Genomic DNA, 224,860 nt, shown 5'->3' with positions numbered 1-224,860 from the left:
GCTGGTCGTCGTACGGGCGGGACACCGCATCGCGGAGCAGCGCCTTCGTCTCGACCACGGCGTCCCGCGGCGGAGCCAGCAGCGCCGTCGTGAGGTCCTGCACCGCCGCGTCGAGCTCATCGGCCGGCACGACCAGGTTGGCCAGTCCGACCCGCTCCGCCTCCTCGGCATGCACGACGCGGCCCGTCGCGCAGATCTCGAGCGCGCGGGCGTAGCCCACCAGGGAGGTCAGCGGCTGCGTGCCCGCCAGGTCCGGCACGAGGCCGAGGCTGGTCTCGCGCATGGCGAACTGCACGTCGTCCGCGACCACTCGCAGGTCACACGCCAGCGCGAGCTGGAAGCCGGCGCCGATCGCATGCCCCTGCACGGCGGCGACGGAGACGATGTCGTTGCGCCGCCACCAGGTGAAAGCCTCCTGGTACTCGGCAATGGTCGAGTCGAGCAGTTCGTCCGAACCGCGCGCCAGATCGAGGAAGGACGGCTCACCCTCGAAACCCTCGGGGGTGAACGCCTGCCGGTCGAGTCCGGCGGAGAAGGACTTGCCCTCACCGCGCAGCACCACGACCCGGACGGTGCCCGGCAACGACCTTCCGGCCTCCGTCAACGCCCGCCAGAGCGCGGGGGACTGAGCGTTTCGCTTGGCCGGATTGGTCAGTGTCACCGTGGCGACCGAGTCGTCCACGGTGAGCCGTACGCCGTCCTTGTCGAGCAGAGCCATCTGGTGCCTCCGGAGTGCAGTCGGCCGCAATCCCGGCCTAAGTGACTGCACAGTAACCACCCGATCGACCACACGGCCGACCGGGGGTCACCGAAGGAACCGCGGTGTGGGCAGGCAAGCGTCTTCCACCCGGCCCCGGGCCTGACGGCCAGGGTTCCGGGTCAGGCGGAAGCCGCCTTCTTGCCACGCGTCGCGCCACCGCGACCACGCAGCACGACTCCGGACTCGCTGAGCATCCGGTGGACGAATCCGTAGGACCGGCCGGTTTCCTCGGCCAGCGCCCGGATACTCGCACCGGAGTCGTACTTCTTCTTCAGGTCTGCCGCGAGCTTGTCGCGCGCGGCGCCGGTTACCCGGCTGCCCTTCTTCAGAGTCTCGGCCACCCGTGCCTCCTCATGGGAAGTGCGCTCTGGACTTCTCATGATCACCCCTCCCCGGCTTCCTGGCCACCCATTCAGCAAGGTCGGTACGACGGCATTTCTCGACCGGTGGACACATCAGCAGAACGGAATCTTCTCTTCCGCTGCATGACGTCCGTCACACTTCTTCACCCTCACCGGGAATCGCCAGGTCAGGGGCCGGACGCCGAAAAAAGACGGCCCCGGCCGCATGCCCGGGCGGGCACGGCCGGGGCCGTCGTACAGCACGCAGAGGTACGAGACCGTCTCACTCAGATGATGGATCACGCCTGAGCCGAATGATCCATAAGGAACTGGATCAACCCGCCGGGCGTCCGCCGGGCACCCCCGGCGAGCCTCAGGCGAGGGAGACGAGGTCCCGGTAGTCCGGGCCCCACAGGTCCTCGACGCCGTCCGGGAGCAGGATGATCCGCTCCGGCTCCAGCGCCTCGACGGCGCCCTCGTCGTGCGTGACGAGGATGACCGCGCCCTTGTACGTGCGCAGCGCCCCCAGGATCTCCTCGCGGCTGGCCGGGTCGAGGTTGTTGGTGGGCTCGTCGAGCAGCAGCACGTTCGCCGAGGAGACGACCAGCGTGGCCAGGGCCAGACGGGTCTTCTCGCCGCCGGAGAGGACCCCGGCCGGCTTGTCCACGTCGTCCCCGGAGAAGAGGAAGGAGCCGAGCGTCTTGCGTACGGCGACCAGGTCCAGGTCGGGCGCGGCGGAGCGCATGTTCTCCAGGACCGTGCGCTCGGGGTCGAGCGTCTCGTGCTCCTGGGCGTAGTAGCCGAGCTTGAGGCCGTGGCCCGGGGTGACCTCGCCGGTGTCCGGCTTCTCGGTGCCCGAGAGCAGGCGCAGCAGGGTGGTCTTGCCGGCGCCGTTGAGGCCGAGGATGACGACGCGGGAGCCCTTGTCGATGGCCAGGTCGACGTCGGTGAAGATCTCGAGGGAGCCGTACGACTTCGACAGGCCCTCGGCGGTCAGCGGGGTCTTGCCGCAGGGCGCCGGGTCCGGGAAGCGGAGCTTGGCGACCTTGTCGGAGGCGCGGACGGCCTCCAGGCCTGCGAGCAGCCGGTCGGCGCGCTTGGCCATGTTCTGCGCGGCGACGGTCTTGGTGGCCTTGGCGCGCATCTTGTCGGCCTGCGAGTTCAGGGCCGCGGCCTTCTTCTCGGCGTTCTGGCGCTCGCGCTTGCGGCGCTTCTCGTCGGCCTCGCGCTGCTGCTGGTAGAGCTTCCAGCCCATGTTGTAGACATCGATCTGGGAGCGGTTGGCGTCCAGGTAGAAGACCTTGTTGACCACGGTCTCGACCAGGTCGACGTCGTGGGAGATCACGACGAAGCCGCCGCGGTAGTTCTTCAGGTAGTCGCGCAGCCAGACGATCGAGTCGGCGTCGAGGTGGTTGGTCGGCTCGTCGAGGAGCAGGGTGTCGGCGTCCGAGAAGAGGATCCGGGCGAGCTCGACGCGGCGGCGCTGACCACCGGAGAGGGTGTGCAGCGGCTGGCCGAGGACCCGGTCGGGGAGGCTGAGGGCGGCCGAGATGGTCGCGGCCTCGGACTCGGCGGCGTAGCCGCCCTTGGTGAGGAACTCGGTCTCCTGGCGCTCGTACTGCTTGAGCGCCTTCTCGCGGGTGGCGCCGGCGCCGGTGGCGATGCGCTCCTCGTTCATCCGCATCTTCTTGAGCAGGACGTCGAGGCCGCGGGCGGACAGGATCCGGTCGCGGGCGAGCACGTCCAGGTCACCGGTGCGCGGGTCCTGCGGGAGGTAGCCGACCTCACCCGAGCGGGTGATGGAGCCGGCGGCGGGCTGGCCCTCGCCGGCGAGGCACTTGGTGAGGGTGGTCTTGCCCGCTCCGTTGCGGCCGACCAGGCCGATGCGGTCGCCCTTGGCGATGCGGAACGAGGCGGACTCGATGAGGATGCGGGCGCCGGCGCGCAGCTCGACGCCGGTGGCGGTGATCACGGAAATACTCCAGGGCGGGGGGACGGCGGAAGGGGGGCAGGACGCGATGCTTCGACGCCGCTAATCCGCGAGGAGATTTGCCATGGGATTCATTCTACCGGGGGTGTGCAACTGGTTATGGGGGCGTCCGGCCCTTGACGCACGCCCCGCCCGTGCCTCTTCCGGCCCCCCGCCCGGTCCCCCGTTCGGCCCACGGACCACCCCGATGGGCCCGGGCACGTATCAGGATGGACCGGGTGATATGCGCCGCAGGGCGGCCACGTGGAATCGAGGGCGGTGCGGGATGCAGTTCGACGACGACGCCGATCTGGACACTTCCGAGGTCGAGGACGTGCGCGGCAGCCGCATCCCGGGCGGGCGGGCGACGATCGGCGGCGGTATCGCGGGCCTGATCGCACTGGTCCTCGGGCTGCTCTTCGGCGTGGGCCCGGACGAACTGGGGCTGTCCTCGGGGAACCCGGAGTCGGTGGCGACCTCGTCGTCCGTCAGTCAGGTGGAGCAGTCCTGCAAGAAGGGGCGGGACGCGAACGCGCGGGAGGACTGCCGGCTGGTCGCGGTCGTCAACAGCACCCAGGACTTCTGGAGGGAAGAGTTCACCCGGCGCGGCGGCCGGTACACCCCGGCGTCGACGGTCTTCTTCACCGGCCGGGTGAACACCGCCTGCGGGGCCGCCACCTCGGCGGTCGGCCCCTTCTACTGCCCCGCCGACCGGCGGGTCTACCTGGACCTCGGCTTCTTCGACGACCTGAGGACGAAGTTCGGCGCGAGCGGCGGCCCGTTCGCCCAGGCCTACGTCGTCGCCCACGAGTACGGGCACCACATCCAGAACCTGACCGGAACGCTGCAGAAGGCCCAGGGCGGACAGCCGGGCGCGAACAGCAACGCGGTCAAGGTCGAACTGCAGGCCGACTGCTACGCCGGGGTGTGGGCGCACCACGCGACGAAGACCCCGGACGAGTCCACGGGCCGGCCGCTGATCACGAGCCTCACCGACCAGGACATCGGGGACGGCCTGGACGCGGCGGCCGCGGTCGGCGACGACCGGATCCAGGAGAAGTTCCAGGGCCGGGTGACCCCGGAGTCCTGGACGCACGGCTCGGCCCAGCAGCGCCAGCAGTGGTTCTACCAGGGGTACCGCACGGGCGACATGGCCCGGTGCAACACCTTCCGCTGACTGCCGATGGCGCCTGCCATGCTGTGACGCAGATCACCGTCACGAGAGGGAGTGGTCGTCATGGCAGGCGTTCCGTCCATCTGTCCCACACTGCGTTACCGCGACGCGAAGGCGGCCATCAAGCTGCTGACCGCGGCCTTCGGCTTCAGCCAGGTCGCGGTGTACGAGGGCGAGGACGGCTCGGTGATGCACGCGGAACTGGCCTACGGCAACGGCCTGGTGATGCTGGGCAGCAAGGGCACCGGCAGCGTCTTCGACAAGGCCATGGAGGGCGGCGGGCCCGCGGGGGTCTACGTCGTGGTCGACGATGTGGACGCCCACCACCGGCGGGCCGCGGAGCACGGCGTGGAGATCCTGATGGAGCCCACCGACCAGGACTACGGGTCCCGCGACTACACGGCCAGGGACGCCGAGGGCAACATCTGGAGCTTCGGGACGTACGCGCCGCAGGTCTGAGACCCGCGGCGCGTTCCTGCGTACGTACCCCTACGGGCGCTACGCGCCGCCGGTGTGGACCTGGAACGCGGCCCGGCGGACCGCTTTGGCCAGGGCCGGGTCCGGGTGGGCGGCGGCCAGGGCGACCAGAACCTGAACGGTGCGCGGATGGCCGACCGCGCGGACCTCGCCCAGCAGCCGCGGGACGGTGGTGCGGACGGCCGAGTCGAGGTGGCGTGCCAGCAGGTCGGCCTCGCCGTGGTCGGCGATGGCGGCCGCGGTGTCCACCCAGAGCCAGGTCGACTCCTCGGCGGTGAGCACGTCCTGGGCCTCGTCGGGATCCACCCCGTCGTGCTCGGCGAGCCAGAGCAGGGCGTAGGGCCGCAGGGCGGCGTCGCGGACGGCGGCGCGGACCTCGGCTTCGGCCGGGGCGCCGACCACGCGCAGGGCCTCGAAGGCCAGGCCGCGCAGCAGGGCATCCTCGCCGCGGGCGGCGTGCAGCAGCTCGCTGACGGCGTGGCCGACGGGACGGGCGGCGAGCCAGGCCTGGTACTCGGCGCGGGCCGGACCCGGGGTGAGCCGGGCGCAGCCGTGCAGCATCGCGGCGGCGGACTGCTCGATGTTCCCGGCGGGGCTCTGCGCGGCGACGCAGATCTGCTCGAGCTTGACCCAGACGGCCCAGCTGCCGAGCGGGGTGAGGGCGGCCTGCGCGGGACCGAGGGTGACGGCGTCGACGGCGGCGAGTCCGCCGAGCGCCCAGCGCAGCAGCCGGGCGAGCGGAACGGGCGCCGCGTGGGCGGTGGCGGTGGCGGTGGCGGTGGCGGCCTCCGCGACCGCGACGGCCACCCCGGGACCGGCCGCCTCGGAGCCGGTCGCCTCGGCGTCGGCCGTGGCTGCCAACCCGTCAGACGGCGAAGTCTCGTGCGCCGGGGCGTCGTAGGGGACCTCGCACCGCTCGTCGCGCAGTTCGGTGACCCGCTGGCCGAGCAGGTCCAGCAGATCCGGCACGGTCACGGGACCGGCGGACAGCTGGAGCAGGGACAGCAGTTGGGGCATCGCCTCGACCACCTCGGCGACGACCGCGGGCGCGATGTCGGCGGGAGCCGGGTGGACCAGCGACCAGGCGTCGAACAGCGCGACCCAGCCGCGCAGTACGGCGGTGTCGTCGCGGTCCCAGGCGCGCAGCCGCCAGCCGGGCCGGGCATGGCCGCCGTGCACTTCCACGAGGCCGGCGAGCCGGGCGCGGTCCCAGCCGACCCGGATCTGCCCGTGTGTCAGGTTCAGTCCAGCGGCGGCCCGTTCCACATCGGGGGCGGGCAGCGCTCCCGCCGGGGCGGGGCGGCCTCCGCCGCCGGCGCCGAGGTTGAGCTCGGCCCAGCGGGCGAGCCGTACGGCATCGGCGAGCGAGGCCCGGGCCCGGTTCGCGAGTTCGGCCGTGGCCGGGGTACCCGCCGGGGGCCGGGAGGCGGTACGGGCGCGTCGGTCGGTCACCGCCTTGCGGGCCGCGGCGACGGAACGCGGGGAGACGAGTCGGAGTCTGGAGTCGCGAGCCAACTGCTCATCAGGCTTTCGGGACGTCACGGAAGCAGTCTCGCCCGTCACCGGCCGAAAGCCCAAACGGAACCAGCCATTATCGGTGGTCGCGGGGAGGACATACGGGGAGAATGCGCCCTCCCTGTCCCGTCCGGCACACGGCCTTCACATAAGAGGGGTGAGAAAGCGCCTCAGGGCTTCCTCGTATCCGGCCGGGTCGGCGTTCCACATCGCCCCGTGCGGGGCTTCGCGGACGGTCCTCAGGGTGACGAGGTCGGGGCGGGCGGCGGCGAGCCGGCGGGAGGGCTCCCAGGGGGCGAGCGCGTCGTCCGGGCCGTGGAAGATCAGGACGGGGACGCGCAGCGCCGCGGGGTCCGCTCCGGGCTCCCGGCGGTCGGCGCGCAGCCCGGCGCTCCCCTCGGCGGCCCGCACCGCGAGCGGCACCAGCGGGGCCGGGGTGCGGCGGGCGGCGACGAGCGCCCGCAGGGTGGCGTGCCAGTCGAGCACCGGCGAGTCCAGCACGAGCCCGGAGATCCGGTCGGCGAGGGCCGAGCGCTCCGCGGCGTACAGGGCCATAGCGGCGCCGGTGGACCAGCCGTGCAGGACGACCCGGCGGGCGCCGTAGCGCAGGGCGTAGCGGATGGCGGCGTCCACGTCCCGCCATTCCGACTCGCCGAGGTGGCCGAGACCGTCCGGTGAGGCAGGGGCGCCGAGGTCGCCGCGGTAGGCGAGGTCGAGGACGGGCATCCGCTGGCGGTGCAGGAAGGGCATGACCACCATCGGGTGCTCGCGGCCGGCACCGAGCCCGTGCACGGTGATCACCCAGGTGTCGCGGGCGGCGGGCACGAACCAGGCGGGCAGCCCGCCGAGCTCGCCGGGGATGTCCACGTCGGCATGGTCGAGCCCGAGGGCGGTGCGGGGGTTGCCCGCATGGACCTGGGGGGTGAGGGCGACCCGGGTGCCGGGCTCGAGGCTGCCGTGGGTGACGGCGAGGAGCCGGCGCACGACGGTGTCCGGGCCGGGCGCGGCTCCCTCGAGGACGGGCCCGACCACGGCGTGCACCCCGGGGGCGGCGAGTCCGTACGTACCGGGGCGCAGGGAGGCCAGCGAGCGGGTCAGCACGATCCGCCCGGAGCCGGCGGAGTGGACGCTGAGCCGGGGCTCGCCGGGCAGGGGGCGGCCGGGCCCGTGCCGCAGGGCGGCGTCGGCGGCGTACCGGCCGGCCGCGACCGCGGCTGCACCGGCACCGACGAGGGAGGTGGCGACGACCGCGGCCGTCGCTGTGGCGGTACGCACGGCTCCAGTGTCGAGGCGGGAGCCCGGGCGGGCCACCTGAGCGGAATGCTCCGCATACCGCCGGGCGGGTCCGGGAAGGGATCGCGCAGCGGCGCGGCGGGGTGCCCGGAGGAGTGATCTAGATCTCTTCCAGGACCCCTCGAGGGCGGATCCAGGGGCCTGTGATCCCCTGCGGATCCTTTCGTTCACCCCGCTTTGACGTGCATTAATCGCGGTATCGGCGGCAAAATCAGGACGAAGGTCCCGATGGCACGACGGGCCAGTACACCGCTCCGCCCGCGTCAGTTCATCTTCCGTTCACTCAGGTTGCCTACGGTCGCCGAGCCACTGACGTCAAACAGAAGCCTGGGTAAATGGAGCACATAACGCTTCTCCTCGGGATCGTGATCATCACCGCTCTCGTGTTCGACTTCACGAACGGTTTCCACGACACAGCCAACGCGATGGCCACCACCATCTCGACCGGCGCCCTCAAGCCCAAGACGGCGGTGGCCATGTCCGCCGTGCTCAACCTCGTCGGCGCGTTCATGTCCGTGGAGGTCGCCAAGACGATCTCCAAGGGCCTGGTCAACGAGGAGGGCATCCAGCCAGAAGTGATCTTCGCCGCCCTGGTCGGCGCGATCCTCTGGAATCTCGTCACCTGGCTGGTCGGACTTCCCTCCAGCTCCTCCCACGCCCTGATGGGCGGCCTGGTCGGCGCGGCCGTCGCCTCTGCCGGCCTCGGCGCCGTCAACGGCGGCACGCTCGTCACCAAGGTGCTGCTCCCCGCGGTCGCCGCGCCGATCGTGGCCGGTGCGGCCGCGATGCTGGCCGCCAAGGTCACGTACAAGCTCGGCGGGAACGTCGGCAAGAAGACCTCCACCAAGGGCTACCGCGCCGGCCAGATCGCCTCGGCCGGTCTCGTCTCCCTCGCGCACGGCACCAACGACGCACAGAAGACGATGGGCATCATCACCCTGGCGCTGGTCGCCGGCGGCGCGCTCGCGCCCGGCTCCAACCCGCCGGTGTGGGTCATCGTCTCGGCCGGCCTGGCCATCGCGCTGGGCACCTCCCTGGGCGGCTGGCGCATCATCCGCACCATGGGCAGCGGCCTGACCGACCTGCAGCCGCAGCAGGGCTTCGCCGCCCAGACCTCGGCCGCCAGCGTCATCCTGGCCTCCTCCAGCCTCGGCTTCTCCCTCTCCACCACCCACGCGTGCTCCGGCGCCGTCATGGGTGCGGGTCTGGGCCGCAAGGGCGGTGTGGTCCGCTGGTCCACCGCCACGCGCATGTTCATCGCCTGGGGCCTGACCCTGCCGGCCGCGGCCGTCGTCGCCTCCGGTGCCGAGCTGGTCATGCGTACCGGTGACCTCGGCGTCGCCGCCGTCGCGCTCTTCCTGGTCGGCTCCTGCGCCGCCATCTGGGTCATCTCCCGCCGCCAGGTCGTCGACCACAGCAACGTCAACGACGTGCAGCCGGACGCGGCCGAGGAGCCGGGCGTCGTCACCACGGCCATGGCCGCCGTCGCCGTCCCGCCGACCGTGGCCGCCGCCGGTACGACCGCCGCGGTGACCGACGCGGACCTGAAGGCCACCATCCCGGCGGCCGCCCCGACCACGCCTGCGGCCCCGGCCGCCGCGGTCTGACCCCGAGAACGACAGAGGAATCCGCAGTATGAAGATCGACTGGGCAGCACTCGGCTCCGTCTTCGGGGTCAGCCTCTCCGCCACCGTCACACTCGTGGCCCTGTTCACCCTGGGCCTGGTGGGCCTCTCCAAGCACGAGACCGCCACCGAGCAGGGCGGCACCGCCACCCTGGCCCGCAGCGGCGCGTACGCCTGCTTCGCGCTCGTCGCGGCGGCCGTGGCGTACGGGATCTACCTGATCGTCAGCTGACCGATTCGGGCACGGCGCACGAAAGCTCCCTCCGGGCTTCCCGGGGGGAGCTTTCCCGTGCCTGGGGCCCGGCGCGGTGACCTGCCTCGCCGCAGGTCAACGGCGAGTTGACGGGCCTTCTCGGTGCGTGGTGGACTGCCCGAGCCAATACGGCGGCATGGAGAGGAAGTCCGGTGCGAATCCGGCGCGGTCCCGCCACTGTCACCGGGGAGCACGCGGCACGTGCGCCCCGGGAGCCAGGAACTCCCACCGCCGGACACGTCGAACCAGGGCGCGGACCCTGAGTGAGGACATACCTGCCACCATGCGTGCCGATCGCGTTTTCGCGTACGGCGCCACGGCGGGCCTGATCGGCGACCGGATCCTCGGAGATCCGCGCCGAGGGCACCCCGTGGCCGCCTTCGGACGAGCAGCCGCCGCCGTCGAAGGCGCCCTGTGGCGCGACGACCGCGCCCGGGGCCTCCTCCACACCCTCGTGTGCGCCGGGGGCGCGGCCGCCGTCGGCGCGCTGGGCGCCCGCGCCGTGCGCTCCCGGCCCGCAGCCGCCCGTATCGCCCTGACCGCAGCGGCCACCTGGGCCGTCGTCGGCGGCACCTCCCTGGGCCGCGAGGCCCGCGCCATCGGCGGCGCGCTCGCCGCCGGGGACGCCGAGGTGGCCCGGGAGCGGCTGCCGCACCTGTGCGGACGCGACCCGCAGGCCCTGGACGAGCAGCAGATGGCCCGCGCCGTCGTGGAGTCGGTCGCCGAGAACACCTCCGACGCGGTGGTCGGGGCCCTGGTGTGGGGCGCCGCCGCCGGTGTCCCCGGGCTGCTGGCCTTCCGCGCCGTGAACACCCTGGACGCGATGGTGGGCCACAAGTCGCCGCGCTACCTGCGCTACGGCTGGGCCTCGGCCCGGCTCGACGACCTCGCGGGCTGGCCGGGCGCCCGGCTGACGGCGTTGGCCGCCGTACTGGCCGGGCCCGACCGGCGGGGGGCCGTACGGGCCTGGCGTGCGGACGCCGCCCGGCACCCGAGCCCGAACGCCGGCCCGGTGGAGGCCTCGTTCGCCGGAGCGCTCGGCGTACGGCTGGGGGGCACGCTGGCGTACGGGGGGCGGGTCGAGCACCGGGCCGTGCTGAACGGCGAGACGGGCCGGCCGGTGCAGGTCGCGGACATCGAACGGGCGGTGCGGCTGTCGCGGCAGGTGACGTGGCTGGCGCTGGGAGCGTGTGTGGCACTGCGCTGTGCAGTGTCACGTGTGGCTGGGAGGGGACGCCCGTGAGCGGCGGGAAACTGGGCGGGGGACTCCTCGTCGCCGGTACGACATCGGACGCGGGCAAGAGCGTGGTCACGGCGGGCATCTGCCGCTGGCTGGCCCGGCAGGGCGTGAAGGTGGCGCCGTTCAAGGCGCAGAACATGTCGCTGAACTCGTTCGTCACGCGCGGGGGCGCCGAGATCGGGCGGGCGCAGGCGATGCAGGCGCAGGCGGCGTGCGTGGAGCCGACGGCGCTGATGAACCCGGTGCTGCTCAAGCCCGGCAGCGACCGCAGCAGCCAGGTGGTGCTGCTGGGCAAGCCGGTGGGCGAGATGAGCGCCCGCGGCTACCACGGCGGGCGGCAGGAACAGCTTCTCGGGGTCGTCACGGACTGTCTGGAGCAACTGCGGGGCACGTATGACGCCGTGATCTGCGAGGGGGCGGGCAGTCCGGCCGAGATCAACCTGCGCCGGACCGACATCGTGAACATGGGCATCGCGCGGGCCGCGCGGTTCCCGGTGGTCGTGGTCGGGGACATCGACCGGGGCGGGGTCTTCGCCTCGTTCTTCGGGACGACGGCGCTGCTTTCACCGCAGGACCAGTCGCTGATCGCCGGCTACATGGTGAACAAGTTCCGCGGCGACGTGTCGCTGCTGGAGCCGGGCATGGAGATGCTGCGTTCGCTCACCGGCCGGGCCACGTACGGCGTGCTGCCGTTCCGGCACGGGCTGGGCATCGACGAGGAGGACGGGCTCCGGGTCTCCCTGCGGGGCGCGGTGCGCGAGTCGGTCGTGGCGCCGCCGGTCGGCGAGGACGTCCTGCGGGTCGCGGTGTGCGCGGTGCCGCTGATGTCGAACTTCACGGACGTCGACGCGCTCGCGGCGGAGCCGGGGGTCGTGGTGCGGTTCGTGGACCGGGCCGAGGAGCTGGTCGACGCGGACCTGGTGGTGGTCCCGGGCACCCGGGGCACGGTGAAGGCGCTGGAGTGGCTGCGCGAGCGCGGCCTCGCCGATGCGCTGGCGCGGCGGGCCGCGGAGGGCCGGCCGGTCCTGGGCATCTGCGGCGGCTTCCAGGTGCTCGGCGAGCACATCGAGGACGAGGTCGAATCCAGGGCGGGCTCGGTGGACGGGCTCGGCCTGCTGCCGGTGCGGATCCGCTTCGAGCGGGAGAAGACCCTGGCGCGGCCGGAGGGTGCGGCGCTGGGCGAGCCGGTGACGGGCTACGAGATCCACCACGGGGTGGCCGAGGTCCTGGGAGGGGAGGCGTTCATCTCTGATGACCATGGACGCAGTCTGGAAGGCTGCCGGGTCGGGTCGGTGTGGGGCACCCACTGGCACGGCTCGCTGGAGTCGGACGGCTTCCGCCGGGCGTTCCTCCGTGAGGTGGCCGCGGCCGCCGGGCGCCGCTTCGTCCCGTCCCCGGACACGTCGTTCGGCGCTCTCCGGGAGGAACAGCTGGACCTGCTGGGCGACCTGATCGCCGAGCACGCGGACACCGACGCCCTGCTCCGCCTGATCGAGACCGGAGCCCCGTCGGGCCTCCCGTTCCTCCCCCCGGGCGCCCCGTGACGGCGGCAGCCCCCGGCAGACCCGGACATCGCACCCGGCCCGCGGCCACCACCCCGGACGGCCACACCAGCCCGCGCACGCGTACGCGTTCCCGCACAAGGAGAGGCACCGCATGAGCACGCCCTACCCGTTCACCGCAGTGGTCGGCCAGACCGACCTGCGGCTGGCGCTCCTGCTCAACGCCGTGAGCCCAGCGGTCGGCGGCGTGCTGGTCCGCGGCGAGAAGGGGACCGCCAAGTCCACCGCCGTCCGCGCGCTGTCCGCTCTGCTGCCGCATGTGGACGTCGTTCCCGGCTGCCGGTTCTCCTGCGCTCCCGCCGCCCCCGACCCGGCCTGCCCCGACGGCCCGCACGAGCCCGGCCCGGGCCAGGACCGGCCCGCGCGCATGGTCGAGCTGCCCGTCGGCGCCTCCGAGGACCGCCTCGTCGGGGCCCTCGACATCGAGCGGGCCCTTGCCGAAGGCGTGAAGGCCTTCGAGCCCGGCCTGCTGGCCGACGCGCACCGCGGCATCCTGTACGTCGACGAGGTCAATCTGCTCCACGACCACCTGATCGACCTGCTCCTCGACGCCGCCGCGATGGGCGCCTCGTACGTCGAGCGCGAGGGCGTATCCGTACGCCACGCCGCCCGCTTCCTGCTCGTCGGCACCATGAACCCCGAGGAGGGCGAGCTCCGCCCGCAGCTCCTCGACCGGTTCGGGCTCACCGTCGAGGTGGCGGCCTCCCGCGAGCCCTCCCAGCGCGTCGAGGTGGTGCGCCGCCGGCTCGCGTACGAGGACGACCCGGCCGCCTTCGCCCACCGCTGGGCCGGTGACGAGCAGGACGTCCGCGCCCGCGTCGTGGCCGCCCGGGCCCTGCTCCCGAAGGTCCGCCTCGGCGACGCCTCCCTGCTGCAGATCGCGGCGACCTGCGCCGGCTTCGAGGTCGACGGCATGCGCGCCGACATCGTGATGGCCCGCACCGCGACCGCGCTGGCCGCCTGGGCCGGGCGGACCGACGTACGCAAGGAGGACGTACGCCAGGCCGCGCTGCTGGCGCTCCCCCACCGGCGGCGCCGCAACCCCTTCGACGCGCCCGGCCTCGACGAGGACAAGCTCGACGAGATCCTGGACCGGTTCCCCGACGAGGAGCCGGACAACGAGCCCGACCCCGAGCCCGAGGGCCCGGACGACGGCGGTCCGCAGGACGGCGGCCCCGACGGCGGAGGCGGCGGGGTCCCCCCGCAGAGCGGACCGGACGCACCCGAGCCCGAAGCCCCCGAGGCGCAGGACGACGCGACCCCGCCGGCCCCGGACGCCCCCCAGTCCCCCGAGCCGCAGCCCGCGTCCCAGGAGGGCGCCGCACCGGAGCAGGCCGCCGTGCGGGCCGCCGAGCCGTTCCGGACCAAGATGCTCAGCGTGCCGGGCCTCGGCGAGGGCGCGTCCGGGCGGCGTTCGCGCGCCCGTACCGCGCACGGCCGGACCACCGGCGCCCAGCGCCCCCGCGGCCACCTGACGAAGCTGCACCTCGCGGCGACCGTCCAGGCCGCCGCCCCGCACCAGAAGGCGCGCGGGCGCAGCGGGCGGGGGCTCGTCGTGCGCAAGGACGATCTGCGCCAGGCGACCCGGGAGGGCCGCGAGGGCAACCTGGTCCTCTTCGTCGTCGACGCCTCCGGCTCGATGGCCGCCCGGCAGCGCATGGGCGCGGTCAAGGGGGCGGTGCTGTCGCTGCTGCTGGACGCCTACCAGCGCCGGGACAAGGTCGGTCTGATCACCTTCCGCGGCGCCGCCGCCGAGCTGGCGCTGCCGCCCACCTCCTCGGTGGACGCGGCCGCGGCGCGGCTCGAGCGGCTGCCGACGGGCGGGCGCACCCCGCTCGCCGCGGGCCTGCTCAAGGCCCACGAGGTGCTGCGCATCGAGCGGTTGCGGGACCCGAGCCGCCGTCCGCTGCTCGTGGTCGTCACCGACGGGCGGGCCACCTCGGCCGGTTCCGTCGGCGGGGACCCGCGCGAACTCGCGGGGCGCAGCGCCCGGCTGCTCCAGGCCGAGGGCGTCGCGTCGGTGGTCGTGGACTGCGAGTCGGGGCCGGTCCGGCTGGGGCTGGCCGGTGTACTGGCCGCCGACCTCGGCGGGCCCGCCGTCACGCTCGACGGGCTGCGGGCCGACTCGCTGGCCGGGCTCGTGAAGAACGTACGTACCGCAGTTGCTTCCCCGTCTCACCACACCACCAGGAGGGCCGCGTAATGCCGCAGGGACAGCCGACCGTCGTTCCGGACGACGGACTCACCACGCGCCAGCGCCGCAACCGCCCGCTCGTCTTCGTCCACACCGGCCCGGGCAAGGGCAAGTCGACGGCGGCCTTCGGGCTGGCGCTGCGCGCCTGGAACCAGGGCTGGTCGATCGGGGTGTTCCAGTTCGTCAAGTCGGCGAAGTGGAAGGTCGGCGAGGAGAACGCGCTCAAGGTGCTCGGCGCCTCCGGCGAGGGCGGCCCGGTCGTCTGGCACAAGATGGGCGAGGGCTGGTCCTGGGTCCAGCGCGACGCGCAGCTCGACAACGAACAGGCGGCCAAGGAGGGCTGGGAGCAGGTCAAGCGCGACTTGGCCGCCGAGACGCACAAGCTGTACGTGCTGGACGAGTTCGCGTACCCGATGCACTGGGGCTGGATCGACGTCGACGAGGTCATCGAGGTGCTGCGCGACCGGCCCGGTACGCAGCACGTGGTGATCACGGGGCGCAACGCGCCGGAGAAGCTGCTGGAGTTCGCGGACCTGGTCACGGAGATGACCAAGGTCAAGCACCCGATGGACGCCGGCCAGAAGGGCCAGAAGGGCATCGAGTGGTGACATCGCTCCACATTCCGCGCCTGGTCATTGCCGCGCCGTCCTCCGGCAGCGGCAAGACCACGGTCGCGACGGGCCTGATGGCGGCCTTCTCGGAGCGCGGCCTCGCCGTGTCCCCGCACAAGGCCGGGCCCGACTACATCGACCCCGGCTACCACGCGCTGGCCACGGGCCGGCCGGGGCGCAACCTGGACGCGTTCATGTGCGGGCCGGAGCTGGTCGCTCCGCTGTTCGCGCACGGGGCCGCGGGGTGCGATCTCGCCCTCGTGGAGGGCGTGATGGGGCTGTACGACGGGGCCGCGGGGCGGGGTGAGCTGGCGTCGACGGCGCAGGTCGCGAAGCTGCTGCGGGCGCCGGTGGTGCTGGTGGTCGACGCGTCGTCGCAGTCGCGGTCGGTGGCGGCGCTGGTGCACGGCTTCGCCTCGTTCGACCCGCAGGTGCGGCTGGGGGGCGTGATCCTGAACAAGGTCGGGTCCGACCGGCACGAGGTCATGCTGCGGGAGGCGCTGGAGGAGGCCGGGATGCCGGTGCTCGGCGTCCTGCGGCGGGCCCCGCAGGTGGCCGCGCCGTCGCGGCACCTGGGTCTGGTGCCGGTCGCCGAGCGGCGCGCCGACGCGCTGTCATCGGTCGCGGCCCTGGCAGACCAGGTCCGGGCGGGCTGCGACCTGGAGGCCCTCATGGCCCTGGCCCGGACCGCCCCGGCGTTGGCCTGCGAAGCCTGGTCGCCACAGCAGGCTCTGGGCCGGCATGGTTCGGCCTCGCCGGAGTTTGAGGCGCGGGTTCCTGGGCGGAGCCCCGGCCTGCGACCGGTGATCGCCGTCGCAGGCGGCCCCGCGTTCACGTTCTCCTACGCCGAGCACGCCGAACTGCTCACCGCCGCCGGGGCGGACGTGGTCACCTTCGACCCGCTCCGGGACGAGGCCCTGCCCGGGGGAACCACCGGCCTGGTGATCGGCGGCGGGTTCCCCGAGGTGTACGCCCCCGAGCTCGCCGCCAACGAGCCGCTGCGCAAGGCCGTCGCGGCCTTCGCCGCGGACGGCGGGCCCGTCGCCGCCGAGTGCGCCGGGCTGCTGTACCTCGCCCGCTCCCTGGACGGCAAGCCCATGTGCGGGGTCCTGGACGCCGACGCGCGGATGTCGGAGCGGCTGACCCTCGGCTACCGCGAGGCCGTCGCCGTCTCGGACAGCGCCCTCGCCGCCACCGGCACCCGGCTGCGCGGCCACGAGTTCCACCGCACGGTGATCGAGCCCGGCGCCGGCGCCGCCCCCGCCTGGGGGTTCACGCACCCCGAACGCCGGGTCGAGGGCTTCGTACAGCAGGGCGTGCACGCCAGCTACCTGCACACGCACTGGGCGGCGGAGCCCTCCGTGGCCCTTCGGTTCGCAGAAGCCGCGGCGCGGGCCAGGTGAGTTCAGTTCGCGAGGCCCACCACCAGCCAGATCCCGGCCACCCCGCCCACCGTGCACAGGAGCGTGGACAGGGCGGGGTGCTTGTGGTGCGCCTCGGGCAGGATCTCGGCGGCCGCCAGGTACAGCAGGGCTCCGCCGAAGAAGCCGAGGTACGCCCCGAGCGGTTCCTCCGGAAGGGTGAACAGCAAAGTGGACGCCGCGCCCAGTACGGGGGCCACCGCGTCCGCGACGAGCATCATCACGGCCTTGCGGCGGGCGTTCCCGTACAGCCGGGTGAGCGTGTACGTGTTGAACCCGTCGGCGAAGTCGTGCGTGATGACGGCCAGCGACACGGCCACGCCCATCCCGCCGCCGACCTGGAAGGCCGCGCCCAGGGCCACTCCGTCGGCGAAGCTGTGGCCGACCATCGCCGCGGCCGCCGTCAGCCCGACCTCGGGGACGCGGCCCCCGTTCTCGGCTCCGTGCGCGGCCTGCCGTACGGCCAGCAGGCGTTCCACGACGTGCGCGATCAGGAACCCGGCCACGAAGAGCAGCAGCGCGAGCGGGACGCCGAACACCTCGCGGCCCGCCGCGCGCAGCGATTCCGGCAGCAGGTCGAGGCCCACGACGCCGAGCATCAGCCCGCCGGCCAGGCCCAGCACGAGGTGGCGGCGGTCGGTGACGCGCTGCGCCGTCCATCCGCCCGCCAGGGTCATCAGGAACGCGCCCAACGCCACGATCACGGCCATGTGCCCCTGAATACCGACTCCTCGCTCCGTGCGCACGTGTGCGCGCGGGCCGCGGGCCACGAACCATTGACGACTACGGAGGGGGCATGATCCCGGTGGGCGAGTACGCGACGCAGCTGGTGGTCGGGGTCGGCGGACGGGCGGGGGTGTCCGTGGCGGAGGTCTGCGCGCTGGTCGAGGAGACGCTGCGGGGGGCCGGGCTGGCCGCCGGGGCGGTGAAGGCGCTGGCCACGGTGGAGTCGAAGGCGGCCGAGGCCGGGATCACGGGCGCGGCGGAACGTTTCGGCGTGCCGTTGCTCAGCTATCCCGCCGAGGAGCTGGCGGGCGTCTGCGTCCCGCACCCCTCCGACACGGTGCGGGACGCCGCCGGGACCTCCTCCGTGGCGGAGGCCGCGGCGCTCGCGGGCGGCGGCGAGCTGCTCGTGCCCAAGCGCCGGTCGGTGGCGGCGACCTGCGCGGTGGCGACCGCGCAGGCCCATGACCTGCGCCATCACGGGGACGCGGAGGTGCGCGGCGACGGCGGCGCACTGGTGGACCTCGCAGTGAACGTACGGGCGCACACCCCGCCGGACTGGCTCAAGCAGCGCATCGCGGCTTCGCTCGACGGTCTCTCCGCATACCCCGACGGGCGGTCGGCCCGCGCGGCGGTGGCGGCTCGGCACGGGCTGGCGGCCGATCGGGTGCTGTTGACGGCGGGGGCCGCGGAGGCGTTCGTGCTGATCGCGCGGGCCCTGGGCACGCAGCGACCGGTCGTCGTGCACCCGCAGTTCACGGAGCCGGAGGCGGCCCTGCGCGACGCGGGGCACACGGTGGAGCGGGTGGTGCTGCGGGCGACGGACGGGTTCCGGCTGGACCCGGCGGCGGTGCCCGAGGACGCGGACCTGGTGGTGGTGGGCAACCCGACCAACCCGACGTCGGTCCTGCACCCGGCGGCGGTGCTGGCGGCGCTGGCCCGGCCGGGCCGGATCCTGGTCGTGGACGAGGCGTTCTTGGACGCGGTCCCGGGTGAGCGGGAGGCGCTGGCCGGGCGGACGGACGTTCCGGGTCTGGTGGTGCTGCGGAGCCTGACCAAGACGTGGGGGCTGGCGGGGCTGCGGATCGGCTACGTGCTGGCCGAGCCGGAGGTGATCGCGAAGCTGGCGGCGGCGCAGCCGCTGTGGCCGGTCTCTTCGCCGGCGCTGGTGGCGGCGGAGGCCTGCATGGCCCCGGCGGCGCTGGCGGAGGCGGAGACCGCGGCCCGGCAGATCGCGGTGGACCGGGCGCATCTGCTGGCGGGGCTCGCGGAGTTCGAGGAGATCACGGTGTCCGGGGTGGCGGAGGGGCCGTTCGTCCTGATCCGGGTGGCGGGGGCCATGGAGATACGCACCCGGCTGCGCGCCCTCGGCTTCGCGGTCCGCCGCGGGGACACCTTCCCGGGCCTGGACCACTCCTGGCTCCGGCTGGCGGTCCGGGACCGCGCCACGACGGGCCGCCTCCTCCAGGCCCTCGACCACGCCCTGGCGCTGACCGCCCGCTGACCTGCACCTCCCGGGCGCAGGGCCGGTCACCCGAGCGGCCCGCGCCGCGCAGCCGACACCTCTGACCTGCGGCGCCTCGGATATCCGGACGCTCCGGCTCCGTTGGCGGGGCGGGCGGAGGTAGGCGATGATCTCGGCATCAGCAGGGAACCCCGGGGGGCCGGAATGAAGACAAAAGCAAAAACTGGCTTGGCACTGACCGCAGTGGCGGCCGTGGCCGGCGGGATCCTCGCCCTGCCGAGCCTGCTCGACCACCTCGACGCCGGCGCAGGACGGGGCGGCGCCGGCGAGCAGCGGCTCGGGGCCAAGCCCGGCCAGAACAAGGCGAGTCCGGGCAAGGCGAGTCCCACGACGCCCGCCGGCGCCAAGCCGTTCACGCTGGTCGCGACAGGCGACATCATCCCGTACCCGTCGATCGTCCAGCGGGCCGCGGACGACGCGCAGGGCACCGGCCAGAGCCACGACTTCCGGAAGATACTCGCGGGGGTCAAGCCCCTGGTGGCCGCGGCCGACCTGGCGATATGCCACCACGAGATACCGTACGGCCGGCCCGGCGGCCCCTACACCGGATATCCCGCGTTCAAGGCCCCGCACCAACTGGCCGACGCCCTGAAGGACGCCGGGTACGACAGCTGCTCGACCGGCTCGAACCACACCCTGGACGACGGCTACGACGGCCTCGTCCGCACCCTGGAGCACCTGGACCGGGTCGGCATCAAGCACGTCGGCTCGGCCCGCAGCGCCGACGAGGCCAAGGCCCCGGCGGTGCTCTCCGCCGGCGGCGCCAAGGTCGCCCAGCTGGACTACACGTACGGGACGAACGGCATCCCGGTCCCGGCCGGCAAGCCCTGGTCCGTCAACCTGCTCGACCAGAACCGGATCGTCGCCGACGCCCGCGCCGCCCGGGCGGCCGGCGCGAACGTCGTCGTCCTCAGCGTCCACTGGGGCACCGAGTGGCAGACGGCGCCCGATCAGCAGCAGCGCGATGTGGCGCAGGCGCTGACCGCCTCGCGCGGCCCGGACGGACTCCCCGACATCGATCTGATCATCGGCACGCACAACCACGTGCCGCAGCCGTACGAGAAGATCAACGGCACCTGGGTCGTCTTCGGCATGGGCGACCAGATCGCCAGCTTCTACGAGGCCGACAAGGCGCGCGGCAACATGTCCTCGATCCCGCGCTTCACCTTCGCCCCGGCGGCCGCCCACCCCGGCCGCTGGGAGGTGACCAAGGCGGAGTACCTCACGCAGTACTCGGACATGAACCCGCCGTTCCGCGTCGTCTGCGCCTCCTGCGCCCCTTCCGACTCCGGGCTCGGCGCCGCCAAGCAGTCCGCGTACGCCGCCGTCGACAAGCAGGTCAGCGAGGCCGTGCTGTCACGCGGAGCCGACAAGCAGGGCCTGGTGCACGCCACCCGCTGAGCTGCGGACTCCGTTACGAGGTCACGAGGTCACGCGTCACGAGGTCACGAGGCCACCGGGTGACGAGGTCACGAGCTGCGGCCGCGCCGGGTCACGACCAGCGCGGTCACGCCGATGCCGAGCAGGGCCAGCGCACCGCCCGCGACGTACGGGGTCATCGAACCACCGCCGGTCTCGGCCAGGTTGGCGTCGTTGGTGAGGGCGGCCCCGGTCCCGGAGGCGGCCGACTGAGCCTTCACGTCGGCCCCGGACGGCTCCGGGGCCGGCCCGGCCGGGGTTTCGCAGTGCGCCTCGGCGAGCACGACCTCGCCCTCGACCTGCGCCACGTTGAGGTCCAGCGGGTTCACGGACACCTTCAGCCGGAGCGCGGCCGCGGCGGCGGTGGTGGAGGTGGTCTCGGTACCGGAGAGCTCCAGGCTGACCAGGCCCACCTTGGGGACCTCCACCTTGGTCGGGCCGCCCGCCGAGAGGGTGACCTTCTTGCCGAGCGCGGTCACCGTGCCCAGTACGTTCGAGGCGGCCACGGGCTTCTTGCCGGCCTCGCACACGGCCTTGGAGGTGACCTTCTCCACCTGGATGAGGGAGAGCAGCGGCAGCCCGGGCACGTGCACCTCGGCGTTGGCCAGGTTGGCCTCCGCCTCGGCGCGGTTCTTGTCCGCGGTGGCCTTGGAGGTGGCCACGTCGGCGCGCAGCACGCTCACCGGCTGCCCTCCCTCGACCCCGTCCAGGGTCACGGAGAGGGCGGTCTTCTGGGCCGTCGCGGGGGCGCTGACCTCGTTGAGGGTGGTCTTCAGCGGCACGTGCACGGTCTTGTTGAGCAGGCCCACGTCCAGTCCGGCGCGCAGGACGACCGCGCCCGCCTTGCCCTCGCCGCCGCCCGTGGAGCCGCCGCCTGCGGTGGCGAGGGCGGGCGGAGCGGTGAGCAGGGCGACCGCTCCCGTGGCGAGCAGGACGGCTGCGGGCATGCGGAAGGTGTTGCTGTTCAAGGTGGTGGAACCCCCGGGGAGATGGGAGCCGTCGCGCCGCCAATGGGGGACATCGCGCGCCGACGGCCTCTAACCCTCGGAATCTTTACGCACGGAGAGTGAACGGGCGGCAACCCGAAGTGAGTTCACCCCAAAGGGTGGTTTCCGTGCATGCATTCGATTAACTGCGCACCATGAAGAACGGGAGTTCTTTTCCGCCACAGGGCGGAAGGGAATACGCCGACGCCGTTGCCCTGGGCGGCCGTTCACAACGACCACCGGGGCGTCGGCGTCACGCGTGCGTCAACCCTGCTCTCAGGCCCGGACCTTGCCGTTCACGACCACCCGCCGCGGCTGCGCCAGCGCCCGTACGTCGGCCCGCGGGTCGGCGTCGTAGACCACGAGGTCCGCCGGCGCCCCCTCGGTCAGGCCTGGTCTGCCGAGCCACTCGCGCGCCGCCCAGGTCGTCGCCGAGAGGGCCTCCAGGGCCGGGATCCCGGCCCGCACCAGCTCCGAGACCTCTGTCGCGACCAGGCCGTGCGGCAGGGAACCCCCCGCGTCGGTGCCGACGTACACGCCGATGCCCGCGTCGTAGGCGGCCCGTACGGTGTCGTACCGGCGCTCGTGCAACCGCCTCATGTGCGCCGACCAGCGCGGGAACTTGGCCTCGCCGCCCGCGGCCATCTTCGGGAACGTCGCGATGTTCACGAGCGTCGGGACGATGGCCACGCCGCGCTCCGCGAACAGCGGGATGGTGTCCTCCGTGAGCCCGGTGGCGTGCTCGATGCAGTCGATGCCCGCCTCGACCAGGTCGCGCAGCGAGTCCTCCGCGAAGCAGTGCGCGGTGACGCGGGCGCCCAGCCGGTGCGCCTCGGCGATGGCCGCCTCGACCTCGGCCCGCGGCCAGCAGGGCGCCAGGTCCCCGACCTCGCGGTCGATCCAGTCCCCCACCAGCTTCACCCAGCCGTCGCCGCGCTGCGCCTCGCGGCCCACGTACGCGACGAGGTCGGACGGCTCGATCTCGTGGGCGAAGTTGCGGATGTAGCGGCGCGGGCGGGCGATGTGCCGACCGGCCCGGATGATCTTCGGCAGGTCCTCGCGGTCGTCGATCCAGCGGGTATCGGAGGGGGATCCGGCATCGCGGATGAGCAGGGTGCCGGCGTCGCGGTCGGTCAGGGCCTGCCGCTCGGCGGTCTCCGCGTCGACCGGGCCGTGGGCGTCAAGTCCCACGTGGCAGTGCGCATCGACCAGGCCGGGCAGGGCCCAGCCGGACACCGTGGTGATCTCGCGGGCCCCGTGCGGGCGTTCGTAGGAGATCCGGCCGCCGACCACCCAGAGCTCGTCGCGCGCGTCGTCGGGCCCGACGAGCACACGCCCCTTCACATGCAGCACGTCATCGGTCATGTCCCGCACTGTACGTGCGTGCTGGGTAGGCTCATGCGGTCACCCCGCACGCCCCGGACGAGACGCCCCGGACGAAGAGAGCACCCCCGTGAACCACCCCCTCCTGGACCTTCCGCCGCTCACCGCGGAGCGCTTCGCGCAGATCGAGCAGGGGGTCGCGGACCTGCTCGGCACCCGCGAGGACGTGGTGATCACCCAGGGCGAGGCGCTGCTGCCGCTGGAGGGGTGCATCCGCTCGGGTGCGCGGCCCGGTTCGACGGCGCTGAACGTGGTGACCGGCCCGTACGGGACGACCTTCGGCAACTGGCTGCGCGACTGCGGGGCGAACGTCGTGGACCTGGCGGTCCCGTTCGACACGGCGGTGACGGCGGACCAGGTGGCACGCGCCCTGGCCGAGCACCCGGAGATCGACTTCGTCTCCCTGGTCCACGCGGAGGCGGCGACCGGCAACACGAACCCGGTCGCGGAGATCGGCGAGGCGGTACGGGCCCACGGCGCGCTGTTCATGCTGGACGCGGTGGCATCGGTGGGCGCGGAGGCGCTGCTTCCGGACGCGTGGGGCGTGGACCTGTGCGTGATCGGCGCCCAGAAGGCGATGGGCGGCCCGGCGGGCGTCTCGGCGGTGTCGGTCTCGGAGCGGGCCTGGGCCCGCTTCGCGGAGAACCCGGCCGCTCCGAGGCGTTCGTACCTCTCCCTCCTGGACTGGAAGGAGCGCTGGATCGACGCGGACCGCACGGCGCTCCCCCACGCCCCGGCGCAGCTGGAGATGCTGGCGCTGGAGGCGTGCCTGGACCGGATCGCGGCCGAGGGCCTGCCGGCGGTGACGGCCCGCCATGCGGCTGCCGCCGCGGCGACCAGGGCGGGCGCGGTGGCGCTGGGCTTGGCCCCGTACGTGGGCCGGGCCTCGGAGGCGGCCCCGGTGGCCACCACGCTGCGGGTGCCGGACGCCTCGCTGGTGGTGGCCAAGGCCCTCGGAGCCGACCCGGCGGCCCCGCTCGCGGCGGGCGGCGGCGCGCTGGCCCGGGAGATGGTCCGGGTCAACCACTACGGCCGGGACGCATCGCTGGCGACGGTCCTGACCTCCCTGACGGCCCTGTCCACCGCCCTCTCGACGGACCCGTCCGAGGCCGCAGCCGCCGCGGAAGCAGCCTGGGCGGAGACCCTCCACTGACCCGTCCGGCCTCCCGGCTTCAGCCGGAGCCTTGGGGACGGGGCGCAGCCCTCGGGGAAACGGCGGAAGGGCGGGGCGGTCAGGTCTGCGGGACGGCGCAGCTGCCTTCGGGGTCGCAGGCGTCGGCCGTGGCGGCCGGTTCGGTGAGCTCGCGGCCCGCCCACGCCTGCTCCAGCGCCTGCGTGAACACCTCGGCCGGCTGCCCGCCGGAGATCCCGTACCGGCGGTCGAGGACGAAGAACGGCACGGCGTTGGCGCCGAGTTCCGCCGCCTCGCGCTCGTCCGCCCGCACCTGCGCCGCGTACGCGGAGTCGTCCGCGAGGACGGTACGGACCTCCGCCTCGTCCAGGCCCGCCTCGACCGCGAGGGCGACGAGCACCTCGGAGTCGAAGACCGAGCACTCCTCGGCGAAGTTCGCCCGGTAGGCGAGGTCGAGCAGCTCCTCCTGCCGGCCGCGGGCGGCAGCCAGGTGCAGCAGGCGGTGGATGTCGAACGTGTTGCCGTGGTCGCGGCCGTCGGTGCGATACGTCAGCCCCTCGGCGCGGGCACTGGCGGCGACGTGCTCCTCCATGCCGCGCGCCTCGTCGAGGGTGCGGCCGTACTTCTCGGCCAGCATCTCCAGGACCGGCGCCGTGCTGCCCTTCGGGCTGTTCGGGTCGAGCTCGAAGGACCGGAAGACGACCTCCACCTCGTCGCGGTGCGCGAACTCGGCCAGCCCCTTGGCGAAACGGGCCTTGCCGATGTAGCACCAGGGGCAGGCGATGTCGCTCCAGATCTCGACGCGCATGATCCTTCTTCTCTCCGGGTTCATTGGAACGCCGCGGCAGCGAGCCACGGCGGTTTCCCGTTCAACCACCTGGTGGAGCGTCTCATTCCCCGGACGCGGCCTGCGGGCCGATGCTGAGCCAGAGCGTGAGGTGGGATCCGGACCGCGCGGCCCCGGCCGGATCCCGGCGCCAGCCGTGGCGGGCGTAGAAGGCCTGGGCCCGGAGGTTGTGCTCGTAGACCTCCAGCCGGGCCCGCTCCACACCGGCCAGCCGCCAGGCGTCGAGGCAGGCGGCGTGCAGGGCGGCCCCGGTGCCCCGGCGCCAGTGGACCGGGTCGACGTGCAGCTGGGTGAGGGTGGTCTCGCCGTCCGTGGTGCGGAAGGCGGCGACTCCGGTGAGCTCGCCGTCCTGCTCCGCGCAGAGCACCCCGCCGTCGGCGGCGGCCCGCGCGACGGCCCGGGACCAGCCCTCGCGGGTCCGCGCGAGTTCGGCTGCGCCTGCGTAGGCCTGCTCGGGGACGCGGCCGCGGTAGTAGGTGGCCCGGGCCCGGCTGTGGAGGGCGGCTATGGCGTCGAGGTCTGCGGGTTGCGCGGTCCTGATCATGGGAAAGGAAACGCGCCGGGAACCGTGTCGGTTCCCGGCGCGTCCTTTGGCGACCGGCGCGGCTACTTCTTCAGCCACGCCGCCATCATCTTCTGGGCGATGGGGGCGGCGAGCTTGCCACCGCCGATCTCGGAGCGGTCGGTGTCCGAGTTCTCGATCACCACGGCAACCGCGATCTGCTTGCCGCCCTGCTTGCCGTACGAGGTGAACCAGGCCAGTGGCGGCAGGCTGTTGTTCACACCGCGCTGCGCGGTGCCGGTCTTGCCGCCCACCTCGGCGCCCGCCACCTGGGCGGGCTTGCCGCCGCCCTCGGTGGCGACCGTCCGCATGGCGTCCTGCAGCATCGAGGCGGTCTTCGCGTTCATGACCTGCTCGGACTTCGGGTTCTTGAAGCTCTCCAGCACGTTGCCGTTCGCGTCGGTGACCTCGGAGACCGAGTGCGGGGCGACGAGCTTGCCGCCGTTCTCGATCGCGGCCGTCACCATCGCCATCTGGAGCGGGGTGGCCTGCACGTCGAACTGGCCGATACCCGTCTGCGCGACCTGGTCGACCGACATCTTCTTCGTCGGGTACTTGCTCCCCGGCCGGGCGGTGACGGGCGTCGCGGTCTCCGTGTTGAAACCCAGCTTCTCGGCCATCGCCCGCATCTTGTCCTGGCCGAGCTGGTGCGCCAGCTCAGCGAACACGTTGTTGCAGGACAGCCGGAGCGCGGTGCGCGCGGAGACGTTGTTGCAGGCCGCGGAGCCCGCCTCGCTGGGCAGCTGGGTCCGGGTCCCCGGGATCGTGTACGGGTCCGGGGTGCCGGTCGGCGCGTCGAGGTTGGTGACCAGCCCGTTCTCGATGGCCGCCGCCAGGGTGACCAGCTTGAAGGTGGAGCCGGGCGCCTGCGGCTTGCGCAGGGCCACGTTCTCCATCGCCTTGCCCTTGTCCTCGATCAGCTTCTCCCAGGCCGCCTTGTCGTTGGCGCCCGTGATGCTGCCCGGATCGAAGGAGGGGTTGTTCACGATGGCGAGGATCTCGCCGGTCGCCGGATCGATGGCGACGGCGGCGCCCTGCTTGCCCTGGAGCGCGTCGTACGCGGCCTTCTGCACGTCCTTGTCGACCGTGGTCAGCACGTTGCCCGGCGCGGCCCGCTTGTTGGTGAGCATGTCCATCACGGTCTTGAGCCGGTCGTCGGAACCGTTCAGGACCTTCTTGTAGACGCCTTCCAGCATGCTCGTGCCGAAGGCCTGGGAGCTGTAGCCGGTGAGCGGCGCGTAGAGCGGACCGTCGACGTACGTGCGCTTGTACCCGAAGTCCTTTCCGTCCGTCTTCACCGAGCCGGTGATCGCCTCCCCGCCCACGATGATGTTGCCCAGCGGGTTCTCGTACTGCCCGATGAGGTTCCGCCGGTTGTTCTCGTTGTCTGCGAGGGCCTGGCCTTGGTAGGCCTGCACCCAGGTGACCCGCACCAAAAGGGCCAGCACCAGGAGCAGACAGAAGACCGACGCACGCCTGATCGTCTTGTTCATCCCCCAGAAGGACGCACCAAGGCTCCGGGTCGTTCCGCTCTGCCCCGATTGTGGCGGGGTTCTCAGCCTTTCTTCATGAAGCCGCCCTCGTAGGCCGCGATGACCGCCTGGGTGCGGTCGCGGGAACCGGTTTTGGAGAGGACCGCGGCGACGTGGGTCTTGACCGTCTGGGGGCCGACTCCGAGGCGTTCGCTCATCTCGTGGTTGGACAGTCCGGTGGCCATCAGGCGCAGTACGTCGGCCTCCCGCTCGGTGAGCCGGGCCACCCAGGGGGCGGCGGGGCCCGGGACCCCGGGGGCGTGGGACGCGGCGAGCGAGCGGACGGCCGCCGGGAAGAGCAGGCAGTCGCCGCGGGCGACGAGGCGGACCGCGCCGATCAGCTCGTCGGGGTCGGCCCGCTTCAGGAGGAACCCGGAGGCGCCCGCGCGCAGCGCGTCGTAGACGTACGCGTCGTTCTCGAAGGTGGTGACGACCACGATCCGGGGCGGTTCGGCCATGCCGGCGATGATCTGCTCGGTGGCCCGGATGCCGTCGATCTCGGGCATCCGGACGTCCATCAGCACCACGTCGGGGGCCAGGGAGCGGACCAGCGGGACCGCCTCGGCGCCCGAGGCCGCCTCGCCGACCACCTCCAGGTCCGGTTCGGCCTCGAGGATCACCCGCAGGGCGGTGCGGACCATCCGCTCGTCGTCGGCGAGCACGATGCGCAGCGGCGGCCGCCGCGCCGCGGTCACCGGGCGCCCCCGCCGAGCGGGAGGACGGCCCGCAGCCGCCACAGCCCCTGGTCCGGGCCCGCTTCGACGCGGCCGCCCAGCAGGGTGGCCCGCTCGGCCGCGCCGCGCAGACCGCGGCCCCCGCTGGTGCGGGGCTGCTGCCCGTCGGAGGTGCCCGGCGGATTGGTCATGGTGATCTCCAGTTCACGGTGGGTGCTGCCGGCGCCGTCTTCCCGGCCCTGTACGGCGATCCGCAGCTCGACGGTGCCCGCGCCGTGGCGCAGGGCGTTGCTGAGGCCCTCCTGGACGATCCGGTACGCCTCGCGGGAGGCGATCGCCGGGAGCTGCGCCCAGTCCCCGGCCGGTCCGGGGTCCTGGTGGGCGGTGACGGTGGTGCCGGCGGCCCGGGTGCGCGCCAGCAGCCCGTCGAGGTCGGCGGCGAGGGTCGGCGCGGGTGCGGCGTCGGGCCGGGCCGGGTCGCCGTCCCGCAGCAGGCCCAGCACGGCGTCCAGCTCGCCCACCGTCCGCCGGGTGGTGTCCTCGATCGCGGCCAGCGCCTCCCGTACGAACCCGGGGTCGCTGTCGAGCACCCGCCGGGCGGCGACCGCCTGGAGGGTGACGGCGCTCAGCGCGTGCCCGACCGCGTCGTGCAGCTCCCGGGCCAGCCGGTTGCGCACGGCCAGGTCGGCGGCCCGCTCCTCGGCCGCGGCCAGCCGGTCCGCCGCCGTCGGCCCGAGCAGTACGGGTGCCAGCCGGGCCAGCAGCGCCCCGGCCCCGGCGGCGCACAGGACGAGCCCGCACAGCAGCCCGGTCCCGAGCAGCGGGGCGGCGTACGGCGCGGTGTCGGTGCCCAGCCAGCCCAGCCCCAGGGAGGTCTTCCGCCGCGCCGTCACGAGCGGCAGCGCGATCAGCACCATCGCCATGGGCGGCACCGCGAGGCTCATCCCGCTGATCGCCGCGCCGACCCCCACGTGCAGGGTCCACCAGGCCGACGTCCGCCCCCGGGCCGCCCAGGAGCGGGCCGGCCCCTGCGCCAGCAGCTCGCCCGGCACCCCGCACAGGGACCGCACGGCGCCCACCGACATCGGCCGGACGAGCCCGAAGACGGCGGTCACCGCGGCCATGGGCAGCGAGAGCCCGTAGGAGGCGAAGGTCAGCGGGGTGGAGCCGAAGACGTTGCCCTCGCCCGCCACGAGACCGACCACCACCTGGGCGAGGAGGAAGTACGGCATCAGCAGGGCCCCGCCCAGGATCAGGTGCACCCAGCGCAGCCGGGCCCGGGCTCCCAGCAGCCGGCCCGCGCCGGCCCGCATCCCCGTCCACATCCCGCTGCCCCCCGGCATCCCGCTGCCCTCGTCGGGCCCATCGAGCCCCATCGGGCCCCATCACCCCCTCCCGCTCGCGCCGCCCCCCGTCACACGGTGCGCCGTGAGGCGAGGAACCGGAGCAGGACGGCCGCGGCGAGCAGACCGGTGATCATCTGGCCAGCGTAGGTCAGGGTCATCGCGGTGGTGACCTCCTTCGTGGAATCGCGCACGCCCGCCGAGCTGATCAGCAGCCACAAGCCCCAACTCGCCGCAGCCGCCGCCCCGGGCCACGCGACGGCCAGTGCCCATCGCGCCGGTCGGCCTCCGCCCCGGGCCAGGTTCACGGCGCCCGCCCCCGCGACCAGCGCGCATATCCCGTGGGTGGCGGACACCATGCCCGTCTGCGGGTTGAACTGGGCTATCTGCGATGCGCTGAGCCCGGCCGTGCCACCGAACGCCCAGGTGAGCTGTACCGCCGCCACGGCCACGGCCACCACCATCGCGGCTCCCGCCACCACCCCCGTGGGTGACGGGAGCCGCTCCCCCTGGACGCCCTGCCACAGGCTGCCCCAGCGCTGCCGCGCATAGGGGACGAACACCCCGGCCAGGACCACGGCCTGCACGATGAACCCGGTGTAGACCACGTTGAAGACCCAGGGATCGAGGAAGGGCTCCTTGGCCGCTTCCGCGGCCGCGTCCGGCCCCAGGCCCACGGCCCCCAGGAGGAGCTGGCCGGGGAAGGCCACGACGATCGGGACGAGCAGTCCGGTGGCGATGAAGACCGGGACGGTCAGCAGCCAGGACCGCACCCGTATGCCCCAGGGGCGGGTGAACACCAGCAGCAGCACGATGACGGCCGCGTCCATCACCAGAGTGACGGCGTTCGCCACTTTGAAGAACGGGCCGGGCTCCAGCAGCACGCTTCCGTCCGGTATCCCGAGGTGGCTCCCCGCCAGCCAGGCGCCCTTCAGGCACAGGTACGGCAGGGTGGCGGCCAGGCCCGCCGCTCGCAGGATCCTGCGCCCGGTTCCCAGGCCGGGGGCCGGGGGCCGCGCCGCGTACAGCGACTCGCTCGTGTGCACCGCTCGTTCGGTCATGACCCAACAGTCGCGTGCACGCCGCCCCGCCACCTCCCCCATGAAGGTGAACCGCCTCCCCCACCCGGGGGAGGCGGCCCACCTCCCCGGACCCACCTCCCCCGGGCCCGTGACCCCCGGGCCCGTGACCACCGGACCCGCCACCACCGGCTCACATACGGCGGGTCGCCACCGACAGCCGGTCCCGCGCCTCGAACAGCGCCGCCTTGATCTTCTGCTCGTGGCCCGCCGTCAGCCGGGCCACCGGCACCGAGCAGCTCACCGCGTCCCGGGCCGGCGTCCGGTAGGGCACGGCCACCCCGAAACAGCGCAGCCCGAGGGTGTTCTCCTCGCGGTCCACCGCGTAGCCCTGCTCCCGTACCAGCGCCAACTCGTCGACGAGCCGGTCCCGGTCGGTGATCGTGTGCTCGGTGACCGCCTCCAGCCGCCGCGGCAGGAGCGCCCGCACCTCCTCGTCGGAGTGGGTCGCCAGCAGGGCCTTGCCCAGCGCCGTCGAGTGCACGGGCAGCCGCCGCCCGACGCGGGTGAACGGCCGCAGGTAGTGCTGGGACTGGCGGGTGGCCAGGTAGACGACGCTCGTGCCGTCCATCCGGGCCAGGTGGATGGTCTCGGTGGTGTCGTCGGAGAGCCGGTCCAGGGTGGGCCGGGCCGCGGCGACGACCTCGTCCCCGTCGATGTACGAGCTGCCGACGAGCAGGGCCCGTACGCCGATGCCGTACCGGGTGCCCGTCGCGTCCGTCTCCACCCACCCCAGGTTCACCAGCGTGCGCAGCAGCATGTAGAGGCTCGACTTGGGCAGCGAGAGGTCGTGCTGGATGTCGGCCAGGCTGTGCAGTCCGGGCCGCGCCGCGAAGTGCTCCAGCAACAGGACCGTGCGGACGGCCGATTTGACGGCCGCCGGCGCCCCCGGGCCCCCCGGCCCCTCCGATTCCACGGCGGACCGCTCCGGCTCAACTGTGGTCATTCGCCTTCTTGCCCCTCTTGTCTCTTGTCAACGCGGAAGACCCGGAAATAGAGTCCGGAGCGGATGTGATCATTCATCCATCGGAACGGCGTTCAGAATACTGAACGCCACCGCGCGGGTCAGCGTAGATCCAGGAGGCAGTGCGCCATGGCAGCAACACCAGTCTGGAGTGTGGACCCCCGCACCGGGAAGCAGCGCGAACAGGTTGCGGTGGAAGCCACATCCGGCGAGGTGGACGAGGCCGTACGCGCCGCCCACGCGGCCCGTGGCGCGCTCGCCGACCGCACCACCCGCGCGGCCTTCCTGCGCGCCGCCGCCGAGCTGCTCGACGAGGCCGCGGACCACGTGATCGAGGCCGCCGACGCCGAGACCGCCCTCGGGCCGGGCCGGCTCACCGGCGAGCTCGCCCGCACCACCGGCCAGCTTCGGGCCTTCGCCGACGCCGTGGACGAGGGCTCCTACCTCGACATCCGCATCGACCGCGCGGACGCCGCCGCCGTCCCGCCGCGCCCCGAACTGCGCCGCTACAAGGTGCCGCTGGGCGTGGTCGCGGTCTACGCCGCCTCCAACTTCCCGCTCGCGTTCTCCGTCCCCGGCGGGGACACCGCGAGCGCGCTGGCCGCCGGCTGCCCGGTGGTCGTCAAGGCGCACCCCGACCACCCGGCCACCTCCGAGCTGTGCGCCTCGCTGCTGCGCCGGGCCGCCGTGGCGGCCGGGCTGCCGGCCGACGTGGTCCGCGTCGTCCACGGGTTCGACGCGGGCCTGGAGCTGATCCGCCACCCCCTCGTCTCCGCCGCCGGATTCACCGGTTCCATCCGGGGCGGGCGGGCGCTGTTCGACGCGGCCGCCGCCCGTCCCGTCCCCATCCCGTTCCACGGCGAACTCGGCTCCCTCAACCCCGTCGTGGTCACCCCGGCGGCCGCCGCCGAGCGGGCCGAGGAGATCGCCGCCGGGCTCGCGGGCTCGGTCACCCTCGGGGTCGGCCAGTTCTGCGTCAAGCCGGGCCTGGTCCTGGTCCCCGAGGGCGCGGACGGCGACCGGTTCACCGGCGCGCTCACGAAGGCCCTCGGCGAGACCGAGCCGGGCGTCCTGCTCGACCACCGGATGCGGGAGAACTTCGTCTCCGGCGTGCGCGAGCGGGCCGCGCTACCCGGCGTCACCGCGCCCGTCACCCCGGGTTCCGGCGGCGAGCACACCGTCGGGGCGGGCTACCTGACCGTGCCGGCCGGGATCCTCCTGGAGGGCGGCGCGTACGAGGTGCTGCTCGACGAGTGCTTCGGACCGGTGACCGTGGTCGTCCGGTACGCCGACCAGCGCGAGGCGGGGTCGGTGCTCGGCCTGCTCCCCGGGAACCTGAGCGCCACGCTCCAGCTGTCCGCGGCCGAGGCCGACGGCGGTTCGGGTCCGGCGGCGGAACTGATTGCGCAGGTCACGGCGCTGGCCGGACGGATCGTGGTCAACGGCTGGCCGACCGGTGTCGCGGTGGCCCCGGCCCAGCACCACGGCGGCCCGTACCCGGCGGCGACCTCGCACTCCACCTCGGTCGGCGGGACCGCCATCGAGCGATGGCTGCGGCCGGTGGCCTACCAGTCGGTCCCGGACCCGCTGCTTCCGGAGGAACTGCGCGAGGCGAACCCGCTGGGGCTGCCGCGCCGCGTCACGGGCGACTGAGGCGGCCGCGGGCCCGGCCCTGCCCCGCCGGACCGGACCCGCCCACGGCCCGGCCGGCAGCCTGCCCCCGCCCGGCCTTAAACCCGTTGCCCGCCCCGCCCGCGCGGGGGCAGGCTGCCGGTCATGCCGAGACCTCACGGATTCACGTACGAGCAGCGCAGCGACAACAGCGTGGTCATCACGCACCAGGGGCGGGCCGCGAGCACCCTGCGGGGCGGGCGGGCCGAGAAGTTCCTCGCCGAGGTGGAGTCGGGCGACGCGCAGCTCGTGATGGCCCGCTGGACCGGCGCGTACAAGTTCGGCAACGAGCGGACGGCGAAGAACCACCCCCGCAACCGGCGCTGAAATCCGCGGCGAGGGTAAGGGAACGGCAAAGGGCCTCCGGTCGTTCTCCCGGCATGACCGCTATGACCCCAGGTTCCAACCTGCCGCTCCATACCGTCCGTGTGACGGTGGACGTGGCTGCCCCGGTGCGGCTCGACGTGTCGGGACTCCTCCTCGCGGCGGACGGCAAGGTGCGTTCCGACGCCGACTTCATCTTCTACAACCAGCCGTCCGGGCCCGGTGTCAGCCACCGGTCGGGCGGCGGGGCGGCGCCGGACTCGATCACGGTGGACACGGGCGCGCTGCCGCCGGGCATCGAGCGGATCGTGGTCACGGCCAGTCCCGACGCCGCAGGTCAGACCTTCCAGGGCATCGAGCCCACGGCCACCGTGCGCAATGCGGACAGCGGCGCGGTGATCGCCACGTTCACCCCGCCGCAGCTGGGCACCGAGACCGCGCTCGTGGTCGTCGAGGTCTACCAGCGCGGCGGCGTGTGGAAGGTGCGTGCGGTCGGCCAGGGGTACGCCAACGGCCTCGCCGGGATCGCGACCGACTTCGGGGTCTCCGTGGACGAGGAACCCACCCCGCCGCCCGCGGCCGCCCCGCAGGCTCCTGCGGCCCCGGTCACCCCTTCGGCCCCGGTCTGGGGTCAGACCCCCTCGGCACCGTCCGCTCCGTCCGCCTCCTCCTGGCCGAGCGCCCCCGCGACGCCGGCGGCCCCTGCCGCCCCGCCCGCCCCGCCCGCCCCGCCGAGCGCGGCCCCGGTCGCCGCCGGCACCGGGAAGATCAACCTCGACAAGGGCCGGGTCAGCCTCCAGAAGAACCAGACCGTCTCCCTGGTCAAGAACGGCCGCCCGCTGCTCTCCCAGGTGAAGATGGGCCTGGGCTGGGAGCCGGCGTTCCAAGGCCGGGACATCGACCTCGACGCCTCCGTCATCGCGTACGGCCCGCAGCGCAACCACATCGACAGCTGCTACTTCGGCAAGCTGTCCATCCTGGGCGGCGCCATCAAGCACTCGGGCGACAACCTCACCGGTGAGGGCGCCGGGGACGACGAGGTGATCGTGGTGGACCTCGGGCGGCTGCCCGCCGAGGCCACGGGCCTGGTCTTCACGGTCAACTCCTTCTCCGGCCAGAAGTTCACCGAGGTCGCCAAGGCCTACTGCCGCCTGATCGACGCCGCGAGCGGGGAGGAGCTGGTGCGCTTCGACCTCACCGGAGCCCAGCCGCAGACCGGGGTCATGATGGCCAAGCTGGTCCGCCAGTTCTCGGGCGAATGGGAGATGACGGCGATCGGGGACTTTGTGAAGTCGCGCACAGTCCGCGGCATGGTCCAGCCCGCTTCGCAGGCACTCTGAGCAGGTGGGCGGGCACCCGGAGCTACCGTGATCGATCGGCCCGAGGGCCGAGGTGATGGATTCCACCCTTAATCCGGAGGTGACTGTCAGTGCCCGCCCGTAGCCTTGAAAGCATGTACAGCACACTCCGGCCTGCGGGTCCCGCCCGTCCGTCCGCCGCTGAGGCGAACGAGGCGATACGGCACCTCGTCGAGACCCGGGTGGACGAGGAGTGGCCCTCCGAGGCGTACGAGTTCCTGCTCGAGGAATGGGCCGCAGCCAGCCACGCCGAGATCGGCGCCGCTCAGTGAACGATCGAAGGCCTGCCGCCGCCCGGTGAACGGGCGGCGGCACAGCCGTCGATCGTGAGTACCGGCTGCCGGAATGCCGGCCTCCGGTCCGTCGGCCGCCGAGGCGTCAGTGCGCGCGCCGCCACGGTCCGGTGATGGCGAGCATGATGCCGGGGTCCTGGATGTTGGCGTACAGCGTGCGCCCGTCCGGGGAGAAGCAGACCCCCGTGAACTCGGAGTACTCCGGCTCCTGCGCCGTCCCGTTGTTCAGCTCGTTGCGCGCCAGCGGGTAGGTGCGTCCCGACTCCGTTGCGCCGAACAGGTGCTGCAGGCCGCTGCCGTCCTCGGCGATGACCAGGCCGCCGTACGGGGAGACCGTGATGTTGTCGGGGCCGTCGAAGGAGCCGTCCTTGGCCGGGTCGGCGTTCACCCCGAGCACCACCATCAGCCGGACCGTGCGCCGCTTCGGGTCGTAGAACCACACCTGGCCGTCGTGCGCCGCGCCCGGGCTCTCCTCACGGGCGTACGAGGAGACGAAGTAGGCGCCGCCGTCGGCCCACCACATGCCCTCCAGCTTGCGCGCGCGGGTCACCGCGCCGTCCGCGAACTGCTTGCGCACCGACACCGTGCGCGCGTCGCGGTCCGGGACGCTCACCCAGTCGACCCCGTAGACCGTGCCGATCTTCGTCGCGCGCGAGAGGTCGTCGACGAACCGGCCGGCGCTGTCGAAGCACTTGGCGGCGGCCAGCACGCCGGCGTCGGCGGCGAGGGTACGGAGCTTGCCGCGCCCGTGGCGGAAGCCGCTCGGCGGGGTCCAGCGGTAGAGCAGCCCGTTGGGGCCGGAGGCGTCCTCGGTCAGGTAGGCGTGGCCCTGGCGCGGGTCGATGACCACGGCCTCGTGGGCGTACCGGCCGAAGGCCTTGACCGGCTTCGGGTCGCGGTTGGCGCGCCGGTCGTGCGGGTCGACCTCGAACACGTACCCGTGGTCCTTGGTCATGCCGTTCTTGCCCGCGAGGTCCTCGGTCTCCTCGCAGGTCAGCCAGGTCTCCCAGGGGGTGGCGCCGCCCGCGCAGTTGGTCGACGTACCGGCGACGCCCACCCATTCGGCGACCTCGCCGCCGCGCCGGACCTCGACGACCGTGCAGCCGCCGGCCGCGGCCGGGTCGTAGACGAGGCCCTCGGTGAGTGGGACGGGGTGCGTCCAGTCCGCCCGCTTGCCCTTGAGCTCGTGGTTGTTGACGAGGAGGGTGACCCCGCGGTGGCCCTCGAAGGCGGCCGTGCCGTCGTGGTTGGACGGCGTGGACTCGCCCGATTCGAGGGTGGTGACCCCGCTGTGGGTGATCACGCGGTAGCCGAATCCGGCGGGGAGGGCGAGCAGTCCCGCCGGGTCCGGGAGGAGCGGGCCGTAGCCGGGCTCGCAGGGCCGGCCCTGCTCGTCGCGCCGGGTCCCGTCGTCGGCCGCCAGCGCACCCGGGGCGGTGGCGAGGGCGCCGACCGTTCCGGTGAGCGCGACTCCCGCGCCGGCGATGACGGTGCGGGCGGTGAAGTCTCTACGGCTGAGCGGCATCGGGTCTCCAGGGGTGGGGAGGTGGTGCGCCTGTCGTGCGGTCGTCGGCGCACACGCTCCCGCCCGCACGTGAACGGCGGCTGAACTACCCACGAAGGGAAACCGGCCCCTTCCCGGCGGCCGGAATGGCCAACTCCGGCTCAGGAACGGCGCGTTCCGGCACCGCATCAGCGCGCTCCGGCACCGCTCCGGCACCGCTCCGGCACCGCATCAGCGCGCTCCGGCGCGTCAGGACGGCCGCGAGCGGGCCTTGAAGGCGGCCTTGCGGGCCTCCTTGGCGGCCTTCTTGTCCGGGTGCATCCGGCCCATCGCCTCCAGCACGTACGCCGTCGCCGGGTGCTCCACCCGCCAGACCTGGTCGAAGAACCCGGTGTGGTGCGCGGTCAGCGTCTCCATCAGCAGCGGCAGTTCCGCGGTCTCCCCGTCCGCCGCGAGCTGCGCCGCGATCGTGTCGACGGTCAGCCAGAACACCATCGCCCCGTCCGGCGCCGGTACGTCGGCCGCCCCGCGCTCGGACAGCCAGACCCGGGCGAGCCCGCCGAGCTCCGGGTCGTCCAGCACCGCGCGGACCGCCGGCTCGGCCTCCGGACCGGCCGGGGCGAGGGCCTGCTGGCAGCGCAGCCGGCGCAGCGGGCCGCCCTCGTCGGCGCCCCGGGCGGCGGCCAGCAGTTCGGCGACCGCGGCCGGCAGTTCGCGGCCGGTGAGCCACTGCTCCATCTCGGCCTGGGCCGCGCCCTCGGGGTAGCCGGAGACGGCGTCGAGCAGGGCGTCCGCGCCCTTGTCGGCCAGCTCTCCGACGGCGGGGGCGACGACCCCCGCCTCCAGCATGCGGGCGCGGATCCCGTACAGGCCGAGCGGGGTCAGCCGCACCATCCCGTACCGGGAGACGTCCTCGTCGTCGGCAGCGCCGCCCGGCACCGGGCCGGCGGCGAGCTCCTCGTCGTCCGCCTCCGTCATCAGCGCCTCGTCGACGGGCCGGAACTCCACGAGCCCGATCGGCTCCAGCTGCCGGAACTGGTCGTCGAGGCGCATCATCGCCTCCGAGACCTGCTCCAGCACGGCGTCGGTGGGCTCGCTCATGTCCTCCGGGATGACCATCGAAGCGGCGAGCACGGGCAGCGGAACCGGGCCGTGCGAGGCGCCGTGCTCGGCGGCGGTGAGCAGGTAGAGGTTGGCGAGGACCCCGTCGAGGAAGTCCGCCTCGCGGCGCGGGTTCCAGTCCAGCTGGTCGAAGTCGATCTCGCCGCCCGCGTCCAACGCATCGACGAGGCCGTCCAGATCGGGCACGGCCGCGTCCGCGAGCACGGTGTCCAGGGCGGCCAGCCACAGGTCGAGCACCTCGCCGGGCGCGCCGCCGGTCACCAGGGCCAGGTCCTCGCCGGGGACGGCGGTGCCGGGCTCCTCGTCGCCGTTGTCGTCGTCGGGTTCACTCACGTCGACCAGGCCGGTGTCCACGGCCACGCGCCAGGCCTGGCTCGCGAGCACCGGGGCTTCCTCGTCGGCGGCGTCGAGGCCGAGCGCGGCGATGGCCCCGGGCAGCTGTGCGGCGATGAGTTCGCCGCCGATGTGGACGCGGGTGTCCGGTCCGGCCCAGCGGGCCAGCCGTACGGCGCGGGCGAACAGCGGGGCGGCGAGGGCGTCGCGGGCCAGTTCCGCATCGGAGGGCAGCCGTACGGGCGGCAGCGTGGCGTGCGGCTCTGCGGACATGGGGCGGTCTCCTCGCGGACGCAGTGGGGCGGTGTGCACGGTCGCCGTGGGGCGGCGGTCGGGCCGCCCCCGGGGCGGTGGTCCGGCCGCCGCGGGCGGCCGTCCGGCGCACAAGCGTAGACGCATATCGGGCGCGCCCGGCGGGTCATCTCCTTTGGTTCATCCCACAGTCAGCTTCCGTATCCCCTGGAGGCCTTGACAACTTCCCTGGTCACACAGGAAATTGACGCGCGTAGATCTATGGGGAACCACCGGGATACCTGCGGATCTCCTGCGGCCCTGCCGCGAACCCGCCGCACGTATCCCGCCAAAACCACGCATCACCCCTTCGCTTCTCTCTTCCACACACCGGAGTTCCTGACCATGCGCTCCTCGCATCCCCGTTCCGCCGCCGTCTCGGCACTCGTCGCCACCGCCCTGGCCACCGGCCTGCTGGCGGGCACCGCCGACGCCGCCGAAGGCGCCGCGTCCGCCGATCCGATACGCATCCACGACATCCAGGGCACCACCCGGATATCGCCGCTCAACGGCAAGCAGGTCGCCGATGTCGCGGGCATCGTGACCGGCGTGCGCACGTACGGCTCGCGCGGTTTCTGGATGCAGGACCCGGACGCCGACGACAACGACGCGACGAGTGAGGGCGTCTTCGTCTTCACCAGCTCCGTCCCGACCGTCGCCGTCGGCGACGCGGTCAAGGTCTCCGGCCTGGTCGGCGAGTACATCCCCGGCGGCGTCTCCTCCGGCAACCAGTCGGTCACCCAGATCTCCAAGCCGGCCGTGACCGTCGTCTCCTCCGGCAACGCGCTGCCCGAGGCCGTCGCGATCAACGAGTACAACGTGCCCGCCGAGTACGCCCCGGCGGGCGACCCGGCCGCCGCCGGCAGCATCAACGGCCTGACCCTGGACCCCTCGCGCTACGCGCTGGACTTCTACGAGTCCCTCGAGGGCATGAACGTGAAGATCGGCACCTCCCGCGTGGTCGGCGCCACCGACCCGTACGCGGAGCTGTGGGTCACGGTGAAGGGCTGGGAGAACACCGCCAAGCGCGGCGGCACGATCTACGGCTCGTACGAGTCCCAGAACACCGGCCGGCTCCAGATCCAGCAGCTCGCGCCGCTGGCGCAGCAGCCCTTCCCGGTGGCCAACGTCGGCGACAGGCTGACCGGCACCACCGAAGGCCCGCTGGACTTCAACCAGTTCGGCGGCTACACCCTGGTGGCCCGCGCCCTCGGCACGGTCAAGGCGGGCACCCTCGCCCCCGAGAAGACCAAGGCGCAGGCCGCGAACGAGCTCGCGGTGGCCACGTACAACGTGGAGAACCTCGACCCGAGCGACCCGCAGGAGAAGTTCGACAACCTGGCGAAGGCCGTCGTCGCGAACCTCGCCTCGCCCGACATCCTGGCCCTGGAGGAGATCCAGGACGACAACGGCGCCAAGAACGACGGCACCGTGTCGGCGGAGCAGACGCTGACGAAGTTCACGGCGGCGATCGTCGCGGCCGGCGGCCCGGCGTACCAGTGGCGCACCATCAACCCGGAGGACAAGAAGGACGGCGGCGAGCCCGGCGGCAACATCCGCCAGGTGTTCCTGTTCAACCCGGCCCGCGTCTCCTTCACCGACCGCGCGGCGGGCGACGCGGTGACCGCGACCGGTGTCGTCAAGGAGCAGGGCAAGGCCGCACTGACCCACTCCCCCGGCCGGATCGACCCGGCGAACCCGGCGTGGGCCGACAGCCGCAAGCCGCTCGCGGGCGAGTTCGTCTTCAAGGGCAAGACGGTCTTCGTGATCGCCAACCACTTCGGCTCCAAGGGCGGCGACGAGGGCCTGGCCTCGTCCCACCAGCCGCCGGTCCGCTCCTCGGAGGCCAAGCGGCTGCTGCAGGCGCAGGCCGTGAACGGCTTCGTCAAGGAGCTCCTGGCGACGGACAAGAACGCGAACGTCCTCGCCGTCGGCGACATCAACGACTTCGAGTTCTCGGGCACCGCGCAGGCGCTGGAGGACGGCGGGGCGCTGTACTCGGCGATCAAGTCGCTGCCGAAGGCGGAGCGCTACTCGTACGTGTACCAGGGCAACGCCCAGGTGCTGGACCAGATCCTGACCAGCCCGGCGATCAAGTCGTTCACGTACGACAGCGTGCACATCAACGCGGAGTTCTCGGCGCAGAACAGCGACCACGACCCGCAGGTGCTCCGCTTCCGCCCGTAACCGCGGTGCGGACCTGAGCCGCAGGGGCCCGGACGCCGTCCCGTCCGGGCCCCCTGCCACACTTCCGGTCATGATCTTCCGTACTGCCACCCGTGAGGACCTGCCCGCCGTACTGGCCCTGTTGGCGGACGCCGGCGAGGAGGAGCGGGCCGAGGTCACCGAGGCGCACGAGCAGGCTTTCGCCGCGATCGAGGCGGATGCCCGCAACGAGATGCTGGTCCTCTGCGAGGGCGGGACGGGGACGGTGCTCGGCTGCCTCCAGCTGACGTACGTCCCGGGCCTCGGCCAGGGCGGGCGGGAGCGGGCGCTGGTCGAGGCGGTACGGATCCGCGAGGACCGCCGGGGCGGCGGGCTGGGCGCGGAGCTGATGCGGCTGGCGGTGGCGCGGGCGCGCGAGCGCGGCTGCGGCCTGGTCCAGCTGACCAGCAACAAGCAGCGGGCGGACGCCCACCGCTTCTACGAGCGGCTGGGTTTCGCGCGCAGCCACGAGGGCTTCAAGCTGCGCCTGGCGGAGTGAGCGGGGAGGCCTCCGGGCCGGTTCGGGGGACATGTGGGGACTTTCGCCCCTGGCGTGACGCTCGCCACATCCCTCCCCATTCGAGCCGGGTTGTGGTGTTGAGTGTCCCCACGCTCGACAGTGTCCCCGCACTCGGCCATGTCCGCCCGTATCCCCGGAGGACCGCGTGTTCCCCTCCATCTCCCTCGCCCAGGAAATCGGCCTTGCCGTCCTGCTCGTGGCCGCCCTCGTCTGGGTGCTCGGCCTCGGCCACACGCTGTGGGACGCCCGCTTCCACCACCCGGAGCCCGGCGCGTTCGAGGGCATCGCGGTGATCCCGGCGCAGCGCACTGCTGCCGCGCACCCGATGGAGTCGGTCGAACTGACCGAGGCGGAGGAAGAGGCCTTCGCCGGCCTCATCCGCACCCTCCCCCACTCCTGACCGACCCGTCCTCCCGCGCTCGGGGCGGGGGGACGTTCCCGGGACCGGGAGAAACACGACGCCCTCACCCCCCCCTTGCCGGGGTGATGAGGGCGTCGTGGCTGTACCGGGCAGCCGGGGCCCGTGGGCGTCAGTTGTGGGAGTGGAGGACCTCGTTCAGGCCGCCCCAGACCGCGTTGTTCGGGCGGGCCTCGACCGTGCCGGTGACCGAGTTGCGGCGGAAGAGGATGTTGCTGGCGCCCGAGAGCTCCAGGGCCTTGACGATCTGGCCGTCCGGGAGGGTGACGCGGGTGCCCGCGGTCACGTACAGGCCGGCCTCGACGATGCACTCGTCGCCCAGCGCGATGCCGACGCCCGCCTCGGCGCCGATCAGGCAGCGCTCGCCGATCGAGATGATCTGCTTGCCGCCGCCCGAGAGGGTGCCCATCGTGGACGCGCCGCCGCCGATGTCGGAGCCGTCGCCGACCACGACGCCCGCCGAGATGCGGCCCTCGACCATGGAGGTGCCGAGGGTGCCGGCGTTGAAGTTGACGAACCCCTCGTGCATGACGGTGGTGCCCTCGGCGAGGTGCGCGCCGAGGCGGACCCGGTCCGCGTCGGCGATGCGCACGCCCTTGGGGGCGACGTAGTCCGTCATCCGCGGGAACTTGTCGATCGAGGTGACCTGGACGTACAGGCCCTCGGCGCGCGCGTTCAGCCGCACGGTCTCCACCTGGTCCACGGCGACCGGGCCCAGCGAGGTCCAGGCGACGTTGGCCAGCAGTCCGAAGACGCCGTCCAGGCTCTGGCCGTGCGGCTTGACCAGGCGGTGGCTGAGCAGGTGCAGGCGCAGGTACGCGTCGTGCGCGTCCAGCGGCTTGTCCTCGAGGGAGGAGATCACGGTGCGGACGGCTACGACCTCGACGTCGCGGACCGCGTCCAGGCGGATCGCCTTGGCCGCGGCGGTGCCCAGCAGCTCCACGGCCTGGTCGGCGGTGAGGCGCTCGGTGCCGGCCGGGCCGGGCTCGGCGACCAGCTCGGGGGCGGGGAACCAGGTGTCGAGGACGGTGCCGTCGGAGGCGATGGTGGCAAGTCCGGCGGCGACGGCGCCGGTGGTACGCGTAGCAGTCATGTCCGAAACCTAACCGGCGACGGCCTGCGGTCGCGAACCGGTCTCATGTGCCGGTCCGCCCGCGTGTCGCCGCTGCCGCGCCGACACCCACAGCACCGCCCCGCCCGCGCCCGCCGCAAGCGCCGCGCACAGCGGCCACAGCAGCCCGGGCGCGGCCGCGTACAGCGCTCCGCCCAGGGGCGGCCCGAGGACGACACCGCTGACCGAGACACCCGCGTACAGGCTCTGGAACCGCCCGATGGCGTGCTCGGGCGCCTGGTCGGCCACGTACGCGGTGGCGGTGGTCTTGTACAGGATCTCGCCGAGGCTCAGCAGCACCATCATCACCACGGCGCTCGCAACCCCCACCCCAAGCAGCAGCGCAGCGTACCCGGCCCCGACCAGTACCAGGCCGGTCCCGATGACCGGGAGCGGCGGCCGGGAGCGCAGCGCGACGGCGGCCGGGAGCTCGAGCAGCAGGATGACCGCACCGTTGAGGGCGATCACGAGGCCGAAGGCCCGGGTGCCGTGTCCGTGGTCGGCCAGGAAGACGGGGAAGGTGCCGTACTGCTGGCGGTAGACGAGATCGGTCACCAGGATCGCGCCGAGGAGGGCGAGTACGGCGGGCCGGGCGCGCAGCTCCGCCCACAGGCCGCGGCCCCGACCCCCGTCCGGGGCCGCGGCGGCATTGCGGGAGGCACCGCGGGCGGGGACGACGCGCGCGGTCCAGAGGGCGAAGAACAGGGTCCCGAGGCCGTCGCAGACGAAGACCCAGTCGTACGAGAGCCCGGTCGCGATCAGGGCTCCGAGGGGCGGGCCGAGGGTGAAGCCGCCGTTGGAGACGCAGCGGACGACGGCGAAGGCCTGCCGGCGGGCCCCCTCGGGGACGGTGACGGCGACCAGCGCGGAGTTCGCGGCCCGGACCACGCCGGAGGCGTACTGGGCCAGCGGCAGGGCGGCGCAGAGCCCGGCGGTGGGCAGGAGCGGGAAGGACATCAGGGCGAGGCCGCCGGCGGTGGAGGCCGCGAGCAGCACCCGGCGGTGGCCGAAGCGGTCCCCGTACCAGCCGCCGGTGAAGTTCCCGGCGACGAGGCCGACGCCGCCGATGCCGGTGGCCAGGCCCGCCTGGGCGGCGCCGAGGCCGCGCGGGCCGGTCAGGTACAGGAAGACGAAGACGAAGGTGAAGCTGACGACGGCGTTGACGAACACCCCTGCCGCCAGCAGCCACACCGCTCTCGGCACGTCCTTGAAACCTTGCACCACGCCCCCGCCCGCTGGTTAGTTCCTTTTGGGAACGGACTATGTCAGCATGACAGCCTTGGGTCAACGGACAAAGGAGTGCCCATGGCCCAGCGCACACACCTCGACGACGCGGACTGCGCCATCGCCCAGGCCCTCGACGTGGTGGGCGACTGGTGGACGCTGCTGATCGTGCGCGACGCCGCGCGCGGCGTGCACCGCTTCGACGCGTTCCAGCGCGAGCTGGGGATGTCCCGCAAGGTGCTGGCCGAGCGGCTGAAGCTGCTGGTCGAAGCCGGGGTGCTGACGCGCGAGCCGTACCAGGAACGTCCGGTGCGGCACGAGTACCGGCTGACCCCGCGCGGGCGGGGGCTGCTGCCGGTCCTGGTGGCCCTCCAGGACTGGGGAGACACCTGGGTCCTGGGAGAGGGAGAGATGACGGCGACGACGGAGGAGTCCTCGCGGGAGGCGGAACGGGTGCACGCACTGCGCGGAACGCGGCTGCCGGAGCTGGCGCTGCCGGACCGGTTCGGGGAGGTCCGGGATCCGGTGGCGGACACGCCGTTCACGGTCCTCTACTGCTTCCCCGGCGCGTACGCCCGGGCCGAGTCCTACCCGCCGGGGTGGGCGGGGATCCCGGGGGCGAAGGGCTGCACCTTCGAGTCGTGCACGTACCGGGACCAGCTGGCGGAGTTCACGGCGGCGGGGGCGACGGTGCACGGGGTGTCCACCCAGCGGCCCGATGAACAGCGGGAGTTCGCGCAGGCGGAGGGGCTGCGGTTCCCGCTGCTCTCGGACGCGGAGCTTTCGCTGACGGCGGCGTTGCGGTTGCCGACGTTTCGGGCCGCGGGGGTGAGCCGGCTGAAGCGGTTGACGCTGGTGGTGGATCGGGAGCGGGTGGTGCGGGAGGTGATCTATCCGATCCGGGACATCGAGGGCAGTGTCACGGCGGCGCTGGCCGCGGTCCGGGCCGCCGGCTAGCTGCCGGCTCTCCGCCGGCTCGCCGGCGACGCCTCCGGCCCGGCGGGGCCGGAGTTGCCCGCCGGGCCGGATTTCAGGATGCGGGCCAGGATTTCGCGGGTGTACGGCTCGTCGTACTCCGTCGCCGTCAGCAGGACCTGGAGGCTGATGCCGTCCATCACCGCCGCCAGGGCCCGGGCCGTCCGCGGGTCCACGCGGTGGGTCAGGGCCGCCGAGACGGACTCCGTCCACTGCGCCGCCACCGGGCGCAGCGCCGGGCGGCGCAGTGCCTCCAGGTACAGCTCGTACTCCGGCTCCGCCCGCGCCCGGTCCGCCGTCAGGAACTCCCCCAGCAGCCGCGCCAGTGCCCCCGCCAGATCCGGGTCGTCGACGTCCGGCACCGGTACGAAGCCCGCGTTCGCCTGTCGCAGCGCCGCGACCAGCAGGTCGTCCAGCGTCTTGAAGTGGTACGTGGTCGAGCCCAGCGGAACATCCGCCTCCGCCGCCACGGTGCGGTGGCTCAGCCCTGCGATGGCCTTCGCGCCCACCACCCGGATCGCCGCGTCGATGATCCGCTGCCGCCGGTCCGGGTCGTACCTGCGCCCGCCGGCGCCCGCGGGGGCCATCAGTGCGCCCCGCCCAGGTTCAGCAGCACCACGCCGCCGATGATCAGTGCGATCCCGGCGATTTTCGCGGCGGTGGCCGCCTCCCCCATGAACACCATCAAGCAGTACACAGGGCATGTGCACGAGAGTACACATGCCCTATGCACCTATCCTTGCGTCAGTTCAGCGTGAACCAGGCCGCCCGGGCCTTCTTCCACTCCGGGTGCGTCAGGTCCTTGGCCTCGACCCCGTCCCCGTACAGGTCCGCGGACCCGCTGTCCGTGATCAGCTGCACGCGCGCCCCCGCCACCGACAGGTCCGGCACGTCCACGACGGCCTCCCAGCCGCCCGGGTCGGTCGTCGGCAGGTCGGCCCGCTTGACCGGGGCGTGGCCCGCGACGCCGTCCCACTGGTAGAGCGCGTACGGGTCCGAGTTGTCGTCCGCGGCCCAGGAGCCGGCCAGGATCAGGTACTGGTCCGCCGCGTTCTTGCGGATGTCGCGGATCGACAGCCCGCCGAGGTCGAGCTCGATGCCCGCCCCGAAGGTGGCCTTGGCCCCGCTGGAGAGCACCTTGTCGAAGTTGGTCACCGGCACGATCAGCGCCTTGCCGCCCGGCACCGCCGGGGCCAGCGGGGCGCGGAAGCCCAGGTACGCGGTCGTGGTCGAGCCCGGCGCGAACTCCAGCCCCTCCACGTTGAAGCCGTCGATCTGCTTGGGCGCCTCGCCCGCCGCCGTGCCGGCCGCGAAGCCGTAACGGTTGCCGTTCGCCGTGTCCCAGGCCACCAGGTCGTCGCGGAGCTTCTTGTACGAGCGCCCGTACGCCAGCTGCGTACCCGACCCGGAGCCGGTCACCGTGGTGGTGAACACCGTGTTCCGGGGCGCCTTGTACTCGCCGTCCTTGTTGTTGCCGAGCGAGCCCGTCCAGTAGATGGTGTTGCCGATCAGGGTCGCCCCCTCGATGTCCACCTCCTTGGTGACGCCGAGCTGCGAGCTGAAGTCCCAGGTCCGGACCGGGGCGGCCGAGCGGGAACGGTCGTACAGGCGCAGCACGTTGTTCTCGTCGTCGGCGACCACGGTGTAGCCGCCGCCGACGTCCACGGCGGCCGAGGAGTCGGAGGCGCCGCTGAAGTACCGGGCGTCGGCCGGGTTCTGCACGGCGGCCGAGGCGGCGTAGGACAGGGTCTTGGTGGCGCTCTTGCCGCCCAGCCCCGCCACCTTGACGGTGAGGTTGGTGTAGCCGCGGCCGCGCGCGGTGACGGCCAGCTGCCGCACCGCCCCGGCCCCCGTGACGGTCACGTCGCCCGTGCCGGCGACCGAGGTCTTGCTCGACGCGGAGGCGCTGACCGTCAGCGCGGACACGTCGGCGCCGCTCTGCCCCACGGTCACGTTCACCACGGGGTCCCCGACCGCGCCGACGGCGCCGGACAGGTACGACGCGGACAGGCTGATGGTCGGCGTCCCGTACGTCACCGCCTGCGCGGGCACGACCGTGACCGTCCCGGCGACGACCAGCGCCGCGATCCCTGCGATACCAAGCTGCTTCTTCATCGGTGTCCCCACGAGTCGAGCCGAGCGCGATCCACACGTCACGCCGTGACGGCCGTCGAGCAGGTTCGGCCACCGTGGCCAACTCCCGGTGCACTTCAATCGTCCGCCGGACGAACTCGCAGGGCCTCCCGGGGGAGGCTCCCGGAAGCTCCCGGAAAACGTGAAGGACCCCCGGCACTCAGTGCCGGGGGCCCTTCACGGAGCGAGGTCGCTCAGACGTTGAAGCCGAGCGCGCGCAGCTGCTCGCGGCCGTCGTCCGTGATCTTGTCCGGGCCCCACGGGGGCATCCAGACCCAGTTGATGCGGAGCTCGCTGACGATGCCGTCCGTCGCCGACTTCGCCTGGTCCTCGATGACGTCCGTCAGCGGGCAGGCCGCCGAGGTCAGCGTCATGTCGAGGGTCGCGATGTTCGCGTCGTCGATGTGGATGCCGTAGATCAGGCCCAGGTTGACGACGTCGATCCCCAGCTCGGGGTCGACCACGTCGTAGAGGGCCTCGCGGACCTCTTCCTCGGTGGCCGGCTTGATCGACGCCTCGGCGGGCGTCGCGTTCTCGGTCATGCCGTCTTCCTCTCGGCGTCGCCCAGTGCCTGGGCGGTCGCGTCCTTCCAGGCCATCCAGCTCAGCAGAGCACACTTCACGCGAGCCGGGTACTTGGAGACGCCGACGAACGCGACCGCGTCCTCCAGCACCTCCTCCATGGCCTCGTCGGGCTCGATCTTGCCCTTCGACTGCATCATCTCCAGGAACACGCCCTGGATCTTCTGCGCCTCGGCCAGTTCCTTGCCCACGAGCAGCTCGTTCAGCACGGACGCGCTGGCCTGGCTGATGGAGCAGCCCTGGCCCTCGTACGAGACGTCGGTGAGCGTCTCGCCGTCGTACTTCACGCGCAGCGTGATCTCGTCGCCGCACGTCGGGTTGACGTGGTGCACCTCGGCGTCGCCGTCGCGCAGGCCACGCCCGTGCGGGTGCTTGTAGTGGTCCAGGATCAGTTCCTGGTACATCGAATCCAGCTTCACTGCGTCGTCCTCGTCGCCCTCGTCAGCCGAAGAAGTTCCGTACGTGCTCCAGCCCGTCGATCAGTGCGTCGACGTCGGCCGGAGAGGAGTACAGGTAGAAAGACGCTCGCGTGGTCGCGGGAATTCCGTAGCGCAGGCAGACCGGGCGCGCGCAGTGGTGTCCCACGCGGACCGCGATGCCCTGCTCGTCCAGGACCTGGCCGACATCGTGGGGGTGGATGTCACCGAGCGTGAAGGAGATCGCGGCGCCGCGGTCCTCGGCCGTGGTGGGGCCGATGATCCGCAGGTCGGGGACCTCCAGGAGGCGCTTCACCGCGTACTCGGTGATCGCGTGCTCGTGCGCGGCGATCTTGTCCATGCCGATCGCGGTCAGGTAGTCCACGGCCGCGCCGAGGCCGACGGCCTGGGCGATCGGGGGCGTACCCGCCTCGAACTTGTGGGGCGCCGGGGCGTACGTCGAGGCGTGCATCGACACGGTCTCGATCATCTCGCCGCCGCCGAGGAACGGAGGCAGGTCCTCCAGGAGCTCCTGGCGGCCCCAGAGCACGCCGATGCCGGTCGGGCCGCACATCTTGTGGCCGGTGAAGGCCACGAAGTCGGCGCCGAGCGCCTGCACGTCCAGCGGCATGTGCGGAGCGGCCTGCGAGGCGTCGATCAGCACCAGCGCGCCGACCTCCTGCGCGCGGCGGACGATCGCGTCGACCGGGTTGATCGTGCCCATGATGTTGGAGACCAGCGTGAAGGAGACGATCTTCGTCTTCTCCGTGATGACCTCTTCGATGTTGGACAGGTCGAGCCGGCCGTCGTCGGTCAGGCCGAACCACTTCAGCTTCGCGCCGGTGCGCTGCGAGAGCAGCTGCCACGGGACGATGTTGGAGTGGTGCTCCATCTCCGTGATGGCGATCTCGGTCTCGCGGTCGACCCGGTAGGGCTCGTCCGCCCAGCCGAGCATGTTCGCGACCAGGTTGAGCGACTCCGAGGCGTTCTTGGTGAAGATCACCTCGTCGCGGCTCGGCGCGTTGATGAAGGCGGCGACCTTGTCGCGGGCGCCCTCGTACAGCGCCGTGGCCTCCTCGGCGAGCACGTGCACGCCACGGTGGACGTTGGCGTTGTGCTGCTCGTAGTACTCGTTCAGCGCGTCGAGCACCTGGCGCGGCTTCTGCGAAGTCGCCGCGTTGTCCAGGTAAACGATCTTCTTCCCGTCGTGGACCACACGATCCAGCAGGGGGAAGTCCTTGCGGATCGCCTCGATGTCGAGGAGGCCAGGCAACTGTGTCACGCGGTCGCGCCACCCTTCGTGCTGTACGCCTCGTAGCCTTCCGCCTCCAGCTTGTCGGCGAGCTCGGCGCCGCCGGACTCGACGATGCGGCCTTCCGAGAAGACGTGGACGAAGTCGGGCTTGATGTAACGGAGGATCCGCGTGTAGTGCGTGATCAGCAGCGTGCCGACCTCGCCGGTCGCGCGGACGCGGTTGACGCCTTCGGAGACCTGGCGCAGGGCGTCGACGTCGAGGCCGGAGTCGGTCTCGTCGAGGATCGCGATCTTCGGCTTGAGGAGCTCCAGCTGGAGGATCTCGTGGCGCTTCTTCTCACCGCCGGAGAAGCCCTCGTTGACGTTGCGCTCGGCGAAGGCCGGGTCCATCTGGAGCTGCTCCATGGCGGACTTGACCTCCTTCACCCAGGTACGCAGCTTCGGCGCCTCGCCGCGGATGGCGGTGGCCGACGTACGCAGGAAGTTGGAGACCGAGACGCCGGGGACCTCGACCGGGTACTGCATGGCGAGGAAGACGCCGGCGCGGGCGCGCTCGTCGACGGACATCTCCAGGACGTCTTCGCCGTCGAGGGTCACGGTGCCACCGGTGATGGTGTACTTCGGGTGACCGGCGAGCGAGTACGCCAGGGTGGACTTGCCGGAGCCGTTGGGGCCCATGATGGCGTGCGTCTCACCCTGCTTGACGGTGAGGTCGACACCCTTGAGGATCTCCCGGGCGCCGTTCTCGGCCTCGACGGAGACGTGCAGGTCGTGGATTTCAAGCGTTGCCATGGATGCCTCAGGACTCCTGGGTGAGGGAGACGAGCACGTCGTCCCCTTCGATCTTTACGGGGTAAACGGGTACGGGGCGGGTCGCCGGCAGACCGGAGGGCTTGCCGGTGCGCAGGTCGAAGGAGGACCCGTGCAGCCAGCACTCGATCATGCAGTCCTCGACCTCGCCCTCCGAGAGCGAGACGTTCGCGTGCGAGCAGATGTCGTTGATCGCGAACACCTCCCCCTCGGTGGAGACGATGGACACCGGCGTGCCGTCGAGTTCCACCCGCTTCGGGGTGTTCTCCTCGAGCTCGCTCAGCGCACAGGCCTTGACGTAGGTCATCAGACGGACGCCTCGAGCTCGGTCTCGATCTTGGCGAGGAGGCGCTCCTCGATGTCCGGGACACCGATCTGCTGGACGAGCTCGGCGAAGAAGCCGCGCACGACCAGGCGGCGGGCGTCGTCGGCCGGGATGCCGCGGGCCTGCAGGTAGAAGAGCTGCTCGTCGTCGAAGCGGCCGGTCGCGGAGGCGTGGCCGGCGCCGACGATCTCGCCGGTCTCGATCTCCAGGTTCGGCACCGAGTCGACCCGCGCGCCGTCCGTGAGGACGAGGTTGCGGTTCATCTCGTAGGTGTCGGTGCCCTCGGCGCTCTTCTCGATGAGGACGTCGCCGATCCAGACGGCGTGGGCGCCTTCGCCCTGCAGCGCACCCTTGTAGACCACGTGGGACTTGCAGTGCGGGGCGTCGTGCGTGACCAGGAGGCGGTGCTCCTGGTGCTGGTCGGCGTCCGTGAAGTACAGGCCGAGGAGCTCGGCGTCGCCGCCGGGGCCCGCGTAGCTGACCCGCGGGTGCAGGCGTACGACGTCGCCGCCGAAGGTGACCACGATCGACTTGAAGGTCGCGTCGCGGCCGACCAGCGTGTTGTGCTGGGAGCAGTGGACGGCGGTGTCGTCCCAGTCCTGCACGGAGACGACGGTGAGCTTGGCGCCGTCGCCGACGAGGAAGTCGACGTTGGCGGCGCGCACGCCGTCACCGGTGTGGTCGATGACGATGACGGCCTCGGCGAAGGCCTGTACGTCGAAGACGGTGTGGCCGAAGGTGGTGCCGCCCTCGCCGTGCAGCGAGACGCGCACGGGCTCGGTCAGCACGGCCTCCTTGGGCACGGTGACGACCGTGGCCTTGGCGAAGGACGAGAACGCCTGGGCGGCGATCCGGTCCACCGGGGTGCCGGCCTTGCCGATCCGCGCGTCTCCGCGCTCCACCGACTCGACGGTGACGCCCTCGGGCGCGTCGATCTGGGCCTTCATGGTGCCGTTGGCGACCGCGGTGCCGTCGTGCAGACCACGCAGGCGCGCCAGCGGGGTGAACCGCCACTCCTCCTCGCGGCCGTGGGGGACGGGGAAGTCCGCCACGTCGAAGGACGGGGGTGCGCTCATCCGGGTGGCGACGGTGGACTCGGCGGCCACCGCGATCGCGCCGGCCGTGGTCGACCCGGCCGGAATGTTCTGAGCCTCAGCCATGGCTGTCGTCTTGCTCACTCTCTGAAAAGAACACGGTCTACGTCGTTGCGATCCTCGGCCCGCCAGGGGCGCGGACCGTGGAGCTGGTGGGGGGCGGTCGGGGATTAACCGACCGAACCCTCCATCTGCAGCTCGATCAGCCGGTTGAGCTCCAGCGCGTACTCCATGGGCAGCTCGCGCGCGATGGGCTCGACGAAGCCGCGCACGATCATGGCCATGGCCTCGAACTCCGTCAGACCGCGGCTCATCAGGTAGAAGAGCTGGTCGTCGGAGACCTTGGAGACCGTGGCCTCGTGGCCCATGGAGACGTCGTCCTCACGGACGTCCACGTACGGGTACGTGTCCGAGCGGGAGATCGTGTCGACCAGGAGCGCGTCGCAGAGCACGTTCGACTTGGAGCCGTGGGCGCCCTCGCCGATCTCGACCAGGCCGCGGTACGAGGTGCGGCCGCCGCCTCGCGCCACCGACTTGGAGACGATGTTCGAGGAGGTGTTCGGCGCCATGTGGACCATCTTGGAGCCGGCGTCCTGGTGCTGGCCCTCGCCCGCGAAGGCGATGGACAGGGTCTCGCCCTTGGCGTGCTCGCCCATCAGGTAGACGGCCGGGTACTTCATGGTGACCTTGGAACCGATGTTGCCGTCGATCCACTCCATGGTCGCGCCCTCGTACGCCACGGCACGCTTGGTGACCAGGTTGTAGACGTTGTTCGACCAGTTCTGGATGGTCGTGTAGCGGCAGCGGCCGCCCTTCTTCACGATGATCTCGACCACGGCGCTGTGCAGCGAGTCCGAGGAGTAGATCGGGGCGGTGCAGCCCTCGACGTAGTGGACGTAGGCGTCCTCGTCGACGATGATCAGCGTCCGCTCGAACTGGCCCATGTTCTCCGTGTTGATACGGAAGTAGGCCTGGAGCGGGATGTCGACCTTGACGCCCTTGGGCACGTAGATGAACGAGCCGCCCGACCACACGGCGGTGTTCAGCGACGCGAACTTGTTGTCGCCGACCGGGATGACCGTGCCGAAGTACTCCTGGAAGAGCTCCGGGTGCTCCTTGAGCGCGGTGTCCGTGTCGAGGAAGATGACGCCCTGCTCCTCCAGGTCCTCACGGATCTGGTGGTAGACGACCTCGGACTCGTACTGGGCCGCGACACCGGCGACGAGGCGCTGCTTCTCCGCCTCCGGGATGCCGAGCTTGTCGTACGTGTTCTTGATGTCCTCCGGCAGGTCCTCCCACGAAGCGGCCTGCTTCTCGGTCGAACGCACGAAGTACTTGATGTTGTTGAAGTCGATGCCGGAGAGGTCGGAGCCCCAGGTCGGCATGGGCTTCTTGCCGAAGAGCTTGAGGCCCTTGAGGCGGAGCTTCAGCATCCACTCCGGCTCGTTCTTCTTGGCCGAGATGTCGCGCACGACGTCCTCGGACAGACCCCGCTTGGCAGCGGCGCCGGCCGCGTCGGAGTCGGCCCAGCCATATTCGTAGGTGCCCAGGCCATCGAGCTCAGGGTGAGCAGTCTCCGTGGTCATGCGGGGTTCCTCCCGGCCGTACTTGCAGATGCTGATGTGTCGGTCTGTGCGGTGCCCGCGCCTCGTGGGATGAACGTGGTGCACACCCCGTCGCCGTGGGCGATCGTGGCGAGGCGCTGCACATGCGTCCCGAGCAGGCGGGAGAAGACCTCGGTCTCCGCCTCGCAGAGCTGCGGGAACTGCTCGGCGACATGCGCGACCGGGCAGTGGTGCTGGCAGAGCTGTTCACCGCTGTGCGGACCGGGAGCGCTCTTCGCCGTAGCAGCGTACCCGTCGGCGGTCAACGCCTTGGCAAGGGCCTCGGTGCGCTCCGAGGGGGCGGCGGCGGCCAGGCTCTCCCGGTAGGTCTCGGCCTGTGCGTCCATCCGCGCCCTGGCGAAGGCGGCGACGGCCGCCTCCCCCTGCTCGCCTCCGCCGGCGGCCTGCGCGATCCAGCGCATGGCGTCCGCGGCGAGCGAGTCGTAGGACTGGTCGAACGCGTCGCGGCCGCAGTCGGTCAGCGCGAAGACCTTGGCGGGCCGGCCCCGGGTGCGCGTGCCGTAGACGCGCTGCTCACGGGGCTCGACCACGTCGTCGGCGACGAGCGTGTCGAGGTGGCGGCGGACGGCGGCCTGCGTGAGGCCGAGACGCGCGGCGAGGTCGGCGACGGTGGACGGACCGTGGTCCAGGATGGAACGCGCGACCCGGTTGCGGGTTGGCCGCTCCCCGGTAGCGAGTTCCCCCTGGGGGGTCTCGATGATCCGTTCGCCGTATTTCACAACGCCATTGTTGCGTAATTAGTCGAGCCCCGACAAGCCGTGACCGACGCCACTCCTGGTGGCCTCCATCACTAAGGGTTACCTAATCTATCCACGGAGAGTGAGGCTGCACCCCCTGCCACCTGCACGGAACCGGCCTGCGGCCGCCCCGCCCCAGGCGGCCTCCCCCACCGCCCGGGCCCCCTTCTCTCTCTCCGTAGACTCACCCGCATGAGCAACGACCCCGCCGTGGAGATCCGCGGACTGGTGAAGCGGTACGGACCCAAAACCGCGGTGGACGGCCTGGACCTCACCGTCCGCAAGGCCTCGGTCACCGCCGTCCTCGGTCCCAACGGCGCGGGCAAGACGACCACCGTGGAGACCTGCGAGGGCTACCGCCGCCCCGACGCCGGCACCGTCCGCGTCCTCGGCCTCGACCCGGTCGCCCAGGCCGAGGCACTGCGCCCGCGGATCGGCGTGATGCTCCAGTCCGGCGGGGTCTACTCCGGCGCCCGCGCCGTCGAGATGCTGCGCCACATGGCCAAGCTGTACGCCGCCCCGCTCGACGTGGACACCCTGGTGGAGCGGCTCGGGCTGGGCGGCTGCGGCCGCACCCCCTACCGCCGCCTCTCCGGCGGCCAGCAGCAGCGCCTGGCCCTCGCCATGGCCGTGGTGGGCCGGCCCGAGCTGGTCTTCCTGGACGAGCCGACCGCGGGCCTGGACCCGCAGGCCCGCCGCGCGACCTGGGACCTCGTACGGGAACTGCGCACCGACGGGGTCTCCGTCGTCCTCACCACCCACCACATGGACGAGGCCGAGCAGCTCGCGGACGAGGTCGCCATCGTCGACGCGGGCCGGGTCGTCGCCCACGGCAGCCCCGAGCAGCTGTGCCGCGGCGGCGCCGAGAACACCCTGCGCTTCACCGGCCGGCCCGCCCTCGACCTCGGCTCGCTGCTGAAGGCGCTGCCCGACGGCACCGAGGCCGCCGAGCTCAGCGCGGGCGTCTACCGGGTCACCGGCGCCGTGGACCCGCAGCTGCTGGCCACCGTCGCCTCCTGGTGCGCGCAGAACGGGGTGATGCCGAACAGCCTCTCGGTGGAGCGGCACACCCTCGAAGACGTCTTCCTGGAACTGACCGGTAAGGAGCTGCGCGCATGAGCGCCGGTACGTTCGCCCCCAACCCGGGGGCCGCGCCCGTGTCCCGCATGATCCTGGCGCAGACCGCGCTGGAGACGCGGATGCTGCTGCGCAACGGGGAGCAGCTGCTGCTGACCGTGATCATCCCGGCGCTGCTGCTGGTGCTGTTCTCCGCCGTCGACATCGTGGATACGGGAGCCCAGAAGTCCGTGGACTTCCTCGCGCCCGGCATCCTGGCGCTGGCCGTGATGTCCACCGCCTTCACCGGACAGGCCATCGCCACCGGCTTCGACCGCCGCTACGGGGTGCTCAAGCGGCTCGGCGCCTCGCCACTGCCGCGGTGGGCGCTGATGGCCGCCAAGACCCTGTCCGTGCTGGTCACCGAGGTGCTGCAGATCGCGCTGCTGACGGTGATCGCCCTCGCGCTGGGCTGGTCCCCGCACGGCAACCCGCTCGCGGTCGCCGCACTGGTCCTACTGGGCACCGCCGCCTTCTCCGGGCTCGGGCTGCTGATGGCGGGCACGCTGAAGGCCGAGGCCACGCTGGCCGCCGCCAACCTGGTGTTCCTGCTGCTGCTGGTCGGCGGCGGGGTGATCGTGCCGATGGAGAAGTTCCCCGAAGCCGTGCAGTCCGTACTCGGCCTGCTGCCGATCTCGGCACTGTCCGACGGGCTGCGCGAGGTGCTCCGGCACGGGGCCGCGCTGCCCTGGGGGGACGCGGCCGTGCTCGCCGCGTGGGCCGTTCTGGGGCTCGGCGCCGCCGCGAAGCTGTTCCGCTGGGAGTGATTCGCGGCCCCCGTACGTTGGCCTGGCAGGAGGATGGGCGCCGCCCCGCGGGGGCGGTCCACACCAGGACGCCGGGGGGCGGGCATGGCGCAGCGGGAAGACGTTCTACGGCTGGACGCCCAATGGGCACGGATCCGGTCGGGGGCCGCACGGGCGGCGCCCGCCGAGGCCGAGGCGCTGCTGACGGAGCTGATCGGCGCGCTGCGCGAACCGGCGCGGACCGATCCGGAGTGCGCGGCTCGGCTCGGCCTTCGCCTCGGTGACCTGGCGGCCCGCCGGTTCGCCGGCGGCGACCGGGCCGGGGCCCTGGCGGCCGTCGAGGAGGGGCTGCGGTCCGCGCAGCAGGCGGCCGGGCACGCCCCGGAGTACGCCCGCTGGTACGCCCGGGGCCTGATCAACCAGGGGGTCTGGCTGTCCTGGCCGCTGAGCGACGGGGAGCGGCTGCCCCGCCATCCGCTCGGCCCGGCGGCCGAGACCGGCCCGAGCGCCATGGAGCGGGCGGCGGGCGAGCGCGCCCGGGACCTGACCCGGGCGGCGGTCGAGGTCTGGGCGGGCCTGGACCAGCACGATCCGGTCAACCGGCGCGGCCTCGCGCAGGCCAAGGTGTTCCTCGGGGACCGCCTCGCCGAGCTGGGCTCCGCCGAGGAGGCGGTGGCGTGGGCGGTGGACGCGGAGGGCGGTTTCCGCCAACTGCTGCTCGCGGAGCCCGCTTCGGAGGAGGCCCAGGAGGCGGAGGAGGCCCTCGACCACATCGGCCGCCAGCTGGAACTGCGCCTGCGGTTCCTGTCCTTCGACTCCCTGGTGAACCTGCGCGCGCGGGGCCTGCTGCCCGAACCCCTGCTGCCCCGTGCCGTGGTGGCGGCCAGGATCCACGGGGTGGCCGAAACCGAGATCGCGGCCCGGCTGCACCTCGGCGCCGAACAGGTGCGCACGATGCTGGAGGTCACGCCCTGGCGGGCGGTGTGGCGCTTCGAGGTGCGCGGTCCTGACGGGCTATGGAACGTACAGGAACATCCCTGGCACAGCGGGGCAGAAGCAAGAAATAGGACAGCCAATGACGTAGGCACCGAATTGGTGCACGGGTTCACGGCTTCCGCGGACTACCCCGGCGACGGCGCCCATTGGCGCGTACGCGTCTGGTGGCACGAGGAAGGCGACCCCGCCGGGGCCCGGTTCCGGCTGGTCGTGGGGCCCGATGCGGCCACGGGCAGGCCGGCGGGGACCCCCTCGTGAAAGTTTGCACAAGGCCCCGCGTACGATAAGGGCCGTGTTGACCCCTCTCGCTTACATCGCACGCCGCTGGACTCCGTCGCCCCGGATCGTCCGGCAGGCCGCGCTTGCCGCGCTCGTCATGAGCGTGCTCATCGTCGTCACCGGCGGTGCGGTGCGGCTGACCGGATCCGGTCTCGGCTGCGACACCTGGCCCAAGTGCACCGACGACAGCCTGATCGTGACCCAGGCGCAGGGCTTCCACGGGGCCATCGAGTTCGGCAACCGCATGCTGACGTACGTGCTCAGCGCGGCCGTCGGCTGGTGCATCATCGCGGCCCGCTCGGCCAAGCCGTGGCGCCGTTCGCTGACGAAGCTCGGCTGGCTCCAGTTCTTCATCGTGATGGGCAACGCGGTCCTCGGCGGCATCACCGTCCTGACGGGGCTCAACCCGTACAGCGTGGCTGGGCACTTCCTCCTCGCCACCTCGCTGATCACGGTCACGACGGTCACCTGGCAGCGCACCCGCGAGGGTGACACCGCTCCGAAGCCGCGCGTCCCCGGTCCGGTGCGCAAGCTCTCGTGGGCCCTGGTCGCGGCCACCCTGGTGCTGATCGCGGCGGGCACGGTGGTCACCGGTTCCGGTCCGCACGCGGGCGACCGCAGCGAGATCAAGCGGATGCCGTTCGACTGGGCGGCCACCGCCCACGTCCACGCGATCTCCGCCTGGGTGGTGTGCGCGCTCGCCGTCGCCATGTGGCTGGTGCTGCGCGTGGTCGACGCGCCGGCCGACACCCGGGCGCGCGCCCGCGACCTGCTGATCGTGCTGCTCGCCCAGGGCGGCATCGGCTACGTCCAGTACTTCACCCACGTGCCCGAGGCCCTGGTCGCCGCCCACATGCTCGGCTCCTGCCTGGTGTGGATCGCCGTGGTCCGCATGGCGCTGAGCCTGCGGGAGCGGCCCGCGGCGCAGGCGGAGATCCCGGCGCAGGGCGACCCGCTGCTCTCCTCCGTCTGACCCGCGGGGCCGCCCGGGCGCCGGCCCGGGCGGGCTCCCGGGCTCCCGGGCTCCCGGCGGCCTCCCGGTCTCACGGCTCCCGCGTCACCCGCGCTCGTCCAGCCGGTACACGCGCCGGGCATTGCCCGCCGCGATCATGGCCGCCACGCGTTCGGCGTCCCGCCAGGACCAGGCGCCCTCGCCGACCCAGCCGCCCAGCACCCGGCCCAGCGCCTCCCGGAACACCAGGGCGCCCACCGCATGCAGTTCGGGCAGCCGGCGCCCGCCGCTGGAGAACAGCAGCTTGCCGAAGGGGGCGACCTCCAGCACCTCGGCCAGCACCCCCGCCGCCCGCGGTCCGCTCTGCCCGAGCGCCGCGCCGAGATCGGCGTGGACGTGCGGGAAGGCCGCCGCCAGCTGGGCGGCGTGCCGGTGGTACGGGTATCCGCCGAGCAGCACCAGCCGGGTCCCCAGGCCCGCGGTGGCCCGTACGAACTCCGTCAGCAGCGCCGGATCGGCCTGCTCCGGGCGCTGCCCCGGCTCCCCCGCTCCCGCCCCGGTGTGCAGCTGGAGCGGCAGCCCGGTCGCCACCGCGCTCCACAGCAGGTGCCGCAGGAGTACGGGGTCCCGGACGGCCCCGCCCTTGGGGCGCCGGGCCAGCCACCGCCCGGCCGCCCCGTGCACCTCGCCCGGACCGGGCGGCTCGGGGGCGCGGCCGAGGACGGCGGGATACCCCGCGTCCGCACCGCAGGTGAAGGCCACGGCGGCCGCGGCGGCGTGGTGGACGGCCTCGGCGAGGTTGGCGAGGAAGGCGGGGACCGTGCCGGAGGTGTCGGCGACCTGCTCGGCCAGCAGCTCCAGCCGTACGACCTCGAAGGCGTCGGCGTCCCCCGCGAGCGCCAGTTCCTTGGGGCCGGTGAGGTCTCCCGGCTCTCCGGTGTCGACCAGGTAGGCGGCGACGCCCGAGCCGCGCAGCAGCCTGCGCCCGGACTCGACCACGCCGAGCTCGCGCCGCCGGGCCAGGTAGCGGGCGGGGGCGCAGTGCGGCTCCAGCCCGAGCAGCGGCGGGCACCAGCGGCGCACCGCGAAACCGGTCTGGGTGTCGAAGAAGGTGGTCCCGGCGGCGGGCGGGCCGGCCGAGCGGATCAGCTGGGCCTCGAAGGTGCCGAGGCCCAGCTCCGTACGGAGCACTCCGTGGCAGTACTGGTCCACCAGGGGCGGCGTTTCGATCATCCGGGCATCCCGTTGCGGACGTGAGGAAGGGGCTTCCACACGTCCTAACGGGTGAGCGGGGTGTGAGGTGTTGCTCGCGCTGTTGACCGAGCGGCCACCGAAGGGGCGAACCCCCCGCCGGAGCACGGCGCCGTCAGGCGTCAGGCCGCCGGGTTCGCCGCCCCGCCGAGCTGGATGCCGGCCATCCGCGACCACTCGTACGGGCCGGTCTTCACACGCGCGGCGAACTCGCCGTCGAACTCCTCGTGGAGGGTCAGGCCGGCCTTCTCGGCGGCCAGCTGCGCCACCGCGTAGGTCGGGGCCACCAGGTCGCCCCAGCCGCCGTCCGTGCCGACGAGGACGATCCGGGTACCGGCCTGGCCGATGTGCGCGATCTGGCCCTCGGCGCCGCCGTGCTCCTTGGCGAACGCGCCGATCTGCTTGGCCAGCTTCGCGGCCTTCCGGTCCTGCTTCTTGTCTGCGGTGTCCGCGGTGGTGTCTGCCATGGACAGCATGCTACCGGCGGGTAATCATCGGAGGAAGGGATCCACGGCCACGGCGACGAAGAGCAGCGACACGTACGTGATGGACCAGTGGAACAGGCGCATCTCCTTGAGCTTCGCGCCCGTCAGGCCGGCCTTGGCCCGTGCGTGCAGCGCGTGCGCCTCCCACAGCCACCAGCCGCCCGCCGCCAGTGCGACCGCGGTGTAGAACCAGCCGGTGTACCCCAGCGGGGTCAGCAGCAGCGAGACCGCCACCATCACCCAGCTGTAGAGGACGATCTGGCGCGCCACGACCTGGTTGCCCGCCACGACCGGCAGCATCGGCACGCCGACGCGCGCGTAGTCGTCCTTCACCTTCATGGACAGCGGCCAGTAGTGCGGCGGCGTCCAGAAGAAGATGACGAGGAAGAGGATGACGGCGGCCCAGGAGACCTCGTTCTTGACGGCGGACCAGCCGATGAGCACCGGCATGCAGCCCGCGATGCCGCCCCAGACGATGTTCTGCGCGGTGCGCCGCTTCAGCAGCATCGTGTAGACGACGACGTAGAAGAGGAGCGCGCCGAGCGCGAGCGCCGCCGACAGCCAGTTGACGAGCAGCCCGAAGAACAGGGTGGAGACCACGCCGAGGGTGATGCCGAAGGCCAGGCACTCGCGCGGGCTGACCATGCCGGTCACCAGCGGCCGCTGCGAGGTCCGGTCCATCAGCGCGTCGATGTCGCGGTCGATGTACATGTTCAGCGCGTTGGCGCCGCCCGCGGACAAGTACCCGCCGAAGCAGGTCGCGAGGACCAGCCACAGTGACGGCACGCCCTGCTCAGCAAGGAACATCACCGGCACTGTGGTGATCAGCAGAAGTTCGATGATCCGCGGCTTGGTCAAAGCCACGAAAGCCATGACGCGGGCCCCGAACGGCCGGTGACCGGGGCTCGTCCCGAGCACCCCCGCTGGACGGGATTCGACGGCCGTCACGCACACCCCTGACAGAGAAAACCAGGCAAGCTCCGGACATAAAGGTCCGCTGAAGGCTCGCACGTACCACGCCACTCTAGACGTTGCACTTACGTCGCCCTGCGCGGGGGTCGACTCGTGTTGGTCCGATCGGCCCGCCGACGTTGTGACGGACTGCGGGCACTCGAATAGCTGCACGCCGTCACGGGGGTAGGCTCGGAATCGCGCCGGTGCACCGTTCGTCACCGGGTAACAGACATGTGGAGAGGAGCCCTGACCAACGGTGAGCACCAAGCCGACGACCACAGAGCTCGACTGGACCGATCTCGACCAGCGGGCCGTCGACACCGCCCGCATCCTGGCCGCCGACGCGGTCCAGAAGGTCGGTAACGGCCACCCCGGTACGGCGATGAGCCTGGCCCCCGCCGCGTACACCCTCTTCCAGAAGGTGATGCGGCACGACCCGGCCGATCCCGAGTGGGTCGGCCGCGACCGTTTCGTGCTTTCCGCAGGGCACTCGTCCCTCACTCTGTACACCCAGCTCTACCTGGGCGGCTTCGGCCTGGAGCTGGCCGACCTCGAGGCCTTCCGCACCTGGGGTTCCAAGACCCCCGGCCACCCGGAGTACGGCCACACGGCCGGCGTCGAGACCACCACCGGCCCGCTGGGCCAGGGCATCGCCAACGCGGTGGGCATGGCCATGGCCGCCCGCTACGAGCGCGGCCTGTTCGACCCGGAGGCCGCCCGGGGCGCCTCCCCGTTCGACCACATGGTCTACGCGATCGCGGGCGACGGCTGCCTCCAGGAGGGCATCTCCCACGAGGCGTCCGCCCTGGCCGGCCACCAGAAGCTCGGCAACCTGGTGCTGCTGTGGGACGACAACCACATCTCCATCGAGGGCGACACGGAGACGGCCGTCTCCGAGGACACCCTGGCGCGCTACGAGGCGTACGGCTGGCACGTCCAGCGCGTCGCGCAGCAGCCGAACGGCGACCTGGACCCGAAGGCGCTCTTCGAGGCCCTGGCCGCGGCCAAGGCCGAGACCGGCCGCCCCTCCTTCATCGCGATGCGCTCGATCATCGCCTGGCCGGCCCCGCACGCCCAGGGCACCGAGGCCTCGCACGGTTCGGCCCTCGGCGACGACGAGGTGGCCGCCACCAAGCGCGTCCTCGGCTTCGACCCGGAGAAGTCCTTCGACGTCTCCGCCGAGGTCCTCGCGCACACCCGCAAGGCGCTGGACCGCGGCCGCGAGGCCAAGGCCGCCTGGGAGAAGGACTTCTCCGCCTGGCGCACCGCCAACGCCGAGCGCGCCGCCGAGTTCGACCGCATCAACGCCAACGAGCTGCCCGCGGGCTGGGAGGACAAGCTCCCCGTCTTCGAGACCGGCAAGGGCATCGCCACCCGCGCGGCCTCCGGCAAGGTGCTCGAGGCGCTCGGCGCGGTCATCCCGGAGCTGTGGGGCGGCTCGGCCGACCTGGCCGGCTCCAACAACACCACGATCGACAAGCACTCGTCCTTCCTCCCGAAGGGCAACCCGCTGCCGGAGGCCGACCCGTACGGCCGCACCGTCCATTTCGGCATCCGCGAGCACGCCATGGCCGCGACCATGAACGGCATCGCGCTGCACGGCCACACCCGTATCTACGGCGGCACCTTCCTGGTGTTCTCCGACTACATGCGCAACGCCGTGCGCCTGTCCGCGCTGATGCACGTGCCGGTGACGTACGTGTGGACGCACGACTCCATCGGCCTGGGCGAGGACGGCCCGACCCACCAGCCGGTCGAGCACCTCGCCTCGCTGCGCGCCATCCCGGGCCTGAACGTGGTCCGCCCGGCCGACGCGAACGAGACCGTCATCGCCTGGCGCGAGATCCTGCGCCGCCACACCAAGGTGTTCGGCAAGGGCGCCCCGCACGGTCTGGCGCTGACCCGTCAGGGCGTGCCGACGTACGAGCGCAACGAGGACGCCGCCAAGGGCGGGTACGTGCTCTTCGAGGCGGACGGCGGACAGGCGCAGGTCGTCCTCATCGGCACCGGCTCCGAGGTCCACCTCGCCGTCGCCGCGCGCGAGGCGCTGCAGGCCGAGGGCATCGCGGCCCGCGTGGTCTCGATGCCGTCCGTCGAGTGGTTCGAGGAGCAGGACCAGGCCTACAAGGACAGCGTCCTGCCGCCGTCCGTCACGGCGCGCGTCGCGGTCGAGGCCGGTATCGGTCTGACCTGGCACCGCTACGTCGGCGACGCCGGCCGGATCGTCTCGCTGGAGCACTTCGGTGCCTCCGCCGACGCCAAGGTGCTGTTCCGCGAGTTCGGCTTCACCCCCGAGGCCGTGGCCGCCGCCGCCAAGGACTCCATCGCCGCCGCCGCGCGCTGACGCCCGTACAACACCAGTAGGAGATGCAATTCCCATGACAGACGCACTCAAGCGCCTCTCCGACGAGGGCGTGGCGATCTGGCTGGACGACCTGTCCCGCAAGCGCATCACGTCCGGCAACCTGGCCGAGCTCATCGACCAGTCGCACGTGGTCGGTGTCACCACCAACCCGTCGATCTTCCAGAAGGCGATCAGCAGCGGCGACGGCTACGGGCAGCAGCTCGCCGACCTCGCCGCCCGCAAGGTCACCGTCGACGAGGCCATCCGCATGATCACGACGGCGGACGTCCGCGACGCCGCCGACATCCTGCGCCCGGTCTACGACAGCACCGACGGCCAGGACGGCCGGGTCTCCATCGAGGTCGACCCGCGCCTGGCGCACAACACCACGGCGACGATCGCCGAGGCCAAGCAGCTCGCCTGGCTGGTGGACCGCCCGAACACGCTGATCAAGATCCCGGCGACCAAGGCCGGCCTGCCGGCGATCACCGAGGTCATCGGCAAGGGCATCAGCGTCAACGTCACGCTGATCTTCTCGCTGGCGCGCTACCGCGAGGTCATGGACGCGTACCTGGCGGGTCTGGAGAAGGCCAAGGCCGCGGGCCTGGACCTCTCCCTGATCCACTCGGTCGCCTCCTTCTTCGTGTCCCGCGTGGACAGCGAGATCGACAAGCGTCTGGACGCCGTCGGCTCCGACGAGGCGAAGGCCCTGAAGGGCAAGGCGGCCCTCGCCAACGCCCGTCTGGCCTACGAGGCCTACGAGGAGGTCTTCTCCTCCGACCGGTGGAACGCGCTGGAGCGCGTCGGCGCCAACAAGCAGCGTCCGCTGTGGGCCTCGACGGGTGTCAAGGACCCGGCGTACAAGGACACCCTGTACGTGGACGACCTGGTCGCCCCGAACACGGTGAACACCATGCCGGAGGCCACGCTGGAGGCCACCGCCGACCACGGTCAGATCACGGGTGACACCGTGCGCGCCACGTACGACCAGTCCCGCGCCGAGCTCGACGCGGTCGCGAAGCTGGGCATCTCGTACGACGATGTGGTGCAGCTGCTCGAGGACGAGGGCGTCGAGAAGTTCGAGGCGTCCTGGAACGACCTGCTGAAGTCCACCGAGGCGGAACTCGAGCGCCTCGCCCCCACGGAGGCCTGAACACTTTGACTGTGAACGGAGCGAACCCGCTTCGTGACGCACAGGACCGGCGGCTCCCGCGCATCGCGGGGCCGTCCGGCCTGGTCATTTTCGGCGTTACGGGTGACCTGTCGCGCAAGAAGCTGATGCCGGCCATCTACGACCTGGCGAACCGGGGGCTGCTGCCGCCGGGCTTCTCGCTGATCGGTTTCGCCCGGCGTGAATGGGAGCACGAGGACTTCGCCCAGGAGGTGTACGAGGCCGTCAAGGAGCACTCGCGCACCCCCTTCCGGGAGGAGGTCTGGCAGCAGCTGGTGCAGGGCTGCCGGTTCGTGCAGGGCGATTTCGACGACGACGCGGCGTTCGAGACGCTGAAGTCGACCATCGACGAGCTCGACAAGGCGCAGGGTACGGGCGGCAACTTCGCCTTCTACCTGTCCGTGCCGCCGAAGTTCTTCCCGAAGGTCGTCCAGCAGCTCAAGAACCACGGGCTGGCGCAGAAGGAGGGCTCCTGGCGGCGTGCCGTCATCGAGAAGCCCTTCGGGCACGACCTCAAGAGCGCCGAGGAGCTCAACAAGGTCGTCCACGAGGTCTTCCCGCGGGACGAGGTCTTCCGGATCGACCACTACCTGGGCAAGGAGACCGTCCAGAACATCCTGGCGCTCCGCTTCGCCAACACGATGTTCGAGCCGATCTGGAACCGGTCGTACGTCGACCACGTGCAGATCACCATGGCCGAGGACATCGGCATCGGCGGCCGGGCCGGGTACTACGACGGCATCGGCGCGGCCCGCGACGTCATCCAGAACCACCTGCTCCAGCTGCTCGCGCTGACCGCGATGGAGGAGCCCGGCTCCTTCCACCCGAAGGCGCTGGTGGCGGAGAAGCTCAAGGTCCTCACGGCCGTCGAGCTCCCCGAGGACCTGGGCAAGCACACCGTGCGCGGCCAGTACTCGGGGGCGTGGCAGGGTGGCGAGAAGGTCGTCGGGTACCTCGAAGAGGACGGCATCGACCCCAAGTCGAAGACCGACACCTACGCGGCCATCCGCCTGGAGATCAACAACCGCCGCTGGGCGGGCGTCCCGTTCTACCTGCGGACCGGCAAGCGCCTGGGCCGCCGGGTGACCGAGATCGCGGTCGTCTTCAAGCGGGCCCCGTACCTGCCGTTCGAATCGGGCGCGACCGAGGAGCTGGGGCAGAACGCCCTGGTCATCCGGGTCCAGCCGGACGAGGGCGTGACGGTGCGCTTCGGCTCCAAGGTTCCGGGCACCTCCATGGAGGTCCGGGACGTCACGATGGACTTCGCGTACGGCGAGTCCTTCACGGAGTCGAGCCCCGAGGCCTACGAGCGGCTGATCCTCGATGTCCTGCTGGGTGACGCGAACCTCTTCCCGCGCCACCAGGAGGTCGAGCTGTCCTGGAACATCCTCGACCCGATCGAGGAGTACTGGGACAAGCACGGCAAGCCCGCGCAGTACCCGGCGGGGACCTGGGGGCCGGTCGAGGCGGACGAGATGCTCGCACGAGACGGACGGAGCTGGCGCCGGCCATGAAGATCGACCTCACGGAGACCACCTCCAGCAAGATCAACACCGCTTTGGTGCAGGCGCGCCGGGACATCGGCACGCCGGCCATCGGCATGGTCCTCACGCTGGTGATCGTGACCGACGAAGAGAACGCGTACGACGCGCTCAAGTCGGCGAACGACGCGTCCCACGAACACCCTTCGCGGATCGTCGTCGTCATCAAGCGGGTCAGCCGCTCGCCGCGCAGCCGCCGCGACGCCCGTCTCGACGCGGAAGTCCGCGTCGGGGCGGACTCGGGCACCGGCGAGACGGTGGTGCTCCGCCTTCACGGTGAACTGGTCCACCACGCCCAGTCGGTGGTTCTCCCGCTCCTGCTGCCGGACGCGCCCGTCGTGGTCTGGTGGCCGGACGGTGCCCCGTCGGACCTGGCGGGCGACCCGCTGGGTGCGCTCGGGCAGCGCCGGATCACGGACACGTACGCCTGCGAGAACCCGTTGCAGGGGCTCGGGGAGCGGGCCGCGGCCTATGCCCCGGGTGACACGGACCTGTCCTGGACCCGGGTCACGCCGTGGCGGTCGATGCTGGCCGCCGCGCTGGACCAGCAGGCCCTGAAGGTCACCTCGGCGGCCGTCGAGGGCGAGGACGAGAACCCGAGCTGCGAGCTGCTGGCCATGTGGCTGGCGGACCGCCTCCAGGTGCCCGTCAAGCGGACCCGCTCGGAGGGCCCCGGCCTGACCTCGGTCCGGCTGGAGACCAAGGACGGCGACATCGTCCTGGACCGGGCCGACGGCTCGCTGGCCACGCTGTGCATGCCGGGGCAGCCCGACCGTGCGGTGGCGCTCAAGCGCCGTGACACGGCCGAGCTGCTGGCGGAGGAGCTGCGCCGGCTCGACCCGGACAACACGTACGAGGCCTCGCTGAAGTTCGGCGTGGCCAAGCTGGCCGTCGAGGCCCCGGCATCGGCTCCGACGCCGGCGCCGGCGCCGGCCAAGGCCAAGGCCGCGGCCTCGGACTCCCCCGAGACCGTGACCGGCCCGAAGGCCGAAGCCGCGAAGCCCGCGGCCAAGCCCGCGAAGAAGGCCTCGGCCAAGTAGCCGTACCCGCTGCGCGGGGCTCTCCCCGCCCCGCGCAGCGGAACCCACCGCACAACCGACAAGGCGGCAGCACATGGGTATGACGACTCCCCAGGTCGTCGTCCACCGGGACAAGGAGCTGATGGCCCAGGCCGCAGCGGCCCGGCTCATCACGAAGATCGTCGACGCCCAGGCGGCCCGCGGCAGCGCCTCCGTCGTCCTCACCGGCGGCCGCAACGGCAACGGCCTGCTCGCCGCGCTGGCGGCCGCCCCGGCCCGCGACGCCGTCGACTGGGCCCGGCTGGACCTGTGGTGGGGCGACGAGCGGTACGTCCCCGCCGACGACCCCGAGCGCAACCACGTACAGGCCCGTGCGGCCCTCCTGGACGCCGTCCCGGTGGACCCGGCACGCGTGCACGTCATGCCGGCCTCGGACGGCCCGTACGGGGACGACGTCGATGCGGCGGCGGACGCGTACGCGGAGGAGCTGCGGCGGGCCGCGGGCCCGGAGGACCACGGTCCGGTGCCGCGTTTCGACGTGCTGATGCTGGGCGTGGGCCCGGACACGCACGTGGCCTCGCTGTTCCCGGAGCACCCGGCGGCGCGCGAGACCGAGCGCACGGTGGTCGGCGTCCACGGCGCGCCGAAGCCTCCGCCGACGCGGGTCTCGCTGACCCTCCCGGCGATCCGGGCGGCCCGGGAGGTCTGGCTGCTGGCGGCCGGCGAGGACAAGGCGGGCGCGGTGGCGATCGCGCTCGGCGGCGCCGGGGAGATCCAGGCCCCGGCGGCGGCCGCGTACGGGCGCTCCCGCACGCTGTGGCTCCTGGACCGCGCGGCGGCCGCGAAGCTCCCGTCGTCGATGTACCCCCCGGCCTCGGCCTGACCCGTACACCGATTCGACCGAAGGGCCCGCCCCCCTGACGGGGAGCGGGCCCTTCGTACGTCGCGATGCCCAGGCGGATCAGCCGCGGCCGCGCAGCCCGCGGTACACGGCCACGAGGGCCTTCGTCGAGGCGTCCAGCCCCGGTACGTCCGCGCCCTCGCTCAGCGCAGGCTCGACCCGCTTCGCCAGGACCTTGCCGAGCTCCACGCCCCACTGGTCGAAGGAGTCGATGTTCCACACCGCGCCCTGGACGAACACCTTGTGCTCGTACAGCGCGATCAGCTGGCCCAGCACCGCCGGGGTGAGGTCCTGCGCCAGGATCGTCGTGGTCGGGTGGTTTCCCTTGAAGGTCTTGTGCGGGACCAGGGGCTCCGGTACGCCCTCCGCGCGGACCTCGTCCGCGGTCTTGCCGAAGGCCAGCGCCTGCGTCTGCGCGAAGAAGTTCGCCATCAGCAGGTCGTGCTGGGCCGCGAGCTCGGGCGGCAGTTCGCCGACCGGCCGGGCGAAGCCGATGAAGTCCGCCGGGATCACCTTCGTGCCCTGGTGGATCAACTGGTAGTACGCGTGCTGCCCGTTGGTGCCGGGCGTGCCCCAGACGACCGGGCCGGTCTGCCAGTCCACCGGCTTGCCGTCCCGGTCCACGGACTTGCCGTTGGACTCCATGTCCAGCTGCTGCAGGTACGCCGTGAAGCGGGAGAGGTAGTGGCTGTACGGCAGGACCGCGTGCGACTGGGCGTCGAAGAACGCGCCGTACCAGATGCCCAACAGGCCCATCAGGAGCGGTGCGTTCTGCTCCGGGGGCGCCGTGCGGAAGTGCTCGTCCACGGTCCGGAAGCCGCCGAGCATCTCCCGGAAGGAGTCCGGCCCGATCGCGATCATCAGCGAGAGCCCGATCGCGGAGTCGAAGGAGTAGCGCCCGCCGACCCAGTCCCAGAACCCGAACATGTTGGCCGGATCGATGCCGAAGGCCGTGACCTTCTCGGCGTTGGTCGACAGCGCCACGAAGTGCCGTGCCACGGCCGCGGTGTCACCGCCCAGACCCGCCAGCAGCCACTCCCGCGCCGACTCGGCGTTGGTGATGGTCTCGATGGTCGTGAAGGTCTTGGAGGCGATGACGAACAGCGTCTGCGCCGGGTCCAGGTCCCGTACGGCCTCGTGCAGGTCGGCGCCGTCCACGTTGGACACGAACCGTACGGTCAGGGCGCGGTCGGTGAACGCGCGCAGTGCCTCGTACGCCATCGCCGGGCCCAGGTCGGAGCCGCCGATGCCGATGTTGACCACGTTCTTGATGCGCTTGCCGGTGAAGCCGGTCCACGCCCCCGACCGGACCTGGTCGGCGAAGGCCGCCATCTTGTCGAGGACGGCGTGCACCGCGGGGACGACGTTCTCGCCGTCCACCTCGACGACCGCGTCCTTCGGCGCGCGCAGGGCGGTGTGCAGGACCGCCCGGTCCTCGGTCGTGTTGATCTTCTCGCCGCGGAACATCGCCTCGCGCAGCTCGGCCACGCCCGTCGCCGCCGCGAGCTCCCGCAGCAACTCCAGCGTCTCGTCGGTCACCAGGTGCTTCGAATAGTCGATGTGCAGGTCCCCGACCCGCAGCGTGTAGCCCGTGCCGCGGTTCGGATCCGCCGCGAACAGCTCTCGCAGATGCGTCTGCCCCAGCTCTTCGCGGTGCTTGCCGAGTGCCAGCCACTCGGCAGTCCGGTTGAGACTCGTACGCCTGTCTGCGTTCATCTCGGACATCAACCCGTTTCTTCCGTCCTGTCGTGCCCCGCCGATCACCAACCTAAGGGATCGGAAGGGACGCACCGTACGCAAAGGGGCCCGGCCCGCGGGAGAACAACTCCTGCGGGCCGGGCCCGATGTCACACCGTCACTCTTGGGTTTTCAGATCTCGCCGCGGAGCTTGGCGAGCGCTTCGGCGAGGATCGCCTCGCCGTCGGCGTCCGACCGCCGCTCCCGTACGTACGCCAGGTGCGTCTTGTAGGGCTCGGTACGCGGCGGCGCCGGCGGGTTGTCCCGGTCCTGGCCGGCCGGGAACCCGCAGCGCGGGCAGTCCCAGGTGTCCGGCACCTGCGCGTCGCTGGCGAAGCTCGGCTGCGTCTCGTGCCCGTTCGAGCACCAGAAGGAGATGCGCAGGCGGGGCGCGGATTCGCCGCGCTCGGCCTCACCCATCGGCCCCGCTCCGACCCGACTACCACGGATCGCGTTGCCACTTGCCACGGTCGTAACTCCCTGCGTGATGGTGCCGCGAAGCGTGAGTGGATTCCGCTGCGGGCGCCCCAGTCTACGTAAGGCCCAACGCACGTCCATCACATGGAGTTACTCACTCCAGGCCGCGGACGCCGTCCTCATGATAGGCGGGGCGGAGCCGACCGGACCGGCAGAATGGCCAGAACCGTCGGCTTCCCTACTTCAGCAGAATGCCGAGCGCCATGATGCAGGCGAACCAGAGCAGACCCACCACGACGGTGATGCGGTCAAGGTTGCGCTCCGCGACCGAGGAGCCGCCGACCGACGACTGCATGCCGCCGCCGAACATGTCGGAAAGGCCGCCGCCCTTGCCCTTGTGCATCAGCACGAGGAGCATCAGCAGGCCGCTGAAGACGATCAGGGCGATCGAGAACCCCATAATCACGGCTGATTCCTACTTTCTGGCTTTTCTGGCTTTCCGGCTCTGCTGGATGTGCGCGGGGGCCAGTGGCTGGTGGTTCAGCCTCCTGGCCCCCGCAAGGGTACGACGGATCCGCCCTACCGCCTACTCGCTGCGACGATCACGCAGCTCACTGGTCGCGGAACCGGACGATCTTCACGAACTCGTCCGCGTCCAGCGCAGCGCCGCCGATCAGGGCGCCGTCGACGTCGGGCTGGGCCATGATCGCCGCGATGTTGCCGGACTTCACCGAGCCGCCGTACTGGATGCGGACCTTGTCGGCCAGCTCCTGGGAGTACAGCTCGGCGAGGCGGCCGCGGATCGCCCCGCAGACCTCCTGCGCGTCGTCGGGGGTGGCGACCTCGCCGGTCCCGATCGCCCAGACGGGCTCGTACGCGATCACGATGGACTCGACCTGGTCGGCCGGGACGTCCTTGAGTCCGCCGTCGACCTGGGCCAGCGTGTACGGGACCTGCTGTCCGGCCTTGCGGATGTCCAGGCCTTCGCCGACGCACAGGATCGGGGTGAGCCCGTGCTGGTAGGCGGCCTTGACCTTGGCGTTGCAGAGCTCGTCGCTCTCGCCGTGGTACTGGCGGCGCTCGCTGTGGCCGACGGCCACGTACGTGCACTTCAGCTTCGCGAGCATCGAGCCGGAGATCTCGCCGGTGTAGGCGCCGGAGTCGTGCGCCGAGATGTCCTGGGCGCCGTACTTGATCTTCAGCTTGTCGCCGTCGACCAGGGTCTGGACCGAGCGCAGGTCGACGAAGGGCGGCAGGACCGCGACCTCGACGGCGTCGTAGTCCTTGTCGGCGAGCGCGAAGGCGAGCTTCTGGACGTGCGCGATGGCCTCGAGGTGGTTGAGGTTCATCTTCCAGTTGCCCGCCATGAGCGGGGTACGCGTGGTCATTGAGGGTCAGACCTCCAGTGCGGCGAGGCCGGGGAGCGTCTTGCCCTCGAGGTATTCGAGGGAGGCGCCGCCACCGGTCGAGATGTGGCCGAAAGCGTTTTCGTCGAAGCCGAGCGTACGCACGGCGGCGGCGGAGTCCCCGCCGCCGACCACGGTGAACGCGTTGCTGTCGACGAGGGCCTGCGCGATGGCGCGGGTGCCTCCGGCGTAGTCGGGGTGCTCGAAGACACCGACCGGGCCGTTCCAGAAGACGGTCTCGGCGTCGACGATCTTCGAGGCGTACAGCTCACGGGTCTTGGGACCGATGTCCAGACCCTCCTTGTCGGCGGGGATCTTGTCCGCGTCGACGGTGGTGAAGTCGGCCGGGGCCTTGGTCTTCAGGTCCGGGAAGTCGCCGGAGACCAGGACGTCGACCGGGAGGACCAGCTCGACGCCCAGCTTCTCGGCGCGCGCCATGTACTCCAGGACGACGGGGATCTGGTCCTCCTGCAGGAGGGAGATGCCGATCTCGTGCCCCTGGGCCTTGAGGAAGGTGTAGGCCATGCCGCCGCCGATGAGGATGCGGTCGGCCTTGCCGAGCAGCTGGTCGATGACGGCCAGCTTGTCGGAGACCTTGGCGCCGCCGAGGACGACCACGTACGGGCGCTTGACGTCGGCGGTCAGCTTCTTCAGGACGCCGACCTCGGTGGCGATCAGGTAGCCGGCCGCGTTCGGGAGGCGCGCGGGCAGGTCGAAGACCGAGGCGTGCTTGCGGTGGACAGCGCCGAAGCCGTCGCCGACGTAGATGTCGGCGAGCTCGGCGAGCTGGTCCGCGAAGGCGCCGCGCTCGGCGTCGTCCTTCGAGGTCTCACCGGCGTTGAAGCGCAGGTTCTCGATGACGGCGACCTGGCCGTCAGCGAGGGCGGCGACGGTCGACTTGGCGGAGGAACCGACGGTGTCGGTGGCGAACGCGACGTCCGCACCGAGCAGTTCGCCGAGCCGCTTGGCGGCCGGGGCGAGGGAGAAGGCCGGGTCCGGGGCGCCCTTGGGGCGGCCCAGGTGCGAGGCGACGACCACGCGGGCGCCGGCTTCGGCGAGCTTCGCGATGGTCGGCTGCACGGCACGGATGCGGCCGTCGTCGGTGATCGTGTCGCCCGAGAGCGGCACGTTCAGGTCGGCGCGGACGAAGACCCGCTTGCCGGCGACGCCTTCGGCGAGCAGTTCGTCGATCGTCTTCATGTGTTTCTACTCCTTATCCCCATACACGGGTTCTGCCGGTGCGGGGCCGTTCGGTCGAGGCAGACAACAGGGCCCGTGCAGCGCTCCATCGCGCTGACCGGACCCTGTTCTCACATCTTGGTGCCTAGCCCTGCTACCTGAGACTTAGAGCTGGCCGCCGACGAAGACGGTCAGGTCGACGAGGCGGTTGGAGTAGCCCCACTCGTTGTCGTACCAGCCGACGACCTTCACCTGCGTACCGTCCTGAACCATGGTCAGGGAGGAGTCGAAGGTGCAGGAAGCCGGCCAGTTCACGATGTCGGAGGAGACGATCGCGTCCTCGGTGTAGTCGAGGATGCCCTTGAGCTGGCCCTCGGCGGCCTTCTGGAAGGCTGCGTTGATCTCTTCCTTGGTGGTCTCGCGGGAGAGCTCCAGGACGAGGTCGGTGACCGAGCCGGTCGGGACCGGGACGCGCATCGCGATGCCGTCCAGCTTGCCCTTGAGCTGCGGGAGGACCAGCGCGGTGGCCTTGGCGGCACCCGTCGAGGTCGGAATGATGTTTTCGGCGGCGGCGCGGGCGCGGCGCAGGTCCGAGTGCGGGAAGTCCAGGATGCGCTGGTCGTTCGTGTACGCGTGGACCGTGGTCATCATGCCCTTGACGATGCCGAAGTTCTCGTCGAGAACCTTGGCCATCGGCGCCACGCAGTTGGTGGTGCAGGAGGCGTTGGAGATGACGTGGTGGTTGGCCGCGTCGTACTTGTCCTGGTTGACGCCCATCACGATGGTGATGTCCTCGTCCTTGGCCGGAGCCGAGATGAGGACCTTCTTCGCGCCCGCGGCGATGTGCTTGGCGGCGTCGGCCTTCTTCGTGAAGATGCCGGTCGACTCGATGACGATGTCCGCGCCGAGCTCGCCCCAGGGCAGGTTCGCGGGGTCACGCTCGGCGAACGTCTTGAAGGTGTTGCCGCCGACGGTGATGGTGTCGTCGGTGTGGGAGACCTCGGCCTTGAGGCGGCCCAGGATGGTGTCGTACTTGAGCAGGTGCACCAGGGTCGCGTTGTCAGTCAGGTCGTTGACACCGACGATCTCGATGTCCGCTCCCTGCTCAAGGAGCGCCCGGAAGTAGTTGCGGCCAATTCGGCCAAAACCGTTGATGCCTACGCGGATCGTCACGAACCGATCTCCTCGTTGGTGCGCCGGCCTGTCCCGCCGGCGAGCTGTATGGGATGTCCCCGACCGCTTACGACCCTACCTCTCCGTGAGCTTTTGAGTGACATCGGCCGGGACCTGACACTCCCCCTGCCACATGGGGGGACCGCGGCCGGGGCCCCGTACCGTGCACTCGGTACGGGGCCCCGGACCTTCGATCATCGTCACTCAGCGTGAGCGATGGGGGCTCGTATGATCAGTGGTGTAGCGACCTGAGCGCCTTACCGACGAGTACGGCTCGGTCCGCCGCCGCCGGCAGGTGTTCGAGGCCGAAGCCGAGGAGCACCGTGTTACGCGTAGTGACCGACGCGTACGACTTGAACAGCTCCCCGGACCGGGACCAATCGCCCGCAACCACGGGACTTCCGGCCGGTGCGCCCTGGGCGGTCCAGGCCCCCAGCGAGGTCTCGAATCCCTCTACGGCCTGGTCTGCTCCGCCGACGGAGACGCGCGCCTCGTCCGCGAACACGCCCCGGCCGCCGGCGCCGCCGTCCGAGACGTACGAGAGGGAGACCTCGACGGTCTTGCCCGCGTACGCACTCAGGTCGAAGGAGACCTGCTTCCAGCCGTCGGACGAGCCGGTGAAGCTGTTCCACGAGCCGCTCGTGCCCTGGGCGGCGCAGCCGGCGCTGTCGAGGGTGAGGTAGTGGCGCAGGAACGGGTGGCCGTTGACGAAGAAGCCGGCCTCGCACTCCGCCGGGACGGCGGTGCTGCTCAGGCCGCCCGCCTCGGGCAGCGTGGTCCAGTCCTCCGCGCCGGCCGTGTGGGCCTCGAGCACCGCGTGGTCGTAGCCCTGTTCGGTGTTCCAGTTGAGGGCCATCTTGAGCTGCGGCTTGTCGGCGGCGGTGACCTTGGTCAGGTCGACCGTGCGGGTCAGCCGCTTCCACTCGTCGTCCTCGTGGGTGGCCGCGGCCATCCCGGCTCCGCTGTAGGGGGCGTACGGGTTCACGACCCCGGCGTACTGGCCCGACTGCGCGCTCTTGAACTGCGGGAACTGCGCGGCGGGCAGGGAGTCGGAGGTGACCGCGTAGGACCCGGGGGCGTTGAACGGGTTGCCCGCCGCGTCGCCCAGGCCGCCCTTGGCGCCGGCGAGGGCACCCGCACCGGTGAAGCCGGTGGCTCCGCCGGCACTCGTACGGCTGTAGGCGCCGAGGTAGTACTGGCTGAAGTCGTCGGTCACGGCGCGGCCGACCTGGGCGTTGCCGCCCGCGAGCTCGCCGGCCTCGATCAGCTTGCCGCCCTCGTTGAGGAAGTCGCGCACGGCGAGCTGGGTGTCGCCGCCGGGCGTCTTGGCGCCCGTGTAGTGCACGGCCGTACGGAAGTGGGAGAGCACGCCGAGGTGGTGCGGGGCGCCCTGCACCGCCACGTCCCAGACCGCCGCGGACTTCCCGTTGGCGCGCAGGGCGTCGACGTACTCCTGCGCGTGCTGGGCCTTGGCGCCCTCCTCCGCGATCACCAGCACGTCGGCGCGCGGCCGCTCGGCCACCGTGTACGTGAAGTGCTCGCTGGAGACCTGCTTGCCGGAGCGGTCGCGGCCGGTGAACCAGACCTCGACCTTGTCGCCGGGCTTGGCGCCGTCGACCTTGGCCCGGTACTCGTCGAACCAGTTGTTGTCGTCGCCGCCGTAGACGTCGCCGCCCTTCCAAGCCCTCAGCCCGTCGTCGTGCGTACGGCCGCCGTTGATGCGGAACTTGAGCTGCTTGTCCTTCAGCGCCTTGCGGGCGGTGACGGAGACCGTCTGGTCCTCGCCCTTGGCCACGTAGGAGGTGGTGAAGGGGTCCGGGGTGAAGTCGGCGGCGCTCAGGCCCACGGAGGACTTCGGCTGGTCCGGGTGGGCGGCGCTCTCGCCGACGGCGAGGGCGAAGGGGATGTTCTTCGCGAACTCCGCCTGGATGAGCTTCTCGTCGTCCGGGAAGTTGAAGCCGGACCGGCAGTCCTCGGGCTTCCACCGGTCGTTCGGGTCGCTCGCGGAGGCCGTCTGGCAGGTGGTCATCTCCGGCGTGAACATCATGACGCCGTTGACGTTGGCGGCGTGGCCGTCGGCCTCGCCGTTGGTGGTGTAGAGCTCGGAGGAGACCTGCGGGTAGTAGCCCGGGATCGCCGAGTTCTCCGGGGTGCCGGCGAGCGCCTTGTAGGCGACGTCGTCCGGGGTCGGGGTGGCCACCTGCCAGCCCACGCCGTAGAGCAGCAGCTCGGCGGCGGAGTGGTAGTTGATGGCGTACTTGAAGCCGATGCGCTTCTCGAACGTGTCGAGGGCGACGGTCTCCGGCTCGGAGGACGCCTTGGTGCCGCGGTAGGTCTCGCTCGACTGGTTCGGCGAGGAACCCTCGTTGTCGTAGCCCCACTTGTAGGCGAAGTTCCGGTTGAGGTCGACGCCGTCACCGGTGGTGATCTTGCCGTCGCCGTTGTTGTCGTGCAGGTTCTTGCGCCACAGCCGGTCGCCGTCGGGGGAGTGCGTGTAGTCGTACCCGTCCGGGTTGGCGGACAGCAGGAACCACAGCTCGGTGGAGTCCACCAGCTTGGTGATCCGCTGGTCCTTGCCGTAGTTGTCGAGGGTGTGGTGCATCAGCCGCCGGGTCATCTCCGGAGTGATCCACTCCCGGGCGTGCTGGTTGGACATGTAGAGCACGGACGGCTTGTCGCCGTCCTTGGTCGTGCGGGCGTTCTTGGTGACCTTCAGGGCGAGGATGTCCTTGCCCTGGACGGTCTTGCCGATGGAGACCACCTTGGCGAGGCCCGGGTTGGCCTGGGCCGTCTTGAGGATCTCCTCCTGGAGGCCGCCCTTGCCGCTGTACGGGCGGAAGACCCCGTCGCCGGCGGTCTGGAAGCGGGCCGCGCCCGCGGGGACCTTGTGCTCGGCCAGCTTGACGCCCCGGCCGGCGAGCTCCTTGGCCTGGCCGCCGGTGAGGAACAGCTCGACCTTGGCGGTCCCGGTCTCCGGGGCGCGTTCGGTGAGCTCGTGGGCGTCCTGGCCCGCGGCGAGGAGGAGCGGGATCTGCTCCTTGGTGACGTCCGCGTCGTAGACCCGTACCTCGTCGGCGCCGGGTGCGGCGTCTGCTGCGGGCTGGGCGTGGGCCGCCGGGAGGACGGCCAGTGTGGTTCCGAAGACGAGTGCGCTTGCGGCGAGGATCGATCTCGCGCGGTGCCTCATGTGCCCCCCTGGGCGTCGTCTGCCACGAAAGCGTTCGGACGACAGGCTCACGATCAGGCGATGCTCATGTCAATGGGGCGTGTCTCAAAGGGGCCCGCACGTGTGACGTGCGGGCCCCTTTGTGGCCTACGGGACGCGGCCTACGGGACGAGGCGCGGCTAGCCGGCCATGTTGTCGGCCAGGTCCTCGCTGAGGTTCGACTCGGTGCCCGGGATGCCGAGGTCCTGGGCCCGCTTGTCGGCCATCGCCAGCAGGCGGCGGATCCGGCCCGCGACCGCGTCCTTGGTCAGCGGCGGGTCGGCGAGCGCACCCAGCTCCTCCAGGGAGGCCTGCTTGTGTTCCATGCGCAGCCGGCCGGCCGCGGCGAGGTGCTCGGGCACCTCTTCCCCGAGGATCTCCAGGGCACGCTGGACGCGGGCTCCGGCGGCCACCGCGGCCCGCGCCGAGCGGCGCAGGTTGGCGTCGTCGAAGTTGGCGAGGCGGTTGGCGGTGGCGCGCACCTCGCGCCGCATCCGCCGCTCCTCCCAGGCCAGCACCGACTCGTGGGCGCCGAGCCGGGTGAGCAGGGCGCCGATGGCGTCGCCGTCGCGGACCACGACCCGGTCCACTCCGCGCACCTCGCGCGCCTTGGCGGCGATGGAGAGCCGGCGGGCGGCGCCCACCAGGGCCAGGGCGGCCTCCGGACCGGGGCAGGTCACCTCCAGGGAGGAGGACCGGCCCGGCTCGGTGAGCGAGCCGTGGGCCAGGAAGGCGCCGCGCCAGGCCGCCTCGGCGTCGCAGGTGGCCCCGGAGACCACCTGCGGGGGCAGCCCGCGGATGGGGCGGCCGCGGCCGTCCACGAGGCCCGTCTGGCGCGCCAGCTGGTCACCGCCGGCCACGACCCGGACGACGTAGCGGCTGCCGCGGCGCAGGCCGCCGGGAGCCATGACCACCAGGTCCGAGGAATGGCCGAAGATCTCCAGGATGTCCTTGCGCAGGCGTCTGGCGGCGATCCCGGTGTCCAGCTCCGCCTCGATGACGATGCGGCCGCTCACCAGGTGCAGCCCGCCCGCGAACCGAAGGATCGCCGAGACCTCCGCCTTCCTGCAGCAGGTCCGGGTGACGGGCAGGCGGGAGATCTCATCCTTCACCGCAGGCGTCATCGCCATGGGCCGATCCTTCCATGCATCCGAAAAATACGGTCGTACGCGGCGGCGAGCAGCTCCGGATCATGCTTCGGAGAGCCGTCTTCCCTGGCCACCGGCGCCAGCTCGACCGCGGCACCGAACCGTTTTGCGGCATCGGCGAGGGACTCGCGGTCGGGCACGGCGGCCTCGTCGGCCAGCACCACGTCCAGGGCGAGTTTAGGGGCGTGTCGGGCCAAAACCTCCAAATGACGCTGCGGAGAGAAGCCCTCTGTTTCACCGGGCTGCGGCGCGAGGTTCAGCGAGAGGACCCGCCGGGCCTTGGTCTCGATCAGCGCGTCGAGCAGTTCCGGCACCAGCAGGTGCGGGATCACGGAGGAGAACCAGGATCCCGGACCGAGCACCACCCAGTCGGCGTCCAGGACCGCCGCGACGGCCTCCGGCACGGCCGGCGGATCGCCGGGCACGACCTGCACGGAGAGCACCTCGCCGGGGGTGGTGGCCACCGTGGCCTGCCCCCGGACGGTGTCGACCTCGCCGGGGCGGGCGGGGTCGTGGCCGCGGACCAGCGCCTGCAGCTCCAGCGGCACCGCCGACATCGGCAGCACCCGGCCCTGCGCGCCCAGCAGCTTCCCGACCAGGTCGAGGGCCTGGACGGGGTCGCCGAGCTGCTCCCACAGGGCCACGATCAGCAGGTTGCCGACCGCGTGCCCGTGCAGATCTCCCTCGGACTGGAAGCGGTGCTGGATGACCCGGGCCCAGGTCTGGCCCCAGTCGTCGTCCCCGCACAGCGCGGCCAGCGCCTTGCGCAGGTCGCCGGGCGGCAGCACGCCGAGCTCCTCGCGCAGACGGCCGCTGGAGCCGCCGTCGTCGGCGACGGTGACCACCGCGGTGAGGTCACCGGTGATGCGGCGCAGGGCGGCGAGGGAGGCCGACAGGCCCTGGCCGCCGCCGAGCGCCACCACCTTGGGGGTGGCTCCGCGCCGGCGGCCGGAGCGGCCGGAGCGGCCCGCGCCGTCCTCGCCCCGTCCGGGGGTGAGGCGGCGCAGGCGGCTCAGCCGCGGGGTCCGTGCGGTCACTCGCGCCCCATGTCCCGGTGGACTACGACGGTCTCGACTCCCTCGGAGGCGAGGCGGGCGGCGAGCTTCTCGGACATGGCCACACTGCGGTGCTTGCCGCCCGTGCAGCCGACCGCGATGGTCACGTACCGCTTGCCCTCGCGGCGGTAGCCGGTGGCGATGAGCTGGAGCAGCTCGGTGTACCGGTCGAGGAACTCCTTGGCGCCGGGCTGGCTGAAGACGTAGCCCGAGACCTCCGGGTTGAGGCCTGTGAAGGGCCGCAGCTCGGGCACCCAGTGCGGGTTCGGGATGAAGCGGCAGTCGACGACGAGGTCGGCGTCGACGGGGAGACCGTACTTGTAGCCGAAGGACATGACGGTCGCCCGCAGCTCGGGCTCCTCGTCGCCCGCGAACTGGGCGTCCATCTTCGCGCGCAGCTCGTGCACGTTCAGGCTGGAGGTGTCGATGACCAGGTCGGCGTCGCCGCGCAGCTCGCGCAGCAGGTCGCGCTCGGCGGCGATGCCGTCGGTGATGCGGCCGTCGCCCTGGAGGGGGTGCGGGCGGCGGACCGATTCGAAGCGGCGGACCAGAGCGTCGTCGGAGGACTCCAGGAAGACGATGCGCCGGGTGACGCCCTTGCTGTCGAGGTCGGAGAGGGACTCGCGCAGGGCGTCGAAGAACTGCCGGCCGCGGACGTCGACGACGACGGCGATGCGCGCCACGTTGCCCTGCGAGCGGGCACCGAGCTCCACCATGGTGGGGATCAGCGCCGGCGGGAGGTTGTCGACGACGAACCAGCCGAGGTCCTCCAGACACTTGGCCGCCGTACTGCGGCCGGCCCCGGACATCCCGGAGATGATCACCAGCTCGGGGATGGCCGCCTCGGCGGTATCGCCGGGCTCCGCTGTCGTGCCCGTACTCACCTGTGCTCCGTCTCGGTCGTGCTCGGTCGTGTGGTCGGTCATCTCGTCGGTCGTCTGCTCGGTCTCGCGCTCGGTCATTGCTCGGTCCCCCGTTCGGACGATGTCTCCCAGCTGCCGCTGGGAGGTGCCCCCACCCGCGGGGGCGGGGTCTCATCCTCAATGATCTCTCCTGTCGCCGTGTTGACGGCAGGACCGGCGGGAACCGACCGGGCGAGCGCCGCGGCCACGGTCTCGGCCGTCTTGCGGCCTATGCCCGGGACCTCGCAGATCTGGTCGATTGTCGCCTGTCTCAGCTTTTTCACCGAACCGAAGTGCTTGACCAGGGCCTGCCTGCGGCTTTCCCCGAGACCGGGCACCTCGTCGAGCGGGCCCGCCTTGAGCCGTTTTCCGCGCTTGTTCCGCTGGTACTGGATGGCGAACCGGTGGGCTTCGTCACGTACCCGCTGGAGCAGGTAGAGGCCCTCGCTGGTGCGGGGCAGCACGACCGGGTCGTCCTCGCCGGGCAGCCAGACCTCCTCCAGCCGCTTGGCCAGCCCGCACACGGCCACGTCGTCGATGCCGAGCTCCTCCAGGGCCCGCTTCGCGGCGGCCACCTGCGGCTGCCCGCCGTCGACCACGACGAGCTGGGGCGGGTAGGCGAAGCGCCTGGGCCGCCCGTCGTCCTCGGCGAGGGGGTCCTCCCCGTCCTCCGGGGACCACTCCCCCGTCTTCAGCTTCTCCTGGAGGTACCGGCGGAAGCGCCGGGACACCACCTCGTGCATGGACCGGACGTCGTCCTGCCCCTCGAACGACTTGATCTGGAAGCGCCGGTACTCGCTCTTGCGCGCCAGCCCGTCCTCGAAGACGACCATCGAGGCCACCACGTCGTCGCCCTGGAGGTGCGAGATGTCGAAGCACTCGATGCGCAGCGGCGCGCCGTCCAGCTCGAGGGCCTCGGCGATCTCCTCCAGGGCCCGGGAGCGGGTGGTGAGGTCGCTGGCGCGCTTGGTCTTGTGCAGGGCCAGGGACTGCTGCGCGTTGCGGTGGACGGTCTCCATCAGCGCCTTCTTGTCCCCGCGCTGCGGAATGCGCAGGCTGACCAGGGAACCACGCCGCTCCGCGAGCCATTCGCCCAGCGCGGGCGCGTCCTCGGGCAGCGCCGGAACGAGCACCTCCTTGGGGACGGCCTCGCCGCTCTCCTCCCCGTAGAGCTGCTGGAGGGCGTGCTCGACCAGCCCGGCGGTGTCGACGGCCTCCACCTTGTCGGTGACCCAGCCGCGCTGCCCGCGCACGCGCCCGCCGCGGACGTGGAAGATCTGCACGGCCGCCTCGAGCTCGTCCTCGGCGACGGCGATGAGATCGGCGTCCGTGGCATCGGCGAGGACGACGGCGTTCTTCTCCATGGCCCGGCGCAGCGCTCCTATGTCGTCGCGCAGCCGGGCGGCCTTCTCGTACTCCATCTCCTCGGCGGCCTCGTGCATCTGCCGCTCGAGCCGGGAGAGGTACGTCCCGGTCCGTCCCGCCATGAAGTCGCAGAAGTCCTCGGCGAGTTCGCGGTGCTCCTCGGGGGTGACCCGGCCGACGCAGGGTGCGGAGCACTTGCCGATGTAGCCGAGCAGGCAGGGCCGGCCGATCTGCGCGGAGCGCTTGAACACCCCGGCGGAGCAGGTCCGCACGGGGAACACCCTCAACATGAGGTCGACGGTCTCGCGAATCGCCCAGGCATGCCCATAAGGCCCGAAGTACCGCACGCCCTTCTTCTTGGGCCCCCGCATGACCTGAACCCTCGGATACTCCTCGTTCATGGTCACGGCGAGGGAGGGGTAGCTCTTGTCGTCCCGGTACTTGACGTTGAACCGGGGGTCGTACTCCTTGATCCAGGAGTACTCGAGCTGCAGCGCCTCGACCTCGGTGGAGACGACGGTCCACTCGACGGAGGCGGCCGTGGTCACCATGGTGGCGGTACGGGGGTGCAGCCCGGCGAGGTCCTGGAAGTAGTTGGCCAGCCGCTGCCGCAGGCTCTTGGCCTTCCCGACGTAGATCACCCGGCGGTGCTCGTCGCGGAATCGGTAGACCCCCGGGGAGTCGGGAATCTGCCCCGGCGCGGGACGGTAGCTGGAAGGGTCGGCCATGCCAACCACCCTACTTCCGCCCACCGACAACCCCCGTACACCGTGCCCACCCCAGCCGCAGGGCCCGGGCGGCCGGCGGGCCGCCCGGGTCCCGCCGGCCGCGCCCCGGCGGGCGCGAACCCGAGGGGTCAGGCCACGGCGCGGCCCCGCCGCGACCGCCGCACGGCGACCACCCCGAGCGCCCCGAGCGCAAGACCGCCCGCGACGGCCCCGGCCGCTGCCGGTGCGCCCGAGGCGGCGGCGCCCGCCGCGTACCCCCCGGCCTTGCCCCCTTCCGCGTACGCCGACCCCGGCAGCTTGTCCCCGTACGCCCGCGTCACCCGCGCCCGGTACGCGGCGAGGCTGGTACCCCCCGCCCCGACGGCGCGCTCGGCGTCCTCGTCCAGCGGCAGCACCCGACTCCCCCCGGCCACGTACCACGCGTCGATCTGCGGTTCCCGGAACACCGTCCCGCCCGGCAGCTTCGCGGAGCCCATCTGCGCGTAGCGGAATTCGTCGTCTCCGGTGGCGATGTTCACGACCTGCCACCCCGCCTCCGTCCGGGCGGTCCACAGCGCGGCCTGCTGCCCGTCCGCCGAGACCGCCTTGCTGGCGAGGAACTCCAGCCGGGCCACGGACGCGCCGGCCTTGCCCGCCACGAAATCCGGGGACAGGTAGCTGACCGGTATGGCCTCGCCCTCGATCCGCGGCCGGGCCGCATCCGGCGCGACCTTGCCCTCGCGGGCGAAGAAGCGGGAGAGCGTGGCCAGGGTGTCGGGGGCGGTGGCCGCCTGCGCGGCTGCGGCCCTGGTCTCGGCGGTGACGGACTGCGGTTGCGGTACGGGGGCCGCCGAGGCCTGCGGGGCCGCCACGAGGACGGCGGCCGCGGCGAGAACCGCGGCGGCGACGAGCTTCGTCATGGCGCTCACGCCCCGATCCGGTAGAGCGAGTGGGTCCAGGAGAAGGTGCTGTTGTCCACGTACCAGGCGTGCGAGGCCCAGTTGTAGCGGTCGCTCGACGGCCACGGATCGCCCCAGTAGATCCAGCTGTCGGCGGTGTCGTAGCCGTAGATGACGTGCATGTGGCCGCCGCCGTCGGACCACTGGATCCGGGTCTCGACCGGCCGGTTCGCGTCGATCTCGCTCTGCACGGTGGTGTAGCGGAGCCAGCCGTTCACGTACGAGCCGGAGTTGATGCCGGCCCAGTTCAGGGCGGTCTGGACGTTGCCGAGGGTGGCCTGGTTGTTGGGGCAGTCGTAGCCCTGCTGACGGTTGAAGGCGGCGTTGCAGAACTGGTTCTGAGTGTAGTTGCGGCCGAACCAGGTGGCGATGGTGTTGCCGCTCGCGGCCCAGCACCAGTTGGTCTTCTGCTGGGCCTGCATGGTGATGTTCAGGCGCTTGTACGCCAGGGCGGAGCCGGTGGCGGCATCGGTTCCTGCACCGGCACCGGCACCGGCGGTGGCGGTGGCAGTGGCAGTGGCGGTGGCGGTGGCGGTGGCGGTGGGCAGGGCGAAGAGCACGGCGGTGAGGACGGCGGCCAGGGAAAGCCGCCGCCGGTTTCGGTTGCGCATCGCGTTCCTCCCGTGTGGGGATCTCCCCGGTGGGGCCGGGGAGGGTGGGGATGGAGGAGCGCGTCCGGACGCTGCTGCCGAGCATCAGGGTGTTGTCGCGATCAGGTCAACAGGCTTCAATACGCCGTGACATTGCAGTGTGAACGGCGGGGCGGCCGTGTGAACGACTGCCGTCCTTTCACCTGGACCCCGGGCGCCACCGGCGAGCCCTCCCGCCCCACCGTGCGTGAACGTTCACAGGAGGAGCCGTCGTGCGGTCGACCGGGGAGAGCCCGCAGCAGAGCGCTCAGGGCGGCCTGCACGCCGGCACTCAGGAGCTGGGGCAGCTGCTGCGCGCCGGCCCCTTCCATCTCGCGCTGCGCGCCGCCCTCACCGCCCGCGGCCTGCCCCTGCACCGCGTCCAGCACCACCTCGCGGCCCGCGGCATCAAGCTCGGCGTGACCAGCCTCAGTTACTGGCAGCAGGGCGCCCGCCGGCCGCGCCGCCCCGAGTCCCTGAAGGCCGTACGGGCCCTGGAACAGATCCTGGAACTGCCCGAGGGCACCCTGCTGCGGCTGCTGGCCGCTCCGGAGGGCGCCGGGCCCGAGGCGGTCCGCCCGCCGGCCCGCTCGTACCGGGCCCTGGTCAGCGTCGGCGCGGCCGTCGAGGGGCTGCTGGCCGGCATGGAGCTGCCCGCCGACGGCGGCCTGCACACCGTCGGTCACCACGAGCGGGTGTGGATCGGCGCGGGCGGCGAGCTGCTGGGCCGCGCATCGCAGCATGTCGTACGGGCCCACCGCGACGGGGTAGACCGGTACCTCGCCGTCCACCACGGCGACCCCGGCTGCGACCCGGCCGGGGTCCGCGTCCGGGCGGACGAGAACTGCCGGACCGGACGCGTCCGCTGGCACCGCGAAGCCGAGGTGCTGGTCGCCGAGCTGCTCTTCGACGCCCGGCTGCGCGCCGGGGACACGTACGTCTTCGGGTACGGCTTCGAGGACGGGACCGGCGGCCGCTGCACCGAGTACGTCCGCGGGTTCAGCTACAGCGGCGGGCAGTACGTGCTCCAGGTCCGCTTCGACGAGGCGGCGCTGCCGGTGCGCTGTCGGCGGTTCAGCCGGTCCGGACCGGGGGCGCCGCGCAGCGGGCTGGCGGACCTGACGCCGAGCGGGCGCCACCGGGCCGTGCACCTGGTGGAGCCGGGGGTGCGGCGCGGCTTGCTGGGGATCGCCTGGGACTGGGCGTAGGGGGTGTCGTGGTTCTCCGGCTCAGCCCGCGATGAGCTTGCCGCCCTCGGCCTTGACGGGGACGGCGGGCAGCGGGTCGGTGGCCGGGCCGCGCAGTACCTTGCCGGTCGTCACGTCGAAGCGGCTGCCGTGGCAGGGGCAGTTGCCCTCGCCGTCGTCGATCTTGTCCAGGACGCAGCCGGCGTGCGTGCACTGGGCGCTGAACGCCTTGTACTGGCCCTCCGCCGGGCAGCTGACGACCAGCTTCTTCTCCCGGAACAGCTTCGACCCGCCCACCGGGACCTCGGAGACGGCGCCGAGCTCCACCGGTGCGGCCGGGACCGCCGGGGAGCCGGAGCCGCTGTTGCTCTCGGGGGAGCAGGCCGCGAGCGCCGTCCCGCCGCCGACGGCTCCGACGATCGCGGCGGCGCCCTTGAGCACGGTTCGGCGGGCGGCGGACTGCGACGCGGACATGCGGTTCTCCTGGCCTGAGGGGTAATGCAGGTGGTTCCGGCGGTGCTGCTGGTTCTGATGGTTCAGCTGCGCCTGCCGGGCCCCCCGACGATACCGCTGCCCGGTTCCGCCGCCCGATGGGATACCTTCCCCCGCGTGATCGTCGTCGGTGGAGAAGCCCTGATCGACCTCGTGCCCGTGGCGCAGCCGCCGGGCGCGCTCGTGCCGCGGCCGGGCGGCGGGCCGTACAACACCGCCCTCGCGCTGGGCCGGCTCGGTGCGGACGTCGCCTTCTGCTCCCGGGTCTCGACGGACGGCTTCGGCGAGGGCCTCCTCGCCGGGCTGCATGCGGCCGGGGTGGACCTCTCGCTGGTCCAGCGCGGACCGGAGCCCACCACCCTCGCCGTGCCCTCGCTGGCCCCGGACGGCTCGGCGGCGTACGGCTTCTACGTGGAGGGCACGGCCGACCGGCTGTTCACCCTGCCCGAGGCGCTCCCCGCGGACACCCGGGCCCTGGCGCTCGGCACCTGCTCCCTCGCTCTGGAGCCGGGCGCGAGCGCGTACGAGGCCCTGCTGCGCCGGGAGTCCGGGCGCGGGGTGCTGACTCTCCTGGACCCCAACATCCGCCCGGCGCTGATCGCGGATCCGGCGGCGTACCGCGCCCGGTTCCTGGGCTGGCTGCCGTACGTGTCCGTCCTCAAGCTGTCGGAGGAGGACGCCCGGTGGCTGGGCGGCCGGGTCTCGGACTGGCTGGCGGCGGGGCCCTCGGCGGTGGTGCTGACCCGGGGTGCGCAGGGGCTGACGGTCCGGACCCGGGAGGGTACGGAGCACACGGCGCCGGCCCGCCGGGTCGCCGTGGCGGACACGATCGGCGCGGGCGACACGGTCAACGCGGCCCTGCTGCACCGCCTGTCGGGACCGGCGGACCCGGCCGGCGGCCCGGTGGACTGGCCCGGCGTCCTGGCCTACGCGGCCCACGCGGCGGCGCTGACCTGCACCCGGGCGGGCGCGGAACCGCCGTACGCCGCGGAGCTCAGCGGATAGCGGCCCACAGGGTCCGGGCCACGGAGGGGGCGAACTCCTCGACGGGCCGGACCACCTCCGGGCCGGAGAAGTGCAGGAAGAAGGCCCGCTGGAAGCAGGCGCCGAGCAGCAGCTCGGCCGCCGCCTGCGGATCGGCGTCGGGGCGCAGTCGCCCCCGCTCGAGCTCGCGGCGCAGCCGGCCGGTCAGTGCGTCGCGTACGACGTGGGGGCCGGTGCCGATCTCCTGGACGCCCTCCCGGTGCCGGGTCAGCAGGGCGGGCTCGGCGAACAGCGAGGCGGCCATGGGCATGGCGTCGGCGTAGAAGAGCGAGGCGTGGCGGGCGATCGCGGTGAGCGCCTCCTCCACGGAGCGCTCGTCGTGGTCGCCGGCGAGCTCGGCCATGAGCGGCCCGGCGTTGGGGGTGCGCTCCATGAGGACGCGCACGAAGAGCTCCTCCTTGTTCGCGTAGTGCTTGTAGAGCGCGGCCTCCGAGCAGCCGGCCTCGCGGGCGATGGCCTTGGTGGTGGTGTTGGCGAGCCCGATGGTGCGCATGAGCTTCTCGGCGGCGTCGAGGAGCCGCTCGGGCGTGGGCCGGCTTGACTTCGGGGTGAGCATTCACTCACCCTAGCGGAAGAAGGGGTGAGTAAATACTCACCCACCCATGGACGGGAGCCGGCGATGAAACTGACGGTGTTCGGAGCCACGGGCGGTGTCGGGCGCGAGGTCGTGCGGCAGGCCCTCGATGCGGGTCACGAGGTGACGGCAGTGGTCCGCGACCCCGCCCGGCTGGGCGTGCCCGCGCACGACCGCCTCCAGGTGGCCGTGGTGCGCGATCTGACGGACGAGGACGCGCTGGTCCCGGCCCTCGCAGGCCGGTCGGCGGTGATCTCCGCCCTGGGCTCGGCGAGCAACAAGCAGGCCCGGCTCGCGCCGGTCACCGGGCCGGCGCTGCGGGCCGTCGTATCGGCGATGGACCGGGCGGGGGTGAGCCGCCTCGCGGCGGTGAGCGCGGCGCCGGTCGGGCCGGACGTCGCCACCGACGGGTTCGTGGCCCGGAGGATCTTCCTCCCCCTGCTGCGCCGGGCCCTGCGCGATCTGTACGCGGACCTGGCGGCCATGGAGGCGACGATCCGGGCGAGCGGCACCGAGTGGACGGTGATCCGCCCGCCGCGCCTCCTGAACAAGCCGCGCACCGGCTACCGCCGGGTCATCGGCGCCAATGTCCCGAACGCGCGCACGATCTCCCGCGCAGATGTCGCGGACGCCCTCCTGGCGTCCCTGACGGACCCGTCGACAAGCCACCAGGCCGTGGGCGTAGCGTCCTGACCCTGCGGGGCTGATTTCAGCCCCGCAGGGAGGGCACCGGCCGGCGCGACCGGGACCCTTCGTGCAGCGGTCAGGCCTTGCGGGCCCGGGCCGTCGTCTTCTTGGCGGCGGCCTTCTTCGCCGGGGCCGCCGTCTTCTTGGCGGCCGTCCGCTTCACGGCGGCCTTCTTCGGCGGGGTCACGAGCGACGCGGCATCAGAGACCCGCTCCGCCCCCAGGATGTCCCGCAGGAACTTGCCCGTGTGGCTCGCGCCCACCGAAGCGATCTGCTCCGGCGTGCCCTCGGCAACCACCAGACCGCCCCCGTAACCACCCTCCGGGCCCATGTCGATGACCCAGTCCGCGGTCTTGATGACGTCCAGGTTGTGCTCGATGACGATCACCGAGTTGCCCTTGTCCACCAGCCCCGACAGCACCTTGATCAGCTTCGAGATGTCCTCGAAGTGCAGACCCGTCGTCGGCTCGTCCAGCACGTACACCGTCCGCCCCGTCGACCGCTTCTGCAGCTCCGACGCCAGCTTCACGCGCTGCGCCTCACCGCCCGACAGCGTCGGCGCCGACTGGCCGAGCCGGACGTACCCCAGCCCCACCTCGTTCAGCGTCCGCAGGTGCCGTGCGATCGTCGGCACCGCCTCGAAGAAGCCCAGCGCCTCCTCGATCGGCATGTTCAGGACCTCGGCGATGGACTTGCCCTTGTAGTGGACCTCCAGCGTCTCCCGGTTGTACCGGTCGCCGTGGCAGACCTCGCACGGGACGTACACGTCCGGCAGGAAGTTCATCTCGATCTTGATGGTGCCGTCGCCGGAGCAGTTCTCGCACCGGCCGCCCTTCACGTTGAAGGAGAAGCGGCCCGGCAGGTAGCCGCGCACCTTCGCCTCCATCGTCTCCGCGAAGAGCTTGCGCACGTGGTCGAAGACGCCCGTGTACGTCGCCGGGTTCGACCGCGGGGTCCGGCCGATCGGCGACTGGTCGACGTGCACGACCTTGTCGACGAGGTCGTCCCCGTCCACCCGCGTGTGCCGTCCCGGCACCGACCGGGCGCCGTTCAGCTCGCGCGCCAGGTGCGTGTACAGGATGTCGTTGACCAGCGTCGACTTGCCCGAACCCGACACGCCCGTCACCGCCGTGAGCACGCCCAGCGGGAAGGACACGTCGATGTCCCGCAGGTTGTTCTCCTTGGCGCCGTGGACGGTCAGCTTCCGGTCCCCGTTGACGGGCCGGCGGATGTCCGGCACCGCGATGGACCGCTTGCCGGACAGGTACTGCCCGGTCATCGAGTCGCCGTTCTTCAGCAGCTCCTTCAGCGAGCCGCTGTGCACGACCCTGCCGCCGTGCTCGCCGGCGCCCGGGCCGATGTCCACGACCCAGTCGGCCACCTTGATGGTGTCCTCGTCGTGCTCGACCACGATCAGGGTGTTGCCCATGTCCCGCAGCCGCACCAGCGTCTCGATCAGCCGGTGGTTGTCCCGCTGGTGCAGCCCGATGGAGGGCTCGTCCAGCACGTACAGCACGCCCACCAGGCCGGAGCCGATCTGGGTGGCGAGGCGGATGCGCTGGGCCTCGCCGCCCGACAGGGTGCCGGCGGCGCGGTTCAGCGAGAGGTAGTCCAGGCCGACGTCGACGAGGAAGCGGAGCCGCTCGTTGACCTCCTTCAGGACCCGCTCGGCGATCTTCTTGTCGCGGGCGTCGAGCTTCATCCGCCCGAGGAAGTCCGCGCACTCGCTGATCGACATCGCGGCGACCTCGGCGATGGACTTCTCCATCACCGTCACCGCGAGCACGATCGGCTTGAGCCGGGTGCCCTCACACGTCGGGCAGGGCACCTCGCGCATGTAGCCCTCGAAGCGCTCGCGGCTGGCGTCGCTCTCGGACTCGGAGTGCCGGCGCTTGACGAACGGCACGGCGCCCTCGAAGGCCGTCGTGTACGCCCGCTCCCGCCCGTACCGGTTGCGGTAGCGGACCTCGATCTGCGTCTTGTGCCCGTACAGCAGGGCCTTCTTCGCCCGCTGCGGCAGCCCGGCCCACGGGATGTCCGTACGGAAGCCCAGCTCGCCGGCGAGCGCGCCGATCAGCCGCTGGAAGTAGTCCTTGGTGTGGCCGAGGGACCACGGGGAGACCGCGCCCTCGTCCAGGGACTTGTCCTCGTCGGGGACGATCAGCTCCGGGTCCACCTCCATGCGCGTACCGATGCCGGTGCACTCGGGGCAGGCGCCGAAGGGGGAGTTGAAGGAGAAGGAGCGCGGCTCCAGCTCCTCGAACGACAGGTCGTCGTACGGGCAGTAGAGGTGCTCGGAGTACATCCGCTCACGCTCGGGGTCGTCCTCGGCGAGGTCGACGAAGTCCAGGATCACCATGCCGCCGGAGAGCCCGAGGGCGGTCTCCACGGAGTCGGTGAGCCGGCGCTTGGCGCTGTCCTTGACGGTGAGGCGGTCGATGACCACCTCGATCGTGTGCTTCTCCTGCTTCTTCAGCGTGGGCGGCTCGGAGAGCTGGATGGTCTCCCCGTCCACCCGCGCCCGGCTGTAGCCCTTGGTCTGGAGGTCGGAGAAGAGGTCGACGAACTCGCCCTTGCGCTCGCGCACCAGCGGCGAGAGCACCTGGAAGCGGCTGCCCTCGGGGAGCGCGAGCACCTTGTCGACGATCGCCTGCGGCGACTGGCGCGAGATGGGGCGGCGGCACTCGGGGCAGTGGGGCTTGCCGATGCGCGCGAAGAGCAGGCGGAGGTAGTCGTAGACCTCGGTGATGGTGCCGACCGTCGAGCGCGGATTGCGCGAGGTCGACTTCTGGTCGATCGAGACGGCCGGCGAGAGCCCCTCGATGAAGTCCACGTCGGGCTTGTCCATCTGGCCCAGGAACTGGCGGGCGTACGACGAGAGCGACTCGACGTAGCGGCGCTGGCCCTCGGCGAAGATCGTATCGAAGGCCAGGGAGGACTTGCCCGAACCGGAGAGTCCGGTGAAGACGATGAGTGAGTCGCGGGGCAGGTCGAGCGAGACGTTCTTGAGGTTGTGCTCGCGAGCGCCACGAACGATGAGACGGTCGGTCACGCCGGTCCGCACCTTTCTTGAGAGAGCGGGGCACGGGCCCCCGTCCCAGGGTATGGGGGGCGCCTCTGCAACGGGGAAGAGAGCTTGGACTTCGAGCGTATAGCACGCGCATTCGATTTACGGCACTCCCCGGACGGCTTCACCCGTTCGTGTGGCCGGGGCGGCTCGGCACTAGGCTCGGATCCATGACTGATCATGTGCACGACCTGCAATCTGTACGTGAAGCCACGGACCGACTGCTGACCGCGGTCGCGAAACTGGACAACGCCGCCCTCGCCGAGGAGTCACACCTCCCGGGCTGGACCCGCGGCCACGTGCTGGCCCACCTCGCGCGCAACGCGGACGCCCTCGTCAACGTCTTCGCGGGCCGCCCGATGTACCCGAGCGCCGAGGCCCGCGACGCCGACATCGAGCGCGACGCCCCGCGCCCGCTGGACGTCCAGCTCGCCGACGTGCGCGAGACCCACGCCGGCTTCCTGGCGCAGACCGCGCAGGACCAGGACTGGTCGCGCACAGTCGAGCTGCGGAACGGGGTCACCGACCTGGCCGCGAACGTACCCTTCCGCCGGCTCGTCGAGGTCGAGCTGCACCACGTCGACCTGAACATCGGCTACGAGCTCTCCGACCTCCCGGAGGAGTTCACCGGGCGCGAGATCGCCTTCCTCGCCGACCGCTGGGCCGGGCGCCCCGAGGTGCCCCCGGTGACCCTGCAGGTCGAGGGCGACGGCAGCGGTTCCACGTGGCACACCGGCGGCACCGAGGGCGGGCCGGTCACCCTGGTCGGCACCGGGGCCGAGCTCCTCGGCTGGCTGGCCGGGCGCGCCGACAGGGGCGCACACCTCACTGTCGTGGGCGGCCTCCTCCCGACGCTCCCCCCGCTTTAGGATCAGGACATGACGTACAGCGGAGCGGTCAAGGTCGGCGGTCCGGCCGACGTGCACGAACTCCCGGACCTGATGATTTCCAAGGTCGCGGTGGGCCCCATGAACAACAACGCGTACCTGCTGCGCTGCCGGGCCACCGACGAGCAGCTGCTGATCGACGCGGCCGCGGAGCCGGCGACCCTGCTGCACCTGATCGGCGACGACGGCATCGCGTCCGTCGTCACGACGCACCGGCACGGCGACCACTGGGGCGCCCTCCAGGCCGTGGTCGATGCGACCGGCGCGCGTACCTACGCGGGCGCCGACGACGCCGAGGGCATCCCGGTGGCCACCGACGTGCCCGTGGCGGACGGGGACACGATCAAGGTGGGGCGGGTCGAGCTGACCGCCCGCCACCTGGTCGGGCACACCCCCGGCTCGATCGCCCTGATCTACGACGACCCGCACGGGCACGCGCACGTGTTCACCGGGGACTGCCTCTTCCCGGGCGGCGTCGGCAACACCGGGGGCGACCCGAAGGCCTTCGTCAACCTCATCGACGACGTGGAGACGAAGCTCTTCGGGCAGCTGTCGGACGAGACCTGGGTCTACCCGGGGCACGGCAACGACACCACGCTCGGCGCGGAGCGGCCGCACCTGGCCGAATGGCGCGAGCGCGGCTGGTAACACCCGCCCGGTCCCGGTCAACACCGCGACAGGAAGCACTCCTTCCGGTCGAAGATGACCGAACGCACGTCCTGGGGTGTGGGGCGGGGTAATTGCTGCACCATGCAACAAGACCCCTCCCCCGCCCTCCCTCTCCCCGTCGTTCCCCGTTCCCCCTCGATGCTGCGGCTGGCCTCGGCCTCGCTCGCCGGAACGGCCATCGAGTTCTACGACTTCTTCGTCTACGGGACGGCCGCCGCCCTCGTGCTCGGCCCGCTGTTCTTCCCGTCCTTCTCCCCGCTCGCCGGGACCCTCGCCGCCTTCGGCACCTTCGGCGTCGGCTTCCTCGCCCGCCCGCTGGGCTCGGTGCTCTTCGGCCACATCGGCGACCGCTACGGGCGGCGCCCGGTCCTGCTCGCCTCCCTGCTGCTCACGGGCCTCGCCACGGTGGCGGTCGGCTGCGTGCCGACGTACGCGACGATCGGCATGGCGGCGCCCCTCCTGCTGCTGGTGCTGCGCTTCCTGCAGGGGCTCGGCCTCGGCGGCGAGTGGGGCGGCGCGGTCCTGCTGACCGCCGAGCACGCCCCCGAGCAGCAGCGCGGGCTGTGGGCGAGCTTCCCGCAGGCCGGCCCGGCGGTGGGCTTCCTGCTGGCGAACGGCATGACCCTCACCCTGTCGGCGACGCTGACCGACGGGCAGTTCGCCTCCTGGGGCTGGCGCGTCCCGTTCTGGGCGGCGGGCGTACTGGCCCTCGCCGGGCTGTGGCTGCGCCGCTCGGTGGAGGAGACCCCGCAGTTCCGCGCCCTCGCCGAGACCGGCCGGCGCTCCGACGCGCCGCTGTCCGAGGTGGTGCGCGGGCACTGGCGGCTGCTCCTGCTGACCGGCGGGGCCCTGTCCGTCGGGTACGCGGTCTTCTACGCCGTCACCACCTGGTCCCTCGCGTACGCGACCGAGCACCTGCGCGTGGACCGCACGGTGATGCTGGCCTGCATCATGGCGGCCGTCGCGCTCAAGGGCCTGATGACCCCGGTGATGGCGGTGCTCGGCGACCGCCACGGCCGGCGGCCGCTGTGCCTGGTCGGCTGCGCGCTCTGCCTGGTGTGGATGTTCCCGTTCATCGCGTTGCTGCGCACCGGGGACCCGCTGCTGATGACGGTGGGCTGCTTCGGCGGGCTGCTGGGCATGGTGACGATGTTCGCCGTGGTGGGCGCGTACCTGCCGGAGCTGTACGCCCCGCGGATCCGCTGCACGGGCGCGGCCGTGGGCTACAACCTGGGCGGGGTGCTGGGCGGCGCGCTGACCCCGATCGTGGCGACGGCGCTGGCGGACGGTTCCGGTCCGCCGTGGGGCGTGGCCGTGTACCTGAGCGCGATCGCGCTGCTCAGCCTGGTCTGCTTCGCGCTGCTCCCGGAGACGAACCCGACGGTCGTGCGGGCCCGGACGACCGGCCCGGGTACCGCGTCGGGCGCGGGTACGGGAACGGGGGCGGCCGAAGCGGCCGCCCCCGCGTAGCCCCTCGGGGCCGTGGGGCCCTACGCGTCGATGCTCTCCGAGCGGGCGGCGGCCTCGGCGGCCGCCTGCTTCTTCGAGGCCATCAGGCTGGTGATCGTGGTGATCACGAGGACACCGCAGATGACGCCCAGGGAGACCGGGATGGAGATCTGCGGGACGTGCACGCCGGACTCGTGGAGGGCGTGCAGCACCAGCTTGATGCCGATGAAGCCGAGGATGACGGACAGGCCGTAGCTGAGGTGGACCAGCTTCTTGAGCAGGCCGCCGATGAGGAAGTACAGCTGGCGCAGTCCCATCAGGGCGAAGGCGTTGGCCGTGAAGACGATGTACGGGTCCTGCGTGAGGCCGAAGATCGCGGGGATCGAGTCCAGGGCGAACAGCACGTCGGTGGTGCCGATGGCCAGCATCACGATCATCAGCGGGGTCAGGATCCGCTTGCCGTTGTTCCGGATGAAGAGCTTGGTGCCGTGGTACTGGTCGGCGACGCCGAACTTGCTCTCGATGGACTTGAGGAGGCGGTTCTCCTCGAACTCCTCCTCGTCCTCGTCCTGGCGCGCCTCCTGGATCAGCTTCCAGGCCGTGTAGATGAGGAACGCGCCGAAGATGTAGAAGACCCACGAGAAGTTGGTGATGATCGCGGCGCCGGCGGCGATGAAGATCGCGCGGAGCACCAGGGCGATCAGCACGCCCACCAGCAGCACGCGCTGCTGGAGCTGGGAGGGCACCGCGAACTTGGCCATGATCAGGACGAACACGAACAGGTTGTCCACGCTCAGGGACTTCTCGGTGATGAAGCCGGCGAAGAACTCCTGGGAGGCCTGGCTGTTGCCGAAGAACATCAGTCCGAGGCCGAAGAGCACGGCGAGGACGATCCAGACGACCGTCCATATGCCGGCTTCCTTCACCGACACGTCATGGGGCTTGCGGCCGATGAAGAAATCGGCGCCGATGAGGATGCTCAGACCGAGAATGGTCAGCACCCAGAGGGTCAACGAAACATCCACTGCTTATTCGCCTCCGGCAGATGGCTCAGCACACATGTCAGCGTCATCGCTGCCGGAGGTCTCTTCCGCCCGGGCGGCCTGGAGGCCGTGGGCCGGCGCCCCGGGACCGACTGGTCCGTATTGACGGGTACGCCGTAGCAGGAAAGCAGGAATACTCCCCTCCGCGCGCCCAGGTTACCCGCCAGAGCCCGAAAAGGTAAAGAGAAGCCCAAGGATCGGTCATGGGCGGGCATTGCGCCGGGTCGCGGCGATCCGGTCCAGGGTCTGCTCCAGGACCCGGCTGCCCTGCGGCGGCAGGTCCGGCTCGAAGGTCCAGGCGTGGCCGACCCACGGGTCGGCGAGGTGGTTGTCCGGCACCGGCGACAGCCGCATCAGCGAGCGCCACAGCGGGTCGAGCAGCGGCCCGTACGCCGAGGCCTCGTCGCGGTCCGCCACCATCAGCAGGTGCACGCCGACCGCCGGACCCTCGTCGGCCAGGTAGCGCAGCCGGGTGACGGCCCGGTCGTCGAAGCCGTGCGGGAAGTCGTGCACGATCAGCAGCTGGTCGGCGGTGTCCACATCGGGCGGCAGCTCCTCGGGCGCCCCGGCCCGCACGGCCATCTGTACGAGGTCCACCCGCCGGGTCAGCTCGGCCAGGGTCCGGGTGACCCCGGCGGCCCCGGCAGCGGGCGGGCCGGCCAGCGCCCCGGCCGCGACGAGCGGCGCCAGGGAGGCGGCCCCCGCCCCGGCAGCGTCGATGACGTGCACGGAGAACCGGTCCCCGGGGTGGACCGCGAGCAGCCGGACCGCATGGGCGACGGCCATGTCCATGGCGGCCCGGCGCAGCCGGTCGGTGTCCATCGTCATGGCGGCCTCGGAGCCGGTGCGGCCGTTGTCGATCCACAGCCCGCGCTCGAGCGGGAGCCGCACGAGCATGGGGATGCGCAGGTCGGGCCGCTCGGGCAGGTGCAGGTCGCCGAGGCGCAGGGCCATCGGGGCCTCCTCGGGGACCCCGTGCCCGTGCCAGACGGGGTTGGCCCAGCGGGCGTACGGGGCCGGCAGCGCGGGCTCGACCACCTCGGACTCGGCGATCAGCTGGGCGAGGTCCCGGTCGAGCACGGCCTTGGCCTGGTCGACGAGCTCGTCGTGGCGGGCCCGGGCCTCGTCGCGGGCGGCGTTGCCGGAGCCTCCGAGGCGGTGGCGGGGGTCGGACAGCGCCTCGTCGAGCTCACGGTCCATCCGGGACTCGGCGAAGTCGCAGGCGCTGCGGTAGGCGGCCACCGAGCGGGCCAGGTCCTCGAACATGCCCCAGACCTGGTTGTAGAGCCGCTCGTCCATGGACCAGCCGGCGGCGTCGCCGGCGACGGGCACGGGCGGCCGGCCGGGCTGCGCGGGCGCGGCGGGCTGCGGCGCCGGTTCGGGCGGCTCGGTGGTGCTGCGGCGCCGGCGCGGGTGCACGTAGCTGAGGGTGGGCGCGCTCAGCGTCGGCGGGCCGTCGCCGCAGTCCCCGGGCGGGGCGCCGGGCATACCGGGGTACGGGGCTCCGGAGACCGGCACCGGGGCCGGCTCCGGCTGCTCGGGGGCCGCCGGGGCGGGCACGGCCGAAGCCGCGTCCTGCGGTTCCGGGCGGCCGAGCGGAGCCCCGGGGACGGCCCCGGGGCGCAGGGGCGCGGCGGGCAGGGACACGGTGGGCGCGGGCTCCCGCGTGGCCTCGTCCCGCGCGGCCGCTCCCACGACCGCCGCGGCGAGCGCGAGGGCGGCCGGTGCGCCCAGTCCGGCGTCGGCGAGCAGCGCGCCGAGCCCGTCGGCGTACCCCTGGCCCACGGCGCGGACCTTCCAGGCGCCCTGGCGCCGGTAGAGCTCGAGGGCCACCACGGCGGTCTCGGACTCCAGCCCGGTGACGGTGTACCCGGCGAGCTCGGCGCCCTCCGGCTCGGCCACGGCCACGTACGAGGCGGGGGCCGCGCCGAAGCGCACCGGTCCGCCGGGCGGCAGGACGAGCACCACGCCGAGCCGGTGCACGGACGGTGCGACGGCATCGAGGTCGACGGCGAAGCGGTGCTCGCCCGCCACGGCCCCCGGCACCTCCAGTCCGGGCAGGTTCCGGGCACCGGGGTGGGCCACCGACTCGGGGCCGGCCAGCCGGCCCGCGTCATCGCAGGCCGAGGCCAGGGCCAGGACGGGCGTGCCCGCCGAGACCCTGATCTCCACCTGCGTCCGGGACAGGGGGTGGTTCTGCCCCCGGACCAGTTCGGCCGTCATCGTGCAGCCCTCCCCCGCGCCCTTGCTCTTCTGTTCCGGTGCTCTGCCGTACTGCAGTGGTGCCGTAAGGCGGTGGTGCCGTACGGCTTACAGGTGCGGCAGGATCGCCGGCATCAGGTCCTGGAAGGTGCGGCCGTTGGCGGGGTTGCCGAGGGCCGTCATCTGCCAGCCGCTGCCGGCGCGCGACACCTTCGCCATGATCTGCGCGGTGTACTGCCCGCCGCCGTCCAGGGTGTAGCGGGCCAGCTCCTGGCCGTTGGTCTCGTCGACGATGCGGCAGAACGCGTTCTGCACCTCCTGGAACGTCTGGCCGGTGAACGAGTTCACCGTGAAGACGATCTGGTCGATGTGCACGGGCACGCGCTGGAGGTCGACGAGGATCGACTCGTCGTCGCCGCCCTGGCCGGCGCCGCCGACGAGGTTGTCACCGGTGTGCCGGACCGAGCCGTCGTCGCTCTGCAGGTGCCGGAAGAACACCACGTCCACCGGCTGCTTGTCGGCGAAGAGCACCGCCGACGCGTCCAGGTCGATCTCCCGGGTCCGCGAGCCGAACAGCCCGCGGCGCTTGGCCGCCTGCCAGCCGAGGCCCATCCGGACCGCGGTCAGGGTGCCCCCGTCCTGCTTCTGCAGACTGATGGCCTGACCCTTGGTCATGTTGACCGTCACGCGCTGTCCCCTCTCCTAGCCCGCCCCCGATGTGGGTGCGCACATGTACCTGCGGCTGCTGCCAACCCTACTGACCGGCCCCGGGTCAGGCGAGGCCCGCTTCCTTCATCTGCCGCAGCTCCTTCTTCAGCTCGCCCACCTCGTCCCGGATCCGGGCCGCGACCTCGAACTGGAGCTCGGCCGCCGCTCCCCGCATCCGCTCCGTCATCTGCTCGATGAGCGCGGCCAGTTCCTCGGCCGGACGGTCCGTCAGCGACGCGGCCGCCTTGGCCGCCTTGGCCGCCTTGGCTCCCTTGACCCCCTTGCCGCCCACGGTGACCTGGCCCGCCTTGACCACGCCGAGCGAAGGCACGGGCGCCTTGGCGCCCTTGCCGTCCTTCCCCTGGCGGTACCCGGTGCCGAGGAGCTCCTCGGTGTCCAGTTCCTCGCGGGCGATGGTGGCGACGATGTCGTTGATCTTCTTGCGCAGCGGCTGCGGGTCGATCCCGTTCGCCGTGTTGTAGGCGACCTGCTTCTCCCGGCGGCGGTTGGTCTCGTCGATCGCCTGCGCCATCGCCGGGGTGATGCTGTCCGCGTACATGTGGACCTGGCCCGACACGTTGCGCGCCGCGCGGCCGATGGTCTGGATCAGGGAGGTCCCCGAGCGCAGGAAGCCCTGCTTGTCGGCGTCGAGGATCGCCACCAGCGACACCTCGGGCAGGTCGAGGCCCTCGCGCAGCAGGTTGATGCCGACCAGGACGTCGTACTCGCCAGCGCGCAGCTCGCGCAGCAGCTCGATGCGGCGCAGGGTGTCGACGTCGCTGTGCAGGTAGCGGACCTGGATGCCGAGCTCCAGGAAGTAGTCCGTGAGGTCCTCGGCCATCTTCTTGGTGAGGGTGGCGACCAGGACGCGCTCGTCCTTCTCCACCCGCTGCCGGATCTCGTGGACCAGGTCGTCGATCTGCCCCTCGGTGGGCTTGACCACGACCTCGGGGTCGATGAGCCCGGTGGGGCGGATGATCTGCTCGACGAAGCCGTCGCCGCGGGAGAGCTCGTACTTGCCCGGGGTCGCCGACAGGTAGACCGTCTGGCCGATCCGCTCCTGGAACTCCTCCCACTTCAGCGGCCGGTTGTCGAGGGCGGAGGGCAGCCGGAAGCCGTGGTCGACCAGGGTCCGCTTGCGCGAGGCGTCGCCCTCGTACATCGCACCGATCTGCGGCACCGTGACGTGCGACTCGTCGATGACGAGGAGGAAGTCCTCGGGGAAGTAGTCGATGAGGGTGTTGGGCGCGGAGCCGCGCTCGCGGTCGTCCATGTGCAGCGAGTAGTTCTCGATGCCGGAGCAGGACCCGATCTGGCGCATCATCTCCAGGTCGTACGTGGTGCGCATGCGCAGCCGCTGCGCCTCCAGCATCTTGCCCTGCTTCTCCAGCTCGGCGAGGCGCTCCGCGAGCTCCTTCTCGATGCCGGCGACCGCCTTCTCCATGCGCTCGGGGCCGGCGACGTAGTGGCTGGCGGGGAAGACGTACAGCTCGCGGTCCTCGCTGATGACCTCGCCGGTCAGCGGGTGCAGGGTGGACAGGGCCTCGATCTCGTCGCCGAACATCTCGATGCGGACGGCCAGTTCCTCGTAGACCGGGAAGATCTCGATGGTGTCCCCGCGCACGCGGAAGGTGCCGCGGGTGAAGGCCACGTCGTTGCGCGTGTACTGGATGTCGACGAAGCGGCGCAGCAGCTGGTCCCGGTCCATCTCCTCGCCGACCTTGAGGGGGACCATCCGGTCGACGTACTCCTGCGGGGTGCCGAGGCCGTAGATACAGGACACGGACGCCACGACGATCACGTCGCGCCGGGTGAGCAGCGAGTTGGTCGCGGAGTGGCGCAGCCGCTCCACCTCCTCGTTGATCGAGGAGTCCTTCTCGATGTAGGTGTCCGACTGCGGAACGTACGCCTCGGGCTGGTAGTAGTCGTAGTACGAGACGAAGTACTCGACGGCGTTGTTCGGCAGGAGCTCGCGGAACTCGTTCGCCAGCTGGGCGGCGAGGGTCTTGTTCGGCGCCATCACGAGGGTCGGGCGCTGGAGCTTCTCGATCATCCAGGCGGTGGTCGCCGACTTGCCGGTGCCGGTCGCACCCAGCAGGACGACATCCTTCTCACCTGCACGGATGCGCTTTTCCAGCTCGGCGATGGCCGCCGGCTGGTCGCCGCTGGGCTGGTAGGGGCTGAGCACCTCGAAAGGCGCCACCGTGCGTTCGATCTTCGATACGGGCCGCATGAGTCCACCGTACGACCCGCCACTGACACTCACGCAGCCGCGCGCGGTCCCGGGCGCCGCGCCAGGTCCGGCGGGCGGGGCGGAAGTCCTCCTTTCTGGTCCGTTTGTCGTAGTTCGGTGGCGGCCCCGTGATCATCAACCGCATGATCGCCGTAGAGGTCCCCCGTGTAGTGCATCGCCGCAACGTCTGCCATTCCGCACGCGTCTGACGCAGGAACAGGGCTCCGAACCGAGGAGAACGCACATGTACGTCCGACCCGCCGCCGCGGCCGCCGCCGCATTCCTGGGCTTCACCCTGACCGTCCTGGGCGGGACGACCTCGTCCGCCGCCACCGGCCCCTCCTCCCCCGCTTCCCCGGCCTCCCCCGCCGGCGCCACCGGCGCGACGGGGCTGCTGGGCCCCGTCGTGTACGCCCACCGGGGGGCTTCGGCGTACGCACCGGAGAACACCCTCGAGGCGATCGACCTCGCGATGCGGCTGGGCTTCGACTGGGTCGAGAACGACGTCCAGCGCACCAGGGACGGGGAGCTGGTCGTGGTCCACGACGACACCCTGGCCCGCACCACCGACGTCGAGCAGGTGTTCCCCGATCGCAAGCCCTGGCCGGTCAAGGACTTCACGGCGGCGGAGATCGCCACGCTCGACGCGGGCAGCTGGTTCGGACCGCAGTTCACGGGCGCCCGGATCCCGACCCTGCGGGAGTACCTCGCCCGGGTGGACCGCAACCGGCAGCGGCTGCTGCTGGAGATCAAGAAGCCCGAGCTGTACCCCGGGATCGAGCAGGAGACGCTGCAGGTGCTGGACGAGGCGGGCTGGCTCGACGCGGACCACGTGCAGCGCCGCCTGGTCGTGCAGAGCTTCAGCGCCGACTCCGTACGCATCGTCCACGGCATGCGCCCGGACCTCGTGACCGCCTTCCTGGGCACCCCGACCGTCGCCGACCTGCCGAAGTACGCCGAGTTCACGGACCGGATCAACCCGTGGCACACCACCATCTCGGCCGACTGGGTGGCGGCGGTGCACGGCCTGCTGGGCGCCCACGGCAAGAAGATGGAGGTGGACACCTGGATCGTGGACGACGCGGCGACGGCCCGGAAGGTGCAGGGGATGGGCGTGGACGGGATCATCACCAACACCCCGGACGTCGTGCAGCAGGCGGTGCTCGGGGTCTTCGTGTACTAGGGGGTGTCGGACCCTCCCCGTACGGTGGAGGGGTGGACAGCACCGAGCGGCCCCGCGGGCCGCACCTCGAATGGACCGTCGTCCCCGGCGAAAGCGCCATCGGCGGGCCCCTGCTCCTGGCCGCGACCCCGCAGGGGCTGGTCCGGGTCGAGTTCCATGCCGGTCCGGGCCGGGTCGAGAAGATGATCGGCTCCCTCGTCTCCCGGCTCGGCGCCGACGCCTGGCGCCCGCCGCCGGGCGAGGAGGTGCTGCTGGCCGAGCCGATACGCCAGCTGACCGCCTACTTCGCGGGCTCGCTCAAGCGCTTCGACCTGCCGCTGGACTGGCGGCTCAGCTCCGGCTTCAACCGGCAGGTGCTCCAGGAGCTGGACCGCTCGGTGTCGTACGGGGCGGTCGTGGGGTACGGGGAGCTCGCGGCCCGCGTCGGACAGCCGGGCGCGGCCCAGGCCGTGGGCAACGCCATGGGGTCGAACCCGCTGCCGCTGGTGGTGGCCTGCCACCGGGTCGTGGAGAACGACGGGGGCATCGGCGGTTTCGGCGGCGGGGTGGAGACCAAGCGGTCCCTGCTGGCGCTGGAGGGCGTCCTGCCGCAGCCGCTGTTCTGAGGGGGTGGCGGGGTGCGCGGGCCGGGCCGCGGGCCGGGGCACCGGCGCGGGCGGCAGGCGCGGGGGTGCATCCCCCGTTCCGTCCGGCCGTAAGGGGTGCGAAACTGCCGCGGTGACTACTGCCACCGCCTCCGGCCGCCCCGCGCCCGTATACCGCCCTGCGCCGCCGCGACGGCGGTGGGCGGCATGACCGCCGTCCCCGGCACCGACCGGCCCGCTCCGCCGGCCGGACTGGCGGATCTGCCCAGGCTGCAGCGGCGCACCTCGGGGGTGCTGATCGCGAGCCAGATGCTGGGCGGCCTCGGCGTGCCCATCAGCATCGCCCTGGCCCCGGTCCTCGCGACGCAGGTCAGCGGCACCGAGTCGCTGTCCGGCTTCGCCTCCACCGCCGCGGTGATCGGCACCGCGGCCGTCTCCCTGCCGCTCGCCGCCCTGATGACCGCGCGCGGGCGCCGCCCGGGGCTGGTCCTCGGGTACGGGATCGGCGCCGCCGGTGCGGCCCTGGTGGTCCTCGCCACCGCGATCAAGAGCTTCCCGCTGCTGATGCTCGGCATGGCCGCCTTCGGAGCGGCCTCCTCCGCCAACCTCCAGGCCCGGTTCGCGGCCGCCGACCTCGCCGCCCCGGACCGGCGGGCCCGGGCCGTCGCCGTCGTCGTCTGGGCCTCGACCCTCGGCGCGGTGCTCGGTCCCAACCTCTCCGCCCCGGCCAGCCGGAGCTTCGCCGGGACCTCCATACCCGAGACGGCGGGCCCCTTCGTCTGGGCCGGCGCCGTCTTCGTCCTCACCGGCACCCTGATCGGCGTATTCCTGCGGCCGGACCCGCTGCTGACGGCCCGGGCGCTGGCCGGGCCCGAGGAGCAGACCCGCGAGGGCCGTTCGCTGCGCGCGGGGCTCGCGGCCGTCAAGGCCTCCCCGCGGGCGCGGCTGGCCCTGGTCACCGTCGCGGTGTCCCACACCACCATGGTCTCGATCATGGTGATGACCCCGGTCGACCTGGGCCACCACGGCGCCGGGCTGGAGCTCGTCGGTCTGGTGATCAGCGGCCACATCGCCGGTATGTTCGCCTTCTCGCCGGTCATGGGCTGGCTCGCGGACCGGGTCGGCCGGCTCTCGGTGATCGGCCTGGCGGCCGGGCTGCTGTCGCTGGCGGCCCTGCTCGCCGGCACCGCCGGACCCGACCACGCGCAGAGCGCCGCCGGCCTGTTCCTGCTCGGCCTGGGCTGGTCCGCGGGCATGGTGTCCGGCTCGGCACTGCTCACCGACTCGGTGCCGCAGGCCGCGCGGGCCGCCGTACAGGGTCTGAGCGACCTCACGATGAACACCTGCGCGGGCGTGGGCGGCGCGGCCGCCGGCCTGGTCATGTCCCACGCGGGCTACGGCTGGCTGAACGTGATCGGCGCGGGCCTGCTGCTGCCGATGGCGGCGCTCGCCCTGTTCACCGGGCGCCGTCATCCCGCTGCCGCTAACAGCTGATGTGGTAGGCCTTGCGCAGCGTCTCGTGGACGGTCCAGGTGGTCTTGTCGCCCTCCCGGAGCACACAGGCGGAGCCGGGGCCCACCTCCAGGGTCCCGCCGCCCTCGACCTCGATGGTGGCGCGGCCGCTGACCACGACGAACAGCTCGTTCGCCTCGGTGTCGGTCACCACGCCCGGGGTGATCTGCCAGATGCCGCGCAGCTGCTTGCCGTCGGGGGACTCCCACAGCACCTTGCCCGTCACGACGGGCTCGCCGGAGAGGATCTGGCCGGGATCGAGGTCCTCCACCTCCAGCTCGGCATCCGGTACGGAGACGACGAACGAGGCGGGGCCGTGCTCACTGGTGCTCATGCCGAGTCACCCTAATCCGGCCGTCCGGCAGGCCGCGGTGATCAGAGCGTCCAGGTTCCGCCCGCCGGGCAGGTCAACCTGTCCAGCCGGTTCCCGGCCTCGGCTTCAGCCGGACCGCCGCGCGCCGAGCACCGGCCGGTGAAATCCGGCGGCCTTGGCCGCGCGGACCGGGGCCCGGGCAGACGCGGTGAGCAGGGCGTTCAGTGCCCGGCCCTGGCGGGCGATGCCCGCGTCCCGGTCCGCGTACAGGAGGTCGTACCGGTCGGCGAGTTCGTCGTGGAAGGCGCGGGTGTCCCGGGATTCACGGGGGAGCGCCACTCGGACAGGTTCGGAAGGCGGGCCGGGAGCGCGTTTGGGGGCGCACATCCCGTGCCATGGATGGGACATGCACACATCACCCAAGGTCCCCGTCCTGTCCGAAGAGGTCCGCGAGGCACTGGAGCGGGGCCGTCCCGTCGTGGCTCTGGAGTCGACGATCATCGCGCACGGCCTGCCCCGCCCCCGCAATCTCGCCGTGGGCGCCGAACTGGAGGCGCTGGTACGCGCCGAAGGGGCGGTTCCGGCCACGATCGCAGTCGTCGACGGCGTGGCGTACGCGGGCCTCGACAAGGCGCAGCTGGAGCGGATCGCCGGCGGCGAGGGCGTACGCAAGCTCGGCCACCGGGATCTGGCTCCCGCGCTCGCGGCCGGTGCGACGGGCGCGACGACGGTGTCCGCGACGGCGTTCCTGGCCGCGCGGGCCGGGCTGCGGGTCTTCGCCACGGGCGGGCTGGGCGGCGTGCACCGGGAGTACGCGCAGACCCAGGACGAGTCGGCGGATCTGCAGTTGCTGGCGCGGACGCGGATCACGGTGGTGTGCGCGGGGGTGAAGTCGATCCTGGACGTGCCGGCCACGCTGCAGCGGCTGGAGACGCTCGGGGTGGGGGTGCTGGGGTACGGGACGGAACGTTTCCCCGGGTTCTACCTGGCCAGTTCCGGCGAGCCGGTGGACTGGACCGTCCACCGGCCGGAGGAGGTGGCGGCGGTGATGGCCGCTCAGGACGCCCTCGGCGGGCCGGAGTCTGCGCTGCTGGTGGCGAATCCGGTGGCGCAGGCGGACCAGTTGGATCCGGATCTGCACGACCGGGTGCTGGCCGAGGCCCTCGAGGAGTGCCACGAGCGGGGGATCACGGGGCAGGCGGTGACCCCGTTCCTGCTGGGGTTCCTGGTACGGGCGACGGGCGGGGCCTCGCTGGAGGCCAACCTGGCGGCGGTGCGGGGCAACGTGGCGCTCGGGGCCAGGATCGCGGGGGCCTGGGCGGCGCGCGCATGACCGCGCCGGGGGCGCTGCTGGTCGTCGGGGACGTGGTGACGGACGTGGTGGCGGTGCATCCGGAGCCGCTGACTCCGGCCACCGACACGGCCGCGCGGATCCGGACCCTGCCGGGCGGCGCCGGGGCCAATGCGGCCTGCTGGGCGGCTCACGCGGGGGTGGCGGAGGTACGCCTCCTCGCGCGGGTCGGCACCGAATCCGCCCGGTGGCACGAGCAGTCGCTGCGGGACTGCGGGGTGCGGCCGCGGCTGGTGATCGATCCGGCCGAGCCGACCGGGACGGTGGTGGCGCTGGTCGGCAAGGACGCGGAGCGGACCTTCCTCACCGACAGCGGCGCCGCGCTGCGGCTGTCCCCCGAGGACTGGGCGCCGGCCCTGCTGGACGGGGCGGCCCATCTGCACCTGTCCGGCTACCTCTTCTTCGCCGACAGCAGCCGCGAACTGGCCCTCGTCGCACTGCGGGCGGCCCGGGCCCGCGGGGTGCCGGTGAGCGTGGACCCGGCCTCGGCGGGATTCCTGGTCGCGCTGGGTCCGCAGCGCTTCCTCGATGCCGTGGCGGGGATCGGCGTACTGCTGCCCAACGAGGACGAGGCGCGGCTGCTGGCCGGGCTGCCCGGGGCGGCAGGGACCGCCCGGGCGGCGGCGGAGCTGAGCCGGCGGGTGCCGCTGGTGGTGGTCACCCGGGGCGCGGCGGGGGCGCTGGTGGCGGAGGCGGGCCGGGTGACCGCGGAGGTGTCGGCGGAGTCGGCCGAGGCGGTGGATTCGACGGGGGCCGGGGACGCGTTCACCGGCGGGTTCCTGGCGGCCCGGCTCGCGGGCGCGGGACCGGCGGACGCGGCCCGGGCCGGGTGCCGGGCGGCCGCGCAGGCGGTGACCCGGCTGGGCGGGCGCCCGTGAGCGGGCAGGAGGGGCGGGAGCGGCGCGCGGCGGTCGCGGCGGCTACGGGGTGTACTCCTCCTGGCCGAGGGTCTCGATCATGCCCCTGTGGTTCACGTTGTAGTGGAACACCAGGCCCTTGTTCGGGTGGGACTCCAGCCACGAGGTGAGCTCGTGCGCGGTGATCGGCTTGCTCACGGAGCCGCTGAGGATGGGGGCCATGGCGGTGATCTTGGCGTCGTCGGCCACCGGGATGAAGGTTTCCTCGCCGACCGTCACGAAGGGGGTGCTGCCCCCGGGGACGGGGCAGCCCCAGTTCCCGTGCTTGACGATCAGGCTGAGGGTGCCGCCCTCGGGGGTGTAGCGGTAGACGGCGATCTCGTCGGGCGAGATCGGCATCTTGTGGTCGCAGGTGGGGGCGGGAGCGGGGGCCGGCGGCTTCGGCTTGCCGGTCGCGGTGGCGGCCGGGGTCGGCTTCTTCGAGGCGGTCGCGGAGGCGGACGGCGTCGATCCGCCGGGCGCGGCCGAGGAGGTGGCCGCGGCGGACGGGGGCGCCGTGCTTGCGCCGGGCGTCGCACCCGCGGCTCCCACAGAGCCGTCGTCGCCGTTGCAGGCCGTGAGGGCCAGGGATCCGCACAGCACCAGCGCGGCGCAGGCGGCCTGCCGCCGCAGCCGTCTGTGACCCTGAACCGCCTTACCGCGTGCGCCCATTGCCGTCTCCCTCTGCCAAGGCGCCACCGGGTGGGCGCCGTCGAAGCGTGGCGTCAACGTAGCGCCGCGGTTCCGGCCGCGGCGACGGCCGGATCCCGTTCGTCGCAGAGCCGCGATGGCGCTGTTGCGGATCCCGGACGTCCGTGACGCTACGGGCGGGCTCGGAGGTCAGCCGGTGGGGCCCGTGAGGCCGGTCCACGCGGGGTGGCGGGGGTCGTCGGCCCGGACCACGGCGTCGGCCTGCGCCGCGGGGTCGGTCTCCGCCTCGTAGCGGGCGAAGGCGGGCAGGGTCCAGCGCGCGGACTCCTCGGTGCGGCGGGCGAGCGCCCCTGGCGAGAGCCGGATGTGCACGCTGAGGTCGAAGGGGAACCAGTGGCCCAGCAGCAGGGGGCCGTGCACGATCACGACGCCGCCCGGCGGGAGTTCGGAGTACGGGCTGCGGGTCGCCCGGTCGGTCGCCGGGTCCCAGAGGTCGGGCAGGACCCGGCCGGTGCCGCCCGGGTCGGTCGGGCCGAACACCTCGCGCCAGAGGGCGGCGGTGTCGTACCAGCCGCCGAGGTAGGAGTCCACGTCCTCGCGGCCGAACTCGAAGCGGAGGGAGGCCGGCCGCAGGAAGCCCCCGGCCGGGACCACCAGGACCGGGCGGCTGCGCAGGCGCAGTGCGTCGGCGAGGTGGCCGGCGAGTACGCCGGTGCCGGCGGCGGGCGCGCCGTCGATGCCCACCCGCTGCCAAGTCGCCTGCCCGTGCCCGGGGGACGCCTTGTGTTCGTCGAGGTGACCGGCGAGCCGCTCGGCCATCCGCTGCCATGTGATCGCTTCCAGCTGCACGGGCCCATTGTCAGTGCCGGGTGGTGCCGGGTGGTGCCGGGTGGTGCCGGACGGCTTCGGGCCCGCGTGGAACGTGCGGTTCCCGCGGCAGGCCGGTTCACGCAAAGTCTCCCGAGCAGGAGCACGGTGTTGCGCCGCGCGGGGCGGCAGCGGGTATGGAGAAGGCCTCGCCCCGGGCCAGCGTGGAGGTCACGTACAGCACGACGGGTACGGTGCCGAGGTTGCGGCCGAGGTGGAGGTGCTCGACGCCGGCCGGCTCGACGAAGCTGGACCCCGGCAGGTGCACGACGACCGAGTTGTCGTGCAGGATCCGGGTCAGCGTCCCGGATTTGACCAGCGCGATCAGCGGAACGCGGTGGAAGTGCCAGCCGGTGCAGCCGCCGGGGTCTATGACGACCTCCCGGCCCGCGAGGTCCTCCGCGCCGGCCGTGTCCCGTGTACGCCGCGCCGTCGCCTGCCAGCCACCCATGTACGTGCTCCTCCCCCATGGGCATCACGGCTCTACCGCAGCCCCAACACCCCACGGTAGAGGCACATCCGGACATCCGGGAAAGTCGGCGAAACCCCAACCGCCCTTTCCGGCGAGGTGATAAGCGGACCGGACAGCGGTATCACATCGTCATGAGCCTCGTGGTGTTCGAGTCGCTGAAGCAGATCAACTGTGCGGACTGCCGCCAGGGGCCGCTCCGGCATCTCGTCCGCGAGGCCGGGGTGCCCCGCTGCCTGGACTGCGCCGACCTCGGGCACCTCGTCTACCTGCCGCGCGGGGATGCCGCGCTCACCCGGCGGGCCCGTGAGGCCAGTTCGCTCTCCGCCGTCGTCGTCCGCTTCAACAAGCGGCGCCGGCGCTACGAGCGCCAGGGGCTCCTGGTCGAGGACCCCGCCCTGACCCGCGCGGAACGCGCCTGCCTCGCGGACGCCGAGGCGCGGGCCCGCCGCCGGGAGCGCGACCGGCTGCGCCGCACGGTCGAGGACACCCGGTTCACGGCGGCCTTCGCGGCCGAGATCGTGCGGCTGTTCCCGGGGTGCCCGGCCGAGCGGGCGGTGGCGATGGCCGGCCATGCCTCGCTGCGCGGCAGCGGCCGGGTGGGCCGTACGGCGGCCGGCCGGGCCCTGACCGAACAGGCCGTGTCGGTGGCGGTCCGGGCGGCGGTGCGGCACACCGACACCGAGTACGACGCCCTGCTGATGGCGGGGGTCCCGCGGTTCGCGGCACGGGCCCGGCTGGCGGCGCGGATCGACGCCGTCCTGGACGGCTGGCGCACACCCCCGCCATCCCCTGCGTCCCCGCCTCCGCCAGTGGACGCCTCGGGCCCCGAGCCGTAAGTCCTGCGTCCTACCCGAGGCGGAAACGGCGGTAGAGCAGGACCCCGCCCAGCAGCAGCGCCCCGCCGCCGGGCAGCAGGTAGCCCGCGCCGTCGGCCCCGGTGTGGGCGAGCGCCGGGCCGTGCTGCGCGGGAGCGGGCGCAGGCGCGGGCGCGGGCGCGGGCGGGGTGACCGGCCGCTCGACGACGGGCGGCTGCTTCGGCGGCTTCCCGCCGCTGGGCTCCTCGCCGTTGACGGAGGTGTTGCCGGTGGAACTGTTGCCGACCCCGACGACGCCGACCGCGTTCCCGCTGATGTTGACCGGGACATCGACCGGGAGCTGGATCCCGTTGCCGGACAGCAGCCCCGGCGAATCCTTTCCGCTCCCTTCGGCGCGGGCTCCCCCGCCCTTGCCGGTCCCGCTCCTGTTCCCGGTACCGGGTTTCGAGGGATGCGAGGACACGGACCCCGGATGCCCGTCGCCGGCGGCCCCGCCCTCGTTGGCACAGCGGTTGCCCGCGGCCGAGTTGAGCAGGCCGACCACGCTCACGGTGTTGCCGCACACGTTCACCGGGGTGTGCACCGGCAGCTGCACCAGATTCCCGGACAGCAGCCCCGGCGAACGCTCGGCCGTCCCGCCCGCGTCCGCATCGGCGTAGGCGAACCCGCCGACACCCGCGACCGCCAGTCCACCCCCCGCGACCACCGCCGCGATCAAGCCATTCCGACGACTGTGACGCATCAGTTTCCCTGCCTTCCGGAGGAGTTCACGAGTGCTGCACCCGCACCGGAAACAACGCCGTAACCCCATTCGGGTTATAGAGCCGGTAGGTATTTCACTCCATCGTGTACTGGGTAGTGCCTACTTCATGACAGACAGACCGCTCCTGCTCCTCGACGTGGACGGCCCCCTCAACCCCTTCCGGTCCCGCCTCGCCGGACTGCAGGGATACACCAGTCACCGGATGCGTCCGGCCGGCTGGATGTCCCACCGGGACCCGGAATCGCGCAGCGCCCGGCGCGGGCTGCGGGTCCGCCTGCACCCGTCGCACGGCGGCCGTCTGCTGGCCCTGCCCTACGAACTCACCTGGGCCACCGCCTGGATGCACGAGGCCAACACGATGATCGCCCCGCACATCGGACTACCCGGTGATCTTCCTGTCATCGAGTGGCCGGAACTTTTCGCCGACGACCCCGACGGTCTCTTCTGGAAGACCCGCCCGCTCCTCGACTGGGCCGCGGGCCGCCCCTTCGCCTGGGTCGACGACATGATCACCCCCCGGGACCGCGCCTGGATCGCCGCCCACCACCCGTCCCCAGCCCTCCTCCTGCGCATCCACCCCCGCCACGGCCTGCGCACCCGCGACTTCGCGACGTTGACGCGCTGGGCGGCGACCCTGAAGGACGAGTGAGCGGCCGCCCCTCGCGGCCGCCCCTCGCGGCCGCCCCTCGCGGCCGCCCCTCGCGGCCGCCCCTCGCGGCCGCCCTTCGCGGCAGACCTTCGCGGCAGACCTTCACGGCAGACCGGCCGAAGGCCTCAGCGCGGCGCTACGAGCCGGTCCGGCGCACCGCTCAGCCCTCCCCCGCCCAGCAGCTCCTCGATGTCGGACTCCAACGCGGTCCGGATGTCGGCGCCCATGCGCTTCCACCCGAAGAATTCCCGCGTCTGCTGGAGAAGCTCGTCCCTGTTCATCCCGGGGCATTCGAGGACCAGCTCCCTCATGGCCAGCTGCCGCTCGGCCGGGGACACGTGGGCGATCTTGCGCGGGTTGTCATCCTCCGCCGTACGGGCCCAGCGAAGCTCCCGGCCCACGACGTCCATGAAGGAGCCCGTCCTCTCCGCGACCCCCTGGCGCACGAGGTCCCGCAGCACGTGCCGGGTGTTGTCGACGATCCTCTTGCCCGAGCGGCCCAGGCCCCAGGCTTCCCGGGCCCTCAGGACCAGCACTTCCTCGTGGACCGGTCCTTCCGCCTCGATGATCTGCACCAGAACCCTGCGCAACGTGGGGCGCGCTTCAGGCGTGTGGATTTCCGGTGCGGACCAGCTGTCGACGGACACCCGGGCCGGCTCGTACGACCTGCTCCAGTCGCGTTCGGGCACCCCGCTCACGGCAACCCGCTCCGGCTCCGGCGGCCTCGGTGCCGGCTCCGTCCTCGGCGCCGGAATGCTCGGGGCGGCAGCCTCGTCCGGGTACTCGGGCCCCTGCACCGCCGCGGTCTGGCCCACCGATCGGCGAGCGGACTGCCCGCCCGCCGGCTTGACGAAGGGATCGGCTGCCGCCGCCGCCTCGACGGCTTCGCGGAGCCTGCATTCCGCCTCCGGCCGGTTGCGGTACCAGTCGGTGCCCCAGATCCGGTGCAGGGTCCAGCCCAGACCCTCCAGTACCTGCTGGCGCAGCCGGTCCCGGTCCCGGGCCGCACGTGAGGAGTGGTACATCGCACCGTCACACTCGATACCGAGGGCGTACGAGCCGGGGGCGGCCGGGTGGCGCAGCCCCAGGTCGATCCGGTAGCCGGCGACGCCCACCTGCGGCTGCACCTCGTATCCCCAGGCACGCAGGACGGTGAGCACCGACTCCTCGAACGGGCTGTCCGGTTCACCGTCCACCGCCCCGTGGTCCTGGGCGAGGACAGCAGGGCCCTGCTCTGCGTACTGCAGGTAGCGCTTGAGGTCCTGGATGCTCCGGTTGTCGCTGTCCTTCAGCTGTCCACCGTGGAAGGAGGCGACCACTTCCACGCGGTGGCGGGCGCGGGTGACGGCGACGTTGAGACGCCGCCAGCCGCCGTCCTTGTTGTTCATGGGTCCGAAGTTGAGGCCCAGTCGGCCGTGCTCGTCGGGCCCGTAACCGATCGACATGATCATGACGTCACGCTCATCGCCCTGCACCGACTCCAGGTTCTTGACGAAGAATCCGTCGAGACGGTTCTCGGTGAAGCAGTCGTCGAGGTCGGGACGCGCCAGTCGGGCCTGCTGCACGCTCTCCTCGATCGCCGACGCCTGTGCCTGGGACAGCGCGACGACACCGACGCTCTGGCCCGGCCGCGTGTCGAAGTGGTGGAGGACTCGCTCCGCCACGAGCGCCGCCTCGATCCGGTTGTCCCGCCGGCCACCACGGTCGTACACGCCCTCCGCCTTGAAGAACGCGACTCCGACGTCGGGTCCGTGCTCCCGCGCGCCGGGGAACGTCACCATGGAGTTCCGGTAGAAGGACCGGTTGCTGAACGTGATCAGATCCTCGTGGCGGCTGCGATAGTGCCAGCGCAAAGGCAGCGCGCGCATCGCTCCGGCCTTGCAGGCGTCCAGCAGCGATTCGAAGGAGTCGGGTACGTCCGCGTCGTACTCCCCGCCCTCGTCTCCGATGGACGAGTCGAAGAACGAAGTGGGCGGCAGCTGCTTCTCGTCGCCCGCGACGATCAGCGATTTCCCGCGGTACACGCAGTTGATGGCGTCTCCGGGGCGGACCTGGGAGGCCTCGTCGAAGATGACCACATCGAAGCGGTAGTCCGAGGGGAGGAACTGGCTGACCGACAGCGGGCTCATCATGAAGCACGGCTTGACCGACTGGGCAACCTCCCGGGCCTTCCCGAGGAGTTCCCGCACGGCCATGTGCCGAGTCTTCTTCTCGGACTCACGGATGATGATCCCCGCGCCGCCGCCTCCGAACGCCCGCGGCTTGCGGCTGTTGCACGCTGCGATCACCGCTCCGCCCGCGGCGTCCACGAGCCGGCGGTCCGCCGCACGGAAGTCGGCCACCCTCGCGTCCAGGTCGGCGGACCTGGTCGTACGGAGCCGCTGATCGGTCGCAAGCACCGTGTCGGCCCAGCGCTGGAGGACGGCGCGTTCGACGGCGGCGGGGAACTCCCCCGCATCGATGCCCCGTTCCGCAGCGGTCGCCGCGAGCTCGCTCAGCCCCAGCTTCTCCAGGGCGGCGAGTCCTGCCCGGTACGCCCGCCATTCCTCCGGTCCCGCGAAGTCCGCGCGCAGTACGCCGAGCGCCTGCCCGGCCTCTGCAAGGGTCCCCCGCAGGGCGGGATGGAGCCCCAGCTTGCGGGCATCGTCGAACAACTCGTACAGCGCGGACGAGGCGGTGGCCCACGCCGCGCTGCGTCGCTCCGCGGCCCCGCACCATTCGGCCAGCGCTGCGCGAACGGCCTGCACCTGGAGGCGGCTGTAATCGCCGGGCTCGGCCCCGTGGGCGAGCTGTTCCCTCAGCTCCCGCAGCGGAGCGCCCGGCGCCAGCTCGCCGATGCGGGCGGCGGCGGCCAAGGCCTCGTCGAGCGGCTCGAATCCGCGGCCGTCCGACGGCAGGTACACCCCGAGCAGTTCCCGGTGCGCACCCATCAGCCGGCCGACCTCGGCATGGGCCCGCTGCCAGTCGAGGGCCTGCCCGAGCCTTCCCCGCAGTCCCTTGTCCCAGACGCCGCCCGCGGCCAGGGCCGCCACGGCCTCCTTGTCCGCACGGAACTGTCCCTTGAAGCGCGAGGTCAGCCCGTGGTGATCCTCTTCGAACCGCCGCACCAGATCTGCCAGCGGTACGTACGCGAGCACCTGGGGCCCGAACGCGTCCTCGGCCGCACTCCGCGCCGCACCGGCCGCCGCAATCGCCGCTCGCAGTTCCTCCGCCGCAGCACGGGCCTTCCCCAGGACAGCCGTCTCGAACCAGGGCGCCAAAGGCAGGTGGCGGGCCCCGCCCACGTCCACGAGCTCGCAGAGGGCCAGCACTTCGGACACCTCTCGCGGCTTGTCCAGCCCGAAGACGGCGGCCAGCTGGGCAACGATCGGATACGGGTCTTCCGGGAGGGAGCCGCCCCCTGCGGTGGTGGAATCAGGGATCCGCGACAGCCCTGCCCGGAGCTCTGCCGCCAGCCGGTCGATGTCCCGGGCCTCTCGCGGCTCACGGGTGCAGTCTGCGAGCGTACGACGCCCGGCGGCGAGCCGCAGCGCCTCGAGTGCAGCTTCCGCTTCCTCCAGGACGGCCAGCGGCGCACCGTCCGCACGGCCGGATCCTGCCTGCGCGCCGGGGTCGCGCAGGCCGCGCCAGGCGAAGCCGTCCCCCTCGGCCACCGGGCGCCACGATCTCGCCATGGATTCGGCGGCGACCACGGCTTCTTGCAGGGCGGCAGCGCTGAGGGAGAGACCACGGCCGGCCCCCGGTGCGCCGAGCGCCAGCCGCCTCGCGTCCTGCTGATCGAGCAGCGCGAGCCGGCCGAGTACCTCATACAGCGAGCGGCCGAGCGGCCGGCGCACCTCGTTCATGGCGGCGGCATGGGCAGACAGTTCCTCCCGCAGCCTCTTGGCCTCGTCCAGCTCGTGCTCCGCCGCCCCCGTGGCCCGTACCTCGGTCTTCAGTACGCGGGCGAGCTCCTGGGCGACGGCCTTCTTCGCCGTGTCACCGCTGTGCAGAGCGAGGACGAAGTCGCCGAGCCCGACGTCGGACAGCCGGTTGCGCACGACGTCCAGCGCGGCGGCCTTCTCGCTGACGAACAGAACGCTGCGGCCCGCGTGCATCAGTGCCGCAATCATGTTCGTGATGGTTTGGCTCTTGCCGGTTCCGGGTGGTCCGCTCATCACGAACGAGCGGTTCTCCATGGCGGCTGCGATGCACTGTCGCTGCGAAGCGTCCGCGTCCAGGACGAGCGGGGTCCGTTCGGGAACCTGGAGCTCGTCGATCCGCTCCAGAGCGGGGGGTTCAAACCCGATCAGGTCATCCGGAAGGCCGGCCTCCGGCCCCAGCCCGATGGCCCGGATCAGCGGGCTTGCCAGGATGGCCGCCTCGTTCTCCTTGAGGTCCTGGTACATCGCCTCCTTGTGGGAAGCGAACAGGGCCAGGACGACGCCGTCGTCCACGGCCCAGCCGCGCTGACCTGCGACCGCCTCACGAGCCTTGTCCACCACTTGGGCCGCGTCCAGGCAGTCGACGGCCTCCACGGCTGACCAGTCGACCCCGAGCTGGTCCAGTTTCACGGCCAGAGCCGGGTTGTGCATCGGGTCCTGCTGCTCGGCCGCCTGCAGCCGAGTCCTCCCCGAGCGGTCCCGGACGAGTTCGGCCGGGACCAGCACGAGCGGCGCGCGGCTCCCCTCGTGCGCCCCTTCCTCTCGCCACTCCACCATGCCGACGCCGAGCCAGAGCACCCAGAGGCCGTAGTCGTTGTACATCCGGCCCGAGGTCGACCTCAGCTGGGTCAGGGCGCGGTCGAGGGCCTGTTGGGCGGTTTTCTGCGTGACGATCTCGGTGGCGGCCGAGCGGGCGGGCGGCGCGTTCTGCACCTGCTTCTCGAGCGAGACCCCGCCCCCGGCCCCGTCCGCGCCCTCGTCCGGCTGAGCCATGCGCTCGAAGTACCAGCCGGAACCGAGCTCGGCCAGCAGCCGGCGTGCGCCGGGAACCTTGATCTCCAGCGTCGAGGACTTGGTGTGCCGGAAGTTCAGGAGCCGGTTCCGGCCGCCCAGGTCGATGAGCGACTCTCGCCACGCACCCAGCACCCCGCGCAAACGCTCCAGGCCGGGATCGTCGCTTCTGTCGTGAATACCGGCGTGCGCCGTCCGGCCGAGCATCTGGGTGGAACCTCCAAGAACAGGATGAGGAGAAGGACCGCCGCCCGTCGGAACGTGACGACCCATTACCACGCGACATATCACCCGCCGGTGATCGCCACGGCGGGAAAGATCCATCCTAGGGGCCGAGTGACCTGAAGCACACGAGATCCCGATCCTCGGACAGACCGACAGACCGATACCGGCCACACGTCGGCCGGCAGCCCCGCGGGGAGGCAGCCCGGCACACCGGCACGATGCACCTGCCCCTCGTCCGCTCCCCGCTGATCCCGGCCGGTCTCAGGCCGGCCGAGGTCAGTGGCGCAGGGCGGTGAGGGGGTCCGGGGAGGGGGTGCCGGTGGGCCACCAGTCCTCGGTGCCCGGGCGGGACTCGTAGGCGTACCAGAGGCCGTCACGGCCCAGGCGGAGCTGACGGGTGAGCGCGGTGAGGCGGTTGCGGTCGGGGCGGAAGGCGCCCCGGGAGGCGGCCAGGAGGGCCGGGCGGGCCCGGTCGAAGGGGCCCGCCGGGGGGTCCCAGGGCTCCTCGAGGGCGGCGAGCGCGGGCAGGCCGCCCTGGCGCCAGGCCGCGCCGGCCCGGGCCAGGTCGGTGGTGGTGCGGCCGGTGGCGCGGGCCAGGTCCCGGTAGAGGGTGCGGGCGGCGCCGGTGAGGCCGGCCGTGTGGTGCGCGGAGGCCAGGCGGACGGCGTCCTGCCAGAGGGTGAGGCCGGCGATCGGGTCCTCGGCGGTGGTGAGCAGCGCGAGGGCCCGGGCGGCGGCGTCCGTGGCGAGCTGGTCCAGGGCCAGCGGGTCGGGGGCCGCCGGGTCGGCCGGGTACGCGGGCGGGAGGCCCACGGCGGCGGGCGCGGGCAGCGGGGCCGGCAGCGGCGGCAGGCCGGTGCGGCCCAGTGCTGTGCGGGCCGGGACACCGGGGAAGTCCGGTGCGGCGTCGGGCTGTTCGCGGGCGGCGTGGGCGGCGTTGCGGCGGGTCAGCTCGTCGAGGAGCTCCCGCTCGCCCCGGCCGCGCAGGAGCAGCAGGACGAACGGGTCCTCGTCGAGGAGGCGGGCCGCCCGGTAGCAGAGGGCGGCGGCGTGCTTGCACGGCGGACGGGCGGTGTCCGGGCAGGAGCAGCGCGGGACGAGCTCGCCCGCGCCGGGCAGGACCGCGCCCGCCAGGGACTGCGGAACCTCCCGCTCCAGCAGGCTCGCGAGGGCCGTGGGGGCTGCGGCCACCGCCTCCAGGAGTTCGCTCCACTCGGCGTCCGGGAAGGGGCTCAGGGCCAGTTCCGTGCGGTACGGACGGGCCCGGCTGCCCCGCACGTACGCGACGATCCGGCCCGGGGTGACCGTGACCGCGTCGACATGGCCCTCGGTGGCGTAGGCGCGGCCCCGGGCCAGGCGGGCCGGGTCGCGGGACACCTCCTCGAGCGCCGACACCCAGGCCCGGCCCCACCAGCTGGCGGCCTCCACCCCGGCGGGCACGGTCTCGAAGGTGCGGCGGCGGTCGTCGCGCGCGGTGATCATGCGGGCCTCCGCGACGTGATCATGCGGGCCTCCGCAGGGAGACGAGGTCGGCCAGCTCGCGGTCGCTCAGCTCGGTCAGCGCCGACTCGCCCGAGCCGAGCACCGCATCGGCCAGGGCCCGCTTCGCCTCCAGCATCTCGGCGATCCGGTCCTCCACGGTGCCCTCGGCGATGATCCGGTGGACCTGGACGGGCTGCGTCTGCCCGATCCGGTAGGCGCGGTCGGTGGCCTGCTCCTCCACCGCCGGGTTCCACCAGCGGTCGAAGTGGATGACATGGCCGGCCCGCGTGAGGTTCAGCCCCGTGCCCGCGGCCTTCAAGGAGAGCAGGAAGACCGGGACTTCACCGGACTGGAAGCGGTCCACGAGCTCCTCGCGGCGCGGCACCGGGGTCCCGCCGTGCAGGAGCTGGTGGGAGATCCCCCGGGCGGCCAGGTGCCGTTCGATGATCCGGGCCATCGTCACGTACTGGGTGAAGACCAGCACCGAGCCGTCCTCCGCGAGGATCGTGTCGAGCAGCTCGTCCAGCAGGGCCAGCTTGCCCGAGCGGTGCGGGATCCGGGGCTGCTCCTCCTTCAGGTACTGCGCGGGGTGGTTGCAGATCTGCTTGAGCGAGGCCAGCAGCTTCATGATCATGCCGCGCCGCTCGATGCCCTCGCTCGCCCCGATCACGGCCATCGCCTCGTCCACCGCGGCCTGGTAGAGCGAAGCCTGCTCACGGGTGAGGGAGACCGGATGGTCTGTTTCCGTCTTCGGCGGCAGCTCGGGGGCGATCCCCGGGTCGGACTTCTTGCGCCGCAGCAGGAACGGCCGTACGAGCGCGGCCAGCCGGGCCACCGCCGCCTCGTTGCCCCCGTCCTCCTCCTGCTGGTGCTCCACCGGGCGGGCGTGCCGGGCCCGGAAGGCCGTCAGCGGGCCCAGCAGCCCCGGCGTGGTCCAGTCGAGCAGCGCCCACAGCTCGGACAGGTTGTTCTCCACCGGGGTGCCGGTCAGCGCCACCCGGGCCGGCGCCGGGATCGTGCGCAGCGCCTTCGCCGTCGCCGAATGCGGGTTCTTCACGTGCTGCGCCTCGTCGGCGACGACCATGCCCCAGGGCTGCTCGGCCAGCCGGGCCGCGCTCGCGCGCATCGTCCCGTACGTGGTCAGCACGAATCCCCCGGCCAGCCCGTCGAGGCTGCGGCTGCCGCCGTGGAAGCGGCGCACCGCGACCCCGGGCGCGAACTTCTCGATCTCCCGCTGCCAGTTGCCGAGCAGGGATGCGGGGCAGACGACGAGCGTCGGCTCGGGGCGGTCTCGGTGCAGGTGCAGCGCGATCAGGGTGACGGTCTTGCCCAGGCCCATGTCGTCGGCGAGGCAGCCGCCGAGACCGAGCGAGGTCATCAGGTCCAGCCAGGCCAGGCCGCGGGCCTGGTAGTCGCGCAGGGTGGCCTTCAGCCCGACGGGCTGCGGCAGCGGGGCCAGCTCGCCGGTCAGCCGCTCCCGCAGGGCGGCCAGCGCGCCCACCGGAACCGCCGCCACCGGCTCCCCGTCCACCTCGGCCGTCCCCGTCAGTACGGTGGCCAGCGCATCCACCGGGTCCAGCAGGCCCAGCTCCCGCTTGCGCGCCTTGCGCACCAGCTCGGGATCGACCCGTACCCACTGGTCGCGCAGCCGGACCACGGGCCGGTGGGCCTGCGCCAGCGCGTCCATCTCCCCCGGGGTGAGCCGGTCGCCGCCCAGCGCGAGCTCCCAGGAGAAGGCGAACAGGTGATCGGCGTCGAAGAACGCGGTGCCGTCGGTGGCGGAGCCGGGCGCGGTGGACCGTACGACGGCGGTCGCGGACAGCGAACGGGCCAGCTCCCGCGGCCAGTGGACCAGGACCCCGGCGGCCGCGAGCCGGCTCGCGGCCCGGCCCAGCAGGTCTTCGAGCTCCGGGTCGCAGAGGGCGAGGACATCGGGCACCGGCTGGTCCAGCAGCCGCAGCAGCGGCGGCCAGACCCGGGCGGCCCGGCGCAGCGCCAGTACGGCGTCGATCCGGGCGCGCGGCCCGAAGCCGGCGGCGGCCGCACCCGCCCACAGCAGCCCGGCGTCGGTGACGAGGGTGGGGTCGGCGAGGCTGTGGACCTGGACGACGGCGGCACCCGCGCGGCGGATGTCCCCCGCGTACCCCCCGTCCCCCTCGTCGGACTCCTCCGCCCCGTCGAAGAGGCGGAAGGACGACAGGTCGAGGCGCAGCGAAATCCCCACGCCGGCATCGGCGCCCGCCGCGACCTGCGCGGCCCATTCCTGTATCCCGGGCACCCGCTGCGGCTCCTGCGCGGCGAACGGCCGCCCGGCGGTCACCGGCGCCGCCGGGGTGCGGGGCAGGCTGTCGGCGACGGCATCGAGGAACGCCCGGACCAGGGCCTCCGGTTCGGGCAGCTGGAGCGGGCGGCGGCCGGGCAGGGGGGTGGCGTACCCCTCGTACGGGAGCGCGGCGGCCACCGCGCGCAGGTGCCCGACGTCCTCGGCGTCGAGCGGCCCGGCCCGCCAGGCGTCGACCCCGTCGGGGGTGACCCCGGGGAGCAGCCGGCCGCGGGCGACGAGCGCCAGGGCGTGGCGGGCGGCGGTGCCCCAGGCGCGGGTGGCGGGATGCGTGACGGCGCTGTGCGGGGCGCGGGCGAGCAGGGGCAGGGCGTCGGTGACGGAGAGGCCGAGGGAGGGGACGGTACGGGTACGGATCCCCGGGCCGTGGCGGCGGACGACCGCGAGCGGGGCCGGTGTCCCGGCGCCTTCCGGGAGCGCGTCCCCGGCGGGGGACCAGAAGGCGATGCGGGCCTCGCGGGGGACGGGGGCGGGGAGGAAGACGGCGGCGTGGCGCAGGAGCGCGCTCGCGGGCGGCTGCGGTGTCACGTGTCGGCTCCTCTCCCCTCGGTGCGGTCGGATCAGACGGATCCCGTCTGCCGTCGAGTCTAGGCGGGGGCACTGACAATGCCGCTGAGCTGTGCAGATGCCGGCTTGGGGCCGCTGCGCGGGGCCTCCTCCCCGCCCCGCCCTTCTCCCGTTCAGCGGGGCGGGCCCCGGACCCCCGCACCCCCGCGCCTCGAACGCCGCCGTCATCGCGTGCCTGGACGGGGCGCTTGCGCCCACCGGCAGCCGGCATCGGCGCTTCGGGACCGACCTCGACACCGGCGCCGTGCGGCCTCGAAGGACTGCGGAACACTCCCCGACCGCCCGACTGGTGGGACCATGGACCTGAGGCGATGGTCATGCGTTCCGGAAACGAGCCGCTGACCGCCCGCAGTCCGCTGCGGCTGCGGTTCTGGCTCAGCATGTGGGGGCTGATCTGGGCCGTCGCCGGGACGGCCGCGTTCTCGCTGGTCGGCCGTCCCGGGTGGGCGGCCGCCTGCGGTGTGCTCGCGGTGCTCGCCGCCGTGGACCTGGCCGTGGTCCTCCACCACATCCACCAGGGCCCGCACTACCAGCCCGGCCCGGACATCCCCCCGTACGAGCCTCCCCGCGGCCGGTGACGGGCTACTCCTCGAAGCGGGCCGCTGCCAGGTAGTCCGGCCGGGGGTCCAGGGCGGCCGCCAGGCGGAAGTGCTTGCGGGCCTGTTCGGGTCGGCCGGAGCGCTCGTGGGTGCGGGCCAGCGCGAAGTGCGCGAAGGCGTTGTCCGGCTCGCGTTCCAGCACCAGCTCGAACTCCAGCGTCGCCGGACGCAGCTGGGCGGCGGCGAAGAAGGCCCGGGCGCGCAGCAGCCGGGCCGCCGTGTTCTCCGGGTGGGCGGCGATGACGGAGTCGAGCAGCTTCACGGCGCCGCGCGGGTCCCGCGCGGCCAGCAGGTGCTCGGCGGCCCGGTAGTCGATGACGTGCGTCTCGGGGGACGAGCCGGACGGCGGAGGCGGCGGCGGCGGTATGGGCGGCGGCGTGGTGTCGGACACGGTCTGTTCCTTCCCTCTGCAGGCGCATTCAACGCAGGCGCGTTCAACGCCCCGCACCCCGCCCGCTATTCCATGTGCACGTCAGGCACCGGCCGTACCTGCCGCTGCCGCCCGCTCGACAAGCTCCGCCCACACCTTGCGCACCTGCGGCTCCAGCGCCTCCAGCGGCCCGTCGTTGTCGATCACGAGCGTGGCCACCGCCAGCCGCTGCTCCCGCGTCGCCTGCGCGGCCATCCGGGCCCGCGCCTCCTCCTCGGCCATCCCGCGCAGCGCGGTCAGCCGGGCCAGCTGGGTCTCGGGGGCTGCGTCCACCACGACCACCAGGTCGTACAGCGGCGCCAGGCCGTTCTCCGCGAGCAGCGGTACGTCGTGCAGCACGATCGCGTCGGGCCCTGCGGCGGCCTGCAGCTCGGCCGACCGGGCCCCGACCAGCGGGTGCACGATCCCGTTGAGGGTCTGCAGCTTCGCCGGGTCGGCGAACACGATCGTCCCCAGCTTCGGCCGGTCCAGCGCCCCCTCGGGGGTCAGCACGGACTCCCCGAAGGCCGCCACGACCGCCGCCAGCCCGGGCGTACCGGGCTCGACGACCTCCCGCGCGATGCGGTCGGCGTCCACGACGACCGCCCCGTACCCCGCCAGCAGCCGCGAGACCTCGCTCTTGCCGGCACCGATTCCGCCTGTCAGGCCCACCTTCAACATGCCCAGCAGACTAGACCCCGCACCCCGGCCCCGGTACAGCCCCCGGCCCGGCCGAAGCGCCGCGCCGGAACGCCGCGCCGGAGCGAACTCCTCAGCCCTCGCCCTCGCGCTCCGCCAGGAACCGCTCGAACTCGCGGCCGATCTCGTCCGCCGACGGGATCTCCTGCGGCTCGGCGATCATGTTGCCCCGCGTCTCGGCGCCGGCCGCCGCGTCGTACTGGTGCTCCAGCCCCTGGACCAGGGCGACCAGCTCCTCGTCGCCCTCGCGGATCTGCCGGTCGATCTCCGTCTGCGTGCGGTGCGCCTCGGTGCGCAGCGCGTGCGCCACCGCCGGCAGGACCAGCCCGGTCGCCGCCGTGATCGCCTCCAGCACCGTCAGCGCGGCGTCCGGGTACGGGGAGCGCGCGATGTAGTGCGGTACGTGCGCGGCGACGCCCAGCACGTCGTGCCCGGCCTGGCCGAGCCGGAACTCCACCAGGGACTCCGCACTGCCCGGCACCTGCGCCTCGTCGAACGGGCTGCGGTGCCCCGGCATGAGGTCGGTCCGGTTGCCGTGCGGGGTGATCCCGACGGGCCGGGTGTGCGGGACGCCCATCGGGATGCCGTGGAAGTTGACCGAGAGCCGGACGCCGAGGCGTTCGACGATCTGCCGGACGGCGACGGCGAAGCGCTCCCACTCCACGTCCGGCTCGGGGCCGGAGAGCAGCAGGAACGGCGCGCCGGTGGCGTCCTGGACGAGGCGCACCTCGAGCCGGGGCTCCTCGAACTCGGTCCAGTGGTCGCGCTGGAACGTCAGCAGCGGGCGCCGGGCGCGGTAGTCGACCAGCCGGTCCGCGTCGAACCGGGCCACCACCTGGTGGGGCAGGGTGTCGAGCAGCCGCTCGACGATCTGCTCCCCGGCCTCTCCGGCGTCGATGTACCCCTCGAAGTGGTACAGCATGACCAGCCCGGCCGAGTCCTGGGCAAGCGCCAGGTCCGCCACTGCCAGGCCCTTGGCATCCCATTCGTACAAACCCTGTGGATCAAGCACCGCCACCACTCCTCCTCGCCGCCTTCTCTGCGCACAACGTCCAAGGCGGCTGCTCCATTCCCCAGTTGGCCCCTTTCACGGGAACGCAACAAGGCCCGCCCCCCTGAGGGGACGGGCCTTGCTTTCAGCTCAGCTCACACCGGGGTGTGATGCGCTGCGATCAGCTCTGGCCGCCGGCCAGCTTCTCGCGGAGCGCGGCCAGGGCCTCGTCGGAGGCCAGGGCGCCCGAGGTCTCGTCCGACTCCGAGGAGTACGAACCACCAGAGATGCTCGCACCACCGGCGTTGCCACCGGCGGCCGGGGCGGCAGCGCCCTCGGCAGCAGCGGCCTCGTCGGCCTCGCGGCTCTTGATGACCTGAGCCTGGTGCTGCTCGAAGCGGACCTGCGCCTCGGCGTACTGACGCTCCCAGGTCTCGCGCTGGGTGTCGAAGCCCTCGAGCCAGTCGTTGGTCTCGGGGTCGAAGCCCTCGGGGTAGATGTAGTTGCCCTGGTCGTCGTAAGACGCGGCCATGCCGTACAGGGTCGGGTCGAACTCGACCGACGCCGGGTCGGCACCGAAGGACTCGTTGGCCTGCTTCAGCGACAGCGAGATCCGGCGACGCTCGAGGTCGATGTCGATGACCTTGACGAAGATCTCGTCGTTGACCTGGACGACCTGCTCCGGGATCTCCACGTGGCGCTCGGCCAGCTCGGAGATGTGGACCAGACCCTCGATGCCCTCGTCCACGCGGACGAACGCACCGAACGGAACCAGCTTGGTGACCTTACCCGGGACGACCTGACCGATCTGGTGGGTCCGGGCGAACTGCTGCCACGGGTCTTCCTGCGTCGCCTTCAGCGACAGGGAGACACGCTCGCGGTCCATGTCGACGTCGAGGACCTCGACGGTGACTTCCTGACCGACCTCGACAACCTCGGACGGGTGGTCGATGTGCTTCCAGGACAGCTCGGAGACGTGGACGAGACCGTCGACGCCACCCAGGTCCACGAAGGCACCGAAGTTGACGATCGAGGAAACGACGCCGGAGCGGACCTGACCCTTCTGCAGGGTGGTGAGGAACGTCTGGCGGACCTCGGACTGGGTCTGTTCCAGCCAGGCGCGGCGGGACAGGACCACGTTGTTGCGGTTCTTGTCCAGCTCGATGATCTTCGCCTCGAGCTCCTTGCCCACGTAGGGCTGGAGGTCGCGGACGCGACGCATCTCGACGAGAGAGGCCGGCAGGAAGCCGCGGAGGCCGATGTCGAGGATGAGACCACCCTTGACGACCTCGATGACGGTACCGGTGACGATGCCGTCTTCTTCCTTGATCTTCTCGATCGTGCCCCAGGCGCGCTCGTACTGGGCGCGCTTCTTGGACAGGATCAGACGGCCTTCCTTGTCCTCCTTCTGGAGAACCAGGGCCTCGATCTCGTCGCCAACCTTGACGACCTCGTTCGGGTCGACATCGTGCTTGATCGAGAGCTCACGGCTCGGGATCACGCCTTCGGTCTTGTAACCGATGTCGAGCAGGACCTCGTCCCGGTCGACCTTCACGATGACGCCGTCGACGATGTCGCCGTCGTTGAAGTACTTGATCGTCTCGTCGATCGCGGCGAGGAATGCTTCCTCGTCACCGATGTCGTTGACCGCAACCTGCGGGGTGGTGGCGGTGGTCTCGGTGCTGCTCGTCATGTGGGTAAGGGCTCCGGTTACGGACAGAAAGTCGTAGGTACTGCTACGCCGGGAGCCCTTATCGGCATCTGCCGATGAAGCCGGACAGCCAAAGAAGCCCGTACTCCGCCGTGAAGCGGTCAGGGCCTCGAAAACCGAGGGGACATCAACAGATACAAGCGCAGCCTGCTAGGTCTGAGGAGCACAGGCTCGCAGCGCAACTTGTAGCATACGGGGGCAGCCGGGCAGGGTCAATGCGCGAAGGCGCACACCCCGGGCGGATCACCGCATTACCGGCACAATTCGTGGACGGGCGGGCGCCGATGGCGCTTCCCACCTCGTTTCGAACTCTTTCCGCAGACTACGACGACAGGCCCCATGAACCAAGAGGACTACGCCCCCGAAGAAGCGTACGAAGCCGATGGCGGCGCCAGCGAGGACGCCGAGGCCACCCGGCGTGACGCCGACGATGCGGAGAGCAGCCGGGCGAGCCGGGGCTGGTGGGACCGCAACGCCGACGAGTACCAGAACGAGCACGGAGCGTTCCTCGGCGACGACCGCTTCGTCTGGGGGCCGGAGGGCCTGGACGAGGAGCAGGCCGCGCTGCTCGGCCCGGCGGAGTCCCTCAAGGGCAAGGCCGTCCTGGAGATCGGCGCCGGCGCCGCCCAGTGCTCGCGCTGGCTGGCCGCCCGGGGCGCCCGCCCGGTGGCCCTGGACCTCTCCCACCGCCAGCTCCAGCACGCCCTGCGCATCGGCGATGACGTCCCCCTCGTGGAGGCGGACGCCGGCCGGCTGCCCTTCCGCGACGGCTCCTTCGACCTCGCGTGCTCCGCCTACGGGGCCGTCCCCTTCGTCGCCGACCCCGTCAACGTCATGCGCGAGGTGCACCGCGTCCTGCGCCCCGGCGGCCGCTGGGTCTTCTCCGTCACCCACCCGATCCGCTGGGCCTTCCCCGACGAGCCCGGCCCGGAGGGGCTCACCGTCGCCGCCTCCTACTTCGACCGGACCCCGTACGTGGAGCAGGACGAGCAGGGCCGCGCCGTCTACGTGGAGCACCACCGCACGATCGGCGACCGGGTCCGCGACGTGGTGGCGGGCGGGTTCCGCCTGCTGGACCTGGTGGAGCCGCAGTGGCCCGCCTGGAACACGCAGGAGTGGGGCGGCTGGTCCCCGCTGCGCGGCAACCTGATCCCCGGCACCGCGATCTTCGTCTGCGAGCGAAGCGAGATGGGGGCACCCCCGGCCGAAGGCCGGAGGAGCAACTGACGTGATCCGTACCGCCGACCTCGACGCCCTTCCCGTACGGGAGGCCGTGCCCGCGCTGGTCTCCGCGCTGGACGCCCACGGCACGGCGGTGCTCTGCGCCCCGCCCGGCACCGGCAAGACCACGCTGGTGCCGCTGGTCCTGGCCGGGCTGGTCGGCGGCGGCCCCCGGCGCCGGGTCGTCGTCGCCGAGCCCCGGCGGATCGCCGCCCGGGCGGCGGCGCGGCGGATGGCCTGGCTCCTGGGCGAGGCGGTCGGCGGCTCGGTGGGCTTCACGGTGCGCGGGGAGCGGGTCGTGGGGCCGGGGACGGTGGTCGAGGTCGTGACCACCGGGGTACTGCTCCAGCGCCTCCAGCGCGACCAGGAGCTGTCCGGGGTCGACGTGGTGATCCTGGACGAGTGCCACGAACGGCACCTCGACGCCGACACGGTCGCCGCGTTCCTCCTGGACGTACGGGAAACCCTGCGCCCGGAGCTGCGGCTCGTGGCGGCCTCGGCGACGACCGACGCGGCCGGCTGGGCCCGCGCACTCGGTCACGGCCGTCCGGGCGGCGCGCCGGTGGTGGAGGCCGCGGGGATCTCCCACCCGGTGGAGACGGTCTGGGCCCCGCCGCCGCGGCCGGTGCGGCCCCCGCACGGGATGCGGGTGGACCCGGCGCAGCTGGCGCACGTGGCCTCGGTGGTGCGGCGGGCGCTGGCGGAGCGCAGCGGCGACGTGCTGTGCTTCCTGCCCGGCGTCGGCGAGATCGCCCGGGTCGCGGGGCAGCTGGGCGGGGTGGATGCAGAGGTGCTCCAGATACACGGCCGGGCCCCGGCGGCGGTCCAGGACGCGGTGCTCTGCGTCGCACAGCACCGCAGGGTGATCCTTTCCACCGCCGTGGCGGAGTCGAGCCTGACCGTGCCGGGCGTACGGGTGGTCGTGGACTCGGGGCTGGCCCGCGAGCCCCGGGTGGACCACGCCCGGGGGCTGGGCGCGCTGGCGACCGTACGAGCGTCCCGGGCGGCCGGACGCCAGCGGGCGGGCCGGGCGGGGCGCGAGGCGCCGGGGGCGGTGTACCGCTGCTGGGCGCAGGCGGAGGACGGCCGCCTGCCGGCGTTCCCGTCCCCCGAGATCCGGATCGCGGACCTGGCGCAGTTCGCACTGCAGGCCGCGTGCTGGGGCGACCCGGACGCCACGGGCCTGGCGCTGCTGGACCCGCCGCCGGCCGGGGCGATGGCCGCGGCGCGCGAGGTGCTGGTGGCGGTGGGCGCGGTGTCCCCGGCCGGCCGGGTCACCCCGCGCGGGCAGCGGATGGCCCGCCTCGGCCTGCACCCGCGCCTGGCCCGGGCCCTGCTGGACGGCTCCGCCGCGCTGGGGGCCCGCCGGGCGGCGGAGCTGGTCGCCCTGCTGAGCGAGGAGCCGCCGCGGGAGTACGGGGACGACCTGGCCGCCGCCTGGCGCCGGGCCCGCGCCGGCGGCGACGCGTACGCCGCGCGCTGGCGGGCGGAGGCCCGGCGCCTGGAGCGCGCCGCAGCCTCCGGGGACCCTGCGGGGACTGCGCCCCCGAACCCCCGCGGCTCGAACGCCGGGTCCGGGCAGGGTCCGGTTGCGGGAAGGGGCTCGATGGGGGAAGAGGTGCTCCCCGACGCCGCCGCCGGGCTCGTCGCAGCCCTGGCCTTCCCCGAACGCGTCGCGAAGGCCAAGGGCCGGGCGGCCTTCCTCATGGCCGGCGGGACCGGAGCCGAACTCCCCGACGGATCGCCGCTGCGCAGCGCGCCCTGGCTGGCCGTCGCCGTCGCCGACAGGCCCCCGCATTCCGCGTCCGCCCGCATCCGGCTGGCCGCCGTCATCGACGAGGACACCGCCCGCGCCGCGGCCCGGCACCTGCTCGCCTCCGGCGAGGAGGTCCGCTGGGAGGACGGCGACCTCGTCGCCCGCGCCACGCAACGGCTCGGGGCCGTCGAGCTCGCCGTGCGCCCGCTCAAGAACCCCGACCCGGACCTGGTCAGGGCGGCCCTCCTCGACGGCCTGCGCAGTGAAGGCCTCGGCCTGCTGCGCTGGTCCGCGGACGCGCACGCGCTCCGGGCCCGGCTCGGCTTCCTGCACCGCACCCTCGGCGGCGGCTGGCCCGACGTCCAGGACGACGGCGCCCTGCTGGACCGCGCCGACGACTGGCTCGAGCCCGAGCTGTCCCGGGCCCGGCGCCGCGCCGATCTCGGGCGGATCGACGCCGGGCAGGCCCTGAACCGACTGCTGCCCTGGGCCACCGGCGAGGCCGCCCGCCTCGACGAGCTGGCCCCGGAGCGGATCGAGGTGCCCAGCGGCTCCCGGATCCGGGTGGACTACTGCGCCGAGGAAGGGCAGGGGCACGGGCAGCCCGTCCTCGCCGTGAAGCTGCAGGAGATGTTCGGGCTGGCCGAGACCCCGAAGGTGGCCGGGGTGCCCGTGCTGGTCCACCTGCTGTCCCCGGCCGGGCGGCCGGCGGCCGTGACCGCCGACCTGGCCTCGTTCTGGCAGGGCGGCTACCGCGCCGTGCGCGCCGAGCTCCGCGGCCGCTACCCCAAGCACCCCTGGCCGGAGGACCCGGCCACCGCCGAACCGACCCGGTACACCAACGCCCGGCTCAAGCGACAGCAGTGAGCCGGGTGGGGAGCCCCTCCCCGTCCCCGTCCTCCGGGTCGCCGCGGCGGCCGCGGGCCTCCAGCCACAGCGCCAGCCCGAGCAGTACGAGGGCGCCGGCCGCCAGGCCGATCGGGGCGTAGCTGTGCAGTGCGAGGACCTTCGTACGGTTGGACTTGACCAGGTCGACGGTGTAGTCGGCGTAGTCCTCGCGCATCTTGACGTCTCCGGCGAAGACGGTGAGCCTGCCGTCGGGCGCGCCGGCCGCGATGCCGCCGCGCATCTCCTGCTCGATGATCTGCTCGGCGTTGACGGGCGCCCCGGTGACCGGGTCGACCCAGAACATGGCCTTGACCTTGTACCAGAGGCTGGTGCCGGTGCTCTGCTCGAACGTCGCCGGGTCGATGCCCTCGATCGGCATCTTCTTCGGGAGCGAGACCTTCGTCCACGGGACGGTCTGCTCGTAGTAGTAGACGTCCATCCCGCGGTACGTGCGCGGGCCGACGTAGTGGATGGGCGAGGCGGTACGGGTCTGCGCGTCGAAGTAGAGGTAGTCGCGCGGCTCGGTGAAGAACGGCCACTTGAACTCGATGCCCTCGCGCTTGACCGGGTCCCCGTCCACCGCCTCGCCGGTGGCGTGCACCGGGTCCTGGGTGTGGGCGTCGAAGATGTAGCGCTCGGGGATCTGGGAGACCATCTTCCCGTCCGGGCCCATGATGTACGACAGCGTGTCCCAGACGACGACGTCCTTGCCGGCGCTCGCCTCGATCTCCTTCGAGGCCTCGACGTTGCCCTTGAGGGTCTGGACGATGGTGACCTTGTCGACCTTCTTCGGCTGCATGCCGGCGGTGTAGTCGAGGAGGGTCGCGTCCTTCGCCTCCAGGACCATCTCCTGGTACTGGTTCGGCGGGATCTTGGCGAGCCGGGGGTACGCGTACCAGCGCAGCAGCGGTGCGAGGGCTGCGCAGAACACCGCCAGGGCAAGCAGGACGAGGCTCGCTCTGCGTCGCATGGCCGGGCCTCCTCTTACTTTCCGGGCGCGGCGGGCGCGGTGGTGAGCAGCGGCTTGGGCGAGGTCTTGCCTTCCGGCACCCCGAACGCCGTGATGGCGAACACGAGGGCCAGCGCGGCGGCCAGCCCGATGGCGGCGGCGACGAATGCGCGCATGCCGGGCCTCCGGAATCTGATTGGGCGTCAGGGACGAGGCACCGTAGCAATGCGGAGGCGAGATGAGAACCGTTCGGCGGGACGGGGCCCTGGCCCTACGGGGTGCGGGACGGGCCGGCGCTCGGGGTCGGCTTGGCGCTCGGGCTCGGGCTCGGCCGGGCGCTCGCGGTGGGGCTGGGCTTCGGCGACGGGGTCGCGGTCACCGTCGGACTGGGTGTCGGGGTGGGGGTGGGAGTGGGGGTCGGCTTCGGGGTGGGCGTGGGCTTCGGAGTGGGGGTCGGACTCGGCGTGGGCGTCGGGCTCGGCGTCGGGGTGGGCGTGGGCGTCGGGCTCGGCGTCGGCGTCGGGCTCGGCGTGGGGGTCGGGCTCGGCGTGGGGGTCGGGCTCGGCGTGGGGGTCGGGCTCGGCGTCGGCTTCGGCTTCGGGGTGGGGGGCTGGGGGCTGGTGCCGTCCGGGACCTCGTGCGTTCCCTTGAGGTAGTACGTGAACCACGATTTCACCGTGCGGAGGTACTCCGCGGACTGGTTGTACGAGAGCACCGCGCGGTCCAGGTCGGCGGGGAGCCGGAGGTCCCGGGTGCCTGCGCAGAGGTAGCGGGCGGCCGCGAGGGACGCGTCGTAGACGTTGTTCGGGTTGCGGCGGCCGTCCCCGTCCGCGTCCTGGCCCCACGCCGCCCACGTGGACGGGATGAACTGCATCGGGCCGACCGCCCGGTCGTACGCGGCGTCCCCGTCGTACGCCCCGCCGTCCGTGTCGCGGATGTTCGCGAAGCCGTTGCCGTCGAGCACGGGGCCCAGGATCGGCCGGAGCGTGGTGCCGGCGGCGTCCACGCGGCCGCCGCCCGCCTGCCCGGACTCGACCTTGCCGATGGCCGCGAGCAGCTGCCAGCGCAGCCCGCATCCGGGGTCGCTCTCGCCCACCTTCTTCTCCGCCAGCCGGTACGCCGCCAGGACGGTCGCCGGTATTCCCTGCGCGCCCTCCCCACCGCCCATCGCCACGGGCTCGTTGCGCACCGGCGTCCCGGCCGGGACGTCTTGCGGCTGCGGGGCGGCCGAGGGCTCGGAGGCGGCCGGGGGCGGGAGTTCGGGGAAGTAGGCGGAGTCCCCGCCGGATCCGGCCGCCTGCGACGGCTGCGACGGCTGCGCGCTCTGCGCACCCTCCTCGCCGGCAGCGGACATCCGCTCGCCGGGCGGGGCCTGGGAGGCGGTCACCGTGGCGACCACGGCCGCACAGGCCAGGGCGGCGGCCCCGCCCCTGCGCAGCCCGCGTCCGAACCCGGCCGTGAACCATTGCGTCAACCGAGTCGTCTTCCGAACCGACATGAGCCGGGTCCCCTCCCCCTCGAAGTCGGCGTGACGATACGTCAACTCCCTTCGCACTGCACGGATCGATGCCCGGATTTCACGAGTTCCCCACGTCCCGTGCAGGTCACGCATACTGTCCCGACCGTTCGGGGCGCATTGGCCCGAAGTAAGGAAGAGATGCAATGCCGTTCACCCTCAGCCACGCGGCCGCCGTGCTGCCCGCCGTCCGCCGGGCCGGGCGCGCCCGTGGGCCGCTGGTCGCTTCGGCGCTCGTCCTGGGCTCGTTCGCGCCGGACACGTTCTACTTCGCGGACGCGGTCGTCGGGGGCGTCATGCAGTACGGCGGGTTCACCCACTCGCTGCCCGGGGTGTTCACCGCGGACGCCGTGCTGACCGCCGCGCTCGCGGCGTGCTGGCTCCTGCTGCGCGAACCGCTGATCGCCCTCCTGCCGCGCCGCCGGCAGGGCCGGATGCACGCCTTCGTGCGGGGTGAGGACTGGCAGGGCGGCCGCCGGCTGCCTTCCCTCGCGCTCTGGTTCTACCTCTCGGCGGTCGTCGGCTCGCTCACGCACGTGGTGTGGGACAGCTTCACGCACCTGGACCGGTGGGGGACGAACGCCCTGCCCCTCCTCGGCGAGCCGATCGCCTTCGGGCTGCCCCTCTACACGTACCTGCAGTACGGGTCTTCGGCAGTCGCGGCCTGCGCCCTGCTCTGGTTCACGGTGACCGCCCTGCGCCGGCTGCCCGACCGCGCCGCCCCCGCGTCCGTGCCGGTGTTCGGCCGGGCGCAGATGCTCGGCGCGTCCGCCCTGGTCGCGGCGTGCGTCGCGGCCGGGGTGACGATGCGGGTGATCCGCTTCTTCACCTTCTACGACCGGATCAAGAGCCCGCTCGACATCATCCCGACCGTCTGCTTCGGCGCGGGCGGCGGCCTCGCCGTGGGCCTGCTGCTGTACGGGGCCCTCGTACGGCTCCTGCAGCGGCGCGAGCCGTCCCGTACGGACGAGGACGCGCGAACGCCCGTCCCCACCGCGTAGCGGGAACGGGCGTCCGGTGCCTCAGTGCGCCGCGGACTCCCAGTCCGTGCCGACGCCCACGGACACGTCCAGCGGGGCGCGGAGCTCGACGGCGGCGGCCATCTCGCGGCGCACCAGCTCCTCGACCTTCTTCCGCTCGCCCGGGGCGATCTCCAGCACGATTTCGTCGTGGACCTGGAGCAGCATCCGCGACTTCAGGCCCGCCTCGGTGATCGCCCGGTCCACGCGCAGCATGGCGACCTTGACGATGTCGGCGGCGGTGCCCTGGATCGGGGCGTTCAGCGCCATCCGCTCGGCGGCCTCACGGCGCATGCGGTTGTCGCTGTTGAGGTCGGGCAGGTACCGGCGGCGTCCGAAGACCGTCGCCGTGTACCCGGTGGCCCGGGCCTCCTCGACCACGCGGCCCAGGTAGTCCCGGACCCCGCCGAACCGCTCGAAGAAGGTCTCCATCAGACCGCGCGCCTCGGCGGGCTCGATGTTCAGCTGCTGCGAGAGGCCGAAGGCGGACAGCCCGTACGCGAGCCCGTACGACATCGCCTTGATCTTGCGGCGCATCTCGGCGTCGACCTGGGAGCGCTCCACGCCGAACACCTGGGAGGCGACGGTGGTGTGCAGGTCCTCGCCGGACAGGAACGCCTCGATCAGGCCCTCGTCCTCGGAGAGGTGCGCCATGACGCGCAGCTCGATCTGGCTGTAGTCGGCGGTCATGAGGGATTCGAAGCCCTCGCCGACGACGAACCCGCGGCGGATCGCCCGGCCCTCGTCCGTGCGCACCGGCACGTTCTGCAGGTTGGGGTCGGTGGAGGACAGGCGTCCGGTCGCGGCGACGGTCTGGCTGAAGCTGGTGTGCACCCGGCCGTCGGCGGCGATCGTCTTGACGAGGCCCTCGACGGTGACGCGCAGCTTGGCCTGCTCCCGGTGGCGGAGCATGATCACCGGCAGTTCGTGGTCGGTCTGCGTGGCCAGCCAGGCCAGCGCGTCCGCGTCCGTGGTGTAGCCGGTCTTGGTCTTCTTCGTCTTCGGCAGGTCCAGCTCACCGAAGAAGACCTCCTGGAGCTGCTTGGGCGAGCCGAGGTTGAACTCGTGCCCGACCGCCGCGTGCGCCTCCTTCACCGCCTGCTGCACGGCCGAGGCGAACTGCTGCTCCATGGCCTCCAGATGGTCGCGGTCGGCGGCGATGCCGGACCGCTCCATCCGGGCCAGCAGCTCCGAGGTGGGCAGCTCCATGTCGTGGAGCAGCTCGGCGGCGCCGACCTCGGCGAGCTTGCCGGTGAACGCGTCGCCGAGGTCGAGGACGGCGCGGGCCTGCGCCATCAGGGCCTCCGCCTCGGCGGTCTCGTCGGCGCCGAAGGCCAGCTGGCCGTCGGCCGCGGCGGGCTGGAGCTCGCGGTGCAGGTATTCGTTGGACAGCACGTCCAGCGCGAAGGAGCGGCGGCCCGGCTTGACCAGGTACGCGGCGAGCGCGGTGTCCATGGTGACGCCGGCCAGGCTCCAGCCGTGCTCGGGGAAGACCCGCATCAAGCCCTTGGCGTTGTGCACCACCTTGGGGCGCGCCGGGTCGGCGGCCCAGGCCGCGAAGGCCCGGTCGTCGGCCTCGTCCAGCGAGGACGGCTCGAACCAGGCGGCGGCCCCGCCGGCCGCGGCCAGCGCGATCTCGCTGACATTGCCCTGGCCCAGCGCCCAGCTGTCCACCGTGGAGATGCCCAGCGGCCCGCCCGCGTGGCTCGCCAGCCACGGCGCCAGCTCGCCCGCGCCCAGCACGCTCGCGTCCAGCTCCACGCCGGCGGCCGGGGCCGGGGCCTCCTCCTCGACCGCGCCCGGGTCCACCGCGAGCAGCCGCTCGCGCAGCGAGGCGTTGCGGATCTCCAGCACGTCCAGCACACCGGTCACCTGGGAGCGGTCGTACGGGGCGCGGGCCAGATCGGCGGGGGTCTTGGGCAGCTCGACGTCCTTGACCATCTCGGTCAGGACCCGGTTCAGCTTCACGGCCTCCAGGTGGTCCCGGAAGTTCTGCCCGGCCTTGCCCTTGACTTCCTCGGCGCGCTCGACGAGCTCCGCGAACGACCCGAACTGGGTGATCCACTTCGCGGCGGTCTTCTCGCCGACGCCCGGGATGCCGGGCAGGTTGTCCGACGGGTCCCCGCGCAGCGCCGCGAAGTCCGGGTACTGCTGCGGGGTCAGGCCGTACTTCTCCTCGACCTTTTCCGGGGTGAACCGGGTCAGCTCGGAGACGCCCTTGGTCGGGTACAGCACGGTGGTGCGCTCGGAGACGAGTTGGAAGGAGTCCCGGTCGCCCGTGACGATCAGCACCTCGAAGCCGAGGGCCTCCGCCTGCGTCGCCAGCGTGGCGATCACATCGTCGGCCTCGAAGCCGTCGACCGCGAACCGCGGCACGTTCATCGCGTCCAGGAGCTCGCCGATCAGCTCGACCTGCCCCTTGAACTCGTCGGGGGTCTTGGAGCGGTTCGCCTTGTACTCGGGGAACTCCGTCGAGCGCCACGTCTTGCGCGAGACGTCGAACGCCACCGCGAAGTGCGTGGGCGCCTCGTCGCGCAGCGTGTTCGCCAGCATCGACGCGAAGCCGTAGATGGCGTTCGTCGGCTGACCCGTCGCGGTCGTGAAGTTCTCCGCGGGCAGCGCGAAGAACGCCCGGTACGCCAGGGAGTGCCCGTCCATGAGCATCAGGCGGGGGCGGTCCGCTGCGGTCGTCTGGTCGGTCTTCTTCGATGCGTTCTCTGCCACACCCCCGATCCTAGGCGGCCCCGCTGACATTTCCGGCGTCGGGCGATCTCCGCAGGGCGTGACAGGATCGGACGTCCACACGAATACGAACAGCGGCCCGCGCCGCGATGCCCGACTGCTCAAAGGGGAGCGACATGGCCACCAAGCCGCCCGCAGGTGATCCCGCACAGGACGCGCCGCAGGTCGCGCCCCCCAAGCAAGCCGCCGCCGGTCTGCCCGCGATCGGGCACACCCTGCGGATCGCCCAGCGGCAGATGGGCGTCGCCCGCACCGCACGCACCCTGCTCAAGGTCAACCAGAAGAACGGCTTCGACTGCCCGGGCTGCGCCTGGCCCGAGGGAGACAAGCGGCACACCGCCGAGTTCTGCGAGAACGGCGCCAAGGCCGTCGCCGAGGAGGCCACGCTGCGCCGGGTCACCCCGGACTTCTTCGCGCAGCACCCCCTGGCCGACCTCGCCGGCCGCTCCGGGTACTGGCTGGGCCAGCAGGGCCGCATCACCGAGCCGATGTACCTGCCCGAGGGCGCCGACCGGTACGAGGCGGTCCCCTGGGAGCGGGCCTTCGAGATCATCGCCGAGGAGCTGACGGCCCTCGACTCCCCCGACGAGGCCCTCTTCTACACCTCGGGCCGCACCAGCAACGAGGCCGCGTTCCTCTTCCAGCTGTTCGCCCGCGAGTTCGGCACCAACAACCTGCCCGACTGCTCCAACATGTGCCACGAGTCCTCGGGCTCCGCACTGAACGAGACCATCGGCATCGGCAAGGGCAGCGTCTCCCTCGAAGACCTCCACCAGGCCGACCTGATCATCGTCGCCGGGCAGAACCCGGGCACCAACCACCCGCGCATGCTGTCCGCCCTGGAGAAGGCCAAGACCTCCGGCGCGAAGATCATCTCGGTGAACCCGCTGCCCGAGGCCGGCCTGGAGCGGTTCAAGAACCCCCAGACCCCGGTCGGCATGCTCAAGGGCACCGCCCTCAACGACCTCTTCCTGCAGATCCGCATCGGCGGCGACCAGGCCCTCTTCCGCCTCCTCAACAAGCTCGTCATCGCGACCGAGGGCGCCACCGACGAGGCCTTCATCCGCGAGCACACCCACGGCTACGAGGAGCTCGCGGCCGCCGCCGAGGAAGCCGACTGGGCCGAGACCCTCACCGCCACCGGCCTGACCCGCCCCGAGATCGAGCAGGCGCTGGCCATGATCCTGGCCTCGAAGCGCACCATCGTCTGCTGGGCCATGGGCCTCACCCAGCACAAGCACTCCGTCGCCACCATCCGCGAGGTCGTCAACCTGCTCCTGTTGCGCGGCAACATCGGCCGCCCCGGCGCCGGCGTCTGCCCCGTCCGCGGCCACTCCAACGTCCAGGGCGACCGCACCATGGGCATCTTCGAACGCCCCGCGCCCGCCTTCCTCGACTCACTCGACCGCGAATTCCAGATCACCTCGCCGCGCGGCCACGGCTACGACGTCGTCCGCTCCATCGAGGCCCTGCGCGACGGCAAGGCCAAGGTCCTCTTCGCGATGGGCGGCAACTTCGTCGGCGCCACCCCCGACACCGACGTCACCGAGGCCGCGATCCGCAAGGCCGCCCTGACCGTCCACGTCTCCACCAAGCTCAACCGCTCCCACGCGGTCACCGGCCGGCGCGCCCTGATCCTGCCCACCCTCGGCCGCACCGACAAGGACGTCCAGACCTCCGGCAAGCAGTTCGTCACCGTCGAGGACTCCATGGGCATGGTCCACGCCTCCCGCGGCAACCTCGCCCCTGCCTCCCCGCACCTGCTCTCCGAGCCGGCGATCGTCGCCCGCATGGCCCGCGCGGTCCTCGGCGCCGCCTCCGCCACCCCGTGGGAGGAGTTCGAGCGGGACTACGCAGCCATCCGCGACCGGATCTCCCGCGTGATCCCCGGCTTCGAGGACTTCAACGCCCGCGCGGCCCGCCCCGAGGGCTTCCGCCTCCCGCACGCCCCGCGCGACGAGCGCCGCTTCCCCACCAAGACCGGCAAGGCCAACTTCACCGCCGCGCCCGTCGAGTACCCGAAGATCCCCGAGGGCCGACTGCTCCTGCAGACCCTGCGCAGCCACGACCAGTACAACACCACCATCTACGGCCTCGACGACCGCTACCGCGGGATCACCGGCGGCCGCCGCGTGGTCATGGTCAACCCCGAGGACGCCGCGGAGCTCGGGCTCGCGGACGGCTCGTACACGGACCTGGTCGGCGAGTGGAAGGACGGCGTCGAGCGGCGCGCGCCCGGCTTCCGCGTCGTGCACTACCCGACCGCCCGGGGCTGCGCGGCCGCCTACTACCCCGAGACCAACGTGCTGGTCCCGCTCGACTCCACCGCCGACACCAGCAACACCCCCGCGAGCAAGTCCGTCGTCATCCGCTTCGAACCGGCCTGATAGAACGACCTCAGGACAAGATGGTTAACGATCGTTGACGAACGGAGCCCGCCCATGGGTGAGCAGCACGCTGTGAAGTTCCCGCAGGAGGTCCTCGACGAGTACTCGGCCCTGGGCATCGACCTGCCCGCGCTGTTCTCGGCCGGCGACCTCGGCGAGCGGATGGACATCCGCATCCTCGAAGCCTCGGCCGAGCGCGTCGTCGGCACCATGCCCGTCAAGGGCAACACCCAGCCGTACGGGCTGCTGCACGGCGGGGCCTCCGCCGTGCTGGCCGAGACCCTCGGCTCGGTCGGCGCGATGATGCACGGCGGCATCACCAAGGTCGCCGTCGGCGTCGACCTGAACTGCACCCACCACCGGGGCGTCCGCTCCGGCACGGTCACCGGCGTCGCCACCCCCGTACACCGCGGCCGCTCCACCACCACCTTCGAGATCGTCATCAGCGACGAGGAGGGCCGCCGGGTGTGCAGCGCCCGCCTGACCTGCCTGCTGCGCGACGCAGGACCCGCCGCCGAGGCCTGAGCCGAAGCCCGCGAGCCCCGCAGGCCCGGATCCCGCCCCTCCCGGGGCCGGACCCGGGCCTGCGGCGCATACGGCCGGCCCGGAAACCGCCCGACCGCGCCCGGAAACCGCCCGGAATCCGCCAGTCCGCACCTGGCACCGCGACGACTGTTGTGTCACCGAAGGTGACGGCCTACCTTCCCTTCATGGGGACCCAGCCACGCACCGCGGCCCGGTACGGCGTCACCGCACTGCTCACGGCGCTCGCCATGTCCGGATGCTCCACTTCCGCACCGACCGCCCCGCAGACCCCGTCAACGCCCGTATCCGCCCCCTCCTCGCCTGCCCAGATCTGCACAAGTCTGGTGTCCTACTGGGTGAAGGAGACCCTCAAGGGCAGCAAATGGTCCGGGCTGGACTGGGAGCAGAAGGGGCTCTCCAACGACCAGTACACGATCCACGAGGAAGCCGTCGCCGCAGGCCGCTCCGAGGAGCGAACTGCCGGTCTGGACAAGGCACTTGAGCTGGTCGACCGGTTCGTGGCGCAGCGCTGCGCCGAGCAGAACGGCGCCACGTGGAGCTCCGAGAACTGGCGACCCCCGAGCCCGCCCGGGTGACCGGATTCCCGCATGCGCTGTCCGGCTTCCGGGCACGTGCCGACGTACGGCCGATCCGCAGGTCAAAAGCCCGCAGGACCCCGGATCAAGATCGATCCACCCGAAGTGGATCAAGAGCAAAAATTACCCTCAGTAATGCAGACGCCCCACAGAATCCCCTTTTTCCCCGGCGGAATGCCACCCGCTGGATTCCTTCGGGCACAGCCAGCGACAATTGGCCCCTTTTGATCAATGACAGGAGCATGAACCCCTCAAGCCCCTTAGGGGAACGGTGAATTCTCACCATGCGGACATTCTCCGAAGTCACAGAATGTCCGTTTTGTTCGCACTCCCGCCGCACATTCTTGGCCTCGGCATAACAAGACAGTCACATCATCCTTTCCCTGCTCCCCGCACTCGCCACCTCGGCCTAGAGTCACGGCCAGTCACCGCGCCACAGAGCGCAACCCAGCACGGCCGTGGACCTCCCAGTGCGGCCCGGCGACCAAACGGCACCTCAAATGAGGGGGCCGCGCCAGGGAAAGGAAGAATCGTGCGACACCGTTCTTTGCTCGTCCTCACCACCGTGATCACCACGGGAGCACTGACCCTCACCGCCTGCGGATCGCGCGATGAGGCCAAGACCGGCGGGGACAAGTCCGGCGGCTCCAAGACCGTCGTCGTCATCGGCGTGGACGCCCCCCTCACCGGCTCGCTCTCCGCCCTCGGCCAGGGCATCAAGAACTCCGTCGACCTCGCGGCCAAGACGGCCAACAAGAACAACGAGGTCCCGGGCATCGAGTTCAAGGTCGAGGCCCTCGACGACCAGGCCGTCCCGGCCTCCGGCCAGGCCAACGCCACCAAGCTCGTCGGCAACAAGGACGTAGTCGGCGTCGTCGGCCCGCTGAACTCCGGCGTCGCGCAGCAGATGCAGGGAGTCTTCGCCTCCGCCAACCTGGCGCAGGTCTCCCCCGCCAACACCAACCCCGCGCTCAGCCAGGGCGACAACTGGGGCAAGGGCGAGTTCAAGCGCCCCTTCAAGACCTACTTCCGCACCGCCGCCACCGACGTGGTCCAGGGCAAGTTCGCCGCCCAGTACCTCTTCAAGGACGCCGGCAAGAAGAAGGTCTTCGTCGTCGACGACAAGCAGACCTACGGCGCCGGTCTCGCCGCGATCTTCGCCGACGAGTTCAAGAAGCTCGGCGGCGAGGTCGTCGGCACCGACCACGTCACCGTGAAGGAGACCGACTTCTCCTCCACCGCCGACAAGGTCAAGTCCTCCGGCGCCGACTCCGTCTACTTCGGCGGCCAGTACCCCGAGGGCGGCCTCCTCGCCGACCAGGTCAAGAAGGCCGGAGCCAACATCCCGCTCATGGGCGGCGACGGCATCCAGGACCCCGCCTTCATCACCGCCTCCGGCGAGGCCAACGAGGGCGACCTCTCCACCTCGATCGGCTACCCGGTCGAGAAGCTGCCCACCGCCAAGACCTTCATCGCCGACTACCAGGCCGGCGGCTACAAGGACCCCTACGCGGCTTACGGCGGCTACTCCTACGACGCCGGCTGGTCCGTCGTCCAGGCCGTCAAGGCCGTCGTCGCCGCCAACGGCGGCAAGCTCCCCACCGACGCCCGCGCCAAGGTCGTCGAGGCCCTCGGCAAGGTGTCCTTCGAAGGCGTGACCGGCAAGGTCGCCTTCGACGAGTACGGCGACACCACCAACAAGCAGCTCACGGTCTACAAGGTCGAGGGCGGCAAGTGGATCGACGTCAAGAGCGACACGTTCAACCAGTAATCCCGTAGGACCCCGCATCACCGGCTCCACCTGAACCAAACCACCGCGCGAGGGCGCAACAGCGCCCTCGCGCGGAGTCTTATCCGACACGCTCATCGGAGGCCCTGCGGTGCACGAACTGCCGCAACAGCTGGCCAACGGCCTTGCCCTCGGTGCCCTTTATGGCCTCATCGCCATCGGGTACACCATGGTCTACGGCATCGTCCAGCTCATCAACTTCGCCCACGGCGAGATCTTCATGATCGGCGGCTTCGGCGCGCTCACCGCCTACGCCGCCCTCCCGACCGGCACCTCCCTGCTGATCGCGATACCCGTCATGATCGTCGGAGGCGCGCTCGCCTCCGTCGCCGTAGCCACCGCAGCCGAACGCTTCGCGTACCGTCCCCTGCGCAGCGCTCCCCGGCTCGCCCCCCTCATCACCGCAATCGGCCTCTCGATCGCGCTCCAGCAGCTCGTCTGGCAGTTCTACCCGGACGCCAAGAAGGCCGTCAGCTTCCCCGAGTTCAAGGGCGAAGCCTTCAAGATCACCGACAGCCTCTCCATCCAGCGCGCGGACGCCTTCGTCCTCATCCTCGCCCCGCTCTGCATGCTCGCCCTCGGCATCTTCGTCCAGAAGAGCCGCAGCGGCCGCGCCATGCAGGCCACCGCGCAGGACCCCGACACCGCGAAGCTGATGGGCATCAACACCGACCGCATCATCGTCATGGCCTTCGCCATCGGTGCCGCGTTCGCCGCCGTCGCCGCCGTCGCCTACGGCCTCGACAAGGGCCAGATCAACTTCGAGATGGGCTTCATCCTCGGCCTCAAGGCGTTCACCGCAGCCGTCCTCGGCGGCATCGGCAACATCTACGGAGCCATGGTCGGCGGCGTCGTCCTCGGCCTCGCCGAAGCCCTGTCGATCGCCTACATCGAAGACATCCCCGGCATGTCGCAGCTCGGCGGTGGAGCCTGGTCCAACGTCTGGGCGTTCGTACTCCTCATTGTCGTCCTCCTCGTGCGGCCACAAGGCCTGCTCGGTGAGCGCGTCGCGGATCGGGCGTGAGAACCATGACCAACGAAGCCACCCTCCCGCTCGAAGGCGAAGCCAGCGTCAGCGCCGGCCTCTCCCGCACCGCACTGCTCTACACGGTCATCGGCGGAAGCCTGCTGACCATCGTCAGCGCCTTCCTCGCCTGGACCTGGACCGCCGAGTTCCCCGGTGACCTCACCTACTACGGCAGCCCGGCCCCCATCCAGTTCCTGAGCCTCGTCGGCGCCCTCCTCACCGCCGTCCACGCGCTCTCCGCGCTCGGCGTCAAGGGCCTGCGCTGGCTCACCCCCACCGGCGCCCGCAAGCCCGTGTGGATCCTCTCGCTCGGCACCCTCGCCGGCACCTGGTTCACCGTCATCGCCATCGCATGGGTCCTCGGCGGATTCGTCCACCTGGAGCCCGGCGCCTACGTCGCCCTCATCGGCTCGCTCGTCCCGGCCCTCGCCGCGTACAAGCTCGCCGACGACAGCCACAAGGCGGCCGCCGCCAAGAAGCTGCCCTCCTGGGGCGAGATCCTCATCATCATCGGTGCCTTCGCCGTCGGCCTCTACGTGGTCACCTTCGGCATCGACACCGACGACAAGGAGCCGCAGCTCTTCGTCACGTACCTGATCATCATCGGCTTCGCGGCCTTCGCCCTGCTCAAGTCCGGTCTCTTCGACCGACTCGGCCTCCTCACCGCGAAGAACCGCCAGGTCACCCTCATCGGTACCGCGGCCGCCGCGATCACCTTCCCGTTCATCCAGCAGAGCGGCGACACGTACACGCTCATCGCGGTGAACATCCTGATCTTCGCGACCGTCGCCCTCGGCCTCAACGTCGTCGTCGGCCTCGCAGGCCTCCTCGACCTCGGTTACGTCGCCTTCCTCGGCGTCGGCGCCTACGCCGCCGCCCTGGTCTCCGGCAGCACCGCCTCCGCCTTCGGCTTCCAGCTGCCCTTCTGGGCCGCGGTCATCGTCGGCGCCCTCGCCTCGCTCATCTTCGGCGTGATCATCGGCGCACCGACCCTCCGCCTGCGCGGCGACTACCTCGCCATCGTCACCCTCGGCTTCGGAGAAATCTTCCGCATCGCCATGGGCAACCTCGACGGCACCTCCGGCCCCGACATCACCAACGGCCCCAACGGCATCCCCAACATCCCCCACCTCGAACTCTTCGGGTGGAACTTCGGGGAATCGCACACCGTCGGCGGAATCGTCCTCGGCGCCTACGCCAACTACTACTTCCTCATGCTGCTCGTGATGGCAGTGGTCATCCTGGTCTTCGCCCGTGCCGGCAACAGCCGCATCGGCCGCGCCTGGGTCGCCATCCGCGAAGACGAGACCGCCGCCGAAGCCATGGGCATCAACGGCTTCAAGGTCAAGCTCATCGCCTTCGCCCTCGGCGCCACCCTCGCCGGCCTCGCCGGCACCGTCCAGGCACACGTCAACAGCACGGTGGTCCCCGAGAACTACGTCTTCGCCGGGCCCGTCCCGCCGAACTCCGCGTTCCTCCTCGCCGCCGTCATCCTCGGCGGCATGGGCACCATCCGCGGCCCCATCCTCGGCGCCGCACTGCTCTTCCTGATCCCGGCGAAGCTGGCCTTCCTCCAGGACTACCAGCTCCTCGCCTTCGGCATCGCCCTCATCCTGCTCATGCGCTTCCGCCCCGAAGGCCTCATCGCCAACAAGCGCGCGCAGCTCGAGTTCCACGACGAAGAGACGATTGACCAGGCCCCCGCGGACCTGGCCACCGCCAAGGCGGGTGCGTGAACACCATGACGACCACCACAGACACCACCACGGTGACCACGGTCCTCGAAGCCAGCGGCGTCACCATGCGCTTCGGCGGCCTCACCGCCGTCAAGGGCGTGGACCTCAAGGTCAACGCGGGCGAGATCGTCGGTCTCATCGGCCCCAACGGCGCCGGCAAGACCACCTTCTTCAACTGCCTGACCGGGCTGTACGTCCCCACCGAGGGCACCGTCAGCTACAAGGGCACGGTCCTGCCGCCCAAGCCGCACCTGGTCACCAGCGCCGGCATCGCCCGCACCTTCCAGAACATCCGGCTCTTCCACAACATGACGGTGCTGGAGAACGTCCTCGTCGGACGCCACACCCGCACCAAGGAAGGCCTCTGGTCCGCCCTCCTGCGCGGCCCCGGCTTCAAGAAGGCCGAAGCCGCCAGCGAGGCACGGGCGATGGAGCTCCTGGAGTTCATCGGCCTGGAGAAGAAGGCCCAGCACCTCGCCAAGAACCTCCCCTACGGCGAGCAGCGCAAGCTCGAAATCGCCCGCGCCCTCGCCAGCGACCCCGGCCTCATCCTCCTGGACGAGCCGACCGCCGGCATGAACCCGCAGGAGACCCGCGCGGCCGAAGAGCTCATCTTCGCCATCCGGGACATGGGCATCGCCGTACTCGTCATCGAGCACGACATGCGCTTCATCTTCAACCTCTGCGACCGCGTGGCCTGTCTCGTCCAGGGCGAGAAGCTCATCGAGGGCACCGCGGCCGAGGTCCAGGGCGACGAGCGCGTCATCGCCGCCTACCTCGGAGAGCCCTTCGAGGGCGACCCGACCGCGGCCCCGGCCGCCGAGGCGGCCGAGGTCGAGGCAGCCGAGGTCGAGGCAGCCGAGGTCGAGGCAGCCGAGGTCGAGGCAGCCGAGGAGCACGCGGCAGCCGAGGCGGAGGCCGAAGCCGAGGCGGAGGCACCGGCGGAAGCCGCGGCCGAGGCCGACGCGGAGCCGGCCGCCGAGCCGGACATCGAGCCGACCGCGGACGCCGAGCCGGCCGCGGCCCCGGACAGCACCACCAGCACGGACGGAGAGGCCAAGTGACCGCACTGCTCGAGGTCAAGGACCTCAAGGTCGCCTACGGCAAGATCGAAGCCGTCAAGGGCATCTCGTTCGAGGTCAACGAGGGCGAGATCGTCTGCCTCGTCGGCACCAACGGCGCCGGCAAGACCACCACCCTGCGCACCCTCTCCGGCCTCCTCAAGCCGGTCAGCGGCACCGTCGTCTTCGACGGCAAGCCGCTCGCGCAGGTCCCCGCCCACAAGATCGTCTCCCTGGGCCTGGCCCACTCCCCCGAGGGACGCCACATCTTCCCCCGGCTGACGATCGCCGAGAACCTCCAGCTCGGCGCCTTCCTGCGCACCGACAAGGAGGGCATCGAGAAGGACGTCCAGCGCGCCTACGAGATGTTCCCCATCCTGGGCGAACGCCGGAAGCAGGCCGCGGGCACCCTCTCGGGCGGTGAGCAGCAGATGCTCGCCATGGGCCGGGCGCTCATGTCCCGTCCCAAGCTGCTCATGCTGGACGAGCCCTCCATGGGTCTCTCCCCTCTCATGATGCAGAAGATCATGGCGACCATCGCCGAGCTCAAGTCCACGGGCACCACCATCCTGCTCGTCGAGCAGAACGCCCAGGCCGCCCTCTCGCTGGCCGACCAGGCCCACGTGATGGAGATCGGCAAGATCGTGCTCTCCGGCTCCGGCCAGGAGCTCCTCCACAACGAGGACGTCCGCAAGGCGTACCTCGGCGAGGACTAAAGATCCGCTCAAGCGTGAGGCCCGCCACCGGTGACGGTGGCGGGCCTCACGCATACCCGCTACTGCGCGGCGTTCTTCTTCTCCTCGGCGTCCTCGATGACCGCCTCGGCAACCTGCTGCATGGACATACGACGATCCATGGAGGTCTTCTGGATCCACCGGAACGCCGCCGGCTCGGTCAGCCCGTACTGCGTCTGCAGGATGCTCTTCGCCCGGTCCACCAGCTTGCGGGTCTCCAGCCGCAGCGAGAGGTCCGCGACCTCCTTCTCCAGCGCCCGAAGCTCCGCGAAACGCGACACGGCCATCTCGATGGCCGGTACGACGTCGCTCTTGCTGAACGGCTTCACCAGGTACGCCATGGCCCCGGCGTCCCGCGCCCGCTCGACGAGGTCGCGCTGCGAGAACGCGGTGAGCATGAGTACGGGGGCGATGGACTCCTCGGCGATCTTCTCGGCCGCGGAGATCCCATCCAGGACGGGCATCTTCACGTCGAGGATCACCAGGTCGGGGCGGTGCTCCCGGGCCAGCTCGACGGCGGTCTGCCCGTCCCCGGCCTCGCCGACCACGGCGTAGCCCTCCTCCTCGAGCATCTCCTTCAAGTCGAGACGGATGAGCGCCTCGTCCTCGGCGATGACGACGCGGGTCGTCAGCGGCGGAACGTGCGACTGGTCGGCGTCGGGCGTGGGCGTCGACTCGTGCTCGGCGGTCACGGGAGGCTCCTCTTTGCGGGGCATAACAAGCTCCCCTGAGCCTACCTAGCTGCGGTAAGGTGGTCTCGCGCAGGGTTCCTCCGAGCCTTCGTTTCTTAGGCCCCAGTACTCCAACCGGTTAGAGAGGCCGCTCTCAAACAGCGGACAGTGTGGGTTCGAATCCCACCTGGGGCACTTTACTTAGATTCCATGGTCACGCGATTATCGCGTGACCATCACTCGTTTCAGCGAAGCCCGCCGAAATGCACCGCGTGAGCGAATTGCACCCGGCAGTGTCGACCGCATGTACGACATCGCCACCCGCATGCACGCGCTGGACCTGCTCGCCGACGGGCGCAGCATGAACTCGGTCAGCAGGGAAACAGGGATATCCCGGTCCGCCATCCGTGCGTGGCAGGTGCGCATCGAACCGCTACCCCGCATCAACGCGGCGCCTTGCTCCGGCCCAGACCACGCGGCGTCCTACGCATACCTTCTCGGCCTCTATCTCGGCGATGGCTGCATCAGCCCACACCCCCGCGGCGGGCACCACCTGCGGATCGTCTGCGCCGACGCATGGCCAGGACTGATCGAGCTGTGCCGCGCAGCGATCACCGCCGTGCGACCCGACCACAAGGTCTACGTGCTGCAACGTCAAGGCTGCGTCGCCGTCACCAGTTACGGACGGCACTGGACCTGCCTGTTCCCTCAGCACGGGCCCGGCAAGAAGCACGAGCGGCGGATCGTGCTCGAAGGGTGGCAGCAGGAGATCGTCGATACCCACCCATGGGAGTTCCTGCGCGGGCTCATCCACTCCGACGGGTGCCGGATCACGAACTGGACCGTTCGAAACGGCAAGCGGTACGAGTATCCGCGGTACTTCTTCACCAACAAGTCCGACGACATCCGGAAGCTGTGTACGGACACGCTCACCAAGGTCGGGGCCCAGTGGACGATCCTGGCTCGCGGGAGCGATCCCTTCAACGTTTCCGTCGCGCGGAAGGACTCCGTCGCGCTCATGGATGCGCACATCGGGCCCAAGTACTAGCCGGCGGGCGGCCGTGGCCGCGTCGGGCGGGACGGGGCCCGACGCGGGGGTGAGGGCGGGGCGTCAGTGGACGGGGTCGCCGATGTGGTGGACGCGGACCAGGTTGGTGGAGCCGGTGACTCCGGGGGGCGAGCCGGCGGTGATGACGACGACGTCGCCGCGTACGCAGCGGCCGATGCGCAGGAGTTCTTCCTCGACCTGGGCGACCATGGCGTCGGTGGAGTCGACGTGGGGGCCGAGGAAGGTTTCGACGCCCCAGGTCAGGTTCAGCTGGGAGCGGGTCGCCGGGTCGGGGGTGAAGGCGAGGAGCGGGATGGGTGAGCGGTAGCGGGAGAGTCGGCGGACGGTGTCGCCGCTCTGGGTGAAGGCGATGAGGAATTTGGCGCCGAGGAAGTCGCCCATTTCGGCGGCTGCGCGGGCGACGGCTCCGCCTTGGGTGCGGGGCTTGCTGCGTTCGGTGAGCGGGGGCAGGCCCTTGGCGAGGATGTCCTCTTCGGCGGCTTCGACGATGCGGGACATCGTCTTGACCGTTTCGACGGGGTATTTGCCGACGCTGGTCTCGCCGCTGAGCATGACCGCGTCGGTGCCGTCGATGATGGCGTTGGCGACGTCGGAGGCTTCGGCGCGGGTGGGCCGGGAGTTGTCGATCATCGAGTCGAGCATCTGGGTGGCGACGATGACGGGCTTGGCGTTGCGCTTGGCGAGTTTGACGGCGCGCTTCTGGACGATCGGGACCTGTTCGAGGGGCATTTCGACGCCGAGGTCGCCGCGGGCGACCATGATGCCGTCGAAGGCGGCGACGATGTCGTCGATGTTTTCGACGGCCTGGGGCTTTTCGATCTTTGCGATGACGGGGAGGCGGCGGCCTTCTTCGTCCATGATGCGGTGGACGTCTTGGATGTCGTGGCCGCTGCGGACGAAGGAGAGGGCGATGACGTCGGCGCCGGTGCGCAGGGCCCAGCGGAGGTCGTCGATGTCCTTGTTGGAGAGGGCGGGGACGGAGACGGCGACTCCGGGGAGGTTGAGGCCCTTGTGGTCGGAGACCATGCCGCCTTCGATGACGAGGGTGTGGACGCGGGGGCCGTCGATGCCGGTGACTTCGAGGGTGACGCGGCCGTCGTCGACGAGGATGCGTTCGCCGGTGGTGACGTCGGCGGCGAGGCCTTTGTAGGTGGTGCCGCAGGTGTGGCGGTCGCCTTCGAGGTCTTCGACGGTGATGGTGAATTCGTCGCCGCGTTCAAGGAGTACGGGGCCTTCGGTGAATCGGCCGAGGCGGATCTTCGGGCCTTGAAGGTCTGCGAGGATGCCGACGCTGCGGCCGGTTTCGTCGGAGGCTTTGCGTACGCGCAGGTAGCGGTCCTCGTGTTCGGCGTAGGTGCCGTGGCTGAGGTTGAGGCGGGCGATGTCCATTCCGGCTTCGACCAGGGCTTTGATCTGGTCGTATGAGTCGGTGGCGGGGCCCAGGGTACATACGATTTTTGCTCGGCGCATGGGGCGAGCGTATGCCCCTACCAGACAGTAGGAAATTGGTTCCGGGTGTCCACTCAACAACCGTTGGGCAAAAGGTTGTTGACAATTGTTGAATGTGCGTGGGGGTGCTCTGATGAGCACCCCCGGGGGCCCTGCCGACACGCGTTTTCGATCAGTCCGCGGGGGCCAGTGGGCGCTCGTGGCGGACGCCCGGCCGACCGTCGATGGTCGTGGTCTCGACCTGGGTGAATCCGTTGCGCCGGAGCACGGTCATGGAGGCCGGGTTGTCCAGGGTGGTGACGGCGATGAGCCGCGAGAGCCCGTACGCGGCCTGCGCGGCGCGGCAGATCTCGGCGACGGCGGCGGTCGCCATGCCCCGGCCGGCGGCGCTTTCGCCGATGCGGTAGCCGAGTTCGGCGCTGCCGTCCTCGATGTCGACGAGGTTGACGCGGCCGACCAGGTCGCCCTGGCGGGTGATGAGGACGTGGAACCGGGACAGGCCGCTCTCCTGCTCGGCGAGCAGGGCGTGGTGGCGGTCGGCGAACTCGGTGAAGTACGCGTCGCCGCGGTCGGGGACGGTGCGGGCAAAGTGGGCCCGGTTTCGCCGTTCGAAGTCGAGGAGGGCGGGGGCGTGGTCGGCGCGGAGGCTCTCCAGGGTCCACGCGTCTGCCGGGGCGGGGGCGTTCACAGTCGGGGAGGGGTCATGGTGAAGCGGGCGTTGACCTGGGCGTAGACGGTTTGGCGTTGGGGTTCGAGGTCGAGGGGCGGGGCGGTTTCCTCGGTGGTGCTGAAGGCCATGGTGCGCATGCCGGCGCCGGGGGCGGCTGTTTGGAAGGGGAGGGCGTTTTCGGCGCCGAGGTCGGCGAGTTCGACGAGGGCGGCGAGGTCGGCGCCGAGGGCGGCGGCGTATTCGCGGGCGCGTTGGACGGCTTCGAGTACGGCTTGGCGGCGGGCTTCGCCGTGGGCGGGTGAGGTGGGGCGCAGGGCCCACCAGGGGCCGTCGACGCTGGTGAGTTCGAGGTCGGCGAGGCGGGTGGTGAGTTCGCCGAGGGCGGTGAAGTCGGCGAGTTCGGCGGTGATGTGGACGCGGCCGTGGTAGGCGCGGATGCGTTCGGCGCGGCCGTGGCGGGTGAGTTCGGGGTTGATGGAGAAGGCGCCGGTTTCGAGTTTTTCGACGGCGTCGCCGTAGCTCTTGATGAGCTCGAGGACGGTGTTGTTGCGGCGGGTGAGGTCTTCGAGGGCGGTGCGTCGGTCGGTGCCGCGGGCGGTGACGGTGATGCCGATGCGGGCGATTTCGGGGTCGACTTCGAGGCGGGCTTCGCCGCGGACGGCGACGCGGGGGACTTCGGGGGTTCCGTAGGGCTGGGGTGCGGAGTCCTGGGTCATGGTTTCACTGTCGCACTGTCGTCCGGGGTGTGGCGTGTGGGTTCTGCCAGCGCGTCGCGGAGGGCGGCGCGGGAGGTGATGCCGAGTTTGGGGAAGAGTTGGTGGAGGTGGGTGGAGACGGTGCGCGGGGAGAGGCGGAGGCGTTCGCCGATTTGTTTGTTGGTGAGGCCGGCGGCGGCGAGGTGGGCGATTTCGCGTTGTTGGGGTGTGAGTGAGGCGGGTCCGTGGTGGTCGGCGCGTGCTGCGGGCTGTCTTGTGGGCTGTCCTGTTGCCCGGAGTTCGCCGGCGGCGCGGGCGGCCCAGGGGCGGGCGCCGAGGCGTTGGAAGGTGTCGAGTGCGTCGGTGAGGTGGGTGCGGGCTTCGGTGGCGGCTCGTGCCCGGCGGAGGTGTTCTCCGTAGGCGAGCCGGACGCGGGCGTGGTCGAAGGGCCAGCGGTCGGTGCCGGGGGTGGAGAGCGCTCTCCGGAAGAGTTCGCGTGCGTGTGGGTCGTGGGCGGTGAGCGCGGCCGAGGCCTCGACGATCATGGTGAGGCGGGGTGAGATGGCGGCGATGCCTGCCTCCCGTACGGCGGTGACGTGGGCCGCTGCTTCGGTTTGTCGGCCGGTTCTGAGGGCGGCTTCGACGAGGTCCATGACGAGGAAGAGGGCTGTGGGGACGTGGGAGGCGAGTTCGCCCGCGGGGCTGACGGCGGTCGCGTGGCGGTAGGCCTCTTCGTACCGGCCTTGGCCGAGTGCGGCGAGGGCTTTGGCGTGGGAGGCGCCGGAGAGGGCGGAGCCGACGCGGCGGGGTGCGGCCCAGAGGGTCATCTCGTCGGTGAGGGCTTGGGTGGTGGCGGTGTCGCCGCGTGCGGCGGCGACCAGTGCGCGCTGGTAGAGGTAGTCGGTGGTGAGCAGCTGGTAGCTGTGGGTGGTGCTGAGTCGCTGTCCTTGCTCGGTCTGTTCGTCGAGTTGGTCCCATGCGCCGGCTGTGAAGCAGTCGCGGCTCAGGAAGACCAGGCCTTGGAGTTCGAGGGTGACGGCGCTGGTGTCGCGTCCGTCGCGCAGGATGCGCCGTAGCGCGGTTCTGCAATCGGCCAGCCGGTCGACGTATACGGCGGCCATGGCGGTGCGGATGATGTGGACGGGGTCGGTTTCCTGGTCGAGGGTGGCGATGGTTTCGTCCAGGAGGCCGAGTGCGGGGGGTGCGGTGCGGGCGGGATCGGCGAGGGTGGCGAGGGTCAGGGCCACCCGGTCGGGGATGTGGGGGGTGAGCAGGGCGATGGCCTGGTGGAGCGGTTTCCACAGTTCGGGGCGTTGGGCGCCGTGGCAGACCCAGGCGAGGGTGTAGAGGGCGTCGGTCATGGTGGTGTCGGTGGCGTCGTAGGGCTGGTGCTGCATGTCGATCGCGCCGGTGAGGAGGCGGTGGGCCGTGTCGAGGTCGCCTTCGCCGCTGAGGAGGAGGTGGTGGGCGGCGGCGACGGCTGCTACGAGGGGTCCGGCGCGGCCGCCGTCGGCGCGGCGGGCGTCTTCGAGGAGTTTGGGTACGTCGCGCAGGTCGCCGGTGAGGTCGGCGCCGAGGTAAGCGGCTTCGGCGATGCGTCGGCCGCGTTCGTGGCCGCGGGGGCTGAGGTCTGCGGCGCGCAGGAGTGCGGCGATGGCGCCGCCTGCGTCGCCGCGCCGCAGGACGGCGTGTGCGGTTTGTTCGAGGAGGGTGGCGACGTGTTCGTCGGGTTCGACGGTGGCTTGGGCGAGGTGCCAGGCGCGCCGTTCGGGCCGGTCGGTGGTGTGTTCGGCGAGGGCGTGGTGGATGCGGCGGCGTTGGTCGCTGGTGGAGAGTTCCACGACGGCGGAGCGGGTGAGGGGGTGGCGGAAGGTGAGTCGGCCGGTGGTGTCGTCGACGTAGACGAGTCCGGCGCGTTCTGCGGGGGCCAGGTTTTCGATGCCGGTGGGTCCGGTTCCCGTTGCGGTGTGGGTGGCGGCTTGCAGGGTGTGGAGGTCGCCGGTGCCGTCGAGGACGGCGTACAGGAGGAGGAGCCGGGTTTCGGGTGGCAGTGCCTCGATGCGGGCTGCGAAGAGCGTCTGGAGGCGGCGGCCGAGGGGCAGTACGTCGGGGATCGTGGCGGGGGCGCGCCGGGTGCCGTTGAGGGCGATGGGCAGCTCCAGCAGGGCCAGGGGGTTTCCTTGGGCCTCTGAGAGGAGGCGGGTGCGTACGCGGGGTGTCAGGGCGGGAAACCGGTCTCTCACCAGTTTTTCTGCTGCGGCGGGGTCGAGGGGCTGCAGGTGGTGGGTGGTGACGCCGCCGCGGTCGAAGAAGCTGCCTTCGTCGGACCGGTAGGCGCCGAGGAAGCCGACGCGGCTGGCGCTGTCGCCGAGGCGGCGGGCCACGAGGCCCATGACGATGGCGCTGGCCCGGTCCAGCCAGGGCAGGTCGTCGACGATGACGAGCAGGGGGCGTTCGGCCCCGGCGTGGCCGAGCAGGGCCGATACGGCGTTGGACACCATCAGTTGCTGGGGTGGTGCGCCGTGTTGCAGGCCCAGGGCCACGCTGAGGGTGCTGCGGTAGGCGGCGGCGAGTTCTTCGAGTCCGTCCAGCAGGGGGTACAGGATCTGGTGGAGTCCGGCGAAGCCGACCGAGCTTTCGAACTCGACGCCGGCTGCTCGCGCGACGCGTGTGTTCGCGGCGTGGGCGTGTGCGGCGGCGGCGTCCAGGAGTTCTGTCTTTCCCACTCCGGCGTCTCCGGATAACAGGAGGGCGCCGCCGGAGGTTCTGGCCTCGTCGACGAAGCCCCGGATCAGTTCGAGGTCGTCGTCACGTCCGATCAGCATGTGTGCCCCTCCCCCGACGCCCTGTCACTTTATGTCGGTTCGGCGTCTCTCTACGTCATTTGACAGAAGCGGCCGGAACTGCGGCCCCCTAGCCTCGATTCGCTCGGAACAACGGCCACGACACACAAAGGCGAAGGTGAAGGAAATGAGCGCAGATGCGCCGATCCGAAACGTCGTGCTGGTCCATGGCGGGTTCGTGGACGGCTCGGGCTGGCGGGCGGTGTACGACCGTCTGGTGGGCGAGGGCTACCGCGTGAGCGTGGTCCAGCACCCCACGCTGGGGCTGGAGGGCGATGTGGCGGCGACCCGGCGGGTCATCGACGCGCAGGACGGTCCGGTGGTCCTCGTCGGCCACTCCTACGGTGGTGTGATCATCAGTGAGGCGGGGCGCCACGACGCGGTCGCGAGCCTCGTCTATGTCGCCGCGTTCGCGCCCGACAAGGGCGAGTCGGTGAACAGTCTGATCGCCGATCCGCCGCCGGGTGCTCCGGTGCCGCCGATCCTGCCGCCCCGGGAGGGTTTCCTGGTCTTGGACCGGGAGCGGTTCGCGGAGTCGTTCGCGGCTGATCTGCCGCCCGAGCAGGCCCGGTTCATGGCCGACGCGCAGCTTCCGTGGGGTATGGAGGCGCTGACCGGGGCGGTCACGGAGCCTGCGTGGCGGTCGAAGCCGAGCTGGTACCTGGTGTCCACGCAGGACCGGATGATCCCGCCGTCGGCGCAGCGGGCTATGGCCGAGCGGATCGGGGCGACGGTGGTGGAGGTGCCGGCGAGCCATTCGGTGTACGTGTCCCGGCCCGATGAGGTCGCCGATCTGATCGGGCGGGCGGCCGGCGCGTAGCCTGCGCTGCCGGGCCCGCGCTGATGTGCGCGGGCCCGGCAGTGACCGCCTAGTTCGGGAGGTTCCATTTCTGGTGGGGGGCGCCGCCGCAGGTCCAGATCTGGAGGCGGGTTGCGTTGGCGGCGTTGCCGCCGGTGACGTCGAGGCATTTGTCGGCTTGCGGGTTGACGATGTCGCGGGCCGCGGGCAGGGCCCAGCGTTGTGCGGGGGTGCCGTTGCAGTCGTAGAGCTGGACGGGTGTGCCGTCGGCGGTGTTGCCGCCGGTGACGTCGAGGCATTTGCCGAGGGCGCGCAGGGTGCCGTCGGCGGCGATCGTCCACTGCTGGGCGGGGGTGCCGTTGCAGTCGTAGAGCTGTACGGGGGTGCCGTCGGCGGGGTTGGCGCCGGCGACGTCGACGCATTTGCCCGCGAGGCCGGTGATCGGGCCGGTGCGGCCGGTGCCGGTGTCGGAGGTGGTGACCCGTACGTGGTCGACGACGAGTTGCTGGGGGAAGGTGGTGCCGGCGTCGGGGTCGCCGGGCCAGTAGCCTCCGACGGCGAGGTTGAGGATCAGGAAGAACGGTTTGTTGAAGGCCCAGGTGCGGCCGCCGAGGTCGGCGGGGGTGCGGCGCTGGTAGACGGCGCCGTCGACGGACCAGCTGATGGAGTCGGGGGCCCAGTCGACGGCGAAGGTGTGGAAGGCGTCGGCGAAGGCCTGGCCGCCGGGGAGGGTGTAGGCGGCGCCGATGCCGCCGGAGCCGGAGTATCCGGGGCCGTGGATCGTTCCGTGGATGGTGGAGGGTTCGAATCCGACGTTTTCCATGACGTCGATCTCGCCGGAGTTCGGCCAGCCGACCTGGCCGATGTCGTTGCCGAGCATCCAGAACGCGGGCCACATCCCCTGGCCGCGCGGGACTTTGAGCCGGGCTTCGACGTGTCCGTACGCCTGGGTGAAGCGGCCGGCGGTGTTGAGCCGTGCCGAGGTGTACTCGCAGCGCCCGTACCAGCAGTCGTAGTTGCCTGGGTTCTCGCGGCGGGCGGTGATCACGAGGTGGCCCTGGCCGTCGAGGGCGGCGTTGCGATTGCCTGCCGTGTAGTACTGCCGTTCGTGGTTGCTGACGTTGTCGCCGGTCTCGGTCTGCCATTTCCCGGGGTCGGCGGCTGTTCCGGCCGGCCCGTCGAATTCATCGGAGAACGTGGCTGCGGCGGCTGCGGCGGCTGCGGTCGTGGGGGGTTCCGCGGCGCCGGTGGGCGGGGCGGCGAGGCCGCTCCAGCAGAGCAGGGCGAGGGCGCCGAGCGTGGTGCGGCGGCGCCAGGTGGTGCGCATGGTCATGACATCACATCACTTCAGGGTGGGGGGACTCACCTCAACTGCCTTAGTTCAATGCTTGATTGAAGGCTCATGACCTCGCTGCGTCAAGACATCCGCACCCGGCAGGGGTGTTGCTCCTCATGACCCATCGGTCAGAATCTACGCGCGTTGTTCACGCCTACTGAGGAGATGGCATGGCGTTCGACCGTAGGACGTTTCTGGGTACTTCGGCCGCCACGGGTGCGGCCGTCGCGCTGACGGGGGCCGCGGGCACCCCGGCTGCCGCGGCCGAGGCGGCCCCCGAGGCCGGGGCCGGGGCCGCGGGGAAGCCGCGTACGTACTCGTTCACGGTGATGGGGACGACCGACCTGCACGGGAACGTCTTCAACTGGGACTACTTCACCGACAAGGAGTTCGACGACAAGGCGCACAACGACGTCGGCCTGGCGAAGATCTCGACGCTCGTGAACCAGGTGCGGGCGGAGAAGGGGCGCTGCAACACGCTGATGATCGATGCGGGTGACACGATCCAGGGCACGCAGCTGTCGTACTACTACGCGAAGGTGGATCCGATCACCGCGCGGCGCGGTCCGGTGCACCCGATGGCGCAGGCGATGAACGCGATCGGCTACGACGCGGCGGCGCTGGGGAACCACGAGTTCAACTACGGCATACCGGTGCTGCGCAAGTTCGAGGAGCAGTGCGATTTCCCGCTGCTGGGGGCGAACGCGCTGGATGCGAAGACGCTGCGGCCGGCGTTCGCGCCGTACAGCATGCACCGGTTGCGGACCCCTTACGGGCGGGACGTGAAGGTGGCGGTGCTGGGGCTGACGAACCCGGGGATCGCGATCTGGGACAAGGCGAACGTGCAGGGGAAGATGACGTTCCCGGGGCTGGAGGAGCAGGCGGCGAAGTACGTGCCGAAGCTGCGGTCGATGGGTGCGGACGTGGTGATCGTGTCCGCGCACTCGGGTTCGAGCGGTACGTCCTCCTACGGTGACCAGTTGCCGTACATCGAGAACGCGGCGGGTCTGGTGGCCGAGCAGGTGCCGGGGATCGACGCGATCCTGGTGGGGCACGCGCACACGGAGATCCCGGAGTACCGGGTGAAGAACAAGGCGACCGGCAAGGACGTGGTGCTGTCGGAGCCGCTGAAGTGGGGGCAGCGCCTGACGCTGTTCGACTTCGAGCTGACGTGGTCGAAGGGCTGCTGGTCGGTGGCGAAGGTGTCCGCGAAGGTGCTGAACTCGAACACGGCGGTCGAGGACCCGAAGATCGTGCGGCTGCTGTCGGACGAGCACCGCAAGGTCGTGGCGTACGTGAACCAGGTGATCGGTACGTCGGTGCAGGCGATGTCCTCGGCGGACGGGCCGGTCAAGGACGTCGCGATCATCGATCTGATCAACCACGTGCAGGCGGACACGGTGAAGGGGGCGCTGGCGGGCACGCAGTGGGCGGCGCTGCCGGTGCTGTCGCAGGCGTCGTGCTTCTCGCGTACGGCGGCGATTCCGGCCGGGCAGGTGACGATCAAGGATGCTGCGGGCCTGTACCCGTTCGAGAACACGATGGAGGCGCGGCTGCTGACGGGTGCGCAGCTGAAGGACTACCTGGAGTACTCGGCGCGGTACTACGTGCAGACGGCGCCGGGTGCTCCGGTGGACCCGGCGAAGCTGACGAATTCCGAGGGCGTCCCGGACTACAACTACGACGCGGTGTACGGGCTGTCGTACGACATCGACGTCGCGCAGCCGGTGGGTTCGCGGATCTCGGGGCTTTCGTTCCAGGGGAAGGCGGTGGATCCGGCTGCGGAGTTCGTGCTGGCGGTGAACAACTACCGGGCGTCGGGTGGCGGGAACTTCCCGCACGTGCCGCAGGCCAAGCAGCTGTGGGCGAATTCGGAGGAGATCCGCAACACGATCATCCAGTGGGTGAAGGCGAAGGGGACGATCGACCCGGCCCAGTTCGCGTCGGTGGACTGGCGGCTGACCCGGGCCGGGGTTCCGGTGTTCTAGCCGGGTCGCCGGACGCCTCCTAGGGATGTTCGACCAGCGGGAGCAGCTCGACCGTGGGAGCGGGCCGGGTGTGCTCCCGCTGTTCGAGGCCGAAGGTGGTGAAGGCGGTGCGGGTGGGCTGGGGGTAGGGCTCCTTGCCGGTGAGGGTGTTCAGGATGGCGGCGCTGCGCCAGGCGGCGAGGCCGAGGTCGGGGGCTCCGACGCCGTGGGTGTGGCGTTCGCCGTTCTGGACGAAGATGCTGCCGGTGACGGAGGGGTCGAGGATCATGCGGTGGTTCTCGTCGATGCGGGGACGGCCGGAGGAGTCCTTGCGCAGGTAGGGGTCGAGGCCTGCGAGGAGGCCGGTGAGGGGCCGTTCCTTGTAGCCGGTGGCGAGGACGACGGCGTCGGTGGTGAGGCGGGAGCGGGTGCCCTGCTGGGTGTGTTCGAGGTGGAGTTCGACCTTGGTGGTGGCGACGCGGCCGGCGGTGCGGACGCTGACTCCCGGGGTGAGGACGGCGTCGGGCCAGCCTCCCTGGAGGGTGCGGCGGTAGAGCTCGTCGTGGATGGCGGTGATGGTGGCGGCGTCGATGCCCTTGTGGAGCTGCCACTGCGCGGGGATGAGCTGGTCGCGTACGGGCTCGGGCAGGGCGTGGAAGTAGCGCGTGTAGTCGGGCGTGAAGTGTTCGAGGCCGAGCTTCGAGTACTCCATGGGGGCGAAGGACGGCGTACGGGCGAGCCAGGTGAGGCGTTCGCGGCCGGCGGGGCGGGAGCGGAGCAGGTCGAGGAAGACTTCGGCTCCGGACTGGCCTGATCCGATGACGGTGACGTGGTCGGCGGCGAGGATGCGCAGGCGGTTGTCGAGGTAGTCGGCGGAGTGGATGACGGGGACGGTGGGGGCTTCGGCGAGGGGGCGCAGGGGTTCGGGGACGTAGGGGGCGGTGCCGATGCCGAGGGCGAGGTTGCGGGTGTGGGTGCGGCCGAGGGCTTCGGCTTCGCCGTCGGTGTCGAGTTGGGTGTAGTCGACTTCGAAGAGGTCGCGTTCGGGGTTCCAGCGGACGGCGTCGACCTGGTGGCCGAAGTGGAGTCCGGGCAGGCGGCCGGCGACCCAGCGGCAGTAGGCGTCGTATTCGGCGCGCTGGATGTGGAACTGCTCGGCGAAGTAGAAGGGGAAGAGCCGCTCCTTGTGCTTGAGGTAGTTGAGGAAGGTCCAGGGGCTGGTGGGGTCGGCGAAGGTGACGAGGTCGGCGAGGAAGGGGACCTGGAGGGTGGTGCCGTCGATGAGGAGTCCGGGGTGCCAGCGGAAGTCGTGGCGCTGGTCGTAGAAGGCGGTGGCGAGTTCGCCGGTCCCTTGCTGGGGGAGGCCGTGGGCCAGGGCGGCGAGGGACAGGTTCGAGGGGCCGATGCCGATTCCGACGAGGTCGTGGGGTGCATCGAGCTGGGCGGTCATCGGTGGCTGCTGCCTTCCAGGAGGGTGACGAGGGTGTCCAGGTCCCGCGCGGTGGTGTGGGGGTTGAGCAGGGTGGCTTTGAGCCAGAGGCGGCCGTCGGCGGTGGCGCGGCCGAGTACGGCGTGGCCGCCGAGGAGGAGGGTGCGGCGCAGGGCGGCGAGGTGGGTGTCGTCGGTGTGGGTGGGGCGGAAGAGGACGGTGCTGATGGTGGGGGGTGCGTGGAGTTCGAAGCGGGGGTGTGCGTCGAGGAGGCGGGCGAGGTGGTGGGCGAGTTCGCAGGTGCGGTCGATGAGGTGGGCGAGGCCGTCGCGGCCGAGTGAGCGCAGGGTGGCGGCGATCTTGAGGGCGTCGGGGCGGCGGGTGGTGCGCAGGGAGCGGCCGAGGAGGTCGGGGAGGCCCGCTTCGGTGTCGTCGGTGGCGTTGAGGTAGTCGGCCTGGTGGGCGAGGGGGGCCAGCAGGGCGGTGTCGGGGACGGCTAGGAGGCCTGCGGCGACGGGCTGCCAGCCGAGTTTGTGCAGGTCGATGGTGAGGGAGTGGGCGCGGCCGAGGCCTGCGACGCGGGGGCGGTGGCGGGGGCTGAGGGCGAGGAGGCCTCCGTACGCGGCGTCGATGTGGAGGTCGGCGCCGTACTGCTCGCACAGGTCGGCGATGGCTTCGAGCGGGTCGATGAGGCCGGCGTCGGTGGTGCCGGCGGTGGCGGTGACGAGGACGGGGCCGGGGGTGGCGGCGAGGGCTTCGGCGAGGCGGGCGGGGTCGAGGGTGCCGGTGGGGGTGGGGAGACAGGCGGTGGGGGGCAGGCCGAGGAGCCAGGCGGCGCGGGGGACCGAGTGGTGGGCGCCGGCTCCGTGGAGGACGGTCAGGCCGGGTCCGTGGCGTTCGCGGGCGAGGAGCAGGGCGAGCTGGTTGGCCTCGGTGCCGCCGGTGGTGACGAGGGCGTCGGGGTGGGGGGTGTCGTAGAACTCGGCGGCGAGGGCGCGGGTGAGGAGGGCTTCGATCGCGGAGGCGGCGGGGGCCTGGTCCCAGGAGTCGAGGGAGGGGTTGAGGGCGGAGGCGGCGAGGTCGGCGGCGGCTGCGACGGCGAGGGGCGGGCCGTGGAGGTGGGCCGCGCACAGGGGGTCGGCGGGGTCGGCGGCGCCGGCGGCGAGGGTGTGGACGAGGGTCCGGAGCGCCTCGTGATCGCCGTGGCCCTTTTCGGGGAGTACGTCGCCCAGTACGGCGTGGACGCGGGCCGCGAGGGCGTCGGGGCCGCCTGCCGGAATCGGCCCGCCGCGCTCCTGGGCTCCGGTGTGCAGGGCCTCGAGGACGGTGTCGAGGAGGGGCCGCAGGGCTTCGGCGCCGAGGCGGCCGCCGGCGAGCGGGTGCGGTGGGGTCGGCGGGGTGCCGGGCGGCGCGGTCATGCGGTGTCCTCACGGGAACGGGTCTGCGGCAGGGTGCCGGCCCTGTCGTGGGTGCCGGGCGTCGCGGGTCTGGGGGCGCCTCCCGGCGGTGGCCGGGGGACTGATCCGAAAGAGACGGCCTGGCGGCGGGCTCTGCTGCGGTGACAGCCTGGGGGCCCGACGGGTACAACGATCAGACCCGAACGGGGTAACCGCCGGGGTTTGTCCGGATGTTGTTTTCCGCTCGGCGCCGGGGACCCGGCCCGGGAACGGGACCGGCCGCCGCTCCCGGCCGGTTTCGGCGGGGGCGGCGGCCGGGGTGGCGGCTCGGGCGTGGTGTCAGGAGGCGCGGACGCGGAGGGCCCGGGCCAGGTCGTCGAGCTGGTCGACGAGCTTGCGGCGCAGGGCGGGGACGATGGACGGGTCGGCGAGGGCGGTGTGGCCGGCCTCGAGGTTGTCCTCGTCCACGGCGTGGCCGGGGAAGGCGTAGCGGCCCGCGGCTTCGGCGATGGCGGGGCCGCGGCGGGCGCCGAGGGAGATGACGTCGGCGTAGAAGCGGGGGACGTAGTCCCGTACGAGGTCGGCCTGTTCGGGCTGCCAGAAGCCTTGGGCGGTGGCGCTGAAGAGGTAGTTGGAGAGGGAGTCGTCGTGGAAGAGGCGTTCCCAGGCGGCGGCCTTGGCCTCGGCGGTCGGGAGGGCGGCGCGGCAGCGGGCGGCGCCTTCCTCGCCGGTGGCGCTGGGGTCGGCGGTGAGGGCGGCGTCGATCTCGCGCTCCCCCACGGCGCCGAGGACGGACAGCCGGGCGAGGATGCGCCAGCGCAGTTCGGGGTCGAGTTCGGGGCCGCCGGGCACGGTGTCGTCCTCGAGCCAGGCGGCGAGGGTGTCGGGCTGGGTGGCGGCGTCGATGTGGGCGCGTACGGCGGCGAGCCGCAGCCCGGGGTCGGAGCCGTCCTCGGTGCGGCGCAGCAGGCCGCGGGCGATGAGGGTGAGGGTGGCGAGGGCGTCGGTGCGCTCTTCGGGGCCGAGGTAGCGGTCGACGATGTGGTGGCGGGCGAAGGCGAGGACGCCCTGGACGATGGCCAGGTCGGCTTCCTCGGGCAGGTGTGCGGCGGCGGTGGCCAGGTAGGCGGCGGGTTCGAGTTCGCCGTCGCGGACCATGTCGCGCAGGGCGTTCCAGACGACGGCCCGGGTGAGGGGGCCGGGGATGGCGGACAGTTTGCGCCGGGCGGTCTCGAGGGAGGTGTCGTCGAGGCGGACCTTGGCGTAGCTGAGGTCGCCGTCGTTGAGGAGGAGGAGGGCGGGGCGGGGGCCGCTGACGGAGACGATCTCGTCGGAGGGGACGTCGACGGTGAGGAGTTCGCGCGGCTCGAGGGTGTGGTCGGGGTCGCGGTCGTAGAGGCCGACGGCGATGTGGTGGGGGCGGGTGCCGTGGTGGTCGACGGTGAGGGTCCAACCGCCGTGGTTCTCCTCGATGCGGGGGGTGAGGGTGTCGATGCCGGTGGTGCGCAGCCAGATGTCGGCCCAGGCGTGGACGTCGCGGTCGGTGTGGGCGGCGAGGGATTCGACGAAGTCGGCGAGTGAGGCGTTGGCGAACTTGTGGCGGGTGAAGTGGGTGTTGATGCCGGCGAGGAAGTCCTTCTCGCCGAGCCAGGCGACGAGTTGGCGCAGCGCGGAGGCGCCCTTGGCGTAGGAGATGCCGTCGAAGTTGAGGAGGGCGCTGGCGGTGTCGGGGACGGCGTCGGGGTCGGGGGCGACGGGGTGGGTGGTGGGCCGCTGGTCGGCGTCGTAGCCCCAGGACTTGCGGTTGACGCCGAATTCGGTCCAGGTGCCGGTGAAGCGGGTGGCTTCGGTGAGGGTCTGGTAGCCCATGTACTCGGCGAAGGACTCGTTGAGCCAGATGTCGTCCCACCAGCGCAGGGTGACGAGGTCGCCGAACCACATGTGGGCCATCTCGTGGGCGATGACCATGGCGCGGGTCTGGCGTTCGGTGTCGGTGACGGCGGAGCGGAAGACGAATTCGTCGCGGAAGGTGACGAGGCCCGGGTTCTCCATGGCGCCGGCGTTGAACTCGGGGACGAAGGCCTGGTCGTAGGAGTCGAAGGGGTAGGGCTCGGAGAACTTCTCGTGGTAGCGGTCGTAGCAGTCGGTGGTGACGGAGAGGATTTCCTCGGCGTCGGCGTCGAGGTGGGGGGCGAGGGACTGGCGGCAGTGGATGCCGAAGGGCAGTCCGGCGTGTTCGGTGCGGATGCTGTGCCAGGGGCCGGCGGCGACGGCGGCGAGGTAGGTGGAGATGACGGGGGTGGGGGCGGACTTCCAGATGCCCGCGCCGTCGGTGTCGCGGTGGCCGACGCGCTCGGTGATGCCGTTGGCGAGGACGGTCCAGTGGGCGGGGGCGGTGACGGTGAACTCGAAGACGGCCTTGAGGTCGGGCTGGTCGAAGGCCGGGAAGACGCGCTGGATGTCGTCCATGAACATCTGGGTGTAGACGTACGCCTCGCCGTCCGCGGGGTCGGTGAAGCGGTGGAGGCCTTCGCCGGTGCGGGAGTAGCGCATGCGGGTGGCGATGCGCAGCTCGTGGGGGCCTTCGCCGAGGCCGGTGAGGGGGAGGCGGTTGTCGGCGAGGGCGTCCGGGTCGAGGGGGCTGCCGTCGAGTTCGGCGGAGTGCAGTTCGTCCGGTTTCAGCTCCACGAAGGTGTCCGCGGCGGTGCGGGCGGTGAACCGGATGACGGTCGTGGATGCGAAGGTGTCGTCGCCGCCGGTGAGGTCGAGGGTGACGGCGTAGTGGTGGACGTCGAGGAGCTGTGCTCGGAGCTGCGCTTCGTTGCGCGTCAGTGCGGACATGGGGCCCATGCTGCCCGAAGGGTGGGCCCCGGTCGTCCGCCCTCGCCTACTCTTCGCCCGCAGCGATCGTCTCGTGGTGGCGGATGACCTCGGCGATGATGAAGTTGAGGAGCTTCTCGGCGAATGCCGGGTCGAGTTTGGCGTTCTCGGCGAGTTCGCGGAGCCGGGCGATCTGGCTGGCTTCGCGGGTCGGGTCGGCCGGGGGCAGCTGGTGCTTGGCCTTGAGGTGGCCGACCTGCTGGGTGCACTTGAAACGCTCGGCGAGCATGTGGACGACGGCCGCGTCGATGTTGTCGATGCTGTCGCGCAGGCGGGCCAGCTCGGCGGTGACGTTCTCGTCGATGGCGCCGGTCGCGGCGGCTTCGTCGGGGGCGCTGTTGTTCATGGTTCCCGAGAATACGTGGCGTTCGCGTGTGGTTCCCGGGTGAGCCGGTCCGTGAGACGGATGGGTGTGCGGGGTTGGCCGATCAGAGGGGGAGGACGGCGGTGACCAGCCATCCTCCTTCGGGGGCGGGGCCGGCGGTGACGGAGCCGCCCAGGGCTTCGGCGCGTTCGGCCATGCCGGCGAGGCCGTAGCCGCCGCGGGCGTGTCCGGGAGGCGGGCGGGGCGGCCTCCGTCGTCGTCCTGTTCGCGTTCCGTGAGGGGCTCGGCGGGCCGGCGGGGCGGCGGTGGCCCGTGGGGCCGTGTCGCGCAGGAGTCGTACGGTGATGGCGGGTGAGACGAGGGAGTCTGCGACGGCTGCCGCGCGGACCGCCTCAACCAGCATCGCGGGGCTGGCGTCTTTCAGGAGGAAGCCGGATGCTCCTCCGTGGAGCGCGGCGTGGACGTACTCGTCGAGGTCGAAGGTGGTGACGATCACGATGCGCGGACCGTCCCGGCGGGCGAGTCGCCGGGTGACCTCGAGGCCGTCGAGCTTCGGCTTGCGGATGTCGAGGAGGAGGACGTCCGGCCGGTGTGCGGCGACGGCCGCGAGCGCGGCTTTGCCGTCGACGGAGTCGGCGACGGCCTCGATGTCCGGCCGGCTCTCGAGGATCATCCGGAATCCGGTCCTGACCTCCCCCGGCTACCGCGTTCGGTGCACCGCGCCTCGTCCTTCCGGCCCGGGTGCGCTCGGCCGGAAGGACGAAGTACGGGGCTCAGAGGGTCGCGGCCGCGTTCTTGATGGCGGTGGCGAACGTGGAGACCTCGGTGTAGACGCCGGGGAAGTTGGGCCGGGCGCAGCCCTCGCCCCAGCTGACTATGCCGACCTGGATCCAGGCGTTGTTGCTGTCGCGGCGGAACATGGGGCCGCCGGAGTCGCCCTGGCAGGTGTCGACGCCGCCCTGGGGCAGCCCGGCGCAGATCTCGTCGCTGGGGACGAGGTCGCTGCCGTACGAGCTCTGGCAGCTGGCGTCGGAGACGAACGGCACGGTGGCCTTCATCAGGTACCGCTGCTGGCCGCCGCCCTCGCGGGTGGCGCCCCAGCCGGCGACGGTGAAGGTGCCGTTGTCGAAGGCCTTGGTGTCGGCGATCTTGAGGGTGGGCAGGTTGATGGGCTTGGCGAGTTTGATGAGGGCCCAGTCCTTGCCCTTGCCGTTGTAGCCGGGGGCCTGGAGGACCTTGGTGGATTTGACCTTGACGGCGCTGGAGCTGTTGAGGTCGACGACTCCGGCGGTGGCGGTGATGGAGGTGTTGTTCCCGGAGCCGTTCACGCAGTGGGCGGCGGTGAGGACGATCTGCTGGGTGTAGAGGGCGCCGCCGCAGCCCATGGAGAGGCGGACCATGAAGGGGAACTCGCCCTGGGCGGCGCGGGTGCCGCCGACGACGGGGGCCTGGGAGGCGTTGGCTGCGCCGGGCTGGAGGCTGACGGCGGCGAGGGCCACTGCGCCGACGGCGAGGGTGCGCTTGATGAGTGCGGCAAGGGTGGACACGGTCAACACACTGCCTTTCGTGGGGGGTTGGGCCGTGCGCGTCATCGGGTGAATGACACGTACATGTCACACCCGCCGCTCACCGGACATCAAGAACGCGTTTTCGGACAACATGCGGGACGATGCGCGGCGCAGGGGGCGGCATGACGAAGAACGGCAGGCGCAGCAGCCCGATCGAGCACGGATTTCCCCACCTCGACATCGTCCGCGCCTCGATCACCGCGCTGTTCCGGCGGCTCTCGTACGAGGGGATCCGGGCGTACGACACGAGCTTCGCGCCCGCCGACGCCGCCTTCACCGCCGACGACGACCTCCACCTCGGCGCGCACCGCGTGGCCTCCGCGATCGTGCGCGCGCTGCGGCTGCCCGATGCCCGGATGGTGGTCTGCTTCCGGGCGATGGAGCAGGCGGCCACCGTGGAACTGGCCGCGGGCCCCGAGTACTTCATCGAGGTCAACGACCGCTTCCGCACCCACCGCCGCGATCTGGCCGCCGCCCTGGCCCACGAGGTCACGCACGTCCTGCTGCACCGGTTGGACCTGTGCTTCCCCTCCACCGCCGACAACGAGATCCTCACCGACACCGCCGCCGCCTACCTCGGGACCGGCTGGCTGCTCCTCGACGCCTACCGCGAGGACGAGCTCACCCACCAGAAGCTCGGCTACCTCACCCCCGAGGAGTTCGGGTACGTGCTGGCCCGGCGCGCCTTCCTGCCCGGCGGGGGCGAGGACCCCTCCACCTGGTTCACCAGCCCCCAGGCGTACGAGGCGTACCTGCGCGGCCGGGCGCTCGCCGGGCAGGAGCTGCGCCGGGCCCCCCTGGCCGCCGCGGACCGGGCGCAGCGGCGGCGCTACGCCCGGGACCGGCGGGCGGGCGCCGCCGCGCCGGGGGCCTCGTACGCATTCGAGGAGCACCCGGCGGGGACTCGGGTGAGCTTCCCGTGCCCGGTGTGCGGGCAGCGGCTGCGGCTGGCGGTCCGCGGGCCGGTGCGCGCTCGCTGCGGGCTGTGCCGCACGGTGCTGGAGTGCGACACCTGATCGGAGTCGGGGCCCGGCGAACGCGGCGCGAACGAGGGACAAGATGTTGGCTGAGAGCGGTTCAAGGCGTGGCCGGCGTGGGTAGTGATATCCCATCGCACGAATGAAGGATCCGGCCCCGACCCCCCCGCCAGGGGGCCGGGGCCGTTTCCTGTGCCGGGCCCGTTTCCTGTGCGGCGGGCCCGGCCGGGCCCGCCGCTCCCCCGGCGGTGGTTACGCCGGCAGCGGCTCGGGGTCCGAGGGCGCCGGTTCGGGGGACACCGCCGTGCGCGGCAGGGCCAGGCAGAGCACCGCGCTGAGCAGGAATCCGGCGGTCACCCAGGGCATGGCGGCGGTCAGGGCGTGCGTGGGCCCGCCGTCGGCGAGGGCGCCGAAGAAGACGCTGCCGATGGCGGCCGCGCCCAGGGCGCCGCCGAACTGCTGGGCGGTGGAGAAGATTCCGGAGGCCCCGCCCGCGATGTCGGCGGGGACGGCGGACAGGACGACGTTGACCAGCGGCACGACCAGGAAGCCGAGTCCGGCGCCCGCGACGAGCAGGCCGGGGGCGAGCGGCCAGGCGCCGGTGTGTGCGGCGGCGGAGGCGGAGACGGCGTACCAGACCCCGGCGAAGCCTCCCACCATCATCAGCGCGCCGGCGGCGAGCACGAGGCGGCCGAAGCGGACGGCGAGGGAGTCGGCGGCGGGAGCGGTCAGGAAGCTGCCGACGGAGAACGCGACGGTGAGCACGCCGGCCTGCATCGGGGTGTAGCCCTCGCCGCCCTGCAGCCAGATCGCGAAGACCAGGAAGAAGCCCTGCATGCCGACGGCGAAGAGCAGTTGGACGGCGAGGCCGACGGAGAAGGCGGGGAGTCGGAAGGCGCGGGCGGGCAGCAGCGGTACGGTCGCCCCGCGCCGGCGGGCTTCGAGTACGCCGAGGCCGATGACGGCGAGGACCCCGGCGGCCAGGCACAGCCAGCCCCACAGCGGCCAGCCGTTCGCCTCGCCCTGGACGAGCGGCAGCACGACGGCGATCAGGGCGCCGGCGAGGACGAGGCTGCCGGCCAGGTCGGGGCGGCCAGCGCCGCGCTCGCGGGTGGCGGGGACCAGGACGGCTCCGGCCACGCAGGCGGCCAGGGCGACCGGCACGTTGACGAGGAAGATGGACCGCCAGCCCCAGCCGAACAGGTCGGCGTCGGTGAGCAGGCCGCCGAGCAGCAGCCCGACGGCGGAGGCGAAGCCGGCGACGGCCCCGTACATCCCGAAGACGGTGCCGCGTTCCTTGCCCTGGAACAGGGTGCGGAAGGAGCCGAGCACCTGGGGCATCAGCAGGGCGGCCATGACGCCCTGCACGGCGCGGGCGGCGATCAGCCGGCCGGGGCTCTGGGCGAGGCCGCAGCCGAGGCTGGCGAGGCCGAAGCCGGCGGTTCCGGCGAGGAACAGGGCCTTGCGCCCGTACCGGTCGCCGAGGTGCCCGGAGACGATCAGGGTGGCGGCGAAGCCGAGGAGGTAGGCGGAGACGAGCCACTGCAGGGCGCTCTGCGAGGCGTGCAGCTCGCGGCCGATGGAGGGGATGGCGACGTTGACGATGGTCACGTCGAGCAGGTCCATGAGCGCGGCGACCATCATGACGGCGGCGGCCCAGCGGCGCGGATAGGGGGTCGGGGACAGGGACACGGGCGACGGCTCGGGCCAGGGCGAAGGCGAGGGCATGGCGGGCTCCAAAGTATTTCGTTCGGACGAACGAAAGACTGACACGGAGGCGCGCGTGATCGCAACTCTTTCGTTCGCCCGAACTAAATACTTGGTACGGTGGATGCCATGAGCGACGAGACGGACCCCCGCCGGGAAGCGGTACTGGCCGAGCTGAACCGCACGGGCCGCGAGACGAGCGCGGCGACCGTGGTGTTCCACGAGGCGGCCGCCGCCAAGCAGGGGCTCAGTGCCACCGAGACGAAGACCCTGGACCTGCTCATGCGGCGCGGCCCGCTGACCGCGAAGGAGCTGTCCGAGCAGTCGGGACTGGCCCCGGCCTCGGTGACGGGCCTGGTCGACCGGCTCGAACGCAAGGGCTGTGTCCGCCGGGTCAAGCACCCGACGGACAAGCGGCGGGTCCTGGTGGAGGCGCTGCCGGAGCGGCTGGCGGAGATCCAGCCGGTGTTCGACGACTGGGCCCGTGAGGTCGCGGAGCTGTGCGACGAGTTCACGACGGCGGAGCTGGAGACCGTGATCCGCTTCCTCCAGGGCTCCAACGCCCGCCAACTGCGCGCGGCGACCCGCCTGTCGGAGTCCTGACCCGGCGACCGGACCACCGCGCCCGGACCCCTGCGCCCCGCACCCCGGCCTACTCGGCCCCGTAGACCGGGTGCGGGGGTTCGGATTCCGCGAGGAGCTTCGTCGCCGTCTCGCCCGCCTCGGCCGGGGTCCAGCGGGCTCCGCGGTCCGCCGTCGGGCCGGGGCGCCAGCCCTCCATCACCGTGATCCGGCCGCCCTCCGCCTCGAAGACCCGGCCCGTGACGCCCGCCGAGGCGTCCGAGCCCAGCCACACCACCAGCGGCGACACGTTCTCCGGGGCCATCGCGTCGAAGGCGCCCTCCCCCGGGTCCGCCATGGTCTCGGCGAACGTCTGCTCCGTCATCCGCGTCCGCGCCGCCGGGGCGATCGCGTTGACCTGGACCCCGTACCGGCCCATCTCCGCCGCCGCGACCAGCGTCATGCCGAGGATGCCGGCCTTGGCCGCGCTGTAGTTGCCCTGCCCGACCGAGCCCAGCAGGCCGGCCCCCGAGGAGGTGTTGACCACCCGCGCCGCCACCGCCCGGCCCGACTTCGCCTCGGCCCGCCAGTGCGCGGCCGCGTACTTCAGGGGCAGGAAGTGCCCCTTCAGGTGCACGCGCATCACCGCGTCCCAGTCCGCCTCCTCCAGGTTCACCAGCATCCGGTCCCGCAGGAACCCGGCGTTGTTGACCAGCGTGTCCAGCCGGCCGAACGCCGACAGGGCCGCCCCGACCAGCGAGGACGCACCCTCGGGGGATGCGATGTCCTTGCCGTGCGCCACCGCCTCGCCGCCCAGCGCCCGGATCTCCGCGACCACCTGCCCGGCCGGGCTGTCCTCCCCCGGCTGCCCGTCCAGGCCCACGCCCAGGTCGTTGACGACGACCTTGGCCCCCTCCGCCGCGAAGGCCAGCGCGTGGGCCCGGCCCAGCCCCCGCCCCGCGCCCGTCACGATGACCACACGACCCTCGGCAAGTCCCATCTCAGCTCTCCTTGTTGACCGTTGCCGCATCCAGAAACGCCGGGCGCTCCCCGCCCCCGTGCACGAGCAGGCTCGCCCCGCTGACATACCCCGCCCGGCCGGAGGCCAGAAACACCGCCGCCGCCCCGACGTCCGCGGGCTCCGCCAGCCTTCCCAGCGGGACCGTGGCGCCCACGGCCGCGATCCCCGCCTCGTCCCCGTAGTGCAAGTGCGCGAGCTCGGTCCGCACCATGCCCAGCACGAGCGAGTTCACCCGTACCTCGGGCGCCCATTCCACGGCCATGGACCGGGCCAGGTTCTCCAGCCCCGCCTTCGCCGCCCCGTACGCGGCCGTCCCGGGCGAGGGCCGGGTCCCGCTGACGCTGCCGATCATCACCACCGAGCCGTGCGCCTCGCGCAGCAGCGGGTACGCCGCCAGCGAGGCCGTCATCGGCGCCAGCAGGTTCAGCTCGACGACGCGCGCGTGCCGCTGCGCCTCACCCTCCCCCAGCAGCCGGTACGGGGTTCCGCCCGCGTTGTTCACCAGGCAGTCGAGCCGCCCGTACCGGCGCCCGACCGCGTCGAAGAACTCCTGGACGGCGGCCGGATCGCGCAGGTCCAGCGCGGTGAACGAGGCCGTGCGCCCGTCCGCGCACACCGGTTCGTGCGGCGGGCGGCGGGCGCAGACGACGACTTCGGCGCCCGCCCCGAGGAACGACCGGGCGATGCCGGCGCCGACGCCGCGGGTTCCGCCGGTGACGACGACAACCCTCCCGTCGAGCTCCATAGGCTGCTACCTTCCTCACCTAACAAATGTTTGGTGGAAAGGTAGCTGATCCTCTCATGGGTGTCTCCACCTCAAGCCCCGGCAAGGGCATCGCACTTGTCACCGTCGACTTCCCGCCCGTCAACGCGCTTCCCGTGCAGGGCTGGTACGACCTCGCCGACGCCCTGCGCGCGGCCGGCCGCGATCCCGAGACCCGGTGTGTCGTACTGGCCGCCGAAGGACGCGGGTTCAACGCCGGCGTCGACATCAAGGAGATGCAGCGCGACACCGGCCACGCCGCCCTGATCGGCGCGAACCGCGGCTGCTACGAGGCCTTCGCCGCCGTGTACGAGTGCGAGGTGCCCGTCGTCGCGGCCGTGCACGGGTTCTGCCTGGGCGGCGGCATCGGCCTCGCCGGCAACGCCGACGCGATCGTGGCGAGCGAGGACGCGACCTTCGGGCTGCCGGAGCTCGACCGGGGCGCGCTCGGCGCCGCCACCCACCTGGCCCGCCTGGTCCCGCAGCACCTGATGCGCGCCCTGTACTACACCTCGCGCACCGCCACCGCCGCCGAACTGCACGCGCACGGCTCGGTGTGGCGGGTGGTCCCGCGGACGGAGCTGCGGGCGGCGGCCCTCGAACTGGCCGCCGAGATCGCGCAGAAGGACGGCTACCTGATCCGGCTGGCCAAGGCGGCCATCAACGGCATCGACCCCGTCGACGTGCGGCGCAGCTACCGCTTCGAGCAGGGGTTCACCTTCGAGGCCAACCTCAGCGGGGTGGCCGACCGGGTCCGCGACACCTTCGGAGAGCCCGCAGAGGGAGAGCCTGCAGAGAAGGAGCGCTCATGACCGACAAGACGATGACCCCCGAAGAGGTGGTCGGGCAGCTGCGCAGCGGGATGACCCTGGGCATCGGCGGCTGGGGGTCGCGGCGCAAGCCCATGGCCCTGGTGCGGGCACTGCTCCGTTCCGAGATCACCGATCTCACCGTGATCTCGTACGGCGGCCCCGACGTCGGCCTGCTCGCGGCCGCCGGCCGGATCCGCAAGCTCGTCGCGCCCTTCGCCACGCTCGACTCCATCCCGCTGGAGCCGCATTTCCGGGCGGCCCGCGAGAGCGGCGCCTTCGCCTTCACCGAGCTCGACGAGGCCATGTTCATGTGGGGCCTGCACGCCGCCGCGAACCGGCTCCCCTTCCTCCCCGTCCGCGCCGGCCTCGGCTCCGACGTCATGCGGGTCAACCCGGAGCTGCGGACCGTCACCTCCCCCTACGCCGACGGCGAGGAGCTCGTCGCCGTCCCCGCCCTGCGCATGGACGCCGCGCTGGTCCACCTCAACCGTGCCGACCGCCTCGGCAACGGCCAGTACCTGGGTCCGGACCCGTACTTCGACGACCTGTTCTGCGAGGCCGCCGATGCCGCGTACCTCTCCTGCGAGCAGCTCGTGGAGACCGCCGAGCTCTCCAAGGCCGGGCCCCCGCAGTCCCTGCTCGTCAGCCGGCATTCCGTGACCGGTGTCGTCGAGACCCCGAACGGGGCGCACTTCACCTCCTGCGTCCCCGACCACGGGCGCGACGAGGCCTTCCAGAAGCTGTACGCGACCACCCCCTGGCCGGAGTTCCGCGCGCGCTTCCTCTCCGGCGGCAGCGAGCACGCCTACCAGTCGGCCGTCCAGGCCTGGCACGAGGAGCAGAATTGAGCACAGCGACGGCCGCCTCCCGTGCGGAGTACTGCGTGATCGCATGCGCCGAGGCCTGGCGCGGCAACGGCGAGGTGCTCGCCAGCCCGATGGGCCTGATCCCGTCGTTCGGGGCCCGGCTGGCGAAGCGGACCTTCTCGCCCGACCTCCTCCTGACCGACGGCGAGGCCCTGCTCGTGGGCCTCGGCGGCGAGGCCGAGGGCTGGCTCCCCTACCGCCGCCACCTCACGATGGTCACCGGCGGGCGGCGGCACGTGATGATGGGCGCCAGTCAGATCGACCGGTTCGGCAACCAGAACATCTCCTGCATCGGCGACTGGGCCCGGCCGGCCCGCCAGCTCCTCGGGGTGCGCGGCGCGCCCGTCAACACCCTCAACAATCCGGTGAGCTACTGGGTGCCGAAGCATTCCCCGCGGGTGTTCGTCGAGCGCGTCGACATGGTGAGCGGGGTGGGCTACGACCGGGCGGAGGCGGCCGGGGTGACCCGCTTCCACCGGCTCCCGCGGGTGGTCAGCGATCTCGGCGTCCTCGATTTCACCGGCCCGGACCACTCGATGCGCCTGGCCTCCCTCCACCCGGGCGTCACCGTCGAACAGGTCCGGGCGGCCACCGGGTTCGACCTCGCGGTCGCCGGCGAGGTCCCGTACATGCGGGAGCCGAGCGCCGAGGAGCTGCGGCTGATCCGCGAGGTGATCGACCCGAAGGGGTTGCGCGACCGGGAAGTGCGGGTCTGAGGCGATGGCGATGTCGATGCGGACGCCGTTCACGAAACTGGTCGGTGTCGAGCACCCGATCGTGCAGACGGGCATGGGCTGGGTGGCCGGGCCCCGGCTGGTCTCCGGCGCCGCCAACGCGGGCGCCCTGGGCATCCTGGCCTCGGCGACGATGACCGTGGACGAGCTGCGCGCTGCGGTCCGCGAGGTCAGGTCCCGTACGGACGCCCCGTTCGGGGTCAATCTGCGCGCGGACGCGGGGGACGCCGCCGAGCGCGTGCAGCTGATCATCGACGAGGGCGTACGGGTCGCCTCGTTCGCGCTCGCCCCGTCGAAGGAGCTGATCGCGCAGCTCAAGGACGCGGGTGTGGTGGTGATCCCGTCGATCGGGGCCCGGCGGCACGCCGAGAAGGTCGCGGCGTGGGGGGCCGACGCGGTGATCGTGCAGGGCGGCGAGGGCGGCGGGCACACCGGGGACGTGGCCACGACGGTGCTGCTGCCCCAGGTGGTCGACGCGGTGGACATCCCGGTGGTCGCGGCGGGCGGCTTCCACGACGGCCGCGGGCTGGTCGCCGCGCTGTCGTACGGGGCCGCGGGCATCGCCATGGGCACCCGCTTCCTGCTGACCTCGGACTCCACCGTCCCGGACGCGGTGAAGGCCCGGTACCTGGCGGCGGGCGTCAAGGACGTCACCGTGACGACGGCCGTGGACGGGCTGCCGCACCGGATGCTGCGTACCGAGCTGGTCGCGTCCCTCGAGCGGGCGGGCCGTACCCGCGCCCTGGCCCGGGCGGTCCGGCACGCGGCCGCGTTCCGCAGGCTCTCCGGGCTGTCCTGGCCGCAGATGGTGCGCGACGGCCTCGCGATGAAGCACGGCAAGGACCTGTCCTGGAGCCAGGTGCTGCTCGCCGCGAACACCCCCATGCTCCTCAAGGCGTCCATGGTCGAGGGCCGTACGGACCTCGGCGTCATGGCATCGGGCCAGGTCGCGGGGGTGATCGAGGATCTGCCGTCCTGTGCGGAGCTCGTCGCCCGCGTCATGGCCGAGGCACACACCGTGCTGGCACGGCTGGAACGCCTGCACGGGGAACGTCCGCACCCGCAACACCCGCACCCGCTCGACGCCCTGCCACCACCAGGGTGATCCCCCTTCTCCTCCTCAGGAGTCGCCACCGATGAGCCGTGCCCGAATCCGCCTGGTGACCGCGGTGCTCGCTTCCGCTCTCGCCATCGGCACCCTGCCCGCCGCCTCCGCCGCGTACGCCGCGCCGGCGGCGGGCGCCACCGCCTCCGCCACCGGCCGGTACCCCCAGCAGGCGGAACCGATTCGCCAGATCCCCCTCCAGGGCGCGGTCAACGTCCGCGACCTGGGCGGCTACCGCACCTGGACCGGCGGCCAGGTCCGCCAGGGTCTGGTCTACCGCTCCGACGCGCTCAGCAAGCTGACGCAAGGAGACATCACCACCGTCTCCGGTCTCGGCCTCACGAAGGTCGTCGATTTCCGCATCCCCATGGAGCTCCAGTACGACGGCGCCGACCGGCTGCCCGCGGGGCTCGCCGCCACCTCCCGCCCCGTCAGCGACCTCGGCCTGTACGGGACGCTCGTCGGCGCGATCTCCAGCGGCGATCCCGCCACGCAGGAGCAGATGCTCGGGGGCGGCCGCGCCGAGGCCTACATGCGCGACATCTACCGCACCTTCGTGACCAGCCCCGAGAACCGGGCGCAGTTCGCGGCGACGCTGCGGGAGATCGCGGACGGCAGCCAGGGCCCGCTCCTGTACCACTGCACCTCGGGCAAGGACCGGACGGGCTGGATGAGTTACGTCCTGCTGCGCGCCCTGGCCGTCCCCGAGGAGACGGCCGGGCGCGACTACCTCGCGTCGAACACGTTCCGCGCGGCGTACGACGCGCAGGTGCGGGCGGGCCTGAAGCAGTCCGGGCGGATGCAGAACCCGGACCTGCTGATCCCGCTCCAGGAGGTCCGCCAGGACTACCTGGACGCGGCGACCGCGCAACTGGCCGCGGACTACGGCAGCTTCTACGGCTACCTCACCGACGGCCTCGGCCTGGACCTGCGGACGCTCACGAAGCTCCAGACCAGGCTGGTGCGGTAGTACGGCAGCCCGGACAGCAGTACGCCGGGCAGCGCACCTCGCGCTGCCCGGCGTACCGCAATACCTGTCAGAACCTCAGGGCGTCAGAGCCCCGGGGCGTCAGCTCGTACGCCCCGCCGCGGGACGTCCGCCGCCCGAACGGCGACGCGCACCGGCCGGAGCACCGCCGGAGCGGGCACCGCCCTGGCCGCCGCCACCCTGACCGCGGGTGCCGCCCTGGCCGCCACCCTGGCCGCCGCCCTGGCCTGCGCCGGAGCGGGCCCGACGCGGACGGCCCTCGCCGCCGCCGGCCGGCGCGGCGCCGCCCTGTGCGGCGGAGGAGCCGCCGGAGCGACGGCGCGGGTTGGCGGAACGGCCGCCGCCGCCCTGGCCGCCGGAGCGCCGGCCCGCCGGGGCCGGCTGCTGCGGCACCTCGATCACCACGGGGATGCCCGAGGGCTCCTTGGCGCCGGTGAGCCGGGAGAGCTCTTCGTCGGAGGACTTGATCTGCGCGGTGCGCGGGGAGATCCCGGCGTCCGACATCAGGCGGGTCATGTCCCGCTTCTGGTCGGGCAGCACCAGGGTGACCACGCTGCCGGACTCGCCGGCGCGGGCGGTACGGCCGCCGCGGTGCAGGTAGTCCTTGTGGTCGGTCGGCGGGTCGATGTTGACGACCAGGTCGAGGTCGTCGATGTGGATGCCGCGGGCGGCCACGTTGGTGGCGATCAGCGCGGTGACCTCGCCCGTCTTGAACCAGTCCAGGGTCCGGTTGCGCTGCGGCTGCGAGCGGCCGCCGTGCAGGCCGGAGGCGCGGACGCCGTCCGCCAGGAGCTTCTTGACCATGCGGTCGACACCGCGCTTGGTGTCCACGAACATGATCACCCGGCCGTCGCGTGCGGCTATGCGCGTCGCCACGGCCTTCTTGTCGGTCTCGTCCATGACGTACAGGACGTGGTGCTCCATCGTGCTGACCGCACCGGCCGACGGGTCGACGGAGAAGGCGACCGGGTCGTGCAGGAACATCTTGACGAGCCTGTCGATGTTCTTGTCGAGGGTCGCCGAGAACAGCATGGTCTGACCCTCGGGCTCGACCTGCTTGAGCAGCGCGGTGACCTGCGGCATGAAGCCCATGTCGGTCATCTGGTCGGCCTCGTCGAGGACCGTGATGGCGACCTGCGAGAGGTCGGCGTCACCGCGGTCGATGAGGTCCTTCAGGCGGCCGGGGGTGGCGACGAGCACCTCGGCGCCGCGGCGCAGGGCCCCGGACTGCCGGTTGATCGACATGCCGCCGACGACGGTCGCGATGCGCAGGTTGACGGCCGTGGCGTACGGGGCCAGGGCGTCGGTCACCTGCTGCGCGAGCTCACGGGTCGGTACGAGGACCAGCGCGAGCGGCTGCTTCGGCTGCGCGCGGCGGCCGGAGGTACGGGCCAGCAGCGCCAGGCCGAAGGCAAGCGTCTTGCCGGAGCCGGTACGGCCGCGGCCGAGCAGATCACGGCCGGCGAGCGAGTTCGGCAGCGTCGCGGCCTGGATCGGGAACGGCTCGGTGACGCCCTGGGCAGCGAGGGTCTTGAGCAGCGCCTCGGGCATGCCCATGTCCTCGAACGCGGCCACCGGCGGCAGGGCCGGGGTCAGCGGTTCGGGCATGGTGAATTCCTGGGGCCGGGCGACGGGGGCGGACTTCTGCCGTCCCGCGCCAGCCTTCGGACGTCCCTGAGCCGCACCTCGACCCCGGGTGGGGCGGCGGCTGGGTCGTGCGGAGCTGGAGCTGGTCATGCGAGAAAGCCCTCCTGAAACCGGCAGGTAAAACAAAAGTCGAGACAGCAGACAAGCCGGGGCCCGCACCTCGCGGTGCGGACCCCGGCATGCTGAAGTACTTAGTTGGCGGGGAGGATGTTCTCCGCCTGGGGGCCCTTCTGGCCCTGGGTGACGTCGAAGGACACGCGCTGGCCCTCCTGGAGCTCACGGAAGCCCTGGGTGGCGATGTTCGAGTAGTGGGCGAACACGTCCGGACCGCCACCGTCCTGCTCGATGAAGCCGAAGCCCTTTTCCGAGTTGAACCACTTCACGGTGCCAAGTGCCATTTTAAATCTCCTGAATAGGCGGCAAAGGGCCCCATCCGGAGATTCCGGCAAAACAATAAAAGCGCCTGCGGAGCATTCCCGTCAGGCGCACATAAAGTTCATGGGTACCACAACTGCAACGCTCCTAAAGCTAGCACACCTCGGCGCGGGCTTCCCAGCCCCTTCTGCGTACGACCTGCACGGGGACCGGGGGCGCGGCCCCCGTTCCCGGCGCCGGGGCCGTGCGGTCACAGCCTCTCGATGATGGTGACGTTGGCCTGACCACCGCCCTCGCACATGGTCTGCAGGCCGTAGCGGCCCCCCGTCCGCTCCAGCTCGTGGAGCAGCGTGGTCATCAGTTTCACTCCCGTGGCACCCAACGGATGGCCCAACGCGATGGCCCCCCCGTTGACGTTCACACGTTCGGGGTCGGCGCCGGTCTCCTTCAGCCAGGCCAGGACGACCGGGGCGAAGGCCTCGTTGATCTCCACGAGGTCGATGTCCTCGAGCGACATTCCGGTCTTCTTCAAGGCGTACGCCGTCGCGGGGATCGGCGCCGACAGCATGCGGATCGGGTCCTCGCCGCGTACGGACAGGTGGTGGATGCGGGCCCGGGGGCGCAGGCCGTGTTCGGCGACCGCCCGCTCGGAGGCGATGAGCATCGCCGCCGCGCCGTCCGAGACCTGCGAGGAGACGGCCGCCGTGATGGTGCCGCCCTCGGCCACCGGCCGCAGGCCCGCCATCTTCTCCAGGGTGGTGTCCCGGCGGGGGCCCTCGTCGACCCGGACGTCCCCGTACGCGACGGTCTCGCGTTCGAAACGGCCCTCGTCGATCGCGCGCAGGGCCCGCCGGTGGGACCGCAGCGCGAACTCCTCCATGTCGCGGCGCGTGATCCCCCACTTCCGCGCGATCAGCTCCGCGCCGTGGAATTGGTTGACCGGAGCGTCCCCGTACCGGGCCCGCCAGCCCTCGCTGCCCGCGTACGGGCCCTCCGTGAGGCCGAGCGGTTCCGCCGCCTGGCGGGACGCGAAGGCGATCGGGATCATCGACATGTTCTGGGTCCCGCCGGCGACGACCAGGTCCTGGGTCCCGGAGAGCACGCCTTGCGCCGCGAAGTGGACGGCCTGCTGCGAGGAACCGCACTGGCGGTCCACCGTGACGCCGGGCACCTCCTGCGGCAGCCCCGCCGCCAGCCATGCCGTGCGCGCGATGTCCCCGGCCTGCGGGCCCACCGTGTCCAGGCAGCCGAAGACCACGTCCTCTACGGCGGCCGGGTCCACCCCGGACCGCTCGACCAGGGCCTTCAGGACGTGCGCGCCGAGGTCGGCCGGGTGGACCGCGGACAGGCCGCCCTTCCGCCGCCCCACGGGGGTGCGCACCGCTTCGACTATGTAGGCCTCGGGCATCGGGACTCCTCGGATCGGGTTACGTACGCACGGCGATCCCGTCCAGCACCATCGAGAGGTACTGGCGGGCGATCTCCTCGGGGCTGTGCTGTCCTCCCGGCCGGTACCAGGACGCCGCCACCCACACCGTGTCGCGGACGAAGCGGTAGGTGAGGCGGATGTCGAGGTCGGCCCGGAAGACCTTGGCGGCGACGCCGCGCTCCAGCGTCCCCAGCCAGGCCTTCTCGAACTTCTGCTGCGAGTCGGACAGGTAGAGGAAGCGGGGCTGCGTGGACAGCGCGCGGGACTCCTTCTGGTAGATCGCGACGGCGGCGCGGTGCCGGTCGATCTCCCGGAAGGACTCGGTGACGAGGGCCTCGATGGTCTCCCGGGGGCCCAGGCCGGCGGCGAGGACGGTGTCGTAGCCCTGCCAGAGCTCGTTCAGGAAGGCCGAGAGGATCTCGTCGAGCATCGATTCCTTGGAATCGAAGTGGTAGTAGAGGCTGCCGGCGAGCATGCCGGCGGCGTCGGCGATCTTGCGGACGGTGGTGGCGTTGTAGCCCTGCGCGGCGAAGACCTCGGCGGCGGTGTCGAGGAGCTCGCGGCGGCGCTCGGGCGTGGCTGTCACCTGGGGCTTCTTCTTGGGTGTCGGCCGGGTCGGCTGGTTCGTTGGCACGCGCCCATTCTCGGCCTACGCGCGCTGGCTGCTGACCGAGACGGTCTCGCCGGTCATGTACGAGGAGTAGCTGCTGGCCAGGAACACGATGACGTTGGCGACCTCCCACGGCTCGGCGTAGCGGCCGAAGGCCTCGCGGGCCGTCAGCTCGCGCAGCAGTTCCTCGCTGGTGACCTTCGCCAGGTGCGGGTGCATGGCCAGGCTCGGGGCGACCGCGTTGACCCGTACGCCGAACTCGGCCGCCTCCAGTGCCGCACAGCGGGTCAGTGCCATCACGCCGGCCTTGGCGGCGGCGTAGTGGGCCTGGCCGGTCTGGGCGCGCCAGCCGACGACGGAGGCGTTGTTGACGATGACCCCGCCCCGTCTGGAGGCCTTCAGCGAGCGCAGGGCGGCGCGGGTGCAGCGGAAGGTGCCGTTCAGGGTGACGTCGAGGACCTTGCCCCACTGCTCGTCGGTCATGTCGACGAGGGCGGCGGTGCCGCCGAGGCCGGCGTTGTTGACGACGACGTCCAGGCGGCCGTGGGTCTGCTCGGCGAGCGCGAACAGGGCCCGGACCTGGTCCTCGTCGGTGACGTCGCACGGGAGGGAGGCGACGCGGTCGGCGCCGAACTCGGCCGCGAGGGCGTCCTCGGTCTCCTTCAGGCGGCGGGCGTGCGCGTCGCCGATGACGATGCGGGCGCCCTCCTCCAGGAAGCGGCGGGCGGTGGCCCCGCCGATGCCGGCCCCGGCGGCGGCGGTGATGACGGCGGTGCGGCCCTGGAGCAGCCCGTGACCCGGCACGTAGCCGGGGGTGTTGGGGGTGTTCAGGCTCATGGCCGTACGTTAACCTACCAAACACTTGTTAGGGAAGTGTCGAGAGGGCCCCTGTGACGGAGGCGGACAGCTGATGGACCTGACCCACGCACCGGAGGCGGAGGCCTTCCGGGCCGAGGCGCGCGCCTGGCTCGCCGGCCGCGTCCCGGACTCCCCCCTCCCCTCCCTGGAGACGGCGGAGGGCTTCGCGGCGCACCGGGAGTGGGAGGCGCAGCTGTACGCGGACCGCTGGTCGGCGGTGTCCTGGCCCGAGGAGTACGGCGGCCGGGGCGTGGACATCGAGCGGTGGCTGCTCTTCGAGGAGGAGTACTGGGCGGCGGGCGCGCCCGGCCGGGTCTCCCAGAACGGCATCAGCCTCCTCGCGCCGACCCTCTTCGACCACGGGACGCCCGAGCAGCGGGCACGGGTGCTGCCGCCGATGGCGAGCGGCGAGGTGATCTGGGCGCAGGCCTGGTCGGAGCCCGAGTCGGGCTCCGACCTGGCCTCGCTGACGTCGCGGGCCGTGCGCACCGGGGGCGGCTGGCTGCTGTCCGGGCAGAAGACCTGGTCCTCGCGGGCGGCCTTCGCGGACCGGGCGTTCGGGATCTTCCGCAGCGACCCGGGGGCCGCGAAACCGCACCAGGGGCTGACGTACCTGATGTTCGACCTGCGGGCGCCGGGGGTGACGGTGCGGCCCATCGGCCGGCTGGACGGCAAGCCCGCCTTCGCGGAGCTCTTCCTCGACGAGGTCTTCGTACCGGACGCGGACGTGATCGGGGAGCCGGGGCAGGGCTGGCGGATCGCGATGTCGACGACGGGCAACGAGCGCGGGCTGACGCTGCGGTCGCCGGGGCGCTTCCTCGCGGCGGCGGACCGGCTGGTCGCACTGTGGCGGGCGGCCGGGGATCCGGCGGACACCGCGCTGCGGGACCGGGTGGCGGACGCGGTGGTCGGGGCGCGCGCGTACGAGCTGTTCACGTGGGCGGCCGCCTCGCGGTTCGCGGCGGGCGAGCGCATCGGCGCCGAGTCCAGCCTGAACAAGGTGTTCTGGTCGCAGTACGACATCGCCCTGCACGAGACGGCGCTGGACCTGCTGGGCCCGGACGCGGAGCTGGCGGAGGGCGCGTGGGCGGAGCCCTGGGTCTTCTCGCTGGCCGGGCCGATCTACGCGGGCACGAACGAGATCCAGCGCGACATCATCGCCGAGCGCCTGCTCGGCCTCCCGAAGGGCCGCCGCTGATGCGCTTCCTGCCGACCGCGGAACAGTCGGACTTCGCCCGTACGCTGCACGGCCTGCTCGGCGCCTCGGACGTGCCGGCGGCCGTACGGGCCTGGGCCACCGGGGACCACGGGCCCGGGCGGGCGCTGTGGTCCCGGCTCGCGGGGACGGGCCTGTTCGCACTGGCGGCGGACGAGGCGTACGACGGAGCGGGGCTGCTGCCGGTGGAGCTCGCCCTCGGCTTCGTGGAGCTGGGCCGGGCGGGGATGCCGGGCCCGGCGGTGGAGACGGCTGCGGCGGCCGTCCTGCTGTCGGAGCTCGCGCGGCTCGGGGAGGACGGGGAGGAGGGGCCGGCGAAACGCTTCCTGCCGGGGCTGGTGGCGGGCGAGGCCCTGGCCACGCTGACGCTGCCGGGCGGGGGTCCGTACGTACTGGACGCGGACGCGGCGACGTACCGCTTCACGGTGTCTGCGGCCGGAGAGCTCCGGCTGGCGGGTGGCGGCGAGGCCGGGGCGGGCGGACTGCTGAGGTCCACGGACCCGGCGCGCCGGCTTTCCCGGCCGGCGGCGCAGGGCGAGCTGCTGGCCGCCGGGCCCCGCGTGCTGGAGGCGGCGGGGACGGCCCTGGGCTGGGCGAGGCTGCTGACGGCGGCACAGTGCCTGGGGGTGGGCGAGGCCCTGCTGGCGAGCACCGTGCAGTACGTGAAGCAGCGCACGCAGTTCGGCACGCCGGTCGGCGGCTTCCAGGCGGTGAAGCACCGGCTGGCGGACACGCTGCTGGGCCTGGAGTTCGCGCGGCCGCTGGTGTGGGCGGCGGCGCTGGGCCTGGCCCCGTGGGAGGTCGCGGCGGCGAAGCTGGCCGCGGGCGAGGCGGCGTACGCGGCGGCCATGACGGCGCTGCAGCTCCACGGGGCCGTCGGCTACACGGAGGAGCTCGACCTCTCCCTGTGGCTGCGCAAGGCGCGGCCGCTGCGTGACGCCTGGGGCTCACCTTCGGCGTGCCGGGCGGCGGTGCTTCAGGAACGGGAGGGGTAGGGAGGGCGGTGGCGAGAGCGGTAGTACGTGGCGAGAGCGGTGTTCACGAGGACGGTCCCGGCGAACCAGAGGCCCGCGGCCCGCTGCCCGAGCGCAAGGAGCGCGAGGGCGGCGCCGCCGAACACCAGCGCCTTCACCGCGAGCTGCGCGGCGAGAGGTACGGAGAAGCGGGCCTTGGGCGCGGCGAACGCCCCCCACAGGGCGGCGGCGGCGAGCGGCGCGGCCACGGCGAGCCAGAGGGCGACGGTGGAGCCCCACCAGGCGAGGACGCCGAGGGCCACGACCTCCAGCACGAAGGCGAGGCCCTCGTTGACCAGGAAGAACGACTGCGCGGCGGGGTGTATCGCCCCGGGCCGGCGGCTCATGCGACGGCCACGCTGAGGGTGACGACGTAGTGCTCCTCGACCGTCCCGTCGGGGAACAGCGGGGCCAGCCGGGCCCGCTCGGCGTCGAGGAACTCCCGGGTGCCCTCGGGGCCGAGCATCAGGAACGCGGAGTGGCTGGCGTGGTTGGCGAGGTGGACGTCGAGCGGGATCCGGCGCGACCAGCGCACTGCGCGGGTGGTGAACGCCGGTTCGGCCGGCAGCCCGCGGAAGGTGACCCCGTCGGCGTCGAACAGGGCCCGGATCCGCTCGTCCTGCGCGGCGATCCAGGGGACGGCGGTGTCCATGTCGTTCCACCAGAGCGCGAGCGCGCCGCCGGGGCGCAGCACGCGGCGGGCCTCGGGGACGGAGCGGGCGGGGTCGGTCCAGTGCCAGGCCTGGGCGTACGTGAGGAGGTCGAACCCGGCGGTGACGAGCGGCAGCCGGTTGCCGTCGCCGCGCACGAGCGGGATCCCGGGGTTCGCGCGCCGGAACTCGGCGGCCATGCCGTCGCCGGGCTCGACGGCGACGACGTCCGCCCCGCGGGCGTGCAGCAGCCCGGTGGCGATCCCGGTCCCGGCCCCGATGTCGGCCACCCTGGCCCCCCGCAGCCCGCGCCCGGCCAGCACCTCGAGGGCGTCGAACAGCTCCGCGGGATACCCGGGCCGGTTCGCCGAGTACAGCGGGGCGGCGGTATCGAAGGACCGGGCGCGGATGTGGGCGCGGGGTGGCGTGGACGTCATACCGCCATTGTTTTCGATCTCCGGCCGCCGGAAAAGGGCCTTGCGCCCGCCGACCGCACTCCGGCTCAGCGGAACTCGTGGACGACCTCGATCCGGCCCACGATGTGCGCGTTGAACTCGTCCAGCTCCTCCGCGGGCACCCACAGCTCCAGGATCGTCTCCCCGCCCGCCTGCCGGACCGGATACCGGGCCAGGAACTCGGTGTCGACCTCGAAGCGCGTCACGAAGCCCGCGCCGTCGTGCTTGACGTTCCAGTCGCGGGCGATGCGGATCGCGTAGTCCTCGTTAAGGACGGGGTAGAAGATCGGCTGCTCGGGCAGCCTGGGCGGCCAGGCCCGCCGGTCGAGCGCGCGGACGAGGTCGAGCTCGACCGGGCCGGTCGGGCGCCAGAGCGTGGTCGTGGTCGTGGGGGACATGGGAATCGACCTTAGACGTGGCGCCTCCCGCGTGACCAGCAGGTTTCGTCAGGCGCGACGGCGGCGGAGGGAGTAGCGGATCAGGATCAGCGTCTGGACGGCCAGCAGGATCGCGGCCCCGGTTCCGGCCGTGGGGAGGGCGTCCGGCGAGGCCCAGGCCCGGCCGCCCAGCTCGGCGACGCCGACCGCGGCCAGCGCGACCAGGAAGCGGGGCACGAACTCGGCCTCGGTGCCGTGCAGTACGCCCGAGCCGACGACGAACACGGCCAGCAGCACCGGGATCCAGGGAGCGCCCGGCTCGCGCAGCAGCAGCGCGGCGCCGAACTCCACGGCCAGGACGAGCACGTTGCGGAGCAACATCGACATGAGCACATCATGCCGGGGATATCCGCGTGCGCCCCCGCCGGGTCTGCGCCTACCCTCCACCACAAGGGCGGGGTCGTAGCACAGAGGTAGTGCGCCTACACAGCATGGAGGAGGACGCCGGTTCGAATCCGGCCGCCCCGCCCCCCTATCCCGCGGCCCGGAGCCAGGCCGTGGCGGCCGTCAGAGCCGCCCGGGCAGCCGGCAGCGGCAGGCCCAGGAACCCGTGGAACACCCCCGGGTACACGTGGACCGCGCAGTCCACCCCCGCCGCGCCCAGCCGGCGCGCGTACGCCAGCCCCTCGTCCCGCAGCAGGTCGCAGTCGGCCAGCACCAGCAGCGTGCGCGGGAGTCCCGACAGGTCGCGGGCCCACAGCGGCGAGACGTGCGGATGCGCGGGGTCGCCGCCGTACTGCTCCCAGTACCAGGCCATGTGGGCCGCGGTGTGGAAGTGCCCTTCCCCGTACGGTGACACCGAGGCAGCCGCCATCTCCGCGTCCAGCGGCGGATAGACCAGCAGCTGGCCCGCCACCAGCTCGGGCGCCCGCAGTGCGGTCACCGCCGCCAGGTTGCCCCCGCTGGAGTCCCCCGCCACCACCACCCGGCCCGGCTCGCAGCCCAGCGCGACCGCCTGCGCCCGAGCCCACAGCAGAACCGTCAGCGCGTCGTCCGGCGCCGCCGGCCAGGGGTGTTCCGGGGCGAGGCGGTAGTCGGCCGAGACCACCACCGCGCCCGAGCCCGCGGCCAGCGACCGGCACACCGCGTCGTGCGTGTCGAGCCCGCACATCACCCAGCCGCCGCCGTGGAACCAGACCACCAGAGGGCGGCCCGCCGAGCCCGGCGCGGGGTCGTAGACGCGGACCGGGACACCCGAGGCGTCGCCGTCCCGCACCGAGGCCACCTCCGGGCCCGTCGACCGGCCGCCCACGGCCGCCGCCCGCAGGGCCGTCACGTCCCCCGGCCCCGGGAACGCCGCCGCCATCGCCTCGCACAGCGCCCGGGCCGCGGGGGAAAGGGAGTCGCCCGCCGCGCCGCCACTCGTCGCACCGCCGCCCGCCACGCCACCGTTCACCGCGCCTCCGCTCATCGCGCCGTCATCCCGCCGTCCACCGCGAACTCCGTGCCCGTCACGTACGAGGAGGCGTCCGAGCAGAGGAACAGCACCAGCTTCCCCACCTCCTCCGGCCGCCCCATCCGCCCCAGCGGCACGTGGGACCAGTCCTGCCCGGACACCTCGGAGATCATCGGCGTGTCGATCGCCCCCGGATGCACCGAGTTGACCCGGATCCGGTCCCCCGCCAGGTCCAGCGCCGCCGACCGGGTCAGCCCGCGCAGCCCGAACTTGCTCGCCCCGTAGGCCGCATGGCCCGGGATCCCGACCAGCCCGGCCGTGGAGGAGATGTTCACGATCGAGCCGCCCCCGGCCGCCCGCAGCACCGGCGCCACCGCCTGGATCCCCAGGAACGGCCCCAGCAGGTTCACCCGCAGCAGCGCCTCGAACTCCTCGGGCCGCTGCCGCTCCACGTGGGCCGTGCGCCACACCGCCGCGTTGTTGACCAGCACCGAGACCGTGCCGAAGGCGCGCACGGCCTCCCGTACGACCTCCGTCCAGCCGTCCGCCTCGGCCACGTCGTGCCGTACGTACAGCCCCTGGTCCCCCAGCGAGGACGCGACCGCCCGGCCCTCCTCCTCCCGTACGTCCGTGACGACCACCCGCGCGCCGGCCTCCGCGCACAGCCGGGCCTCCGCCGCGCCCTGCCCGCGTCCGGCGCCCGTGACGACGACGACCTTCCCGTCCAGCGAGATCACCCGTCAGCCCTCCCATATCCCTAATAGGAATACTTCTAGCAGGCATATCCGAAGGGAGGAAGGGTGCCGCGGAGACCGGTCGTAGACTGCGGTCCGTGGCAGACGAGACGAACAAGCATCCGCTCCCGGCGACCAGTTGGGCGGTGCTCGGGCTGCTCTCCTTCGGAGAGGAGCTCTCCGGCTACGACCTGAAGAAGTGGTCGGACCGCTCGCTGCGCTTCTTCTACTGGAGCCCCTCCTTCAGCCAGATCTACGGCGAGCTCAAGCGCCTGGAGAAGGCCGGCTACGCCTCCTCCCGACGGGTCGCCCAGGAGACCGGCACCCGTGACAAGCGGGTGTACCGGATCACCGCGGAGGGCATGGCGGCCGTACGGGCATGGGCCCGCGAGACGCCGGTCGACCCGCCCGTCCTCAAGCACGGGCCGATGCTGCGGCTGTGGCTGGGCCACCTGCTGGAGCCCGGACAGATGCGCGAGGTCCTGCTGCATCACCAGGAGTTCGCGGAGCAGATGCGGCTGCGGGCGGTGGCCGACGGGGAGAGCGCGAAGGACGGGCCCGCCCGGGCCCATCCGGCGCTCACCCTCAAGTGGGCCGAGCGCTACCACGCCTCCGAGCGGGACCTCGCGGCCGCCATGCTCGACGACCTCGCGGCGCTGGAGCCCGGCAGCCTCGCGGCGCCGGAACGCGGCGACCTCCCGGCGCCGGCCGACGAGCGCGCGGAGCCGCGGGTGCGCCGTGGCCCGCTGCCGCACGCCGGGGTTGCGCCGCCACGGGCTGACGTAACCTCGGCCCCATGACGGGCAGCGCGATCGACCTCCGCAAGATGGAAGCGACCGCTCCGGCGCTCGTGAGCCTCTACAAGAGCGCAGGGGTCTCGCTGCGCAAGCACGGCCTGGAGGGCGGGCGCGCCTCGGTGTACCTGGTCCTGGACTACTCGGGGTCGATGCGCCCGTACTACCAGGACGGCACCGTGCAGGCGCTCGCCGACCGGGTGCTGGGCCTGTCCGCGCACCTCGACGACGACGGCCGCGTGCCGGTGGTGTTCTTCTCCACCGATGTCGACGCGGTGGAGGAGATCCCGCTCGCCGGGCACCGGGGCCGGATCGCGGAGATCGCCTCCCGCCTGGGCCACATGGGCAAGACGGCGTACCACGCGGCGATGGACGCGGTGATCGACCACTATCTGGATTCGGGGTCGGCGAAACCCGCTCTGGTCGTCTTCCAGACGGACGGCGGCCCGATCAACAAGTTGGCGGCGGAGAGGTACCTGTGCAAGGCGGCCCGGCTCCCGCTGTTCTGGCAGTTCGTCGGCTTCGGCCAGACGCGCAGCACGCAGTTCGACTTCCTGCGCCGGCTGGACGAACTGCCCGTGCCGGCCCGGCGGGTGGTGGACAATGCGGGCTATTTCCACGCGGGGCCGGATCCGCGCGCGGTGCCGGACTCGGTGCTGTTCGACCGGCTGGTCATGGAGTTCCCGTCCTGGCTGGCGTCCGCCCGCGCGGCGGGCATCCTGCGCGCCTGAGCGGCGCCTGTCGGTGCCAGGCGCTTTGATGGACGTATGACGACGAACAACTGGGCTGTGTTCGAGAAACAGGAACCGGAATTCGCGGCGGCCGTCCAGGCACGCTTCGCGCAGTACCCGCACCACGTCCTCGGCACGCTCCGCAGGGACGGCTCCCCGCGGCTGGCCGGGCTGAATGTCGACATCCGCGGTGGCGAGCTGTGGCTCGGCATGATGCCGGGCTCGATGAAGGCCAAGGACCTGCAGCACGACCCGCGCTTCGCGCTGCACACCAATCCCGGCGAGGGCGAGACGATGCCGGACGGGGACGTGCGGATCTCCGGGCGCGCGATCGAGCTCGTGGACCCGCCCGAGCTGCACCGGTACGCGGAGGAGACGGACACCCCGCACCCGTTCCACCTCTTCCACGCGGACCTGACGGAGGTGGTGCACATCGGCGTCGAGGGCGACGACCTGGTGGTGCGCTCGTGGACCCCGGGGCACGGTCTGCGCACCATCCGCCGCGGCAACGACGACGAGCCGCCGCGCGAGGACCCGCCCGCGGAAACCCCGGGCACCCCGACCGGCTGACGGTCCGGCCGGCCGTAACGACTGCTGGGTCTGCGGGAGTTCGCCCGTTCTCGGCATTTGCTACGGTCGGCCGGACGACCTCTTGACGGCACACGCAGGGGAGGGGACACCGTGAACGCAGGTCCTGATGCGGCGAGTTCGACCGGCGCGGCCGGCGCCGCAGCAGATCTCGCGGTCAACGGCGACACGCTCAAGAAGCTCGCCGACGACCTCGACGCGATGCAGGAAGTACTGAAGAAGCAGCTCCTGCGCATGGACGGGATCGTGGACGCCATCGAGGCCCGATGGCGCGGACCGGCCTCGGAGGCGTACCGGGCCAAGCACCGGGCCGCCGCCGAGGACGCCGTCCACATCCGGCAGACGATGAAGCTCCTGGCCAAGGCGATCCGTCTGAGCAAGGACGGGTTCTCGGCGCAGGAGCTCGAAATCCTGGACGGCTTCAGACGACTCCAGTCGCACGCGGACATCCAGGCGCAGACCGACGAGCTGTCCACGCCCAACGCCGCGGCCGTGCCGCCGTCGGGCCCGCGCAGCCGCATCGCGGATCTGTAAGCAGAACCAGAGGCACCAGGGGGATTCATGTCGCCGAACGACGGCCATATATCGGTCGATTTCGCCACGCTGCAGGGCGCGGCCGGGGATCTCGAGGAGATCCTCAAGACACTCAACGAGCAGCTGGACCTGCTGTACCGGCGCGTCGAGAAGGCTGTGCTCACCTGGGACGGCGAGGCCCGCCGGACTTTCGTCGACCAGCTCGACAAGTGGGACCGGTCCGCACAGGACCTGGAGGCCACCCAGGCCTGGCTGCACGACATCGTGGTGAACGGCCACCTCACCTACGCTGCCGCGCACCGGGCCGTGCTGCGCGGCTGGGGGGCCGCCTGATGGCAGGCCCGACGCCGCCCTCCCCGGCTGCGAACGGGGGCTTCGACGTCCAGCCGGTGCACGTCCAGCATGCGGCCGACCTGGTGAAGGAAGCCCAGTTCGCCCATTCCGAGCGGGCGTTCGTCCTCGTCGACGTGCTGAACAAGTACAACCAGTCCGCCGGGACCGGCCGGGGCGCGGACGCGTTCGCGGACGCCTACATGAAGGTGACCGCGAAGTTCCTCGAAGCATGGGGCCGCAGCGTGGTCAGTGCCGGCGGAGCCTCGGTCGGCCTGAACCACACCGCCAACCACTACGTACTGGCCGAATGGGAGGCCGGCGGCCGCAAAGGGGCGCAGCCTGCGCAGCAGCCGGAGCCGGTGGTCATCAACCAGCCTCCGCGCTACGGACCCGTCAACCCCATCAAATGGACGGGCACCGGCGAGGACGTCGACTCCTGGTGGATCTCCGGGGTCATCGGCGAGTTCCCCGACTTCCTCGCGGACGTCATCCGGCCCGCCATCGAGCACGGCCTCCGCCTCGGCAAGGTCCACGAGATCACCCCGGGCATCAAGGACGACGATGTCCGGGACATGGCCAAGGCCTGGAAGAAGCTCGGCTCCGAGGCCGAGAAGGCCTCGGACGAGTTCAACACCGCCATCGCCGGGATCACCGACCCGAAGGACAAGGGCGAGTGGCAGACGGCCATGCGGACCTTCGGCCAGACCATCTGGGGCACCACGGCGTGGGGCAGGCAGCTGGACACGGAAGGGAACCGGAGCCCGACGGGCCGCCAGTGGCGCACCACCAAGGACCTCCCGCCGTCCGGGCGGCGTCCCATCGTCGACGTCCTGAAGAAGACCGCGGACGAGGTCGCGGGCCTGCTGGAACACGTCTCCGACGTCGGTGAGAAGACCAGGAAGTTCACCAGCCAGGCCGGCATCAACGCGGCGAAGGCCACGGCCTCGGACATGACCGACCTGAGCCTGTCGAACCTGACCAAGATGGCGGTCGGCGGGGTGGTCGGCCGGATCGTGCTCTCCTTCCGGTCCCACATGGACAAGGCGGGGTGCAACGCCGTCGTCGAGACCTACCACGAGGAATTCACCGAGGCGGCGGGCAAGCTCAGAGCGCTCCTCCCGGAACTCGAGATCGCGATCACGAGCGCCCCGACCTACCAGGCGGAGATCGCCCGGGCCCAGAGCTTCGGCGCCCGCTCGCTCAACGAGTTCAAGAAGGAACACAGCTGGCAGATCGGCGGGGAGAGCCCGTTCCCGTACATGTACTCGCTGGACCTGGCGACGAACGAGGGACTGAACGGCGCCCACACCATCGACAAGCACGTCGGCAAGACGGATGAGCAGCTCGTGCAGCGGGTCAAGGACGAGCAGCGTGCGAACGGAAAGTTCGACATCCTCTCCTCCTCGACCTTCGCGGACCTGGATTCGGCGCAGAAATACACTCAGTACAACATCCGAAACAACACCCCGGAGATCCAGGACTGGCTCAAGAACCCACCGCCTGCGAAGAAGGACCTGGTCGTCAAGGTCCCCTCGATCCCGATCGAAGGCCCGCTCATTGGTCCCGCAGTGACCGGACGGTCCGTGCAGGTGGTGGACGAGAAGATACTGCCCGCCGCGAACACGCACGGCGTGACAACGAAACTCAGGTACGACCCCAACCTCAACCCGCCGTTCGTCGTCTACACGTCGGCGCCTGAGTAGTGGAACGGATGATGGAACCCCTGACCTCGGAAACCTGGGCGGACGCGCTCAAGCTGTACCAGTGGCTCTGCACTTTCGTCGGCGTCGCACCGCGCGAACACGACGAGTGGTGGATCGACGTCGGGGCGATCATGCGCCTGGGGACCCGGGACCCACGGGGCTGGGAATCCATCGACCCCTACGAGGGAGAGGACGAGCGCAGGGAAGACCCGCTGTTCCCGTGGCTGGAGACACCCTCCACCTCTGCGGACGCCGAACGCTACCGGCCAAGGGTGAGCGAGCTCCCCCGATCCTCGGTGCGGTCGCTGCTCGTCCTGCTCGCGTCCGCACCCCGCGCGGATCTCTCCCTGTCACCGGGCTGGGAGGAGCGCAGGCCGGAACGGGAACGCCGGGCCGACGTGCTCCTTTCACGCTTCCCGGACGGCACCCGCTTCTACACCAACCTCGGCTGGAAGGGCGACCGTCCCGATTTCTACAAGCAATCCTCCCGGAGTTACGACTCCTTCAGCCAGTACGACTGGGACGCCGGGCTGATCGCCGTGAACGACCACGAAGTCGCGGTGTTCTGGAACTTCCAGAACACCTGATCCGCCCCCGAACCGGGAAGACCACATGCTCACCAGATCCGCCACGTACCCCGACCGGGAAACCGCCCAGTGGGCCACCCAGCAGGTCGTCACTCGCAACGAGCAGGCCATCCACCGCTGGCTCGCCCAGGGCACCCGACCCCGCCTGACCGTCGAAGCCGCCTGGCCGTCGCGCGAGGAACCGGTCGGCCGCGTCCTGATCCAGGCCATGGCGCTCGCCGGGCGCGGGGCCGTGGACGTGCGGGCCGCGCGGGTGGTGCTCCGGCGGGAGCCGGAGAGTCCGCTCGGCTTCGTCGTGCACGGCACCTTCCCGATCTACCTGTAGAGGCACAGGCCCATGTCCATGAAGCCCTTGGAGTTCGACCGCAGCTACGGCGAGCTCGACCAGGTGATGAGCGCGTACGCCGGTCTGGCCGCCGACGACACCCCCGACCGGCCCGGTCAGGCCCTCACCTCCTACCTGCGCCACACCTGGCACACCCGGCCCTGGGCCCTGTCCGTCGCCGAGCAGCAGCTGCGCACCTACGCCGAGAATCCGCCCGGCCGACTGCGCCGCCGCCTCGGCGAGTTCTACCCGGTCCCGGACATCGGCCTCCCCGAGGCCGAGATCCGGCAGTGGCTGCTGCTGCTCGCCGACCACATCAGGCGGAGCGTCGAGGAGGGACGGGTCCCACCACCGGTGGCGCTGCCCGAGACGCACTGGGAGTGGCACGCCCGCTTCCCCGAGCTCGGCCAGTTCCTGGGCGGCTGGTTCTCGCAGGACATGCCCGACGAGTTCGACGACCACGACGCCGCCGTACGCGACTACGCCGACTCGGCAGACCCGGCCGTCGTGGCGCGCCTCGTCGGTGAGGTGCACGAACTGCTCGCCCTCGGCCTTGAGGAGGTCGACTACGCGGTCGGCATCGCCGAGCTGGGCATGGAGGTCGATCCGCCGGCCCCCTACGCGCCGAGCGCCTGGCTGACCGTCGTGGCCCGGGGACTGGCGGGACCGCGCGCCGAGTACGTCTAGACCTCCGGCCCGCGGACCACGGCGAGGGTGGACGGGTCCACGTCCACCCAGCTGCGGTCGATGTTGATCGTCACCCCGTCGTACGTGTCGTCGTGGTCGCCGCGGTACTGGTGGGCGCGGCGGCGGCCGGCCCACTGGTGCGTACCGGCGGGCAGGCCGACATCAGAGTCGGAGACCGAGGCCTTGGCGTTCCAGGAGGCGATCCACAGCACGTCGGGCATGGCCCACGGGGCCTGGTCGTGGTGGACGCTGAGCGCCTTGGCCCCGGAGCTCGCCGCGACGTAGGAGCCGGCGCGGTAGCCGAGCTCGTGCAGCCGGACCGTCCAGGCGGTGAGGTACGCGACGACCGGCGGGTCCCAGGTGGCGCGGTCCGTGTAGTTCTCGAGGTCGCTGTAGAGCACCGTGCCGTCGGCCAGACCCAGCGCCCGGGCGGCCTGGACGGCGCCCTCGGCGGCCTCGATGCCCTCCTGGTTCGCCTCGGAGGGGTCGGTGGACAGGCCGGTGCCGGAGCCGTACCAGGGCTGCGGGCCGACCCAGAGCGGCATCAGGTGCCAGCCCGCCTCGGCCTGCTTGCGGACCCAGCCGGCGGTGAGCTGCGGCTGGGCGCAGGCCCGGGCCCGGCCGCCGATGTAGATGCCGATCGCCCCGAAGGGGGATGCGGAGCGCCAGCCGTCCATGGCGCGCTGGGTCGGGGCGGTGCAGGCGTCGAAGCCGGCTCCGGTGAAGGGCGCCTGGGCGGTGACGGCCTTCGGGCCGGCGACGGCCGAAGCCGGTTCGGCCGGGGCGCCGTGGGCCCCGGGGGCGGCGGCGTCCTCGGTACGGGCCCGCGCGAGCAGCTCTCGTACGGCGTCGGGCGCTTCCCCGTACGAGAGGGTGGCCATCACCCCGGACCGCCGCAGGGCGTACCGCACCTCGTGGCTGTCCCCCTCCGCCTCGGGGATCCCGCCGGCCCCCTCGACCCGCAGGGTCGGGATGTCGGCCCGCGCCGGGGCCCCGTCGAGCGGCTCCAGGTGCAGGGTGTCGGCCCGGCTCCGAACGGCGCGGCCGGTGCATTCGCCCTGGGTGCCGGCGTGCCCGAGGTACAGGGTCGGCAGGTCCAGCCGCAGACAGGCGTCGGGATTCCGCTCGAGGTCGACGACCCGCCATTGCCCGGGGACGGTGAGCCGCAGCCCGTGGTACTCGACGATCCGGCCGTCGTCCGCGGCGCAGGGCTGGACCGGAATCAGCAGGGCGGCGCCGAGCAAGCCGCTCAGCAGGGTTCGGATGGGAGCCATGATCCAGATGGTTACCAGACTCCGGCCCCCGTGAACTGTGCGCGCTTCGAGCACAGTTGGCCCGTCCGGCCCAGTCCGGCCCGACCGGGCCCGTCGGCGCGCGTCACCTGCACGAGTGAAGCGGGCTCGGGCCCGTCACCACGGGCGCCGGGCCCGCTGCCGCCGACGAGTAGGGTCGAGGGGCGGCCGAAGCCAGTTGCGTTGGCTTCGGCCGCCCCTTCTCTCCTCGTCCCGGTCAGGCCGTCCGGCGGCGCAGCCACCAGGAGCAGAACCCGGCCAGCAGCGCGGAGAGCGCGAGGAAGATCCCGGTCTCGATCCACTGGAAGGTCCAGTAGCGGTCGGCGGGCTGGTAGTCGACCTCTATGTGGAGGTTCGACGTGGCGAAGCAGTCGAAGGCGTCCTTCTTGGGATCCGCGCAGCCCTGGGCACCGCGGACCTCCCTGCCGGAGGGGTCGAGCACCGCACCGGGATCGGACACGACCCAGACTCCGGGTTTGAGGACCCCCACCCTCAGGTAGGTGCCGTCTCCGGAACCCTTCAGCTGGACGTGGTTTCCGTTCCAGCCGCCCTTCGGCGCACCGGACTCCTCGCCGCCGCCGACCGGCGCCATGACGAGGGAGCTGAGCGCGACGTCGGTCGGCCACCCGGGCCCCGACGGGCTGATCTGGATACCCGGGCAGACGGGCTCCAGCGGCTTCGTCTCGGGCGGCCTCTCTTCCCGACTGGACACCTTCATCACCTTCGGCTGCGCGGGCAGCATCGAGGTGGCCTTCCACCTCGACAACCACCCGGACCGCGACCCGGCCCCCTTCACGGTCGACTGCCCCGAGACCGACCCGGCCCTCGTCACCGTCCCCCTCGGCACCGGCCTCCAGGGCGGCTTCGGCACCTGGGTGACGGCCTCGACCCCGTCCACCCGCTGGGGCGCCACGGTCGTCCAGCCCGAATGACCCATACACGCCACAGCGCCCGTCATCCCTGGTCGGGGACATGACGGGCGCCGTGTCGGAGTGCCGCACACCGTTGTACGGACCGTATGAGGGGTCCTCCCCCGCGAAGCCGCGGGGAGGGGCGGTGGGTTACACCATCAGGGAGCGGTCCGTCGGCTTGACCGGGTACGGGAGGGTGCTGCTGCCGGTCAGGTAGCGGTCCACGCCGCGGGCGGCCGAGCGGCCCTCCGCGATCGCCCAGACGATCAGGGACTGGCCGCGGCCGGCGTCGCCGGCCACGAAGACGCCGTCGACGTTGGTCGCGTACGACCCGTCGCGCGCGACGTTGCCGCGCTCGTCCAGCTCCAGGCCGAACTGGGCCACCAGGCCGTTGGCCTGGTCCGTGCCGGTGAAGCCCATCGCCAGGGTGACCAGCTGGGCCGGGAGGACCCGCTCGGTGCCGGGCTTCTGGACCAGCTTGCCGTCCTCGAAGGCGACCTCGACCAGGTGCAGGGCCTGGACGTTGCCGTCCTCGTCGCCCTCGAAGTGGGTCGTGGAGACGGAGTAGATCCGCTCGCCGCCCTCCTCGTGCGCCGAGGTGACCTTGTACAGCATCGGGAACGTCGGCCAGGGCTGCCCCGTGGGCCGGTCCTCCGACGGGCGGGGCATGATCTCCAGCTGCGTGACCGAGGCCGCGCCCTGGCGGTGGGCGGTGCCCACGCAGTCCGCGCCCGTGTCGCCGCCGCCGATGACGACCACGTGCTTGCCCTCGGCCGTGATGGGGGGCGCCATGAAGTCGCCCTCCTGCACCTTGTTGGCCAGGGGCAGGTATTCCATCGCGAAGTGGATCCCGCGCAGGTCGCGCCCGGGAACCGGCAGGTCGCGGGAGACCGTGGCGCCGGCCGCGATGACGACCGCGTCGAACCGCTTGCGCAGGTCGGTCGCGGACAGGTCGCGGCCGATCTCGATGCCGGTGCGGAACTTGGTGCCCTCCGCGCGCATCTGCTCGATGCGGCGGTTGATGTGCACCTTCTCCATCTTGAACTCGGGGATGCCGTAGCGCAGCAGGCCGCCGATGCGGTCCGCGCGCTCGTACACCACCACGGTGTGGCCGGCCCGGGTGAGCTGCTGGGCCGCGGCCAGGCCCGCGGGGCCCGAGCCGATGACGGCCGCCGTCTTGCCGGACAGCCGCTCCGGCGGCTGCGGGGTCACGTTGCCGTTGTCCCACGCCTTGTCGATGATCGAGACTTCGACGTTCTTGATCGTGACGGCCGGCTGGTTGATGCCGAGGACGCACGCCGACTCGCACGGAGCGGGGCACAGGCGGCCCGTGAACTCCGGGAAGTTGTTCGTGGCGTGCAGGCGCTCGGAGGCCGCCGACCAGTCCTCGCGGTACGCGAAGTCGTTCCACTCCGGGATCAGGTTCCCGAGCGGGCACCCGTTGTGGCAGAACGGGATGCCGCAGTCCATGCAGCGGCCGGCCTGCTTGCTGATGATCGGGAGCAGCGAGCCCGGGACGTAGACCTCGTTCCAGTCCTTCAGCCGGTCGGCGACCGGACGGGAACAGGCGGTCTCGCGCCCGGTGGTGAGGAAGCCCTTCGGGTCAGCCATTGGTCGCCGCCTCCATCATCTTCTCCGTCGTCTCGGACTCCGAGAGTCCGGCCAGCTCAGCGGCGTCCTTGGCGGCGAGCACTGCCTTGTACGTGGTCGGGATGATCTTGCTGAAGCGGTCGGCCGAGACGGACCAGTCAGCCAGGAGCTTCGCGGCCACGGTCGAGCCGGTCTCCTCCTCGTGGCGGCGCACCACATCGTGCAGCCACTGCTTGTCGGCGTCGGAGAGGGCTTCCACGGCGCTCGTGTTGCCGACGTTGACGTTGTTGATGTCGAGGTCGATGACGTACGCGACGCCGCCCGACATGCCGGCCGCGAAGTTGCGGCCCGTCTCGCCGAGGACGACGGCGCTGCCGCCGGTCATGTACTCGCAGCCGTGGTCGCCCACGCCCTCCGAGACGACCAGGGCACCGGAGTTGCGGACGCAGAAGCGCTCGCCGGTGCGGCCGCGCAGGAACATCTCGCCGCCGGTGGCGCCGTAGCCGATGGTGTTGCCGGCGATGGTCGAGTACTCGGCGAGGTGGTCGGCGCCGCGGTCCGGGCGGACCACGACCCGGCCGCCCGACAGGCCCTTGCCGACGTAGTCGTTGGCGTCGCCCTCCAGGCGCAGCGTCACACCGCGCGGCAGGAAGGCGCCGAAGGACTGGCCGGCCGAGCCGGTGAAGGTCAGGTCGATGGTGTTGTCGGGCAGGCCCGCACCGCCGAACTTCTTGGTGACCTGGTGGCCGAGCATGGTGCCGACGGTCCGGTTGATGTTCCGGATGGCGATCTGCGCGCGGACCGGCTGGGCCGCCTCGGCGGATTCGGCGTTCAGCGCGTCGGCCGCGAGCTCGATCAGCTCGTTGTCGAGTGCCTTCTCCAGGCCGTGGTCCTGCTCGATCAGGGCGTGGCGGACGGCGCCCTCGGGCAGCGCCGGCACGTGGAAGAGGGGCTCGAGGTCGAGGCCCTGGGCCTTCCAGTGCGTGACGGCCTGGCTGGTGTCGAGGAGCTCGGCGTGGCCGACGGCCTCCTCGATCGTACGGAAGCCCAGCTCGGCCAGGATCTCGCGGACCTCCTCGGCGATGAACTCGAAGAAGTTCACGACGAACTCGGGCTTGCCGGAGAAGCGGTCGCGCAGGACCGGGTTCTGCGTGGCGATGCCGACCGGGCAGGTGTCCAGGTGGCAGACGCGCATCATGACGCAGCCGGAGACGACGAGCGGCGCGGTCGCGAAACCGAACTCCTCGGCGCCGAGCAGCGCGGCGATGACGACGTCGCGGCCGGTCTTGAGCTGGCCGTCCGTCTGGACCACGATGCGGTCGCGCAGGCCGTTGAGCAGCAGGGTCTGCTGGGTCTCGGCGAGGCCGAGCTCCCAGGGGCCGCCCGCGTGCTTGAGCGAGGTCAGCGGGGAGGCGCCCGTACCGCCGTCGTGGCCGGAGATGAGGACGACGTCCGCGTGGGCCTTGGAGACACCCGCGGCGACGGTGCCGACACCGACCTCCGACACCAGCTTCACGTGGATGCGCGCGGCCGGGTTGGCGTTCTTGAGGTCGTGGATCAGCTGAGCCAGGTCCTCGATGGAGTAGATGTCGTGGTGCGGCGGCGGGGAGATCAGGCCGACACCCGGGGTGGAGTGCCGGGTCTTGGCGACCCACGGGTAGACCTTGTGGCCGGGCAGCTGGCCGCCCTCGCCGGGCTTGGCGCCCTGCGCCATCTTGATCTGGATGTCGTCCGCGTTGACCAGGTACTCCGAGGTCACACCGAAGCGGCCGGAGGCGACCTGCTTGATGGACGAGCGGCGCGCCGGGTCGTACAGGCGGTCCGGGTCCTCGCCGCCCTCACCGGTGTTGGACTTGCCGCCCAGCTGGTTCATGGCGATGGCGAGGGTCTCGTGCGCCTCGCTCGAGATGGAGCCGTACGACATGGCGCCGGTGGAGAAGCGCTTGACGATGTCGGCGACCGACTCGACCTCGTCGATCGAGATCGACGGGCGGTCCTCCGTCTTGAAGCCGAAGAGCCCGCGGAGCGTCATGAGGCGCTCGGACTGCTCGTTCACCCGGTCGGTGTACTTCTTGAAGATGTCGTACCGGCGGTTGCGGGTGGCGTGCTGGAGGCGGAAGACCGTCTCCGGGTCGAACAGGTGCGGCTCGCCCTCGCGGCGCCACTGGTACTCGCCGCCGATCTCCAGCGCGCGGTGCGTGGCCGCGATGCCGGAGGCCGGGTACGCCTTGGCGTGGCGCGCGGCCACCTCCTTGGCGATGACGTCCAGGCCGGCGCCGCCGATCTTGGTGGCGGTGCCCTGGAAGTACGCCCCGACGAACTCCTCGTTCAGGCCGACGGCCTCGAAGACCTGGGCGCCGCGGTAGGAGGCGACGGTGGAGATGCCCATCTTGGACATGACCTTCAGGACGCCCTTGCCGAGCGCGTAGATCAGGTTCTTGATGGCCTGCTCCGGCTCCAGGCCGGACAGGAACGTACCGGCGCGCAGCAGGTCCTCGACGGACTCCATGGCGAGGTACGGGTTCACGGCGGCGGCGCCGTAGCCGATGAGCAGCGCGACGTGGTGGACCTCGCGGACGTCGCCGGCCTCGACCAGCAGGCCCACCTGGGTGCGCTGCTTGGTGGCGATGAGGTGGTGGTGCACGGCGGAGGTGAGCAGCAGCGACGGGATCGGTGCGTGCTCGGCGTCCGAGTGGCGGTCCGAGAGGACGATCAGGTGGGCGCCGTTCGCGATGGCCGCGTCGACCTCGCCGCGGATCTCCTCGAGGCGGGCGGCCAGTGCCTCGCCGCCGCCGGAGACCCGGTAGAGGCCGGAGAGGGTGGCGGCCTTCATGCCCGGCATGTCGCCGTCGGCGTTGACGTGGATGAGCTTGGCCAGCTCGTCGTTGTCGATCACCGGGAAGGGCAGGGTGACGCTGCGGCAGGACGCGGCGTTCGGCTCCAGCAGGTTGCCCTGCGGGCCCAGCGAGGACAGCAGCGAGGTGACGAGCTCCTCGCGGATGGCGTCCAGCGGCGGGTTGGTGACCTGCGCGAAGAGCTGCGTGAAGTAGTCGAAGAGCAGCCGGGGGCGCTCGGACAGGGCCGCGATCGGGGAGTCCGTACCCATGGAGCCGAGCGGCTCGCCGGCGGTACGGGCCATCGGCGCGAGGATGACGCGCAGCTCTTCCTCGGTGTAGCCGAAGGTCTGCTGGCGGCGGGTGACCGAGGCGTGGGTGTGCACGATGTGCTCGCGCTCGGGCAGGTCCGTCAGCTCGATCTCGCCGGTCTCGAGCCATTCGGCGTACGGGGCGGCGCCGGCCAGCTCGGCCTTGATCTCGTCGTCCTCGATGATCCGCTTCTGGGCGGTGTCGACGAGGAACATCTTGCCGGGCTGCAGGCGGCCCTTGCGGACGACCTTGGCCGGGTCGATGTCGAGCACGCCGACCTCGGAGCCGAGGACGACGAGGCCGTCGTCGGTGACCCAGTAGCGGCCGGGGCGCAGACCGTTGCGGTCGAGGACCGCGCCGACCTGGGTGCCGTCGGTGAAGGTGACGCAGGCGGGGCCGTCCCAGGGCTCCATCAGCGTGGAGTGGTACTGGTAGAACGCGCGGCGGGCCGGGTCCATGGAGGTGTGGTTCTCCCACGCCTCCGGGATCATCATCAGCACGCTGTGCGGCAGCGAGCGGCCGCCGAGGTGCAGGAGCTCCAGGACCTCGTCGAAGGAGGCCGAGTCGGAGGCGTCCGGGGTGCAGATCGGGAAGATCCGCTCCAGCGCGCCTTCGCCGAAGACGTCCGAGGCCAGCTGGGACTCGCGGGCCTTCATCCAGTTCCGGTTGCCCTTGACCGTGTTGATCTCGCCGTTGTGCGCGACGAAGCGGTACGGGTGGGCCAGCGGCCAGGACGGGAAGGTGTTGGTCGAGAACCGCGAGTGGACCAGGGCCAGCGTGGAGGCGAAGCGGCGGTCGGAGAGGTCCGGGAAGAAGGGCTCGAGCTGGCCGGTGGTCAGCATGCCCTTGTAGACGATGGTGCGGGCGGAGAGCGACGGGAAGTAGACCCCGGCTTCGCGCTCGGCGCGCTTGCGCAGCACGAAGGCCTTGCGGTCCAGCTCGATGCCGGTGCTTCCGTTGCTGACGAACAGCTGCGAGAAGGCCGGCATGGTGGCGCGGGCGCCGTTGCCGAGCAGGTCCGGGGTGACCGGGACCTCGCGCCAGCCGAGGACCGTGAGGTTCTCCTCGGCGGCGATGGCCTCGATCTGCTCCACGGCGACGGCCTGTGCGGTGCCGTCGGCGGGGAGGAAGGCGATGCCGACGGCGTACGCGCCGGCCTCGGGGAGCTCGAATCCGGCCACGTCGCGCAGGAACGCGTCCGGGACCTGGGACAGGATTCCGGCGCCGTCGCCCGAGTCCGGCTCGGATCCGGTGGCACCACGGTGCTCGAGGTTCCGCAATACGGTCAGCGCCTGCTCGACCAGCGTGTGGCTGGCCTCGCCGCTGAGGTTGGCCACAAAGCCGACGCCGCAGGCGTCGTGCTCGTTGCGCGGGTCGTACATGCCCTGCTGGGCGGGGCGACCGTCCATGGGCGACCAGGCGGTGGTGCTGAGGCCGGTCGCGGAGTGCGTGGATGCGGAACGCATCGGCTCTCCCGTCGTCGTCGTGGCAAAGGTGCGTGCCGAGGGACGACGTTGGCCCTCTGCGAAATTTCGTGCAGGTTACATGATGACGGCAATCCCGAGAAGCGGATATGGCGTTTCACCATGCGGACACTGCACGCAGCAGAAAGTGCAGATCTGGAGACGTTCAGACGCACGCAGCGGGCGGGCATCATTGCCCTGCGCGCGGCGCCCTGGTCTGATGCCCGGCGGACACGGAATCGAAACCGCCGGGTAATGGACTACTTATGTCACGGACTGCATAGTCTCACTACTTGCGCGGTCAGCCTACGGCTCCGCCGATCCAGGTTCCCAGGACGTACGTCACACCCGCGGCCGCGCCGCCCAGCAGCAGCTGCCGCAGACCGCTGTACCACCAGCTCCGCGCGGTCACCCGGGAGACCACCGCGCCGCAGGCGAAGAGCCCGGCCAGCGCGAGCAGCACCGCGGGCCACAGGGAGGTGGCACCGAGCAGGTACGGCAGCAGGGGCAGCAGCGCGCCCAGCGCGAAGGAGCCGAAGGACGAGACCGCGGCGACCATCGGCGACGGCAGGTCGTCGGGGTCGATCCCGAGCTCCTCGCGGGCGTGGATCTCCAGCGCCTGGTCGGGGTCGCGGGACAGCTGCATGGCGACCTCGCGGGCGAGGGCCGGCTCGACGCCGCGCGAAACGTACAGCTCGGCCAGCTCCTCCATCTCGTCGATGGGGTGCTTGCGCAACTGCTGACGCTCTATGTCGAGTTCGGCGAGGACCAGCTCGCGCTGCGAGGCGACGGAGGTGTACTCGCCGGCCGCCATCGAGAAGGCTCCGGCCGCGAGGCCCGCCAGCCCGGTGATCACCACGGTCTGCGGGGAGACGGCGCCGCCGGCCACGCCGGTCATCAGCGCGAGGTTGGAGACGAGCCCGTCCATGGCTCCGAACACGGCCGGCCGCAGCCATCCGCCGTTGACGTCACGGTGGGTGTGGTTGTCTCGGTGCGCGGTGTGCAGCGGTGCTTCGATGTCGATGATGGACATGCCCGTCGTCTCCCCTTTTGTACGAGCGGGTACGCGGAACCACGCCATGCGCGACGCGCAGGCAGCCACTCCCCCTGAACACCTCGAAACTACGCACGATTTCTGCCGCCCGCCAGCAAGGAAGGCCGTACTTACCTGGGGTTTCGCGGGTCGGCGACCGGGTGACGGGGGTCTGGGCGGGGTGTTTCGCGGCGAGTGACAAACCATATGTCATGGCACAAATCCCCCAAGGGCTCATGATGGGCCCCATCCAAGTGGGAGAGGCGCCGCCATGGAGCTGATGAAGCAGATTGCATGCAATCCGCAGGTCCTCCTCGAACGGGCCAGGGGCGCTCTTCTGGGCCTCGCGGCGGGTGACGCGCTCGGGGCCCCCGCCGAGAACATGAAGCCCTCCGAGATCCGGGCGAAATGGGGCCGCATCGAGGGCTTCGTGTCGGAGGACCCGGCGGGCACCGACGACACCGAGTACGCGATCTTCTCGGGGCTGCTGCTGGCCCGCCACGGGTCGGCGCTCACCGTCTCCCACGTCGAGCGGGCCTGGCACCACTGGATCGCCGACCTCGACGAGGGGCCGTTCCGCGGGGCCGGCTTCAGCGAGCGCGGCACCCTGGAGAACCTCCGCCGGGGCCTCGCGGCCCCCATCTCCGCGCAGCACCGCCACGCCTGGTCGGACGGTCTGGCGATGCGGGCGGCGCCCTTCGGGGTGTTCGCGGCGGGCCGCCCGGCGGAGGCCGCCCGGCTGGTCGCGATCGACGGCTCGGTCAGCCACGACGGCGAGGGAATCTACGGCGGCCAGGCGGTGGCCGCGGGCGTCGCCGCCGCGATGGCGGGCGGCCCGCCCGCATCCGTCGTCTCCGCGGCCCTGTCGGTCATCCCCTCCGACTCCTGGACGGCCCGCTCGCTGCGCCGGGCCGTCACGGCGGCCCCGCGGGGGGAGCGGGCGGTGCGCTCCGCGGTGGTGATCGGCGGCTACCCGTGGACGGACCTGGCCCCGGAGGCGGTGGGCCTGGCGTTCGGCGCCTTCGCGGCATGCGGCGGCGACTTCCCGTCGTCGGTCCTGACGGCGGTGAACATGGGCCGCGACGCGGACACGACGGCCGCGGTGGCGGGCGCCCTCGCCGGCGCCCTGTCGGGCGTCGCCGCCATCCCGGCCGCCTGGGCGGCGGCGATCGGCCCGGTCCGGGGCAGCTGCCTCCCCTCGATGCGGGGCTACCACGTCCTGGACATCGCGGACCTCCTCACCCCGGAATCCGAGACCCCCCGATGACGGCCCCCTCCGTCCCCCCGAACCCGCCGGCGGTCGACGCCGGGCCGCACGCGGAGGTGCGCACCGACCCCGCAGGGTCCGGGGAGACCCGCGCCCCCCGGCCCGCCCCCCGGCCCCCCGCAGGGGTCCGCCGGATCGAGGGGTTGCTGCTCGGGCTCGCCGCGGGCGATGCCGCCGGGTGGCCCGCCGCCCGGCACCGGGCCAGCCGCATGCCCGAGTGGACCCGCCGCCTCACCCGCGAGCTCGACACCTTCGCCGAGCAGAACCAGACCACGACCCTCCCCGTGCCCATCGCCCTGAACCAGCCCCCGGAACCCCTGCGCCTCGGCCCCTCCGACGACGCCGAATGGGCCGCCTTCGCCGCCGAATCCGTGCTCACCGCGGCCGGCGTGCTGCTCAGCGACCTCAGCCGGTCCCGCCGGATGCGGGCCGCCATCGACCTCGCCTGGAACGCCCTGGCCAGCGAGATCGCCGCGGCGGCCGAGCGCGCCCCCGAGGTGGAGTCGGCCGTGCTCCCGCTGCGCGCCCGCATCTCCGTCCGCGCCGGCCTCGGCAACCTCGCCGCCGGCCTGCGCCCGCCCGCCACCGGCCACGACAACCCGCACTACTTCGACGACGCCGCCTGCATCCGCGCCTGCGTCCTCGCCGTCGTCCACCCCGGGGACCCGGCCGCGGCCGCGGACCTCGCCGAGTTCGACGCCCGCTACACCCAGGACGGCGACGGGGTCCACGGCGCCCGCGCCATGGCCGCCGCCCTCGCGGCCGCCCTCGCCGGCGCCGACACCGACACCGCCGTCGACGCCGCCCTCGGCCAGCTCCCCGAGGCCACCGAGATCGGCCGCAACGCCCGTCACGCCGTCAAGCTCGCCCGTGCCCACGGCGACGGGGGCGGCGCCTTCGCCATCGTCCCCACCCTCGAGCACGAGATCGTCGACCACGTCTACAGCTACGGCATCGCCGCCGCCGAGACCGTCCCCGTGGCCCTCGCCCTCGCCACCGCCGCCCGCGGCCGGGCCGCCGAGGCCGTCCCGGCCGCGGCCTGCCTGTCCCGCGTCGCGGACTCCGCCCCCGCCCTCGCCGGCGCGCTCACCGGCGCCCTCGGCGGCGGCGACTCGATCCCCACCGCCTGGCGCGAGGCCTGCCGCACCCTGTCCGGCTGCGCCCTCCCCCGTCTCGCCGGCACCGATCTGGTCGAACTCGCCGCGCTGCTGGCTCGTACGGAACTCACCTCACCCAAGGGATGATTCGGACATGACGCTCACTCTCGAAGACCGGGCGGCCGGCTGCCTCGTCGGAGCCGCGGTCGGCGACGCGCTCGGCGGTCCGGTGGAGGGCTGGTCCCCGGACCGGATCGTGGAACGGCACGGCGGCCGCGTGCACGGCATCGTCGGCCCGTGGCACGAGGACTGGCGTACGGCCCGACCCATCGCGCCGTACCACAAGGGCGACGGGCACGTCACCGACGACACCCTCATGACGCATGCGCTGGTACGGGTCTACGAGGCCGTACGGGACCACCTCGACGCGTATGCGATCGCCGACCACCTGGTCCCGGACCTGATGACCAACCCGCGCTGGATCCCCGAACTCGAGGCCGAGGCCCTGCCCCTCCAGCGGATCTTCCTCGCCGAGAAGTGGATCGTGACCCGGCTGCACTACGCGCACGCGGACCCGCGCGAGGCGGGCAACGGCAACATCGTCAACTGCGGTGCGGCGATGTACATGGCGCCGGTCGGCATCGTCAACGCGGGCAATCCGGCGGGCGCGTACGCGGAGGCGCTGGACGTCGCCGGCGCGCACCAGTCCTCGTACGGGCGCGAGGCGGCGGGCGTCTTCGCCGCGGCGGTCGCGGCGGCGTGCGTGCCGGGGGCGACGGCGTCCTCGGTGGTGGACACGGCCCTGGCGCTGGCCAAGGACGGCACCCGGTCGGCCATCGAGGCGGTCTGCGAAGTCGCGGGCCGCCACCGGGACTTCGAGTCGGCCCTGGCCCCCCTGCGGGCGGCCGTCGCCCCGTACGACTCGGTGGGCCCGGACTACCGCTCCCCCTCGCTCGGCGCCCGCCGCCCGTCCCGCCTCCACGCGATCGAGGAGCTCCCGATCGCGCTCGGCATGCTGATCGTCGCCGACGGTGCGTACGAGGGCTCGGTGCTCGGAGCCGTCAACTACGGCCGGGACTGCGACTCCATCGCCACGATGGCGGGGGCGATCGCCGGAGCCCTGTCCGGCGCCTCGGCCATCCCGCCGGCCTGGGCCAAACAGGTCGCCGAGGCCAGCCGCCTCGACCTGCACGCCCCGGCGTCGGCGCTGGCCGCGGTGGCCCGCGAGGTCTTCGCCCTCGACGCCGCCCGCCGCCGCGCCCACGAGTCGGCCTTCACCTCGATCGCCGCCCCGCAGTGACCGGCACCCCGCCCTGCGATGCCCCTGCCCTCCCGGCCGCGCCGGTACGGCTCAGCTGGGTGCAGCCGGAGGACCTGGTCGGGCACGAGCTGCGGCAGGCCGCCGAGGACGGGCGGGACGCGGAGCCCCTGCTCCGCGCCTGGCTCACGGCCGGCGGCCACCCGGCGCCCGGCCGGGCCGGCGCCTCCACAGCCCCGGCCCCGCCGGAGCTGCGCGCCCTGGCCTCCCGGCTCCTGACCGAACTCGAGGGCCTCCCCTCCCCGTCGGCCCGGGACGAGCCGACCGCCTGGCCGGACATCACCGCGACATGGACCGTGACGCGGACCGCGACGTGGACCGCGCCGCCGGTCGCCGCCGGCCACCGGGGCGGCCCCGGGCTGCGGGAGCGGCTCGAGCGGGCCTGGGTGGGGCGGGCCGTGGGGTGCGTGCTCGGGAAGCCCGTGGAGAAGCTCCCGCTCGAGGGGATCCGGGCGCTGGGCCGGGCCGCCGGGAACTGGCCCCTGGACGACTGGTTCACCGAACACGGCGTCCCCGCGGAGCTGCTGGCCGCCCACCCCTGGAACCGGCGCTCCGCCGCCACCTCGCTCGCCGAGAACATCGACGGCGCCCCCGAGGACGACGACCTCAACTACCCCCTGCTGAACCTGATCCTGCTGCGCCGGTACGGCAGGGGCTTCAGCACCGCCGACGTCGCCCGCCTCTGGCTCGACGAGCTCCCCGCCGGCCGGGCCTTCACCGCCGAGCGCCTCGCGTACCGGAACCTGCTGCTCGGGCTCGAGCCTCCGGCCACCGCCACCCACCACAACCCCTTCCGCGAATGGATCGGCGCCCTCATCCGGGCCGACGTCCACGGCTGGACCAACCCCGGCGACCCGGCCGCCGCCGCGGCCCAGGCGTACCGGGACGCCGCCCTCACCCACACCGGCAACGGCCTGTACGCCGCCCTCTTCACCGCCGCCGCCATCGCCGAGGCCGCCGGCGGCCGGGCCGACGTCCACACCGCGCTCCGGGCCGGACTGGCCGTCGTACCGCCCCGCTCACGGCTCGCCGAGGCCGTCCGGCACGCCGTCGACACGGCCGCCCGGCACGCCGACGCCGGCTTCGACCGCGTCGTGGACCACCTGCACGCCCGGTACGGGCACTACCACTGGGTCCACGCCGTCCCCAACACCGCCCTGATCGCCGCCGCCCTCACCCACGCCGACGGGGACTTCACCCGCTCCGTCTGCCGCGCGGTGTCCGGCGGCTGGGACACCGACTCCAACGGGGCCACCGCCGGCTCCCTCGCCGCGCTCGTCGACCCGAACGGCGTCCCGCACCGCTGGTCCGCCCCCCTCAAGAACCGCCTCGCCACCACCGTCCCCGGCTTCGACGGCATCGGCTTCGACGCCCTCGCCCACCTCACCGCACAGGAGGCAGCCCGCCCATGACGGCCATCGCCGTGCTCGGCAGTACCAACATGGACCTCGTCGCCTACGTCCCCAAGGCCCCCCGCCTCGGGGAGACCGTCACCGGCCGCGCGTTCCGCACCGTTCCCGGCGGCAAGGGCGCCAACCAGGCCGTCGCCGCCGCCCGCTGCGGCGGGGAGGTGGTGATGATCGGCGCGGTCGGGGCCGACGAGTTCGGCGTACGGCTGCGCTCCGCGCTCGCCGCGGCCGGGGTCGAGACCGCGGCCCTGCGCACCGTCGAGGGCGCCAGCGGCACCGCCCACATCACCGTGGACGACGAGGGCGGCAACAGCATCATCGTCATCCCGGGCGCCAACGCCCACGTCACCGGCCTGGAGGCGGGCGACGACTCCCGTATCGGCGCCGCCGATGCGCTCCTCCTCCAGCTCGAACTCCCGCTCCCCGCCGTCCTCGCCGGCGCGCTCGCCGCCCGCGCCCACGGCGTCCGTACGGTCCTCACCCCGGCCCCCGCCCAGCCGCTGCCCGCGGAACTGCTCGCCGCCACCGACCTGCTGGTCCCCAACGAGCACGAGGCGGCCGCCCTGACCGGCCTCACCGACCCGTACCAGGCCGCCGAGGCCCTGCTCCACGAGGTCCCGGAGGTGGTCATCACCCTCGGCGCGGCCGGGTCCCTGTACGCCGCCCGCGGGCGCGCGCCGCTGACCGTGCCCGCGCCCCGGGTCCGGGCGGTGGACACCACCGCCGCCGGGGACACCTTCGTCGGCGCGCTCGCCGTGGCCCTCGGGGAGCACCGGCCCGTGCCGCAGGCGCTGCGCTGGGCGTCGGCGGCGGCGGCGCTCTCGGTCCAGCGCCCGGGAGCCCAGGACTCGATGCCGACCCGCGCCGAGACGGACGCCTTCGCCGCGACGGTGCCCGGTCCCGAGGCCGGGACCGGCCGCTCCTGCGGAGCCGCCTCGTGATCCCCGGCGGGCAGCCCGGGGCCGGGGCCGGCGGCGGATCCGCGGCCGGGCCGCTGGCCGGGACGCGGGTGCTGGACCTCGCCACGCTCTTCGCCGGGCCGCTCGCCGCGACCCTGCTCGGGGACTTCGGCGCCGACGTCGTCAAGGTCGAGCACCCGCGGCGCCCCGACCCCTCGCGCGGCCACGGCCCCGCCAAGGACGGCGTCGGCCTGTGGTGGAAGCTGCTCGGGCGGAACAAGCGGACGATGACCCTCGACCTGTCCACGCCGGGCGGGCGCGACACCCTGCTGCGGCTGGCCGCCGAAGCCGACGTGGTCATCGAGAACTTCCGTCCCGGAACCCTCGAGAAATGGGGCCTGGGCTGGCCCGAGCTGTCCGCCGCCAACCCCCGGCTGGTCCTGACCCGCGTCACGGCCTTCGGCCAGCAGGGCCCGTACGCCCACCGCCCCGGCTTCGGCACCCTCGCCGAGGCGATGAGCGGCTTCGCCGCGATCACCGGGGAGCCGGACGGCCCGCCCACCCTGCCGCCCTTCGGCCTCGCCGATTCGATCGCCGCGCTGACCACCGCGTACGCGGTGATGACCGCGCTCGCCGGGCGCGCGCGCACCGGCCACGGGCAGGTGGTGGACCTGGCCATCATCGAGCCGATCCTCACCGTGCTGGGCCCGCACCCGCTCTGGTACGACCAGCTCGGCTACGTCCAGCCGCGCACCGGCAACCGCTCCACCAACAACGCCCCCCGGAACACCTACCGCAGTGCGGACGGGCTCTGGCTGGCGGTCTCCACCTCGGCCCAGTCCGTCGCGGAACGCGTCATGCGGCTCGTCGGCCGGCCCGAGCTGATCGCCGAGCCCTGGTTCGCGACCGGCTCCGGCCGAGCCGCCCACGCGCCCGTCCTGGACGAGGCCGTCGGGGGCTGGATCGGGCGCCACAAGGCCGACGACGTGGTCGCCGCGTTCGAGGAGGCCGAGGCCGCCGTGGCCCGGGTCTACGACGTACGCGACGTCATGGCCGATCCGCAGTTCGCGGCCCTGGACACCGTCACCGAGGTCGAGGACCCCGAACTCGGCCCGCTCCGGATGCAGAACGTCCTGTTCCGGCTGTCCGAGACCCCCGGCCGGATCCGCTGGGCGGGCCGCCCGCACGGCGCGGACACCGACGCCGTACTCACCGAACTGGGCCTGTCCGAGTCCGAGATCAGCGCACTCCGGATGGAGGGGGCCCTGTGATCCTGACCTGGCTGTACGTACCCGGCGACCGCCCGGAGGTGGTCGCCAAGGCCCTGCACTCCGGGGCCGACGCCGTCATCGTCGACCTCGAGGACGCGGTGTCGGCCTCCCGCAAGGAGTACGCCCGCGCCGCCACCGCGGAACGGCTGGCCGAGCGGCCTCCGGTCCCGGTCTTCGTCCGCGTCAACGCCCTGGACTCCCCCTGGGCCGGCGCCGACCTCACCGCTCTGACCGGGCTGCACGGCCTCGCGGGGCTGCGGCTGCCGAAGGTCTCGGCCCCGGAACAGATCGCCGCGGTCGCCGACCGCACCGGCGGGGTGGCCCTGCACGCCATGCTGGAGTCGGCGCTGGCCGTGGAGCGCGCGTACGAGATCGCCCGCGCCCACCCCGCGCTGCGCGGGCTCTCCCTCGGCGAGGCGGACCTCCGCGCCGATCTGGGCATCAGCGCGGAGGCGGGCCTGGACTGGCCGCGCTCCCGGGTGGTGGTCGCGGCCCGGGCGGCGGGGCTGGCCCCGCCCGCGCAGTCGGTCTTCCCCGACATCCGGGACCTGGAGGCGCTGGCCGTCTCCTGTGTCCGCGGGCGGGCGCTGGGCTTCCTGGGCCGGGCGGCGATCCACCCGCGCCAGCTGCCGGTGATCGAGCGGGCGTACCTGCCCGCCCCGGAGGAGGTGACCGCCGCCCAGGAGATCGTCGCGGCGGCCCGCCGCACCCCGGGAGCGGTGGCCCTGCCGGACGGCCGCTTCGTCGACCCGGCGGTCCTGGCGGGCGCGGAACGGGTCGTCGCGCTCGCCCGCCGGGAATGACGGCCGCGCCACCGGCCCGGTGGATGGCCGGTGCGTCCTCGGTGGAACCGAAAACGGGAGGGGCGCCGCGCGGTGGCGCGGCGCCCCTCCCGTGTGATCCGGATGAGCGGGTCAGAGCTTCTTGGCGGCCTTCGGAGCCTCGGCCTCGGGCTTCGGCTCGGAGTCCTCGGCCTCGGCGGTGACCGGGGCGTGCGCGCCGGCGTCCTGCGCCTTGTCCGCGTCCTCGACGGCCTTGCCTTCGCCCGCCGCGCCCTCGTCGGTCTTGGTCGCCGGGTCGGATGCCGCGGGTCCGCGGTCCGGCTCCACGACCTCTTCGCGGCCCGGCCGCAGCTTGGCCGACAGCACGAGGTAGACCACGGCCAGGATGAAGACCACGACCGAGGTCCACACGTTCAGCCGGACACCGAGGATGTGGTGCGCCTCGTCGACCCGCATGTACTCGATCCAGCCGCGGCCCACGCAGTACGCGGCGACGTACAGGGCGAACGCCCGGCCGTGGCCCAGCTTGAAGCGGCGGTCGGCCCAGATCACGAGCGCGGCGACGCCGAGGCACCACAGCGACTCGTACAGGAAGGTCGGGTGGTAGGTGCCGGCGATCCGGTTGGGGCCGTCGCTGATCTTGACCGCCCAGGGCAGGTCGGTGGCCCGCCCGTACAGCTCCTGGTTGAACCAGTTGCCCCAGCGGCCGCAGGCCTGGGCCAGCGCGATACCGGGTGCCAGGGCGTCGGCCCAGGCCGGCAGCGGGATGCCGCGCAGGCGGCAGCCGATCCAGGCGCCCACCGCGCCCAGCGCGATGGCGCCCCAGATGCCGAGGCCGCCCTCCCAGATCTTGAAGGCGTCGACCCAGTTGCGGCCCTCGCCGAAGTACAGCTGGTAGTCGGTGATCACGTGGTACAGGCGACCGCCGATCAGGCCGAACGGCACGGCCCACACCGCGATGTCCGCGACCGTGCCCGGCTTTCCGCCGCGCGCGATCCACCGCTTGTTGCCGAGCCAGACGGCGACGAAGACGCCGATGATGATGCAGAACGCGTAGCCGCGCAGCGGGATCGGTCCGAGATGGATCACGCCGGTCGACGGGCTGGGGATATAGGCAAGGTTCATGGCAGAGCCGACGCTACCCTGCCGGGCGGTACGGACCGCAACCCGCCCGGCAACCTGGCGCCAAATCGAGACGGACTCAGGGGGTGTCGGCGGCTCCCTTGGCGACCCCGGCCGATCCGGCCCGCGATCCCGTCGAGGACGACCCGGACATGCCCGAGGAAGTGGACGAAGACTTCACCGAGCCCGACGAAGAGCCGGAAGAAGAGCCGGACGAAGAGCCCGCCGATGAGGCCGACGGCGATGCGGAGGCCGAGCCCTTCGCGCCCTTCCCGGAGGGGCTCGGCGAGGCGGACGGCGAGGCGCTCGCGCCCCCGGCGCCCTTCGCGGCGCCCTCCACCTGCTCCTTGAGCTTCTGCGGGGTGACGGGGTTGGCCTGGTCGGCGAAGAGGTCCTTGCCGTTCAGGAGCACGGCCGGGGTGCCCTTGAACTTCCCGGCGCGGAAGGCCTCGAAGGACTTGTTCACCCAGCTGTTGTGCGTCCCGTCCTCGACGCACTTGCGGAACTCCGGAGTGTCCAGCCCGTCCACCTTGGCGGCCAGCTCCAGCAGCTTGGCGTTCTTCCCGTAGGCGTCGTCGATCTCCTGCGGCTGGTTCTCGAACAGGACGTCGTGGTACGCCGCGAACTTCCCGGCGTCCTGCGCGCAGGCGGCGGCGTTCGCGGCCTTCAGCGAGCCGCTGCCGCCCATGTTCCCGTCGATCAGGGTGACGATGTGGTAATCGACCTTGAGCAGCCCCTTGGCCTCCAGGTCGTGGACCGTGTCCCGGTAGTTGGTCTCGAAGGACTTGCACGCCGGGCAGCGGAAGTCCTCCCACACCGTCAGCGTGGACTTGGCCTCGGGCTTGCCCGTCTGGATGGCGAGCGCGTCCTTGCCGGTGGCCCCGGAGGGGGCGGTCACCGGACCTCCGCCGGCGGACTTGTCGCCGCCGGTGTTGGCCGCGATCAGGCCGACGACGGCCGCCAGGCCGAGGACGCCCACCACGGCCGACGCCACGATGAGGGTCCGCCGCCGCTTTTCCCTCTTCTTCTCGCGCTCACGCTCCACCTGGAGCCGCTCGCGGGCCGATCGTTTCGCTTCGCGGTTCGCACCGTCGTTCATCTCGCTCACGTGCGGCCAAACGAAGCGGGGAGGCACTCGCGTGCCTCCCCGCCCCCACTTCCACCCGATCGGACTACAGAACCCGATCAAGGGTTCGCGCCGTGGATCGAACGCGTGGGTCAGCTCCTGTCTCCGTCAGCTCCTGCGCACGCCTTCCGCGAGCTCGCCCGCCAGCGCCCGTACGGCGGCCAGCCCGGCCGGCAGGTCCGGCGCGTCCAGCAGCAGCTTCACGAACGCCGAGCCGACGATGACCCCGTCGGCGAAGCTCGCGACCTGCTTGGCCTGTACGGCGTTGGAGACGCCCAGGCCGACGCAGACGGGCAGCTCGGTGGTGGCGCGCGTACGCCGGACCAGCTCCTGGGCCTCGTTGCCGACCGACTCGCGGGTGCCGGTGACACCCATCAGCGAGGCGGCGTAGACGAAACCGGAACCGGCGGCCGTGATGGTCGCCAGGCGCTCGTCCTTGCTGCTCGGAGCGACGACGAAGACGGTCGCCAGACCGTGCTTGTCGGCGTGCTCACGCCACAGCGCGGACTCCTGGACCGGCAGGTCGGGCAGGATGCAGCCCGCGCCGCCCGCCGCGGCCAGCTCGGCGGCGAACCGCTCCACGCCGTAGCGGTCGATCGGGTTCCAGTACGTCATCACCAGGACCGGGGCCCCGGTCGCCGCGTGCGCCTCGCGCACGGTGCGCAGGACGTCGGCGATCTTGACGCCGCCGCGCAGGGCGATGTCGTCGGCGGTCTGGATGACCGCGCCGTCCAGGACCGGGTCGCTGTGCGGGAGGCCGACCTCGACCACGTCCGCGCCGCCCGCGATGACGGCCTTGACGGCCTCGATCCCGCCGTCGACGGTCGGGAACCCGGCCGGGAGGTAGGCGACGAGGGCCGCACGGTCCTCGGACTTGGCCTTCGCGAGGGTGTCGCTCAGCAGCTGGATGTTCCCCGTGCTCACTTGGACTCCCCCTCGGTGTTTTCGGTCGCGTTCCGCTGCTCTGCGTCGTACAGCCCGAAGTAGCGGGCTGCCGTGTCCATGTCCTTGTCGCCGCGGCCGGACAGGTTGACCACGATCAGCCCGTCCTTGCCGAGCTCCTTGCCCAGGTCGAGGGCGCCCGCGAGCGCGTGCGCCGACTCGATGGCCGGGATGATGCCCTCGGTGCGGGAGAGCAGGCGCAGGGCCTGCATCGCGGCGTCGTCGGTGACCGCGCGGTACTCGCCGCGGCCGCTGTCCTTGAGGTACGAGTGCTCCGGGCCGATGCCCGGGTAGTCCAGACCGGCCGAGATCGAGTACGGCTCGGTGATCTGGCCCTCCTCGTCCTGGAGGACGTACGAGCGGGAGCCGTGCAGGATGCCCGGCTCGCCCGCGGTCAGCGTGGCCGCGTGCTCGCCGGTCTCGACTCCGTGTCCGGCGGGCTCGAAGCCGACCAGGCGGACGCCGGCGTCCGGGATGAAGGCGTGGAAGAGGCCGATGGCGTTCGAGCCGCCGCCGACGCAGGCCGCGACGGCGTCGGGCAGCCGGCCGGCGCGCTCCAGGATCTGGCGGCGGGCCTCGACGCCGATGACCCGGTGGAAGTCGCGGACCATGGCCGGGAAGGGGTGCGGACCGGCGACCGTGCCGAAGAGGTAGTGGGTGCGGTCCACATTGGCGACCCAGTCGCGGAACGCCTCGTTGATGGCGTCCTTGAGGGTCCGGGAGCCGGACTTCACGGCGATGACCTCGGCGCCCAGCATCCGCATCCGGGCCACGTTCAGGGCCTGGCGCTGGGTGTCGATCTCGCCCATGTAGACGGTGCACTCGAGGCCGAAGAGCGCGCAGGCGGTGGCGGTGGCGACGCCGTGCTGGCCGGCTCCGGTCTCGGCGATGACGCGGGTCTTGCCCATGCGCTTGGTGAGCAGCGCCTGGCCCAGCACGTTGTTGATCTTGTGCGAGCCGGTGTGGTTGAGGTCCTCGCGCTTGAGGAAGATCCGGGCGCCCCCGGCGTGCTCGGCGAACCGCGGCACCTCGGTGAGGGCGCTGGGCCGGCCGGTGTAGTTGACCATCAGGTCGTTGAGCTCGGCCGCGAAGGCCGGGTCGTCCTTGGCCTTCTCGTACTCGACGGCGACCTCGTCCACGGCGGCGACGAGCGCCTCCGGGATGAACTTGCCGCCGAAGTCGCCGAAGTAGCCCTCGGCGTTGGGGACGTGACCCTCCGGGTCCGGAACGAAGAACGAGCTGCTGGACATGCCCAGTACTCCTACGGGTGCGATGGGATGGATGCACCGTATTGCGCTGCAGGCCCGCCGCACGCGCACCCCGCTGCGGGGGTGGGGATGCGTACGGACGCAGCGGCCCGCGCCCGGAGCCGGCGGCTCTGGGCGACAGGCCGTGAACGAGCACCGCGCGGGGCGGTACGCGGGGCGCCGTCGTGGGACGGCGTCAGGCGTACCGGACCGGGACGGCCCTCGTCACAGCGCGTCTGTGGGGCGCCATCGCATGCCGTTGACCTGACCGGGCTCGGAGCCGATCACGTACCTGACCCGCCGCCCGTGCACCCGCCGGGCCGGGGCACGGCAGCCGCGGGGGCGGCAGCCGCGCGCCAGGGGCGCGTGCGCCGTCGGCACGCCGGCCGGGCCGCGGCCCGGTCGGGTGCGGACGGAGGGGCGGTCGTGGGCCATGGGACGGGTCAGCTCCGTCCGTGGCGCAGGGCGGGGTGGGCGCCGGCGGCGACGAGGTCGGCCACGGCCGACTTCGGGTCGCGGCCGGTGACCAGGGACTCCCCGACGAGGACGGCGTCGGCGCCCTCGTTGGCGTAGGCGATCAGGTCGTGCGGCCCGCGGATGCCGGACTCGGCAACCTTGACGATGTGGGCCGGGATCTCGCCGACGACGCGCTCGAACGTGGAGCGGTCGACCTTGAGGTCCTTGAGGTTGCGGGCATTGACGCCGATGATCTTGGCGCCGGCCGCAACCGCGCGCTCGACCTCGTCCTCGTCGTGGACCTCCACGAGCGGGGTGAGCCCGATGGACTCGGCCCGCTCGATGAGGGAGACGAGGGCCTCCTGTTCCAGGGCCGCGACGATCAGCAGCACGAGGTCGGCGCCGTAGGCGCGGGCCTCCCACAGCTGGTACGCCGTGACGATGAAGTCCTTGCGCAGGATCGGGATGTCCACGCGCGCGCGGACGGCCTCCAGGTCGGCCAGCGAGCCGCCGAAACGGCGCTGCTCGGTGAGGACGGAGATGACCGCCGCACCGCCCGCCTCGTAGTCGGCGGCGAGTCCGGCGGGATCCGCGATCGCGGCCAGCGCGCCCTTGGAGGGGCTGGAGCGCTTGACCTCGCAGATCACCTTGACGCTGTCGCCGCGCAGGGCAGCGACGCCGTCCTTGGCCTGGGGCGCCTTGGCGGCACGCTCCTTGAGCTCGTCGAGGCTCACGCGGGCCTGCCGTTCGGCAAGGTCTTCGCGGACCCCTTCGATGATCTCGTCGAGCACACTCACGCGAGCGGCCCCCTTCCGGGTCGATGACGGTCGGCCGCCTTGCAGACACGTACAACTGCAAGGTCAGCAATCAAATGGTATCCGCAGGAGGGCTTGCGCTCCGCACGCGGTTGACGGCGTCCCAATCACTGGACATTCGGAATCCGGGATTCATATGGGCCCTGGGCAGGCCGGATACGGGCCTCAGGGGGCCAGGGCGGATCCGAACGGCAGATTTCGGACCACCACGAAAACCAGCGCCAGCACCCCGATGGCCCACCAGTACGGCCCCCGCAGGGCGAAGCGCGGGGCCGGGCCGCCGCGAAAGGCGCGAACCAGCCACAGGACCATGAAGCCGGCGAAGGCGAAGTAGCCGACGACGGCCAGGGCATTCGCCCCGAAAGCGGTGATCAGATCGCCGTGGGCGAACGCGTGCGCACTGCGCAGCCCGCCGCATCCGGGGCACAGAATTCCGGTCAGCCGAAAGAGCGGGCAGACCGGATAGTGGCCGGGTTCATTGGGATCCACGGCCCCCACGTACGCAAAGGCCAGGGCCGCCGAGGCCAGTGTGAGCGCCGGCCTGGCCAGCCGCCGCGCGCGGCTCTGCGGCGGCGCGGGCGCGGGCGGCACGGGCGGCGCGGGCCCGGGCCCGGGCACCGCGAAAGGGCTGCGTGAGGCGTCGTTCACCCGCTGATTCTCTCCGCTCATGACAAAAGGCGCAGCCCGACGGGGCCGCGCCTTTCGAAGGTGTGAACCGATACCCGGACCTCGGCGGTGCTCAGACCTTGGCGGCAGCCTTGTTGGCGGCGATGACCACGGCCAGGTCCTCGTGGGCGGCCTTCGGCGCGCCCATGCCCGCGGCCTTCATCGCCAGGCCCACCACACCGCCGAGCGCGACGACGACGAGACCGGCCCAGAACCCGAGCGGGTTCGCGATCACCATGAACGCGCCGGAGATGCAGAAACCGATGAAGGCGATGGTGACACCGGTCCAGGCGGCCGGGGTGTGTCCGTGGTTCGTGCCCGCCATGAGTTGCTCCTCGTTTGCTCTGTCGCAGGTTGTTCAAAAAACGCGGTCTGAGTCGAATGCTCGGTGGCCATTGTCCCGCACCGGGCGCGGTGCATGGTCAGCGGGTCGGGTCCTCGCCGCGGTCCAGGGCCTTCCACAGGTCCTCGGGCCGGTCGGGGTCCACCGACGCCGCCTTGCGGGACCGGGGGCTGCCGTCCCGCTCGTAGCGGCCGCCCATCGCCGGCCAGCTGCGGCCGAAGCGCAGGGCCAGCAGTCCGGCGACCAGGATCAGGGCCGCGCCGGCGGCCGTGATGTACGGCCAGGCCGTGTGCGTCAGCGCCCCCACCTGCGCCGCGGTGTCCGCGGTCGTACGGGCGGCCTGCGCGTCCAGCGCCTGCCGGTCGTCGGCGGCCAGCACCGCGGAGAGCGCCGCGCCCAGGCCGCTCAGCGCGAGCAGCCCGGAGACCAGCAGCCGGCTCCTGCCGCGTACGGCGAACACGGCCACCAGGGCCGCGAGGCCCACGATGGCCAGGGCCGCCGGGAGCCCGGTCACGGCCCGCCCGTCCGCGGTCAGCGGCAGCGAGCCGCCTCCCACGGCGGCGGTGCCCCGGGCCCAGACGCGGCCGGAGGCGAGCAGGACGACGGTGGCACCGAGCGCGCCGAGCAGCAGGGCGGCGGCCACACTGCGGCGGCCGCCGCGGCCGGCGCCGCCGTCCGCAGTGTCCGCGGCGCCGGCGGAGGGGGCGTCGGTGTCGTTTCGGGGTGGGGGTACGGCACTCACGCACCCCACTATCCCCTACGCCGTCACGAGCCGTTCAGCCGGTTCGCCGCTCCCACCGCGCGCAGCACGGCGGCCGCCTTGTTGCGGCACTCGTTGTCCTCCAGCTCGGGCACCGAGTCCGCGACGACTCCCGCGCCGGCCTGGACGTACGCCGTGCCGTCGCGCAGCAGCGCGGTGCGGATGGCGATGGCCGTGTCGGAGTCCCCGGCGAAGTCGAGGTAGCCGACGCAGCCGCCGTACAGGCCGCGGCGGGAGGGTTCGAGCTCCTCGATGATCTGCATGGCGCGCGGCTTGGGAGCGCCCGAGAGGGTGCCGGCCGGGAAGCAGGCGGTGAGCACGTCGAAGGCGGTCCTGCCCTCGGCGACGCGGCCGGTGACGGTCGAGACGATGTGCATGACGTGCGAGTACCGCTCGATCGACATGAAGTCGACGACCTCGACCGATCCCGGCTCGCAGACCCGGCCCAGGTCGTTGCGGCCCAGGTCGACGAGCATCAGGTGCTCGGCGCGCTCCTTGGGGTCGGCCAGCAGCTCCTCGGCGAGCTCGTGGTCCTCCTGCGGGGTGGCCCCGCGGTGGCGGGTGCCGGCGATCGGGTGGACCATGGCCCGCCCGTCCTCGACCTTGACCAGGGCCTCGGGGCTGGACCCGACGACGTCGAAGCCGTTCTCGAAGCGGAACAGGTACATGTACGGCGACGGGTTGGTGGCCCGCAGCACCCGGTAGACGTCCAGCGCGGAGGCCGTGCAGGGGGTCTCGAACCGCTGCGAGGGCACCACCTGGAAGGCCTCGCCGGCCCGGATCCGCTCCTTGATGTCCTCGACGGCGTCCTGGTACTTCTCGCCGCCCCACAGCGCGGAGAACTCGGGCAGCTCGGAGGCGGGCAGCGGCGTGGGCGTGTAGGGGGCGGGACGCGCGAGGTCGGCCTCCATCGCGTCCAGCCGGGCCACCGCGTCCGCGTACGCCTCGTCCACGCCGGTGTCGAGGTCGTTGTGGTTGATGGCGTTGGCGATGAGCTGGACGGTGCCGTCCCAGTGGTCCATGACCGCCAGGTCGGAGGTGAGCAGCATGGTCAGCTCGGGCAGCTGCAGGTCGTCGGCGGTGTGCTCGCCGATGCGCTCCAGGCGGCGCACGATGTCGTAGCCGAGGTAGCCGACCATGCCGCCGGTGAAGGGCGGCATCCCGCCCGCGAGGTCGCGGGGCGTGTGCAGGGTCTGGACGGTGGCGCGCAGGGCCTCGAGCGGGTCGCCGTCGGTGGGGACGCCGACGGGCGGGGTGCCGATCCAGTGCGCCCGGCCGTCGCGGACGGTCAGCGTGGAGGCGCTGCGTACGCCGACGAAGGAGTAGCGGGACCAGGAGCGGCCGTTCTCGGCGGACTCCAGGAGGAAGGTGCCCGGGCGTTCGGCGGCCAGCTTGCGGTAGAGCCCGACGGGGGTGTCGCCGTCGGCCAGCAGCTTGCGGCTCACGGGGATGACGCGGCGGTCCGCCGCGAGCTTGCGGAACGTCTCAAGATCCATGGCTTGGGACCCTACCTACCTATTCGGCCAGCGGAAGGACATCGGCGTCGAAGCACGTACGGGCGCCCGTGTGGCAGGCGGCGCCGACCTGGTCGACCTTGACGAGGAGGGTGTCGGCGTCGCAGTCGAGGGCGACGGACTTCACGTGCTGGAAGTGGCCGGAAGTGTCCCCCTTCACCCAGTACTCCTGGCGGCTGCGGGACCAGTACGTGCAGCGGCCGGTGGTCAGGGTGCGGTGCAAGGCCTCGTCGTCCATCCAGCCGAGCATGAGCACCTCACCGGTGTCGTACTGCTGGGCGATGGCGGGAACCAGGCCGTCGGCGGAGCGCTTGAGCCGGGCGGCGATGGCGGGATCGAGGGAGGACGTACTCATGGGGGCCATTGTGCCGCGCCCGGGCGGCGGTGACGGATCACCGTCCGCCTGATGAGCGGGCACGGGCCGGGTTCCGGCCGTAGGCTGGCCCCCATGTCTACCCATGCGAAGCGTGAACGCCTGCTGCTGGCGGACCTGTTGGAGGCGGCCGGGCCGGAGGCGCCGACGCTGTGCGACGGCTGGCGGGCCCGGGAGCTGGCGGCGCACGTGGTGGTCCGGGAGCGCCGCCCGGACGCGGCGGGCGGCCTGCTGCTGAACGTCCTGAAGGACCGGCTGGACAAGGCGATGGCCGAGTACACGGCCAAGCCGTACGAGGAACTGATCCAGCTGATCCGGACCGGCCCGCCGAAGATGTCCTTGTACGCGCTGAAGCAGATCGACGAGGCGGCGAACGCGGTGGAGTTCTACGTCCACGCGGAGGACGTCCGCCGGGCCCAGCCGGACTGGTCGCCGCGCCGGCTGGACCCGGTGTTCTCGGACGCCCTGTGGTCCCGCCTGGAGAGGCTGGCCCGCCTGACGGGCCGCCGCTCCCCGGTGGGCCTGGTGCTGCGCCGCCCGAACGGCCAGACCACGGTCGCCCACAAGGGCACCCCGGTGGTGACGGTCACCGGCGAACCGGGCGAACTGATCCTCTTCTGCTTCGGCCGCCAGGACGCCGCCGCGGTGGAACTGGACGGCCCGAAGGAAGCCATCGCCAAACTGACGACGGCCAAGCTGGGGATCTAGGCCTGCGGGGCGGATGCTGCTCCGCCGCGGGGCCGGATCTTTCCGGCCCCGCGCAGCGTTCAGCGGACCGGGTGGCCGGCCTGGCGGAGGGTTTCCTTGACCTGGCCGATCCGCAGGTCGCCGAAGTGGAACACCGAGGCCGCGAGCACCGCATCGGCGCCCGCATCGATCGCCGGGGCGAAGTGCTCCAGCCTGCCCGCACCGCCCGAGGCGATCACCGGCACCGTGACGTGCTTGCGCACGGCAGCGATCATCTCGGTGTCGTACCCGTCCTTCGTGCCGTCCGCGTCCATCGAGTTCAGCAGGATCTCCCCGGCGCCCAGTTCGGCCGCCCGGTGCGCCCACTCGACGGCGTCGATGCCGGTGCCCTGGCGGCCGCCGTGCGTGGTGACCTCGAAGGAACCGGTCGGCGTGCGGCGGGCGTCGACGGACAGCACCAGGACCTGCCGCCCGAAGCGCTCCGCGATCTCCTGGATCAGCTCGGGCCGCGCGATGGCGGCGGTGTTCACGCCCACCTTGTCGGCGCCGGCCCGCAGCAGCTTGTCCACGTCCTCCGCGGTGCGGACGCCGCCGCCCACGGTCAGCGGGATGAAGACCTGCTCGGCGGTCCGCCGCACCACGTCGTACGTGGTCTCGCGGTTCCCGGACGACGCGGTGATGTCGAGGAAGGTCAGCTCGTCGGCGCCCTCGGCGTCGTACAGCTTGGCCATCTCCACCGGGTCACCCGCATCGCGCAGGTTCTGGAAGTTGACACCCTTGACGACGCGGCCGTTGTCCACGTCCAGGCAGGGGATCACTCGTACGGCGAGCGACATCAGGACTCCCCTCGGAAGGCTTCGGCTCGGAAGGCTTCGACCTCGACCTCGACGACCAGGCTGGGGTCGATGAAGCCGGAGACGATGATCATGGAGGCGGCGGGGCGGACGGAGTCGAAGAGCTCCTTGTGGGCGCGGCCCACCTCGTCCACGTCCCGCGCGTGGGTGATGTACATCCGGGTCCGGACCACGTGCTCCGCGCCCAGACCGACCTGCTTCAGCGCGTCGATCGCGACGCGGAAGGAGTTGACGGTCTGCTCGTACGGGCCGCCGGCCACGATCTTGCCGTCGACGACGGAGGTGCAGCCGGAGACGAGCACGAGCCCGTTCGGCAGCTCCACGGCGCGGGAGTACCCCACGGCCTCCTCCCAGGGGCCGCCCGACGAGATGCGGCGGACCTCACCAGCACTGCTCATGAGCCGGACACCACCTGGAGGGCCTCTTCCAGGGTGAAGGCCTTGGCGTACAGGGCCTTGCCCACGATCGCGCCCTCGACGCCCAGCGGCACCAGCCCGGACAGCGCCCGCAGGTCGTCCAGCGAGGAGATCCCGCCGGAGGCCACGACCGGCCGGTCGGTGGCGGCGCAGACGTTCTTCAGCAGCTCCAGGTTGGGGCCGGTCAGCGTGCCGTCCTTGCCGATGTCGGTGACGACGTACCGGGCGCAGCCCTCGGAGTCCAGGCGCGCGAGGGTCTCGTAGAGGTCCCCGCCCTCGCTGGTCCAGCCGCGGCCCTTGAGGGTGGTGCCGCGTACGTCGAGGCCGATGGCGATCTTGTCGCCGTGCTCGGCGATGGCCTTGGCGGCCCACTCGGGGGTCTCCAGGGCGGCGGTGCCGAGGTTGACGCGGGTGCAGCCGGTGGCGAGGGCCGCGGCGAGCGAGGCGTCGTCGCGGATGCCGCCGGACAGCTCGACCTTGATGTCCATGGCGCCGGTGATCTCGGCGACCAGGGCGCGGTTGTCGCCGGTGCCGAAGGCGGCGTCCAGGTCGACGAGGTGCAGCCATTCCGCGCCGGAGGCCTGCCAGGCGAGGGCCGCATCGAGCGGGGAGCCGTAGGAGGTCTCGCTGCCGGACACCCCGTGCACGAGGCGGACGGCCTGCCCGTCGCGGACGTCGACCGCGGGGAGGAGTTCCAGCTTGTTGACGGGCATCAAAGGGTCTCGATCCAGTTGGTGAGGAGCTGGGCTCCGGCGTCGCCGGACTTCTCGGGGTGGAACTGGGTGGCCCACAGGGCCCTGTTCTCCACCGCCGCGACGAAGGGTTCGCCGTGCGTGGCCCAGGTGACCCTGGGAGCGCGGATCGCGGGGTTGGTGACTTCCAGGCTCCAGTTGCGGACCGCGTACGAGTGCACGAAGTAGAACCGGGAGTCGGCGTCCAGGCCCTTGAAGGCCTGGCTGTCGGCCGGGGCGTCCACGGTGTTCCAGCCCATGTGGGGCACGATCGGGGCGCGCAGCGGCTCGACGGTGCCGGGCCACTCGTCGAGGCCCTCCGTCTCCACGCCGTGCTCGATGCCGCGCTCGAAGAGGATCTGCATGCCGACGCAGATGCCCATGACGGGGCGGCCGCCGGAGAGCCGGCGGCCGATGATCCAGTCGCCGCGGGCGTCCTTCAGGCCCTGCATGCAGGCGGAGAAGGCGCCGACACCGGGGACGAGGAGCCCGTCGGCGTCCATCGCCTTGTCGTAGTCGCGGGTGATCTCGACGTCCGCGCCGACGCGCGCGAGAGCACGCTCGGCGGAACGGACGTTTCCGAAGCCGTAGTCGAAGACCACGACCGTCTTGGTCGGACGGGCTGCGCTCATTCCCAAATCCCCTGGATCCGCAGGACTCCGGCGGCGAGGCACATCGCGGAGCCGATGGCGAGCAGGATGATGACCGACTTGGGCATCTGCTGCTTCTGGAAGGAGTAGACGCCTCCGGCCAAGAAGAGGCCGAAGACGATCAGGATGGTGTTGAGGCCGTTCACGGCTAGAGGGCGCCCTTCGTGGAGGGCAGGATTCCGGCGGCGCGCGGGTCGAACTCGGCCGCGTAGCGCAGGGCGCGCGCGAGGGCCTTGAACTGGCACTCCACGATGTGGTGGGCGTTGCGGCCGTACGGGACGTGGATGTGCAGGGCGATCTGGGCCTGCGCGACGAACGACTCGAAGATGTGCCGGGTCATCGTCGTGTCGTACTCGCCGATCATCGGCGCCATGTTCTCGGGCTCGGTGTGCACGAGGTACGGGCGGCCGGACAGGTCGACGGTCACCTGGGCGAGGGACTCGTCGAGCGGCACGGTGCAGTTGCCGAAGCGGTAGATGCCGACCTTGTCGCCGAGGGCCTGCTTGAAGGCGGCGCCGAGCGCGAGGGCGGTGTCCTCGATGGTGTGGTGGCTGTCGATGTGCAGGTCGCCGTCCGTCTTGACCGTGAGGTCGAAGAGGCCGTGGCGGCCGAGCTGGTCGAGCATGTGGTCGTAGAAGCCCACGCCCGTCGAGACGTCGACCTTGCCGGTGCCGTCGAGGTTTATCTCGACGAGGACCGAAGTCTCCTTCGTGGTCCGTTCGACCCGTCCGATGCGGCTCATGCGTGCTGCTCCTTCTTCAGTGCGCGAACCGCTTCCAGGAACGCGTCGTTCTCGGCCGGGGTGCCGGCGGTGACCCGCAGCCAGCCCGGTACGCCGTTGTCCCTGACCAGGACACCCTGGTCGAGGATCTTCTGCCAGGCGGTGTGCGAGTCCTCGAACTTCCCGAACTGGATGAAGTTCGCGTCGGACTCGGTGACCTCGCAGCCCATCGCCCGCAGCTCGGTCACGAGGCGGTCCCGCTCGGCCTTGAGCTGCTCGACGTAGCCGAGCAAGGTGTCGGTGTGCTCCAGGGCGGCCAGCGCGGTCGCCTGGGTGACGGCCGACAGGTGGTACGGCAGGCGTACGAGCTGGACGGCGTCGACCACGGCCGGGTGCGCGGCCAGGTAGCCCAGGCGCAGTCCGGCGGCGCCGAAGGCCTTGGACATGGTCCGGGAGACCACCAGGTTGGGGCGGCCCTCGATCAGCGGCAGGAGCGAGTCCCGGTGGCTGAACTCCACGTACGCCTCGTCCACGATGACGAGCGAGGGCTTGGCCGCCTGCGCGGCCTCGTAGAGCGCGAGGACGGTCTCCGCCTCGACCGCGGTACCCGTGGGGTTGTTGGGCGAGGTGATGAAGACGACGTCGGGGGCGTTCTCGGCGATGGCCTGCTCGGCCGCCTCCACGTCCACGCGGAAGTCCTCCCGGCGCGGGCCGGAGATCCAGCCCGTCCCGGTGCCGCGGGCGATCAGCGCGTGCATGGAGTACGAGGGCTCGAAGCCGATCGCGGTGCGGCCCGGGCCGCCGAAGGTCTGCAGCAGCTGCTGGATGACCTCGTTGGAGCCGTTGGCGGCCCATACGTTCTCCCGCGCGACCGGGTGCTTGCCCGTACGGGTGAGGTAGGCGGCCAGGGCGGTCCGCAGCTCGACCGCGTCCCGGTCGGGGTAGCGGTTGAGGGTGCGGGCGGCGGCGGCGACGCGCTCGGCGATCCGCCGGACCAGCTCCTCGGGGAGCTCGTACGGGTTCTCGTTGGTGTTCAGCTGGACGGGCACGTCGAGCTGCGGGGCGCCGTACGGGGTCTTGCCGCGCAGCTCGTCCCGGATGGGGAGGTCGTCGATCCCGATGGGTCCGGAGGTCACGGGGTGGGCACCTTCCAACCGAAGCGGGCCTTGAGGGCCGCGCCGTGCGCGGGCAGGTCTTCGGCCTCGGCCAGCGTCACCACGTGGTGGGTGACCTCGGCGAGGGCGTCCCGCGTGTAGTCGACGATGTGGATGCCGCGCAGGAAGGACTGCACGGACAGGCCGGAGGAGTGGCAGGCGCAGCCGCCGGTGGGCAGTACGTGGTTCGACCCGGCGCAGTAGTCGCCGAGCGAGACCGGGGCCCACGGGCCGACGAAGATCGCACCGGCGTTGCGGACGCGGGCGGCCCAGGCCGCGGCGTCGGCGGTCTGGATCTCCAGGTGCTCGGCGCCGTACGCGTCGACGACCTTGAGGCCGTCCTCCAGGCTGTCGACCAGCACGATCGCGGACTGCCTGCCCGCGAGCGCCGGCTTGATCCGGTCCTCGACGTGCTTGGTGGCCGCGACCTGCGGCTCCAGCTCCCGCTCGACGGCGGCCGCGAGCTCCTCGGAGTCCGTGACGAGCACGGCGGCGGCCAGCGGGTCGTGCTCGGCCTGGCTGATCAGGTCGGCGGCCACGTGCACCGGGTCGGCCGTGGAGTCCGCGAGGACCGCGATCTCCGTCGGGCCGGCCTCGGTGTCGATGCCGATCTTCCCGGTGAAGTAGCGCTTGGCGGCGGCGACCCAGATGTTGCCGGGGCCCGTCACCATGTTCGTGGCGGCGCACTCCTCGGTGCCGTACGCGAACATCGCGACGGCCTGCGCTCCGCCGGCCGCGTAGACCTCGTCCACGCCGAGCAGCGCGCACGCGGCGAGGATCGTCGGGTGCGGCAGTCCGCCGAACTCGACCTGCGGCGGGGACGCGAGCGCGATCGACTCGACGCCCGCCTCCTGCGCCGGTACGACGTTCATGACGACGGACGACGGGTACACGGAGCGGCCGCCGGGCGCGTACAGGCCCACGCGCTCGACCGGAACCCACTTCTCGGTCACGGTGCCGCCCGGGACCACCTGGGTGGTGTGCTCGGTGCGGCGCTGCTCGCGGTGCACGATCCGGGCGCGCCGGATGGACTCCTCGAGGGCGGCACGGACGGCCGGGTCGAGCTCGTCGAGCGCGGTCTTGAGCGCCGCGGCATCCACCCTGACCTGCGAGAGTTCCACGCCGTCGAACTTCCGCGCGTAGTCGATCAGCGCCGCCGTGCCACGATGATGGACGTCCTCGCAGATGGGCCGCACCTTCTCCAGGGCAGCTTCTACGTCGAACTCGGCACGGGGCAGCAGATCGCGCAGGGCGCCGCCCTCGGGGAGGGCGTCACCGCGCAGGTCGATACGAGAGATCACCTCCCAATTCTCTCAGACCGTCTCCCGCCACCGTCCGCCTGTATCACTGGCTGATACACGCCCCGGATGTCACTGCCGCCCACTAGCGTTCCCCGTACACGTATGCACAGCGGAGGGGGGCCGCCATGGCGGAGGCACGGCCGGGCGAGGAACCCGCGGATCTCACCGGTCCCGAACGCCGTATGTGGCAGGCGTTCCGGACGGGCAGCGTGTGCGATCTCAGCGCCCGCGCCGCCGACGAGGACGATCCGCACGGCGACCGGGCCTGGGACGCCGGGCGCAGCGTCCGAGCCCAGGTGGTGGCGCTGCTGCTGCTCCACGGGCCGCCGCCGGTGCCGGGCCGGGTGGCCTCGCTGAAGCTGCGCGGCGTACGGATCACCGGGCGGCTCGACCTGTCCGGCGGCCTCGTGCAGCCCTACGTCGAACTCCAGTCCTGCCGCTTCGACAGCGAGATCCAGCTGTCCGAGACCCGGTGCGTCACCCTGCGCCTGGTCAACTGCGCGATACCCCGGCTGGACGCCTCCCGGCTGCACACCGAGGGCGATCTGCACCTGCCGCGCTGCCGGGTGGCCCGCGGGATCCGGCTGACCGACGCGCAGATCGGCACCGACCTGCTGATCAGCCAGGCCGTGGTGCAGCGGGACAACAAGGGCCGGGCCATCGCCGCGGACGGGATGTCCGTCGCGCAGGACTTCCAGGGCGAGCTGCTGGAGACGTACGGGGAGGTGAGTCTGCGCGGCGCGAAGGTCGGCGTGTCGATGAACCTGCGCGGGGCGCGGCTGCGCAACCCGTACGGGCGGCGCGCGCTGAACGCCCCGCAGCTGACCGTCGAGCGGACCCTGTACCTGACGTCGATCGCCCTCGACTACGTCCTCGGCGACTCCGGCTCCTCCACTCCCCCGTACGGGCTCGGCCAGACCCCGACGCGCGGGCAGCGGGCCCAGCGGTTCGAATGCCGGGGCGGGCTGCGCCTGGACGACGGCCGCTTCGGCGACGCGGTCGACTTCTACGGCGCCCGGTTCACGCTGACCGAGGACCAGGAGGTCTCGCTGCGCCGGATCCAGACGCCGGAGCTGCGGTTCGTCGGCGAGCGGCCGGAGCGGGGGCGGGTGGTGCTGTCGGGGGCGAAGGTCGTCAAGCTGGTCGACACCTCCACCAGCTGGCCCGGCCGGGGCGGCGTGTCGATGGAGGGGTTCGCGTACGAGAACCTCGCGCCCCGCGGCCACTTCCCGCTGCCGCGCCGGCTGGCGTGGGTGGAGGCGGCCACTGCGGAGTACTCGCCGGAGCCGTACGAGCGGCTGGCCGCCGTACTGCGCGCCAGCGGCGAGGACGCGGACGCCCGCGAGGTGCTGCTCGCCAAGCAGCGGCGGCGCCGGGCCACCCTGCCTCCGGCGCTCAAGGCGTGGGGGTACCTCCAGGACTGGACGGTGGCGTACGGGTACCGCCCGGGCCGGGCCGCGCTGTGGATGGCGGTGCTGTGGGCGGCGGGCGCGCTGCTCTTCTCCCGGCACGAGCCGCCGCCGATCAAGGCGGACGAGCACCCGCACTGGGAGGCGGCGCTGTACGCGCTGGACCTGCTGCTCCCGGTCATCGATCTCGGCCAGGAGGGCCAGTGGAAGGTGGAGGGCGGCTGGCAGTGGGGCTCGGCGGCCCTCGTCCTGCTGGGCTGGATCCTTGCGACGACGGTGGCGGCGGGAGCCTCGCGTCTGCTGAGGCGGGGATGACGGGAAGGCGGAGAACAACTGAGGTGACAGGCCCTGGCCCGCGGCCACTACCCTGTGCCTCGTGACCACCGTTCGCCTGCCCCTCTTCCCCTTGAACTCGGTGCTGTTCCCGGGACTCGTCCTCCCGCTGAACGTCTTCGAGGAGCGTTATCGCGCCATGATGCGGGAGCTGCTGAAGACGGGCGACGACGAACCGCGCCGCTTCGCGGTCGTCGCGATCCGCGACGGCCGGGAGGTCGCGCCGACCGCGCCCGGCCTGCCGGACCAGACGGCCCTGCCCGAGCGCGGCCCGACGGCCGGCTTCGGCGCGGACCCGATCCAGGCCTTCCACCGGGTGGGCTGCATCGCGGACGCGGCGACGATCCGGGAGCGGGAGGACGGCAGCTTCGAGGTCCTCGCGACCGGTACGGCCCGGGTCCGCCTGCTGTCGGTGGACTCCTCGGGCCCGTACCTGGTCGCGGAGCTGGAGGAGCTCCCGGAGGACGGGGGCGAGGGCGCGGGCGCGCTGGCGGAGGGGGTCCTGCGGGCCTTCCGGAACTACCAGAAGCGGCTGGCCGGAGCCCGGGAGCGGTCCCTGTCCTCGCCGGCGGACCTGCCGGACGAGCCGTCGGTGGTCTCGTACCTGGTGGCGGCGGCGGCCGTACTGGACATCCCGGCGAAGCAGCGGCTGCTTCAGGCGCCGGACACGGCGACGCGGCTCGCGGAGGAACTGAAGCTGCTGCGCGCGGAGACGGCGGTCATCCGCCACCTCCCGTCGCTCCCGGCGGTGGACCTGACGCGCGCGCCGACGAGCCCGAACTGATCGCGAAGGACCGATGGCGAAGAAGAAACCCCCGGCGGGTACGCCGGCGATCGTGGCCCTGACCTCCGCCCGGGCGGAGTTCACGGTGCACGCGTACGAGCACGACCCGGCGCACCCCTCGTACGGCGAGGAGGCGGCGCAGGCCATGGGGGTCTCCCCGGACCGGGTCTTCAAGACGCTGGTCGCGGACGTGGACGGCGTGCTGACGGTGGCGGTTGTCCCGGTGTCGGGCAGCCTCGACCTGAAGGCGCTGGCGGCGGCGGTCGCGGGGAAGCGCGCGTCGATGGCCGACCCGGCGCTGGCGGAGCGCACGACGGGGTACGTGCTGGGCGGCATCTCCCCGCTGGGTCAGCGCAAGCGGCTCCGCACGGTGGTGGACGAGTCGGCGCAGGCCCATGCCACGATCTGCGTCTCGGCCGGCCGCCGCGGCCTGGAGGTCGAGCTCCCGCCCGCCACCCTGACGACCCTGACGGGCGC

204 protein-coding genes, 2 tRNA genes, 3 pseudogenes and 1 riboswitch (2 of these 210 running past the window's edge) are annotated in these 224,860 nt (G+C 72.2%); of the genes and pseudogenes, 89 read left to right on the top strand and 120 right to left on the bottom strand.

Translation table 11 applies throughout. The features are described 5' to 3' along the window. The 3 genes from OG299_RS29510 to OG299_RS29500 all read right to left on the bottom strand — a co-directional run. Positions 1-718: the 5' portion of an enoyl-CoA hydratase/isomerase family protein gene (locus OG299_RS29510; protein WP_327363110.1), read on the bottom strand. Its footprint begins 62 nt before the window's first position; the window shows 718 of its 780 coding nt (coding positions 1-718); the start codon lies at positions 716-718; its stop codon lies beyond the left edge, outside the window. Between the two features lie 161 nt (positions 719-879). Then, on the bottom strand, positions 880-1,101 hold the full coding sequence (locus tag OG299_RS29505) for a helix-turn-helix domain-containing protein (RefSeq protein WP_005319113.1): 222 nt from the start codon (positions 1,099-1,101) through the stop codon (positions 880-882). A 373-nt stretch (positions 1,102-1,474) separates the two neighbouring features. After that, complete coding sequence (locus OG299_RS29500) at positions 1,475-3,073, bottom strand: ABC-F family ATP-binding cassette domain-containing protein (RefSeq protein ID WP_266630477.1); 1,599 nt, start codon at positions 3,071-3,073, stop codon at positions 1,475-1,477. A 283-nt stretch (positions 3,074-3,356) separates the two neighbouring features. Between OG299_RS29500 and ypfJ the strand changes: the two genes are divergently transcribed. Beyond that, complete coding sequence (ypfJ, locus tag OG299_RS29495) at positions 3,357-4,247, top strand: KPN_02809 family neutral zinc metallopeptidase (protein ID WP_327363109.1); 891 nt, start codon at positions 3,357-3,359, stop codon at positions 4,245-4,247. 60 nt (positions 4,248-4,307) lie between these two features. Further along, complete coding sequence (locus tag OG299_RS29490; RefSeq protein WP_266630474.1) at positions 4,308-4,703, top strand: VOC family protein; 396 nt, start codon at positions 4,308-4,310, stop codon at positions 4,701-4,703. Between the two features lie 39 nt (positions 4,704-4,742). Here the strand turns inward: OG299_RS29490 and OG299_RS29485 are convergent, their stop codons facing one another. Then, positions 4,743-6,263, bottom strand: coding sequence for a hypothetical protein (locus tag OG299_RS29485; RefSeq protein WP_442817541.1), 1,521 nt, complete (start codon positions 6,261-6,263; stop codon positions 4,743-4,745). A 117-nt stretch (positions 6,264-6,380) separates the two neighbouring features. Then, a complete protein-coding gene (locus OG299_RS29480) occupies positions 6,381-7,511 on the bottom strand; it encodes an alpha/beta hydrolase family protein (protein WP_327363108.1) in 1,131 nt (376 codons plus the stop codon). Positions 7,512-7,864: 353 nt separating this feature from the next. Here OG299_RS29480 and OG299_RS29475 point away from each other — a divergent pair, with 353 nt between their 5' ends. From OG299_RS29475 to OG299_RS29445, 7 genes are all read left to right on the top strand, one after another. Next, positions 7,865-9,136 carry an inorganic phosphate transporter gene (locus tag OG299_RS29475; protein WP_266630468.1) on the top strand — a complete coding sequence of 424 codons (1,272 nt, stop codon included), beginning with the start codon at positions 7,865-7,867 and terminating at the stop codon, positions 9,134-9,136. A 28-nt stretch (positions 9,137-9,164) separates the two neighbouring features. After that, positions 9,165-9,386, top strand: a complete 222-nt coding sequence (locus OG299_RS29470) for a hypothetical protein (RefSeq protein WP_327363107.1) — start codon at positions 9,165-9,167, stop codon at positions 9,384-9,386. Positions 9,387-9,500: 114 nt separating this feature from the next. Next, a riboswitch (cobalamin riboswitch) is annotated at positions 9,501-9,651 on the top strand. 39 nt (positions 9,652-9,690) lie between these two features. Continuing rightward, entirely contained in the window at positions 9,691-10,650 is a 960-nt protein-coding gene (locus OG299_RS29465; RefSeq protein WP_266630465.1) for a cobalamin biosynthesis protein, read from the top strand. 11 nt (positions 10,651-10,661) lie between these two features. Continuing rightward, entirely contained in the window at positions 10,662-12,191 is a 1,530-nt protein-coding gene (locus OG299_RS29460) for a cobyric acid synthase (RefSeq protein ID WP_327364613.1), read from the top strand. 112 nt (positions 12,192-12,303) lie between these two features. After that, complete coding sequence (locus OG299_RS29455) at positions 12,304-14,412, top strand: putative cobaltochelatase (RefSeq protein WP_327363106.1); 2,109 nt, start codon at positions 12,304-12,306, stop codon at positions 14,410-14,412. Further along, entirely contained in the window at positions 14,412-15,011 is a 600-nt protein-coding gene (gene cobO / locus OG299_RS29450) for a cob(I)yrinic acid a,c-diamide adenosyltransferase (protein WP_266630461.1), read from the top strand. The genes OG299_RS29455 and cobO overlap by 1 nt, the downstream gene beginning before the upstream one ends. Next, on the top strand, positions 15,005-16,417 hold the full coding sequence (locus OG299_RS29445) for a cobyrinic acid a,c-diamide synthase CobB (RefSeq protein ID WP_327363105.1): 1,413 nt from the start codon (positions 15,005-15,007) through the stop codon (positions 16,415-16,417). Before cobO ends, OG299_RS29445 begins: the two co-directional genes overlap by 7 nt. Before the next feature lie 2 nt (positions 16,418-16,419). Here OG299_RS29445 and OG299_RS29440 read toward each other — a convergent pair whose 3' ends face one another. Further along, positions 16,420-17,145: a ZIP family metal transporter gene (locus OG299_RS29440; protein ID WP_266630457.1), complete on the bottom strand. Its 726-nt coding sequence runs from the start codon at positions 17,143-17,145 to the stop codon at positions 16,420-16,422. Positions 17,146-17,231: 86 nt separating this feature from the next. On the opposite strand from OG299_RS29440, the gene cobC reads away from it, so the two are divergent. Further along, positions 17,232-18,662 carry an Rv2231c family histidinol phosphate aminotransferase CobC gene (gene cobC, locus OG299_RS29435; protein WP_327363104.1) on the top strand — a complete coding sequence of 477 codons (1,431 nt, stop codon included), beginning with the start codon at positions 17,232-17,234 and terminating at the stop codon, positions 18,660-18,662. A gap of 165 nt (positions 18,663-18,827) precedes the next feature. Then, positions 18,828-20,084: a CapA family protein gene (locus OG299_RS29430; RefSeq protein WP_405703666.1), complete on the top strand. Its 1,257-nt coding sequence runs from the start codon at positions 18,828-18,830 to the stop codon at positions 20,082-20,084. A 68-nt stretch (positions 20,085-20,152) separates the two neighbouring features. On the opposite strand, the gene OG299_RS29425 is transcribed toward OG299_RS29430, so the two are convergent. Next, on the bottom strand, positions 20,153-21,070 hold the full coding sequence (locus OG299_RS29425) for an SCO1860 family LAETG-anchored protein (protein ID WP_327363103.1): 918 nt from the start codon (positions 21,068-21,070) through the stop codon (positions 20,153-20,155). A gap of 294 nt (positions 21,071-21,364) precedes the next feature. Further along, complete coding sequence (locus tag OG299_RS29420) at positions 21,365-22,453, bottom strand: amidohydrolase family protein (RefSeq protein WP_327363102.1); 1,089 nt, start codon at positions 22,451-22,453, stop codon at positions 21,365-21,367. 88 nt (positions 22,454-22,541) lie between these two features. On the opposite strand from OG299_RS29420, the gene OG299_RS29415 reads away from it, so the two are divergent. Then, positions 22,542-23,624, top strand: coding sequence for a pyridoxal-phosphate-dependent aminotransferase family protein (locus OG299_RS29415; protein ID WP_327363101.1), 1,083 nt, complete (start codon positions 22,542-22,544; stop codon positions 23,622-23,624). A gap of 79 nt (positions 23,625-23,703) precedes the next feature. Here the strand turns inward: OG299_RS29415 and OG299_RS29410 are convergent, their stop codons facing one another. From OG299_RS29410 to OG299_RS29380, 7 genes are all read right to left on the bottom strand, one after another. Beyond that, entirely contained in the window at positions 23,704-24,411 is a 708-nt protein-coding gene (locus tag OG299_RS29410; protein WP_327363100.1) for a DsbA family oxidoreductase, read from the bottom strand. Positions 24,412-24,493: 82 nt separating this feature from the next. After that, positions 24,494-24,994 carry a GNAT family N-acetyltransferase gene (locus tag OG299_RS29405; protein WP_266630443.1) on the bottom strand — a complete coding sequence of 167 codons (501 nt, stop codon included), beginning with the start codon at positions 24,992-24,994 and terminating at the stop codon, positions 24,494-24,496. A 62-nt stretch (positions 24,995-25,056) separates the two neighbouring features. Next, on the bottom strand, positions 25,057-26,505 hold the full coding sequence (locus tag OG299_RS29400) for a peptidoglycan D,D-transpeptidase FtsI family protein (RefSeq protein ID WP_266630441.1): 1,449 nt from the start codon (positions 26,503-26,505) through the stop codon (positions 25,057-25,059). Positions 26,506-26,567: 62 nt separating this feature from the next. Next, positions 26,568-27,239 (bottom strand): response regulator transcription factor, encoded by a 672-nt coding sequence (locus tag OG299_RS29395; RefSeq protein WP_266630439.1) that lies wholly within the window; start codon positions 27,237-27,239, stop codon positions 26,568-26,570. Beyond that, the gene (locus OG299_RS29390; protein WP_327364612.1) at positions 27,236-28,531 is read right to left on the bottom strand and encodes a sensor histidine kinase; all 1,296 of its coding nucleotides are present in this window, start codon (positions 28,529-28,531) and stop codon (positions 27,236-27,238) included. Before OG299_RS29390 ends, OG299_RS29395 begins: the two co-directional genes overlap by 4 nt. Positions 28,532-28,632: 101 nt before the next feature. Continuing rightward, positions 28,633-29,622 (bottom strand): hypothetical protein, encoded by a 990-nt coding sequence (locus OG299_RS29385; protein WP_266630437.1) that lies wholly within the window; start codon positions 29,620-29,622, stop codon positions 28,633-28,635. A 151-nt stretch (positions 29,623-29,773) separates the two neighbouring features. Further along, positions 29,774-30,586: an IclR family transcriptional regulator gene (locus OG299_RS29380; RefSeq protein ID WP_327363099.1), complete on the bottom strand. Its 813-nt coding sequence runs from the start codon at positions 30,584-30,586 to the stop codon at positions 29,774-29,776. A gap of 147 nt (positions 30,587-30,733) precedes the next feature. Here OG299_RS29380 and OG299_RS29375 point away from each other — a divergent pair, with 147 nt between their 5' ends. The 4 genes from OG299_RS29375 to OG299_RS29360 all read left to right on the top strand — a co-directional run bounded on the left by OG299_RS29375 (position 30,734) and on the right by OG299_RS29360 (position 34,229). Continuing rightward, positions 30,734-32,257, top strand: a complete 1,524-nt coding sequence (locus OG299_RS29375) for an aldehyde dehydrogenase (NADP(+)) (protein ID WP_327363098.1) — start codon at positions 30,734-30,736, stop codon at positions 32,255-32,257. A gap of 123 nt (positions 32,258-32,380) precedes the next feature. Beyond that, complete coding sequence (locus OG299_RS29370) at positions 32,381-32,602, top strand: hypothetical protein (RefSeq protein ID WP_266630431.1); 222 nt, start codon at positions 32,381-32,383, stop codon at positions 32,600-32,602. Between the two features lie 62 nt (positions 32,603-32,664). Beyond that, a complete protein-coding gene (locus tag OG299_RS29365) occupies positions 32,665-33,939 on the top strand; it encodes a TerD family protein (protein ID WP_327363097.1) in 1,275 nt (424 codons plus the stop codon). Between the two features lie 113 nt (positions 33,940-34,052). Then, entirely contained in the window at positions 34,053-34,229 is a 177-nt protein-coding gene (locus OG299_RS29360; protein WP_266630427.1) for a hypothetical protein, read from the top strand. A gap of 106 nt (positions 34,230-34,335) precedes the next feature. Here OG299_RS29360 and OG299_RS29355 read toward each other — a convergent pair whose 3' ends face one another. Continuing rightward, positions 34,336-35,775: an alkaline phosphatase PhoX gene (locus tag OG299_RS29355; protein WP_266630425.1), complete on the bottom strand. Its 1,440-nt coding sequence runs from the start codon at positions 35,773-35,775 to the stop codon at positions 34,336-34,338. Positions 35,776-36,003: 228 nt separating this feature from the next. After that, positions 36,004-37,482, bottom strand: a complete 1,479-nt coding sequence (locus tag OG299_RS29350) for a hypothetical protein (RefSeq protein WP_327363096.1) — start codon at positions 37,480-37,482, stop codon at positions 36,004-36,006. Positions 37,483-37,845: 363 nt separating this feature from the next. Between OG299_RS29350 and OG299_RS29345 the strand changes: the two genes are divergently transcribed. The 3 genes from OG299_RS29345 (at position 37,846) to OG299_RS29335 (ending at position 40,625) form a co-directional block, all read left to right on the top strand. Continuing rightward, the gene (locus OG299_RS29345; RefSeq protein ID WP_327363095.1) at positions 37,846-39,687 is read left to right on the top strand and encodes a DUF8508 domain-containing protein; all 1,842 of its coding nucleotides are present in this window, start codon (positions 37,846-37,848) and stop codon (positions 39,685-39,687) included. 70 nt (positions 39,688-39,757) lie between these two features. Continuing rightward, the gene (locus OG299_RS29340) at positions 39,758-40,204 is read left to right on the top strand and encodes a GNAT family N-acetyltransferase (protein WP_327363094.1); all 447 of its coding nucleotides are present in this window, start codon (positions 39,758-39,760) and stop codon (positions 40,202-40,204) included. A gap of 166 nt (positions 40,205-40,370) precedes the next feature. Further along, the gene (locus OG299_RS29335) at positions 40,371-40,625 is read left to right on the top strand and encodes a hypothetical protein (RefSeq protein WP_327363093.1); all 255 of its coding nucleotides are present in this window, start codon (positions 40,371-40,373) and stop codon (positions 40,623-40,625) included. Positions 40,626-40,755: 130 nt separating this feature from the next. On the opposite strand, the gene dapD is transcribed toward OG299_RS29335, so the two are convergent. Both dapD and OG299_RS29325 read right to left on the bottom strand, forming a co-directional pair. After that, on the bottom strand, positions 40,756-41,736 hold the full coding sequence (dapD, locus tag OG299_RS29330) for a 2,3,4,5-tetrahydropyridine-2,6-dicarboxylate N-succinyltransferase (RefSeq protein ID WP_266630419.1): 981 nt from the start codon (positions 41,734-41,736) through the stop codon (positions 40,756-40,758). A 9-nt stretch (positions 41,737-41,745) separates the two neighbouring features. Continuing rightward, entirely contained in the window at positions 41,746-42,957 is a 1,212-nt protein-coding gene (locus tag OG299_RS29325) for an MFS transporter (RefSeq protein WP_327363092.1), read from the bottom strand. Positions 42,958-43,059: 102 nt separating this feature from the next. Here OG299_RS29325 and OG299_RS29320 point away from each other — a divergent pair, with 102 nt between their 5' ends. After that, positions 43,060-43,935 carry a winged helix-turn-helix transcriptional regulator gene (locus OG299_RS29320; protein WP_266630416.1) on the top strand — a complete coding sequence of 292 codons (876 nt, stop codon included), beginning with the start codon at positions 43,060-43,062 and terminating at the stop codon, positions 43,933-43,935. Here the strand turns inward: OG299_RS29320 and OG299_RS29315 are convergent. The 11 genes and pseudogenes from OG299_RS29315 to OG299_RS29265 form a co-directional block, all read right to left on the bottom strand. Further along, the gene (locus tag OG299_RS29315; RefSeq protein ID WP_327363091.1) at positions 43,932-44,540 is read right to left on the bottom strand and encodes a TetR/AcrR family transcriptional regulator; all 609 of its coding nucleotides are present in this window, start codon (positions 44,538-44,540) and stop codon (positions 43,932-43,934) included. The two genes, OG299_RS29320 and OG299_RS29315, sit on opposite strands and share 4 nt — an antisense overlap. Continuing rightward, positions 44,540-44,638 (bottom strand): annotated as a pseudogene (locus tag OG299_RS29310) (QacE family quaternary ammonium compound efflux SMR transporter); the annotation flags it as partial. The gene OG299_RS29315 and the pseudogene OG299_RS29310, both read right to left, overlap by 1 nt. A 59-nt stretch (positions 44,639-44,697) precedes the next feature. Further along, positions 44,698-46,068, bottom strand: coding sequence for a DUF3616 domain-containing protein (locus tag OG299_RS29305; protein WP_327363090.1), 1,371 nt, complete (start codon positions 46,066-46,068; stop codon positions 44,698-44,700). Positions 46,069-46,280: 212 nt separating this feature from the next. Next, complete coding sequence (locus OG299_RS29300; RefSeq protein ID WP_030160393.1) at positions 46,281-46,628, bottom strand: metal-sulfur cluster assembly factor; 348 nt, start codon at positions 46,626-46,628, stop codon at positions 46,281-46,283. Beyond that, positions 46,625-47,086: a Fe-S cluster assembly sulfur transfer protein SufU gene (gene sufU, locus OG299_RS29295; RefSeq protein WP_030292254.1), complete on the bottom strand. Its 462-nt coding sequence runs from the start codon at positions 47,084-47,086 to the stop codon at positions 46,625-46,627. The genes OG299_RS29300 and sufU overlap by 4 nt, the downstream gene beginning before the upstream one ends. Positions 47,087-47,108: 22 nt before the next feature. Beyond that, positions 47,109-48,365, bottom strand: coding sequence for a cysteine desulfurase (locus OG299_RS29290; RefSeq protein ID WP_266630408.1), 1,257 nt, complete (start codon positions 48,363-48,365; stop codon positions 47,109-47,111). Continuing rightward, entirely contained in the window at positions 48,362-49,129 is a 768-nt protein-coding gene (sufC, locus tag OG299_RS29285; RefSeq protein ID WP_266630406.1) for a Fe-S cluster assembly ATPase SufC, read from the bottom strand. The genes OG299_RS29290 and sufC overlap by 4 nt, the downstream gene beginning before the upstream one ends. Positions 49,130-49,136: 7 nt before the next feature. Next, positions 49,137-49,454, bottom strand: coding sequence for a bifunctional 3-phenylpropionate/cinnamic acid dioxygenase ferredoxin subunit (locus OG299_RS29280; RefSeq protein ID WP_053785806.1), 318 nt, complete (start codon positions 49,452-49,454; stop codon positions 49,137-49,139). Further along, a complete protein-coding gene (gene sufD, locus OG299_RS29275) occupies positions 49,454-50,632 on the bottom strand; it encodes a Fe-S cluster assembly protein SufD (RefSeq protein WP_266630403.1) in 1,179 nt (392 codons plus the stop codon). The genes OG299_RS29280 and sufD overlap by 1 nt, the downstream gene beginning before the upstream one ends. Positions 50,633-50,736: 104 nt before the next feature. Further along, positions 50,737-52,152 (bottom strand): Fe-S cluster assembly protein SufB, encoded by a 1,416-nt coding sequence (gene sufB / locus OG299_RS29270; protein ID WP_266630401.1) that lies wholly within the window; start codon positions 52,150-52,152, stop codon positions 50,737-50,739. After that, positions 52,149-52,910, bottom strand: coding sequence for a helix-turn-helix transcriptional regulator (locus OG299_RS29265; RefSeq protein WP_327363089.1), 762 nt, complete (start codon positions 52,908-52,910; stop codon positions 52,149-52,151). Before OG299_RS29265 ends, sufB begins: the two co-directional genes overlap by 4 nt. A gap of 210 nt (positions 52,911-53,120) precedes the next feature. Here OG299_RS29265 and OG299_RS29260 point away from each other — a divergent pair, with 210 nt between their 5' ends. The 4 genes from OG299_RS29260 (at position 53,121) to OG299_RS29245 (ending at position 57,038) form a co-directional block, all read left to right on the top strand. Continuing rightward, complete coding sequence (locus OG299_RS29260) at positions 53,121-54,047, top strand: ABC transporter ATP-binding protein (protein ID WP_266630398.1); 927 nt, start codon at positions 53,121-53,123, stop codon at positions 54,045-54,047. Continuing rightward, a complete protein-coding gene (locus OG299_RS29255) occupies positions 54,044-54,811 on the top strand; it encodes an ABC transporter permease (RefSeq protein ID WP_327363088.1) in 768 nt (255 codons plus the stop codon). Before OG299_RS29260 ends, OG299_RS29255 begins: the two co-directional genes overlap by 4 nt. Before the next feature lie 84 nt (positions 54,812-54,895). After that, positions 54,896-56,044: a hypothetical protein gene (locus OG299_RS29250; protein WP_327363087.1), complete on the top strand. Its 1,149-nt coding sequence runs from the start codon at positions 54,896-54,898 to the stop codon at positions 56,042-56,044. Positions 56,045-56,048: 4 nt separating this feature from the next. Further along, complete coding sequence (locus tag OG299_RS29245) at positions 56,049-57,038, top strand: COX15/CtaA family protein (RefSeq protein ID WP_266630395.1); 990 nt, start codon at positions 56,049-56,051, stop codon at positions 57,036-57,038. 84 nt (positions 57,039-57,122) lie between these two features. Here OG299_RS29245 and OG299_RS29240 read toward each other — a convergent pair whose 3' ends face one another. The 3 genes from OG299_RS29240 to OG299_RS29230 all read right to left on the bottom strand — a co-directional run bounded on the left by OG299_RS29240 (position 57,123) and on the right by OG299_RS29230 (position 59,707). Then, positions 57,123-58,250, bottom strand: a complete 1,128-nt coding sequence (locus OG299_RS29240; protein ID WP_327363086.1) for an amidohydrolase family protein — start codon at positions 58,248-58,250, stop codon at positions 57,123-57,125. Between the two features lie 140 nt (positions 58,251-58,390). Next, entirely contained in the window at positions 58,391-58,735 is a 345-nt protein-coding gene (locus OG299_RS29235; protein WP_266630393.1) for a hypothetical protein, read from the bottom strand. Between the two features lie 24 nt (positions 58,736-58,759). Next, a complete protein-coding gene (locus OG299_RS29230; RefSeq protein WP_266630392.1) occupies positions 58,760-59,707 on the bottom strand; it encodes a heme o synthase in 948 nt (315 codons plus the stop codon). Positions 59,708-59,963: 256 nt separating this feature from the next. Between OG299_RS29230 and tkt the strand changes: the two genes are divergently transcribed. From tkt to pgl, 5 genes are all read left to right on the top strand, one after another. Then, positions 59,964-62,051 carry a transketolase gene (gene tkt, locus OG299_RS29225; protein WP_266630391.1) on the top strand — a complete coding sequence of 696 codons (2,088 nt, stop codon included), beginning with the start codon at positions 59,964-59,966 and terminating at the stop codon, positions 62,049-62,051. 34 nt (positions 62,052-62,085) lie between these two features. Further along, positions 62,086-63,204, top strand: a complete 1,119-nt coding sequence (gene tal / locus OG299_RS29220; protein ID WP_266630390.1) for a transaldolase — start codon at positions 62,086-62,088, stop codon at positions 63,202-63,204. 5 nt (positions 63,205-63,209) lie between these two features. Then, the gene (gene zwf, locus OG299_RS29215) at positions 63,210-64,736 is read left to right on the top strand and encodes a glucose-6-phosphate dehydrogenase (RefSeq protein WP_389867231.1); all 1,527 of its coding nucleotides are present in this window, start codon (positions 63,210-63,212) and stop codon (positions 64,734-64,736) included. Beyond that, on the top strand, positions 64,733-65,803 hold the full coding sequence (gene opcA / locus OG299_RS29210; protein WP_327363085.1) for a glucose-6-phosphate dehydrogenase assembly protein OpcA: 1,071 nt from the start codon (positions 64,733-64,735) through the stop codon (positions 65,801-65,803). Before zwf ends, opcA begins: the two co-directional genes overlap by 4 nt. Positions 65,804-65,882: 79 nt before the next feature. Then, positions 65,883-66,665 (top strand): 6-phosphogluconolactonase, encoded by a 783-nt coding sequence (gene pgl, locus OG299_RS29205; RefSeq protein ID WP_266633640.1) that lies wholly within the window; start codon positions 65,883-65,885, stop codon positions 66,663-66,665. Positions 66,666-66,743: 78 nt separating this feature from the next. Here pgl and pgi read toward each other — a convergent pair whose 3' ends face one another. The 13 genes from pgi to OG299_RS29140 form a co-directional block, all read right to left on the bottom strand. Continuing rightward, positions 66,744-68,399 carry a glucose-6-phosphate isomerase gene (gene pgi, locus OG299_RS29200; RefSeq protein WP_266630386.1) on the bottom strand — a complete coding sequence of 552 codons (1,656 nt, stop codon included), beginning with the start codon at positions 68,397-68,399 and terminating at the stop codon, positions 66,744-66,746. Between the two features lie 153 nt (positions 68,400-68,552). Then, a complete protein-coding gene (locus OG299_RS29195) occupies positions 68,553-68,888 on the bottom strand; it encodes an RNA polymerase-binding protein RbpA (protein ID WP_010352468.1) in 336 nt (111 codons plus the stop codon). A gap of 187 nt (positions 68,889-69,075) precedes the next feature. Next, positions 69,076-69,297, bottom strand: coding sequence for a preprotein translocase subunit SecG (secG, locus tag OG299_RS29190; RefSeq protein ID WP_266633638.1), 222 nt, complete (start codon positions 69,295-69,297; stop codon positions 69,076-69,078). A 151-nt stretch (positions 69,298-69,448) separates the two neighbouring features. Next, positions 69,449-70,225 carry a triose-phosphate isomerase gene (gene tpiA, locus OG299_RS29185; RefSeq protein ID WP_030292218.1) on the bottom strand — a complete coding sequence of 259 codons (777 nt, stop codon included), beginning with the start codon at positions 70,223-70,225 and terminating at the stop codon, positions 69,449-69,451. 6 nt (positions 70,226-70,231) lie between these two features. Next, a complete protein-coding gene (locus OG299_RS29180; protein ID WP_266630384.1) occupies positions 70,232-71,443 on the bottom strand; it encodes a phosphoglycerate kinase in 1,212 nt (403 codons plus the stop codon). Between the two features lie 144 nt (positions 71,444-71,587). After that, positions 71,588-72,595, bottom strand: coding sequence for a type I glyceraldehyde-3-phosphate dehydrogenase (gap, locus tag OG299_RS29175; protein ID WP_030160344.1), 1,008 nt, complete (start codon positions 72,593-72,595; stop codon positions 71,588-71,590). Between the two features lie 232 nt (positions 72,596-72,827). Next, a complete protein-coding gene (locus OG299_RS29170; protein ID WP_327363084.1) occupies positions 72,828-75,782 on the bottom strand; it encodes a M14 family metallopeptidase in 2,955 nt (984 codons plus the stop codon). Between the two features lie 158 nt (positions 75,783-75,940). Next, on the bottom strand, positions 75,941-76,930 hold the full coding sequence (gene whiA, locus OG299_RS29165) for a DNA-binding protein WhiA (RefSeq protein ID WP_030160342.1): 990 nt from the start codon (positions 76,928-76,930) through the stop codon (positions 75,941-75,943). After that, the gene (locus OG299_RS29160; RefSeq protein WP_266630377.1) at positions 76,921-77,985 is read right to left on the bottom strand and encodes a gluconeogenesis factor YvcK family protein; all 1,065 of its coding nucleotides are present in this window, start codon (positions 77,983-77,985) and stop codon (positions 76,921-76,923) included. The genes whiA and OG299_RS29160 overlap by 10 nt, the downstream gene beginning before the upstream one ends. Beyond that, positions 77,982-78,929: an RNase adapter RapZ gene (rapZ, locus tag OG299_RS29155; RefSeq protein WP_266633636.1), complete on the bottom strand. Its 948-nt coding sequence runs from the start codon at positions 78,927-78,929 to the stop codon at positions 77,982-77,984. Before rapZ ends, OG299_RS29160 begins: the two co-directional genes overlap by 4 nt. A gap of 32 nt (positions 78,930-78,961) precedes the next feature. Beyond that, positions 78,962-80,998: an excinuclease ABC subunit UvrC gene (uvrC, locus tag OG299_RS29150; protein ID WP_327363083.1), complete on the bottom strand. Its 2,037-nt coding sequence runs from the start codon at positions 80,996-80,998 to the stop codon at positions 78,962-78,964. A gap of 128 nt (positions 80,999-81,126) precedes the next feature. After that, positions 81,127-81,906, bottom strand: a complete 780-nt coding sequence (locus OG299_RS29145) for a hypothetical protein (protein WP_442817540.1) — start codon at positions 81,904-81,906, stop codon at positions 81,127-81,129. Further along, on the bottom strand, positions 81,903-82,547 hold the full coding sequence (locus OG299_RS29140; protein WP_327363082.1) for a papain-like cysteine protease family protein: 645 nt from the start codon (positions 82,545-82,547) through the stop codon (positions 81,903-81,905). The genes OG299_RS29145 and OG299_RS29140 overlap by 4 nt, the downstream gene beginning before the upstream one ends. A 296-nt stretch (positions 82,548-82,843) precedes the next feature. Here OG299_RS29140 and OG299_RS29135 point away from each other — a divergent pair, with 296 nt between their 5' ends. Further along, positions 82,844-83,773, top strand: a complete 930-nt coding sequence (locus tag OG299_RS29135) for a hypothetical protein (RefSeq protein WP_327364610.1) — start codon at positions 82,844-82,846, stop codon at positions 83,771-83,773. 21 nt (positions 83,774-83,794) lie between these two features. Here OG299_RS29135 and OG299_RS29130 read toward each other — a convergent pair whose 3' ends face one another. Continuing rightward, a complete protein-coding gene (locus tag OG299_RS29130) occupies positions 83,795-84,226 on the bottom strand; it encodes a Rieske (2Fe-2S) protein (RefSeq protein WP_266630372.1) in 432 nt (143 codons plus the stop codon). Between the two features lie 135 nt (positions 84,227-84,361). Here OG299_RS29130 and OG299_RS29125 point away from each other — a divergent pair, with 135 nt between their 5' ends. Beyond that, the gene (locus tag OG299_RS29125) at positions 84,362-85,249 is read left to right on the top strand and encodes a carbohydrate kinase family protein (protein ID WP_327363081.1); all 888 of its coding nucleotides are present in this window, start codon (positions 84,362-84,364) and stop codon (positions 85,247-85,249) included. Here the strand turns inward: OG299_RS29125 and OG299_RS29120 are convergent. Then, the gene (locus OG299_RS29120) at positions 85,239-85,844 is read right to left on the bottom strand and encodes a TetR/AcrR family transcriptional regulator (protein ID WP_327363080.1); all 606 of its coding nucleotides are present in this window, start codon (positions 85,842-85,844) and stop codon (positions 85,239-85,241) included. The two genes, OG299_RS29125 and OG299_RS29120, sit on opposite strands and share 11 nt — an antisense overlap. A 63-nt stretch (positions 85,845-85,907) precedes the next feature. Between OG299_RS29120 and OG299_RS29115 the strand changes: the two genes are divergently transcribed. Continuing rightward, complete coding sequence (locus tag OG299_RS29115) at positions 85,908-86,555, top strand: NAD(P)-dependent oxidoreductase (protein ID WP_327363079.1); 648 nt, start codon at positions 85,908-85,910, stop codon at positions 86,553-86,555. Positions 86,556-86,625: 70 nt separating this feature from the next. Here the strand turns inward: OG299_RS29115 and uvrA are convergent, their stop codons facing one another. Next, positions 86,626-89,601 (bottom strand): excinuclease ABC subunit UvrA, encoded by a 2,976-nt coding sequence (gene uvrA, locus OG299_RS29110; protein ID WP_327363078.1) that lies wholly within the window; start codon positions 89,599-89,601, stop codon positions 86,626-86,628. Between the two features lie 185 nt (positions 89,602-89,786). Between uvrA and OG299_RS29105 the strand changes: the two genes are divergently transcribed. From OG299_RS29105 to OG299_RS29095, 3 genes are all read left to right on the top strand, one after another. Beyond that, the gene (locus tag OG299_RS29105; RefSeq protein ID WP_266630363.1) at positions 89,787-90,485 is read left to right on the top strand and encodes a maleylpyruvate isomerase family mycothiol-dependent enzyme; all 699 of its coding nucleotides are present in this window, start codon (positions 89,787-89,789) and stop codon (positions 90,483-90,485) included. 9 nt (positions 90,486-90,494) lie between these two features. Then, a complete protein-coding gene (locus OG299_RS29100; protein WP_266630362.1) occupies positions 90,495-91,151 on the top strand; it encodes an MBL fold metallo-hydrolase in 657 nt (218 codons plus the stop codon). 102 nt (positions 91,152-91,253) lie between these two features. Next, a complete protein-coding gene (locus tag OG299_RS29095; RefSeq protein ID WP_406511925.1) occupies positions 91,254-92,642 on the top strand; it encodes an MFS transporter in 1,389 nt (462 codons plus the stop codon). 20 nt (positions 92,643-92,662) lie between these two features. On the opposite strand, the gene OG299_RS29090 is transcribed toward OG299_RS29095, so the two are convergent. The 4 genes from OG299_RS29090 to uvrB all read right to left on the bottom strand — a co-directional run bounded on the left by OG299_RS29090 (position 92,663) and on the right by uvrB (position 98,807). Next, the gene (locus OG299_RS29090; protein ID WP_266630361.1) at positions 92,663-93,646 is read right to left on the bottom strand and encodes a TerC/Alx family metal homeostasis membrane protein; all 984 of its coding nucleotides are present in this window, start codon (positions 93,644-93,646) and stop codon (positions 92,663-92,665) included. Between the two features lie 219 nt (positions 93,647-93,865). Then, positions 93,866-95,887, bottom strand: a complete 2,022-nt coding sequence (locus OG299_RS29085) for a TerD family protein (RefSeq protein ID WP_327363077.1) — start codon at positions 95,885-95,887, stop codon at positions 93,866-93,868. 87 nt (positions 95,888-95,974) lie between these two features. Next, complete coding sequence (locus OG299_RS29080; protein ID WP_030292185.1) at positions 95,975-96,553, bottom strand: TerD family protein; 579 nt, start codon at positions 96,551-96,553, stop codon at positions 95,975-95,977. Between the two features lie 85 nt (positions 96,554-96,638). Next, positions 96,639-98,807 carry an excinuclease ABC subunit UvrB gene (gene uvrB, locus OG299_RS29075; protein WP_327363076.1) on the bottom strand — a complete coding sequence of 723 codons (2,169 nt, stop codon included), beginning with the start codon at positions 98,805-98,807 and terminating at the stop codon, positions 96,639-96,641. Between the two features lie 244 nt (positions 98,808-99,051). Between uvrB and OG299_RS29070 the strand changes: the two genes are divergently transcribed. From OG299_RS29070 to OG299_RS29060, 3 genes are all read left to right on the top strand, one after another. After that, positions 99,052-99,990 (top strand): glycerophosphodiester phosphodiesterase, encoded by a 939-nt coding sequence (locus tag OG299_RS29070; RefSeq protein ID WP_266630357.1) that lies wholly within the window; start codon positions 99,052-99,054, stop codon positions 99,988-99,990. 32 nt (positions 99,991-100,022) lie between these two features. Further along, entirely contained in the window at positions 100,023-100,595 is a 573-nt protein-coding gene (locus tag OG299_RS29065; RefSeq protein ID WP_327363075.1) for a methylated-DNA--[protein]-cysteine S-methyltransferase, read from the top strand. A 186-nt stretch (positions 100,596-100,781) separates the two neighbouring features. Continuing rightward, positions 100,782-102,068 (top strand): MFS transporter, encoded by a 1,287-nt coding sequence (locus tag OG299_RS29060; RefSeq protein WP_266630353.1) that lies wholly within the window; start codon positions 100,782-100,784, stop codon positions 102,066-102,068. On the opposite strand, the gene OG299_RS29055 is transcribed toward OG299_RS29060, so the two are convergent. Both OG299_RS29055 and OG299_RS29050 read right to left on the bottom strand, forming a co-directional pair. Then, positions 102,058-102,420, bottom strand: a complete 363-nt coding sequence (locus tag OG299_RS29055) for a cupin domain-containing protein (RefSeq protein ID WP_266630352.1) — start codon at positions 102,418-102,420, stop codon at positions 102,058-102,060. The genes OG299_RS29060 and OG299_RS29055 overlap by 11 nt on opposite strands. Before the next feature lie 105 nt (positions 102,421-102,525). Beyond that, positions 102,526-102,738 (bottom strand): hypothetical protein, encoded by a 213-nt coding sequence (locus OG299_RS29050; protein WP_327363074.1) that lies wholly within the window; start codon positions 102,736-102,738, stop codon positions 102,526-102,528. A 67-nt stretch (positions 102,739-102,805) separates the two neighbouring features. Here OG299_RS29050 and OG299_RS29045 point away from each other — a divergent pair, with 67 nt between their 5' ends. Both OG299_RS29045 and OG299_RS29040 read left to right on the top strand, forming a co-directional pair. Further along, a complete protein-coding gene (locus OG299_RS29045) occupies positions 102,806-103,732 on the top strand; it encodes a pseudouridine-5'-phosphate glycosidase (RefSeq protein WP_327363073.1) in 927 nt (308 codons plus the stop codon). After that, complete coding sequence (locus OG299_RS29040) at positions 103,729-104,628, top strand: carbohydrate kinase family protein (protein ID WP_327363072.1); 900 nt, start codon at positions 103,729-103,731, stop codon at positions 104,626-104,628. Before OG299_RS29045 ends, OG299_RS29040 begins: the two co-directional genes overlap by 4 nt. A gap of 42 nt (positions 104,629-104,670) precedes the next feature. Here OG299_RS29040 and OG299_RS29035 read toward each other — a convergent pair whose 3' ends face one another. From OG299_RS29035 to OG299_RS29025, 3 genes are all read right to left on the bottom strand, one after another. Beyond that, on the bottom strand, positions 104,671-105,318 hold the full coding sequence (locus tag OG299_RS29035; RefSeq protein WP_266630347.1) for a hypothetical protein: 648 nt from the start codon (positions 105,316-105,318) through the stop codon (positions 104,671-104,673). A gap of 168 nt (positions 105,319-105,486) precedes the next feature. Beyond that, entirely contained in the window at positions 105,487-106,146 is a 660-nt protein-coding gene (locus OG299_RS29030; protein ID WP_327363071.1) for a nucleoside/nucleotide kinase family protein, read from the bottom strand. Between the two features lie 97 nt (positions 106,147-106,243). Then, positions 106,244-106,615, bottom strand: a complete 372-nt coding sequence (locus OG299_RS29025) for a cupin domain-containing protein (protein WP_266630343.1) — start codon at positions 106,613-106,615, stop codon at positions 106,244-106,246. A gap of 152 nt (positions 106,616-106,767) precedes the next feature. Between OG299_RS29025 and OG299_RS29020 the strand changes: the two genes are divergently transcribed. Then, complete coding sequence (locus OG299_RS29020) at positions 106,768-107,472, top strand: DUF2293 domain-containing protein (protein WP_266630342.1); 705 nt, start codon at positions 106,768-106,770, stop codon at positions 107,470-107,472. Positions 107,473-107,482: 10 nt separating this feature from the next. Here the strand turns inward: OG299_RS29020 and OG299_RS29015 are convergent, their stop codons facing one another. Then, positions 107,483-108,157 carry a chaplin gene (locus OG299_RS29015; RefSeq protein ID WP_327363070.1) on the bottom strand — a complete coding sequence of 225 codons (675 nt, stop codon included), beginning with the start codon at positions 108,155-108,157 and terminating at the stop codon, positions 107,483-107,485. A 163-nt stretch (positions 108,158-108,320) separates the two neighbouring features. Here OG299_RS29015 and OG299_RS29010 point away from each other — a divergent pair, with 163 nt between their 5' ends. After that, positions 108,321-108,863 (top strand): hypothetical protein, encoded by a 543-nt coding sequence (locus tag OG299_RS29010; protein WP_266630340.1) that lies wholly within the window; start codon positions 108,321-108,323, stop codon positions 108,861-108,863. Positions 108,864-108,988: 125 nt separating this feature from the next. Here OG299_RS29010 and OG299_RS29005 read toward each other — a convergent pair whose 3' ends face one another. The 3 genes from OG299_RS29005 to OG299_RS28995 form a co-directional block, all read right to left on the bottom strand. Further along, positions 108,989-114,004 carry a DUF3320 domain-containing protein gene (locus OG299_RS29005; protein WP_327363069.1) on the bottom strand — a complete coding sequence of 1,672 codons (5,016 nt, stop codon included), beginning with the start codon at positions 114,002-114,004 and terminating at the stop codon, positions 108,989-108,991. A gap of 294 nt (positions 114,005-114,298) precedes the next feature. Continuing rightward, positions 114,299-115,504, bottom strand: coding sequence for an SWIM zinc finger family protein (locus OG299_RS29000; protein ID WP_327363068.1), 1,206 nt, complete (start codon positions 115,502-115,504; stop codon positions 114,299-114,301). Positions 115,505-115,523: 19 nt separating this feature from the next. Then, a complete protein-coding gene (locus OG299_RS28995; protein ID WP_327363067.1) occupies positions 115,524-118,373 on the bottom strand; it encodes an SCO1167/SCO6262 family helicase in 2,850 nt (949 codons plus the stop codon). Between the two features lie 356 nt (positions 118,374-118,729). Here OG299_RS28995 and OG299_RS28990 point away from each other — a divergent pair, with 356 nt between their 5' ends. Beyond that, entirely contained in the window at positions 118,730-118,990 is a 261-nt protein-coding gene (locus tag OG299_RS28990; RefSeq protein ID WP_266630332.1) for a DUF6343 family protein, read from the top strand. A 4-nt stretch (positions 118,991-118,994) separates the two neighbouring features. Here OG299_RS28990 and OG299_RS28985 read toward each other — a convergent pair whose 3' ends face one another. From OG299_RS28985 to rpsA, 4 genes are all read right to left on the bottom strand, one after another. Beyond that, positions 118,995-119,402 (bottom strand): tetratricopeptide repeat protein, encoded by a 408-nt coding sequence (locus tag OG299_RS28985; protein WP_327363065.1) that lies wholly within the window; start codon positions 119,400-119,402, stop codon positions 118,995-118,997. 81 nt (positions 119,403-119,483) lie between these two features. Beyond that, entirely contained in the window at positions 119,484-120,101 is a 618-nt protein-coding gene (coaE, locus tag OG299_RS28980; protein ID WP_266630328.1) for a dephospho-CoA kinase, read from the bottom strand. A gap of 91 nt (positions 120,102-120,192) precedes the next feature. Continuing rightward, entirely contained in the window at positions 120,193-121,131 is a 939-nt protein-coding gene (locus OG299_RS28975) for a PAC2 family protein (RefSeq protein ID WP_030292149.1), read from the bottom strand. A gap of 160 nt (positions 121,132-121,291) precedes the next feature. Next, on the bottom strand, positions 121,292-122,803 hold the full coding sequence (gene rpsA, locus OG299_RS28970) for a 30S ribosomal protein S1 (RefSeq protein WP_266630324.1): 1,512 nt from the start codon (positions 122,801-122,803) through the stop codon (positions 121,292-121,294). A 357-nt stretch (positions 122,804-123,160) separates the two neighbouring features. On the opposite strand from rpsA, the gene OG299_RS28965 reads away from it, so the two are divergent. Both OG299_RS28965 and hrpB read left to right on the top strand, forming a co-directional pair. After that, positions 123,161-124,048, top strand: coding sequence for a class I SAM-dependent methyltransferase (locus tag OG299_RS28965; RefSeq protein WP_327363064.1), 888 nt, complete (start codon positions 123,161-123,163; stop codon positions 124,046-124,048). 1 nt (position 124,049) lies between these two features. Beyond that, positions 124,050-126,665: an ATP-dependent helicase HrpB gene (hrpB, locus tag OG299_RS28960; RefSeq protein WP_327363063.1), complete on the top strand. Its 2,616-nt coding sequence runs from the start codon at positions 124,050-124,052 to the stop codon at positions 126,663-126,665. On the opposite strand, the gene OG299_RS28955 is transcribed toward hrpB, so the two are convergent. The 3 genes from OG299_RS28955 to OG299_RS28945 form a co-directional block, all read right to left on the bottom strand. Then, complete coding sequence (locus tag OG299_RS28955; RefSeq protein ID WP_266630318.1) at positions 126,649-127,656, bottom strand: cell envelope lipid trafficking protein PgfA; 1,008 nt, start codon at positions 127,654-127,656, stop codon at positions 126,649-126,651. The two genes, hrpB and OG299_RS28955, sit on opposite strands and share 17 nt — an antisense overlap. 14 nt (positions 127,657-127,670) lie before the next feature. Then, positions 127,671-127,811: an SPW_0924 family protein gene (locus OG299_RS28950; protein ID WP_107093454.1), complete on the bottom strand. Its 141-nt coding sequence runs from the start codon at positions 127,809-127,811 to the stop codon at positions 127,671-127,673. A gap of 95 nt (positions 127,812-127,906) precedes the next feature. Continuing rightward, on the bottom strand, positions 127,907-129,109 hold the full coding sequence (locus OG299_RS28945; protein ID WP_327363062.1) for a lytic transglycosylase domain-containing protein: 1,203 nt from the start codon (positions 129,107-129,109) through the stop codon (positions 127,907-127,909). Between the two features lie 188 nt (positions 129,110-129,297). On the opposite strand from OG299_RS28945, the gene OG299_RS28940 reads away from it, so the two are divergent. Beyond that, entirely contained in the window at positions 129,298-130,152 is an 855-nt protein-coding gene (locus tag OG299_RS28940; protein WP_327363061.1) for a DUF4184 family protein, read from the top strand. A gap of 21 nt (positions 130,153-130,173) precedes the next feature. Here OG299_RS28940 and polA read toward each other — a convergent pair whose 3' ends face one another. Further along, complete coding sequence (gene polA, locus OG299_RS28935; protein WP_266630313.1) at positions 130,174-132,894, bottom strand: DNA polymerase I; 2,721 nt, start codon at positions 132,892-132,894, stop codon at positions 130,174-130,176. A gap of 134 nt (positions 132,895-133,028) precedes the next feature. Here polA and OG299_RS28930 point away from each other — a divergent pair, with 134 nt between their 5' ends. The 8 genes from OG299_RS28930 to OG299_RS28895 all read left to right on the top strand — a co-directional run bounded on the left by OG299_RS28930 (position 133,029) and on the right by OG299_RS28895 (position 142,749). Continuing rightward, complete coding sequence (locus tag OG299_RS28930) at positions 133,029-135,299, top strand: FdhF/YdeP family oxidoreductase (protein ID WP_266630311.1); 2,271 nt, start codon at positions 133,029-133,031, stop codon at positions 135,297-135,299. 54 nt (positions 135,300-135,353) lie between these two features. Then, the gene (locus OG299_RS28925; protein ID WP_266630309.1) at positions 135,354-135,824 is read left to right on the top strand and encodes a PaaI family thioesterase; all 471 of its coding nucleotides are present in this window, start codon (positions 135,354-135,356) and stop codon (positions 135,822-135,824) included. 185 nt (positions 135,825-136,009) lie between these two features. Next, positions 136,010-136,420 carry a hypothetical protein gene (locus tag OG299_RS28920; RefSeq protein ID WP_266630307.1) on the top strand — a complete coding sequence of 137 codons (411 nt, stop codon included), beginning with the start codon at positions 136,010-136,012 and terminating at the stop codon, positions 136,418-136,420. A 532-nt stretch (positions 136,421-136,952) separates the two neighbouring features. Further along, on the top strand, positions 136,953-138,191 hold the full coding sequence (locus OG299_RS28915; protein WP_327363060.1) for a branched-chain amino acid ABC transporter substrate-binding protein: 1,239 nt from the start codon (positions 136,953-136,955) through the stop codon (positions 138,189-138,191). A gap of 109 nt (positions 138,192-138,300) precedes the next feature. Continuing rightward, positions 138,301-139,233, top strand: coding sequence for a branched-chain amino acid ABC transporter permease (locus tag OG299_RS28910; protein ID WP_266630303.1), 933 nt, complete (start codon positions 138,301-138,303; stop codon positions 139,231-139,233). 5 nt (positions 139,234-139,238) lie between these two features. Next, positions 139,239-140,972, top strand: coding sequence for a branched-chain amino acid ABC transporter permease (locus tag OG299_RS28905; RefSeq protein ID WP_266630301.1), 1,734 nt, complete (start codon positions 139,239-139,241; stop codon positions 140,970-140,972). 5 nt (positions 140,973-140,977) lie between these two features. Continuing rightward, positions 140,978-142,036: an ABC transporter ATP-binding protein gene (locus OG299_RS28900; protein ID WP_327363059.1), complete on the top strand. Its 1,059-nt coding sequence runs from the start codon at positions 140,978-140,980 to the stop codon at positions 142,034-142,036. After that, positions 142,033-142,749 carry an ABC transporter ATP-binding protein gene (locus OG299_RS28895; protein WP_266630297.1) on the top strand — a complete coding sequence of 239 codons (717 nt, stop codon included), beginning with the start codon at positions 142,033-142,035 and terminating at the stop codon, positions 142,747-142,749. Before OG299_RS28900 ends, OG299_RS28895 begins: the two co-directional genes overlap by 4 nt. A gap of 59 nt (positions 142,750-142,808) precedes the next feature. Here the strand turns inward: OG299_RS28895 and OG299_RS28890 are convergent, their stop codons facing one another. Next, on the bottom strand, positions 142,809-143,459 hold the full coding sequence (locus OG299_RS28890; protein WP_362635334.1) for an ANTAR domain-containing response regulator: 651 nt from the start codon (positions 143,457-143,459) through the stop codon (positions 142,809-142,811). A gap of 99 nt (positions 143,460-143,558) precedes the next feature. Between OG299_RS28890 and OG299_RS28885 the strand changes: the two genes are divergently transcribed. Both OG299_RS28885 and OG299_RS28880 read left to right on the top strand, forming a co-directional pair. Beyond that, positions 143,559-143,633 (top strand) — tRNA-Leu (locus OG299_RS28885). A 109-nt stretch (positions 143,634-143,742) separates the two neighbouring features. Continuing rightward, a complete protein-coding gene (locus OG299_RS28880) occupies positions 143,743-144,486 on the top strand; it encodes a helix-turn-helix domain-containing protein (RefSeq protein WP_327364608.1) in 744 nt (247 codons plus the stop codon). 63 nt (positions 144,487-144,549) lie between these two features. Here OG299_RS28880 and pyk read toward each other — a convergent pair whose 3' ends face one another. The 4 genes from pyk to OG299_RS28860 all read right to left on the bottom strand — a co-directional run bounded on the left by pyk (position 144,550) and on the right by OG299_RS28860 (position 150,146). Beyond that, positions 144,550-145,977 carry a pyruvate kinase gene (gene pyk, locus OG299_RS28875; RefSeq protein ID WP_327363057.1) on the bottom strand — a complete coding sequence of 476 codons (1,428 nt, stop codon included), beginning with the start codon at positions 145,975-145,977 and terminating at the stop codon, positions 144,550-144,552. Between the two features lie 151 nt (positions 145,978-146,128). Then, positions 146,129-146,644, bottom strand: a complete 516-nt coding sequence (locus OG299_RS28870) for a GNAT family N-acetyltransferase (protein WP_327363056.1) — start codon at positions 146,642-146,644, stop codon at positions 146,129-146,131. Then, complete coding sequence (locus OG299_RS28865) at positions 146,641-147,342, bottom strand: SIMPL domain-containing protein (protein WP_266630286.1); 702 nt, start codon at positions 147,340-147,342, stop codon at positions 146,641-146,643. Before OG299_RS28865 ends, OG299_RS28870 begins: the two co-directional genes overlap by 4 nt. Next, entirely contained in the window at positions 147,339-150,146 is a 2,808-nt protein-coding gene (locus OG299_RS28860) for an ATP-binding protein (protein WP_327363055.1), read from the bottom strand. Before OG299_RS28860 ends, OG299_RS28865 begins: the two co-directional genes overlap by 4 nt. A 145-nt stretch (positions 150,147-150,291) precedes the next feature. On the opposite strand from OG299_RS28860, the gene OG299_RS28855 reads away from it, so the two are divergent. Further along, positions 150,292-150,984 carry an alpha/beta fold hydrolase gene (locus tag OG299_RS28855; protein WP_266630282.1) on the top strand — a complete coding sequence of 231 codons (693 nt, stop codon included), beginning with the start codon at positions 150,292-150,294 and terminating at the stop codon, positions 150,982-150,984. A gap of 49 nt (positions 150,985-151,033) precedes the next feature. Here OG299_RS28855 and OG299_RS28850 read toward each other — a convergent pair whose 3' ends face one another. Continuing rightward, positions 151,034-152,290 carry a ricin-type beta-trefoil lectin domain protein gene (locus OG299_RS28850; RefSeq protein ID WP_442817600.1) on the bottom strand — a complete coding sequence of 419 codons (1,257 nt, stop codon included), beginning with the start codon at positions 152,288-152,290 and terminating at the stop codon, positions 151,034-151,036. Positions 152,291-152,469: 179 nt separating this feature from the next. Here OG299_RS28850 and OG299_RS28845 point away from each other — a divergent pair, with 179 nt between their 5' ends. Then, a complete protein-coding gene (locus OG299_RS28845) occupies positions 152,470-154,287 on the top strand; it encodes a bifunctional metallophosphatase/5'-nucleotidase (RefSeq protein ID WP_327363052.1) in 1,818 nt (605 codons plus the stop codon). 19 nt (positions 154,288-154,306) lie between these two features. Here the strand turns inward: OG299_RS28845 and OG299_RS28840 are convergent, their stop codons facing one another. From OG299_RS28840 to OG299_RS28815, 6 genes and pseudogenes are all read right to left on the bottom strand, one after another. Further along, positions 154,307-155,716, bottom strand: coding sequence for a lysine N(6)-hydroxylase/L-ornithine N(5)-oxygenase family protein (locus OG299_RS28840; protein ID WP_327363051.1), 1,410 nt, complete (start codon positions 155,714-155,716; stop codon positions 154,307-154,309). Then, on the bottom strand, positions 155,713-157,113 hold the full coding sequence (locus tag OG299_RS28835) for a pyridoxal phosphate-dependent decarboxylase family protein (RefSeq protein ID WP_327363050.1): 1,401 nt from the start codon (positions 157,111-157,113) through the stop codon (positions 155,713-155,715). The genes OG299_RS28840 and OG299_RS28835 overlap by 4 nt, the downstream gene beginning before the upstream one ends. Before the next feature lie 318 nt (positions 157,114-157,431). Further along, the gene (pepN, locus tag OG299_RS28830; protein WP_405703561.1) at positions 157,432-159,942 is read right to left on the bottom strand and encodes an aminopeptidase N; all 2,511 of its coding nucleotides are present in this window, start codon (positions 159,940-159,942) and stop codon (positions 157,432-157,434) included. Between the two features lie 37 nt (positions 159,943-159,979). Continuing rightward, the gene (locus OG299_RS28825) at positions 159,980-160,318 is read right to left on the bottom strand and encodes a chorismate mutase (protein ID WP_030292092.1); all 339 of its coding nucleotides are present in this window, start codon (positions 160,316-160,318) and stop codon (positions 159,980-159,982) included. Positions 160,319-160,555: 237 nt separating this feature from the next. Then, positions 160,556-160,970, bottom strand: a pseudogene (locus tag OG299_RS28820) (response regulator); the annotation flags it as partial. A gap of 100 nt (positions 160,971-161,070) precedes the next feature. Then, positions 161,071-161,853: a serine protease gene (locus OG299_RS28815; RefSeq protein WP_266630270.1), complete on the bottom strand. Its 783-nt coding sequence runs from the start codon at positions 161,851-161,853 to the stop codon at positions 161,071-161,073. A 134-nt stretch (positions 161,854-161,987) separates the two neighbouring features. On the opposite strand from OG299_RS28815, the gene OG299_RS28810 reads away from it, so the two are divergent. Further along, the gene (locus tag OG299_RS28810; protein WP_327363048.1) at positions 161,988-162,881 is read left to right on the top strand and encodes a hypothetical protein; all 894 of its coding nucleotides are present in this window, start codon (positions 161,988-161,990) and stop codon (positions 162,879-162,881) included. A 213-nt stretch (positions 162,882-163,094) separates the two neighbouring features. Here the strand turns inward: OG299_RS28810 and OG299_RS28805 are convergent, their stop codons facing one another. Further along, positions 163,095-164,570 carry an MFS transporter gene (locus OG299_RS28805; protein WP_327363047.1) on the bottom strand — a complete coding sequence of 492 codons (1,476 nt, stop codon included), beginning with the start codon at positions 164,568-164,570 and terminating at the stop codon, positions 163,095-163,097. A 108-nt stretch (positions 164,571-164,678) separates the two neighbouring features. On the opposite strand from OG299_RS28805, the gene OG299_RS28800 reads away from it, so the two are divergent. Further along, positions 164,679-165,152 (top strand): MarR family winged helix-turn-helix transcriptional regulator, encoded by a 474-nt coding sequence (locus OG299_RS28800; RefSeq protein ID WP_327363046.1) that lies wholly within the window; start codon positions 164,679-164,681, stop codon positions 165,150-165,152. Between the two features lie 49 nt (positions 165,153-165,201). Here OG299_RS28800 and OG299_RS28795 read toward each other — a convergent pair whose 3' ends face one another. Further along, complete coding sequence (locus OG299_RS28795; RefSeq protein ID WP_266630263.1) at positions 165,202-166,110, bottom strand: SDR family oxidoreductase; 909 nt, start codon at positions 166,108-166,110, stop codon at positions 165,202-165,204. Position 166,111: 1 nt separating this feature from the next. Continuing rightward, complete coding sequence (locus OG299_RS28790) at positions 166,112-166,876, bottom strand: SDR family oxidoreductase (RefSeq protein ID WP_266630261.1); 765 nt, start codon at positions 166,874-166,876, stop codon at positions 166,112-166,114. A 56-nt stretch (positions 166,877-166,932) separates the two neighbouring features. Between OG299_RS28790 and OG299_RS28785 the strand changes: the two genes are divergently transcribed. Genes OG299_RS28785 through OG299_RS28765 form a run of 5 tightly spaced genes read left to right on the top strand, consistent with a single transcriptional unit; the run spans position 166,933 to position 171,381 of the window. Beyond that, entirely contained in the window at positions 166,933-167,706 is a 774-nt protein-coding gene (locus OG299_RS28785) for an enoyl-CoA hydratase family protein (RefSeq protein ID WP_266630259.1), read from the top strand. Then, entirely contained in the window at positions 167,703-168,554 is an 852-nt protein-coding gene (locus OG299_RS28780) for a CoA transferase subunit A (RefSeq protein WP_327363045.1), read from the top strand. Before OG299_RS28785 ends, OG299_RS28780 begins: the two co-directional genes overlap by 4 nt. Further along, complete coding sequence (locus OG299_RS28775; RefSeq protein WP_327363044.1) at positions 168,551-169,288, top strand: CoA-transferase subunit beta; 738 nt, start codon at positions 168,551-168,553, stop codon at positions 169,286-169,288. Before OG299_RS28780 ends, OG299_RS28775 begins: the two co-directional genes overlap by 4 nt. Positions 169,289-169,304: 16 nt before the next feature. Beyond that, positions 169,305-170,411: an NAD(P)H-dependent flavin oxidoreductase gene (locus OG299_RS28770; RefSeq protein ID WP_323179108.1), complete on the top strand. Its 1,107-nt coding sequence runs from the start codon at positions 169,305-169,307 to the stop codon at positions 170,409-170,411. Between the two features lie 31 nt (positions 170,412-170,442). Then, positions 170,443-171,381, top strand: a complete 939-nt coding sequence (locus OG299_RS28765) for a tyrosine-protein phosphatase (RefSeq protein WP_327363043.1) — start codon at positions 170,443-170,445, stop codon at positions 171,379-171,381. 99 nt (positions 171,382-171,480) lie between these two features. Here the strand turns inward: OG299_RS28765 and OG299_RS28760 are convergent, their stop codons facing one another. From OG299_RS28760 to OG299_RS28740, 5 genes are all read right to left on the bottom strand, one after another. Further along, positions 171,481-173,136 carry a DEAD/DEAH box helicase gene (locus OG299_RS28760; protein WP_327363042.1) on the bottom strand — a complete coding sequence of 552 codons (1,656 nt, stop codon included), beginning with the start codon at positions 173,134-173,136 and terminating at the stop codon, positions 171,481-171,483. Positions 173,137-173,237: 101 nt separating this feature from the next. Then, positions 173,238-173,444, bottom strand: coding sequence for a cold-shock protein (locus OG299_RS28755; RefSeq protein WP_030707191.1), 207 nt, complete (start codon positions 173,442-173,444; stop codon positions 173,238-173,240). 227 nt (positions 173,445-173,671) lie between these two features. Further along, positions 173,672-174,829 carry an acetyl-CoA C-acetyltransferase gene (locus tag OG299_RS28750; protein ID WP_327363041.1) on the bottom strand — a complete coding sequence of 386 codons (1,158 nt, stop codon included), beginning with the start codon at positions 174,827-174,829 and terminating at the stop codon, positions 173,672-173,674. A 19-nt stretch (positions 174,830-174,848) separates the two neighbouring features. Further along, positions 174,849-175,436 carry a TetR/AcrR family transcriptional regulator gene (locus OG299_RS28745; RefSeq protein WP_389867155.1) on the bottom strand — a complete coding sequence of 196 codons (588 nt, stop codon included), beginning with the start codon at positions 175,434-175,436 and terminating at the stop codon, positions 174,849-174,851. A 63-nt stretch (positions 175,437-175,499) separates the two neighbouring features. Then, complete coding sequence (locus OG299_RS28740) at positions 175,500-176,297, bottom strand: SDR family oxidoreductase (RefSeq protein ID WP_327363040.1); 798 nt, start codon at positions 176,295-176,297, stop codon at positions 175,500-175,502. Between the two features lie 73 nt (positions 176,298-176,370). On the opposite strand from OG299_RS28740, the gene OG299_RS28735 reads away from it, so the two are divergent. Together OG299_RS28735 and OG299_RS28730 are read left to right on the top strand one after the other, a co-directional pair. Continuing rightward, on the top strand, positions 176,371-177,516 hold the full coding sequence (locus tag OG299_RS28735) for an acyl-CoA dehydrogenase family protein (protein WP_266630241.1): 1,146 nt from the start codon (positions 176,371-176,373) through the stop codon (positions 177,514-177,516). After that, entirely contained in the window at positions 177,516-178,529 is a 1,014-nt protein-coding gene (locus tag OG299_RS28730) for an acyl-CoA dehydrogenase family protein (protein WP_327363039.1), read from the top strand. Before OG299_RS28735 ends, OG299_RS28730 begins: the two co-directional genes overlap by 1 nt. Here the strand turns inward: OG299_RS28730 and OG299_RS28725 are convergent. The 4 genes from OG299_RS28725 to OG299_RS28710 all read right to left on the bottom strand — a co-directional run bounded on the left by OG299_RS28725 (position 178,511) and on the right by OG299_RS28710 (position 180,416). Further along, a complete protein-coding gene (locus tag OG299_RS28725) occupies positions 178,511-178,894 on the bottom strand; it encodes a DUF2568 domain-containing protein (RefSeq protein WP_266630237.1) in 384 nt (127 codons plus the stop codon). The two genes, OG299_RS28730 and OG299_RS28725, sit on opposite strands and share 19 nt — an antisense overlap. Continuing rightward, complete coding sequence (locus OG299_RS28720; protein WP_266630234.1) at positions 178,891-179,634, bottom strand: class I SAM-dependent methyltransferase; 744 nt, start codon at positions 179,632-179,634, stop codon at positions 178,891-178,893. Before OG299_RS28720 ends, OG299_RS28725 begins: the two co-directional genes overlap by 4 nt. 65 nt (positions 179,635-179,699) lie before the next feature. Beyond that, on the bottom strand, positions 179,700-180,050 hold the full coding sequence (locus tag OG299_RS28715; RefSeq protein ID WP_327363038.1) for a hypothetical protein: 351 nt from the start codon (positions 180,048-180,050) through the stop codon (positions 179,700-179,702). 48 nt (positions 180,051-180,098) lie between these two features. Continuing rightward, the gene (locus OG299_RS28710; protein ID WP_266630226.1) at positions 180,099-180,416 is read right to left on the bottom strand and encodes a hypothetical protein; all 318 of its coding nucleotides are present in this window, start codon (positions 180,414-180,416) and stop codon (positions 180,099-180,101) included. Between the two features lie 67 nt (positions 180,417-180,483). On the opposite strand from OG299_RS28710, the gene OG299_RS28705 reads away from it, so the two are divergent. Next, positions 180,484-180,558, top strand: a tRNA-Ala gene (locus OG299_RS28705). Positions 180,559-180,561: 3 nt separating this feature from the next. Here the strand turns inward: OG299_RS28705 and OG299_RS28700 are convergent. After that, on the bottom strand, positions 180,562-181,500 hold the full coding sequence (locus OG299_RS28700; protein WP_327363036.1) for an alpha/beta hydrolase: 939 nt from the start codon (positions 181,498-181,500) through the stop codon (positions 180,562-180,564). Beyond that, on the bottom strand, positions 181,497-182,222 hold the full coding sequence (locus OG299_RS28695; protein WP_327363035.1) for an SDR family NAD(P)-dependent oxidoreductase: 726 nt from the start codon (positions 182,220-182,222) through the stop codon (positions 181,497-181,499). The genes OG299_RS28700 and OG299_RS28695 overlap by 4 nt, the downstream gene beginning before the upstream one ends. A gap of 95 nt (positions 182,223-182,317) precedes the next feature. Here OG299_RS28695 and OG299_RS28690 point away from each other — a divergent pair, with 95 nt between their 5' ends. From OG299_RS28690 to OG299_RS28650, 9 genes are all read left to right on the top strand, one after another. After that, complete coding sequence (locus tag OG299_RS28690; protein ID WP_327363034.1) at positions 182,318-183,019, top strand: PadR family transcriptional regulator; 702 nt, start codon at positions 182,318-182,320, stop codon at positions 183,017-183,019. Then, positions 183,016-183,744: a VWA domain-containing protein gene (locus tag OG299_RS28685; RefSeq protein ID WP_266630218.1), complete on the top strand. Its 729-nt coding sequence runs from the start codon at positions 183,016-183,018 to the stop codon at positions 183,742-183,744. Before OG299_RS28690 ends, OG299_RS28685 begins: the two co-directional genes overlap by 4 nt. 36 nt (positions 183,745-183,780) lie before the next feature. Further along, positions 183,781-184,314 (top strand): pyridoxamine 5'-phosphate oxidase family protein, encoded by a 534-nt coding sequence (locus OG299_RS28680; protein WP_266630216.1) that lies wholly within the window; start codon positions 183,781-183,783, stop codon positions 184,312-184,314. Between the two features lie 111 nt (positions 184,315-184,425). Next, on the top strand, positions 184,426-184,866 hold the full coding sequence (locus OG299_RS28675; RefSeq protein WP_266630214.1) for a WXG100 family type VII secretion target: 441 nt from the start codon (positions 184,426-184,428) through the stop codon (positions 184,864-184,866). 27 nt (positions 184,867-184,893) lie between these two features. After that, complete coding sequence (locus OG299_RS28670) at positions 184,894-185,199, top strand: WXG100 family type VII secretion target (protein WP_266630212.1); 306 nt, start codon at positions 184,894-184,896, stop codon at positions 185,197-185,199. Next, complete coding sequence (locus OG299_RS28665) at positions 185,199-186,902, top strand: RNase A-like domain-containing protein (RefSeq protein ID WP_327363032.1); 1,704 nt, start codon at positions 185,199-185,201, stop codon at positions 186,900-186,902. Before OG299_RS28670 ends, OG299_RS28665 begins: the two co-directional genes overlap by 1 nt. Positions 186,903-186,910: 8 nt before the next feature. Next, a complete protein-coding gene (locus OG299_RS28660; RefSeq protein ID WP_266993946.1) occupies positions 186,911-187,489 on the top strand; it encodes a hypothetical protein in 579 nt (192 codons plus the stop codon). A 25-nt stretch (positions 187,490-187,514) separates the two neighbouring features. Next, positions 187,515-187,814: an RNase A-like domain-containing protein gene (locus OG299_RS28655; protein WP_266630207.1), complete on the top strand. Its 300-nt coding sequence runs from the start codon at positions 187,515-187,517 to the stop codon at positions 187,812-187,814. Between the two features lie 12 nt (positions 187,815-187,826). After that, positions 187,827-188,501 carry a contact-dependent growth inhibition system immunity protein gene (locus OG299_RS28650; protein WP_266630205.1) on the top strand — a complete coding sequence of 225 codons (675 nt, stop codon included), beginning with the start codon at positions 187,827-187,829 and terminating at the stop codon, positions 188,499-188,501. Here OG299_RS28650 and OG299_RS28645 read toward each other — a convergent pair. Both OG299_RS28645 and OG299_RS28640 read right to left on the bottom strand, forming a co-directional pair. Beyond that, on the bottom strand, positions 188,498-189,775 hold the full coding sequence (locus OG299_RS28645) for a DUF1906 domain-containing protein (protein ID WP_266630203.1): 1,278 nt from the start codon (positions 189,773-189,775) through the stop codon (positions 188,498-188,500). The two genes, OG299_RS28650 and OG299_RS28645, sit on opposite strands and share 4 nt — an antisense overlap. Before the next feature lie 235 nt (positions 189,776-190,010). Continuing rightward, complete coding sequence (locus OG299_RS28640; protein ID WP_327363031.1) at positions 190,011-190,385, bottom strand: hypothetical protein; 375 nt, start codon at positions 190,383-190,385, stop codon at positions 190,011-190,013. Between OG299_RS28640 and OG299_RS28635 the strand changes: the two genes are divergently transcribed. Continuing rightward, on the top strand, positions 190,384-190,725 hold the full coding sequence (locus OG299_RS28635; RefSeq protein WP_327363030.1) for a hypothetical protein: 342 nt from the start codon (positions 190,384-190,386) through the stop codon (positions 190,723-190,725). The genes OG299_RS28640 and OG299_RS28635 overlap by 2 nt on opposite strands. A 129-nt stretch (positions 190,726-190,854) precedes the next feature. Here OG299_RS28635 and OG299_RS28630 read toward each other — a convergent pair whose 3' ends face one another. The 3 genes from OG299_RS28630 to OG299_RS28620 form a co-directional block, all read right to left on the bottom strand. Further along, the gene (locus OG299_RS28630; protein WP_266630194.1) at positions 190,855-192,315 is read right to left on the bottom strand and encodes a glutamate synthase subunit beta; all 1,461 of its coding nucleotides are present in this window, start codon (positions 192,313-192,315) and stop codon (positions 190,855-190,857) included. Further along, positions 192,308-196,849: a glutamate synthase large subunit gene (gene gltB / locus OG299_RS28625; RefSeq protein ID WP_442817599.1), complete on the bottom strand. Its 4,542-nt coding sequence runs from the start codon at positions 196,847-196,849 to the stop codon at positions 192,308-192,310. The genes OG299_RS28630 and gltB overlap by 8 nt, the downstream gene beginning before the upstream one ends. Positions 196,850-197,204: 355 nt before the next feature. Continuing rightward, positions 197,205-197,936, bottom strand: a complete 732-nt coding sequence (locus tag OG299_RS28620; protein ID WP_327363028.1) for a VIT1/CCC1 transporter family protein — start codon at positions 197,934-197,936, stop codon at positions 197,205-197,207. 280 nt (positions 197,937-198,216) lie between these two features. Between OG299_RS28620 and OG299_RS28615 the strand changes: the two genes are divergently transcribed. Genes OG299_RS28615 through OG299_RS28585 form a run of 7 tightly spaced genes read left to right on the top strand, consistent with a single transcriptional unit; the run spans position 198,217 to position 206,000 of the window. Then, complete coding sequence (locus OG299_RS28615; RefSeq protein WP_323179081.1) at positions 198,217-199,203, top strand: ADP-ribosylglycohydrolase family protein; 987 nt, start codon at positions 198,217-198,219, stop codon at positions 199,201-199,203. After that, positions 199,200-200,447, top strand: a complete 1,248-nt coding sequence (locus tag OG299_RS28610; RefSeq protein ID WP_327363027.1) for an ADP-ribosylglycohydrolase family protein — start codon at positions 199,200-199,202, stop codon at positions 200,445-200,447. Before OG299_RS28615 ends, OG299_RS28610 begins: the two co-directional genes overlap by 4 nt. Positions 200,448-200,454: 7 nt before the next feature. Further along, a complete protein-coding gene (locus OG299_RS28605) occupies positions 200,455-201,600 on the top strand; it encodes an ADP-ribosylglycohydrolase family protein (RefSeq protein ID WP_266630184.1) in 1,146 nt (381 codons plus the stop codon). Continuing rightward, positions 201,597-203,030, top strand: coding sequence for an ADP-ribosylglycohydrolase family protein (locus OG299_RS28600; RefSeq protein ID WP_327363026.1), 1,434 nt, complete (start codon positions 201,597-201,599; stop codon positions 203,028-203,030). Before OG299_RS28605 ends, OG299_RS28600 begins: the two co-directional genes overlap by 4 nt. Beyond that, on the top strand, positions 203,027-203,968 hold the full coding sequence (gene rbsK, locus OG299_RS28595) for a ribokinase (RefSeq protein ID WP_327363025.1): 942 nt from the start codon (positions 203,027-203,029) through the stop codon (positions 203,966-203,968). The genes OG299_RS28600 and rbsK overlap by 4 nt, the downstream gene beginning before the upstream one ends. Continuing rightward, entirely contained in the window at positions 203,965-205,197 is a 1,233-nt protein-coding gene (locus OG299_RS28590; RefSeq protein ID WP_405703523.1) for a CaiB/BaiF CoA transferase family protein, read from the top strand. The genes rbsK and OG299_RS28590 overlap by 4 nt, the downstream gene beginning before the upstream one ends. After that, complete coding sequence (locus OG299_RS28585) at positions 205,194-206,000, top strand: HpcH/HpaI aldolase/citrate lyase family protein (protein WP_266630178.1); 807 nt, start codon at positions 205,194-205,196, stop codon at positions 205,998-206,000. Before OG299_RS28590 ends, OG299_RS28585 begins: the two co-directional genes overlap by 4 nt. 111 nt (positions 206,001-206,111) lie before the next feature. Here OG299_RS28585 and lgt read toward each other — a convergent pair whose 3' ends face one another. The 11 genes and pseudogenes from lgt to hisI form a co-directional block, all read right to left on the bottom strand. Then, the gene (gene lgt / locus OG299_RS28580; protein WP_327363024.1) at positions 206,112-207,104 is read right to left on the bottom strand and encodes a prolipoprotein diacylglyceryl transferase; all 993 of its coding nucleotides are present in this window, start codon (positions 207,102-207,104) and stop codon (positions 206,112-206,114) included. A 316-nt stretch (positions 207,105-207,420) separates the two neighbouring features. Further along, positions 207,421-208,200, bottom strand: a pseudogene (locus OG299_RS28575) (DsbA family protein); the annotation flags it as partial. 135 nt (positions 208,201-208,335) lie between these two features. After that, a complete protein-coding gene (gene trpA / locus OG299_RS28570; RefSeq protein ID WP_266630174.1) occupies positions 208,336-209,151 on the bottom strand; it encodes a tryptophan synthase subunit alpha in 816 nt (271 codons plus the stop codon). Continuing rightward, a complete protein-coding gene (gene trpB, locus OG299_RS28565) occupies positions 209,148-210,419 on the bottom strand; it encodes a tryptophan synthase subunit beta (protein ID WP_266630172.1) in 1,272 nt (423 codons plus the stop codon). The genes trpA and trpB overlap by 4 nt, the downstream gene beginning before the upstream one ends. 222 nt (positions 210,420-210,641) lie before the next feature. After that, complete coding sequence (gene trpM, locus OG299_RS28560; RefSeq protein ID WP_266630170.1) at positions 210,642-210,851, bottom strand: tryptophan biosynthesis modulator TrpM; 210 nt, start codon at positions 210,849-210,851, stop codon at positions 210,642-210,644. A gap of 8 nt (positions 210,852-210,859) precedes the next feature. Beyond that, positions 210,860-211,669, bottom strand: a complete 810-nt coding sequence (trpC, locus tag OG299_RS28555; RefSeq protein WP_266630169.1) for an indole-3-glycerol phosphate synthase TrpC — start codon at positions 211,667-211,669, stop codon at positions 210,860-210,862. A 183-nt stretch (positions 211,670-211,852) separates the two neighbouring features. Further along, complete coding sequence (locus OG299_RS28550; RefSeq protein WP_327363023.1) at positions 211,853-212,356, bottom strand: DUF2752 domain-containing protein; 504 nt, start codon at positions 212,354-212,356, stop codon at positions 211,853-211,855. Positions 212,357-212,426: 70 nt separating this feature from the next. After that, positions 212,427-212,678 carry an HGxxPAAW family protein gene (locus tag OG299_RS28545; RefSeq protein WP_266630167.1) on the bottom strand — a complete coding sequence of 84 codons (252 nt, stop codon included), beginning with the start codon at positions 212,676-212,678 and terminating at the stop codon, positions 212,427-212,429. A gap of 97 nt (positions 212,679-212,775) precedes the next feature. Continuing rightward, the gene (locus OG299_RS28540) at positions 212,776-213,447 is read right to left on the bottom strand and encodes a TIGR02234 family membrane protein (protein ID WP_266630166.1); all 672 of its coding nucleotides are present in this window, start codon (positions 213,445-213,447) and stop codon (positions 212,776-212,778) included. A gap of 14 nt (positions 213,448-213,461) precedes the next feature. Beyond that, positions 213,462-214,952 carry an anthranilate synthase component I gene (locus OG299_RS28535; RefSeq protein WP_266630165.1) on the bottom strand — a complete coding sequence of 497 codons (1,491 nt, stop codon included), beginning with the start codon at positions 214,950-214,952 and terminating at the stop codon, positions 213,462-213,464. Positions 214,953-214,971: 19 nt separating this feature from the next. Beyond that, complete coding sequence (gene hisI, locus OG299_RS28530; RefSeq protein WP_053786912.1) at positions 214,972-215,334, bottom strand: phosphoribosyl-AMP cyclohydrolase; 363 nt, start codon at positions 215,332-215,334, stop codon at positions 214,972-214,974. 84 nt (positions 215,335-215,418) lie between these two features. On the opposite strand from hisI, the gene OG299_RS28525 reads away from it, so the two are divergent. Then, positions 215,419-216,051 carry a TIGR03085 family metal-binding protein gene (locus OG299_RS28525; protein ID WP_327363022.1) on the top strand — a complete coding sequence of 211 codons (633 nt, stop codon included), beginning with the start codon at positions 215,419-215,421 and terminating at the stop codon, positions 216,049-216,051. A 59-nt stretch (positions 216,052-216,110) separates the two neighbouring features. Here the strand turns inward: OG299_RS28525 and hisF are convergent, their stop codons facing one another. The 8 genes from hisF to hisD are packed head-to-tail and all read right to left on the bottom strand — an operon-like array spanning position 216,111 to position 221,857. After that, positions 216,111-216,866 carry an imidazole glycerol phosphate synthase subunit HisF gene (hisF, locus tag OG299_RS28520; RefSeq protein ID WP_266630159.1) on the bottom strand — a complete coding sequence of 252 codons (756 nt, stop codon included), beginning with the start codon at positions 216,864-216,866 and terminating at the stop codon, positions 216,111-216,113. After that, positions 216,866-217,282, bottom strand: a complete 417-nt coding sequence (locus OG299_RS28515) for a RidA family protein (protein ID WP_266630157.1) — start codon at positions 217,280-217,282, stop codon at positions 216,866-216,868. Before OG299_RS28515 ends, hisF begins: the two co-directional genes overlap by 1 nt. Beyond that, positions 217,279-218,013: a bifunctional 1-(5-phosphoribosyl)-5-((5-phosphoribosylamino)methylideneamino)imidazole-4-carboxamide isomerase/phosphoribosylanthranilate isomerase PriA gene (gene priA, locus OG299_RS28510; RefSeq protein ID WP_327363021.1), complete on the bottom strand. Its 735-nt coding sequence runs from the start codon at positions 218,011-218,013 to the stop codon at positions 217,279-217,281. Before priA ends, OG299_RS28515 begins: the two co-directional genes overlap by 4 nt. Next, positions 218,013-218,663, bottom strand: a complete 651-nt coding sequence (gene hisH / locus OG299_RS28505; protein WP_266630153.1) for an imidazole glycerol phosphate synthase subunit HisH — start codon at positions 218,661-218,663, stop codon at positions 218,013-218,015. The genes priA and hisH overlap by 1 nt, the downstream gene beginning before the upstream one ends. Continuing rightward, the gene (locus OG299_RS28500; RefSeq protein ID WP_266630151.1) at positions 218,660-218,827 is read right to left on the bottom strand and encodes a CG2302 family histidine operon protein; all 168 of its coding nucleotides are present in this window, start codon (positions 218,825-218,827) and stop codon (positions 218,660-218,662) included. Before OG299_RS28500 ends, hisH begins: the two co-directional genes overlap by 4 nt. 2 nt (positions 218,828-218,829) lie before the next feature. Further along, entirely contained in the window at positions 218,830-219,423 is a 594-nt protein-coding gene (gene hisB, locus OG299_RS28495) for an imidazoleglycerol-phosphate dehydratase HisB (protein ID WP_030155936.1), read from the bottom strand. After that, positions 219,420-220,538 carry a histidinol-phosphate transaminase gene (locus tag OG299_RS28490; RefSeq protein WP_266630148.1) on the bottom strand — a complete coding sequence of 373 codons (1,119 nt, stop codon included), beginning with the start codon at positions 220,536-220,538 and terminating at the stop codon, positions 219,420-219,422. Before OG299_RS28490 ends, hisB begins: the two co-directional genes overlap by 4 nt. After that, positions 220,535-221,857 carry a histidinol dehydrogenase gene (gene hisD / locus OG299_RS28485; protein ID WP_327363020.1) on the bottom strand — a complete coding sequence of 441 codons (1,323 nt, stop codon included), beginning with the start codon at positions 221,855-221,857 and terminating at the stop codon, positions 220,535-220,537. The genes OG299_RS28490 and hisD overlap by 4 nt, the downstream gene beginning before the upstream one ends. A 125-nt stretch (positions 221,858-221,982) precedes the next feature. On the opposite strand from hisD, the gene OG299_RS28480 reads away from it, so the two are divergent. The 3 genes from OG299_RS28480 to ybaK all read left to right on the top strand — a co-directional run. Then, complete coding sequence (locus tag OG299_RS28480) at positions 221,983-223,581, top strand: oxidoreductase (RefSeq protein WP_266630144.1); 1,599 nt, start codon at positions 221,983-221,985, stop codon at positions 223,579-223,581. 61 nt (positions 223,582-223,642) lie between these two features. Next, complete coding sequence (locus OG299_RS28475) at positions 223,643-224,383, top strand: LON peptidase substrate-binding domain-containing protein (protein ID WP_266630142.1); 741 nt, start codon at positions 223,643-223,645, stop codon at positions 224,381-224,383. A 13-nt stretch (positions 224,384-224,396) separates the two neighbouring features. Beyond that, positions 224,397-224,860, top strand: the 5' portion of a protein-coding gene (ybaK, locus tag OG299_RS28470) for a Cys-tRNA(Pro) deacylase (protein WP_266630140.1). The gene runs 28 nt beyond the window's last position; only the first 464 of its 492 coding nucleotides appear in the window; the start codon lies at positions 224,397-224,399; the stop codon falls past the right edge of the window.

The sequence above is a fragment of the Streptomyces sp. NBC_01296 genome, assembly GCF_035984415.1.
Lineage (GTDB): Bacteria > Actinomycetota > Actinomycetes > Streptomycetales > Streptomycetaceae > Streptomyces.
The sequence above is the reverse complement of the archived record's forward strand: the minus strand, read 5'-3'. Positions and strand labels throughout refer to the sequence as shown.

Bases quoted from the DNA above. Each gene is read 5' to 3' on its own strand.
- tpiA (WP_030292218.1), bottom strand. From the start codon at position 70,225: ATGACCACGCGTACCCCGCTCATGGCGGGCAACTGGAAGATGAACCTC.
- OG299_RS29235 (WP_266630393.1), bottom strand. From the start codon at position 58,735: ATGGCAGACACCACCGCGGACACCGCAGACAAGAAGCAGGACCGGAAG.
- OG299_RS29340 (WP_327363094.1), top strand. From the start codon at position 39,758: ATGATCTTCCGTACTGCCACCCGTGAGGACCTGCCCGCCGTACTGGCC.
- hisI (WP_053786912.1), bottom strand. From the start codon at position 215,334: ATGGCCCCCATGAGTACGTCCTCCCTCGATCCCGCCATCGCCGCCCGG.
- OG299_RS29390 (WP_327364612.1), bottom strand. From the start codon at position 28,531: ATGCGGGCCGGCGCGGGCCGGCTGCTGGGAGCCCGGGCCCGGCTGCGC.
- OG299_RS28525 (WP_327363022.1), top strand. From the start codon at position 215,419: ATGTCTACCCATGCGAAGCGTGAACGCCTGCTGCTGGCGGACCTGTTG.
- hisF (WP_266630159.1), bottom strand. From the start codon at position 216,866: ATGTCGCTCGCCGTACGAGTGATCCCCTGCCTGGACGTGGACAACGGC.
- OG299_RS28770 (WP_323179108.1), top strand. From the start codon at position 169,305: ATGCGGACGCCGTTCACGAAACTGGTCGGTGTCGAGCACCCGATCGTG.
- OG299_RS28955 (WP_266630318.1), bottom strand. From the start codon at position 127,656: ATGCGACGCAGAGCGAGCCTCGTCCTGCTTGCCCTGGCGGTGTTCTGC.
- OG299_RS29320 (WP_266630416.1), top strand. From the start codon at position 43,060: ATGGCCCAGCGCACACACCTCGACGACGCGGACTGCGCCATCGCCCAG.
- OG299_RS28630 (WP_266630194.1), bottom strand. From the start codon at position 192,315: ATGGCTGACCCGAAGGGCTTCCTCACCACCGGGCGCGAGACCGCCTGT.
- OG299_RS29360 (WP_266630427.1), top strand. From the start codon at position 34,053: ATGTACAGCACACTCCGGCCTGCGGGTCCCGCCCGTCCGTCCGCCGCT.
- OG299_RS28880 (WP_327364608.1), top strand. From the start codon at position 143,743: ATGTACGACATCGCCACCCGCATGCACGCGCTGGACCTGCTCGCCGAC.
- cobO (WP_266630461.1), top strand. From the start codon at position 14,412: ATGCCGCAGGGACAGCCGACCGTCGTTCCGGACGACGGACTCACCACG.
- OG299_RS28645 (WP_266630203.1), bottom strand. From the start codon at position 189,775: ATGGCTCCCATCCGAACCCTGCTGAGCGGCTTGCTCGGCGCCGCCCTG.
- OG299_RS28730 (WP_327363039.1), top strand. From the start codon at position 177,516: ATGCGCTTCCTGCCGACCGCGGAACAGTCGGACTTCGCCCGTACGCTG.
- OG299_RS28940 (WP_327363061.1), top strand. From the start codon at position 129,298: ATGCCGTTCACCCTCAGCCACGCGGCCGCCGTGCTGCCCGCCGTCCGC.
- OG299_RS28480 (WP_266630144.1), top strand. From the start codon at position 221,983: ATGGCGGAGGCACGGCCGGGCGAGGAACCCGCGGATCTCACCGGTCCC.
- OG299_RS28635 (WP_327363030.1), top strand. From the start codon at position 190,384: ATGACGAGGGAGCTGAGCGCGACGTCGGTCGGCCACCCGGGCCCCGAC.
- coaE (WP_266630328.1), bottom strand. From the start codon at position 120,101: ATGTTGAAGGTGGGCCTGACAGGCGGAATCGGTGCCGGCAAGAGCGAG.
- OG299_RS29025 (WP_266630343.1), bottom strand. From the start codon at position 106,615: ATGGGTGGCTGGCAGGCGACGGCGCGGCGTACACGGGACACGGCCGGC.
- OG299_RS29385 (WP_266630437.1), bottom strand. From the start codon at position 29,622: ATGACCGAACGAGCGGTGCACACGAGCGAGTCGCTGTACGCGGCGCGG.
- OG299_RS28610 (WP_327363027.1), top strand. From the start codon at position 199,200: ATGACGGCCCCCTCCGTCCCCCCGAACCCGCCGGCGGTCGACGCCGGG.
- OG299_RS29005 (WP_327363069.1), bottom strand. From the start codon at position 114,004: ATGCTCGGCCGGACGGCGCACGCCGGTATTCACGACAGAAGCGACGAT.
- OG299_RS29115 (WP_327363079.1), top strand. From the start codon at position 85,908: ATGAAACTGACGGTGTTCGGAGCCACGGGCGGTGTCGGGCGCGAGGTC.
- OG299_RS29355 (WP_266630425.1), bottom strand. From the start codon at position 35,775: ATGCCGCTCAGCCGTAGAGACTTCACCGCCCGCACCGTCATCGCCGGC.
- OG299_RS28965 (WP_327363064.1), top strand. From the start codon at position 123,161: ATGAACCAAGAGGACTACGCCCCCGAAGAAGCGTACGAAGCCGATGGC.
- OG299_RS29400 (WP_266630441.1), bottom strand. From the start codon at position 26,505: ATGAACAAGACGATCAGGCGTGCGTCGGTCTTCTGTCTGCTCCTGGTG.
- OG299_RS29455 (WP_327363106.1), top strand. From the start codon at position 12,304: ATGAGCACGCCCTACCCGTTCACCGCAGTGGTCGGCCAGACCGACCTG.
- OG299_RS29095 (WP_406511925.1), top strand. From the start codon at position 91,254: ATGCAACAAGACCCCTCCCCCGCCCTCCCTCTCCCCGTCGTTCCCCGT.
- OG299_RS29105 (WP_266630363.1), top strand. From the start codon at position 89,787: ATGACTGATCATGTGCACGACCTGCAATCTGTACGTGAAGCCACGGAC.
- OG299_RS28750 (WP_327363041.1), bottom strand. From the start codon at position 174,829: ATGCCCGAGGCCTACATAGTCGAAGCGGTGCGCACCCCCGTGGGGCGG.
- OG299_RS28920 (WP_266630307.1), top strand. From the start codon at position 136,010: ATGGGGACCCAGCCACGCACCGCGGCCCGGTACGGCGTCACCGCACTG.
- OG299_RS28725 (WP_266630237.1), bottom strand. From the start codon at position 178,894: ATGAGCCGCCGGCCCGGGGCGATACACCCCGCCGCGCAGTCGTTCTTC.
- OG299_RS28780 (WP_327363045.1), top strand. From the start codon at position 167,703: ATGACCGACAAGACGATGACCCCCGAAGAGGTGGTCGGGCAGCTGCGC.
- OG299_RS29475 (WP_266630468.1), top strand. From the start codon at position 7,865: ATGGAGCACATAACGCTTCTCCTCGGGATCGTGATCATCACCGCTCTC.
- OG299_RS28710 (WP_266630226.1), bottom strand. From the start codon at position 180,416: ATGTCGATGTTGCTCCGCAACGTGCTCGTCCTGGCCGTGGAGTTCGGC.
- OG299_RS29430 (WP_405703666.1), top strand. From the start codon at position 18,828: ATGAAGACAAAAGCAAAAACTGGCTTGGCACTGACCGCAGTGGCGGCC.
- uvrC (WP_327363083.1), bottom strand. From the start codon at position 80,998: ATGGCCGACCCTTCCAGCTACCGTCCCGCGCCGGGGCAGATTCCCGAC.
- OG299_RS28515 (WP_266630157.1), bottom strand. From the start codon at position 217,282: ATGAGCAGTGCTGGTGAGGTCCGCCGCATCTCGTCGGGCGGCCCCTGG.
- OG299_RS29465 (WP_266630465.1), top strand. From the start codon at position 9,691: ATGCGTGCCGATCGCGTTTTCGCGTACGGCGCCACGGCGGGCCTGATC.
- OG299_RS29280 (WP_053785806.1), bottom strand. From the start codon at position 49,454: ATGACCTACGTCAAGGCCTGTGCGCTGAGCGAGCTCGAGGAGAACACC.
- OG299_RS28845 (WP_327363052.1), top strand. From the start codon at position 152,470: ATGGCGTTCGACCGTAGGACGTTTCTGGGTACTTCGGCCGCCACGGGT.
- OG299_RS28670 (WP_266630212.1), top strand. From the start codon at position 184,894: ATGTCGCCGAACGACGGCCATATATCGGTCGATTTCGCCACGCTGCAG.
- OG299_RS29020 (WP_266630342.1), top strand. From the start codon at position 106,768: ATGAGCCTCGTGGTGTTCGAGTCGCTGAAGCAGATCAACTGTGCGGAC.
- sufD (WP_266630403.1), bottom strand. From the start codon at position 50,632: ATGGCTGAGGCTCAGAACATTCCGGCCGGGTCGACCACGGCCGGCGCG.
- OG299_RS28900 (WP_327363059.1), top strand. From the start codon at position 140,978: ATGACGACCACCACAGACACCACCACGGTGACCACGGTCCTCGAAGCC.
- OG299_RS29420 (WP_327363102.1), bottom strand. From the start codon at position 22,453: ATGACCGATGACGTGCTGCATGTGAAGGGGCGTGTGCTCGTCGGGCCC.
- OG299_RS28700 (WP_327363036.1), bottom strand. From the start codon at position 181,500: ATGAGCGGAGGCGCGGTGAACGGTGGCGTGGCGGGCGGCGGTGCGACG.
- OG299_RS29055 (WP_266630352.1), bottom strand. From the start codon at position 102,420: ATGAGCACCAGTGAGCACGGCCCCGCCTCGTTCGTCGTCTCCGTACCG.
- sufC (WP_266630406.1), bottom strand. From the start codon at position 49,129: ATGGCAACGCTTGAAATCCACGACCTGCACGTCTCCGTCGAGGCCGAG.
- rapZ (WP_266633636.1), bottom strand. From the start codon at position 78,929: ATGACCGACCACACGACCGAGCACGACCGAGACGGAGCACAGGTGAGT.
- OG299_RS29140 (WP_327363082.1), bottom strand. From the start codon at position 82,547: ATGCGCAACCGAAACCGGCGGCGGCTTTCCCTGGCCGCCGTCCTCACC.
- OG299_RS29085 (WP_327363077.1), bottom strand. From the start codon at position 95,887: ATGACGGCCGAACTGGTCCGGGGGCAGAACCACCCCCTGTCCCGGACG.
- OG299_RS29045 (WP_327363073.1), top strand. From the start codon at position 102,806: ATGCACACATCACCCAAGGTCCCCGTCCTGTCCGAAGAGGTCCGCGAG.
- cobC (WP_327363104.1), top strand. From the start codon at position 17,232: ATGATCCCGGTGGGCGAGTACGCGACGCAGCTGGTGGTCGGGGTCGGC.
- OG299_RS28715 (WP_327363038.1), bottom strand. From the start codon at position 180,050: ATGTCCCCCACGACCACGACCACGCTCTGGCGCCCGACCGGCCCGGTC.
- OG299_RS29490 (WP_266630474.1), top strand. From the start codon at position 4,308: ATGGCAGGCGTTCCGTCCATCTGTCCCACACTGCGTTACCGCGACGCG.
- OG299_RS28905 (WP_266630301.1), top strand. From the start codon at position 139,239: ATGACCAACGAAGCCACCCTCCCGCTCGAAGGCGAAGCCAGCGTCAGC.
- OG299_RS29000 (WP_327363068.1), bottom strand. From the start codon at position 115,504: ATGATCACCGCGCGCGACGACCGCCGCCGCACCTTCGAGACCGTGCCC.
- OG299_RS29375 (WP_327363098.1), top strand. From the start codon at position 30,734: ATGGCAGCAACACCAGTCTGGAGTGTGGACCCCCGCACCGGGAAGCAG.
- OG299_RS28925 (WP_266630309.1), top strand. From the start codon at position 135,354: ATGGGTGAGCAGCACGCTGTGAAGTTCCCGCAGGAGGTCCTCGACGAG.
- OG299_RS28605 (WP_266630184.1), top strand. From the start codon at position 200,455: ATGACGCTCACTCTCGAAGACCGGGCGGCCGGCTGCCTCGTCGGAGCC.
- OG299_RS28865 (WP_266630286.1), bottom strand. From the start codon at position 147,342: ATGACCCAGGACTCCGCACCCCAGCCCTACGGAACCCCCGAAGTCCCC.
- trpM (WP_266630170.1), bottom strand. From the start codon at position 210,851: ATGGCCCACGACCGCCCCTCCGTCCGCACCCGACCGGGCCGCGGCCCG.
- OG299_RS28795 (WP_266630263.1), bottom strand. From the start codon at position 166,110: ATGGGACTTGCCGAGGGTCGTGTGGTCATCGTGACGGGCGCGGGGCGG.
- pgl (WP_266633640.1), top strand. From the start codon at position 65,883: ATGACGACTCCCCAGGTCGTCGTCCACCGGGACAAGGAGCTGATGGCC.
- hisH (WP_266630153.1), bottom strand. From the start codon at position 218,663: ATGAGCGCAGCCCGTCCGACCAAGACGGTCGTGGTCTTCGACTACGGC.
- OG299_RS29130 (WP_266630372.1), bottom strand. From the start codon at position 84,226: ATGTCCGCGTCGCAGTCCGCCGCCCGCCGAACCGTGCTCAAGGGCGCC.
- pepN (WP_405703561.1), bottom strand. From the start codon at position 159,942: ATGGGCCCCATGTCCGCACTGACGCGCAACGAAGCGCAGCTCCGAGCA.
- OG299_RS29370 (WP_266630431.1), top strand. From the start codon at position 32,381: ATGCCGAGACCTCACGGATTCACGTACGAGCAGCGCAGCGACAACAGC.
- OG299_RS29345 (WP_327363095.1), top strand. From the start codon at position 37,846: ATGCGCTCCTCGCATCCCCGTTCCGCCGCCGTCTCGGCACTCGTCGCC.
- OG299_RS28755 (WP_030707191.1), bottom strand. From the start codon at position 173,444: ATGGCACTTGGCACCGTGAAGTGGTTCAACTCGGAAAAGGGCTTCGGC.
- OG299_RS29070 (WP_266630357.1), top strand. From the start codon at position 99,052: ATGTACGTCCGACCCGCCGCCGCGGCCGCCGCCGCATTCCTGGGCTTC.
- priA (WP_327363021.1), bottom strand. From the start codon at position 218,013: ATGCCCGTCAACAAGCTGGAACTCCTCCCCGCGGTCGACGTCCGCGAC.
- secG (WP_266633638.1), bottom strand. From the start codon at position 69,297: ATGGGGTTCTCGATCGCCCTGATCGTCTTCAGCGGCCTGCTGATGCTC.
- OG299_RS29300 (WP_030160393.1), bottom strand. From the start codon at position 46,628: ATGACCGAGAACGCGACGCCCGCCGAGGCGTCGATCAAGCCGGCCACC.
- OG299_RS29255 (WP_327363088.1), top strand. From the start codon at position 54,044: ATGAGCGCCGGTACGTTCGCCCCCAACCCGGGGGCCGCGCCCGTGTCC.
- OG299_RS29250 (WP_327363087.1), top strand. From the start codon at position 54,896: ATGGCGCAGCGGGAAGACGTTCTACGGCTGGACGCCCAATGGGCACGG.
- OG299_RS29060 (WP_266630353.1), top strand. From the start codon at position 100,782: ATGACCGCCGTCCCCGGCACCGACCGGCCCGCTCCGCCGGCCGGACTG.
- OG299_RS28735 (WP_266630241.1), top strand. From the start codon at position 176,371: ATGGACCTGACCCACGCACCGGAGGCGGAGGCCTTCCGGGCCGAGGCG.
- OG299_RS28840 (WP_327363051.1), bottom strand. From the start codon at position 155,716: ATGACCGCCCAGCTCGATGCACCCCACGACCTCGTCGGAATCGGCATC.
- pyk (WP_327363057.1), bottom strand. From the start codon at position 145,977: ATGCGCCGAGCAAAAATCGTATGTACCCTGGGCCCCGCCACCGACTCA.
- opcA (WP_327363085.1), top strand. From the start codon at position 64,733: ATGAAGATCGACCTCACGGAGACCACCTCCAGCAAGATCAACACCGCT.
- OG299_RS28790 (WP_266630261.1), bottom strand. From the start codon at position 166,876: ATGGAGCTCGACGGGAGGGTTGTCGTCGTCACCGGCGGAACCCGCGGC.
- OG299_RS28665 (WP_327363032.1), top strand. From the start codon at position 185,199: ATGGCAGGCCCGACGCCGCCCTCCCCGGCTGCGAACGGGGGCTTCGAC.
- OG299_RS28680 (WP_266630216.1), top strand. From the start codon at position 183,781: ATGACGACGAACAACTGGGCTGTGTTCGAGAAACAGGAACCGGAATTC.
- hisB (WP_030155936.1), bottom strand. From the start codon at position 219,423: ATGAGCCGCATCGGACGGGTCGAACGGACCACGAAGGAGACTTCGGTC.
- uvrB (WP_327363076.1), bottom strand. From the start codon at position 98,807: ATGCGGCCCGTATCGAAGATCGAACGCACGGTGGCGCCTTTCGAGGTG.
- OG299_RS29305 (WP_327363090.1), bottom strand. From the start codon at position 46,068: ATGAAGAAGCAGCTTGGTATCGCAGGGATCGCGGCGCTGGTCGTCGCC.
- OG299_RS29260 (WP_266630398.1), top strand. From the start codon at position 53,121: ATGAGCAACGACCCCGCCGTGGAGATCCGCGGACTGGTGAAGCGGTAC.
- rpsA (WP_266630324.1), bottom strand. From the start codon at position 122,803: ATGACGAGCAGCACCGAGACCACCGCCACCACCCCGCAGGTTGCGGTC.
- lgt (WP_327363024.1), bottom strand. From the start codon at position 207,104: ATGAACCTTGCCTATATCCCCAGCCCGTCGACCGGCGTGATCCATCTC.
- OG299_RS28805 (WP_327363047.1), bottom strand. From the start codon at position 164,570: ATGCCCTCGCCTTCGCCCTGGCCCGAGCCGTCGCCCGTGTCCCTGTCC.
- OG299_RS28765 (WP_327363043.1), top strand. From the start codon at position 170,443: ATGAGCCGTGCCCGAATCCGCCTGGTGACCGCGGTGCTCGCTTCCGCT.
- OG299_RS29470 (WP_327363107.1), top strand. From the start codon at position 9,165: ATGAAGATCGACTGGGCAGCACTCGGCTCCGTCTTCGGGGTCAGCCTC.
- OG299_RS28655 (WP_266630207.1), top strand. From the start codon at position 187,515: ATGCTCACCAGATCCGCCACGTACCCCGACCGGGAAACCGCCCAGTGG.
- ypfJ (WP_327363109.1), top strand. From the start codon at position 3,357: ATGCAGTTCGACGACGACGCCGATCTGGACACTTCCGAGGTCGAGGAC.
- sufB (WP_266630401.1), bottom strand. From the start codon at position 52,152: ATGACCACGGAGACTGCTCACCCTGAGCTCGATGGCCTGGGCACCTAC.
- OG299_RS28685 (WP_266630218.1), top strand. From the start codon at position 183,016: ATGACGGGCAGCGCGATCGACCTCCGCAAGATGGAAGCGACCGCTCCG.
- tal (WP_266630390.1), top strand. From the start codon at position 62,086: ATGACAGACGCACTCAAGCGCCTCTCCGACGAGGGCGTGGCGATCTGG.
- OG299_RS28545 (WP_266630167.1), bottom strand. From the start codon at position 212,678: ATGGCGGGCACGAACCACGGACACACCCCGGCCGCCTGGACCGGTGTC.
- OG299_RS28835 (WP_327363050.1), bottom strand. From the start codon at position 157,113: ATGACCGCGCCGCCCGGCACCCCGCCGACCCCACCGCACCCGCTCGCC.
- OG299_RS29170 (WP_327363084.1), bottom strand. From the start codon at position 75,782: ATGAGGCACCGCGCGAGATCGATCCTCGCCGCAAGCGCACTCGTCTTC.
- OG299_RS28620 (WP_327363028.1), bottom strand. From the start codon at position 197,936: ATGTCCATCATCGACATCGAAGCACCGCTGCACACCGCGCACCGAGAC.
- OG299_RS28810 (WP_327363048.1), top strand. From the start codon at position 161,988: ATGACGAAGAACGGCAGGCGCAGCAGCCCGATCGAGCACGGATTTCCC.
- OG299_RS29040 (WP_327363072.1), top strand. From the start codon at position 103,729: ATGACCGCGCCGGGGGCGCTGCTGGTCGTCGGGGACGTGGTGACGGAC.
- OG299_RS28800 (WP_327363046.1), top strand. From the start codon at position 164,679: ATGAGCGACGAGACGGACCCCCGCCGGGAAGCGGTACTGGCCGAGCTG.
- OG299_RS29035 (WP_266630347.1), bottom strand. From the start codon at position 105,318: ATGGGCGCACGCGGTAAGGCGGTTCAGGGTCACAGACGGCTGCGGCGG.
- OG299_RS28535 (WP_266630165.1), bottom strand. From the start codon at position 214,952: ATGGATCTTGAGACGTTCCGCAAGCTCGCGGCGGACCGCCGCGTCATC.
- OG299_RS28860 (WP_327363055.1), bottom strand. From the start codon at position 150,146: ATGCTGATCGGACGTGACGACGACCTCGAACTGATCCGGGGCTTCGTC.
- OG299_RS28660 (WP_266993946.1), top strand. From the start codon at position 186,911: ATGATGGAACCCCTGACCTCGGAAACCTGGGCGGACGCGCTCAAGCTG.
- OG299_RS28740 (WP_327363040.1), bottom strand. From the start codon at position 176,297: ATGAGCCTGAACACCCCCAACACCCCCGGCTACGTGCCGGGTCACGGG.
- OG299_RS28615 (WP_323179081.1), top strand. From the start codon at position 198,217: ATGAAGCAGATTGCATGCAATCCGCAGGTCCTCCTCGAACGGGCCAGG.
- OG299_RS28950 (WP_107093454.1), bottom strand. From the start codon at position 127,811: ATGCGCGCATTCGTCGCCGCCGCCATCGGGCTGGCCGCCGCGCTGGCC.
- gltB (WP_442817599.1), bottom strand. From the start codon at position 196,849: ATGGACGGTCGCCCCGCCCAGCAGGGCATGTACGACCCGCGCAACGAG.
- OG299_RS29365 (WP_327363097.1), top strand. From the start codon at position 32,665: ATGACCCCAGGTTCCAACCTGCCGCTCCATACCGTCCGTGTGACGGTG.
- OG299_RS29180 (WP_266630384.1), bottom strand. From the start codon at position 71,443: ATGAAGACGATCGACGAACTGCTCGCCGAAGGCGTCGCCGGCAAGCGG.
- OG299_RS28550 (WP_327363023.1), bottom strand. From the start codon at position 212,356: ATGAGCGGAGAGAATCAGCGGGTGAACGACGCCTCACGCAGCCCTTTC.
- OG299_RS28825 (WP_030292092.1), bottom strand. From the start codon at position 160,318: ATGAACAACAGCGCCCCCGACGAAGCCGCCGCGACCGGCGCCATCGAC.
- OG299_RS28760 (WP_327363042.1), bottom strand. From the start codon at position 173,136: ATGACCAGCTCCAGCTCCGCACGACCCAGCCGCCGCCCCACCCGGGGT.
- OG299_RS29315 (WP_327363091.1), bottom strand. From the start codon at position 44,540: ATGGCCCCCGCGGGCGCCGGCGGGCGCAGGTACGACCCGGACCGGCGG.
- OG299_RS29100 (WP_266630362.1), top strand. From the start codon at position 90,495: ATGACGTACAGCGGAGCGGTCAAGGTCGGCGGTCCGGCCGACGTGCAC.
- OG299_RS29380 (WP_327363099.1), bottom strand. From the start codon at position 30,586: ATGACCACAGTTGAGCCGGAGCGGTCCGCCGTGGAATCGGAGGGGCCG.
- OG299_RS29350 (WP_327363096.1), bottom strand. From the start codon at position 37,482: ATGTCCGCAGAGCCGCACGCCACGCTGCCGCCCGTACGGCTGCCCTCC.
- trpB (WP_266630172.1), bottom strand. From the start codon at position 210,419: ATGTCCAGCAGCTCGTTCTTCGTTCCGGACCCGGAGGGTCACGTCCCC.
- OG299_RS29405 (WP_266630443.1), bottom strand. From the start codon at position 24,994: ATGATCAGGACCGCGCAACCCGCAGACCTCGACGCCATAGCCGCCCTC.
- OG299_RS28640 (WP_327363031.1), bottom strand. From the start codon at position 190,385: ATGGCGCCGGTCGGCGGCGGCGAGGAGTCCGGTGCGCCGAAGGGCGGC.
- whiA (WP_030160342.1), bottom strand. From the start codon at position 76,930: ATGGCGATGACGCCTGCGGTGAAGGATGAGATCTCCCGCCTGCCCGTC.
- OG299_RS29240 (WP_327363086.1), bottom strand. From the start codon at position 58,250: ATGATCGAAACGCCGCCCCTGGTGGACCAGTACTGCCACGGAGTGCTC.
- pgi (WP_266630386.1), bottom strand. From the start codon at position 68,399: ATGAACGCAGACAGGCGTACGAGTCTCAACCGGACTGCCGAGTGGCTG.
- OG299_RS29410 (WP_327363100.1), bottom strand. From the start codon at position 24,411: ATGCGCGTCGAGATCTGGAGCGACATCGCCTGCCCCTGGTGCTACATC.
- rbsK (WP_327363025.1), top strand. From the start codon at position 203,027: ATGACGGCCATCGCCGTGCTCGGCAGTACCAACATGGACCTCGTCGCC.
- OG299_RS28855 (WP_266630282.1), top strand. From the start codon at position 150,292: ATGAGCGCAGATGCGCCGATCCGAAACGTCGTGCTGGTCCATGGCGGG.
- OG299_RS29440 (WP_266630457.1), bottom strand. From the start codon at position 17,145: ATGGCCGTGATCGTGGCGTTGGGCGCGTTCCTGATGACCCTGGCGGGC.
- OG299_RS29120 (WP_327363080.1), bottom strand. From the start codon at position 85,844: ATGCTCACCCCGAAGTCAAGCCGGCCCACGCCCGAGCGGCTCCTCGAC.
- OG299_RS28650 (WP_266630205.1), top strand. From the start codon at position 187,827: ATGTCCATGAAGCCCTTGGAGTTCGACCGCAGCTACGGCGAGCTCGAC.
- OG299_RS28990 (WP_266630332.1), top strand. From the start codon at position 118,730: ATGCGTTCCGGAAACGAGCCGCTGACCGCCCGCAGTCCGCTGCGGCTG.
- OG299_RS28785 (WP_266630259.1), top strand. From the start codon at position 166,933: ATGGGTGTCTCCACCTCAAGCCCCGGCAAGGGCATCGCACTTGTCACC.
- dapD (WP_266630419.1), bottom strand. From the start codon at position 41,736: ATGACTGCTACGCGTACCACCGGCGCCGTCGCCGCCGGACTTGCCACC.
- OG299_RS28850 (WP_442817600.1), bottom strand. From the start codon at position 152,290: ATGCGCACCACCTGGCGCCGCCGCACCACGCTCGGCGCCCTCGCCCTG.
- OG299_RS29010 (WP_266630340.1), top strand. From the start codon at position 108,321: ATGACAGACAGACCGCTCCTGCTCCTCGACGTGGACGGCCCCCTCAAC.
- OG299_RS28930 (WP_266630311.1), top strand. From the start codon at position 133,029: ATGGCCACCAAGCCGCCCGCAGGTGATCCCGCACAGGACGCGCCGCAG.
- OG299_RS28720 (WP_266630234.1), bottom strand. From the start codon at position 179,634: ATGACGTCCACGCCACCCCGCGCCCACATCCGCGCCCGGTCCTTCGAT.